The sequence below is a fragment of the Haliea sp. E17 genome, assembly GCF_048323675.1.
Taxonomy (GTDB): domain Bacteria; phylum Pseudomonadota; class Gammaproteobacteria; order Pseudomonadales; family Halieaceae; genus Mangrovimicrobium.
On record NZ_JBLWFK010000001.1, the window covers coordinates 230,687 to 457,205 of the forward strand.

205 protein-coding genes, 2 tRNA genes, 1 pseudogene and 1 riboswitch (1 of these 209 only partly in view) are annotated in these 226,519 nt (G+C 64.7%); of the genes and pseudogenes, 125 read left to right on the forward strand and 83 right to left on the reverse strand.

Translation table 11 applies throughout. The features are described from left to right. On the reverse strand, positions 1-1,955 hold the 5' portion of the coding sequence (locus ACNKU3_RS00940; RefSeq protein ID WP_418257525.1) for a TonB-dependent siderophore receptor. The gene continues 538 nt to the left of window position 1, outside the view; 1,955 of the gene's 2,493 nt are visible here — the first part of the coding sequence; its start codon is at positions 1,953-1,955; the stop codon falls past the left edge of the window. 254 nt (positions 1,956-2,209) lie between these two features. Next, a complete protein-coding gene (locus ACNKU3_RS00945) occupies positions 2,210-2,605 on the reverse strand; it encodes a RidA family protein (RefSeq protein WP_418257526.1) in 396 nt (131 codons plus the stop codon). Between the two features lie 48 nt (positions 2,606-2,653). Between ACNKU3_RS00945 and ACNKU3_RS00950 the strand changes: the two genes are divergently transcribed. Further along, positions 2,654-3,451: a creatininase family protein gene (locus ACNKU3_RS00950; RefSeq protein ID WP_418257527.1), complete on the forward strand. Its 798-nt coding sequence runs from the start codon at positions 2,654-2,656 to the stop codon at positions 3,449-3,451. 7 nt (positions 3,452-3,458) lie between these two features. Then, positions 3,459-4,301: a c-type cytochrome gene (locus ACNKU3_RS00955; protein ID WP_418257528.1), complete on the forward strand. Its 843-nt coding sequence runs from the start codon at positions 3,459-3,461 to the stop codon at positions 4,299-4,301. On the opposite strand, the gene ACNKU3_RS00960 is transcribed toward ACNKU3_RS00955, so the two are convergent. The 6 genes from ACNKU3_RS00960 to ACNKU3_RS00985 are packed head-to-tail and all read right to left on the reverse strand — an operon-like array spanning position 4,255 to position 10,810. Further along, positions 4,255-5,670 carry an AtzE family amidohydrolase gene (locus tag ACNKU3_RS00960; RefSeq protein ID WP_418257529.1) on the reverse strand — a complete coding sequence of 472 codons (1,416 nt, stop codon included), beginning with the start codon at positions 5,668-5,670 and terminating at the stop codon, positions 4,255-4,257. The genes ACNKU3_RS00955 and ACNKU3_RS00960 overlap by 47 nt on opposite strands. Beyond that, positions 5,663-5,875 (reverse strand): DUF4089 domain-containing protein, encoded by a 213-nt coding sequence (locus ACNKU3_RS00965; RefSeq protein ID WP_418257530.1) that lies wholly within the window; start codon positions 5,873-5,875, stop codon positions 5,663-5,665. Before ACNKU3_RS00965 ends, ACNKU3_RS00960 begins: the two co-directional genes overlap by 8 nt. Positions 5,876-5,888: 13 nt before the next feature. Further along, positions 5,889-7,478 (reverse strand): hypothetical protein, encoded by a 1,590-nt coding sequence (locus ACNKU3_RS00970; RefSeq protein WP_418257531.1) that lies wholly within the window; start codon positions 7,476-7,478, stop codon positions 5,889-5,891. Continuing rightward, entirely contained in the window at positions 7,462-8,151 is a 690-nt protein-coding gene (locus ACNKU3_RS00975; RefSeq protein ID WP_418257532.1) for a cysteine hydrolase family protein, read from the reverse strand. Before ACNKU3_RS00975 ends, ACNKU3_RS00970 begins: the two co-directional genes overlap by 17 nt. Next, positions 8,148-9,440, reverse strand: coding sequence for an amidohydrolase family protein (locus ACNKU3_RS00980; RefSeq protein ID WP_418257533.1), 1,293 nt, complete (start codon positions 9,438-9,440; stop codon positions 8,148-8,150). The genes ACNKU3_RS00975 and ACNKU3_RS00980 overlap by 4 nt, the downstream gene beginning before the upstream one ends. Continuing rightward, on the reverse strand, positions 9,437-10,810 hold the full coding sequence (locus tag ACNKU3_RS00985) for an FAD-binding oxidoreductase (protein ID WP_418257534.1): 1,374 nt from the start codon (positions 10,808-10,810) through the stop codon (positions 9,437-9,439). Before ACNKU3_RS00985 ends, ACNKU3_RS00980 begins: the two co-directional genes overlap by 4 nt. 291 nt (positions 10,811-11,101) lie before the next feature. Here ACNKU3_RS00985 and ACNKU3_RS00990 point away from each other — a divergent pair, with 291 nt between their 5' ends. Genes ACNKU3_RS00990 through ACNKU3_RS01000 form a run of 3 tightly spaced genes read left to right on the forward strand, consistent with a single transcriptional unit; the run spans position 11,102 to position 13,626 of the window. After that, entirely contained in the window at positions 11,102-11,650 is a 549-nt protein-coding gene (locus tag ACNKU3_RS00990; protein WP_418257535.1) for a DUF2165 family protein, read from the forward strand. After that, positions 11,640-12,248: a nucleoside deaminase gene (locus ACNKU3_RS00995; protein WP_418257536.1), complete on the forward strand. Its 609-nt coding sequence runs from the start codon at positions 11,640-11,642 to the stop codon at positions 12,246-12,248. The genes ACNKU3_RS00990 and ACNKU3_RS00995 overlap by 11 nt, the downstream gene beginning before the upstream one ends. Positions 12,249-12,252: 4 nt before the next feature. Next, the gene (locus ACNKU3_RS01000) at positions 12,253-13,626 is read left to right on the forward strand and encodes a uracil-xanthine permease family protein (RefSeq protein ID WP_418257537.1); all 1,374 of its coding nucleotides are present in this window, start codon (positions 12,253-12,255) and stop codon (positions 13,624-13,626) included. Here ACNKU3_RS01000 and puuE read toward each other — a convergent pair. After that, entirely contained in the window at positions 13,608-14,522 is a 915-nt protein-coding gene (gene puuE, locus ACNKU3_RS01005) for an allantoinase PuuE (RefSeq protein ID WP_418257538.1), read from the reverse strand. The genes ACNKU3_RS01000 and puuE overlap by 19 nt on opposite strands. Positions 14,523-14,887: 365 nt before the next feature. On the opposite strand from puuE, the gene ACNKU3_RS01010 reads away from it, so the two are divergent. The 13 genes from ACNKU3_RS01010 to dinB all read left to right on the forward strand — a co-directional run bounded on the left by ACNKU3_RS01010 (position 14,888) and on the right by dinB (position 27,668). After that, complete coding sequence (locus ACNKU3_RS01010) at positions 14,888-15,646, forward strand: DUF3450 domain-containing protein (protein ID WP_418257539.1); 759 nt, start codon at positions 14,888-14,890, stop codon at positions 15,644-15,646. Then, positions 15,646-17,022, forward strand: a complete 1,377-nt coding sequence (locus ACNKU3_RS01015; RefSeq protein WP_418257540.1) for a MotA/TolQ/ExbB proton channel family protein — start codon at positions 15,646-15,648, stop codon at positions 17,020-17,022. Before ACNKU3_RS01010 ends, ACNKU3_RS01015 begins: the two co-directional genes overlap by 1 nt. Positions 17,023-17,026: 4 nt before the next feature. Next, entirely contained in the window at positions 17,027-17,557 is a 531-nt protein-coding gene (locus ACNKU3_RS01020) for a MotA/TolQ/ExbB proton channel family protein (RefSeq protein ID WP_418257541.1), read from the forward strand. Beyond that, positions 17,554-17,967 carry an ExbD/TolR family protein gene (locus tag ACNKU3_RS01025; RefSeq protein ID WP_418257542.1) on the forward strand — a complete coding sequence of 138 codons (414 nt, stop codon included), beginning with the start codon at positions 17,554-17,556 and terminating at the stop codon, positions 17,965-17,967. The genes ACNKU3_RS01020 and ACNKU3_RS01025 overlap by 4 nt, the downstream gene beginning before the upstream one ends. Positions 17,968-17,969: 2 nt before the next feature. Further along, on the forward strand, positions 17,970-18,605 hold the full coding sequence (locus ACNKU3_RS01030) for an energy transducer TonB (protein ID WP_418257543.1): 636 nt from the start codon (positions 17,970-17,972) through the stop codon (positions 18,603-18,605). Continuing rightward, a complete protein-coding gene (locus tag ACNKU3_RS01035) occupies positions 18,605-19,837 on the forward strand; it encodes a tetratricopeptide repeat protein (RefSeq protein ID WP_418257544.1) in 1,233 nt (410 codons plus the stop codon). The genes ACNKU3_RS01030 and ACNKU3_RS01035 overlap by 1 nt, the downstream gene beginning before the upstream one ends. A gap of 42 nt (positions 19,838-19,879) precedes the next feature. Then, on the forward strand, positions 19,880-21,487 hold the full coding sequence (locus ACNKU3_RS01040) for a gamma-glutamyltransferase family protein (protein ID WP_418257545.1): 1,608 nt from the start codon (positions 19,880-19,882) through the stop codon (positions 21,485-21,487). Then, positions 21,487-22,308: a sulfite exporter TauE/SafE family protein gene (locus tag ACNKU3_RS01045; RefSeq protein ID WP_418257953.1), complete on the forward strand. Its 822-nt coding sequence runs from the start codon at positions 21,487-21,489 to the stop codon at positions 22,306-22,308. Before ACNKU3_RS01040 ends, ACNKU3_RS01045 begins: the two co-directional genes overlap by 1 nt. 25 nt (positions 22,309-22,333) lie before the next feature. Then, positions 22,334-23,575: a pyridoxal-phosphate-dependent aminotransferase family protein gene (locus tag ACNKU3_RS01050; protein ID WP_418257546.1), complete on the forward strand. Its 1,242-nt coding sequence runs from the start codon at positions 22,334-22,336 to the stop codon at positions 23,573-23,575. Continuing rightward, the gene (locus ACNKU3_RS01055) at positions 23,568-24,860 is read left to right on the forward strand and encodes an allantoate amidohydrolase (RefSeq protein ID WP_418257547.1); all 1,293 of its coding nucleotides are present in this window, start codon (positions 23,568-23,570) and stop codon (positions 24,858-24,860) included. The genes ACNKU3_RS01050 and ACNKU3_RS01055 overlap by 8 nt, the downstream gene beginning before the upstream one ends. Continuing rightward, positions 24,857-25,942: a nucleoside hydrolase gene (locus ACNKU3_RS01060; protein ID WP_418257548.1), complete on the forward strand. Its 1,086-nt coding sequence runs from the start codon at positions 24,857-24,859 to the stop codon at positions 25,940-25,942. The genes ACNKU3_RS01055 and ACNKU3_RS01060 overlap by 4 nt, the downstream gene beginning before the upstream one ends. Before the next feature lie 108 nt (positions 25,943-26,050). Continuing rightward, on the forward strand, positions 26,051-26,413 hold the full coding sequence (locus ACNKU3_RS01065) for a hypothetical protein (protein WP_418257549.1): 363 nt from the start codon (positions 26,051-26,053) through the stop codon (positions 26,411-26,413). Between the two features lie 91 nt (positions 26,414-26,504). Then, positions 26,505-27,668, forward strand: a complete 1,164-nt coding sequence (gene dinB / locus ACNKU3_RS01070) for a DNA polymerase IV (RefSeq protein WP_418257550.1) — start codon at positions 26,505-26,507, stop codon at positions 27,666-27,668. A 474-nt stretch (positions 27,669-28,142) separates the two neighbouring features. Here dinB and ACNKU3_RS01075 read toward each other — a convergent pair whose 3' ends face one another. Continuing rightward, on the reverse strand, positions 28,143-29,501 hold the full coding sequence (locus ACNKU3_RS01075; protein WP_418257551.1) for an 8-oxoguanine deaminase: 1,359 nt from the start codon (positions 29,499-29,501) through the stop codon (positions 28,143-28,145). Between the two features lie 5 nt (positions 29,502-29,506). After that, positions 29,507-30,208, reverse strand: a complete 702-nt coding sequence (locus ACNKU3_RS01080) for a TetR/AcrR family transcriptional regulator (protein ID WP_418257552.1) — start codon at positions 30,206-30,208, stop codon at positions 29,507-29,509. Between the two features lie 200 nt (positions 30,209-30,408). Between ACNKU3_RS01080 and ACNKU3_RS01085 the strand changes: the two genes are divergently transcribed. Together ACNKU3_RS01085 and ACNKU3_RS01090 are read left to right on the forward strand one after the other, a co-directional pair. After that, the gene (locus ACNKU3_RS01085; protein WP_418257553.1) at positions 30,409-30,735 is read left to right on the forward strand and encodes a DUF1330 domain-containing protein; all 327 of its coding nucleotides are present in this window, start codon (positions 30,409-30,411) and stop codon (positions 30,733-30,735) included. Then, on the forward strand, positions 30,732-31,757 hold the full coding sequence (locus tag ACNKU3_RS01090; RefSeq protein WP_418257554.1) for an adenosine deaminase: 1,026 nt from the start codon (positions 30,732-30,734) through the stop codon (positions 31,755-31,757). The genes ACNKU3_RS01085 and ACNKU3_RS01090 overlap by 4 nt, the downstream gene beginning before the upstream one ends. Positions 31,758-31,793: 36 nt before the next feature. Here ACNKU3_RS01090 and ACNKU3_RS01095 read toward each other — a convergent pair whose 3' ends face one another. The 4 genes from ACNKU3_RS01095 to ACNKU3_RS01110 are packed head-to-tail and all read right to left on the reverse strand — an operon-like array spanning position 31,794 to position 36,409. Beyond that, positions 31,794-32,906, reverse strand: a complete 1,113-nt coding sequence (locus ACNKU3_RS01095; RefSeq protein WP_418257555.1) for a BMP family ABC transporter substrate-binding protein — start codon at positions 32,904-32,906, stop codon at positions 31,794-31,796. A 1-nt stretch (position 32,907) separates the two neighbouring features. Then, the gene (locus ACNKU3_RS01100; RefSeq protein ID WP_418257556.1) at positions 32,908-33,834 is read right to left on the reverse strand and encodes an ABC transporter permease; all 927 of its coding nucleotides are present in this window, start codon (positions 33,832-33,834) and stop codon (positions 32,908-32,910) included. Further along, complete coding sequence (locus tag ACNKU3_RS01105; protein WP_418257557.1) at positions 33,834-34,910, reverse strand: ABC transporter permease; 1,077 nt, start codon at positions 34,908-34,910, stop codon at positions 33,834-33,836. Before ACNKU3_RS01105 ends, ACNKU3_RS01100 begins: the two co-directional genes overlap by 1 nt. Beyond that, positions 34,901-36,409 (reverse strand): ABC transporter ATP-binding protein, encoded by a 1,509-nt coding sequence (locus ACNKU3_RS01110; protein ID WP_418257558.1) that lies wholly within the window; start codon positions 36,407-36,409, stop codon positions 34,901-34,903. Before ACNKU3_RS01110 ends, ACNKU3_RS01105 begins: the two co-directional genes overlap by 10 nt. Positions 36,410-36,631: 222 nt before the next feature. Between ACNKU3_RS01110 and xdhA the strand changes: the two genes are divergently transcribed. The 12 genes from xdhA to ACNKU3_RS01170 all read left to right on the forward strand — a co-directional run bounded on the left by xdhA (position 36,632) and on the right by ACNKU3_RS01170 (position 47,462). Beyond that, positions 36,632-38,089 carry a xanthine dehydrogenase small subunit gene (gene xdhA, locus ACNKU3_RS01115; protein ID WP_418257559.1) on the forward strand — a complete coding sequence of 486 codons (1,458 nt, stop codon included), beginning with the start codon at positions 36,632-36,634 and terminating at the stop codon, positions 38,087-38,089. Continuing rightward, a complete protein-coding gene (gene xdhB, locus ACNKU3_RS01120) occupies positions 38,082-40,412 on the forward strand; it encodes a xanthine dehydrogenase molybdopterin binding subunit (protein ID WP_418257560.1) in 2,331 nt (776 codons plus the stop codon). The genes xdhA and xdhB overlap by 8 nt, the downstream gene beginning before the upstream one ends. Further along, on the forward strand, positions 40,409-41,269 hold the full coding sequence (gene xdhC, locus ACNKU3_RS01125) for a xanthine dehydrogenase accessory protein XdhC (protein WP_418257561.1): 861 nt from the start codon (positions 40,409-40,411) through the stop codon (positions 41,267-41,269). Before xdhB ends, xdhC begins: the two co-directional genes overlap by 4 nt. Beyond that, positions 41,259-41,777: a 2-oxo-4-hydroxy-4-carboxy-5-ureidoimidazoline decarboxylase gene (uraD, locus tag ACNKU3_RS01130; protein WP_418257562.1), complete on the forward strand. Its 519-nt coding sequence runs from the start codon at positions 41,259-41,261 to the stop codon at positions 41,775-41,777. The genes xdhC and uraD overlap by 11 nt, the downstream gene beginning before the upstream one ends. A gap of 114 nt (positions 41,778-41,891) precedes the next feature. Beyond that, on the forward strand, positions 41,892-42,221 hold the full coding sequence (gene uraH, locus ACNKU3_RS01135; protein WP_418257563.1) for a hydroxyisourate hydrolase: 330 nt from the start codon (positions 41,892-41,894) through the stop codon (positions 42,219-42,221). Then, positions 42,222-43,505 carry a guanine deaminase gene (gene guaD, locus ACNKU3_RS01140; RefSeq protein ID WP_418257564.1) on the forward strand — a complete coding sequence of 428 codons (1,284 nt, stop codon included), beginning with the start codon at positions 42,222-42,224 and terminating at the stop codon, positions 43,503-43,505. It begins immediately after the preceding gene. Then, a complete protein-coding gene (locus ACNKU3_RS01145; protein WP_418257565.1) occupies positions 43,502-44,713 on the forward strand; it encodes a urate hydroxylase PuuD in 1,212 nt (403 codons plus the stop codon). Before guaD ends, ACNKU3_RS01145 begins: the two co-directional genes overlap by 4 nt. A 13-nt stretch (positions 44,714-44,726) precedes the next feature. Continuing rightward, positions 44,727-45,644 (forward strand): isopenicillin N synthase family dioxygenase, encoded by a 918-nt coding sequence (locus ACNKU3_RS01150; protein ID WP_418257566.1) that lies wholly within the window; start codon positions 44,727-44,729, stop codon positions 45,642-45,644. Positions 45,645-45,754: 110 nt separating this feature from the next. Continuing rightward, positions 45,755-46,171, forward strand: coding sequence for a GNAT family acetyltransferase (locus tag ACNKU3_RS01155; protein WP_418257567.1), 417 nt, complete (start codon positions 45,755-45,757; stop codon positions 46,169-46,171). A gap of 180 nt (positions 46,172-46,351) precedes the next feature. Beyond that, a complete protein-coding gene (locus ACNKU3_RS01160; RefSeq protein ID WP_418257568.1) occupies positions 46,352-46,663 on the forward strand; it encodes a pyrimidine/purine nucleoside phosphorylase in 312 nt (103 codons plus the stop codon). Between the two features lie 45 nt (positions 46,664-46,708). Then, positions 46,709-47,020, forward strand: a complete 312-nt coding sequence (locus ACNKU3_RS01165; RefSeq protein ID WP_418257569.1) for an antibiotic biosynthesis monooxygenase family protein — start codon at positions 46,709-46,711, stop codon at positions 47,018-47,020. A 52-nt stretch (positions 47,021-47,072) separates the two neighbouring features. Next, positions 47,073-47,462 (forward strand): VanZ family protein, encoded by a 390-nt coding sequence (locus ACNKU3_RS01170; RefSeq protein WP_418257570.1) that lies wholly within the window; start codon positions 47,073-47,075, stop codon positions 47,460-47,462. A gap of 80 nt (positions 47,463-47,542) precedes the next feature. On the opposite strand, the gene ACNKU3_RS01175 is transcribed toward ACNKU3_RS01170, so the two are convergent. From ACNKU3_RS01175 to ACNKU3_RS01185, 3 genes are read right to left on the reverse strand one after another with little or no spacing between them, the layout of a single operon-like run. Further along, positions 47,543-48,937 (reverse strand): amidohydrolase family protein, encoded by a 1,395-nt coding sequence (locus ACNKU3_RS01175; RefSeq protein WP_418257571.1) that lies wholly within the window; start codon positions 48,935-48,937, stop codon positions 47,543-47,545. A 13-nt stretch (positions 48,938-48,950) separates the two neighbouring features. Then, the gene (locus ACNKU3_RS01180; RefSeq protein WP_418257572.1) at positions 48,951-50,066 is read right to left on the reverse strand and encodes a HupE/UreJ family protein; all 1,116 of its coding nucleotides are present in this window, start codon (positions 50,064-50,066) and stop codon (positions 48,951-48,953) included. Positions 50,067-50,070: 4 nt separating this feature from the next. Next, the gene (locus ACNKU3_RS01185; protein WP_418257573.1) at positions 50,071-51,972 is read right to left on the reverse strand and encodes an adenine deaminase; all 1,902 of its coding nucleotides are present in this window, start codon (positions 51,970-51,972) and stop codon (positions 50,071-50,073) included. Between the two features lie 340 nt (positions 51,973-52,312). On the opposite strand from ACNKU3_RS01185, the gene ACNKU3_RS01190 reads away from it, so the two are divergent. After that, complete coding sequence (locus ACNKU3_RS01190) at positions 52,313-52,894, forward strand: phosphoribosyltransferase (protein ID WP_418257574.1); 582 nt, start codon at positions 52,313-52,315, stop codon at positions 52,892-52,894. A 60-nt stretch (positions 52,895-52,954) separates the two neighbouring features. Here the strand turns inward: ACNKU3_RS01190 and ACNKU3_RS01195 are convergent, their stop codons facing one another. From ACNKU3_RS01195 to ACNKU3_RS01210, 4 genes are read right to left on the reverse strand one after another with little or no spacing between them, the layout of a single operon-like run. Then, positions 52,955-54,430 (reverse strand): amidohydrolase family protein, encoded by a 1,476-nt coding sequence (locus ACNKU3_RS01195; RefSeq protein ID WP_418257575.1) that lies wholly within the window; start codon positions 54,428-54,430, stop codon positions 52,955-52,957. 39 nt (positions 54,431-54,469) lie between these two features. Beyond that, positions 54,470-55,471: an adenosine deaminase gene (add, locus tag ACNKU3_RS01200; RefSeq protein ID WP_418257576.1), complete on the reverse strand. Its 1,002-nt coding sequence runs from the start codon at positions 55,469-55,471 to the stop codon at positions 54,470-54,472. Positions 55,472-55,480: 9 nt separating this feature from the next. Further along, positions 55,481-56,734, reverse strand: a complete 1,254-nt coding sequence (locus ACNKU3_RS01205; RefSeq protein ID WP_418257577.1) for an acyl-CoA dehydrogenase family protein — start codon at positions 56,732-56,734, stop codon at positions 55,481-55,483. Further along, positions 56,731-58,554 (reverse strand): adenine deaminase, encoded by a 1,824-nt coding sequence (locus tag ACNKU3_RS01210; RefSeq protein ID WP_418257578.1) that lies wholly within the window; start codon positions 58,552-58,554, stop codon positions 56,731-56,733. The genes ACNKU3_RS01205 and ACNKU3_RS01210 overlap by 4 nt, the downstream gene beginning before the upstream one ends. A gap of 219 nt (positions 58,555-58,773) precedes the next feature. Between ACNKU3_RS01210 and ACNKU3_RS01215 the strand changes: the two genes are divergently transcribed. Both ACNKU3_RS01215 and ACNKU3_RS01220 read left to right on the forward strand, forming a co-directional pair. Further along, the gene (locus ACNKU3_RS01215) at positions 58,774-60,150 is read left to right on the forward strand and encodes an NCS2 family permease (protein WP_418257579.1); all 1,377 of its coding nucleotides are present in this window, start codon (positions 58,774-58,776) and stop codon (positions 60,148-60,150) included. Position 60,151: 1 nt separating this feature from the next. Beyond that, on the forward strand, positions 60,152-63,124 hold the full coding sequence (locus ACNKU3_RS01220; protein WP_418257580.1) for an amidohydrolase family protein: 2,973 nt from the start codon (positions 60,152-60,154) through the stop codon (positions 63,122-63,124). 237 nt (positions 63,125-63,361) lie between these two features. On the opposite strand, the gene ACNKU3_RS01225 is transcribed toward ACNKU3_RS01220, so the two are convergent. The 3 genes from ACNKU3_RS01225 to ACNKU3_RS01235 form a co-directional block, all read right to left on the reverse strand. Further along, positions 63,362-64,759 carry an amidohydrolase family protein gene (locus ACNKU3_RS01225; RefSeq protein WP_418257581.1) on the reverse strand — a complete coding sequence of 466 codons (1,398 nt, stop codon included), beginning with the start codon at positions 64,757-64,759 and terminating at the stop codon, positions 63,362-63,364. 15 nt (positions 64,760-64,774) lie between these two features. Next, entirely contained in the window at positions 64,775-66,124 is a 1,350-nt protein-coding gene (locus ACNKU3_RS01230; protein ID WP_418257582.1) for an amidohydrolase family protein, read from the reverse strand. Positions 66,125-66,289: 165 nt separating this feature from the next. Then, on the reverse strand, positions 66,290-66,880 hold the full coding sequence (locus ACNKU3_RS01235) for a phosphoribosyltransferase (RefSeq protein ID WP_418257583.1): 591 nt from the start codon (positions 66,878-66,880) through the stop codon (positions 66,290-66,292). Between the two features lie 64 nt (positions 66,881-66,944). Here ACNKU3_RS01235 and ACNKU3_RS01240 point away from each other — a divergent pair, with 64 nt between their 5' ends. Together ACNKU3_RS01240 and ACNKU3_RS01245 are read left to right on the forward strand one after the other, a co-directional pair. Continuing rightward, entirely contained in the window at positions 66,945-67,520 is a 576-nt protein-coding gene (locus ACNKU3_RS01240; RefSeq protein WP_418257584.1) for a phosphoribosyltransferase, read from the forward strand. A 129-nt stretch (positions 67,521-67,649) separates the two neighbouring features. Further along, positions 67,650-68,204 (forward strand): NAD/FAD-utilizing enzyme, encoded by a 555-nt coding sequence (locus tag ACNKU3_RS01245; protein WP_418257585.1) that lies wholly within the window; start codon positions 67,650-67,652, stop codon positions 68,202-68,204. Between the two features lie 30 nt (positions 68,205-68,234). Here ACNKU3_RS01245 and ACNKU3_RS01250 read toward each other — a convergent pair whose 3' ends face one another. Then, positions 68,235-69,488, reverse strand: a complete 1,254-nt coding sequence (locus ACNKU3_RS01250; RefSeq protein WP_418257586.1) for an MFS transporter — start codon at positions 69,486-69,488, stop codon at positions 68,235-68,237. A gap of 280 nt (positions 69,489-69,768) precedes the next feature. Here ACNKU3_RS01250 and ACNKU3_RS01255 point away from each other — a divergent pair, with 280 nt between their 5' ends. Continuing rightward, positions 69,769-70,422: a CmcI family methyltransferase gene (locus tag ACNKU3_RS01255; RefSeq protein WP_418257587.1), complete on the forward strand. Its 654-nt coding sequence runs from the start codon at positions 69,769-69,771 to the stop codon at positions 70,420-70,422. 163 nt (positions 70,423-70,585) lie between these two features. Continuing rightward, the gene (locus tag ACNKU3_RS01260; RefSeq protein WP_418257588.1) at positions 70,586-72,346 is read left to right on the forward strand and encodes an isocitrate/isopropylmalate family dehydrogenase; all 1,761 of its coding nucleotides are present in this window, start codon (positions 70,586-70,588) and stop codon (positions 72,344-72,346) included. Here ACNKU3_RS01260 and ACNKU3_RS01265 read toward each other — a convergent pair. Beyond that, positions 72,328-73,251, reverse strand: coding sequence for a YgfZ/GcvT domain-containing protein (locus ACNKU3_RS01265; RefSeq protein ID WP_418257589.1), 924 nt, complete (start codon positions 73,249-73,251; stop codon positions 72,328-72,330). The two genes, ACNKU3_RS01260 and ACNKU3_RS01265, sit on opposite strands and share 19 nt — an antisense overlap. 337 nt (positions 73,252-73,588) lie before the next feature. On the opposite strand from ACNKU3_RS01265, the gene ACNKU3_RS01270 reads away from it, so the two are divergent. Both ACNKU3_RS01270 and ACNKU3_RS01275 read left to right on the forward strand, forming a co-directional pair. Further along, positions 73,589-73,858, forward strand: coding sequence for a succinate dehydrogenase assembly factor 2 (locus ACNKU3_RS01270; RefSeq protein WP_418257590.1), 270 nt, complete (start codon positions 73,589-73,591; stop codon positions 73,856-73,858). After that, positions 73,809-74,252, forward strand: coding sequence for a protein YgfX (locus ACNKU3_RS01275; protein ID WP_418257591.1), 444 nt, complete (start codon positions 73,809-73,811; stop codon positions 74,250-74,252). Before ACNKU3_RS01270 ends, ACNKU3_RS01275 begins: the two co-directional genes overlap by 50 nt. On the opposite strand, the gene nadB is transcribed toward ACNKU3_RS01275, so the two are convergent. After that, entirely contained in the window at positions 74,229-75,830 is a 1,602-nt protein-coding gene (gene nadB, locus ACNKU3_RS01280) for an L-aspartate oxidase (protein WP_418257592.1), read from the reverse strand. The genes ACNKU3_RS01275 and nadB overlap by 24 nt on opposite strands. A gap of 261 nt (positions 75,831-76,091) precedes the next feature. Between nadB and rpoE the strand changes: the two genes are divergently transcribed. The 16 genes from rpoE to ACNKU3_RS01360 all read left to right on the forward strand — a co-directional run bounded on the left by rpoE (position 76,092) and on the right by ACNKU3_RS01360 (position 91,835). Further along, entirely contained in the window at positions 76,092-76,676 is a 585-nt protein-coding gene (rpoE, locus tag ACNKU3_RS01285; RefSeq protein WP_418257593.1) for an RNA polymerase sigma factor RpoE, read from the forward strand. 63 nt (positions 76,677-76,739) lie between these two features. Continuing rightward, the gene (locus tag ACNKU3_RS01290) at positions 76,740-77,339 is read left to right on the forward strand and encodes a sigma-E factor negative regulatory protein (RefSeq protein WP_418257594.1); all 600 of its coding nucleotides are present in this window, start codon (positions 76,740-76,742) and stop codon (positions 77,337-77,339) included. A 7-nt stretch (positions 77,340-77,346) separates the two neighbouring features. Further along, positions 77,347-78,333, forward strand: a complete 987-nt coding sequence (locus ACNKU3_RS01295) for a MucB/RseB C-terminal domain-containing protein (protein ID WP_418257595.1) — start codon at positions 77,347-77,349, stop codon at positions 78,331-78,333. Between the two features lie 4 nt (positions 78,334-78,337). After that, positions 78,338-78,814 (forward strand): SoxR reducing system RseC family protein, encoded by a 477-nt coding sequence (locus ACNKU3_RS01300; protein WP_418257596.1) that lies wholly within the window; start codon positions 78,338-78,340, stop codon positions 78,812-78,814. Positions 78,815-78,862: 48 nt separating this feature from the next. Beyond that, positions 78,863-80,263, forward strand: coding sequence for a DegQ family serine endoprotease (locus ACNKU3_RS01305; protein WP_418257597.1), 1,401 nt, complete (start codon positions 78,863-78,865; stop codon positions 80,261-80,263). Positions 80,264-80,430: 167 nt separating this feature from the next. Next, positions 80,431-82,227 (forward strand): translation elongation factor 4, encoded by a 1,797-nt coding sequence (lepA, locus tag ACNKU3_RS01310; protein WP_418257598.1) that lies wholly within the window; start codon positions 80,431-80,433, stop codon positions 82,225-82,227. Then, a complete protein-coding gene (gene lepB, locus ACNKU3_RS01315) occupies positions 82,227-83,075 on the forward strand; it encodes a signal peptidase I (protein ID WP_418257599.1) in 849 nt (282 codons plus the stop codon). Before lepA ends, lepB begins: the two co-directional genes overlap by 1 nt. Positions 83,076-83,149: 74 nt before the next feature. Continuing rightward, positions 83,150-83,494 carry a DUF4845 domain-containing protein gene (locus tag ACNKU3_RS01320; protein WP_418257600.1) on the forward strand — a complete coding sequence of 115 codons (345 nt, stop codon included), beginning with the start codon at positions 83,150-83,152 and terminating at the stop codon, positions 83,492-83,494. After that, positions 83,491-84,186, forward strand: coding sequence for a ribonuclease III (gene rnc / locus ACNKU3_RS01325; RefSeq protein WP_418257601.1), 696 nt, complete (start codon positions 83,491-83,493; stop codon positions 84,184-84,186). The genes ACNKU3_RS01320 and rnc overlap by 4 nt, the downstream gene beginning before the upstream one ends. Beyond that, positions 84,176-85,075 carry a GTPase Era gene (era, locus tag ACNKU3_RS01330; protein ID WP_418257602.1) on the forward strand — a complete coding sequence of 300 codons (900 nt, stop codon included), beginning with the start codon at positions 84,176-84,178 and terminating at the stop codon, positions 85,073-85,075. Before rnc ends, era begins: the two co-directional genes overlap by 11 nt. 7 nt (positions 85,076-85,082) lie before the next feature. Next, on the forward strand, positions 85,083-85,805 hold the full coding sequence (gene recO / locus ACNKU3_RS01335) for a DNA repair protein RecO (RefSeq protein ID WP_418257603.1): 723 nt from the start codon (positions 85,083-85,085) through the stop codon (positions 85,803-85,805). 140 nt (positions 85,806-85,945) lie between these two features. After that, positions 85,946-86,842, forward strand: coding sequence for a cysteine synthase CysM (cysM, locus tag ACNKU3_RS01340; RefSeq protein WP_418257604.1), 897 nt, complete (start codon positions 85,946-85,948; stop codon positions 86,840-86,842). A gap of 2 nt (positions 86,843-86,844) precedes the next feature. After that, entirely contained in the window at positions 86,845-89,076 is a 2,232-nt protein-coding gene (relA, locus tag ACNKU3_RS01345) for a GTP diphosphokinase (protein WP_418257605.1), read from the forward strand. Further along, positions 89,073-89,888 carry a nucleoside triphosphate pyrophosphohydrolase gene (gene mazG / locus ACNKU3_RS01350; RefSeq protein WP_418257606.1) on the forward strand — a complete coding sequence of 272 codons (816 nt, stop codon included), beginning with the start codon at positions 89,073-89,075 and terminating at the stop codon, positions 89,886-89,888. The genes relA and mazG overlap by 4 nt, the downstream gene beginning before the upstream one ends. Before the next feature lie 125 nt (positions 89,889-90,013). After that, positions 90,014-90,661, forward strand: coding sequence for an adenylate kinase (adk, locus tag ACNKU3_RS01355; RefSeq protein ID WP_418257607.1), 648 nt, complete (start codon positions 90,014-90,016; stop codon positions 90,659-90,661). Positions 90,662-90,914: 253 nt separating this feature from the next. Further along, positions 90,915-91,835, forward strand: coding sequence for a hypothetical protein (locus ACNKU3_RS01360; RefSeq protein ID WP_418257608.1), 921 nt, complete (start codon positions 90,915-90,917; stop codon positions 91,833-91,835). Between the two features lie 57 nt (positions 91,836-91,892). Here ACNKU3_RS01360 and mobA read toward each other — a convergent pair whose 3' ends face one another. Next, positions 91,893-92,477, reverse strand: a complete 585-nt coding sequence (mobA, locus tag ACNKU3_RS01365) for a molybdenum cofactor guanylyltransferase MobA (RefSeq protein ID WP_418257609.1) — start codon at positions 92,475-92,477, stop codon at positions 91,893-91,895. A 79-nt stretch (positions 92,478-92,556) separates the two neighbouring features. On the opposite strand from mobA, the gene tsaB reads away from it, so the two are divergent. The 5 genes from tsaB to ACNKU3_RS01390 are packed head-to-tail and all read left to right on the forward strand — an operon-like array spanning position 92,557 to position 97,563. Next, positions 92,557-93,267 (forward strand): tRNA (adenosine(37)-N6)-threonylcarbamoyltransferase complex dimerization subunit type 1 TsaB, encoded by a 711-nt coding sequence (gene tsaB, locus ACNKU3_RS01370; RefSeq protein WP_418257610.1) that lies wholly within the window; start codon positions 92,557-92,559, stop codon positions 93,265-93,267. Then, the gene (locus tag ACNKU3_RS01375; RefSeq protein ID WP_418257611.1) at positions 93,267-94,067 is read left to right on the forward strand and encodes an undecaprenyl-diphosphate phosphatase; all 801 of its coding nucleotides are present in this window, start codon (positions 93,267-93,269) and stop codon (positions 94,065-94,067) included. The genes tsaB and ACNKU3_RS01375 overlap by 1 nt, the downstream gene beginning before the upstream one ends. Before the next feature lie 15 nt (positions 94,068-94,082). Further along, positions 94,083-95,393 carry a M18 family aminopeptidase gene (locus ACNKU3_RS01380; RefSeq protein ID WP_418257612.1) on the forward strand — a complete coding sequence of 437 codons (1,311 nt, stop codon included), beginning with the start codon at positions 94,083-94,085 and terminating at the stop codon, positions 95,391-95,393. A 7-nt stretch (positions 95,394-95,400) separates the two neighbouring features. Further along, positions 95,401-96,501 carry a tRNA-queuosine alpha-mannosyltransferase domain-containing protein gene (locus ACNKU3_RS01385; RefSeq protein ID WP_418257613.1) on the forward strand — a complete coding sequence of 367 codons (1,101 nt, stop codon included), beginning with the start codon at positions 95,401-95,403 and terminating at the stop codon, positions 96,499-96,501. Between the two features lie 54 nt (positions 96,502-96,555). Next, on the forward strand, positions 96,556-97,563 hold the full coding sequence (locus ACNKU3_RS01390) for a tryptophan--tRNA ligase (protein ID WP_418257614.1): 1,008 nt from the start codon (positions 96,556-96,558) through the stop codon (positions 97,561-97,563). Between the two features lie 4 nt (positions 97,564-97,567). Here ACNKU3_RS01390 and ACNKU3_RS01395 read toward each other — a convergent pair whose 3' ends face one another. From ACNKU3_RS01395 to ACNKU3_RS01410, 4 genes are all read right to left on the reverse strand, one after another. Further along, entirely contained in the window at positions 97,568-98,341 is a 774-nt protein-coding gene (locus ACNKU3_RS01395; protein WP_418257615.1) for a gamma-glutamyl-gamma-aminobutyrate hydrolase family protein, read from the reverse strand. A 5-nt stretch (positions 98,342-98,346) separates the two neighbouring features. Beyond that, on the reverse strand, positions 98,347-99,372 hold the full coding sequence (locus ACNKU3_RS01400; RefSeq protein ID WP_418257616.1) for an amidoligase family protein: 1,026 nt from the start codon (positions 99,370-99,372) through the stop codon (positions 98,347-98,349). A gap of 62 nt (positions 99,373-99,434) precedes the next feature. Then, positions 99,435-100,781 (reverse strand): sensor histidine kinase, encoded by a 1,347-nt coding sequence (locus tag ACNKU3_RS01405; RefSeq protein ID WP_418257617.1) that lies wholly within the window; start codon positions 100,779-100,781, stop codon positions 99,435-99,437. Beyond that, positions 100,771-101,481: a response regulator gene (locus ACNKU3_RS01410; RefSeq protein WP_418257618.1), complete on the reverse strand. Its 711-nt coding sequence runs from the start codon at positions 101,479-101,481 to the stop codon at positions 100,771-100,773. The genes ACNKU3_RS01405 and ACNKU3_RS01410 overlap by 11 nt, the downstream gene beginning before the upstream one ends. A 152-nt stretch (positions 101,482-101,633) precedes the next feature. On the opposite strand from ACNKU3_RS01410, the gene ACNKU3_RS01415 reads away from it, so the two are divergent. Together ACNKU3_RS01415 and ACNKU3_RS01420 are read left to right on the forward strand one after the other, a co-directional pair. Further along, on the forward strand, positions 101,634-102,110 hold the full coding sequence (locus ACNKU3_RS01415) for a Spy/CpxP family protein refolding chaperone (protein WP_418257619.1): 477 nt from the start codon (positions 101,634-101,636) through the stop codon (positions 102,108-102,110). Positions 102,111-102,258: 148 nt separating this feature from the next. Beyond that, the gene (locus ACNKU3_RS01420) at positions 102,259-102,783 is read left to right on the forward strand and encodes a winged helix-turn-helix transcriptional regulator (RefSeq protein ID WP_418257620.1); all 525 of its coding nucleotides are present in this window, start codon (positions 102,259-102,261) and stop codon (positions 102,781-102,783) included. Positions 102,784-102,894: 111 nt separating this feature from the next. On the opposite strand, the gene ACNKU3_RS01425 is transcribed toward ACNKU3_RS01420, so the two are convergent. From ACNKU3_RS01425 to ACNKU3_RS01450, 6 genes are read right to left on the reverse strand one after another with little or no spacing between them, the layout of a single operon-like run. After that, positions 102,895-103,794, reverse strand: a complete 900-nt coding sequence (locus ACNKU3_RS01425; RefSeq protein ID WP_418257621.1) for a cobalamin-binding protein — start codon at positions 103,792-103,794, stop codon at positions 102,895-102,897. Further along, positions 103,794-104,576: a heme ABC transporter ATP-binding protein gene (locus tag ACNKU3_RS01430; RefSeq protein ID WP_418257622.1), complete on the reverse strand. Its 783-nt coding sequence runs from the start codon at positions 104,574-104,576 to the stop codon at positions 103,794-103,796. The genes ACNKU3_RS01425 and ACNKU3_RS01430 overlap by 1 nt, the downstream gene beginning before the upstream one ends. Then, entirely contained in the window at positions 104,576-105,610 is a 1,035-nt protein-coding gene (locus tag ACNKU3_RS01435; RefSeq protein ID WP_418257623.1) for a FecCD family ABC transporter permease, read from the reverse strand. Before ACNKU3_RS01435 ends, ACNKU3_RS01430 begins: the two co-directional genes overlap by 1 nt. After that, a complete protein-coding gene (locus ACNKU3_RS01440; RefSeq protein WP_418257624.1) occupies positions 105,601-107,043 on the reverse strand; it encodes a cobyric acid synthase in 1,443 nt (480 codons plus the stop codon). Before ACNKU3_RS01440 ends, ACNKU3_RS01435 begins: the two co-directional genes overlap by 10 nt. Before the next feature lie 17 nt (positions 107,044-107,060). After that, entirely contained in the window at positions 107,061-107,669 is a 609-nt protein-coding gene (gene cobO, locus ACNKU3_RS01445) for a cob(I)yrinic acid a,c-diamide adenosyltransferase (protein WP_418257625.1), read from the reverse strand. 16 nt (positions 107,670-107,685) lie between these two features. Beyond that, positions 107,686-109,536, reverse strand: coding sequence for a TonB-dependent receptor plug domain-containing protein (locus ACNKU3_RS01450; RefSeq protein ID WP_418257626.1), 1,851 nt, complete (start codon positions 109,534-109,536; stop codon positions 107,686-107,688). Positions 109,537-109,817: 281 nt separating this feature from the next. Beyond that, a riboswitch (cobalamin riboswitch) is annotated at positions 109,818-109,963 on the reverse strand. 300 nt (positions 109,964-110,263) lie between these two features. Here ACNKU3_RS01450 and ACNKU3_RS01455 point away from each other — a divergent pair. From ACNKU3_RS01455 to ACNKU3_RS01465, 3 genes are all read left to right on the forward strand, one after another. Then, complete coding sequence (locus tag ACNKU3_RS01455; protein ID WP_418257627.1) at positions 110,264-110,761, forward strand: DUF501 domain-containing protein; 498 nt, start codon at positions 110,264-110,266, stop codon at positions 110,759-110,761. Between the two features lie 110 nt (positions 110,762-110,871). After that, positions 110,872-111,927, forward strand: coding sequence for a 3-deoxy-7-phosphoheptulonate synthase (locus ACNKU3_RS01460; RefSeq protein WP_418257628.1), 1,056 nt, complete (start codon positions 110,872-110,874; stop codon positions 111,925-111,927). Between the two features lie 14 nt (positions 111,928-111,941). Then, entirely contained in the window at positions 111,942-113,621 is a 1,680-nt protein-coding gene (locus ACNKU3_RS01465; protein WP_418257629.1) for a mechanosensitive ion channel family protein, read from the forward strand. Between the two features lie 19 nt (positions 113,622-113,640). Here ACNKU3_RS01465 and ACNKU3_RS01470 read toward each other — a convergent pair whose 3' ends face one another. The 3 genes from ACNKU3_RS01470 to ACNKU3_RS01480 form a co-directional block, all read right to left on the reverse strand. Next, entirely contained in the window at positions 113,641-114,675 is a 1,035-nt protein-coding gene (locus ACNKU3_RS01470; RefSeq protein ID WP_418257630.1) for a DUF481 domain-containing protein, read from the reverse strand. 89 nt (positions 114,676-114,764) lie between these two features. Then, entirely contained in the window at positions 114,765-115,466 is a 702-nt protein-coding gene (locus ACNKU3_RS01475; RefSeq protein ID WP_418257631.1) for a type II secretion system protein GspG, read from the reverse strand. 122 nt (positions 115,467-115,588) lie between these two features. After that, the gene (locus ACNKU3_RS01480) at positions 115,589-116,770 is read right to left on the reverse strand and encodes a hypothetical protein (protein ID WP_418257632.1); all 1,182 of its coding nucleotides are present in this window, start codon (positions 116,768-116,770) and stop codon (positions 115,589-115,591) included. 331 nt (positions 116,771-117,101) lie between these two features. Between ACNKU3_RS01480 and ACNKU3_RS01485 the strand changes: the two genes are divergently transcribed. Beyond that, complete coding sequence (locus ACNKU3_RS01485) at positions 117,102-117,542, forward strand: Lrp/AsnC family transcriptional regulator (RefSeq protein ID WP_418257633.1); 441 nt, start codon at positions 117,102-117,104, stop codon at positions 117,540-117,542. 19 nt (positions 117,543-117,561) lie between these two features. On the opposite strand, the gene ACNKU3_RS01490 is transcribed toward ACNKU3_RS01485, so the two are convergent. Next, on the reverse strand, positions 117,562-118,446 hold the full coding sequence (locus tag ACNKU3_RS01490; RefSeq protein WP_418257634.1) for a LysR substrate-binding domain-containing protein: 885 nt from the start codon (positions 118,444-118,446) through the stop codon (positions 117,562-117,564). Positions 118,447-118,603: 157 nt separating this feature from the next. Here ACNKU3_RS01490 and cysC point away from each other — a divergent pair, with 157 nt between their 5' ends. The 4 genes from cysC to ACNKU3_RS01510 all read left to right on the forward strand — a co-directional run bounded on the left by cysC (position 118,604) and on the right by ACNKU3_RS01510 (position 123,396). Next, positions 118,604-119,221, forward strand: a complete 618-nt coding sequence (gene cysC, locus ACNKU3_RS01495; RefSeq protein ID WP_418257635.1) for an adenylyl-sulfate kinase — start codon at positions 118,604-118,606, stop codon at positions 119,219-119,221. 14 nt (positions 119,222-119,235) lie between these two features. Next, entirely contained in the window at positions 119,236-120,423 is a 1,188-nt protein-coding gene (sat, locus tag ACNKU3_RS01500; protein ID WP_418257636.1) for a sulfate adenylyltransferase, read from the forward strand. A 175-nt stretch (positions 120,424-120,598) separates the two neighbouring features. After that, positions 120,599-121,555 carry a DHH family phosphoesterase gene (locus ACNKU3_RS01505; RefSeq protein ID WP_418257637.1) on the forward strand — a complete coding sequence of 319 codons (957 nt, stop codon included), beginning with the start codon at positions 120,599-120,601 and terminating at the stop codon, positions 121,553-121,555. A gap of 116 nt (positions 121,556-121,671) precedes the next feature. After that, complete coding sequence (locus tag ACNKU3_RS01510; protein ID WP_418257638.1) at positions 121,672-123,396, forward strand: SLC13 family permease; 1,725 nt, start codon at positions 121,672-121,674, stop codon at positions 123,394-123,396. A 33-nt stretch (positions 123,397-123,429) separates the two neighbouring features. On the opposite strand, the gene ACNKU3_RS01515 is transcribed toward ACNKU3_RS01510, so the two are convergent. After that, positions 123,430-125,466: a TonB-dependent receptor gene (locus tag ACNKU3_RS01515; RefSeq protein ID WP_418257639.1), complete on the reverse strand. Its 2,037-nt coding sequence runs from the start codon at positions 125,464-125,466 to the stop codon at positions 123,430-123,432. A gap of 12 nt (positions 125,467-125,478) precedes the next feature. Beyond that, positions 125,479-125,901, reverse strand: coding sequence for a group II truncated hemoglobin (locus tag ACNKU3_RS01520; RefSeq protein WP_418257640.1), 423 nt, complete (start codon positions 125,899-125,901; stop codon positions 125,479-125,481). Between the two features lie 131 nt (positions 125,902-126,032). Here ACNKU3_RS01520 and ACNKU3_RS01525 point away from each other — a divergent pair, with 131 nt between their 5' ends. The 6 genes from ACNKU3_RS01525 to ACNKU3_RS01550 all read left to right on the forward strand — a co-directional run bounded on the left by ACNKU3_RS01525 (position 126,033) and on the right by ACNKU3_RS01550 (position 130,794). Next, positions 126,033-126,719, forward strand: coding sequence for a DUF6498-containing protein (locus tag ACNKU3_RS01525; RefSeq protein WP_418257641.1), 687 nt, complete (start codon positions 126,033-126,035; stop codon positions 126,717-126,719). 323 nt (positions 126,720-127,042) lie between these two features. Next, complete coding sequence (locus ACNKU3_RS01530; RefSeq protein ID WP_418257642.1) at positions 127,043-128,146, forward strand: phosphoribosylaminoimidazolesuccinocarboxamide synthase; 1,104 nt, start codon at positions 127,043-127,045, stop codon at positions 128,144-128,146. 31 nt (positions 128,147-128,177) lie between these two features. After that, entirely contained in the window at positions 128,178-128,927 is a 750-nt protein-coding gene (locus ACNKU3_RS01535; protein ID WP_418257643.1) for a sulfite exporter TauE/SafE family protein, read from the forward strand. A 37-nt stretch (positions 128,928-128,964) separates the two neighbouring features. Beyond that, positions 128,965-129,369: a TIGR01244 family sulfur transferase gene (locus ACNKU3_RS01540; RefSeq protein WP_418257644.1), complete on the forward strand. Its 405-nt coding sequence runs from the start codon at positions 128,965-128,967 to the stop codon at positions 129,367-129,369. 47 nt (positions 129,370-129,416) lie between these two features. Continuing rightward, complete coding sequence (locus ACNKU3_RS01545; protein WP_418257645.1) at positions 129,417-130,124, forward strand: NUDIX hydrolase; 708 nt, start codon at positions 129,417-129,419, stop codon at positions 130,122-130,124. Positions 130,125-130,137: 13 nt separating this feature from the next. Beyond that, on the forward strand, positions 130,138-130,794 hold the full coding sequence (locus ACNKU3_RS01550) for a cytochrome b/b6 domain-containing protein (RefSeq protein WP_418257646.1): 657 nt from the start codon (positions 130,138-130,140) through the stop codon (positions 130,792-130,794). 6 nt (positions 130,795-130,800) lie between these two features. Here ACNKU3_RS01550 and ACNKU3_RS01555 read toward each other — a convergent pair whose 3' ends face one another. From ACNKU3_RS01555 to ACNKU3_RS01570, 4 genes are all read right to left on the reverse strand, one after another. Then, on the reverse strand, positions 130,801-131,187 hold the full coding sequence (locus ACNKU3_RS01555; protein ID WP_418257647.1) for a VOC family protein: 387 nt from the start codon (positions 131,185-131,187) through the stop codon (positions 130,801-130,803). 2 nt (positions 131,188-131,189) lie between these two features. Next, positions 131,190-132,371 (reverse strand): D-2-hydroxyacid dehydrogenase, encoded by a 1,182-nt coding sequence (locus ACNKU3_RS01560; protein ID WP_418257648.1) that lies wholly within the window; start codon positions 132,369-132,371, stop codon positions 131,190-131,192. Next, positions 132,340-132,828, reverse strand: a complete 489-nt coding sequence (locus ACNKU3_RS01565) for a c-type cytochrome (RefSeq protein WP_418257649.1) — start codon at positions 132,826-132,828, stop codon at positions 132,340-132,342. The genes ACNKU3_RS01560 and ACNKU3_RS01565 overlap by 32 nt, the downstream gene beginning before the upstream one ends. An 85-nt stretch (positions 132,829-132,913) precedes the next feature. Continuing rightward, positions 132,914-133,141, reverse strand: a complete 228-nt coding sequence (locus ACNKU3_RS01570; protein WP_418257650.1) for a hypothetical protein — start codon at positions 133,139-133,141, stop codon at positions 132,914-132,916. Positions 133,142-133,302: 161 nt separating this feature from the next. On the opposite strand from ACNKU3_RS01570, the gene ACNKU3_RS01575 reads away from it, so the two are divergent. The 6 genes from ACNKU3_RS01575 (at position 133,303) to ACNKU3_RS01600 (ending at position 139,740) form a co-directional block, all read left to right on the forward strand. Continuing rightward, complete coding sequence (locus ACNKU3_RS01575; protein WP_418257651.1) at positions 133,303-134,643, forward strand: aspartate aminotransferase family protein; 1,341 nt, start codon at positions 133,303-133,305, stop codon at positions 134,641-134,643. A 16-nt stretch (positions 134,644-134,659) separates the two neighbouring features. After that, a complete protein-coding gene (locus ACNKU3_RS01580; RefSeq protein ID WP_418257652.1) occupies positions 134,660-135,631 on the forward strand; it encodes an AEC family transporter in 972 nt (323 codons plus the stop codon). 88 nt (positions 135,632-135,719) lie between these two features. Then, positions 135,720-137,147, forward strand: coding sequence for an aldehyde dehydrogenase family protein (locus ACNKU3_RS01585; RefSeq protein WP_418257653.1), 1,428 nt, complete (start codon positions 135,720-135,722; stop codon positions 137,145-137,147). A 308-nt stretch (positions 137,148-137,455) separates the two neighbouring features. Continuing rightward, positions 137,456-138,946: a glycerol kinase GlpK gene (glpK, locus tag ACNKU3_RS01590; protein ID WP_418257654.1), complete on the forward strand. Its 1,491-nt coding sequence runs from the start codon at positions 137,456-137,458 to the stop codon at positions 138,944-138,946. After that, the gene (locus ACNKU3_RS01595) at positions 138,946-139,131 is read left to right on the forward strand and encodes a hypothetical protein (protein ID WP_418257655.1); all 186 of its coding nucleotides are present in this window, start codon (positions 138,946-138,948) and stop codon (positions 139,129-139,131) included. The genes glpK and ACNKU3_RS01595 overlap by 1 nt, the downstream gene beginning before the upstream one ends. Before the next feature lie 51 nt (positions 139,132-139,182). After that, complete coding sequence (locus ACNKU3_RS01600) at positions 139,183-139,740, forward strand: nitroreductase (protein WP_418257656.1); 558 nt, start codon at positions 139,183-139,185, stop codon at positions 139,738-139,740. Positions 139,741-139,764: 24 nt separating this feature from the next. Here the strand turns inward: ACNKU3_RS01600 and ACNKU3_RS01605 are convergent, their stop codons facing one another. Next, on the reverse strand, positions 139,765-140,550 hold the full coding sequence (locus ACNKU3_RS01605; protein ID WP_418257657.1) for a hypothetical protein: 786 nt from the start codon (positions 140,548-140,550) through the stop codon (positions 139,765-139,767). A 30-nt stretch (positions 140,551-140,580) separates the two neighbouring features. Here ACNKU3_RS01605 and ACNKU3_RS01610 point away from each other — a divergent pair, with 30 nt between their 5' ends. The 8 genes from ACNKU3_RS01610 to ACNKU3_RS01645 all read left to right on the forward strand — a co-directional run bounded on the left by ACNKU3_RS01610 (position 140,581) and on the right by ACNKU3_RS01645 (position 149,564). Then, the gene (locus ACNKU3_RS01610; protein WP_418257658.1) at positions 140,581-141,375 is read left to right on the forward strand and encodes an alpha/beta fold hydrolase; all 795 of its coding nucleotides are present in this window, start codon (positions 140,581-140,583) and stop codon (positions 141,373-141,375) included. 9 nt (positions 141,376-141,384) lie between these two features. Continuing rightward, a complete protein-coding gene (locus ACNKU3_RS01615; RefSeq protein ID WP_418257659.1) occupies positions 141,385-141,711 on the forward strand; it encodes a DUF3301 domain-containing protein in 327 nt (108 codons plus the stop codon). Positions 141,712-141,946: 235 nt separating this feature from the next. Then, entirely contained in the window at positions 141,947-143,218 is a 1,272-nt protein-coding gene (locus tag ACNKU3_RS01620; protein WP_418257660.1) for a c-type cytochrome, read from the forward strand. Between the two features lie 32 nt (positions 143,219-143,250). Further along, complete coding sequence (locus ACNKU3_RS01625) at positions 143,251-144,417, forward strand: hypothetical protein (protein ID WP_418257661.1); 1,167 nt, start codon at positions 143,251-143,253, stop codon at positions 144,415-144,417. Further along, positions 144,414-146,117: a DUF1592 domain-containing protein gene (locus ACNKU3_RS01630; RefSeq protein WP_418257662.1), complete on the forward strand. Its 1,704-nt coding sequence runs from the start codon at positions 144,414-144,416 to the stop codon at positions 146,115-146,117. Before ACNKU3_RS01625 ends, ACNKU3_RS01630 begins: the two co-directional genes overlap by 4 nt. After that, entirely contained in the window at positions 146,110-147,438 is a 1,329-nt protein-coding gene (locus ACNKU3_RS01635) for a DUF1552 domain-containing protein (RefSeq protein ID WP_418257663.1), read from the forward strand. Before ACNKU3_RS01630 ends, ACNKU3_RS01635 begins: the two co-directional genes overlap by 8 nt. Before the next feature lie 78 nt (positions 147,439-147,516). Further along, the gene (locus ACNKU3_RS01640) at positions 147,517-148,170 is read left to right on the forward strand and encodes a response regulator transcription factor (RefSeq protein WP_418257664.1); all 654 of its coding nucleotides are present in this window, start codon (positions 147,517-147,519) and stop codon (positions 148,168-148,170) included. Then, on the forward strand, positions 148,170-149,564 hold the full coding sequence (locus ACNKU3_RS01645; RefSeq protein WP_418257665.1) for an ATP-binding protein: 1,395 nt from the start codon (positions 148,170-148,172) through the stop codon (positions 149,562-149,564). Before ACNKU3_RS01640 ends, ACNKU3_RS01645 begins: the two co-directional genes overlap by 1 nt. Before the next feature lie 531 nt (positions 149,565-150,095). On the opposite strand, the gene queD is transcribed toward ACNKU3_RS01645, so the two are convergent. Further along, complete coding sequence (queD, locus tag ACNKU3_RS01650) at positions 150,096-150,452, reverse strand: 6-carboxytetrahydropterin synthase QueD (RefSeq protein WP_418257666.1); 357 nt, start codon at positions 150,450-150,452, stop codon at positions 150,096-150,098. A 171-nt stretch (positions 150,453-150,623) separates the two neighbouring features. Here queD and ACNKU3_RS01655 point away from each other — a divergent pair. Both ACNKU3_RS01655 and ACNKU3_RS01660 read left to right on the forward strand, forming a co-directional pair. Continuing rightward, positions 150,624-150,699 (forward strand) — tRNA-Val (locus ACNKU3_RS01655). A gap of 29 nt (positions 150,700-150,728) precedes the next feature. Next, positions 150,729-150,805, forward strand: a tRNA-Asp gene (locus ACNKU3_RS01660). A 136-nt stretch (positions 150,806-150,941) separates the two neighbouring features. Here ACNKU3_RS01660 and ACNKU3_RS01665 read toward each other — a convergent pair. Beyond that, on the reverse strand, positions 150,942-152,087 hold the full coding sequence (locus ACNKU3_RS01665; RefSeq protein ID WP_418257667.1) for a serine hydrolase domain-containing protein: 1,146 nt from the start codon (positions 152,085-152,087) through the stop codon (positions 150,942-150,944). A gap of 175 nt (positions 152,088-152,262) precedes the next feature. On the opposite strand from ACNKU3_RS01665, the gene ACNKU3_RS01670 reads away from it, so the two are divergent. Beyond that, positions 152,263-152,829: a hypothetical protein gene (locus ACNKU3_RS01670; RefSeq protein ID WP_418257668.1), complete on the forward strand. Its 567-nt coding sequence runs from the start codon at positions 152,263-152,265 to the stop codon at positions 152,827-152,829. A 110-nt stretch (positions 152,830-152,939) separates the two neighbouring features. Here ACNKU3_RS01670 and ACNKU3_RS01675 read toward each other — a convergent pair whose 3' ends face one another. After that, positions 152,940-153,941 (reverse strand): isopenicillin N synthase family dioxygenase, encoded by a 1,002-nt coding sequence (locus ACNKU3_RS01675; RefSeq protein WP_418257669.1) that lies wholly within the window; start codon positions 153,939-153,941, stop codon positions 152,940-152,942. 659 nt (positions 153,942-154,600) lie between these two features. Here ACNKU3_RS01675 and ACNKU3_RS01680 point away from each other — a divergent pair. Further along, complete coding sequence (locus tag ACNKU3_RS01680; RefSeq protein WP_418257670.1) at positions 154,601-156,835, forward strand: hypothetical protein; 2,235 nt, start codon at positions 154,601-154,603, stop codon at positions 156,833-156,835. Positions 156,836-156,919: 84 nt separating this feature from the next. Here the strand turns inward: ACNKU3_RS01680 and ACNKU3_RS01685 are convergent, their stop codons facing one another. From ACNKU3_RS01685 to ACNKU3_RS01710, 6 genes are all read right to left on the reverse strand, one after another. Next, complete coding sequence (locus ACNKU3_RS01685; RefSeq protein ID WP_418257671.1) at positions 156,920-157,732, reverse strand: enoyl-CoA hydratase-related protein; 813 nt, start codon at positions 157,730-157,732, stop codon at positions 156,920-156,922. A gap of 154 nt (positions 157,733-157,886) precedes the next feature. Beyond that, positions 157,887-158,867 (reverse strand): TauD/TfdA dioxygenase family protein, encoded by a 981-nt coding sequence (locus ACNKU3_RS01690; protein ID WP_418257672.1) that lies wholly within the window; start codon positions 158,865-158,867, stop codon positions 157,887-157,889. A gap of 188 nt (positions 158,868-159,055) precedes the next feature. After that, positions 159,056-160,342, reverse strand: a complete 1,287-nt coding sequence (locus ACNKU3_RS01695; RefSeq protein WP_418257673.1) for an NAD(P)-binding domain-containing protein — start codon at positions 160,340-160,342, stop codon at positions 159,056-159,058. After that, positions 160,339-160,902, reverse strand: coding sequence for an OsmC family protein (locus ACNKU3_RS01700; RefSeq protein ID WP_418257674.1), 564 nt, complete (start codon positions 160,900-160,902; stop codon positions 160,339-160,341). The genes ACNKU3_RS01695 and ACNKU3_RS01700 overlap by 4 nt, the downstream gene beginning before the upstream one ends. Before the next feature lie 100 nt (positions 160,903-161,002). Further along, positions 161,003-161,530, reverse strand: coding sequence for a DUF4242 domain-containing protein (locus tag ACNKU3_RS01705; RefSeq protein ID WP_418257675.1), 528 nt, complete (start codon positions 161,528-161,530; stop codon positions 161,003-161,005). Beyond that, the gene (locus ACNKU3_RS01710; RefSeq protein ID WP_418257676.1) at positions 161,523-164,459 is read right to left on the reverse strand and encodes an ATP-binding protein; all 2,937 of its coding nucleotides are present in this window, start codon (positions 164,457-164,459) and stop codon (positions 161,523-161,525) included. Before ACNKU3_RS01710 ends, ACNKU3_RS01705 begins: the two co-directional genes overlap by 8 nt. Before the next feature lie 200 nt (positions 164,460-164,659). Here ACNKU3_RS01710 and ACNKU3_RS01715 point away from each other — a divergent pair, with 200 nt between their 5' ends. The 5 genes and pseudogenes from ACNKU3_RS01715 (at position 164,660) to ACNKU3_RS01735 (ending at position 169,750) form a co-directional block, all read left to right on the forward strand. Next, positions 164,660-165,262 carry a carboxymuconolactone decarboxylase family protein gene (locus tag ACNKU3_RS01715; RefSeq protein ID WP_418257677.1) on the forward strand — a complete coding sequence of 201 codons (603 nt, stop codon included), beginning with the start codon at positions 164,660-164,662 and terminating at the stop codon, positions 165,260-165,262. 13 nt (positions 165,263-165,275) lie between these two features. After that, positions 165,276-166,313: pseudogene (gene cysK, locus ACNKU3_RS01720) on the forward strand (cysteine synthase A); the annotation flags it as partial. A 108-nt stretch (positions 166,314-166,421) separates the two neighbouring features. After that, positions 166,422-166,763: a glutaredoxin gene (locus tag ACNKU3_RS01725; protein ID WP_418257954.1), complete on the forward strand. Its 342-nt coding sequence runs from the start codon at positions 166,422-166,424 to the stop codon at positions 166,761-166,763. A 230-nt stretch (positions 166,764-166,993) separates the two neighbouring features. Further along, on the forward strand, positions 166,994-167,611 hold the full coding sequence (eda, locus tag ACNKU3_RS01730; RefSeq protein ID WP_418257678.1) for a bifunctional 4-hydroxy-2-oxoglutarate aldolase/2-dehydro-3-deoxy-phosphogluconate aldolase: 618 nt from the start codon (positions 166,994-166,996) through the stop codon (positions 167,609-167,611). Between the two features lie 189 nt (positions 167,612-167,800). Next, the gene (locus ACNKU3_RS01735) at positions 167,801-169,750 is read left to right on the forward strand and encodes a pyrroloquinoline quinone-dependent dehydrogenase (protein WP_418257679.1); all 1,950 of its coding nucleotides are present in this window, start codon (positions 167,801-167,803) and stop codon (positions 169,748-169,750) included. A 626-nt stretch (positions 169,751-170,376) separates the two neighbouring features. Here ACNKU3_RS01735 and ACNKU3_RS01740 read toward each other — a convergent pair. The 3 genes from ACNKU3_RS01740 to ACNKU3_RS01750 form a co-directional block, all read right to left on the reverse strand. Then, positions 170,377-173,451 (reverse strand): efflux RND transporter permease subunit, encoded by a 3,075-nt coding sequence (locus ACNKU3_RS01740; RefSeq protein WP_418257680.1) that lies wholly within the window; start codon positions 173,449-173,451, stop codon positions 170,377-170,379. After that, the gene (locus ACNKU3_RS01745) at positions 173,451-174,593 is read right to left on the reverse strand and encodes an efflux RND transporter periplasmic adaptor subunit (RefSeq protein WP_418257681.1); all 1,143 of its coding nucleotides are present in this window, start codon (positions 174,591-174,593) and stop codon (positions 173,451-173,453) included. The genes ACNKU3_RS01740 and ACNKU3_RS01745 overlap by 1 nt, the downstream gene beginning before the upstream one ends. A gap of 176 nt (positions 174,594-174,769) precedes the next feature. Then, on the reverse strand, positions 174,770-174,988 hold the full coding sequence (locus ACNKU3_RS01750; RefSeq protein WP_418257682.1) for a hypothetical protein: 219 nt from the start codon (positions 174,986-174,988) through the stop codon (positions 174,770-174,772). 139 nt (positions 174,989-175,127) lie between these two features. On the opposite strand from ACNKU3_RS01750, the gene ACNKU3_RS01755 reads away from it, so the two are divergent. Both ACNKU3_RS01755 and ACNKU3_RS01760 read left to right on the forward strand, forming a co-directional pair. Further along, on the forward strand, positions 175,128-175,634 hold the full coding sequence (locus tag ACNKU3_RS01755; protein ID WP_418257683.1) for a TerB family tellurite resistance protein: 507 nt from the start codon (positions 175,128-175,130) through the stop codon (positions 175,632-175,634). A gap of 31 nt (positions 175,635-175,665) precedes the next feature. Then, entirely contained in the window at positions 175,666-176,394 is a 729-nt protein-coding gene (locus ACNKU3_RS01760) for an FHA domain-containing protein (protein WP_418257684.1), read from the forward strand. A 57-nt stretch (positions 176,395-176,451) separates the two neighbouring features. Here ACNKU3_RS01760 and ACNKU3_RS01765 read toward each other — a convergent pair whose 3' ends face one another. Then, positions 176,452-177,306 carry a PP2C family protein-serine/threonine phosphatase gene (locus tag ACNKU3_RS01765; protein WP_418257685.1) on the reverse strand — a complete coding sequence of 285 codons (855 nt, stop codon included), beginning with the start codon at positions 177,304-177,306 and terminating at the stop codon, positions 176,452-176,454. 158 nt (positions 177,307-177,464) lie between these two features. Between ACNKU3_RS01765 and ACNKU3_RS01770 the strand changes: the two genes are divergently transcribed. Both ACNKU3_RS01770 and ACNKU3_RS01775 read left to right on the forward strand, forming a co-directional pair. Beyond that, entirely contained in the window at positions 177,465-179,969 is a 2,505-nt protein-coding gene (locus ACNKU3_RS01770) for a protein kinase domain-containing protein (protein ID WP_418257686.1), read from the forward strand. Between the two features lie 140 nt (positions 179,970-180,109). Continuing rightward, positions 180,110-181,192 (forward strand): energy transducer TonB, encoded by a 1,083-nt coding sequence (locus tag ACNKU3_RS01775; protein WP_418257687.1) that lies wholly within the window; start codon positions 180,110-180,112, stop codon positions 181,190-181,192. Between the two features lie 13 nt (positions 181,193-181,205). Here the strand turns inward: ACNKU3_RS01775 and ACNKU3_RS01780 are convergent, their stop codons facing one another. From ACNKU3_RS01780 to ACNKU3_RS01790, 3 genes are all read right to left on the reverse strand, one after another. Continuing rightward, on the reverse strand, positions 181,206-182,015 hold the full coding sequence (locus ACNKU3_RS01780) for a LytR/AlgR family response regulator transcription factor (protein WP_418257688.1): 810 nt from the start codon (positions 182,013-182,015) through the stop codon (positions 181,206-181,208). Next, entirely contained in the window at positions 182,012-183,112 is a 1,101-nt protein-coding gene (locus ACNKU3_RS01785) for a sensor histidine kinase (RefSeq protein ID WP_418257689.1), read from the reverse strand. The genes ACNKU3_RS01780 and ACNKU3_RS01785 overlap by 4 nt, the downstream gene beginning before the upstream one ends. 66 nt (positions 183,113-183,178) lie before the next feature. Beyond that, on the reverse strand, positions 183,179-184,999 hold the full coding sequence (locus tag ACNKU3_RS01790) for an ABCB family ABC transporter ATP-binding protein/permease (RefSeq protein ID WP_418257690.1): 1,821 nt from the start codon (positions 184,997-184,999) through the stop codon (positions 183,179-183,181). Positions 185,000-185,537: 538 nt separating this feature from the next. On the opposite strand from ACNKU3_RS01790, the gene lipA reads away from it, so the two are divergent. The 3 genes from lipA (at position 185,538) to ACNKU3_RS01805 (ending at position 188,452) form a co-directional block, all read left to right on the forward strand. Next, positions 185,538-186,527 (forward strand): lipoyl synthase, encoded by a 990-nt coding sequence (lipA, locus tag ACNKU3_RS01795; protein WP_418257691.1) that lies wholly within the window; start codon positions 185,538-185,540, stop codon positions 186,525-186,527. Between the two features lie 61 nt (positions 186,528-186,588). Beyond that, positions 186,589-187,449, forward strand: a complete 861-nt coding sequence (locus tag ACNKU3_RS01800) for a DUF2971 domain-containing protein (RefSeq protein WP_418257692.1) — start codon at positions 186,589-186,591, stop codon at positions 187,447-187,449. A gap of 103 nt (positions 187,450-187,552) precedes the next feature. After that, complete coding sequence (locus ACNKU3_RS01805; RefSeq protein WP_418257693.1) at positions 187,553-188,452, forward strand: 1-aminocyclopropane-1-carboxylate deaminase/D-cysteine desulfhydrase; 900 nt, start codon at positions 187,553-187,555, stop codon at positions 188,450-188,452. Positions 188,453-188,456: 4 nt separating this feature from the next. Here the strand turns inward: ACNKU3_RS01805 and ACNKU3_RS01810 are convergent, their stop codons facing one another. Continuing rightward, positions 188,457-189,410 (reverse strand): DUF1853 family protein, encoded by a 954-nt coding sequence (locus ACNKU3_RS01810; RefSeq protein WP_418257694.1) that lies wholly within the window; start codon positions 189,408-189,410, stop codon positions 188,457-188,459. A 171-nt stretch (positions 189,411-189,581) separates the two neighbouring features. Here ACNKU3_RS01810 and ACNKU3_RS01815 point away from each other — a divergent pair, with 171 nt between their 5' ends. The 7 genes from ACNKU3_RS01815 to pepN all read left to right on the forward strand — a co-directional run bounded on the left by ACNKU3_RS01815 (position 189,582) and on the right by pepN (position 196,763). After that, positions 189,582-190,532, forward strand: a complete 951-nt coding sequence (locus tag ACNKU3_RS01815) for a zinc-binding dehydrogenase (RefSeq protein ID WP_418257695.1) — start codon at positions 189,582-189,584, stop codon at positions 190,530-190,532. Between the two features lie 138 nt (positions 190,533-190,670). Beyond that, complete coding sequence (locus tag ACNKU3_RS01820) at positions 190,671-191,555, forward strand: NAD(+) kinase (protein ID WP_418257696.1); 885 nt, start codon at positions 190,671-190,673, stop codon at positions 191,553-191,555. Beyond that, positions 191,555-192,403 carry a rhomboid family intramembrane serine protease gene (locus tag ACNKU3_RS01825; RefSeq protein WP_418257697.1) on the forward strand — a complete coding sequence of 283 codons (849 nt, stop codon included), beginning with the start codon at positions 191,555-191,557 and terminating at the stop codon, positions 192,401-192,403. Before ACNKU3_RS01820 ends, ACNKU3_RS01825 begins: the two co-directional genes overlap by 1 nt. Positions 192,404-192,500: 97 nt before the next feature. Continuing rightward, the gene (locus ACNKU3_RS01830; protein WP_418257698.1) at positions 192,501-192,911 is read left to right on the forward strand and encodes a zf-TFIIB domain-containing protein; all 411 of its coding nucleotides are present in this window, start codon (positions 192,501-192,503) and stop codon (positions 192,909-192,911) included. 94 nt (positions 192,912-193,005) lie between these two features. Continuing rightward, entirely contained in the window at positions 193,006-193,257 is a 252-nt protein-coding gene (locus ACNKU3_RS01835; RefSeq protein ID WP_418257699.1) for a YeaC family protein, read from the forward strand. A gap of 45 nt (positions 193,258-193,302) precedes the next feature. Then, entirely contained in the window at positions 193,303-194,103 is an 801-nt protein-coding gene (locus ACNKU3_RS01840) for a DUF2797 domain-containing protein (protein WP_418257955.1), read from the forward strand. A gap of 8 nt (positions 194,104-194,111) precedes the next feature. Next, positions 194,112-196,763, forward strand: coding sequence for an aminopeptidase N (pepN, locus tag ACNKU3_RS01845; protein ID WP_418257700.1), 2,652 nt, complete (start codon positions 194,112-194,114; stop codon positions 196,761-196,763). 75 nt (positions 196,764-196,838) lie between these two features. On the opposite strand, the gene ACNKU3_RS01850 is transcribed toward pepN, so the two are convergent. Further along, positions 196,839-197,750 carry a LysR family transcriptional regulator gene (locus tag ACNKU3_RS01850; protein ID WP_418257701.1) on the reverse strand — a complete coding sequence of 304 codons (912 nt, stop codon included), beginning with the start codon at positions 197,748-197,750 and terminating at the stop codon, positions 196,839-196,841. Positions 197,751-197,832: 82 nt separating this feature from the next. On the opposite strand from ACNKU3_RS01850, the gene ACNKU3_RS01855 reads away from it, so the two are divergent. Further along, a complete protein-coding gene (locus ACNKU3_RS01855) occupies positions 197,833-198,660 on the forward strand; it encodes a sterol desaturase family protein (RefSeq protein ID WP_418257702.1) in 828 nt (275 codons plus the stop codon). Between the two features lie 2 nt (positions 198,661-198,662). Here ACNKU3_RS01855 and ACNKU3_RS01860 read toward each other — a convergent pair whose 3' ends face one another. The 6 genes from ACNKU3_RS01860 to ACNKU3_RS01885 are packed head-to-tail and all read right to left on the reverse strand — an operon-like array spanning position 198,663 to position 205,696. Next, complete coding sequence (locus ACNKU3_RS01860; RefSeq protein WP_418257703.1) at positions 198,663-200,369, reverse strand: BatD family protein; 1,707 nt, start codon at positions 200,367-200,369, stop codon at positions 198,663-198,665. Then, positions 200,350-202,263, reverse strand: a complete 1,914-nt coding sequence (locus ACNKU3_RS01865; protein WP_418257704.1) for a VWA domain-containing protein — start codon at positions 202,261-202,263, stop codon at positions 200,350-200,352. Before ACNKU3_RS01865 ends, ACNKU3_RS01860 begins: the two co-directional genes overlap by 20 nt. Continuing rightward, entirely contained in the window at positions 202,260-203,306 is a 1,047-nt protein-coding gene (locus ACNKU3_RS01870; protein ID WP_418257705.1) for a vWA domain-containing protein, read from the reverse strand. The genes ACNKU3_RS01865 and ACNKU3_RS01870 overlap by 4 nt, the downstream gene beginning before the upstream one ends. Next, on the reverse strand, positions 203,303-203,794 hold the full coding sequence (locus tag ACNKU3_RS01875) for a DUF4381 domain-containing protein (RefSeq protein ID WP_418257706.1): 492 nt from the start codon (positions 203,792-203,794) through the stop codon (positions 203,303-203,305). The genes ACNKU3_RS01870 and ACNKU3_RS01875 overlap by 4 nt, the downstream gene beginning before the upstream one ends. Continuing rightward, a complete protein-coding gene (locus ACNKU3_RS01880) occupies positions 203,791-204,732 on the reverse strand; it encodes a DUF58 domain-containing protein (RefSeq protein ID WP_418257707.1) in 942 nt (313 codons plus the stop codon). Before ACNKU3_RS01880 ends, ACNKU3_RS01875 begins: the two co-directional genes overlap by 4 nt. Before the next feature lie 7 nt (positions 204,733-204,739). Next, positions 204,740-205,696, reverse strand: a complete 957-nt coding sequence (locus ACNKU3_RS01885; protein ID WP_418257708.1) for an AAA family ATPase — start codon at positions 205,694-205,696, stop codon at positions 204,740-204,742. Between the two features lie 770 nt (positions 205,697-206,466). On the opposite strand from ACNKU3_RS01885, the gene ACNKU3_RS01890 reads away from it, so the two are divergent. After that, complete coding sequence (locus ACNKU3_RS01890) at positions 206,467-211,365, forward strand: NAD-glutamate dehydrogenase (RefSeq protein ID WP_418257709.1); 4,899 nt, start codon at positions 206,467-206,469, stop codon at positions 211,363-211,365. A gap of 15 nt (positions 211,366-211,380) precedes the next feature. Here the strand turns inward: ACNKU3_RS01890 and rmf are convergent, their stop codons facing one another. After that, positions 211,381-211,584 carry a ribosome modulation factor gene (gene rmf, locus ACNKU3_RS01895; protein WP_418257710.1) on the reverse strand — a complete coding sequence of 68 codons (204 nt, stop codon included), beginning with the start codon at positions 211,582-211,584 and terminating at the stop codon, positions 211,381-211,383. Positions 211,585-212,185: 601 nt separating this feature from the next. Here rmf and ACNKU3_RS01900 point away from each other — a divergent pair. The 3 genes from ACNKU3_RS01900 (at position 212,186) to ACNKU3_RS01910 (ending at position 213,901) form a co-directional block, all read left to right on the forward strand. Further along, positions 212,186-212,596, forward strand: coding sequence for a bactofilin family protein (locus ACNKU3_RS01900; protein WP_418257711.1), 411 nt, complete (start codon positions 212,186-212,188; stop codon positions 212,594-212,596). Positions 212,597-212,611: 15 nt separating this feature from the next. Then, on the forward strand, positions 212,612-213,232 hold the full coding sequence (locus tag ACNKU3_RS01905; RefSeq protein WP_418257712.1) for a hypothetical protein: 621 nt from the start codon (positions 212,612-212,614) through the stop codon (positions 213,230-213,232). Positions 213,233-213,340: 108 nt separating this feature from the next. Next, positions 213,341-213,901 (forward strand): TetR/AcrR family transcriptional regulator, encoded by a 561-nt coding sequence (locus ACNKU3_RS01910; RefSeq protein WP_418257713.1) that lies wholly within the window; start codon positions 213,341-213,343, stop codon positions 213,899-213,901. Between the two features lie 125 nt (positions 213,902-214,026). On the opposite strand, the gene ACNKU3_RS01915 is transcribed toward ACNKU3_RS01910, so the two are convergent. The 7 genes from ACNKU3_RS01915 to ACNKU3_RS01945 all read right to left on the reverse strand — a co-directional run bounded on the left by ACNKU3_RS01915 (position 214,027) and on the right by ACNKU3_RS01945 (position 219,967). Then, a complete protein-coding gene (locus ACNKU3_RS01915; protein WP_418257714.1) occupies positions 214,027-215,364 on the reverse strand; it encodes an amidohydrolase family protein in 1,338 nt (445 codons plus the stop codon). Between the two features lie 85 nt (positions 215,365-215,449). Next, positions 215,450-215,830: a cytochrome P450 gene (locus tag ACNKU3_RS01920; protein ID WP_418257715.1), complete on the reverse strand. Its 381-nt coding sequence runs from the start codon at positions 215,828-215,830 to the stop codon at positions 215,450-215,452. A gap of 57 nt (positions 215,831-215,887) precedes the next feature. Further along, positions 215,888-216,388: a GNAT family N-acetyltransferase gene (locus ACNKU3_RS01925; RefSeq protein ID WP_418257716.1), complete on the reverse strand. Its 501-nt coding sequence runs from the start codon at positions 216,386-216,388 to the stop codon at positions 215,888-215,890. Position 216,389: 1 nt separating this feature from the next. Then, positions 216,390-218,060, reverse strand: coding sequence for an AMP-binding protein (locus ACNKU3_RS01930; protein WP_418257717.1), 1,671 nt, complete (start codon positions 218,058-218,060; stop codon positions 216,390-216,392). A gap of 128 nt (positions 218,061-218,188) precedes the next feature. Further along, a complete protein-coding gene (locus ACNKU3_RS01935) occupies positions 218,189-218,590 on the reverse strand; it encodes a secondary thiamine-phosphate synthase enzyme YjbQ (protein WP_418257718.1) in 402 nt (133 codons plus the stop codon). A gap of 134 nt (positions 218,591-218,724) precedes the next feature. Beyond that, positions 218,725-219,378 (reverse strand): ChrR family anti-sigma-E factor, encoded by a 654-nt coding sequence (locus ACNKU3_RS01940; RefSeq protein ID WP_418257719.1) that lies wholly within the window; start codon positions 219,376-219,378, stop codon positions 218,725-218,727. Between the two features lie 4 nt (positions 219,379-219,382). Continuing rightward, positions 219,383-219,967, reverse strand: coding sequence for a sigma-70 family RNA polymerase sigma factor (locus ACNKU3_RS01945; RefSeq protein WP_418257720.1), 585 nt, complete (start codon positions 219,965-219,967; stop codon positions 219,383-219,385). Between the two features lie 169 nt (positions 219,968-220,136). Between ACNKU3_RS01945 and ACNKU3_RS01950 the strand changes: the two genes are divergently transcribed. The 5 genes from ACNKU3_RS01950 to ACNKU3_RS01970 are packed head-to-tail and all read left to right on the forward strand — an operon-like array spanning position 220,137 to position 224,592. Next, on the forward strand, positions 220,137-221,414 hold the full coding sequence (locus ACNKU3_RS01950) for an NAD(P)/FAD-dependent oxidoreductase (protein ID WP_418257721.1): 1,278 nt from the start codon (positions 220,137-220,139) through the stop codon (positions 221,412-221,414). Further along, complete coding sequence (locus ACNKU3_RS01955) at positions 221,411-222,169, forward strand: DUF1365 domain-containing protein (RefSeq protein WP_418257722.1); 759 nt, start codon at positions 221,411-221,413, stop codon at positions 222,167-222,169. Before ACNKU3_RS01950 ends, ACNKU3_RS01955 begins: the two co-directional genes overlap by 4 nt. Further along, positions 222,166-223,428, forward strand: a complete 1,263-nt coding sequence (locus ACNKU3_RS01960; protein ID WP_418257723.1) for a class I SAM-dependent methyltransferase — start codon at positions 222,166-222,168, stop codon at positions 223,426-223,428. The genes ACNKU3_RS01955 and ACNKU3_RS01960 overlap by 4 nt, the downstream gene beginning before the upstream one ends. Before the next feature lie 5 nt (positions 223,429-223,433). After that, positions 223,434-223,958, forward strand: coding sequence for a DUF2878 domain-containing protein (locus ACNKU3_RS01965; protein ID WP_418257724.1), 525 nt, complete (start codon positions 223,434-223,436; stop codon positions 223,956-223,958). Next, positions 223,948-224,592: a hypothetical protein gene (locus ACNKU3_RS01970; RefSeq protein WP_418257725.1), complete on the forward strand. Its 645-nt coding sequence runs from the start codon at positions 223,948-223,950 to the stop codon at positions 224,590-224,592. The genes ACNKU3_RS01965 and ACNKU3_RS01970 overlap by 11 nt, the downstream gene beginning before the upstream one ends. A gap of 13 nt (positions 224,593-224,605) precedes the next feature. On the opposite strand, the gene ACNKU3_RS01975 is transcribed toward ACNKU3_RS01970, so the two are convergent. After that, complete coding sequence (locus ACNKU3_RS01975) at positions 224,606-226,495, reverse strand: sigma-54 interaction domain-containing protein (protein ID WP_418257726.1); 1,890 nt, start codon at positions 226,493-226,495, stop codon at positions 224,606-224,608. Between the last annotated feature and the right edge of the window lie 24 nt (positions 226,496-226,519).

A 226,519-nucleotide genomic window follows, 5' to 3' on the forward strand; every position in this document is an offset into this window, starting at 1 on the left:
GATACCGGGTTCTGCGAGCTGAAGGAGATACGCTCCTGGTCGTAGTAAGCGCCGGCAAGGAACAGGCGGCCGTCCAGCAGGCTGGCCTTCAGGCCGATTTCGGTCAACTCGGAATCGCCGAGGAAGGTCTTGTCGTAGATGTTCTGGGTGTCGAGCTCACCCGCGGCGCCGGAGACGATGGTCTGCTGTTCCGCCATGGTGACGTAGGGGGTGAACATCTCGGCGATGGTGTAGGAAACACTCGCCGTCCAGGTGAAGCCGTCATCCGAGTTGGATGCGGTGTACTCGCCATTCGGGTCGAAGGTTTGCAGGACTACGGGGCCGTCGCCATCGCCGCTCTCGCCCTCGGCGTCGACGTAGTCGTAACGTGCGCCGAGCAGGATGTCGAAGTCGCCGATGCCGATATCCGCCAGAGCCGCGAGGCCGTACTGGGTGTACTGGGAATCCCAGTAGTTACTCCAGGTCTCGGCGCCGGCGGGAGCGCGGCTGGGCGGCAACTGTGCCGACAGCGCGTTGAAGCCCTCGGTCAGGTCAACCCGGTCGAAAATCTCGTCGGAGAAGTCGTTGGCGTAGAACGCGTCGGTGTAACGAATGGAGGGAGACAGCTGCAGGCCGGTGGTCCAGTTCTTGCCTTCAAAGTCCTTGGCAAAAATCAGCTGGTCCTCGACTACCCAGGCGTCGGCGATCTTGGTGAAACCGTAGCTGTCGACGTTGGTGTATTCCTGCGCGTCGTAAAACAGCTTGTTGGTCATCGTCCAGCCACTGCCGAAGTCGTGGATGATGTCGAAGTAGAAAGTGGTGGTTTCGGTGTCGTACTCGTCGAGCTTGCCGATCAGCACTTCGTTGCCGCTGAGCTTGGTGGTGCCGACGGTAGACGCGTTCGCTTCCAGGCCCAGTTGGTCGACCAGGTCCTGGGTCAGGGTGCTGGGGTCAAGCGGTGCGAAGTTGTCCTGGAAGCAGAATACGGAAATGCCGGTGAAGCAGCTGGTGGTACCCTCGGTGAAGGGTTCGCCAGTGGAAACCAGCCCGGCGAGGGTGCTTTCCCAGGCGTCGATTTCCCAGCCCTGGATCAGGCCGTTGCCGTTGCCGAACTCGCTGTCGATATTCACGCCAGGCTGCCCGGTGATGTAGGTGCCGTGGTCGATCAGGTCCTGGGTCACACGGTTCCAGCCACCGTTCTCGAAACCGCGCCAGTCCTGGTACATGCCGCCGAACTCGATCCGGGTAGAACTGCTGAGGTCCTTGTTGAACGAAGCCTGCAGCAGGGTCTGTTCGGTGTAGTCGTTGTTGTAGTAGCTGTCGGAGTTGTTGATCTCGCCGTAGAGGTAGTAACCGGCATTGTCGCCGAGGAATTCGGCCGGACCGCCGAGCTCCGCGGAAAAAATGTTCTTGTCCCAGCTACCGGTTTCGTAGGTAATCTGGCCGGTGGATTCCTCCATGTACTGGCCGGTGCTGGCGCGCGCGGACTTCGGAATGAAGTTCAGGGCGCCGCCCACCTTGCTGGGGCCGGAGATCGGTGACATCGGGCCGCGAATCACGTCGATGCGGTCGGAGGCGCCGATCGGCGTCGGGTAGTTGCCCTCGTTGTTCAGGCGCTTGACCCCGCGGAAGTAGTTTTCCGCCGCGCTACCGCGGATATCCAGCGATCCCGCCACACCGAAGAAGGAGGTAGTGAAGGTGCCGGGCACGAAGTTGACGATGTCGTTGATGCCCTTGGCATTGAACTGTTCGAGGAACTCAGAGCTGATGGAGCTCACGGAACGCGGCGTCTCCAGTACGGTTTTCCCGAAACCGAAGACGGAGTCGACCGGCTCGGACTGGAGGATGCCGAGGTCGTCGTTCACCTCCTCTTCAGCGACGAAGGTGTCCAGTTCGACAACGTCCTCGTCACCCGTGGTTTCCTGGGCCATCAGCGATGCGGAGTACATCGCAATCGCGCTGGCCAGAACAGTCACGCAAAATCTCTCCATGGAATTACTCTCCCCTATGGCTGGCAAGCGCCAGCTCCGCGGTTGAAATCAGGTAGTAAGATGCCGGAATCTCTGCAGTGCCCGGTCGCAGTGGGTAAATGCAAGCGTTGTGCCAAAAGCTGACTAACAGGTCAAAAATAGAAATTGTGTGCAGAATGCCGGATTTACCCGCTGCCAGGGCGCACTGATTCGGTAGTCGTGCACCCGCTGCGTGCTTGTCCCGCACCATGATTGTGCGATCAGGCGTCGGCAGGTGCAGCTGCCAGTGCCTCTATCTCCACGAGGAATTCGGGCCGGGTAAAGCCGCCCACGACCAGCAGGGTCGATGCAATTTCCCGGCCACCCAGGCGCCGGTCGCGCACTGCCATGTAGGCGGGGAAGTGCTCGCGCGCGGTGACGTATGCCCGCAAGTGGACCAGATGGTCAAGTTCCAGTCCGGCGCCGGCGAGGATTGCTTCGATGGCATCAAAACAGAGTTCCGCCTGCGCCTCGCAGTCCTGGGGGATGGCACCGTTCTTGCTAATTCCCAGCTGTCCGGAGGTCATCACCAGGCGTGATCGAGCCTCGATCCCGATGCCGTGGGCGTAATTGCCGAAGGGCGGATGGATGCCTGGCGGGTTGGCGATTCGTTGCATTGAAAAATCCCCGGGGAAATGAATTGAAAATTGGAGCAATTGGTAAATATGAGACTCTGGCAGGACCTGACCACCGAGGATTTTACTGACCTCGACCCCGAGCGCACGGTTGCGCTGTTGCCCGTGGGCGCCATCGAACAACACGGTCCGCACCTGCCGGTCAGCACCGACGCGACGATTGCCGAATCCCTGTGTCTGGCGGCAGCAAAATTGGTGCCAGAGGATGTGCCGCTGCTGGTGCTGCCCACCCAGGCGGTGGGTAAGTCCACCGAACACCTGCAATTTGAGGGCACCGTGACCCACACCGCAGAAACGTTGCTGCGCAGCTGGACCGAGATAGGCGACAGCGTGGCCCGCAGCGGCCTGCGCAAGCTGGTGTTTTTCAATGCCCACGGCGGCCAGCCCCAGGTGATGGAAATCTGCTGCCGGGAACTGCGGGTCAAGCACAAGATGCTCAGCGTCGGCTGCAGTGGCTGGAGCTTCGGTCCGCCGGACGCGGAGGTTCCCGACGACGAACGCCGCCACGGCATCCACGCCGGGCAGGTGGAGACCTCGATGATGCTCTACCTGCGGCCGGACCTGGTGAAGATGGACAAGGCGCAGAATTTCAGCGGCCTGTTGTCGCAGGTGGAAACCGAGTTCAAGCGCCTGCGGGTGCTGGGCAGTACCTACATGGGCTGGATGTCCAACGACCTGCACCCCTGCGGTTGTTCCGGTGATGCCACCAGGGCGACGGCGGAACTGGGCGAACTCTATGTAAACCACTACGCGAAAGGACTGGCGGAACTGCTGCAGGAAGTCTCGGCCTATCCGCTGCAATACCTGCGCGACCGGGATGACTGGTAGGTCGGCAATGTCCCGCCTGGCTGCATCCGGCCTGTTCCTGCTGGCGCAGCTGTTGCTGCTTTCCCTCGCTTACGCCGATGAGCGACGCCTGGCGGTGCTCGACAGCAGCGGCCGGGAGCGTTTCTTCCCGGTAGAAACCTTGCTGGCGGAATTCGGTTCGCGTGAGGTCACGGTATTCGATCCCCAGTTCGGTGTGCCGCGTTCCTACCGCGGTGTGCCCCTGCGGCCGCTGCTCGCCGCGCTCGGCCTGGCCGACGAGGACCTGGTACTGGAGTGCACGGACGGTTACAGCATCGCCCTGCCCAAAGTCCTGCTCGCCGATCCGGCGCTGGAGCCGGTGCTCGCGCTGGCGGACAGCGAACCCTCGCCGGGCCTGCACTGGCAGCTTTATCCCCACGGCCGCGAAATGGTCAACTTCGATCCGTTCTACCTGGTGTGGGCGGTGCGCGATGTCGATCCGCACAGTGCCGCGGCGGGGGAACGGGTCGCGGAACTTCCCTGGCCCTATCAGCTCACCCGGCTGGTGCCGGCGGACCGCTATTACCTGCCCTCGCCACCGCCAGCTACCGCGCAGGCGGTTCGCGCTGGCTACGCCAGCTATGTCAGCCACTGCGTAAAATGCCACCGCCTGCAGGGAGTCGGCGGCGCTGTCGGTCCGGAGCTGGATCGCAGCGGCGGCATGCTGCAGGTGCTCGACGACAGCCAGTTGCAGCAGTTGATCCTGCAGGTGACGGATTATTTCCCGCGCACCAAGATGCCGGTCTATGCCGGCAAACTGGGCGAGGGCGAACTCCGCGACCTGGTCAACTACCTGCGCTGGATGACTGCGGGGGACCGCCCGCCAGGGTGACGCCCTGTAGTTCCAGCGCGCGCGCCGCCCGCAGGCAGAGGTCCTCGCGCCAGGGCGGGGCGACCAGTTGCACGCCGATCGGCAGGCCGCTGGCCGGCGACAGCAGGGGCACCGACACCACCGGCAGGCCGATGGCGGAGAAGGGCTGGGTGAACAGGCCGAGGTTGGGGCGCAGTAGTTGTTCCTCGCCGCGCACGTTCAGTGTGCGGGTGCCGACCAGCGGGGCGCAGCAGGGGGTAGCCGGGGCGATGACCAGGTCCACCTCGCGGAACACCGCCAGCATCTGGTCCAGCCACCAGCGGCGCACCGCCTGCGCGCGCACGTACCAGCCGGCGGGCCACAGGCTGCCGGCGAGGAAGCGGTCGCGGGTGTCGGCGTCGAAATCCGGCAGGCGGGTTTGCAGGCGTTGCCGGTGCAGTGCGGCGCCCTCCGCGTTGGTGATCAGGTAGGCCGCGGAGCGGCCCTCGTCGGCGCCGGTCATCGGCAGGCGGGTTTGTGCGCCCAGCGCACTTGCCACCGTGTCGACGGCAGCCCCGGCCTCGGGAAAATCCCTGCAGTCGAAATAACCTTCCGCGACACCGATGCGCAGGCCGGCAATGCCCTGGTCCAGCGCGGGGAGGCTGGCCAATGCGGGTTTGTCCGCGCAGGCCGGGTCGCCGGCGTCAAATCCCTGCAGGCAGTCGAAGGCCAGGGCGAGGTCCCCGGCACTGCGCGCCAGCGGGCCGAGGTGATCGAGGCTGTCGCTGAAGGGAAAAGTGCCGGTGCGCGGAAGCCTGCCGTAGGTGGGCTTGAGGCCGAACAGCCCGCACAGGGAGGCGGGCACGCGGATGGAGCCGTTGGTGTCGGAACCCAGAGAGATTGGCGCCAGCCCCGCCGCGGTTGCGCTGCCGGAGCCGGAGGAAGAGCCGCCGCTCATGCGTGCCGTGTCCCAGGGATTGCGGCAGGCGCCGTAGTGTTGGCTTTCGCCGGTGAAGTCGTAGGCGAATTCACCCATCGCCAGTGCACCGACCAGCACTGCCCCCGCGTTCTCGAGGCGCCGGACCAGCACTGCATCGGCGCTGGCCGGCGGGCTGCCGGCAAGGATTTTGCTGCCGGCCAGGGTGGTAATGCCCGCTATGTCGAACAGGTTCTTTACCGCGAAGGGTACCCCGGCCAGCGGCCCCGCCTGCTCACCTGCCGCAACCCGGGCATCGATCGCCGCGGCCCGGGCCAGCGCCCGCTGCGCTGTTACCTCGGTGAAGCAGTTCAGTTCGGCGTTGCGCTGTGCAATAGCGGCGAGGTTCGCCTCGGTCACCGCGACGGCGGAGAGTTCGCCCGCGTTGACCGCAGCGCCGATTGCTGACGCGGAGAGGGTATTAATTTCACGCATCGCAACTGGTGTCCGGCAAAACCCAGGGAGTAAATACCGGCGCCAGCGCCAACTCATCCGGGTGCAGCGGCGCCGCGTGGACCTTCGCCGCCATCGCCTGTGCCACCCGCAGGTGGGTCAGCACGCCGTCGCGGTATTCCTCCGGCACCGCGACCCCCGCGGCGGCTGCAAAGGCCGCCAGCATGTCCAGGGTGATTTCCTGCATCGGTGTTCTCTCCTTAACTTTCGCCCGCCGCCGGGCCCTCGTAACCCGCCGGCACCGGTACTTCGCTGGTCTTGCGCAGCCCGTGCCATCCCGCGCCCAGCGCCAGCAGGCCGTAGGCGACTGCCGGCGCAGGCGAGACCGCCCAGCCCACTGCTTCCCCGTGCATGAAACCGAAGAAACTCAGCAGGCAGCCTGCGAGGCTGAACGCGGCGACCCGCGTGTATTCGCGCTCGATCACGAACACGGCGATGGCGCCGAGTACCAGGCCGCCGAGGATCGATCCTCCGCCGAGGGTCTCCAGGCCCTGGTAGAGCACACCCGCGCCGGCCAGGTTGTCGAGACCCACCTCGTGGGCGGAGGTGCCCGCGGCGCCCAGCGCACCGTCGATCTGGTTCTTGGCCCAGGCGGCGAGGTGCGGCACCAGCGCCAGAATGATCGCCGGGGCGTGGCGGCCGGGCGATTCGCGGAAGGCCTGGGCGCCGATCAGCATGCCGATGTACAGCAGGATCGGCAGGATAGCGACCACCGGAATCAGCGCCAGCGCCAGCGAGAGAATGCCGAAGCAGCACAGCAACAGCATGACCAGGCCGGTGACCGCTGAATAGCCGATGCGCCCGCCCATGGCTTTCCAGCCGGGGTGGCCGATGTACACCGCGTTGATGAAGGGGTTGCCCATCAGGCAGCCGACCATGCTGACCACGCCGTCCGCCACCACCACCCGGTTGGTCGGGTAACTGTCGCCGGCGGCGTCGGCGCTCTCCACGTTGTCCATCGCCTCGACCAGGTCGTAGATACCGAAGGGCACGGCGGTGACCAGCAGGATGCCGAGGTACTCGAAGCCGGAGAAAGTGTAGCCGATCGCCGGCAGCGGCAGCGAGAAGCCAAAGTCCGCCAGCGCCGCGCCGATGGCGGGCACGCTCATGCCGCCGTAGTCGTAACCCAGCGCCGTGGCGCCCCAGGCGATCAAGGTGCCGACGAAGATCGCCACCAGGCCGGCGGGAATACCGCCGGGGTAGCGTACGTTGCCGAACCAGCCCGCGAGGATGATGAAGAAACAGGTCAGGCCGATCAGCGGCGCACCGTACATTTCCAGCGCCGGGCGCATGGAGATAAAGGTGACCGAGACCCCCGCAAGCGTGCCGAGCAGGGCGGCGCGCGGGGTGATGCGGCGGATGATCGGGGCGATGTAGCCGCCGAGCATGAGGATGATGCTCTGGATGAACACCCAGGCCAGGCCCGCCTCCCAGGCGGCGTAGGGATCGCCGGTCTGCGCCTTGATCGGCATCATGATGACGAACACCACGATGAACATGTGCGCTACGCCGATGCCCGAGGGCAGGGCGCAGACGTCGTCGCGGCCGGTTTCCTTCGCCAGTTTCCAGGCGAGCCAGGCGTAGTAGGCGGTACTCAGGCAGAGCATCAGCCCGGTGGCCGGCAGGATGCGTCCGAATACGAGATCGTCCGGCATCTGCAGTGCGTAGCGCAGTAGTCCGGTGAGTACCAGCAGGTTGACCAGGATGTTGGTGCCAAACCCGAACAGCGCGTTCCAGTCCCCGGTTGACCAGAACTTCGGTGTAAATTCCCTGTTAAGCGTCGTCTCCATTTTGCCTTCCCCCGAAAGCATCGATAATGGCATTCGCGGTCGTCACTGCACCGAAGATGCCGCCCTGGGCGCTGATCATCGCCAGGCCCACACGGTGAAACTCGTCGAAATAGGATGCACAGCAGTCTCCCGGCACCAGTACCCGGTAGCCGCGGTCGTTGGCCTCGCGCACCGTGGTGTGCACACAGACCTCGGTGGTGACGCCGCAGATGATCAGGTGCTCGATACCCGCGCTGCGCAGCAGCAGGTCGAGGTCGGTGGCGTAAAACGCGCCCTTGCCGGGCTTGTCGATCACGCTCTCGCCGGGCAGCGGGTAGAGTTCCGCGATAAAGTCGTGGCCCGCCTCGCCGCGCACCAGGATGCGTCCCATCGGACCGCTGTCGCCAATCTTGCGACCCGGGGCGCAGCGCGCCTGTTTTTCCGGGTGCACATCTTCCAGCCCCGGGCGGTGTCCCTCGCGGGTGTGCAGCACGGGTACGCCGACCGCGCGCATCGCCTGCATCAGGCGCGCGCAGGGGGCGATGGCCGCGCGCAGTTTCGCGACATTGTTGCCGAGGGATTCGCCGAAGCCGCCGGGTTCGAGGAAGTCCCGCTGCATGTCGATTACCAGCAGGGCGCTGCGTGCCGGGTCGAGGGAGACCGCTGCGGGCTCGGCGTCAATGGTCACGGTCATCTGCTGTCACCTGTTGTCGGGAGAGCCTGCGGGATCGCCTGGCCACATGGGTGCGCCTGCGGCCAGTGGGTCGTCAGGCGCTGTTCCAGTACCCGCCGCCCGCCGAAATACACCTCGCGCCGCAGCGGCTGTTCGCACAGCGCACTGTGCAGGTCGTCGCAGTCGAGCAGGGAAAAATGCGCGGCGCTACCGACCGTGAGACCTGCAGCCGGCAGGCCCAGCGCGCGCGCGGGCGCCTCGCTCACCATCGCCAGCAGTTCCCCGCTGCGCCGGGGGCCGATCTGGGCGACCTGCGCCAGCAGCGCGGCGCTGGCCAGCGGGTCGTAATCACCCCAGGGCTGGAAGGGGTCCTGCACGTTGTCGCTGCCCACCGCCACGGTCACCCCGGCGTCGAGCAGTTCACGGATGGGCGGGATGCCGCGGGGCGCGGGCTGTACGCCGTGGCCCATCAATACCAGGTTGCAGGCCGGCAGGGTGATCACGCCGATCCCGGCGCGCTGTAGCAGCGCGATGGTGTCGGCCCGTTGCGGCGCTTCGACAAAGCCCAGCGAGCAGCAGTGGCTGGCGGCGACCGGCAGGTCCCAGTCCAGTTCGATGCAGCGCTGCGCCAGGTAGCGCAGGCAGGGGCTGGCCGGGTCCTCGGTCTCGTCGATGTGCAGGTCGAGTGGTCGACCGTAGCGGCCGGCGAGATCGAGAGCGGCGTCGATCGCCCGCTGCGGCGCGTCGCACAGGGCCGGGGTACCGCCTACGGCGACCGCGCCCATCTGCAGGGCCTCGGCGCAGATCGCCAGCCCCTCGTTGCTGGACAGGTTGCCGAGCACGGTGAACTCCAGCTGGATGCGGTCGGCCCAGCGCGCGGCCAGGTCGAGCATTCCCTGCAGCACCGGCAGTTCCTCTGCGCTGCCGAGGTCGATGTGCGAGCGCATTACACTGACTCCGGCGCGCACTGCCCGCTGCAGGCCGCGCTCGGCGCGCGCCAGCACCAGCTCCAGGCTGCGCTGGCGCTTGTACTCGCGCATGGCGGCGATGGCGTCGCAGAGCGCGCCGCGGCCGCTGCTGCCCGCCTCGGGCAGGCAGTCGCGGCTGTAGTTCTTGTCCAGGTGGGCGTGGGGCTCGACCAGCCCGGGCAGCAGCAGTGCAGCGCCGCCAGTAACAGTCTCATGGGCATCCAGTGCGGCATCCGGACCGATGTGGGCGATCCGCGGCCCGCGGGTGGCGAGGCACATGGCCTCGCTCGCGCCGGGCAGGCGGATGTCGCGCAGCAGCAGGTCGAAGTGTGCGGCGGTCACCCTCCGGCCTGCTCCAGCGCGTGCAGGTGGCCGGGGTTGAGCAGGTGCTGCGGGTCCCAGCGGTCCTTGGCCGCGAGCATGCCATTGTTGTACCAGCGGGTATCCTCGTCGAGGAAGTGGGTGTGGGGATTGGCGATACCGATGCCGTTGGCTTCGCAGTAGTCGATCAGGTCTTGCAGTTGCTGGTTGCCCTGGAAGCGGACCACGCTGAGGCCGGCGGCGCGAATATCCCCGCTCACCGGGTCGCCGACGAACTCGATGTGGGTCTGGACCTGGTCGCCGAACACTTCCCTGCGCTGCGTCACCTGCTCGTGAATGCGCTGCAGGTCGAAGCCCTCCTGCAGGTAGGTGAGGCCGGGATCGTATTTCATCGCCCACTGGGTGGTGTGGTTCCAGGTGAAATCGTAGATCTGGAAACCCTTGCCCTTGAGCGGCCCTTCGGGCGGCGGCTGGTGGAAGGTCAGGCTGCCGCCGAGTTCCTCCATATACGCACTGGCGGCCTCCGGGGCCAGGCTGCTGATCAGGAAGACCAGCGACTTGCCCTCGGGGCAGGCGTCGCGCTTGACCAGCGGTTTGAAGTAGGCGGGGATCGGCCATTCGAAGGCGCTGACCAGGCGTTTGCTGATGCTGCTGTCCGCGGCAACGCTCGCCCCGGCGCGCATGGCAGTGTCGAAGTCCTCGCAGGCAAAAATGTACTGGTGCCAGTCCTGGCGCGGCGCCAGGGCGAAAGTGACCTCGGTGACGAAGGCGGTCAGTCCGCAGTTGTGCAGTACGTCGCGCAGCTGTTCCGGTCCGCGCAGTTCGATGCGCCGCGGCTCCGCCTCGCAGGTCAGGATGCTCACCTGGCGCACGTTGTCGAGGTCGCGCAGCATGCCCCACGTGATGGAGCCGATACCGCCGCTGCCGCCGGTAATGAATCCGGCCGCGCTGGAGGTGCCGATGGTGCTGGGAAACATGCGCAGTTCGGCGCCGTGTTCGGCGGCCTGCTGCTCGATGGTCCACAGGTTCACCCCGGCCTCCACGCGGGCGGCGTCCGCGTCCAGCGAGATAATGCGGTTGAAGCGGCGGGTGTTGATCATCAGCCCGCCCTGCAGGGGTACCCCCTGGCCGTAGTTGCCGGTGCCGCCGCCGCGGGGAGTGACGGGGACGCTGTGCTCTACCGACAGGGCGAGCAGCGCACGCAGTTCTGCTTCAGTCGCGGGGTAGGCGATGGCCTCGGCCTGGCAGTCGTCGAGCAGCGGCGTCAGTACCGGGGAGAAATGGAAGCAGTCGCGCGAGCCGGAGCGCAGGGCGCGGGGGTTCAGTTCGAGGAAGCTTTCACCGACGATGGCGGCGGCCGATGAGATGAATTCGGGACTGCAGCGGTTCACAGACTGATCCTTTGCTTTAACAGGCGGTTTTGATTTCAGGTTCGAATCCAACAAAGAGAGCAAGTTACATGCCACTGTTTCAGGCCCTGTAAACAGGGGGATTCGCGGATTTTGCCCTTCCAGTACGCACCTTTTGGGTGCGTCGTGCCCGAAAAATGAGCCGAATGATCAAGAATTCGCATGCACTGGGGTCCGCCCCCGGGCGCAAGTCCGCGGTTGGCGGGGTTCCGGGGCGGTGGGCACCAATCTTGCTAGCCTGACCCGGTGTTGAAAACCCCCCGAGGAAAAAGCGTGAGCCGTTCTTTGCTGCAGGCCCCCATGGGCACCCGATGTATGAAGGCCCTGCTGACAGTGCTGGTGGGCGCGTTCGCCCTGCTGGTGGCGGTCAACAATGTGACCGACTACGGCTCCAATTTCATGTTCGTCCAGCACGTGCTGGCCATGGATACCACCTTCGAGGGCAACCGCCTGATGTGGCGGGCGATCGAGGCGGAGTGGTTTCATCACCTGGCCTACTGGCTGATCATCGCCTGCGAATTTTCCGCCGGCGTACTCTGCACGGTGGGCGCCATCGCCATGTGGCGCAGCCGCCACCAGCCGGCGGCGCAGTTCCAGCCGGCGCTGATGCTGGCCAGTTGGGGCCTGGTTCTCGGTATCGCGCTGTGGTTCGGCGGCTTCATGACCGTCGGCGCCGAGTGGTTCCTGATGTGGCAGTCCGACGCCTGGAACGGTCAGGAGGCGGCCTTTCGCTTCATCATGTGCCTGTTCGGTTGCCTGTTGTTCCTGCACCTGCCCGAGCCGCCCTGCGCCTCGGCGCAGCAGGCGCCCCATGGTAGCTGACCGCCGCAGCTTTATTCGCAATACCGTCTTACTGGGCCCGCTGCTGATCGCGCCAGGCGCGCTGTTTTCCCGGGCCGTTGCTGGAGAGAAATTCATGCCGGATTTGCCGCAACCGCCGGGCAGCGACCCGACCGCCCAACAGATCATCGCCAACCTGCGCCGCGCCAACGAGGTCGCACGGGGCGCCATGGTCAAGGGGCATCACCCTTTCGGCGCGGTGCTGGTTGCCGCCGATCACGAAACTGTTCTCATGGAGCAGGGCAACATCAATGCGGTCAACCATGCCGAATCCACCCTGGCGCGACTCGCCGCGGAAAAATACAGGCCGGAGGAACTCTGGGCTATGACGCTCTACAGCACCGCGGAACCCTGCGCCATGTGTGCCGGCACCCAGTACTGGGCCAATATCGGCAGGCTGGTGTTCGGTATCTCCGAGGCCCGCCTGCTGGAACTGACCGGCAGCAGCGAGGAAAACCCGACCATGGATGTTCCCAGCCGCTACGTGTTCCAGCACAGCCAGAAAGCCATCCGGGTATGGGGCCCGGTGCCGGAAGTGGAAGAGGAGATTGTCGCCCTGCACCGGGATTTCTGGAGCTGAGGCGATGGGCGGCAGCGGGGGAGGCGACTGGCAGGTTCCGCTCTACGGCTGGCGGGACGTGCCGCCCTGGCCGACCGCGCTGCTGGCGGGATTCCAGCACCTGCTGGCGGTGTTCGGCGGGATTGTCACCGCGCCGCTGATTATCGCCGCGGGGATGGGGCTGTCGGTTGCCGATACCAACTACCTGGTAACCTCGGCGCTGCTGGTGTCGGGCATCGCCACCATGATCCAGATTTCCAGCTGGCGCGGTTTCGGTTCCGGCCTGCTGTCGATCCAGGGCACCAGTTTCACCTTTATCGGCGCCATCCTGTTTGCCTGGCACGCACTGCCCGCGGAGCAATCCGACGGCGAGCGCCTCGGCACGCTGTTCGGAACCATCGCGGTCGCCGCCCTGGTCAGTTTGCTGCTGGCCGGGCACCTGCACCGCCTGGCCCGGGTGATCACGCCCGCGGTGACCGGGGCCACGGTCGTGCTGCTGGGCGCCACGCTGGTGCTCTCCACCGGCCGCAACCTGTACCGGGTGTTCCAGCAGGCCGGGAGTTCTGCCGAGGCGCTGGAAGCCCTGTTGCTGGCGGCGGCAGTGCTGGTGGTTACCCTGCTGCTGGCACTGTGGCGCAACCCCTGGTGCCGCATGTGCGCGATCCTCGGGGGGCTGGGCGCCGGCGCGCTGCTGGCCCTGGCACTGGGGAAAATCGACACCGCGCCGCTGGGGCAGCTGGACTGGTTTTTCCTGCCCGAGCCGCTGCGCTACGGCCTGGGCTTCGACTGGACGGCGTTCCTGGTCATCATGCCCATCTTCCTGGTGACGGCGATGGAGTCGGTGGGCGATCTCACCGCGACCCAGGCACTGAGCCGCCTGCCCACCAGCGGCCCGGCCTACTGGGCGCGGGTGCGCGGGGGGGTGATGGCGGATGCCTTCAACTCGCTGCTCGCGGCGCTGCTGGCGACCTTTCCCAACACCACGTTCAGCCAGAACAACGGCGTGATCCGGCTGACCGGCATCGCCAGCCGCCACATCGGCTTTATCGTGGCGGGCATGCTGGTCCTGCTCGGGGCGCTGCCGCTGGTGGCGGGGGTGTTCCAGATCATCCCGCCGCCGGTGATCTACGGCGCCACCTTGCTGATGTTCGCGATGATTGCGCTGACCGGCTTCAACATCCTGCGCAGCGCGGAGCTGTCGCGCCGCGGCTGGTGGGTGGCCGGCGGCGGCCTGCTCGGCGGCCTGGTGTTTGGCACCGCCGCCTGGCTCGCCGATGGCCTGCCGGACCAACTGCGCCTGTTGCTGGGTTTCCCGGTCTCCAGCGGCGCGCTGTGCGCCATCGTGCTGGAGTGGTTGCTGCCCGAACGCCTGGGCGAGCCTCAGCCCGCCGGCCTGTAGTTGGCGTGCCAGTGCCGGGCGATGTCGCTGCGCCGGCAGACCCACACCTGCTCGTGGGACTGTACGTAGTCGACGAAGCGCTGCAATGCGGCGAAACGCGCGGGGCGGCCCACCAGCCGGCAGTGCAGGCCGATATTCAGCAGCTTCGGTGTGCTTTCCCCCTCGGCATAGAGGACGTCGAAGGCATCCTTGAGGTAAGTGAAGAACTGGTCACCGCAGTTGAAACCCTGGGGCGAGGCAAAGCGCATGTCGTTGGTATCCAGGGTATAGGGAATGACCAGGTGCGGACCGTCCGGCCCGGCCACCCAGTAGGGCAGATCGTCGGCGTAGGAATCGGAATCGTAGAGAAAGCCGCCTTCCGCCAGCACCAGGGCGCGGGTATTGGGGCTGTCGCGGCCGGTATACCAGCCCAGCGGGCGCGCACCGGTGAGTTCGCCGTGCAGGCGGATCGCCTCGCGGATATGCTCGCGCTCCACCGCCTCGGGGACTTGCTGGTAGCTGATCCAGCGCAGGCCGTGGCAGGCGATTTCCCAGTCCGCCTCGCGCATTGCAGCCACCGCCTCGGGGTTGCGGGCCAGCGCGCTGGTGACGCCAAATACCGTGACCGGCAGGTCGCGCCCGGCGAACAGGCGCTGCAGGCGCCAGAAGCCGGCGCGGCTGCCGTACTCGTAGATCGACTCCATGCTCAGGTGGCGGTCGGGGAAGGCCTGTGCGCCGATGATCTCGGAGAGAAACACCTCCGATACCGGGTCGCCGTGGAGCACGCAGTTTTCGCCGCCCTCCTCGTAGTTGACGACAAATTGCACGGCGATTCGCGCGTTCCCCGGCAGTTCGAAGCGGGGCAGGTGGCGGCCGTAACCGATCAGGTCGCGGGGGTAGGACGGGTCGCGGTTCAATTGGGTTCTCTCCCGGTGGTTGTGCCCCAGCTTGAAGCAAGGAGTGTACCAGCGGGCTGACGGGGGCGGTTCCCGGCCCTTGTTTCCAAGGGTTTGCGGCTCTCTGCACTGTGCTTGGGCGTGCGGCCCAAAAAATCGCACTGTTATGGAACAAAAGCTGTCCAGTTGGACAAGATTTCAGCTGGAGAGCCCCCGGTCGAATTTCCCGAAGCGCGCAATGCCCTTGTTTTAAAGGGGCTACAGCGCCATGGCACGCTAATTGCTCTTTCTGACCACGAACCCTCAGAAGTCATCGTGCGGAGGGTGGGGACAGCTTCCAGTCTACCGCCACCGCGAGCCATTTTCAGTTCAGGAGTTGGAGCATCATGCACCACAGAAAAACCTTCCGCAGGTTGGCCCTGTTGCTACTGCTGGCGCCGCTGGGCGCGCAGGCGCAGGAAGCCGCGCTAGAAACCCAGGTCAAGACTGACTCCGCTGCGGCGGCCAGCCAGGACCGGATCGACAAGCTCGACGAGCAGGCGACCACGTCCCTGCAATCCTACCGGGTAGCGGTGCAGCGGGCCGAGAGCCTCACCATCTACAACCAGCAGTTGCAGCGCCTGATCGATTCGCAGGAAGAGGAGATCGAATCAGTCAAGCGGCAGACCGCGGAGATCGACAATATCGAGACCGGCGCACTGCCGTTCATGCTGGAGATGACCGATACCCTGAGCACCATCGTCGAGGCCGACGTACCCTTCCTGCGCGCCGAACGTATCGAGCGTATCGACAACCTGCGCAGCATGATCGACCGCGCCGACGTCACTGCCGGCGAGAAATACCGCCGCATCATGGAGGCCTACACCATCGAGGCCGATTACGGCCGCACCATCGAAGCCTACCGCGGTGAACTCAATTCCAGCGGCGAAGTTCGCTCCGTGGACTTCCTGCGCATCGGCCGTGTCGGCCTGTACTACCAGACCCTCGACGGCGCCGAGAGCGGCCGCTGGAACAGCAAGCTGGGCAACTGGGAAGTGCTCGAGGGCAGCTATCGCCGCTCGATTCGTGACGGATTGCGGGTGGCGCGCAAGCAGGCGCCGCCGAGCATGTTGAAACTGCCGGTAACGGCTTCGGAGGACGCGTAATGAAAGCCCCACGTTTATTCCTGGCCTCCGTGGCCATCGCCGCCAGCGTGTTCGCCGCCAGTGCGCCGGTTGCAGCCCAGGGCAGCAGCGAGCTGACCAAGCTGCTGCAGCGGGTGGAACAGAACCAGACCGAGGAAGCCAAGCGCAATCGCGAGCGCGAGGCGAAATTCAAGGCCGCGGCGGACCAGCAGGTCGCGCTGCAGCGCAACGCCGAGGCGGAAGTGGCGCGGCAGGAAGCCCTGCGTATCGAACTCAAGGAGCGCTTCGACGCCAACGAGCTGAGCCTGGCGGAACTGCAAACCACCCTGGACCAGCGCACCGGTGACCTCGGCGAGCTGTTCGGCGTATTCCGGCAGATGGCCGACGATACCCAGACTGCCCTCTACGACTCGCTGATCACCGTGGAGTACCCCGAGCGCAAGGCCGTGGTCGATGAACTGGCCTCCAGCGAGGAAGTGCCGACTATTCCGCAGATGCGCGCCCTCTGGCAACTGCTGCTGCAGGAGATCGCCCACTCCGGGGAGATCAGCCTGTTCGACGCGCAGATCATCAAGCCCAGCGGCGACGCCTACAGCGCCCCGGTCACCCGCGTGGGAACCTTCAACATGGTTTCCGGCGACAAGTACCTCAACTACATCTCCGATTCCGACCAGGTGGTGGAACTGCCGCGCCAGCCCCAGGGCTACGTGCGCAGCTCGGCCAGTGACCTGACCTCGGCGGCGAAGGGCGAGACTGTCGGTTTCTATCTCGACCCCTCCCGCGGTGCGCTGCTCGGCCTGCTGGTGCAATCCCCGAGCCTGATGGAGCGTGTCGAGCAGGGTAAAACCGTGGGCTACGCGATCATCGTGGTCGGCATTGTCGGCCTGATTATCGTCGCCGCGCGCATGCTCTCGCTGGCGCGCACCCAGCGCCGCATCAAGGCGCAGCTGAAGGATATGGATCACTTCGACAAGGACAACCCGCTGGGCCGCATTCTCAACGTGTACTACGAGAACAAGCACCTCGACCTGGAAACCATCAAGCGCAAGCTGGATGAAGTGGTGTTCCGCGACGTCTCGGAGATCCGCAAGGGCCTGCCGATCGTCAAGGTGCTGGCCGCGGTAGCGCCGCTGATGGGCCTGCTGGGTACGGTGACCGGTATGATCGGCACCTTCCAGGCCATCACCCTGTTCGGTACCGGCGATCCCAAGCTGATGGCCGGCGGTATTTCCCAGGCGCTGATCACCACGGTGCTGGGCCTGTGCGCGGCGATCCCGCTGCTGCTCAGCCACAGCCTGCTGTCCAGCCGGGTGACCGCGATGAGCAAGGTGATCGGCGAGCAGTCCGCGGCCCTGATGGCGCAGAAAGCCGAATCCGACGCGCAACTTAAGGCCTGAAACCATGGAAGTCGTCAGTGCATTCCGTGATTTTCTCGACAAGGGTGGCGACGTGCTCTACGCCATCCTGCTGCTCTCCATCTGGCTGTGGTGGCTTATCCTGGAACGCTACTGGTACTACCTGCGCGAGCTCAAGGGCGATGTGAACAGCGCGGCCAGTACCTGGAACCAGCGCAGCGACCAGCGCTCCTGGTATGCGCTTACCCAGCGCCGCGGCCTGATTTCGGAGATCGAGGTGAAGATGCTGCGCAACCTCGGCCTGATCCCGGCGCTGATTGCCCTGCTGCCGATGTTCGGCCTGCTGGGTACGGTGACCGGCATGATCCAGGTCTTCGACGTCATGGCCTTCATGGGATCGGGCAACCCCCGGGCGATGGCCGACGGCGTCAGCGCGGCCACTATCCCGACCATGGCCGGGATGGTGGTGGCCCTGATCGCCATTCCCTTTGCCACTCAACTCGAACGCCGTTACCGCAGTGAGAAACAGCGTTTGGCCGAAACACTCAAGATTGCTGACCAGGAGGTCGTCGCATGAGCGATTCCATCAATTCGATGATTCTGGAAGAAGAGGAAAGCCAGATCGACCTCACGCCGATGCTCGACGTGGTGTTCATCATGCTGATCTTCTTCATCGTTACCTCCACCTTCGTCAAGGAGGCGGGTGTCGATGTAAGCCGTCCCAACGCCGACACGGCGGTGGTGACCGAGTCCAACAGCATCCAGATCGGCATCACCGCCGCCAACCAGATCTTCATGGACAAGCGCCAGGTGGACAAGCGCGCGGTGCGCGCCAACGTCGAGCGCGGGCTGGCGGAAAACCCGGGCGCCGCGGTGATTATCGTCGCCGATTCCGACTCCAAGACCGAGACCCTGATCGAGGTGATGGACCAGGCGCGGCTGGCGGGCGCGGAAAACGTCTCGGTAGCGGCTGACGAGGGCAACTGACCATGCCAGTGGTGTTGAAGGACGTGATGACCTTCGCCGCGGCCTGCGGCATCGGGTTGGCGCTGTTCGTGCTGATGCAGCTGATGATCAGCGCCGACGCGATCCTCGAAAAACCGGACGGCGAGCGGGCCTTCCTCAACTTCGTGCGGGTGGACCAGTCCGAGGAAACCCGCACCAAGGAGCGCAAGCTCAACGAACCGCCGCCGCCGGAAGCGCCGCCGGAGACGCCGGACATGTCGATGGATATGGCCAACGTGAACCCCAACCTGAGCATGAACATGCCCACTATCGGCATCCCGATCAACTCCGGTGACGGCCCCTACCTCGGCGCCCTGCAGCAGGGCCAGGGCCTGGCCGGTTTCGACACCGATGTCATTCCGGTGGTGCGCATCGCGCCAACCTATCCGCGCGGCGCCAAGCAGGCGCGCATTGAGGGTTACGTGACAATGGCGGTGACCATTCGCCCGGACGGCACCGTCTCCGGCGCCGAGGTGATCGAGTCAGACCCGGCGCGACTGTTTGACGATGCGGCGCTCAACGCGATCAGGCGCTGGAAGTTCCGTCCCAAGGTGGTCGACGGCAACCCGGTGGCGCAGCGCGCCAGACAAACCATTGAATTCAAGTTGGGAGGCGGTTGATGCGCAGGAAATTTACAGCCGCGGCACTGCTCAGTGTGGTGCTGTTCGCCGCGACACCCGCTATGGCTGGCCCGGATTCCGTCAGCACCGGCACCTACAAGGAGCTGACTGAAATCCAGGAACTGATGGCTGCAGGTCGGATGAACGACGCGGTTGACCGCCTGCAGACCCTGCTGTCGGAAGTGGAGGATGACAGTCTCGACAAGGCCTTGACCCTGCAGACCCTCGGCTACGTGGAAATGTCGCGGGAGAATTTCCCCACCGCGATCGAACTCCTGAAGGGTGCGCTGGCCACCCAGCGACTGCCGCAGAACGTGGTCTACAACGTCGGCTACATGGTAGCGCAGCTGCACGCGGCGCTAGGCCAGTTTGACGAAGCGCTGGAATTCGCCGAGGAGTGGTTCAAGCAACTGGAAAATCCGAAGCCCGATCAGTACATGTTCATGGCCAACATCTACGCCCAGGTAAAACGCTATGCGGATTCCGCACCCTACGCGGAGAAAGCGGTGGCCGCGGCCGCCGAGCCGCGGGAGGCCTGGTTCCAGCTGTTGACCGCCGACTACTTTGAACTGCAGCGCTACCCGGAGGCGGCGAAAACCCTGTTGCGCATGGTCCAGTTGTGGCCGGACAAGGGCAACTACTGGGAACAGCTGGCCAGCGTCTACATGGTCACCGACGACAAGGCGCGCGCCCTGGCCTCGCTGAAAATGGCCTTTGACCTCAATGTGCTGGAAAAGGAAAGCACGGTAAAATCCCTGATCCAGCTCTGTGTCATGCGCGGTATTCCCGAGCACGGCGGCCGCCTGTTGCAGGCGGCTATGCAGCAGGAACTGCTGCCGGAAGACGAGACCTACATGGAAATGCTCGCCCAGGCCTGGGTGGAGGCGCGCGAGTACGACAGCGCCGTGGCCACCTATTCGCAGATCGGCGAGCGCTTCGGCAGCGGCAAGGCCTGGATGAAGGTGGCCAACATCCACGTCGACGTGGCCGAGTGGGAACAGGCGGAATCCGCGGTTTCCCGCGCGCTGCAGGCCGGGCTTGAGCCCGACGACAAGGGCAAGGCCCTGCTGCTGCAGGGTATTGCGCGGGTGGAGCAGGGTAAGTTCAAATCCGGCAAGGAATCCCTGCGCCAGGCGCGTACCTTCAGCAAATCGGAACGCAGTGCGGCCAACTGGCTCAACTACGCCGACGAGATGAAGCGCCAGGCCGACTGGCTGGCGGCCAACCGCTAGGGCGCGGGTAGCTGGATCAACCGAACAGGGTAGATTGAACTCGTGGAAACCCCTTTCCCCGCAGGCGGGCGTGTCGCGTTTACCGCGCCCCACGCCGCCGTCGCGCAGATGGCCCAGGGCCTGTTGCTGGACGGCGCCAGTGCGGTAGACGCGATGGTCGCCGCCTCCGCGGCGATCGCCGTCTGCTACCCGCATATGAACAGCCTCGGCGGCGACGGTTTCTGGCTGGTCTGTCCGCCGCAGGGCGAGCCCGTGGCCATCGACGCCTGTGGCTTCGCCGCGCAGGCCGCAGTTCCCCAGTGGTACGCCGACGCCGGCCTGTCCGCGATTCCCTCCCGCGGCGGTGCCGCGGCCCTGTGCCAGGCGGGCACCCTGGACGGCTGGCGGGTGGCCCGGGAACTGGCGGCCGAGCGCGGCCTGCAATCCCGTCCGCTGGCTGATCTGCTGGCGCCCGCCGCGCAGATGGCCCGCGACGGTATCGCGGTGACCGCGACACTTGCCGCCGCCTGCGAGAAACTCGCCGGCGAGGGCGCCGGCCACGTGGCCTTCCGCGAGCTGTTCCTGCCCGGCGGCAGGGCGCCGCAGCCCGGGGCAATGCTGCGCAACCCGGCGCTGGCGGATTTCCTCGAGCGCCTGGGACGGGAGGGCACCGAGGCGTTCTACCGCGGTGCGCTGGCGGCGTCGGTGCAGTCGGCGCTGGCGGCGGAGGGCTCCCCGCTGGCGATCGGCGATTTCAGCGACTACCGCGCCGCGCTGGTCGATCCCCTGGCTACTGCGCTCAACGGCGCGCAGTTATACAACCTGCCGGCGCCGACCCAGGGTGTCGCGTCGCTGATGATCCTCGGCATCAATGACCGCCTGCGCCACGGGCTCGCACCAGCCAGTGAAGCCGACCGTGTGCACTGCCTGGTGGAAGCCACCAAGCTCGCCTTCGAACTGCGCGACCGGGAAGTCTGTGATCCGGGGCATCTCAGCGAACACTGGCCGGGGCTGCTCGATCCCACGCACCTCGACGCACTGGCCGCAACGGTACAACTGGATACCGCGACGACCTGGCCGCGCGAGGCCGCCCACGGCGATACCGTCTGGATGGGCGCACTCGATGCGCAAGGCTGGATGGTGAGTTTTATCCAGAGCGTGTACTGGGAGTTCGGCTCCGCGATCCTGCTGCCCGAACACGGCCTGGTCTGGAACAACCGGGGCATGAGCTTTTCCCTGCAGCCCTCGCACCCGAACCGGTTGCGACCGCGCTGCAAACCCTTCCACACGCTCAATCCGGCGGCGGCGATCTGTGCAGACGGGCGGCGCATCGTCTATGGCACGATGGGCGGCGAGGGGCAACCGCAGACCCAGGCGGCACTGTTCAGCCGCTATTATTACGAGGGCTGGCCGCTCGCGCGGGCCATCGCCGAGCCGCGCTGGCTGCTGGGGCGGACCTGGGGCGATACCGATAACGACCTGAAACTGGAACAGAGCCTGTATGAACGCATTGGCAGTGATCTCAGCGCCCGCGGGCACCGCATCAAGCCGGTGCCGGAGCACAGCGAAATGATGGGCCACGCCGGAGCGATCTGCCTGTACCCGGACGGCCGGGTGGAAGCCGCCACCGATCCCCGCAGCGATGGCGCGGCGCCGGGAGGTGAACCGTGATGGAGCTGGTCGCCGAATGGCTGCCGGTGATTCTCGCGCTGGTCGCCACCGGGGCAATAGCCGGTGTGCTCGCGGGATTGCTCGGGGTCGGCGGCGGTATCGTCATCGTGCCGGTGCTGTTCCTGGTGTTCCAGTCGCTGGGTATGTCCGCGGCCACGGCGATGCTGGTGGCCACCGGTACCTCCCTGTTGACCATCATTCCCACCAGCATTTCCTCGGTGCGGGCGCACCATGCGCGGGGCAACGTGGACACTGCCCTGCTGAAACTGTGGGCGCTGCCGATGATCCTGGCGGTGATTTGCGGCAGCCTGGTTGCCACCCGCGCCGGCGGCCTGGTGCTCACCGCGATTTTTGGCAGTATCGCGATCATCGTCGCCCTGAACATGCTGTTCCGCGCCAATGCGCCGGCGGTGTTCAGCCAGCTGCCCCCGGCACCGGGACAGGTCGCGATGGCCGGCGGTATCGGCTTTTTTTCCGTCATGATGGGCATCGGCGGCGGTACGCTCGGCGTGCCCACCATGACCCTGTGCAATGTGCCGACCCATCGCGCGGTGGGAACCGCCGCGGTGTTCGGCCTGTTGATCGCCGTGCCGGGCGCTCTGGTGATGCTGTTCGGGGGGACCACGCCAGCAGACGCACCGGCCGGCACCTTCGGGCTCGCCAACCTGCCGGGTTTCGCCCTGATCGTGCCGATGACCACGCTGATGGCGCCGGTCGGCGTGCGCCTCGGCGCGAAGCTCGACGGCGCAACCCTGAAGCGGGTGTTCGCGGTCTTCCTGATCATCGTCGGCACCCGCATGTTGTGGCAGACCTTCGCCTGAGCGCGCCACGGAAATCGAGGAATCTATGAAAGGGCAATTACTCCAGACCGGTCCGGGCGAAGGGTTTTCGCCGCCCCAGCGGCTGCTGATGGGGCCGGGACCGATCAACTGTGACCCGCGTATCCTGCGGGCGATGTCGCACCAGGTAATCGGCCAGTTCGATCCCGACATGACTCGCTGCATGAGCGAAACCATGCAGCTCTACCGCAGCGTTTTCTGCACGCAGAACCCGTGGACCTTCCTGGTCGACAGCACCTCCCGCGGCGGTATCGAGGCCTGCCTGGTCTCCCTGCTGGCGCCGGGCGACAAGGTGCTGGTCGGCGACTTCGGCCGTTTCGGCGCCCTGTTGCGCGAGATCGCCGAGCGCTGCGGCGCGGAAGTGGAGACCCTCGCGGTACCCTGGGGGGAAGTGCTGCAGCCGGAGCAGGTTGCCGCGGCCATCGACCGCGTGCGGCCGAAACTGCTGGCGCTGGTGCAGGGCGACACCTCCACCACGATGTGCCAGCCACTGGCGGAGATCGGCCGGATCTGTCGGGAAAAAGAAGTACTGCTGTACTGCGACGCCACCGCGTCGATCGGCGGCAACGAACTGCGGGTGGACGACTGGCACCTGGATGCGGTGAGTGTCGGGCTGCAGAAATGCCTCGGCGGCCCCTCCGGCAGCGCGCCGCTGACCCTCGGTGACGCGGCGGTCGCGGAGATTCGCAAGCGCCATCATGTGGAGGCGGGCATCCGCACCGCCGATCACGACGAGGGCGAGGGTGCGCGTATCGGCTCCAATTATTTCGACCTCGCCATGATCATGGACTACTGGGGCGAAGAGCGCCTGAACCACCACACCGAGGCGGCCAGCATGCTGTACTGCGCCCGCGAGTGCGCGCGCATCCTGGTGGCGGAAGGTATGGATAATGCGGTCGAACGCCACCGCGTCAACGGTGCGGCGCTGGCGGCGGGACTGGCGGCGATGAACCTGCAACTCTACGGCGACCAGTCCCACCGCATGAACAACGTGGTCGGGGTCTACATTCCCGACGGCGTCGACGGCGACGCGCTGCGCCGGGAAATGCTGCAGTGCTACGCCATCGAGATTGGCACCTCCTTCGGGCCGCTGCACGGCGTGATCTGGCGCATCGGTGTGATGGGTTATAACTCCCGCCCCGACGCCGTCCTGCTTACCCTGGCCGCGCTGGAGCAGTGCCTGCTGCGCCAGCGCCACCCGCTGAGCCCCGGCGCCGCCGCGGCGGCGGCGCTGTCCTGTTATGGCTGAAACTGCGCCGGGCGTCGAGCGGGCTTTTTCGCCGCAGGATTGCGCGGCGTCGGCCCAGCGCATCATGCAACACTGCGAGCAGCTCGCCGCGCTCAGCAGCCTGCCCGACGGGGTATTTCGCGCTTACCTGACGCCGGAACACCGGGCCTGTAACAGCACGGTCGCGCAATGGATGCAGCAGGCCGGCCTCGGCAGCTGGCAGGACAACGCCGGCAATATCTGGGGAAGACTGGCCGCCGCGCAGGAAAATGCGCCGGTGCTGGTGGTGGGTTCGCACCTCGACACCATCCCCAATGCCGGCAAGTACGACGGCATACTCGGCGTGGTGCTGGCGGTGGAAGCCGCGGCGCGCCTGCGGGAGAACGGCCTGGAGCTGCCCTTCCACCTGGATATCGCCGGCTTCGGCGACGAGGAGGGCTCGCGCTTCGGCACGACCCTGATGGGCAGTCGCGCTGCCGCCGGCCGCTGGAATCCGGGCTGGCTGGAATTGCGCGATGACCAGGGTGTCAGCCTGGCCGCGGCCCTGCAGGACTTCGGCTGCGATCCCTTCGCCATGCAAAGCTGTGATCGCAGTGGCGAGGACCTGTTCGCCTATCTGGAGCTGCACATCGAACAGGGACCGGTGCTGGAGAAGCAGCAGCAGGCCCTCGGGGTGGTCACCAGCATCGCCGGGGCGCGGCGCTTCGTGGTACAGATTCACGGCATGGCGGGGCACGCCGGCACTGTGCCCATGGACATGCGCCGGGACGCGCTGGTGGCGGGCGCCACTGCGGTCGGCCTGGTGGAAAGCATCGGCCGTCGATTTGATGTCGTCGCCACGGTCGGGCAGCTGCAGTGCTGGCCCGGCGCGCCCAACGTGATCCCCGGCGAATGCCGTTTCACCATCGATATCCGCTCCGGGCGGGACTCGATCCGCGACCTGGCGCTGGATACCCTGGTGGGTGAGATCGACGCGATGGTGGCCGCGCGCGGCCTGCAGATCGACTGGAGCGAAACCCACAATGCCTCTGCAGTCACCTGCGCCAGCCATCTGCAGCGCGCTATGGAAGACGTCCTGCAGGCGATGCACCTGGTCCCGGTCTCACTGGTCAGCGGCGCCGGTCACGACGCCATGAGTTTCGACGGCATTACCGACGTCGGCATGCTGTTCCTGCGCTGTGCCGGTGGTATCAGCCACCACCCCGATGAATGCGTGGAAGAGGCTGACGTCGCCGTCGCCACTGCCGCCTTCCTGAACCTGCTGCTGGCCCTCGGCCGGCGCTATTCCGCCGGAGCCAATGGATGATTCGCATCGCACTGTTCGCACTGGCGATTGTTCTCGCACCGGGCGCCCGCGCGGCGATCCCGGTCATCTTCGACAACGACATGGCCATCGACGACTGGTCCACGCTGCTGTACCTGGCCCGTGACCCGGAGGTGGAACTGCTCGCCGTGACTGTCGCCGGCAGTGGCGAGGCGCACTGCGCACCCGCGGTGGCCAATGCCCTGGCCCTCCTGCAACTGGCGGGGGCTGCGGACAGCATCCCGGTGAGCTGCGGCGATCCCTGGCCCCTCGACGGCTATTTCGTCTTCCCGGTGCCCTGGCAGGAGGACATGGACATACTTTCCGGCGTCGAGATTCCTCCCGCTACCCGCCAGCCGGATGGTCGCCATGCGGTAGACGTGATCCACGCGAGCCTGCAGGCCAGTGACGAGCCCGTAGTCCTGCTGGCGACGGGCCCGATGACCAATCTCGCCCAGTGGCTGCAGCGCTATCCGGGGGATCGCGACAGGGTCAGCCGGGTGGTGGTGATGGGCGGCAGCCTCGACGCGCCAGGCAATATCATCGTGCCCAAATTTACCGACGGCCATCCCAATACCGGGGCGGAGTGGAATTTCTATATTGACCCGCTGGCCGCGGATATCCTGCTGCGCTCCGGCCTGCCGGTGGAAATGGTGGGGCTGGATGTCACCAATACCGTGCGGGTTACCGCGGCATTCGCCGCCGATTTCAAGGCGCGCGCCGATAACCCCGCCGCCGATTTCTGGGACCAGGTGCTGGACCGCAACGACTGGTTTATCGCCTCCGGGGAATACTATCTCTGGGATGTGCTGGCCGCGCTCACCGTGGTCGACCCCGCCACCTTCTGCAAGGGCGAATCGCTGCCCCTCGCCGTGGACCACGGGCCGGCCGGTTCTGTCTGGGAGGCGGGTTCCGACCCCAACATGCCGGCAACGCGCTGGGACGGCCAGCCGCGCGCCCATCTGGACGCGGGCGGCGCCGGCGTGGTCCTGCGGATCCCCGAAGGCCCGCAGACGAAAGTATGCCTGCAGACCGATGGGAGCGCTGCTTTCAAGCGCTTTACCGCGGTGATGACAGATAGCTGAGTACCGCTGTCCCCGCCCCTGCCATCGGCATTGGTCGGGTCTATAATCAGCCAATTGGGGCATTGGACGCGACGGACAGGCATGGCAAGGGCACTACTGGTTTGGTTGATGATTCTCCCGCTCGCCGTTGCCAACGGCGCGCTGCGCGAGCTGGTGCTGGTTCCCGCGTTTGGGGAAACGCGGGCGCTGGCCGCCAGTGGCATCTGCCTCTGCGTCCTGGTTGTCGCCGTCGCCTACGTTTTCCTGCCCTGGATGGGCCTGCGCCGCGGTTCCCGCTTGCTCGCAGCAGGTATCCTCTGGCTTATCCTCACCCTGCTATTCGATCTCGTTTTCGGGCTGGCGCGGGGCATGCCGCTGTCCGCCACGCTCGACGCCTACCGCCCTGGCAATGGCAACCTGTGGCCGCTGGTCCTGGTCTTCATCACTTTTGCGCCTTACCTGGCTGCGCGGATGAGGGGGATTGTCCGCTGACGGTTGTGGGCGGCCCCGTCGCCTGTCGCTTCGCGATACATCCCCGGTAGTATCGCCCAGGATAAATTTCCCGTCCTTGTGGAAGCTTCTTGTGTCCTCCCGGAGTCCCACCTACTATCGCGCCATGCCGGAAGACAAGACGCCAGCCGGGCCGAGAAAGATCATTCACATCGACATGGATGCCTTCTTCGCCAGTGTCGAGCAGCGGGACAATCCCGAGCTGCGCGGCCGTCCCGTGGCCGTCGGCGGCAGCGCCGCCCGCGGCGTGGTGGCGGCCGCCAGCTACGAGGCGCGCGAGTTCGGCGTGCGCTCGGCGATGCCCTCGGTGACTGCAAGGAAACGCTGTCCGGCGCTGGTTTTCGTCAAACCACGCTTCGAGGTCTATCGCGAGGTCTCGCAACAGATCCACGCCATCTTTCGCCGCTACACCCAACTCGTCGAGCCACTTTCACTGGATGAAGCCTATCTCGATGTCACCGCGGACGATGCCGCCATCGGCAGCGCCACCCATATTGCGCAACTCATCCGCAAGGCGATTCGCGAGGAAACCGGCCTCACCGCCAGCGCCGGTGTCAGCTACAACAAGTTCATCGCCAAGATCGCTTCGGACCAGAACAAACCCGACGGCATCTGCGTGGTTCGCCCCGAACAGGGAGCCGGTTTTGTCGCCGAACTTCCGATCCGGCGTTTCTACGGCGTGGGGCCAAAAACCGCGGAAAAAATGGCGCGACTCAATATCGAGACGGGCGCGGACCTGCGCGACTGCGAACTCGATTTCCTGCGCGAGCATTTCGGAAAATCCGCCGAGTACCTGTTTCACGCCAGCCGCGGTATCGACGACCGGCAGGTAAAAACCGAACGCATCCGCAAGTCCATCGGCGCCGAGCGAACTTTCGGCGATGACCTGATCGAAGAACCCGCATTGCGCGAAGCGCTCGCTGAAATCGCCGCTACGGTCTGGGACCGTGTCCAGAAGCACGGCAGTCGCGGTCGCACGGTAACTCTGAAGCTGAAATACGCCGATTTTCGACAGATCACTCGCGCCCGTTCGTTTCCGGAGCCTGTTGCTGATGGTGAGTCATTGTTTGCGATCGCCCAGGAGTTATTGGGTGAGCAGTTGCCGCTGCCGCGGGGGGCGCGTCTGCTTGGCCTTACTGTTTCGAGTCTGGAGTCTTTCAAGTCGAATGATGCTGTCAGCGTAGTAACGGGGGCGGTCCGGGAGGGAGCTCCTCGGCAGGGGAGTTTTGAATTCTAATGCCCGGATTGGCACTGCCTTTTTGCAAGTACAGGTGTGGAGCTAGAGCATAGTCCGAGGCCGCGTTGCCAACTACTGCCTCGCCGGGACCGCCAAAAAGCGCACATCCATGTGCAGGCTCGGGTTCGGCCATCCATGGCCTCACACGCCCCGTCAAGGCAGTAGTTGGCAACACGTCCTCTACGCACTCTGTAGAAAGTTTGGCAGCGGTGTATCGAGTAATTTTCTAATTACACATAGTCACGCTAGACGAAGTAGTTACCGAAAATGGATGTAGGTGCATAGTTTCTTACAGAGTGCTAGAGACGCCGGTGTCGGGATTTGCCTCAACGGGGCGTCCGAGGACATGGATGTCCGAGGCCGAGCCTGCACATGGATGTGCGCTTTTTGGCGGTCCCGGTGAGGCAAATCCCGACATCGGTGGCTCGTACTACGCGATACTCCATTGTGACAACGAACACGAAAAGCGTGTAATTACCCCAGCTGAAGTCGTCGAGCTGCCTTACCATGCCGCGCCACCAGTGCACCCATATCCAGTCCGGGAATCTCGCCATCCACCACGCGCCACTGCCCGTTGACCATCACATGCCGCGCCCGATCCGCGCCGCAGGTCACCAGCGCCGCCAGCGGATCACCCGCACCGGAAAAGCGCAGCGCGTCGAGATCGAACAGCGCAATATCCGCCAGCGCGCCGGGACGCAGGCTGCCCAGTGAGGGGCGGCCCAGTACGCGCGCCCCGCCCGAGGTGGCCCAGCGCAGCGCATCGGTTACCGCGATTTTCTCGCTGCCGTACTTCAGGCGCTGCAGCAGGAAGGCCTGGCGAACTTCCTGGATCAGGTTGGAGTGGTCGTTGGACGCGGAGCCGTCGACGCCGAGCCCGACCGGTGAGCCGGCGGCCTCGAGGTCCAGGGTTGAGCACAGGCCGGAGGCGAGGATCATGTTCGAGGAGGGGCAGTGACAGATGCCGACGCCCGCCGTGCCCAGCTGCGCGATCTCTTCGGCAGTGAAGTGAATGCCGTGGGCGAGCCACACGTCGTCGCCCAGCCAGTCGAGGTCCGCGAGGTACTCCAGTGGACGGCGGCCCACGTGTTCCAGGCAGAAGGCGTTTTCGTCTTCGGTTTCGGCGAGATGGGTGTGCAGGCGCAGGCCGTGCGCGCGCGCGAGCTTCGCCGATTCGCGCATCAGTTCCGCGGTGACGGAAAACGGCGAGCAGGGCGCGAGGGCGATCTGCACCATCGCGTCGTCGCCGCGCTCGTGATAGGCGCTGGCGACCCGCTGGCAGTCATCGAGGATGGCCTGCTCCGATTGCACCACGTGGTCCGGGGGCAACCCGCCGGAGGACTGGCCGAGGCTCATGGAACCGCGGGTGAGGACGACGCGTACGCCCATTCGCCGTGCCGTTTCCACCTGGATGTCGATGGCGTTTTCGAAGGCGCTGGCAAACAGGTAGTGGTGATCCGATGCGGTGGTGCAGCCGGACAGCAGCAACTCCGCCAGTGCGAGTTCCGTGGCGCTGCCGACACAGTCTTCGTCCATTCCGGCCCACACCGGGTAGAGCGCGCTCAGCCAGGCGAACAGCTCCTTGTTCTGCGCGGCGGGAAGGGCGCGGGTCAGGGTCTGGTAGAAATGGTGGTGGCAGTTGACCAGCCCGGGCAACAGGACGAGGCCGCGGGCGTCGAAGCGTTCGCTGTAGTCGGCAGGGGTGTGGCCGCCGGGGACGCATTCCACGATGCGCTTGCCTTCGACGACGATTCCGCCACGGCAATCGGCGTTGTCATCTGACGTCCATGCCGCCGCGGGATTGGCGATCCAGGTGCGCGAGGTTGTCCGCATCGGGATCAGCCGGCACTGGACTTGCGTTTGCCGGCTTGCGCGCCCGGCACTTCAAGGCCGCAACCGCGCAGGATCATGCCGCTGATGAAGTCGGAGATATGCTGGATCATTTCCGGCTCGTATTCGGCGTGGTTCATTACCGTCAATACCTGGGTATCGAAGTCCGCGTAGTGCTGGGTGGACGACCAGATCAGGAAGATCAGTTGTACCGGGTCCACGGGCGCCATCCGGCCCTGGTCGATCCACTGGGACATGAATGCCGCCTTTTCCCGTACCCAGGTGCGCATCTCGGTGCGGATATAGTCGCGCAAAAAGGGTGCGCCCTGGATGATTTCCATGGCGAATACCTTGGACGCTTCAGGGTGCGAAAACGACAACTCCACTTTCTTGCGGATAAACATGTCGAGCACTTCCGCGGGATCGTCCTCGACTTCCACCGTATCGAGATAGTCGTTCCAGAGATGGATGATGTTGTCCAGCACGGTGAGGTAAAGATTGTGCTTGCTGGAAAAATAGTAGTGAATGCTCGGCTTGGCGACACCGGCGCGATCGGCGATCTTCTGGGTCGTCGTACCCTTGTAGCCGTTCAGCGCAAATTCCTGTTCCGCGGCCTTCAGGATAACCTGGAAATTGTGGTCGCGAATTTTGCCGGGTTTATAGGGGCCGCGCTTGTTGTTGCCGTTCCTTGACTCTTTGCGTATCGCCATAATTATTCCGATAATCTATGTGAAATGATGGCCGCCTCGGCCAGAATAACACTGCAGAAATAACAGCGTCCACGTAACTTATGTGAAAGCTGTTGCAGTGGCCTGAATGTTGCTTGAATAGCGCGTGGCAAACGCCACCGGCTGCGGGACACCTTGCACAAGCAGCCCGCGAAATCCCGAAATTTTTCCAGGAGAAAACCATGACTACCTACGTGATTGTCGACAACGACGTCATCGACCCGGAACCCTACCGCGAATACCTGAAGCTGATTACACCGACTGTTTACAAGTACGGTGGACGCTACCTGGTGCGCGCCGGCAAGATCCATCTCCGGGACAGCGACTGGTGTCCGGACCGCATGGTGGTCATCGCCTTCGATGACGCGGAATCCGCACGCCGCTGGGTGGAGTCCGACGACGTGGTGCCGATCCATGACATGCGCCGCCGTCATGCCCGCTCCCGGTTGATTGTCATCGACGGAGTGGATGCTGCCGAGGCGGCCACACCCAGCGAGGCGTCCGTATGACATCCGCGAGCCTGGGCGACTGGCTCTGTGCCATGCCGAAGGCGGAGCTGCACCTGCATATCGACGGCAGCCTCGAGCCCGGGCGCATGCTGCAACTTGCGGCAAAAAACGCTATTTCCCTGCCTTACGCCTCCACCGCGGAGGTGGAGGCAGCCTACCGCTTCGAGGACCTGCAGAGTTTCCTCGACCTTTACTACCTCGGGGCCTCGGTGCTGCGTGATGAGGACGATTTCTACTGGCTGATGATGGATTACCTGCAGCGCTGCCGCGCACAGAATATCGTGCACACCGAGATCATGGTCGAACCGCAGACCTACGCCGCCCAGGGCGTAGGCCTGGATGTGATCATGGCGGGTTTCAAGCGCGCTATGGCCGAAGCCCGGGATGGCTGGGGGCAGTCTGTGCTGCTGATCCTGAGCATGTTGCGCCACCTGCCGGAAGCCGATGCGCTGGCGACGCTGGCCGCCGCCGATGCCTACCGCGACAGTTTTGTCGCCATTGGCCTCGCCAGTTCGGAACAGGGATTTCCGCCGGAGGGTTTCCAGCGCCTGTACGCGGTCGCGGCCGAGCGCGGTTACGCGCTGACCGCCCACGCGGGCGAGGAGGGCCCGGCGGCCAACGTGCGCACTGCGCTGGAAAAGCTCGGAGTGGCGCGGATCGACCACGGCGTGCGCAGCGTCGAGGATCCCGCGCTGATCGAGGACCTGCGCCAGCGGCAGATTCCGTTGACGGTCTGCCCGCTGTCGAACGTCCGACTGCGGGTGTTTCCCGGCATGGCGCAACACAACCTGCTGGAACTGCTCGACGCGGGACTGCTGGTGACGGTAAATTCCGACGATCCCGCCTATTTCGGCGGCTACCTCAACGAAAATTTTCTCGCGCTGGCGGAGCACCTGCACCTTACCCGGGCGCAGGCGGAAACCCTGTTGTTCAACAGCTTTAGCGCAAGCTTTCTTCCAGCCGCTGAAAAACAGGCGTTTCGGGAGCAACTGGTACTGGCGATCGATCACTGGTCTGCCTGACACCTCTCTCGGTCTGACGGGGCCTGGTACCAGGCCCTAGTTCGGCACACCGCCGATAATGCCGCTGAGCATCCACTCCATTCCGGTCAGGGCCTTGTCATCCGGCACTGAGCCGGCCGCTACCCGCTCGACGCCCTCGAGGTCCTGCAGCGGGCCGCTGAATACCTTCAACTCGCCGTCGATCATCCGCTGGCGCTGTGCGGCTACCGCTGCCTTCACTTCTTCCGGAACCTCGGGGCCCCAGCCCACCAGTTGTGTCGCGTCCTCCTCGACGCCGACCCAGTCGACTTCGGCCTTCCAGGTGCCGTCCATTACCGCCTGGACCTTGCGTATGTAGATCGGCAGCCAGTTGTGGGCGATGCTGACCAGGTGGTGTTGCGGTGCGAAGGGGCTGCGGTCTGTCTGGTAACCGACGGACCAGACGCCGGCCTGTTCGGCGGCCTGGATCGCCGCGGAGGTTTCCGTGTGGTGGGTGATGACATCGGCGCCGCGGGCGATCAGCAGGTCCGCCGCCTCGCGGGAGCGGCTGGCGTCACTCCAGGTGCTGATCCAGACGACCTCGACCTCGATATCCGGTCGCGCGGCCCGCGCGCCGAGGGTATAGGCATTGATGCCGCGCAGCACTTCGGGAATGGGGAATGAACCCACGTAGCCAAGCCGGCCGGTCTTGCTGACCAGCCCCGCGGCGTAGCCGGCAAGGTAGCGGCCCTGGTAGGCGCGAATCTGGTAGGTGCCGAGGTTGCGCGCGGTGGTGTAGCCGGAGGCGTGTTCGAAGGTTGTGCGGGGGAAGCGCTTGGCGACCCGCACCGCCGAGTTCATGAAGCCGAAGGAGGTGGCGAAGATCAGGTCGTTGCCATCGCGGGCCAGCTTGGTCAGGACGCGTTCGGCGTCGCCGCCCGGGGCAATACCATCGAGCGCGCTGGTGCTGATGGCGTCGCCAAAATGTTCCTGCAGTTTTTTCCGGGCAATCTCGTGGGACAGCGTCCAGCCGCCCTGGCCGACCGGGTTTTCGTGCATGAAGGCCACTTTCAGCGGTGCCTGGGCCTGCGCACTGCCGGCGGCAAGCCCGCCGGCGACCAGCAGTGCTGCGCAGCCGCGTTTCATCCAGCGGCCGAGGTGTTTCATTACGGGAGTAGGTCTTGTTGTCATATTAACTGTCCGGGTAAAAATTCTGGCCCAGTCCGGGCGGTGATTGGTAGCGGCTGAAATTGCGCTGCCGGGAGAGCAGCACCAGCGCGACGATGCAGAGCAGGTAGGGCGCCATGGCCATGATCTGTCCGGAGACCGGGATACCGGCGCCCTGCAGGAGCAGGTTCAGAATACCGGCCATGCCGAAGATGTGCGCGGCCACCAGGACCAGCCCGGTGCGCCAGCCCGCCAGCACCACCAGCGCCAGGGCGATCCAGCCGCGGCCCGCGGTCATGCCCTCGGTCCACAGCGGCGTGTAGACCAGCGACAGGTAGGCGCCGCCGAGTCCTGCCATCAGGCCGCCGCTGCAAGCCATCAGCGCGCGAATACTGCGCACCGGGAGGCCGATCTTGTGCGCCACGGCGGGGTTCTCGCCGACCGCGGTAATCTTCAGCCCGGCGCGGCTGCGGTGCAGCAGCCAGTAGCTGCCCAGCGCCAGCAGCCAGGCGAGGTAGAGCAGCCAGTCCTGGCCGAACAGGCCGGGGCCGATCAGCGGAAGCTCCGAGAGCCCGGGAATGTGCAGGGGCGCTATGCCTTCGATGGCGGTACCGACATAGTTCTCGCCGAGGAATGCGCTGAGGCCGGTGCCGAAAATGGTCATTGCCAGCCCGGTGGCGACCTGGTTGGTTTGCAGTACCAGGGTGAGGAAAGCGAACAGGGCGCCGAAGCCGATACCGGTGAGGCCGGCGACCAGTACGCCTATCTCCGTGTTGCCGGTCTTGCTGGCGGCGATAAAACCGGTCACGGCGCCCATCAGCATCATCCCCTCCTGGCCCAGGTTGAGCATGCCACTGCGCTCGGCCAGCAATACCCCGAGGGCGCAGAACAACAGCGGGACGCCGGCGCGCAGTGTGGAAAACAGTAGGGTGGCAGCGAGATCGGCGTCCATCAGGCCTCCGCGGCGGTGGAGAAGGGCCACCGGATCTGGTAATTGATGAGGAAGTCCGCCGCCAGCAGGTAGAACAGCAGCATGCCCTGGAACATCTGGGTGATCGAACGCGGCAGGCCGAACTCGATCTGCAGGTTTTCACCGCCGATAAAGGTCAGGGCGAACAACAGCCCCGCCAGCACGATGCCCAGCGGATTGTTGCGGCCGAGAAACACCACGATGATCGCGGAAAAGCCGTATCCTGCGGAAAGATGCGGCGTCACCTGGCCAACCGGGCCGAGCACCTCGAAGGCGCCGGCGATGCCGGCCAGCGCCCCGCAGGCGGCGAGCACAAACCAGAGGGTGAGGCGGGCGCTGAAACCGGCGTAGTCGGCGGCCCGCGCGCTTTCGCCGAGCACCCGGATCTGGAAGCCCAGCAGGGAGCGCTGCACCAGCAGCCACAGTCCCACAGCGGCGGCCAGCGCCAGCAGCAGGCCGACATGCACCCGGTAATCCGGGTGCAGGGTTGGCAGCAGGAGTTCCTCGACCAGCAGGGCGGACTCGGGGAAGTTGAAGCCGTTGGGGTCCTTCAGCGGCCCCTGTACCGACCACAGCAACAGCTGCAGGGCGATATAGTTGAGCATGATGCTGGTGAGGATCTCGCTGCAGCCGAAGCGGTCCCGGAGCAGCGCGACGATGCCCGCCCAGCAGGTGCCGGCGGCCATGCCGGCGAGCACTGCGGCAAGGGTGGCCCAGGCGAAGCCGGCCCCGGCATCGTTGCATGCCAGCGCGATCACGCCGCCGCCGAGGGTGCCGAGGATAAACTGGCCCTCGGCGCCGATGTTCCAAACCCGGGCGCGGAAGCACAGGCTGAGGCCCACCGCGCAGAGCAGTAGCGGGGTCGCCTTGAGCAGGAGTTCACTGATGCCGTATAGGTCGCGGACAGGGGCGATGAAGAAGGCGTACATCACCGCGCCGGGCTGTTGCCCCAGCAGCGCAAAAATCAGGGCGCCGGTCACCAGCGTGGCCAGCAGCGCGACCAGTGGCGACAGGTACTGCATGTGAGTGGCGGGAGCCGCCCGGCGTTCTATGCGCATACGGCCTCGCTGTCGCCTGACCCGGTCATCCACTGGCCCAGCAGTTCCGCGGTGACCTGCGCTGTGGGCAGGTTGGGCGAGAGCCGCCCGTCACACAGTGCGCAGAGGCGGTCGCTCAGACGGTAGAGTTCCTCCGTGTCCTCGGACAGCAGCAGAATGGCCATGCCCGCGCTGCGGGCCTGTGCCAGCGCGGCGTGGATATTGGCCTGTGCCCCCGGGTCCACGCCCCAGGTCGGGTTGTAGCAGACCAGTAGCCGCGGCGTGGAGGCGAGCTCGCGCGCGACCAGGAATTTCTGCAGGTTGCCGCCGGACAGTTGCCGGGCGCTGGCCTCCTCCGAGGGCGTGCGCACCGCGGCGGATTGAATCAGGGCCGCGGCGCGTTCCCGTGCGCGCGACCACTGCAGCCAGGGACCGCGGCGCATGCCTTCGCTGTCATAGTGGGTCAGCATCAGGTTTTCCGTCAGGCTGAGCCCCCCGGCCGCGGCGTGCTGCAGCCGGTCGACCGGCAGGCTGGCGATTCCGCGGCGGCGCCGGGTGCGCACCCCGATACGGGAGATATCGTCCCCTTCCCACAAAATGCTGCCGGCAGCGGGTGCCAGCTCTCCGCTGATGAGCGCTACCAGGGTTTCCTGGCCGCTGCCCGCTACCCCGGCGACCCCGAGTATCTCGCCCGCCGCCAGCTCCAGCGTCACCCCGGAGAGGCGGCCGCGGTATTGGCCGGGCATGCGGGCGTCCACGGCCCGCAGCTGCAGCAAGTTCGGTCCCGCCGCCGTGGGCGCGATGTCCGGTGGTGGCGGGGGCTCCTTGCCGAGCATCAGGCGGGTGATGTCCGCATCACTGCTGCTGGCCAGTTCCAGGCCTCCGGCTACCTTGCCATTGCGCAGTACTGTCGCGCGCTGGCACAGGGTGCGCGCCTCGATCAGTTTGTGGGTAATGAACAGGATACTGCAGCCTTGCGCCGCCAGCTTGCGCAGGATGGCGATCAGCTGGTCTACCTCGCTGGGGGTGAGCACCGAGGTGGGTTCGTCGAGGATCAGCAGTTTCATGTCCTGCAGCAGGCAGCGCAGTATCTCTACCCGCTGCATCTCGCCCGGCGAAAGCACGCCGACCTGGACGTCCAGGTCGATGCGCAGGTCGAAGTCCTCGAGCACGGCCCGCAGCCGGGATTCGTCGAGTTTGCCGAGGGCCAGTTGCAGGTTTTCCCGCACGCTCAGGGTGTTGAGCAGGGAAAAGTGCTGGAAGACCATGCCGATGCCCATGCTCCGCGCGCTGCCCGGATCCGGGATGGTCACTTCGCGGCCCTCCCAGACAATGCCGCCGGCATCCGGCTGCAAGACCCCGTAGAGCAGCATCATCAGGGTGCTTTTACCGGCGCCGTTTTCCCCGAGGATGGCGTGAATCTCACCGGCGCCGAGGCGCAGCGAGATGTCGTCGTTGGCTACTACGGGGCCGAAGCACTTGCGTAACCTGAAGAGTTCCAGCCTGGGCTTGTTAGTCATTTTATGAACATATGGTCAAGTTTTTGTAAAAGCGCTTCCCGGTGGGGCATTGGCGTGCACCTGCATTGCGCATTCTTGCTTATAGACAAAGCAATTTGTGTGCCACCAGATAGTGCAAAAGCCGCTTCCCGTGCCGCGCATTAGAAAAACTGTCCAATTGGTCTAATATTTGCAATGTGCAGGGAGTGTGTCTCGATGGCTTGATGAAAAAAGGAAAAGCGAGTGAAGTTTTACCTCAATGGTACCCTGCAGGACTGTGCTGAAAGGGATGCGAATACCACGCTCCTGCAGTACCTGCGCCAGGGGGCCGGCAAGACCGGTACCAAGGAAGGTTGCGCCTCCGGTGATTGCGGGGCCTGTACGGTCCTGGTAGCGGATTGCGACGGCGCCATGCCCCGCTCGATCAACAGCTGTATTACGCCACTGGGAGCCCTGCAGGGCCGGCAGGTGGTGACGGTAGAGGGACTGGCGGCAGGTGCGGAGCCGCACCCGGTGCAGCAGGCGATGGTGGCGTGCCACGGTTCCCAGTGCGGCTTCTGTACGCCGGGATTCGTGATGTCCCTGGCGGGCCTGTACCAGCGCTGCCTCGATACTGGGCGCGACGCACCCGGACGGGGCGAAATTGTCGAAACTATCGCTGGCAATCTCTGTCGCTGCACAGGCTATCGCCCCATCGTCGACGCGGCGGGCAGCATGATGGGCTATCCAAAACGGAGCATCCTGGGTGCGCTGGAGCGCCAATCTGGTGCGCAAGCACCGCAGGAAGATGCCGCCGCACTGCTCGCAGGCGAGCACCGCTACTACCTGCCGCGATCGGAGGAAAGCCTGCGCGAAATTCTCCGCGCGGAACCGGCAGCGCGGCTGGTGGCCGGGGGCACCGACCTGATGCTGGAGGTCACCCAGCGCTTCGTACAGTTCCCGGTGCTGGTCGACATATCCGGCATTGCTTCGCTGGCCGGTGTAGTGGCAGAGGGCAACTACATCCGGATTGGCGCAGCGACCCTGTATCGGGATCTCCTCGAGCATCCCCTGCTCGACTCCGCATCACTGGCGAACCTGCTGCAGCGGCTCGGCTCGCAGCAGATTCGCAATCGCGGCACCCTGGGGGGCAATATCGCCAACGCCTCGCCGATCGCGGACATGCCCCCGGTGCTGCTGGCCTGGCAGGCTGAAGTGGCGATCAGCGATGTCGAAGGCGCGACGCGCTGGTTGCCGCTGGAGGACTTTTACCTCGACTACCGGCAAACCGTGCTGCAGCCGGGGCAGTACCTCTCGGCGGTGCGCATGCCGAAATCCGCTGTCGCAGAACCCCACCGTTTCTACAAGCTCAGCAAGCGCTACGAGGATGATATTTCCTCGGTAATGTGCGCGCTGAGCATGACCCTGGATGGCCGGCGCGTGACAGCTGTCCGTATTGCCTATGGCGGGATGGCGGCGGTGCCCAAACGCGCCGTAGCCGCGGAAAATGTGCTGCGCGGCGCGCTGCTCGACGACAATACCATCGCCATGGCCTGTGCCGCCGTATCCACGGAATTCCAGCCCCTGAGCGATGTACGCGCCAGTGCCGCCTATCGCCTGGCGATGGCGGCGGGCCTGCTGCAGCGGGGCCTGCTGGCGCTGCGCGATGGCGATACCGCCGACGTGTTCGCTGGCCAGGCCGTGGAGGTGAGCCATGCGTAAGCTGACGCCTGCCTGGAAACCCGGCGAACTGCCCGCAGTCGACCCGGTGGGCAAACCGCTGCCGCAGGATTCGGCCCTGCGCCATGTCCTGGGTACCGCGGTATACGTAGACGACATGCCCACCTACCCCGACGAACTGCACGTGGCCGCCGGCGTCTCGGAACATGCCCATGCGCGCATTGCCGCCATCGACCTGGCGGCGGTGCGCGCGGCGCCCGGCGTGGTGGATGTGGTGGTGCAGGCAGACATTCCCGGCAGCGCAGATATTTCCCCGGTGTTCGAGGGCGATCTCCTGCTGGCCGGGGATACGGTCGACTTTGTCGGCCAGACCATATTCGCCGTCGCCGCCACCAGTTTCGAAGCGGCCCACCGCGCCGTGCGCCTCGCGCGCATCGACTACGAACCGCTGGTCCCCCTGCTGGATGTCAAAACCGCGCTGGCCGAGGAGGATTTCGTCCTGCAGCCGCGGCGTTCGCGCCTCGGTGATCCCGAGGCGGCAATTGCCGCCGCAGCCCATCGCCTCGATGGGGAGATGCTGGTCGGGGGGCAGGAACATTTTTACCTTGAGGGCCAGGTGTCGGTAGCGCATCCCGACGAGGTCGGCGTGCAGATCTACAGTTCCAGCCAGCACCCCGCGGAAGTGCAGAAACTGGCCGCGGAAGTGCTCGGCCTGCCGCTGCACGCGGTGCAGGTGCAGGTGCGGCGCATGGGTGGCGGCTTCGGCGGCAAGGAATCGCAGGCGGCGCCGCTGGCCTGCATGGCGGCGCTGTTCGCCCGGCGTACCGGCCGCGCCGTGCGCTACCGGATGCCGCGCTGGGCGGACATGGTACAGACTGGCAAGCGCCATCCCTTCTGGAACCGCTACACTGTCGGCTTCGACGGCGAGGGAGCGATTCACGGCCTGGTGATGGACGTGGCCGGTGACTGCGGCGCTACCGCCGATCTTTCCGACGGCATCGTCGACCGGGCGGTAAACCATGCGGACAACGCCTACTTCCTGCACAACGCGCAGGTCACCGGCTACCGCTGCCGTACCAACACCGTGTCCCACACTGCCTTCCGCGGTTTTGGCGGCCCCCAGGGCATCCTGACCACCGAGGCCTTTATCGAGGATATCGCCCGGGTAGTGGGCCGCGACCCCCTCGACGTGCGCAAGCTCAATCTCTACCGTCCGGGCGACCGGACACCCTATGGCCAGGAAATCGAGGAGTCGGTACTGCGTGACCTGGTCGCGGAACTCGAGGTCAGCAGCGACTACCGCGCGCGCCGCGCCGCGGTTACAGCGTTCAATGGCGAGGGCGGTATCCTGCGCCGCGGGCTGGCCCTGACCCCGGTGAAATTCGGCATCTCCTTCACCACCACCCATCTCAACCAGGCCGGCGCTCTGGTGCACATCTACACCGATGGCAGCGTCCATGTGAGCCACGGCGGCACCGAGATGGGCCAGGGCCTGTACATCAAGGTGGCGCAGATCGTCGCCCGGGCGCTCGGGGTCAGCATCGACCGGGTGATGCCCAGCGCCACCCGCACCGACAAGGTCCCCAACGGCTCCCCGACGGCGGCGTCGGCGGGCACCGATGTCAACGGGATGGCGGCGCTGGATGCCTGTAACAGGATCAAGCGAGGCCTGGTCGAATTTGCCGGTTCGCATTTCGGCTGTGATCCGGCGACCGTGGAAATTCGCGATGACCATGTCTTTGCCGGCGGCCACTGCATGCCGTTTCCGGAGTTCATTTCCCTGGCCTACCTCAACCGGGTATCGCTGTCTTCCTCGGGGTTTTACCGTACCCCGAAGATCCACTTCAATCGCGAGACCGGCCAGGGCCATCCCTTTTTCTACTTCGCCAATGGCGCCGCCTGTTCCGAGGTGGTGGTGGATACCAGCACCGGCGAGTACCGGGTGACGCGGGTGGATATTCTCCACGACGTCGGCGATTCCCTTAACCCGGCCATCGACATCGGCCAGATCGAGGGCGGTTTCGTGCAGGGCATGGGCTGGCTGACCTCCGAGGAACTGCAGTGGGACAGCGCGGGCCGGCTTACCTCGAACAGCCCCGCCAATTACAAGATACCGACCGCGGCGGACGTGCCGGCGCAGTTCAACGTCGCCCTGTTCAACCGGCCCAATCACGCCGAGGCGGTGTATCGCTCCAAGGCCGTGGGCGAGCCGCCGCTGGTGCTGCCGGTATCGGTCTGGTGCGCTTTGCGCGACGCCTGCGCCAGCCTGTGTGATTACCGTTTCAATCCCCGCCTGGACCCGCCGGCGACACCCGAGCGAGTTTACTGGGCGGTGCAGGAAGCCCTGGGAGGTCAACCCCGATGAGCATGAATCGACAACACTGGAGCGAGGCGGTGGCCACGCTGGAGCGCGCGGGCGCGCCCTATGTACTGGCCACGGTCATCGCCACCGCGGGCTCCACGCCGCGTGAGCGCGGGGCAAAAATGGTTATTACCGCCAGCGACACCTTCGCCAGCATCGGCGGCGGTCAGCTCGAATACCTGGTGGTCGAGCAGGCCCGCGAAACCCTGCGGCGCGGCGAGGCCACGCAGGAGATCAGGCAGTTTCCGCTGGCGGCGGAGGCCCGCCAGTGCTGCGGCGGCTCGGTTGCACTGTTGCTGGAAAGCTTCGTGCCGGCGCTGCGCGAGGTCTGTATTTTCGGCGCCGGGCACGTCGCCCGGGCGCTGGCGGAAATCCTCGTGCAGACCGATACCCGGGTCACCTGTATCGACAACCGGCCCGAACTGCTGGCGGAAATGCCCGCGGCGGATCGCCTGGTCTGCCGCCTGGAAGACGACCCGGTGGCGGCGATCGGGCACCTGCCCGGGCATGCCCACATGCTGGTGCTGACCCACGACCACGCGCTGGACTACCGGCTGGTCGGCGCGCTGCTGGCGCAGGGCGGCTGGCGCAGCCTGGGCCTGATCGGTTCAGAGACCAAGTCGCTGCGCTTCCGTCACCGGCTCGGCAAGGACGGCTTCAGCGCCGGGCAACTGGCGCGGCTGGATTGCCCGGTGGGCGTGCCCGGCGTGCGCGGCAAGGCGCCGATGGAAGTCGCCGTCTCCATCGCCGCTGCATTGCTGGCGGACGGCGATACGCAAGCGCCCGCGAGTGCGGTCCAGATGAGCTGGCCGCAAATGCGCAAAACCCTGCGTGAGGTGGAGCAAACCTGTGAGCAGTAGTGCACTGGCGTTGTTCAACGGCGCTGCGCTGGAAGACGCCGAACAGGTCCTGGTGGAGTGTTGCCACTGCCGGCGCTGGGCCGCCCGGGTCGCGGGATTGCGCCCCTTTGACTCAGTGGCGCAACTGCAATCCACCGCGGCCACCGTATGGGATGAGATGGGTGAGGTGGAATGGCTGGAAGCGTTCGCGGGTCATCCGCGCATTGGCGATCTCTCGGTACTGCGCGACAAGTACTCGAGCGCCTCGAAGGAGCAGGGGCAGGTTGCGGCCGCGGATGAAACGGTATTGCAGGATCTCATGCAACTGAACCGCGACTATGAGGCGCGCCACGGTTTTATTTTTATCGTCTGCGCCAGCGGCAAGTCAGCCGCCGAAATGCGCGACCTGCTGCGCGAGCGGCTGCCCCTGTCGCGCGAGGCCGAACTGCGCAACGCGGCGGCAGAACAGGCGAAAATCACCGCGCTGCGCCTGGCCCGGGCCTTCCCGGACGTAGAGGTCCAGCCGTGAACGCAGGGGCAGCCTTGAGCGTAGCGCACCAGCCGTGTGCGCAGAGCAACTGCCGCGAGTGGATAGCAGCAGCCATGAGCGGAGAACAACAGCTTTGAGCGGAGAACAACAGCCATGAGCAAAGGCATTTCCACCCACGTCCTCGACCTCGAAAGCGGCACTCCGGGGGCCGGCATCGCGGTCACCCTGGGGCAGGGCGACAGTCCGATTGCACAGGCGATCACCGATACCGATGGCCGCGTCGCCGACTGGGGCGAGGCGCTGCAACTCGGTGCCGGGGATTACTGGCTGCGTTTCGATACCGGCAGCTGGCGCGCCGCCGCGGGCAAGTCGGGTTTCCACCCGCAGATCGTCATCCACTTTACCGTCCCGGACCCGACGGCACACTATCACGTACCCGTGCTGCTCAGTCCCTTCGGTTACTCGACCTACAGGGGCAGCTGAATGGCCAGCGGAAGCCTGCGCGGTCGCATCCTGCGCTGTGCCGATACCCCGGGCGCCGGTGGCGTCGAGTATTTCGAGGACGCGGTACTGAGCTTCGCCGATGGCCGGGTTACAGCCCTGTTGCCGACAGCAGAAGCGCGGGCCGGCGGCATGGATGTCGAGGCGCTTGAGCACCTTGGCGAACGCCTGATCGTTCCCGGGTTTATCGATACCCATGTACACGCGCCGCAGCTGGGCATTATCGGCTCCTACGGTGAGCAATTGATGGCGTGGCTGGAGCGCTATACCTTCCCCGCCGAATCGCGTTTTGCCGACGAGGACTTTGCCGCCGCCGCCATGGCGGAATTCCTCGATGAACTCCTGCGCCACGGCACCACCAGCGCGCTGGTGTTCTCGACCAGCCACGAAGCCGCCACCAACCTGCTGTTCACGGCGGCACGCGAACGCGGTATGCGCCTGGTCGCGGGCAAGGTCCTGATGGACCGCAACGCGCCGGCGGCGCTGCTGGATACGGCGCTGGGCGGAGAAGCGGCGTCGCAGCGCCTGATCCGGCGCTGGCATGGCACCGGCCGGCTCGCCTACGCGGTCACCCCGCGCTTTTCCATCACCAGCACCGAGGACCAGCTGGCGGCCGCGGGGCGGCTGCTGCGCGACCACCCCGGGGTATACCTGCAAACCCACCTCGCCGAGAACCCCGGCGAGATTGCCGCGGTTGGTGAACTGTTTCCCGACGCCCTGCATTACCTGGATACCTACGACCGCCACGGCCTGTGTGGCGAGCGCTCTTTTTTCGCCCACTGCGTACACCTGCAGGAGGCGGAGCGCGAGCGCCTGGCCGCGACCGGCTCGCGGGTCTCCCTGTGCCCCAGTTCCAACATGTTTCTCGGCAGCGGCCTCTACGACTGGGCGCAGCTGCAGCGCGACGGGGTCTGTATCAGCCTGGGGTCCGATGTCGGCGCGGGCACCAGTTTGTCGATGTTGCGCACCCTGGGCGACGCCTACCGGGTTTGCCAGTTGCAGGGCATGTCCCTGTCGCCGATGGACGGTTTTTACGCGCTGACCCTGGGCAACGCGCGGGCGCTCGGCCTCGAGGGCCAGGTCGGCAGCCTCGGTGTAGGCAGTGAGGCGGATTTCCTCGTGCTGGATAGCGCGGGCGACCCGAAGGTGCGCCAGCGCATGCGCGATGTAAACAGTATTGAAGAGGAGTGGTTTGTCTACATGATGTTGGGCGACGAGCGATTGGTTGCACAGACCTGGATAGCGGGTCGAGAGGTACGCGGGTGATAGCGACATTGTGGGATTTGCTGGAACTCACCCTGCGGTGGTTGCACGTGATAACCGGGGTCGCCTGGATCGGCGCCTCGTTCTATTTCATCTGGCTGGATAACAGCCTGCAGGATCCGCCCGAATGGAAAGCGCAGCAGGGCGTCAAGGGCGACCTCTGGGCTTTCCATGGCGGCGGAATTTACGAAGTGGCGAAATACCGCTCGGCGCCGGCGCAAATGCCCGGGCACCTGCACTGGTTCTACTGGGAGGCCTACTCCACCTGGATCACCGGGATGGCCCTGTTGATGGTGCTGTATTACTTCCAGGCCGACACCTACCTGGTCGCCGCGGACGGCCTGGTGCGGCAACCGTGGGCCGCGGTGGCGACGAGCCTGGCCTATATCCTCTCCGGCGTGGTGGTCTACGAACTGCTGCTGCGCTCGGGTATCAGCGGGCGAATTCCGCTGCTGCTGGGCGTGGCCCTGCTGCTGGCCCTGGTTTACAGCTACCTGGCGCACATGCTGTTCTCCGCGCGGGCGGCCTACCTGCACGTGGGCATCCTCATCGCCACGATCATGGTCGCCAACGTGTTCATAGGGATTATTCCTCCCCAGCGGGCCATGGTGCGCGCACTGGAGGCTGGCAGGGAGCCGGATGCGGCGGCGATGGGTCGGGCCAAATTGCGTTCCACCCACAACAATTACCTGACCCTGCCAGTGCTGTTCTGCATGGTGTCCAACCACTACCCGGTGCTCTACGGCCACCGTTTCGCGTGGCTGTTGCTGGTCTATATCATTTTCGTCGCCGCCGCGGCGCGGCAGTATTTCAACCTGCGCCACAAGGGCATCCACCGCCCCCTGATACTGGTCACCTGTGCCGCCCTGTATATCCTGCTGGCGCTGGGCGTCGCCTGGGACAGCCGCCCTGCGCTGGCCGCCGGTGCTCCCCGGGTGAGTGATGCCGAGGCGCTGGCGGTCGCCGCCGAACATTGTGCGGGATGCCACTCGGCACAGCCCAGCCAGCCCGGTTTTGTCGCTCCGCCAGCGGGTATCGTGCTGGAGAGCGCAGCTGACTTCCACAGTTACGCCAATCGCGCTCTGGTGGCGGTGTCGAGCCAGTACATGCCGCTGGGCAACCTGACCGGCATGGAGACGCAGGAGCGCGAGTTGCTGTTGAACTGGCTGCGGCAGATGAGCGCCGGGGGCGCTGTTTCTTCCAACGATTAATCCGAGGTAAACCATGCAGATTCCGGTAATCGATTTTTCCAGCTACGACGAGGACAATCCGCAGGCGCTGCGCGACCTGGCCACCCGGGTGAACGCAGCGCTGACCGGCATTGGTTTTATGTCGCTGGAAAATATCGGTATTGATATGGCGCTGCGCGACCGCGTGTTTGCCGCGTCAAAGGCATTCTTTGCCCAGGAGGACGCGGAAAAGCGCAAGCTGGGCTATTCCAGCGCCGAGGAAAATTTCGGCTATCAGGGGGTGTGTGAGGAGAGCCTGGAGCCGGGCCATCCACCGGACCTCAAGGAAGCGCTCACCCTGCGCAACCTGCCGTCGCGAATGGACTACCCCTGGCCGGACAGCGACTTTCGCGATCTCCTGATGGCCTTTTACCAGGATTGTATGGCCGCGGCCTACCGGGTCATGCGGGTTTTCGCGACAGACCTCGACGTGCCGCTGGATTATTTTGTCAGGGTACATACCGGTACCAACGTTACCATGCGCCTGCTGCACTACCCGCCGCTGTCCGCCGCGACCGATGGCCAGCTCGGCGCCGGCGCCCACACCGATTACGGGATGATCACCCTGTTGTTCCAGGACCAGGTAGGTGGCCTCGAGGTGTGCGACCGCGACGGTACCTGGCAGGCGGTGGAGCCGATTCCCGGCGCCGTCGTTATCAACGTGGGTGACCTGACCGAGCGCTGGACCAACAACCGCTATCGCTCAAGCCAGCACCGGGTGCAGCCCCGGGGCGGGTTCGGCGACCGCTATTCCATAGCCCTGTTTGTCGACCCGGACCCGGAAACCCTGGTGGAATGCCTGGCCAGCTGTACCGGAGCGGACAATCCGCCGCAGTACGCCCCGACCTCCGCCGGTGAGCACATCCTGCAGAAAATCCAGGCGACCCACGCCAAACCCCGGGCGGCAACCTGATGCCTGGTCGCGGGTAATAAACCACGCCGGGCTGGTGCCAGGCCGGCGCAGGCTGCCATAATCCTGCGGCTTGAGGTTACCGCCAGTCTGGCGCTTGCGCAGGGTTCATCATGAAAATCAGGCCGTTCGAAGAACCGGACCGGCAGGGCGTCATTGCCCTGTGGCAGGAGTGCGGGCTGGTGGTGCCACAGAACGACCCGGACAGGGATATCGATCGAAAACAGCAGGTCGATCCCGGGCTGTTTCTGGTGGGCATCGTCGACCGGGATATCGTCGCGTCAGTCATGGGGGGCTATGAGGGGCATCGCGGCTGGATCAACTACCTTGCGGTAAGGCCGACGCACCAGCGCAGCGGCCACGGCCGCTCGATCATGCGCGCCGTGGAGCGCCTGCTCGAACTCCGGGGCTGTCCCAAGATCAATCTCCAGGTCCGCGCCACCAATACCGTGGTCCTGCGCTTTTACGAAGCGCTCGGTTACCGCCCCGATGAGGTAGTCAGCCTGGGCAAACGCCTGGAATTCGATTGATACAGCTGGCTGGTCGTGGTTTTCCTGTCATTCGGCAGGACCAAAGGCCGCTCTTTCGGTATCCCGGCACACGTCCGGCACCGCATAACCCACTGTTTCGCCCGCCGGCAAAACCGGTATACTTCGTCGCCGTTTGCGCGGCTCGCGCACGGCCCCAACCAGTTTTCGGAGATACCAGGCATGTCAGTTTTCAGCGACGTAACAGTCACCAGGGAAGCAAATATCTACTTTGACGGCAAAGTGACCAGCCGCACTGTGACATTTGCCGATGGTACGGTGAAAACCCTCGGTATCATGCTGCCCGGCGAATACGAGTTCGGCACTGAAGCCAAGGAACTGATGGAAATCCTCGCCGGCGACCTCGAGATTCAATTGCCCGGTGAGGACTGGAAAAAAGTGTCAGCCGGAGAGTCATTCGAGGTGCCGGCAAACTCCAGTTTCAAACTGCAAATCTTCCAGGTGACGGATTACTGCTGCAGCTATCTGGCCTGATCGCAGCCATCGCCGGCCAGTCCGCGCGGGCGGAGTGAATCACCAGTGTATGCGGTTATTTTCAGGGCTGAACTGAACCACCCGGACCCGGACTATCCGCAGGTGGCCGCGCATCTTCGGGAACTGGCGATCAGCCGCTATGGCTGCCTGGATTTCATCTCGACGGTTGAGGAAAATCTGGAGATTGCCATATCCTATTGGCCCGGCCTCGATAACATCCAGGCCTGGAGAGAAGACCCCGAGCACCGCATGGCGCAGGAACGCGGAAAGGCTTCCTGGTACAGGTCCTGGCAGGTGCAGGTTGTCGAGGTGGTCAGGGATTATGGTTCCGGGGAACCCCGGCAAAAGGAATTGTGATCATGGTGCGTATTTCCGTTTCGGGTCGCCGCGGGATTTTACAGGCATTGCCGTGCAATCCGCTCTACTGTTTCCGGTGCCACCCGCGGGGTGGCTGGCAGTGATCGTCCTTGCCGCCAGGATCAGTTTTATCCTCTACACGCTGCTCATCGCGTATCTGTCACTGCGCCCGATGGACAGCATCAGTCTCGGATCCTGGGACAAGCTCTATCACTTCCTCGCCTACGGGCTGTTCGCCGTGCTCGGCTACTACCTGTCGAAGGAGCGGCAATACTACCTTCACATCTGCCTCGCTATCATTGTCTACAGTGCACTGATCGAGGTAGCGCAGTCTTTCGTTCCGGGTCGCATGATGTCATTTGGCGATCTCGTGGCGAATACTGCGGGCGTCGCCATCGGCGGCTTCCTGGTCACCAGGCTGGCCCGCTTCAGGTTCTCCTGAGGGCTATTCACGGGAGCTGATCGGCAGCGCGGCGGGGCTCCGGGGATTGCTGTCCCGCAGCGGAGCCGTTACCGGTGTTGTCAGCGCAATGGGCCGAGCACAGCGCCCAGGCGGCTATTGAAAACTTCATCCGCTGTGTGGCGCAGCAGTCCCTCGTCGAGGCCCGGAAACTCCCCGTTGCGCCACACGATGCGGCCGTTGATCACGGTCATTGCCGCGGGGCCGGAGAAGCCGACCTTCGCGGGCAGGCTGGTCAGGCCCGCCGCCGCGCCGGCATATTCCAGTCCATTCAGGTCCGCACAGAAAAAATCCGCCGCCTTACCCACGGCCAGTTCCCCGATGTCCCGGCGGCCCAGGCAGGTGGCGCCTCCGCTGCTGGCCATGCGCAGGTAGTCGTAGGGTTGGGGCGCCGGCAGCGGGTTGTTGCGGGCGTTGAGGCACTGCAGGAGGTAGGCCAGGCGAATACATTCGGCGAGGTTGGAGCTATCGTTGGAGGCCTGGCCGTCCACGCCGAGTCCCACGCGCAGTCCCGTGTCGATCATCGCCGGCAGGTTGGTGATCTCGGCACCCACCAGGAACACCGGGGCGGGGCAGTGGGACAGCCCGGTGTCGCTGGCGGACAGGCGCTTGATTTCCTCGGGCGTGAATTCCCAGCCGTGGGCCAGCCACACGTCCGGCCCGATAAAATCGTTTTTCTCGCACCAGTCGAGGCTGCGCATGCCGTGGCGCTGCAGCATCGTGGCGTTTTCCCCCTCGGCGAGGTGGGTATGCAGTTGCACGCCGTGGCGGCGGGCCAGGGCGGCGGCTTCGGGAAAGGTTTCCGGGAGCGAGTTCACCGGTTGGCAGGGGGCGATCACAACCTGCGTCATCGAGCCCGCGGCAGGATCGTGCCAGGCCTCGATCAGGCGCTCGCAGTCGGCGAGGAATGCGTCGGTCGTCTCGCGCATGGCGTCGGGAATGGTGCTGCCCTGGTCGAGGGGCAGCGTGTTGCAGCCGCGCCCCGCGTGGAAGCGCACGCCGAGCAGGGCCGCGGCCTCGAACTGGCGGTCCACTACCCGGCTGCCCATGTTGCTGTTGAAGTTGTACTGGTGGTCGAAGGCGGTGGTGCAACCGTGTTTGACCAGGTCCGCCAGGCTCACCAGCGAGGCCTGGTAGATGCACTCCTCGTCGAGGCGGGCGAAGAGCGGGTAGATGGTATCCAGCCACTGCATCAGGGTCAGGTTGGTCCAGTCCAGTCCCGGCAGGTTGCGCACAGCCGCCTGGAAAAAGTGGTGATGGGTATTCACCAGGCCGGGGTAGGCGACCAGGCCGCTGCAGTCCACCTCCTCGATGGCGCTGTCGCGCGCCAGGGCGGGGCCGATGGCGCTGATCCGGCCGCCCTCCACCAGGATGTCGACAGCGCTGGCAACCGTGCCGGCGGCGTCGCCGGTGACGAGATGGTCCAGCTTGCGGAACAGTGTGCGTTGGGTGTCCATCATCACCTCCGGGCTAGAGACTGGCCAGTCGCTGCACCAGCCAGACCGACGATACCAGTGCAACCGCGACTGCGACAGGCCGCTGGACCCGGGCCGGGTACCACTGGCGCCCGCGGCACCAGGCCAGGCACAGCCAGAGTCCGGCGAGGAAGATGACCTGGCCGATTTCGACGCCGGCGTTGAAGGTCAGCAGGGTCCACAGGAACTGGTTGTCTTCCAGCGGCAGGCTGCGCAGCGCACTGGCGAAGCCCAGCCCGTGGAGCAGGCCAAAGCCGGTGATCAGGCCGAGGCTGGCGTGGGCGTGGCGCCCGAGCAGGACGCAGACCGCCAGCCAGAGGATGGATGCCGCGATCAGTGATTCCACGATACCCGCCGGTACTTCCACCAGCCGGTAGGCGGCCAGGGCGAGGGTCAGGCTGTGTGCCAGGGTAAAGGCGGAGACGAACAGCAGCAGCTGCTTCCAGCTCCTGGCCAGCAGGAACAGGCAGACCAGGAACAGCAGGTGGTCCACCCCGCCGGGCAGGATGTGCACGATGCCCACGCCGAGATTGTGCAGTACGTCGAAGGATGGCGCTTCGCCCGGCGTCACCGCCGGGTTCACGAGGGGCAGGAAGGGCGGGCTGCTCTGGTTGGCCACCAGCAGTCGCGACTGCTTGCGCTCGCCGCCGCTGGCGACCAGGCTCAGGGCGATGGGCTCCTCGAAGGCGAAGCGGGAGCGGAAACTCACGCTCATTGGCTGTGCCGGGTCGACCCTGCCGCGCAGGGTGATCGCCGTCATCGGCCACATCACCGGGCTCTCGAAATCCGCCAGCGCCAGGCCGCGGGGCGGCTCGACCGCCGTGGTTTCCAGGTTGATCAGCTTGCTGCCCTGGCGCACCTCCACCGCGTCGCCCAGTGTCTGCCACTGCGCCCGCAGGGATTTTTCCGCCAGCGGCTGTTGCAGCAGGCTCAGTTCGTAATAGGCCTGCGCACTGCCGCTGGCGCGCAGCAGGTCCAGCGACAGCTCGAGGGTAAACTCGCCACCGTCATCGATCGTGCCGTTGGCCTTGGTCATGTTGAGCAGGTGGGCGCTGGCGGGTAGTGCGACGCAGAGCAGCCCGCCCAGCAGCCAGGTGAGGATCGCGCGCATCGGCTTACCAGACCACCGCGTGGGTTTCGCCGGTGGTGACATTGACGAAACCACCCGGATTGCCCTCGTAGGGCGCCACCAGTTGCCATTTCCAGGGCGTGGCAGTCAGGAAGGCGAAGCGCATGCGCTCGGGCAGCCCCGGCGCGCCGATCCACTCCATCTCGTCCGCCGCGGCAAACAGCGCCTCCATCTCGGCGCCCACTTCCGCCACCGGGCGGGAGGTCATGAGGCCGGCGATATCCAGCTCGACCCTGGCCACCACCTTGCCTTCCTTCACCAGCGCCCAGCCGCCGTGCATCTCGGCTACGGTCTGTACCGCGAGGGCCATGGCCGCGTCGTCATTGCCCACGGTCCAGATATTGTGGATGTCGTGCATCTGCGAACTGGCGAGTGCGGAACCGGGAGTCAGCGGGCCGACATTGCGCCAGAACATCTTCGAGACACCGCCGTTGCCGCGGTAGCGGTCGACCACCGCCACCTTGCTGATCCCGCGTTGCATGTCCGGCAGCACCAGGCCGTCGCTCACCGGCAGGGTGTCGTGGATAAAGTCCGGGGCGAAGTAGAAGGGCTCCATCAGCGCCACGTTGACCGAGTCACGCCCCGCCGGCGCCGCGATGGCGAAATCCTTTGCCGTGATCTCGCGGCCGATATCGATCGTGTTGCGGGCCCAGCCCGGGTAGTCGATTTTCGGAATCGGCAGCAGGTATTCGGTGCCTTTGCCCGCCAGTTTACCGTTGGCCACCACCCGGGTAATCGCCACCGTCTCCGGATTGTCGAGCAACACCACATCCGCGTAACGCCCCGGGGCGATGGAGCCCACCAGGTGGTCGATACGGAAATGCCGCGCCGTGTTGTAGCTGCCCATCTGGTAGGCGATTGCCACCGGCACGCCCGCCTCGATGGCGGTGCGGATGTTGTAGTCCATCGAACCCAACTGGGTCGTGGCCGCCACGTCGCGGTCATCCGTAGTGACCGAGATATTGCTCCAGTCGCTGATGCCTTCCGCCAGCAGTTTCGGGAACAGGATCGGCATGGCGCCCGTGCGCACCTCGAGGAACACCCCGCTGCGCAACTTGGCCAGGCCTTCCTCCGCCAGCCGCACCTCGTGGTCCGAACTCAAACCCGCCGCAGCAAACGCATTGATCTCGTTGACGTCCGTCATGCCGCTGCCGTGGCCTTCCACCACGCCGCGAAAATCCCAGGTAGCCTGGATCATCTCCCAGATGCGCTGGTTGCCCGGCGCGTCGCGGTTGCTGACCGCCGGCCAGTCCATCACCTCGCCCAGCGCCACCACCCGCAAATCCTCCCTGAGGAAATCGCGCATCGCGCCGTAGCCGTAATAGCCGCCACCCTGCTCGTAAACCGTAGGCGGCGTCGCCGAACCGATCGCCGGGAAAATCTTCAGCGGGCTACCGGCATCCTCCGCCGCCAACCAGAAATCCACATTGTGCTCGCCCACCACGTTGGACAGCTCGTGCGAACCCTCCACCGTCCAGGTATTGCCCCGCGGAATCACCAGCGCCGCCTCATACTCCGGCGTCAGGTAACTGCTCTCGATATGCTTGTGCGACTCGCCGAAACCCGGCACCGCCCACTCACCGCTGGCATCCAGCGTCTGCTTCGCCTTGCCCGGCCATGTCCCGGAGGCGCCGGTCCAGGCGATACGCTCGCCGCGAATCACGATGTCCTGGTTCTCCAGCCAGCTGCCGGTGAACACGTTGAGCACCGTCGGCCCCTTGATCAGCAGGTCCGCCTCCTCGCGGCCCAGAGCGGTCTGCACCAGGTCCTGGCGGGCCTGTACCTCGGTGGAGAGCTTGATTTCGCCGGCGGGGACATCGGCGTGTGTCAGGCTTGCACACAGGCTGGTTATTAAGGCGAAGAATGGAAGTCGCTGTGATTGCTGCATAGTCGTGTACCTGAATTCAATAGCGTTTCAATTTCGTATCAGACAGAGCGAGATTGTTTTGGCGTAGTCGGGGCGCAGAGTGCAGATAGCCGGTATTCCCTGCTGGAACCGTGAGGCGACATGGATGTCGCCGACCGAGCCTGCACAAGGATGTGCGCTTTTTGGCGTGTTCCAGCAGGGGATACCGGTTAGCTGTGCTCGCCACCAAATCTGCATCGTTGGTCTCGATTGACTCCCTGCCAAGCGTGTTTACGTTACACTTACTCCTCACAGGTCCAGCCGGATGGCGGACTGAGATAACGATCGACGACGCATACCAAGCCGCAACCGGAGCCTGCCCGTGAACAAGATATTCCTCACCGCCGACGACCTCCTGCACGATTCCTACCGGCTCGCCCAGCTGGTCTACGAAAGCGGTTTCCGGCCCAACTTCATCATCGGCGTCTGGCGCGGCGGCGCCCCCGTCGGCATCGCCGTGCAGGAATTCCTCGATTACATCGGCGTCAAGACCGACCATATCGCCATCCGCACCTCCAGCTACACCGGCATCAACCAGCAGGAAAAAACCGTGCGCGTGCACGGCCTGCACTACATCATCGATAACGTGAACGCCGAGGACAAAGTGTTGCTGGTGGACGACGTGTTCGATTCCGGCCGCAGCCTGCGCGCCACCCTGGCCGAGCTGAAGGACAAGTGCCGGCGCAACCTGCCCGCGACCATCCGCATCGCCTGCCCCTGGTACAAGCCGAACAAGAATGTCACCGATATCCGGCCGGACTACTACGTCCATGAGACCGACGACTGGCTGGTGTTTCCTCACGAGCTGAAAGGCCTCACGCTGGACGAAATCTGCGCCGGCAAGGGGCGCGTCGCCGACCCGCTCGCACAGTGCCTCCGCAACGCGCGCGGCAATGCGGACTGAACATGCGGTGATGCGAGTCGCGGGCACCGCAGCGGAGCCCCGGTAAGCGCGCGGGGCACTTCAGTTGCCCGCCGCAGCCACTTTTTCCAGGTCGCCAGCCGCCGCCTCCGCGCGAATACGGTCGGTGCGCTGGTCGATCTCCCGGCGGATTTCCGCCTCGTCGTAGGTGAGCAGGTCGGTGCCGTTCACCACCTGTTCACCGCCCACCCAGACTTCCTTCAGGTTGCGCAGGCTGGCTGCCAGTACGTAGGTCGCCAGCGGTTCATAGACCGGTCCGGTGTCCGGGCTGCGCGGATCGACCACGAGGAAATCCGCAAATTTGCCCACCTCGAGGCTGCCCACCTTGTCCTCGATGTTGAGTACCTTCGCGCTGTCGAGGGTGTGCAGGTAGAGCATGTCCTGGATCGACAGGGCGCTCGCCTTCTTGTGCAGGCCGCGCATGGTGTAGAGGCCGATACGCAGGTTCTGGAAGGGGTCGGAGACGTCGGTGCAGGACTGGTCGTCGAGACCCACCGCCACCGGGATGCCGAGCTCGCGGTAGCGTACGACATCGGCGATGCCGTCGGCGAGGCGACCGTTGGAAGTGGGCTGCCAGCTCATCCGCGCTCCGCTCTCCACCACCCGGTCGAGGATGGCGTCGTTGACGTGGATAAAGTGGCCGAAGATGAAATCCGGGCCCAGGGCGCCGGCATCGTCGTACCAGGCGAACTTGGCCTGCTGTTCGGGCACCGCGTTGGGGCTTTCCAGGAAGTGGCTCTGGTTCATTACCCCGAATTCGCGCATGGCGCGCACTTCCAGTTTGGCGGTGCGGTCGGTGGGCATGAACTGCTGCTGGCCGGAGATGGCGTCGGCCAGGTACTGCGGGTCATCGTGCAGGCCTTCCTTTTTCGCCCAGTCCAGCAGGTCGCCGAAGCGGCCGATAATGTCGTCGTCACTGCCAATTTCCGAGAGCCAGGGACTGTTGATAAAGCGCATCCCCGAATCCAGCTTGGCCCTGATCTGGTTCTCCTCGAAAGGACCGGGTTTCTGGGTGGGCGCCCCCTGGGGCTGGCTGGGGTCGTCGGTCAGTTCTTCCAGCACGCCGGGGTAGGTGAAATCGTAGGCGGTGGTGATACCGTTGCGCAGGAAATCCACGGAGCCGTGCAGGGTGAACCAGTAGATGTCATCGGCGGTGGTGTGGCGCAGGTAGTAGTCCCAGGCGCGGAACCAGCCATAGAGGTTGACGTCGTGGCCCAGGCCGCGCAGCGGGCTCATGTAGATGTGGCTGTGGGCGGAGATAAACCCGGGGGCGACCATCTTCCCGCCCATGTCGCGTACCACCGGTGCGCTGATCTCCGCCGGCGGCTTGCCCGCACCGATGGCCATGATCCTGCCGTCGTCACCCACCTGCATGTAGCCGCTGAAGGCATCGGGCTGGTCGGGGTCGACGGTGATCAGGGTGGCGTTGGTCAGCAGCAGTTGCGGCGCGGCGGCCGCTGCCAGTGCGGGTGCGCCGATAAGGGCGCTGGCGACCAGGGCGGCAAGTACTTTTTTCATGGGTAAAACGTGCTCCTGTGCAGGGGAATGGTTGCGGGCTCAGCCAGCGAGTGCCGCGTCGATGCGCTCGCGCAGCGCCTGTTTTGTGGCGCTGTCGCAAAAGGCGCTGTCCACCGCGTGGTGCTGGAACCCGGCGATGTCCTCGAGGCTGAAACCAAAGTGTCCGGCGATCCAGGCCAGTTCCTCGCTGAGGTCGGTCTTCAGCACCACCGGGTCGTCGGTGTTGAGGGTCATTTTTACCCCGGCCTCCAGCAGGCGCGGGAAGGGGTGGGCCTCGAGGGTCGGGTAGAGGATGCTGCAGTTGCTGCGCAGGCAGACATTCAGGGTGATGTCCTCGTCGACCAGGCGCCGGGTGAGCGTCGGCTCCTCAATGGCGCGCACGCCGTGGTCGATACGCGAGACCCCGAGCAGGTCCAGCGCGTCGCGCACACCGTCCGGTCCCGCGGATTCACCGGCATGGGCGGTTACCCCGAAGCCCAGTTCCCGGGCCATGGCGTAGGCCCTGGCGAAACGCTCCCCGGTGGGACCGGCGGCAGTCTCGTTGCCGTCGACGGACAGGCCGGCGATGCGCGCGATGCCCGACTCGCCCATCCAGCGCACCAGTGCCTCGGCTTCAGCCGCGGACTGCTGCCGCAGGATCGAGGGCAGCAGGCGAACATCGACGCCGTAAGTCGTCTCCACCGCGTCGAAGGTTTCAGCCAGCGCCGGCAGCAACTCGCTGTAGGGCAGGGCGGCCCAGTGGGTCGGATTGATGATGACTTCGGTGTAGACGATGCCCTGCTGCTGGCAGCGGCGGCCGAAGTTCTCCGCCACCAGGCGCGCCTCTTCGGCGCTGGCCACCAGCGAACAGACCCAGTCGAGGGTGCGCAGGAAAGCGCTGATGTCGCTGAGGTCATAGAGGTCATCCAGCGGCCGCGGCAGGGCGACGCCGCGGGCGTCCGCCAGTTGCTGGACGAGCGCCGGATCGAAGGTGCCCTCCAGGTGGATGTGCATTTCAAGCTTGGGCAGGGCGCGGATGGCGCTCTCGGTGGCGATGGTCATGCGGTGTTCCTACTGGTAGATCCCGGGTTCCGGCTCCCAGCCGGTGATGACATGGCGGCCGATCTCGTGGTTTTTCCACTCCATCGGGTCGTGAAGGGCGAGGGTGCGGGCATTGCGCCACCAGTAATCGAAGCCGGCGCCGCCGGCGACGGAGCGCGTGCCCATCAGCGCGTGCAGCTCGCCGGTGCACTTCAGCGCCGCCCGCGAGGCCGCGGATTTGGCGGCGGAAATCGGGATGGCGAGCTGGCCGCGGCTGATTTTGCCCGCTTCGTAGGCGTCCAGCAGCTCGCCGCAGCGCTGGGTTGCGGCCCAGGCGCAGGCGAGGTCCGCGGCCATCTCCCCGGCGCTGCGCAGCACCATCGGGTCCTGGTTGGCGTGCTCGACGCCGGTCTGGGCCCAGGGCCGGGATTTCTCGTTGATGAACGGCACCGCGGCCGCGAGCGCGCCAAAGCCCATGCCGCACAACAGCGCGGCGAAACCGGCCTGGTAGCGCAGCGCGGACTGCAACAGCGGCGCCTTGCCGGTCACCGAGCCCACCCATTCCGCCGGGCACTGCACATTGTCGAAGCTGATCGAACCGGAATCCGTCGCGCGCTGGCCGAGGGCGTCCCAGTCGCGGTTGACGGTGACCCCGGCTGTATCTTTCGGAATCAGCAGCAGTTGCATGCCGAGTATTGGATTGTCCGCGGTGGCGGCGGCTGCGTTGAAGGCCCAGGTCGCAATCTGGTCTGCCTCGGCGGCGCCGGTGGTGTAGATCTTGAGGCCGTCGACGACAAAGCCGCCATCGCCGGTAGGCGTGGCGGTGGTCTTCAGCGGCTCCACTGCGGAACGCCCGGACTCCGCGACCGCCAGGCCGACGATCTGCTGCTGGTTGACAATGAAATCCGCCAGCCGTGCGCGCTGGAACTCCGGGCAGTAGGCGAATATTTCCCGCACCAGTTCGTCGTGCACCTTGTACAGCTGCCCCACCGCCGGGTCTACCGTGGCCAGGCGCATCTGTATCTCCAGGCTGGCGGCGTGGCTGATGCCCATGCCGCCGAGGTCCTGCGGTACGACCGCGCTCAGCAGTCCAGCCTGCTTGAGCGCCGCCATCGAGGCGCTGGGGTAGCGACCGGCGGCGTCGTTCTGCGGCGCCAGTTCGCGCAGGCTGGCGTCCATGACCTGGTGCAGGCGGGCGAGCAGGGACAGCTCTGCGGGCGCCAGCAGCGGTGTGGGAACGGTGTGTCCGAGAATCGGCGGCAAGGTTTCTTGCAATGTCGTCATGGCAGCTGGTGTATGTGTTGGGGGCAGCGGCAGCAGACCACCACCGGGATGAATTCCATGTTGTAGGAGTCGATCAGGCCCTTTTCGGTGAGGCCGTAATCGGGCACGCCGGCGAGGCCGACGAAGGCGAGGATCATGAACGGACTGTTCAGGGTACTGCCGAGCGCGCGGGCGGCGGCGTCCACCGCATCGGACTGCTCCAGCACCTGCTCCCAGGGCAGGTCGGACATGATCCCGGCCACCGGCAGGGGCAGGCTGGCGAGCACCTCGCCGTCGCGCACCGCGACATAACCGCCGCCGAGTTCACGCAGGGCGTTGGCCGCCGTCGCCATGTCGGCGTTGTTGGTGCCGAGCACCACGAGGTTCTGGTTTTCGCAGTTGGTGGTGCCGGCGATGGCGCCCGCCTGCAGGCCGAAGCCGCGGACGAAGCCACAGGCGCGGGTGTCGGTGCCGTGGTGGCGGTCGATCACGGCGATCTTCGCCACGTCCTGTGCCGGATCCGCCCGGACATCGCCATCGATGACGGAAAGCTCCGCTTCGAAGGCGCGCTTGAAGTAGCCGTCGTACATCTCCATCGCCCGCACCACGGCGACCTCACCGGCGGCGGCCCGGGCAGTGACGCGGAAGGCCTCGGCACTGAAGTTTTCCGGCAGGTGAACGCTGCCGTAGAGTGAAGCGGGGATGGTGTCGGGGTTGGCAAACAGGGCTTCGCCGTCCCCGGCCACCCATTGGCCGTTGAGCATGACGCGCAGCGGCTTTGCATCTTCAAGTGATTCCAGGACCTGCAGGTCGGCGATCCGGCTCGGGGTGATCGAGCCGATCAGGTGGTCGAGGCGGTAGAAACTGGCGGCGTTGAGGCTGGCCATGGCATAGGCCTCCAGCACCGGGACGCCGCAGCGGATGGCCTCGCGCACGTGGTGGTCGATATGGCCGACGCGGTAGAGATCGTCGACATGGCGATCGTCGGCACAGAAGGAGAAGAACGGGTAGCCGCCGGCAACCGCGTTGGTGTCGGCGAAGACCAGCGGCACGTTGTCGTTCATGGAGCCGGACATCACGGTAATCATCATGCCCAGGCGAATCCGTTCGAGCACCTCGCCGGTGTCAAAGGCGTTGTGGTCGTCGGAGATGCCGGAGGCCGCGTAGGACCACAGCAGTTCATCCTTTACCCGCGCCGTGTGGCCGGTGCAGCGGCGGCCCTCGGCCAGGGCCTGGGCGTACATGCGCGCCGCGCGTTCATCGAAGCCGAAGGGGGTCGATTCACCCACGGTGGCGGCGTGGCTGCAGGACAGCCGGCTCAGCTGCTCTTCCTCGGTAACCGTGGCGCCGCCCAGCTCCAGTGCCGGCGAGCGCGGAATCCGGCTGGAGATCTGCTGGAAGATTTTCAGCGGCGTGGCGGTCTGGCCGGCCCAGTCCATGGCGCTGGCGCCGAGCACGTTGCCGATGCAGTTGGGGTCCGCCAGCACGCAGCCGGTGCCGCGCGGGACCACGCAACGGGCGAACTCGCCCGGCGTGAGCAGGCTGTACTCGATGTGCAGGTGGGTGTCGATGAAGGTCGGGGCGATATAGCGGCCGCCCATATCCAGGATTTCCGGCTCACCGTGGGCGGGATGCCCGCAGGGAACCACGGCGGCGATATGCCGCCCCGAAATCCAGACATCCCGGTCAAGAATTTCCCGGCTGTGCAGTGACAGCACCCTCGCATTGGCCAGTACCAGGTCCGCTGCGGCGCGGCCGCCGGCGACTGCCTGCAGGCGCACCAGTTCCCCGGCCTGTGCCGCGAGGTGGTAGCCAAGTGGTTTCTGGGGTGTTGCCGACATAAGTCCTGACCAGCCTGAATCGCTGAGGGCTATGCAAGTAGCAGGCCAGTAAAAACCTGCGGGCATGTTTATTGCTTTGCTGTCAGGGGGTGGTCAGGGAGGGCACGGCCCGCCAGCCACGCCGGCTGCCGGGGTGCCGCAAGGGGCGCGGAAACACCGGTTAAAAAGTTGACCAAAAGGTAAAGAATGGAAAGTTCCCGGGAATTGGATGGTCAGGAAATGGGGCAAATCAGGGCAGAAAGTCCGGATTCTGCACCAAACTGGTTCGCTGCGTATCTCGACCGCAAGTTCAAAATTTCGAGCAGGGGCTCCAGCCTGCGCACCGAGATGCTGGCCGCGCTGACCACCTTCGCGACCATGTCCTACGTCCTTGCGGTACACCCCATGGTCATGGCGGATGCGGGCATGGACCGCGCAGCGGTCATTACCCTGACCGCGGTGGTGGCCGGGGCGTTTTCCATCCTGATGGGCCTGATGGCCAACCTGCCCATCGTCCAGGCCCCGGGCATGGGGGCCAACGCGATTTTCTCCTACACCATCATCATCGGCATGGGGGTGCCGCTGGAGGCGGCGCTCGGGCTGGTATTCTGGAGCGGGGTGATTTTCCTGTTGCTGACGGTCACCGGGGTGCGGCGCATGCTGCTCGATGCCTTCCCCGACGACCTCAAGTTCGCCCTGACCGCCGGCATCGGCCTGTTCCTGATGTTTATCGGGCTCAAGGGGGCCGGGATTATCGTCGGCGCCACCGCACCCGCGCTGATCAGCCTCGGTAACCTGAGCCAGCCGGCGGTGCTGCTGCCCTTGCTGGGTGTGCCCCTGGTCATGGGGCTGATGGCGCGCCGGGTGCCCGGCGCGATTCTCCTGGTGATCGTGCTGATTACCCTGGTCGGCCTGCTGGTGCCGGCGGCGGGGGGCGAGGGCAATGTCACCCGGGTGCCGGAGGCCTTTGTGTCGGCGCCGGTATCCTTTTCCCAGTACGTGATGATCCTCGATATCGGTTATCTCTGGAGCAATTTCCCCAGCGCTTTTCCGGTCCTGCTCACCCTGGTGTTCCTGGACCTGTTCAGCAGCCTCGCTGCCATGAACGCGATGTGCCAGCGCGCCGGGCTGGTGGACGAGCACGGCAATATGCTCAAGCCCACCGCGGCGCTGTCCGCGGACGCCATCGCCACCATCGGCTCCGCGATGGCCGGCACCTCGACGACCAATTGCTACGGCGAGTCCGCCGCCGGCATCGAGTCCGGTGGACGGACGGGGTTGGTGGCGATCCTGGTCGGCCTGCTGTTCTTCCTCGCCCTGTTCATCAACCCGCTGTTGCTGGTGATTCCGGTGCAGGCGACCGCGCCGGCGCTGGTGTTTATCGGCCTGCTGATGTTCTCGGAAGTGCGCCACATCAATTTCGACAATATCGTGACCGGGGGTAGCGCCATCATCACGCTTATCCTGATGGGGGTGACCTCGATCAGCGACGGTATGGCGCTGGGCATGATCGCGTTCACCGCGGCGATGGCCCTCACCGGGCACGTGCGGCAGATCAAGCCCCTCAGCTGGGTGCTGAGCGCCTGTTTCGTCGCCTATTTCGCGCTGGGTGCCTGAGATGCTGCGTTCGGCCATGCCGGCGGGGCTGCTCTGTGCGGCGCTGGCCTGCGCCGCCCCCGGGGCACAGGCTGCGGAGGTGGTGCTGACCGAGGGCACCAACCTCGCTGCCAGCGTGCATCCGCCAAGTGGCGACGCCATCATCGCCCTGCAGGGTCGGCTCTACCGGCAGTCCCCGGGCGACACTGACGCACGGCCAATCACCGGCTGGCTGGAGGACGCCTGGGAGCCGGAACTGGCGCCGGACGGCAAGTCGCTGGTCTATACCGGCTATCGAGACGGCAGCTGGGATATCTGGCGGCTGGCGCTGGCGGATGGCGCCCAACCGCAGCGGCTGACCGACACCCTGTTCGATGACCGCGAGCCGGTCTGGTTGCCGGATGGCCAATCGATCCTGTTTTCCTCGGACCGCAGCGGCAACTACGACATCTGGCAGTTGCGGCTCGCCGATGGCGAACTGGTCCGGCTTACCGACGACCCGGCGGACGAATTCGCGCCCGCGCCCTCGCCGGATGGCGCCGCTTTCGGCTGGATGGCCGCCGTCGGCAGGGAGCAGGAAATCCGCACCCGGGCGCTGGTCGGTGATGGCGCGCCGCAGGCGGTATACCGAACCCGCTCGAAACTCAGTGGCCTGCGCTGGCACCCTGCGGGCGGCCAACTGAGTTTCCGCTCCCTCGACCGCGATGCCGACGGCAATGCCACCTCGGCCCTGCGGCTGCTCAGCCTGGCGGATGGCGGAGAGGAAATCCTCTCGCCGCCGGGTGCCGATGTGTTTCCCTTCAGGGCAACCTGGCTCGACGCCGACAGCGCGCTCTATACCAGCGACGGGGCGATACGCACCTGGCGGCGGGGAGCTGCGCCGGTGGCGCGCCCCTTCCGGGTAAGTTTCGATATTCCCGCGCGCGACTACCCGCGCAAGCAGCGGGACTTCGACAGTCCCGCGCCGCTGCCGGTACTGGGGATATCCCACCCGGTGTTGTCACCCGACGGGACAGAGGTGGCCTTTACCGCGCTCGGCGACCTGTGGCGCTGGAACCCGGGCAGCGGGGCACTGGTGCAGGTAACGGACGATCCTGCCGCGGACCAGATGGCGGCGTGGAGCGACGATGGCAGGAGCCTCGCCTGGGTCTCCGACCGCGGCGGCCGCTACCGCATCTACCTGCAGGACCTGGCGAGCGGCGAACGCGAGGTGCTGCCAGTTGAGAAGCATTCGCTGAGTTTTCCCAGCTGGTCGCCGGACGGCCGCAAACTGGCCTTCTTTACCGACGTTCCGGACAATCCGCTGCTGCATGTGGTAGGGCAGCTGACGGTTTACGACCGCGACAGCGGTGCGCTGACGACACACTCGGCGCCGATGCCGCCGCAGCCGATTGCCTGGAGCGCTGACGGCGACAAGCTCATCACCACCCGCCTGGAGCCCTACAGCCAGCGCTACCGGGAGGGCCTGTATGTACTGGCGGTGGTGGACCTGCTGTCCGGCACCACCACCGATATTACCCCGGTTCCCCATCGCAGCATTGCCCACGCCAGTTACGCCGCCGCCGGAATGGCGGCGTTTTCCGAGGATGGCGCCCTCTACGGCCTGCCCCTGGACGCGGCATTGGCGGCGGCGGGCCCGGTGCGGCTGCTCTACGATGGCCTGGCGGATTCGCCGCACTGGAGTAATGGCGGCAAATACCTGGTATTCCAGGCTGGCAATCGCCTGTTGCGCCTGACGGCGGCCAGCGGTGCCGTGGAGGATATCAGCCCGGCGCTCACCTGGCAGCGCGACCTCCCGCAGGAGGAGTGGCTGCTGCGCGCCGGCAAACTGTTCGACGGAACCGGGGCCGGCTACCGCGAGAACGTCGATATCCACGTCCGCGGCAATCGCATCGCCGCCGTGTATCCGGCGGGAACCCGCGCCGACCTGCCGGTGGTGGACGCCTCCGACAAGGTGGTGATTCCCGGCCTGTTCGAATCCCACGCCCATATCGGCGACCACAACCACAGCGAATCCCAGGGGCGCGCCTGGCTGGCCTACGGGATTACCTCGATCCGCGATCCGGGTTCCAATCCCTACCTCGCCAACGAACGCAAGGAAGCCTGGTCCAGCGGCCGGCGTATCGGTCCGCGCACCTTCATTACCGGCCACAACATCGACGGGCGCCGGGTCTACTATGCCGTGGTCGAGGGCATCACCTCGGATGAGCACCTGGAGCGCGCGCTGCAGCGCTCACAACTGCTCGACGTCGATTTCATCAAGACCTACGTGCGCCTGCCCGACCGCCAGCAGCAGCGGGTGGTGGAGTTCGCCCACGCCATGGGGGTGCCGGTCACCTCCCACGAACTGCTGCCAGCGGCGGTCTACGGCGTCGACGCCATCGAACATTTCACCGGCACCAGTCGCCGCGGTTACACCACCAAGATCAGCGAACTGGGCCGCAGCTACCAGGACGTGGTGGAAGTGTTGAGCGTCTCCGGCATGGGGGTGGTGCCGACCATGGTCGTCCCCGGTGTCGTGCTGACCTTCACCGAACAGGACGATATCTACAGCACCCGCCAGTTCGACGCCTTCTACGGCCCGCCGATGAAACAGACCTACCAGGATTTCATGGGCTTCTTCGGTCCGGGCAGCGAGGGTTACGTCGACGCCTATGGCGAACTGCTCAGCAAGCTCATCGCCCGCGGCGCCCTGGTCGGCACCGGCACCGACTCACCCTTCACGCCTTTCGGTACCGGCCTGCACGCGGAGCTGCGCCTCTACCAGCGCGAGGGCATCCCGCCCGCGAAAATCCTCCAGGCGGCAACGTTACAATCTGCGCGAATTGCCGGCGCGGACGCTGATCTGGGTAGCATCGAGGCGGGCAAACTGGCGGACATGGTGGTGCTCGATGGCGACCCACTGGCGGATATCAGTGACAGCGACAATGTCGTGATGACCGTGAAGAATGGCCGGCGCTATGCCTTGGAGGATTTGCTGGACTACCGGGAATAAGCGGAATAGTTGAAATCCAGCACGTTCTTTCAGGTCCTTCTCAAAACCTGCAGTTCAAACCTGAACCTGTTGCATGTGCGTTCGGTAGAGTGTGAGGCGGAACCTGCCTGCTGGAACCGTGTGGCGACATGGATGTCGCCACCCGAGCCGGTACATGGATGTACGCTTTTTGGCGTGTTCCAGCAGGCAGGTTCCGCCTCGCGCTCGGCAGGTTAACCCCAAAACCCCGAAGCCTGATCAGGATTCACCGGATTTGCTCGCATTTTCCCGCGCCACAATAGCCGCCACCCGCCGCTCCACTTCCTGCTGCACCAGGTCCATGTCCTGTTCCAGCACCTCGCCGTTGTTCACCCGCAGCTTGCCGTCGACATACACCGCGTCGATGTTGTCGGCACTCATGGTGGCGACGATGTGCGCCGCCGGGTAGAAGAGGGCGCCGGTGGCCGGCGAGTCCGGGTCGAGGATCAGGAAGTCGGCGCGCTTGCCGACTTCGAGTGAACCCACTTTGTCGGCGACGCCCATGACCCCGGCACTGCCCATGGTGTGCAGTTTCATCACCTGCAGCGGCGACATGATCTTCGCGTCCTTGTGCTGCATGCGCAGCGCGTACATGCCCATGCGCATGTTTTCGAAGGGGTCGCCGATGTCGGCGGAGGCGGCGCCGTCGACGCCCATGCCGACGGGGATGCCGCGGGCGAGGTAGTCGGGAATGTCGGCCAGCCCGGAGGCGAGGCGGCCGTTGGACAGCGGGTTCCAGCTCATGCCGGCGCCGCCCGCCGCGGTATCGTCGCGGATCTCATCGGTAGTATGGATGAAGTGGGCGAAGCTGTTGCCCTTACGCACGGCACCGGCGGCCATCAGGTCGGGCCATTCGGCGCGGTCTTCCGCGCGTCGCGAAAACTGTTCCAGGTAGTGGAACTGGGCGCCGAGGCCGTATTCCGCGGCCACTTCCATTTCCACCTTGAGCATGGGCAGGTTGCCGTGGAGGCCGACCGAGTGTACCGCGGGGGCGAGCATGGAGCTGCCCGGCGCCGCCATTATCGCCTCGGACTTTGCCATGAACGCGGCGAAGTCCTTGCGGTAGGCGGCGGGAGCCTGGTTCACATTGCCGTTGTAGGAGAACACGAAGTGCTGGCTGAAGCCGGCTTCCGCGGTGAGCGATTCGAGGTATTGTTCCTCGCTGCCGCCAAGGCGCTGGGAGTGGCTGTAGGTGGTGGTGATGCCGTGGGCCAACTGGTCCATGGCGCCGTGCAGGGTGAACCAGTAGAAGTCGCCATCGCTGAAATTGTCACCGTAGGTCCAGTGCAGGGCCTGCAGCCAGGGGTAGAGGACATCGTCGATGGCCAGCCCGCGGAAGGCGGTCTGCCACAGGTGGTTGTGGGCGGAGACGAAGCCGGGGACCAGCAGTTTGCCCTGCGCGTCGACAACCGAGGTCGCTATCGGCAGTTCGCCCTGGTACTCGCCTGCCCCGATGGCGGCAATGGCGCCGTCGCTGGTGGCGAGCAGGTAGCCGGTAAAGGGGGTGTCCTGGCCCTCGGCGAGGGTGAGGATGGTGGCGTTCTCGACCAGTACCTGGGCGCTGCCGAGTGCGGGCAGGCAGGCCAGTGCCAGGCCGGCGAGGCATCTTGTATTCATCCGGTTTCTCCGTTGTCAAACCATCGGGATTGGCGCGAACCCGCGCCGGCGTTCGAGGAAGGCCACCGTGGCGGCGTGAATTTCTTCCAGCAGAGCGTTTTCGTCCGCGCGGCGGAACCTGCCGCCGGCGAGCAGTTGTTCGCCCTGTACCCAGGCATCGCGGACATCGCTGGCGCGACCGGCGAATACCAGGTTCCAGAGCACGGGATCGTGGCCCTCGGCCTCGGCGAGTGGCATCAGGTGCGGTTGCCAGAGGTCAACCGTGATCAGGTCGGCCTGCTTGCCGGGCTCCAGCGAGCCGATCTCGCGACCCACGCCGAGAACCCGGGCGCCCTCGATCGTGGCCATGCGCAGCGCCTCGCCGGCGTCGATCCGGGTGGCGTCCAGGTGAGTCACCTTCTGCAACAGGGAAGCGCTTTTCATCGATTCCCACATGCTGATCGCGTTGTTGCTGACTCCGCCGTCGGTGCCCAGTGCCACCGGAATACCCCGCTGGCGGAATTGCGCCAGTGGCGCGGGTCCGGAGGCCAGTTTCATGTTGCTCACCGGACAGTGGGCGACCCCGGTGCCGGTGTCCGCCAGTACCTCCAGTTCGCCCTCGTCGAGCCAGACACAGTGGGCCAGCAGGGATCCCGGCTTGAGAATGCCCCAGTCCCTGAATTTGTAGACCGGGCGTTCACCGAACAGGTCGATAACCGCGGCGACTTCCTCGCGCTGCTCGCTGGTGTGGGTGTGGATGGGCACCCCGTAGCGGTCGGCGAGGTCGCGGGCGGCGCGGAACATCGGTTCGGAGCAGTAGGTGATGTGCTCCAGCCCCACCCAGGCCCGGGTGCGCCCGCCGCGACAGTGGTCGAGGTCGCGGATGGCTTGCTCGGTGGTTTCCAGGGTTTCGAAAAAAGCCTTGCCGGGGTTGTCCGCAGCATAGGGGACGAGGTGGACGCGCAGTCCCAGCAGGTCGGCGGCGCGGTTGCCCTCGTGCATGAAGCGGTACATGTCCAGCAGTGTGGTGGTGCCGCCCCGCAATGCCTCCATGTAGGTCACCAGGCAGGCGTAGTAGGCGTCCTCGGCCCGCAGCGCCTGGTGTTCACGCTGGTACTCGGGCAGCCAGTCCATCAGCTGGGCGCTTTCCGAAAAGCCTTTCAGCAGGCTGGAATGGCAGTGGGCGTCCACCAGCCCCGGCAGTACCGCGAGGCGGTTGCGCCCGTCGATAACCCGGCTGCCGGGCGGGACGACGGTGGATTCGCCGGGACCTACCGCGGTAATCAGGCCCTGTTCGAAGATGATGGTGCCGGGGTTGAGGACGCGGAACTGCGAGTCCACGCAATAGATTCTGGCGTTGATGATCGCAGTACAGTGCTCTGGCATGAAACGGGCTGGGTCCGGCTGGGCTATTCGTTCCTGTACAGCATTTTTCGTACCAGACCGCCGCGGGCGCAGTCTTCGCGGGCCGGGACCGGAATTAAATGGACCAAATGGTCAGTAATTGGGCGAGGCTCGCACCGCGCTGGTGCGAGGGGTGGCCGGGGTGGCTCAGTGCCCGTCGCGCAGCGCCAGTATCGGTAGCAGCCAGGGCTTGTGGGTTTCGATTTCCGCCCGGCTCAGGCCCTGCAGTTCATAGGGCAGGACCAGCCATTCGTCGCTCTGGTGCAGGAAGTAGTCGGGCACCCGGCCGGTCCGGTTGCGGGACGGTTTGTAGTAGGGCACCGCGACCCGGGTATCCGCCGGCATGTTGCGTTTGCACTTCGCCTGCAGGCGCTCAATCACCGCCTCGATGTTGTAGCCGGTACTGAAAACGTCGTCGACAATCAGCAGGCGATCGTCGTGGTTGAGGTTCTCGTACAGGTATTGCAGGCCGTGGACGCGAATGCTTTCCGGGCTGCCGATGGTGCGCAGGTAATTTTCCATGCCCTGGTAGGAGGTGCGGATGGCGATGTGGTCGGTTTTCACGCCGAGGAACTGCAGGCACTCCTGCACATAGATGCCCACTGCGGAACCGCCGCGCCAGACGCCGACAATGAAGTTGGGGTGGAAGCCGCTCTGGTAAATGTTCACCGCCAGGCGGAAGGCATCATTGAGCAGTTCCTCCTCCTCGATGAAACGTTTTGTAACCGGTTGGTCCACTTTTCTCTCCCCAGGAACCGCCAGCCCAAACTATACTATGCAGGCCTACAGGGGGAATGACTTTTTGTCGGAGAAAATCTACATCGGAGCCCAGCAACTGCTCGAGGACGCGTTCCGCCTGGGCGCCATGGTGCTGGCGAGCGATTTCAAACCCTCGATCATCATCGCCATCTGGCGCGGCGGCGCCCCGATCGGCATCGCAGTCCAGGAAATGCTGGCCTATTCCGGGGTGGAAACCGACCACATCGCGATTCGCACCTCATCCTACGAAGCCCATATCGACGACCGCCGCAGCCAGATCCGGATCCACGGCATGAGTTACCTGGTCAAGCATGTCACTCACCAGGACCGCCTGCTGATCGTCGATGACGTCTTCGACACCGGCCACACCATCGAGGCGGTGATCGACGACCTGCACGCCAAGGCCCGCCTGAATACACCCGGGGAAATCCGCGTGGCCGTGCCCTACTACAAGCCCACCCGCAGCGAGGTCGCCCGGGTTCCCGATTACTACCTCCACGAGACCGCCGACTGGCTGAAGTTCCCGCATTCCCTCGAGGGCCTGTCGCTGGAGGAAATCCGCCAGCACCGCCCGGCCCTCTACGAAATTGTCAGTGGCAGTTTACCGGGAACCAATTAGGCTATAATTTGTTCATAGCTGTATCGCCGGCGCTATGCCGGTTATTGCACGCAAATGCTGCGTACCCGACGGGGCGCTGCGGTATGCCCCTCCGGGTGCCAGGTCCGGCACACGATAGGAGGCTCTTGCATGAAGCGCCACTACTTTCTTTCAGACAATCTCGATGTTCTCCAGGCGGTCGGCCGCGAACTCCAGGAGACGGGTTTCACCACGCCGCAAATCCACGTCCTCAGCGAGGACGACGCAGCGGTTGAACAGAAACACCTGCACCCGGTAGAAGCGGTGCTCAGGAAGGACGTTGTCCGCGGCACCGAGCGCGGCGCGCTGGTCGGCCTGCTCTGTGCCGCGGCGGTCGTGGGGCTGGGCTGGCTCACCGGTATCACCCACGGTATCGGCTGGGTGCCGGTGATTTTCCTTGCCATCGTGTTGCTGGGCTTCTGTACCTGGGAGGGCGGCCTTATCGGCATCCAGGAAAAACATGCGGACTTCCGCCGCTTCGAGTCGGCGCTGAAGGCCGGTCAGCACCTGTTCTTTGTCGACGCCGATATGAACGAGGAGTCGCAACTGCACCAGGTGGTGGCGCGCTATCCAGGCCTGCGCGCCGCGGGGCTGGGAGAAGCCACGCCCGGCATGGTGGTGCGCTTCCAGGACCGCTGGGCGCGTTTCCTGCAGGTAGCCCCCTGAGCCGCGGCAAAGCCTTGCAGCGGCGCCGCGTCAACCCGCAGGGGTGGTAGCGGTCGCCGCGAACCGGCGCCGGGCGCCCAGGCGTGCCAGGGCGCTGGCGATCACCACGTAAACCGCGGCGCCCACCGCCATGGCGTCCATGCTCATCCCGCGGTCGATCAGCCAGCCCATGACCAGCGGGGCGACGGCGGTGGCGAAAACCATGGTCGCGGCGGTGAAGGACTTGATCGCGCCGAGGTGGAGCGTGCCGTACATCTCCGAGTAAAAGGGTGACGACAGGGTGGAATAGGCGCCCACCGACACCGCCATCAGGCCCATGAAACCCCAGGCCACCAGGAAACTGTCGGAACACGCCAGCAACAGCAGGCCGGCCCCCAGGGGCAGGCAGACCAGCGGCACTGAGCGCACGGCGCCGAAGCGATCGACGATCAGCCCTGCGAACAGCTTGCAGACCACGTTAACCGCCGCATAGAACACGAACAGTTGCGCCCACAGCCCCAGGTCCCAGTGCTTGTCTTCCACCAGTTTTACCTGGTGGAAGATAAAACCGGTGAACAGCATGGGCTGGGCGATCAGCGCCGGCAGGAACAGGTAAAGCTGTGGATCGCGGATGACCTCGTTGCGGGTCCACTGGCGTTGCCGGCTGTTGGCCGCCGCGGCGTGGCTGTCGTCCAGCCCCTGCAGGTAAGCCGAATGCCGTGCACTGTGGCCGCGCAGTGCCCACAGGCAGATCGCCGGCGCCAGCAGCAGCGCTACGGCACCCCAGAGCAGCCAGGACTGGCGCCAGCCGACCAGTCCCAGCAGGGCGATGGCCAGGGTGGGCAGCAGGGCCTCGCTGAAGGAAAATCCCATCCCCACGATGGCATTGGCCTTGCCGCGATCTGTCGCCACGTAGCGCATGGTCGCGGTGGGGCCGGTGAGCCCGAGCAGGCCCTGGCCCATGTGCCGCAGCATGAAGATGGCGATAAGCAGGGTGAGGGCGCCCTGGCTGCCGGCGAGCAGCGCGCAGCCCAGGGCCAGGCCGAGGGCCACCAGGCAGGTGAACAGGCGCAGGTCCAGGCGGTCGATCAGCGCGCCGCTCCACACCAGCAGCACGGCGCTGGCGAGGGTCGCCGCGGAGTAGATGGCACCGAATTCACCGTGGCTGAGGCCCAGGTCCTCGCGGATCGCCCCGCTGAACAGGCCGATAAAAAAGGTCTGCCCGAAGCTGGAGCAGAACAACATGCCGAAACCGAACAGCAGCAGGGGCCATTCGGCGCGAATCAGTGGCAGGAAACTGCGCATCTAAAAATACCCCGGAGTGAAGGTGTGCACTCTAACCCGACGCACTTTCGGACGCCATTGGCCATTGGCTAACGAAGTGGCTGACTTTGAAGCTTATGCCACGGGTAGAGTGTGAGGCGGTTCCGGAGGGCAGGTTCTGTCTCACACTCTAACTTCGGTGCAAGTACCCAACAGGGTAGGTTGGGGTGCACTTCGACGTCCGCGCCGGTAAAGTAGCCCGGCGGGGCGCGGTGCTCCGTGCCCCGGGCGGCAGCCCTACTGCACAGGAACTCAGCGAAACATGGGTGACGGAACTCTCCACCGGTATTTTCTCAACAACGGCGACAAGCGCATCCACAAGTGGCTGCACTTTTTCGATATCTATGAGCGCCACTTCGAGCGCTTTCGCGGCAAGTCGCCGGTCATCGTGGAGATCGGGGTCAAGTGGGGCGGTTCCCTGCAGATGTGGAAGGACTATTTCGGGCCCGGTTGCAAGGTGGTGGGCATCGACATCAATCCGGATTGCGCCCGCCACGCGGAAGACGCCATCGAGATACTCATCGGCAGCCAGGACGATCCGGCGGTCATCGAACAGGTGTTCGAGCGCTATCCGCAGGTGGACATCGTGATCGACGACGGCAGCCATATCATGGAGCACATGATCGCCACCTTCGAGATGATGTACCACCGGGTGCAGCCGAACGGGGTGTACCTGGTGGAGGATACCCATACCTGCTACTGGGAAGTCTTCGGCGGTGGCCTGCGCCGCGAGGGTACCTTCATGGAGTTCACCAAGCACAAGCTCGACGAACTCAATGCCGTGCATACCCGCGAGGCACTGCCGGTGACCGAATTTACCCGCAGCACGGACTATATCGCCTGCTATGACAGCGTGGTGGTGTTCGAGCGCCGTCCGCAGGGCCGGCGCAGGGCGCTGGTCACCCACGGCATGTAGCGGGATCGGGATCGCGCGGGGTCGGGACGGCGCAAAGCGGTAAATATTTACCGGTAAGCAGGCCCCAAGTCAGGTAAAATGGCGTTTTCGCCGCCGTCCGGTGGCGAGCAATGAGCCCCTCGTTCCGGAGCGGGCCATGTCAATCGATTCTTGAGAGAGCAAAATGGCAAACAAAATCAGTGTGCAGCGCCCGCTTGTTATCCTGCATGGGGACGAGATGGCGCAGGTGGCGTTCGAGCGTATCCTGGACATGTTCATCACCAGCCGCCTGGCGATACCACTGGTTGAAATCGATCTCTCCGCCGAGAACCGCGTGGTGACCAACGGCGCCGTGGTAGCCGACGCCATCGCCGCGCTGCGCGAGCACGGGGTGGGCATCAAGAACGCCGGTATGACTGTCAACCGCAGCCAGCTGGACGACCTGCTGGCGCGCCACCCGGGGATCGAAGAGGCAAAACTCGACAAGCTCGCCACCAAGTCCCCCAACGGGGCCATCCGCAAGGGCATCCACGGCAACATCACCCGTGAGGACATTCAGTTCCGCAACCTCGAAGTGAAACATCCGCAGTGGATCGGCCGCGATATCGAGGTCTTCACCATGGAGCAGGGGGGGATCAAGCACAGCGCCAACGCCCTGACCCGCACCACCGGTGTGGCCAAGGTGATCTTTGTCGGCAGCAGCGGCGACCCGGTGGAGCTGCACCGGCGCACCCTGCGCAAGGGCGATCCCTGGTTGCTGGCGACCAACGCCCTGGATGACGTCCGCGCCTGGGCCCACGAATTCTTCCAGCGGGCCATCGCGGAGAAGCGCGACGCCTACCTGGGCCTCAAGGATACCGTGATTCCCGGCTATGACGGCGTCATGCGCAGCGCCATCGAGGAAATCTATCACCGTGATTACAAGGACCAGCTGGCCGCGGCCGGGCTTGCCTACCACTACGAGCTGATCGATGCCCAGGCCGCGCGCATGGTCGCCAACCCGCCGGAACGCGCCCTCTGGGGTGTCCCCGACAATACTTCAGGCCGCAAGCTGTACAAGCTGGTCAACGAGCTGAAGAAGTACGGCATCCCCACCCGCAAGTCCCACGTCTCCCTGTCGCGCATGAGCGCCGGCGGCGGCGACCAGTACGGCAGCTTCAACATGGCGGTGGAAGAGGACGGTATCCTCCGGGTGATGATCGACGGCGAGGAGATGCACGCCCGCGAAGTGGGCAAGGGTGACCCGATCCTGTTCATGTCCAACGACCGCCAGGCCATCAAGGACTGGGTGCTGCAGGTCTTCCGCGACGCCTCCAACAAGAACAAGGAGGTGTATTTCGGCCTCAAGCGCGAATACATGGAGTATGACGAGGTATTCAGCAAGGTGCTGCTGGAAGTGCGCTACGAGCTGGCCAATTCCGGGGTGCGTCCGCCCTCGTTCATGATCATGCGCCCCTCCAGCCAGCTGAAGAAGATGATCTGCGACCCGCCGCGCAGCGCGCTGTACCCCGCGCAGAACCTCGACGGCGACATCTTCTCCGACATCGCCGCCGCCCTCGGCGGCAGCCTGGCCACCGCCAGCTCGATCATCGAGAGCAAGGACGGCACCATGCTGTTCGAGGCGCCCCACGGCACGGCCCACGACCTCTACCTGCGCTACCTGGAAACCGACGGCAAGGAGGCGCACTTCAACTCCTCCGCGCTGATCTACGCCGTGGCCAACGCCCTGGAGACCATGGCCGAGCGCGAGGCCAACGAGGCCCTGGCGGACTATTCAGCACACCTGAAGAACGCCCTTATCGAAACCGTCGCGGACGGCGTCATCACCGGTGACCTGAAAGGCAAGACCACCACCCCGGAAACCGAGACGGTGGTGGATATGCAGGGCTTCCTTGATGCCGTTGCCAGCCGCCTCGACCGCCCGCTTCAGGACGGCAACGCGTAAGGCAGTTCCTTCATGACCAGCGGGTTGCCGCCCTCGAGCTGCAACCCGCCGCTGACTCCCTGGGCATTCACCGCCGCCAGGCAGAGAGTGTGGCCAGCCACCGCCGCGCTGTTCAGCAGCGTGCCGGTACTGTTGTCCTGCCCCGGCGTGAACAGTTTGGTGCCCGCGGCCAGGGCCATGTCTCCGTCCAGTTCCAGCAGGTGCGTACGCTGTTTCGGCTTGCCGCGGTAGTGCAGGCGCGCGACGATCTCCTGCCCCGTGTAGCAGCCCTTGGTGAAGCTGACATGGCCGGTGAGGTCATAGTTGAAGAGCTGCGGAATGAATTCACCCACAGTCTCCGCCTCCACCCGGGCGATGCCCTGGCCGATCTGCCAGGCCTGCCACAGCGCCTCGTCCGCGGCCTGCATGGCCTCTGCGATGCGCTGCAGGAACTCCGCCTGCTGCGCCAGTCCCAGGTATACCTCGAAATAAGGCAGGGCCTCGGCCATACGCACCACCGCACAGCCCTCGGTCATCGCGGCCGCATAGGCGCCCACGGGAATTTCCCCCACGATCGAGGACAGCAGCGATTCCGCATCCTCTCCCCAGCAGGCAAACACCGACCAGTCTTCGCGAGCCGCATCCAGCTTCGCCTTGGAAAACAGGATGTACTTGCCCAGCGTGGCCGCCGCGCTCGCCATGATCGAGCGCCGCATGCGCAGCACCACGTGCTCGCCGGCCAGCTGGGTGAGCAGGAAGTCGCAGACCATCCGCCCCTGGGGATTGCAGTAGGCGCCGGGCAGCGACTGGCTCGCACTCAGCGTGCGGGTGTCGCAGGTGGTCTGGCCCTGCAGGAATTTCAGTGTATCCGGGCCTTCGATATGCAGCAGGCCCTCGCTGCTCAGTTCGGCGTAAAACGCACTCACGGTGGTTACCTCATCTGGCCGGGGCACTCATGATAGGGGTTGCACGTCTCACTGTCAGTAGGTCGCGGATGATGCTGTGACGGTCGAATTCCGCAGGGAGTCGGGGCGGTTTACCCGGTTGAAACCGTGAGGCGAGAGGACGTCGCCGACCGAGCCTGGGCATGGATGCCCGCTTTTTGGCGTGTTTCAACCGGGTAAATCGCCCCGGATCCCGGAGGTCCGATGCAGGTTCGAAGGATGAATCCATGAAATCCAGTTTGATTATGTCCCTCCCGAAGACTACATAAGACGTTATAATGCCGCCCCCCTGACGTGGACCTGAAGAGACCAATCCCCCATGGTAGCAACCGACGACGAACTCAACCGCATGCGCTGGGCCGCCCGTCGCGGCATGCTGGAACTGGACCTCGTGCTCGAACCCTTCGTCAACGGCCGCTACCAGGTGCTTGGTGAAGAAGACCGCGCCCGTTTCCGCCGGCTGATGGAGAGTGAAGACCAGGACCTTTTCGCCTGGTTCCTGCGCCGCGAGATACCCCAGGACGAGGAACTGGCCGCCATTGTCAGCGACATTCTCGACTTCGCCCGAACTCCGCCTGCGGATCGCTGAATCCCGGTACCCACGCCTGTTTTTCCTCGCCCTCGCCGGGCTGCAACTCGCCAACCTGCTGCTGCTCGCCCGCGCCGGCGTCGCCCCCACCGCCATAGCCGGCCTGGGCCTGGCACAGCTCCTGCTGTTTACCGCGATTGCCCGCGACTATTCCCGGCGCCGCCAGCGGCTCCCCGGACTCTACTGGCGGCAGGGGCAGTGGTGGATTCAGCGGGAAGGCGAGGGGCGGCAGTTTATCCAGCCCCTGCACTGGCACTGCCTGCCCTGGTGCACCTGGCTCGCCTGGCGCGAGGAGGGTGGAGGGCGCGAAGCGCTGTGGCTGTTCGCCGACAGCGCGCCGCGCGACGGCTTGCGCCGGCTGCGGGTGAGATTAACCCTGCAGCGGGCTGTTTGAGGGGGTGAGCACCGTGTTCTCGGCCACCGGCAGCGTATCCGGGTAGTCCAGGGTGTAATGCAGCCCGCGGCTCTCCTTGCGCTCGATGGCGCAGCGGATCATCAGCTCTGCTACCATGGCCAGGTTGCGCAGCTCCAGCAGGTCGTTGCCGACCTTGTAATTGCCGTAGTACTCGGCGATCTCGGCCTGCAACAGGGTAACCCGGTGCAGGGCGCGCTGCAGCCGCTTGTTGGTGCGTACGATGCCCACGTAGTCCCACATGAAACGGCGCAACTCGTCCCAGTTGTGGGAGATCACCACGTCCTCGTCCGAGTCGGTGACCTGGCTCTCGTCCCAGGCCGGCGCGAGGGTCGGTACCGGCAGGGCGTCGATGCTGGCGGCAATATCCGCGGCGGCGGATTCCGCGTAGACGATACACTCCAGCAGTGAATTGGATGCCATGCGGTTGGCGCCGTGCAGGCCGGTGCAGGAGGTTTCGCCAATCGCGTAGAGCCCCGGCACGTCGGTGCGGCCCGCGGTGTCCACGATGACGCCGCCACAGGTGTAGTGGGCGGCGGGCACCACCGGGATCGGCTCGCTGGTGATGTCGATGCCGAATTCCGCGCAGCGCTCCATGATCGTCGGGAAATGGCTTTCCAGGAATTCCCGCGGCTGGTGGGAGATGTCGAGGAACACGCAGTCCAGGCCCAGCCGTTTCATCTCGTGGTCAATGGCGCGCGCCACCACGTCCCGGGGAGCCAGTTCGGCCCGCTCGTCGAAGGCCGGCATGAAGCGGGTGCCGTCCGGCAGCCGCAGTTTTGCCCCTTCGCCGCGCAGCGCCTCGCTGATCAGGAAGGACTTGGCCCTTGGGTGGTACAGGCAGGTGGGGTGAAACTGGTTGAACTCGAGGTTGGCCACCCGGCAGCCGGCCCGCCAGGCCATGGCGATACCGTCGCCGCTGGCGCCGTCCGGGTTGCTGGTATAAAGGTAGGCCTTGCTGGCCCCGCCGGTAGCGAGCACCACCGCCCGGGCCTGGAACAGGTCCACGTGCTCGCTGCGCCGGTCGAGTACATAGGCGCCCCGGCAGCGGCCCCCGTCGCAGACCAGGTCGACAGCCACCCGGTGGGTGAACACCTCGATATTGTCGCGCTCCAGCGCACGTTCGGTCAGCACCTCGGAAATGGCGCGACCGGTGCGGTCGGCGGCGTGGATGATCCGCCGGTGGCTGTGGCCGCCCTCCATGGTCAGGTGGAATTCCCGCCCCTCGGCGTCCAGCTGGTCGTCGCGCAGGTCGAAATCCACGCCCTGCTGCACCAGCCATTCGACGCAGTGGCGGCTGTTGCGCACGGTAAACTCCACCGCCTCGCGCTGGCACAGGCCGGCGCCCGCGGCCAGCGTGTCCTCGACATGGGAATTGATGGTGTCGCGGTCGTGCAGGACAGCCGCCATGCCGCCCTGGGCCCAGAAGGTGGAGCCCTGGTTGAGGTCGGCCTTGCTGAGCAGGGCGATACGGTAGTGTGACGGCAGGTGCAGGGCCAGGCTGAGGCCGGCGGCACCGGTGCCGATAATCAGTACATCGTGTTCGAATGCAGTGGGCACTGGACTGTCGCTTGCCGGCTCTGGAGGTGAAATATATCATGTGCCTCAGCAGCTTAGCGCTACCGGGCAGATTCGGGGCGAGTATAAACGACCTCCGGCAAAATAAGGAAATCCCGCGGTGGGGAACTTTTTCGAACGAGTGGTTTCATACAGTTGCCCGCGGACACCGGTGCCGGCGCGAGAAGGTCGCCGGGGCGGTCGGCGGGGCACAGATTTTATGGTCATGGCAGCACAGCCGTTAGTCATGGAGGGGTACACCGGGTGACGGCTGCCGAAACCGATCAGCAATTGGTCGCCAGGGTTAAACGTGGCGACACCAGGGCATTTGACCTGCTGGTGTTGAAATACCAGCACAAGATTTTTGGACTCATCAGCCGCTATGTGCACGATGCCGATGAAGTCCAGGATGTTGCCCAGGAAGCGTTTATCAAGGCATATCGGGCGTTACCGAAGTTCCGCGGCGACAGCCAGTTTTATACCTGGCTCTACCGCATAGCCGTCAACACCGCGAAGAACCACCTGGTTTCGCGCTCGCGGCGGCCGCCGGGCACGGACGTCGAGATTGCCGATGCCGAGTATTTTGAGGGCGGAGGCGCCCTGAGGGAAATCGAAACGCCGGAAAATGCCCTGTTCGGGGCTGAGCTGAAAGCGGTAGTCGAGGCGGCTATTGACGATTTGCCCGATGAATTGCGAACAGCGGTAACTTTGCGGGAATTTGATGGTCTGAGTTACGAGGAAATAGCGGAAGTCATGGAGTGCCCGGTAGGCACTGTCCGTTCCCGGATTTTCCGGGCCCGTGAAGCGATAGACCTGAAAGTGAAAGAGCAGATGGATGGTCAGTTTTGACCGTGGTTGTTTTCGACAAACATGTTCGGTGGCGCGTGACCGCGCAGTGCGGAGGAATGGCAAATGAGTGAACGGCTGCGGGAATCACTGTCCGCGATGTTGGACGACGAGGCCAATGAACTCGAAACCCGGCGCTTGATCAGGGCCCTTGATGAGGACCCCGAATTGCTCGAGACCTGGCGACGCTACCAGGTGGCAAGGGGTTCGCTGGCGGGAAATCATTTCCTCCATATGGATATCTCCTCCCGGGTGCGCGATGCCCTCGAGGCCCCCGGCGTGCGCCGCGCGGAATCCTTCGGCCAGAAATTGCGCCGTCCCCTCGCCAGTTTTGCCGTTGCGGCTTCAGTCGCCGCTACGGTGGTCATCGGCGGCCAGCAGCTGGCCGGCATCAATGCCGAGGACCCCTACGGCGAAGAGGCCGCGTCCACCGGCGGCGTATCCCCGGTCGGCCTGATCAACAGCATCGGTGCGGTCCCGGTGCGCGCCAGCTACGGCACCGAGTCCGTCGCCGCGCCCATCCTGCAGCCGTCCGCCCGCACCGCCTATGAAGAACTCGCCCGCCAGCGCATGCAGATCTACATGCAGGAGCATGCGGAACACGCGGCGCTGAACTCACCGCAGGGCCTGATACCCTTCGCCCGGGTGCCGGAGATTCACGAGTAATACGCCGGTGCCAGCATCGCGGTACACCTCCCGGCTGTACAAGGTACTGGCAGCCACCCTGATTTCCCTGCCGGTCACCCTGGCCGGCGCCAGCCCTGAAGGCGCAAGCTCCCCGACCAGCCATTGCTCTGACAGCGATATGGAAGCCCTGCAGTGGCTCGATCGAATGGTGCGCAGCGCCGACCAGGCCAATTATCACGGCGTGGTCACCCTGCAGCGCCAGGGCGAGGACATGCAGGTCATGCAGGTGGCCAGCTCGGTTGACGATGGCGCCAGCAGCGAACGGCTAACCCAGCTGACCGGGCAGGGCGCCGAGGTCCAGCGCCCCGAGCACCCGCTGCAGTGCATTCACCCGGGTCACCGACTGTTGCTGTTGCAGGATGCACTGGCCAGTGGCGAGTGCGGCCTGGCCGAGCACTACCGCTTCCAGATCAGCGAGGGCAGCCGGGTCGCCGGGCGCCGCGCGGTGCGCCTGGAGGCGACACCGCGCGATCTCTACCGCTATGGTTACGTCCTGGAACTGGATCGCGATACCGGCCTGTTGCTGCGTTCGGAAACCATCGACCGCGACCACCGGGTGCTGGAAAAGTACCAGTTCGCCGACCTCACCTACGACGGGCGGGCCGCGGACGGAGCCGAGATAAGTCTGGTGCACGAGGCCCACCACCCCGGGCCGGAAAGTCCGGTCGCGCAGGAAACCGTGTCTTCCAACTGGTCGCCCCACTGGTTGCCGAAGGGTTTCACGCCCACCGACGCGCCGCCGGACAACGGTTCGCGCAAAACCTTTACCGATGGTCTCGCCGTGTTCTCGGTCTTCGTTGAGGAACTCGAGCGGCCGATTCGCCCCGGAGAGGGGATGAAGCGCGCCGGCAGCACCACCGTCTATACCCGGGGCATGGAAGTTGACCAGATGCCGGTGCTGGTCACTGTCATCGGGGAGATTCCCGTCAATACCGCGCGCATGGTCGCCGACTCCCTGCGCTGGAGCCAGTAAGCCGATGCTGATCGAAACCGGCAGGGTCGTGGCCGTCGAAACCGACGCAGTCTGGGTCGAAACCGTACGCAAGAGCACCTGCGGCAGCTGCAGCCTGCAAAAGGGCTGTGGTCATGGCCTGATGAACCGGATGGCCCCCGGACGCCAGCCCCTGGTTCGCGCCCTGCCCGGCGACGTCCAGCCGGCGGATTGCGCCGTGGGTGACGAGGTGCAGATCAGTATTCCCGAGACGGTCATCCTGCGCGGCTCCGCGGTGGTCTATATCCTGCCCCTGCTGTGCATGCTGGCCGGCGCTGCCGGCGCCGCGTCCCTGTTCCCCGCCCAGGCCGAGGCGGCGGGCGCACTGGGGATGGTCGGCGGTTTTCTCGCCGGCTTCGCACTGGTGCGCGGCCACGCCCTTCGCCACCGCAACGACCGGCGATTGCAGCCAACCCTGGTAGGCCGGCGCCGCGGCCCGCCCGAGATTCTTCAAAGCGCCTGAGCCGACAATGTCGCAGGCCCAATTCGCAACTGATGGTGGATTAACCGCATGACTGTGATCAAGAGACTGACCTCCCTGTGCCTACTGCTCTGTGGGCTGGCGTTCAGCGCCCAGTCACTGGCGCAACTTCCGGAGTTCACGGGAATCGTCAAGAACAACTCCCCGGCGGTAGTGAAAATCATCGTCGAATCCAGCGGCGCCAGCGCCGCCGATGGCGAATACGCACCCGAGGAAATTCCGGAGTACCTGCGGCGCTTCTTCGAGTTTCGCGGCGGGCAACCGTCGACCCCGCACCCGCGCATGGGGCTGGGTTCCGGTTTCATCATTTCCGACGACGGCTACATCGTCACCAATAACCACGTGGTGGATGGCGCCGACAGCGTGCTGGTGCGGCTCAGCGACCGGCGCGAATTCGATGCCGAGGTCATCGGTACGGACCCGCGTTCCGACCTGGCCCTGATCAAGGTGGACGGCAAGGGCCTGCCCACGGTGAAGCTCGCCGAGGGCGACAAGCTCGAGGTCGGCGAGTGGGTGCTGGCCATCGGTTCCCCCTTCGGTCTCGATTACTCGGTTACCGCGGGCATCGTCTCTGCCATGGGCCGCAGCCTGCCCACCGAGAACAACGAGAACTACGTGCCGTTTATCCAGACCGACGTGGCCATCAACCCGGGCAATTCCGGCGGTCCGCTGTTCAACCTCGAGGGCGAGGTGGTCGGGGTGAACTCACAGATATTTACCCGCAGCGGCGGCTCCATCGGCCTGTCCTTCTCCATCCCGGTCAGCGTCGTGCACAACGTGGTGGACCAGCTCAGGGAGAACGGCCACGTCACCCGCGGCTGGCTGGGGGTGACCATCCAGGACGTGGACCGGAACCTCGCCGAGTCCTTTGGCCTCGACCGCCCGCGCGGCGCGCTGCTGGTACAGGTGGGCGAGGATACCCCGGCCGCGAAGGCCGGTCTCGAAGAGGGCGATGTCATCCTCAGCTTCGACGGCAAGGAAATTGGCACCTCCGGCGAATTGCCGCACGTGGTGGGCCTGGTGTCGCCCGGCACCAAGGTGCCGGTGGAGATCATGCGCGACCAGAAGCGGCGCACGCTGAAGGTCGAGGTGGGTGGCCTGGAGGCCGAGGACAGCTATGCGCTCAATGGCGCTGCCGCCGACGACCAGGGCGGCAAGCTCGGGGTGCTGGTCGGCGAGACCCCGCCGGAACTGCTGCAGCGCTGGGGTCTCTCCGGTGGTGTGCAGGTGCGCGAGGTGTTGCCGGGTTCGGCGGCAGCTGAGGCCGGTATCCAGCCCGGGGACATCATCACCCTGGTCGGGAACAAGCCGGTGAAGAGCCTGGACGCCTTCGAAGACGCGGTGGACGGGCTGAAAAGCGGCAGTTCCGTGCCGGTGCGGCTGATGCGTCGCGGCGCCCCGCTGTTCATCGGCCTGAAACTGGCGGACTGATCCGGCGGCTGCAAGGGCAAGGGCCGGGAGAATTCCCGGCATTCTGCCGCCAGCCGGTCGATAGCGAGCAGGCGGCCTTTGGGGTACAATCGCGCGTTTTTTGGCGGGCTGCCCCCGGGCGGCCTGTTGCATTTCAAGCGCATCGCGCTGTTTCCAGGCCCTGACGAGTGAGCGATCTCCAGTACATCCGTAATTTTTCCATCATTGCCCATATCGACCACGGCAAATCCACGCTGGCTGACCGTTTCATCCAGCACTGTGGCGGCCTCAGCGACCGGGAGATGGCGGAGCAGGTGCTCGATTCGATGGATATCGAGCGCGAGCGCGGAATTACCATCAAGGCCCAGAGCGTGACCCTCGATTACCAGGCGCGCGACGGCCACACCTACCAGCTCAATTTCATCGACACACCCGGCCACGTGGACTTTTCCTACGAGGTGTCCCGCTCGCTGTCCGCCTGTGAGGGCGCGCTGCTGGTGGTGGACGCAGGGCAGGGGGTCGAAGCCCAGTCGGTGGCCAACTGCTACACCGCCATCGAGCAGGGGCTGGAAGTTCTCCCCATCCTCAACAAGATGGACCTGCCCCAGGCCGACCCGGACAAGGTCAAGAAGGAAATCGAGGAGATCATCGGGATCGACGCCACCGATGCCTGTGCGGTCAGCGCCAAGACCGGCCTCGGTATCGAGGACGCACTGGAATACCTGGTGGCGAACATCCCGCCCCCCGAGGGTGACCGCAATGCGCCGCTGCAGGCCCTGATCATCGACAGCTGGTTCGATAACTACCTGGGCGTGGTGTCGCTGGTACGGGTAAAACAGGGCGTGCTGAAAAAGCGCGACAAGTTCATCCCCAAATCCACCGGCAGGTCCTACCAGGTGGACAGCATCGGAATTTTCACCCCCAAGCGCGTCGAAACCGGTGAGCTGCGCGCCGGCGAGGTGGGCTTCGTGGTCGCCGGCATCAAGGATATCCAGGGCGCCCCGGTGGGCGATACCCTGGTCAGCGCCGGGCATACCGATGTACCGGCGCTGCCCGGCTTCAAGCGGGTCAAGCCGCAGGTCTACGCGGGTATCTTCACGGTGTCCTCGGACGACTACGAGGATTTCCGCGACGCGCTGGCCAAGCTGACCCTCAACGATGCTTCACTGTTCTACGAGCCGGAGACCTCCGACGCGCTGGGCTTCGGCTTCCGCTGCGGCTTCCTCGGCATGCTGCACATGGAAATCATCCAGGAGCGGCTGGAGCGGGAGTACGATCTCGACCTGATCACCACCGCGCCGACGGTGATCTACGAGGTGGTTGGCAAGGGCGGTGAAGTGATCCACGTGGACAACCCCTCGGCCCTGCCCGACCCCGGTGACATCGAGGAAATGCGCGAGCCAATCGCCCGCTGCAACATCCTGACGCCGCAGGATTACCTCGGCAACGTCATTACCCTGTGCGTGGAAAAACGCGGCGTCCAGGTGGACATGCAGTTCCTCGGCAGCCAGGTGCAGGTGACCTACGATATTCCCATGGCGGAGGTGGTGTTAGACTTCTTTGACCGCCTGAAGTCCGTGAGCCGGGGCTACGCCTCGCTGGATTACAGCTTCGAACGCTTCGAGGCCGCATCCCTCGCACGTCTCGACGTGCTGATCAACGGCGAACGGGTGGATGCACTGGCGGTCATTGTGCACCGCGACCAGCTGGCGTACCGGGGACGGGCGCTGACTGAAAAAATGAAGGAACTGATCCCCCGGCAGATGTTCGACGTGGCGATCCAGGCTGCCGTGGGCGGCAAGGTCGTGGCGAGGCAGACGGTGAAAGCCCTGCGCAAGAACGTAACAGCCAAATGCTACGGTGGTGACGTCACACGCAAACGGAAGTTGCTCGAAAAACAAAAAGCGGGCAAGAAACGCATGAAGCAGGTAGGTCGGGTAGAAATACCCCAGTCGGCCTTCCTCGCTGTACTCAAGGTGGACTGATGAGCGGAGTAAATATCGATTTTCCCCTGATCCTGACGATCCTGGTGGCGGGTTCGGGACTGATCTGGTTGCTGGACGCACTGTTCCTGGCGCCGGGCCGCCGACAGACAGTATCCGCGCTGCAGCAGCAATTCCCCAACTGGCAGCAGGAGGGTCACCCCCAGTCCAGCCAGTACGCCGCGCGGGTCGAGGACAGCGCCTCCGAGCCGGTGATCGTAGAGTATGCGAAATCGTTTTTCCCCGTGTTGCTGGTGGTATTCGTCCTGCGCTCGTTTATCGCCGAACCCTTCCAGATTCCCTCTTCCTCCATGGTTCCGACGCTGGAAGTCGGCGACTACATTCTGGTCAACAAGTTTACCTACGGTATCCGCCTGCCGGTCACGCGCACCAAGGTCATCGACGTCGGTGAACCCGAGCGGGGCGACGTGATGGTCTTTTTCCCGCCGCACATGAACGACACCTATTTCATCAAGCGGGTGATCGGCCTGCCCGGGGATACCGTGAGTTATCGCAACAAACGGCTGTACATCAACGGCGAACTGGTATCCCATGAAGAAGTAGCCATTGTGCCCGGTCCCCACGCCCGTTACCGGCTGGGGATCGAGGAACTCGGGGATGCGCGCTTCACCATGCAGACCAATGACGCGCGCCTGCCCGACGATTTTTCAGTGGTGGTCAAGCCGGGTCACTATTTCATGATGGGCGATAACCGGGACAACAGCTCGGACAGCCGGGTCTGGGGTCAGGTGCCTGAAAAGGATATTGTTGGCCGGGCGTTTGCCGTCTGGATGCACTGGGAATCCTTCCTCAGCATTCCCAGTTTCGACCGGGTCGGCTTTATAGAATGATGATATAGGGGCAAGTCTTGGAGGGTAGGGAAATGCGTACGCCGCAGCGTCAACGGGGGATGGGGATTCCCGGCATGATTATCATTGCGATCATGGCCGGTTTCTATGTCATGTGCTTTGTGAAGATGATTCAACCCTACACCGAGTACCTGTCGATCAAGAGTATCGTCAGCCAGGTGGCCTCCGAGCACCAGCCGGGCACCACCTCGCTCACCGAGATCCGCCGGCGCATAGACCGGCTCTTTATCACCAACCAGATCTACGCCATTACCACCGGTGACGTCGAAGTCTACCGGGAGAAAGGCATCACCTATATCGACGCCAGCTACGAGGCCCGCATTCCCCTGGTCTGGCGTATTGACATCGTGCTGAAATTCGACGATCTCAAATTCGTGGCGGGCCAGCCAAATAGCCAGTGAGCAGTGACCGGGCGCGACAATTACTGGAGTTGCAGCAGCGGCTCGGCCACCGGTTCTCCGACGAGAGCCTGTTGAACCTCGCGCTGACCCACCGCAGTGCCGGTAGCCGCAACAACGAGCGCCTGGAATTCCTCGGCGATTCCATCGTCAACCACGTGGTGGCCGAGGTGCTCTACGAAAAATTTCCCGATGCCCACGAGGGCGACCTCAGCCGCCTGCGCGCCGCGCTGGTAAAGGGCGACACCCTGGCGCAACTGGCGCGGGAGCTGTCCCTTGGCGAGCACCTGCTGCTCGGCGGCGGCGAGCGCAAGAGCGGTGGCCGGCGGCGTGGTTCGATCCTCGCCGACGCGCTGGAAGCCGTCGCCGGTGCTATATTCATTGATGCGGGGCTCGTGGAGAGCCGTCGCTGTGTGCTGGCCTGGTACGGCGACCAACTGGACGAGCTCAGTGTCGCGGCAGTCGCCAAGGATCCGAAAACCCGCCTGCAGGAATTTCTCCAGGGCCGGGGTATCCCGCTCCCGGAATATGCGTTGTTGGGAGTGGAAGGCGAGGACCACAACCAGCGTTTCCAGGTCGCCTGTCGTATCAGCAAACCACAGATGGTAGCGGAGGGCGCAGGCAAGAGCCGGCGCAAGGCTGAGCAGGCCGCGGCCGAAGCCGCGCTCCAGAGGCTTGAATCCCATGGCAAGTGACACCACGCGCAGTGGTTACGTGGCAATCGTCGGGCGCCCCAACGTGGGCAAGTCGACGCTGCTCAATCACCTGCTGGGCCAGAAGATCAGCATCACTTCGCGCAAACCGCAGACCACCCGCCACCAGGTGCTGGGTATCAAGACTGAGGGCGATAACCAGATTGTCTTCGTCGATACGCCGGGCCTGCACCGCGCAGAGGGCAAGGCCATCAACCGCTACATGAATCGCGCCGCCAGCAGTGCCCTGCGCGACGTCGACGTGGTGGTGATGGTGGTGGACCGCACCGCCTGGACCGAGGAGGACCAGATGGTGCTGGAGCAGGTACAGGCCGTCGGCCTGCCGACCCTGCTGGTGGTCAACAAGGTCGACCTGATGGAGGACAAGGCCCAGTTGCTGCCCCACCTGCAGTCTTTGACCGAGCGCTACAATTTCGAGGCTATCCTGCCGCTCTCCGCCCTGCGCAACCTCAACGTGGTGGAACTGGAGCAGGAGATCCTGCGCTTCCTGCCGGAGTCGGCGCACTTTTTCCCCGAGGAGCAGATCACCAATCGCAGCCAACGCTTCCTGGCGGCGGAGATCGTGCGCGAGAAAATCATGCGCCAGCTGGGCGACGAACTGCCCTACTCGGTGGCGGTGGAGATCGAGGAGTTCGCGCTGGAAGGGGCCACGGTGCATATCTCCGCCCTGATCCTGGTCGAGCGCGACGGGCAGAAGAAAATCCTTATCGGCGAGAAGGGCGCGCGCCTGCGTTCCATTGGTACCGAAGCCCGCCGCGATATGGAAAAGCTCTTCGACAGCAAGGTAATGCTGCGCCTGTGGGTCAAGGTGCGCAGGGGCTGGTCCGACGACGAGCGCGCCCTGCGCAGCCTGGGTTACGACGACGTCTGAGACAGCCATGCGGGTTCAACTGCAGCCGGCCTACATCCTGCACCAGCGCGCCTATCGCGACACCAGCCTGCTGCTGGAACTGTTCACTGCCGAGCACGGGCGGGTCAGCCTGGTGGCGAAGGGGGTCCGGCGGCGTTCCCGGGGCGGGAGCAGCGCGGCCCTGTTGCAGCCCTTCATACCCTTGCTGCTGTCTTTCAGTGGCCGCCACGAACTGAAAACCCTGACCCATGTTGAAGCGGCTGCCGCGGGGCGGATACTGCGCGGCGAGCGCCTGTACAGCGCACTCTACCTCAACGAGTTACTGGTGCGCCTGCTGCACCGACACGATCCCCACCCCACACTGTTTGCCGCCTACAGCGAGGCGCTGGATCACTTGCAGGACGCCGGGTCGGTGGACCCGGTGTTGCGCCGTTTCGAGCTCGGCCTGCTGGAGGAGCTGGGCTACAGCCTTTCCCTCTCGGTGGAGGGGCTCAGCGGCGATCCATTGCGCGAAGAGGGCTGGTACCTGCTGGACCCCGAATACGGCCTGGTCCGCGCACCTGCCGGCGCCTCGCCCGCCTACCCCGGAGCCGACCTGCTGGCGATGGGCTGCGGTGAATTTGCCGGCCCGGCAGGGCGCACGGCCAAGCGCTTGATGCGCCAGGCGCTGGCGCTGCATCTCGGGCCGGAGCCCCTGAAAAGCCGGGAACTGTTCCGCGCGCGCTGGCGCGACGACAGCGCCGCGGAATGAAAGCCGGCCATCGGCCTGCGGGGCGGCGCCCCCTGCCGTCCCCGGCCACAGATTGCCCGGTGATACAAGCCCCGCAATGTGTCATGCACAGATGCGCCGGACAGGGTAAACTCCCACCGGATTGAGAAGCCAGAGTTTCTATGCGCGACTACCCCACCATTGAAGCCTGTATCGGCAACACCCCCCTCGTGCGCCTGCAGCGCATGCAGGGCGATACCAGCAACACCATCCTGTTGAAGCTGGAGGGCACCAACCCGGCCGGTTCGGTGAAGGACCGCCCGGCGCTGAGCATGATCAGCCAGGCCGAGGCCCGCGGCGAGATCCGCCCCGGGGATACCCTGATCGAGGCCACCAGCGGCAATACCGGGATCGCCCTTGCGATGGCGGCGGCGATCCGCGGCTACCGCCTGGTGTTGATCATGCCCTCCCACATGAGCGACGAGCGCAAACAGGCGATGGCGGCCTACGGGGCCGAGCTGGTGGAAGTCAGCAAGGACGAGGGAATGGAAGGCGCCCGCGACCTCGCACGGGAAATGGAAAGGCGCGGCGAGGGCAAGGTGCTGGACCAGTTCGCCAACCCGGACAATCCCCTGGCCCATGTCACCGGTACCGGACCGGAAATCTGGCAGCAGACCGGCGGCAGCATCACCCACCTGGTCAGCTCCATGGGCACCACCGGCACCATCATGGGCTGTTCCGCCTACCTCAAGCAGCAGAATCCGGACATCTGTATTGTTGGCCTGCAGCCCGAGGATGGCTCCAGCATTCCCGGTATCCGGCGCTGGCCCGCGGCCTACCTGCCGGCTATTTTCGATGCCGCACGGGTGGATCGCGTACTGGATATCTCACAGCGGGAATCCGAGGTCACCATGCGCCGGTTGGCCGCGGAGGAGGGCATATTCTGTGGCGTCTCCTCTGGCGGGGCGGTGGCCGGCGCGTTGCGCGTGTCCGCCGAAGTCGAAAACGCGGTGATCGTTGCGATTATCTGTGATCGCGGCGACCGCTACCTGTCCACCGGCGTCTTCGCCGGAGCCTAGCCATGGTACGCGTCCGGCAGGAAGACCTGTTAGATACCGCCGATGGCGAGATCGATCTCGACCTGTGGTTCAACAGCCTGCCCCTGCACGCGGAAGTGCTGGAGGATCCCCGCCTGCGCAGCGCGACCGAACTGGTACGCGAACTGTCCCGGGGGGCCGGTGTCGACCAGCCTGACTGGGCCCGGGGCAGCGACTGTTTTCGCGCCGGCCTGCAGGTGATGTTGATCCTCGCTGAACTGCACGTCGGCGCGGATTGCCTGATTGGCGGCATGCTCTACCGGGCTGTGCGCGAGGAGCGCATCGGGCTGGAAGATATTCGCGAACGCTTCGGCGCTCCCGTGGCGGACCTCCTGCAGGGCGTGCTGCGGATGGCGGCGATTGGCGAACTGCGGCTGCACCAGGACCGGCCGGTACTCGGCCAGGCCCACGCGCAGAAGGACAACATCCGCAAGATGCTGGTGGCGATGGTCGACGATGTCCGCGTCGCCCTGATCAAGCTGGCGGAGCGCACCTGCGCCCTGCGCGCGGTGAAGCACGACGACGAACGGCGCGAAGCCGTGGCCCGCGAAGTATTCGATGTCTATGCCCCGCTGGCCCACCGCCTCGGTATCGGCCACCTGAAGTGGGAACTCGAGGACCTGTCGTTCCGCTATATCTATCCCGAAGCCTACCGCAAGATCGCCCGGCTGCTGGACGGCAAGCGGCTGGAGCGCGACCAGTTCATCGCCGAGGTGAAAAACACCCTGGTCCGGGTGCTGCAGGACGCCGGCCTGGAGTTTGAGATCGAGGGCCGGGCCAAGCATATTTACAGCATCTGGCGCAAAATGCAGCGCAAGGGCATCGGCTTCTCCCAGGTCTACGATATCCGCGCGGTGCGTATCCTGGTGCCCGAAATCAAGGACTGCTACGCGACGCTGGGCCTGGTGCACGGCCTGTGGCGCAATATCCCCAACGAATTTGACGACTATATCGCCAACCCCAAGGAAAACGGCTATCGCTCGCTGCACACCGCGGTAATCGGGCCGGAGGGAAAAATCCTCGAAGTACAGATTCGCACCATCCGCATGCACGAGGAAGCGGAACTGGGGGTCTGCGCCCACTGGCGTTACAAGGGTTCGGACGGCGAGTCGGGCATGGCCAGTACCTACGAGGAAAAAATTGCCTGGTTGCGCCAGGTGCTCGACTGGCACGAGGAAACCGGCGACGCCGTGGGCGTCGCCGAACAGTTCAGCTTCGATGTGGCGCAGGACCGGGTCTACGTCTTTACCCCCCAGGGGGACGTGGTAAACCTGGCCCAGGGCGCCACGCCGCTGGATTTCGCCTACCACGTGCATACCGAAGTCGGGCATCGCTGTCGCGGGGCCAAGGTGAACGGTTCCATCGTGCCCCTGACCTACACCCTGAAAACCGGAGAGCGGGTGGAGATCCTGACCAGCAAGGAGGGCCTGCCGCGCCGCGACTGGTTGCAGCCGGGACTCGGCTACCTGCGCACTTCCCGCGCGCGGGCCAAGGTACAGCATTGGTTCCGCAGCCAGGCGCGGGAGGAAAACATCGCCGCGGGCCGGCACCTGCTGGAGCGCGAGTTCAAGCGCCTGGCCCTGACCAGTGTCGACTACCTGCGTATCGCCAAGAAGGTGCAGATGCCTACGGTCGACGAGATGTACGCCGCTGTAGGTTCCGGCGAGCTCTCCTCGGCCCAGGTACTGCACGCCGCCCAGGGGCTGGTGGAACGGCGCCCGGAACCACAGTTGAAAACCGTGCGGCCAGGCGCGACCCGCCTGCGCAGCGAGGTCCAGGTGCAGGGGGTCGGCAACCTGCTCAACCACATGGCCGGTTGCTGCAAACCGCTGCCCGGGGATGCCATTACCGGCTTCATTACCCGTGGGCGCGGGGTCAGCATTCACCGCAGCGACTGCGCGCGCCTGGTCAGGTTGTCCGAGCTCAGTCCCGAGCGGGTGATCGACGTCGACTGGGGGTCTACCCCGACCGACAACTACGAAGTGGAAATCGGTATCGAGGCCTACGATCGCCAGGGCCTGCTGCGGGATATCACCGGTCTTCTCGCCAGTTCCCATATCAATGTGCTGGCCATCAATACCCAGTCACTGGTCAAAACCAATACCGCAACCATGCGCCTGCGCGTCGAGGTGCCCAATCTCGCCGCGCTGTCCAAATTGCTCGAGCGCATCAACCGGCTGCACAACGTCATGTCCGCATTCAGGATCAGTGAATGAACGCAACAGGCAGCAAAGCGTACACGGTCGCGGACCTGCTGCGGGTGATGCAGCGCCTGCGCGATCCCGAATACGGTTGTCCCTGGGACCTGAAACAGGATTTCGCCAGTATCGTTCCCTCGACCATCGAGGAATGCTATGAGTTGGCGCAGGCGATCGAGCACCAGGACTACGCGCATGTGGCCGAGGAGCTCGGGGATGTCCTGTTCCAGGTGGTTTTTTACAGCCAACTCGGCAGCGAACGCCATCTGTTCGACTTCAACCAGGTGGTCAGCACCCTGGTGGAGAAACTGTTGCGCCGCCATCCGCACGTGTTCGCCAACGGCGAGATCGAAGGCGTCGTGACCGATGCGACGAGTGTCGAGGCGGTCAGCGCGAGCTGGGAGTCGATCAAACAGGTCGAGCGCAGCGCGCGGGAATTACACAGCGCCCTGGCCGATGTGCCGCTGGCCCTGCCGGCGTTGTCGCGCGCGCAAAAACTGCAAAAGCGCGCGGCGCGAACCGGTTTCGACTGGGAAAATGTAACCGGTGTCCTCGACAAGCTGGACGAGGAAATCGCGGAGTTGCGGGAAGCCCTGGCGAACCGTGACAGCCAGGCGACGGAAGAAGAGCTGGGTGACCTCCTGTTCAGTTGCGTCAATCTCGCCCGTCATCTCCGGCAGGATGCGGAGACGGCGCTGCGCCGTTCTTCAGAAAAATTTGAAACGCGGTTTCGCGCAATGGAAGCCTTTGCCGACGCCGATGGAACACAGCTGGACCAGCTCGACAGCGACGCACTTGAAGCGCTTTGGGTGCGGGCAAAGGAGAGCTAGCCAGGCCACCGGGCGGGGGTTGTAACCTACCCCTGCGCTGTGTATGGTTACTGGCCTTTTATTAACCGACATTACCCACCGATTGCCTCCGCGGCATTGATATCTAGTAACGAGGAAGTTCGCCTATGCGACTGATACTGTTGGGCGCCCCCGGCGCAGGCAAGGGCACGCAAGCCCAGTTCATCACCGAGCGCTATGGAATTCCGCAAATATCCACCGGGGATATGTTGCGAGCCGCGGTAAAGGCGCAAACCGAGCTGGGTTTGCAGGCGAAAGAGGTGATGGACGCCGGCGGCCTGGTGTCCGATGACATCATCATCGGGCTGGTCAAGGAGCGTATCCTCGAGCCGGATTGTGCCCGCGGATTTCTCTTTGACGGATTTCCCCGCACCATTCCGCAGGCCCAGGCAATGGTCGATGCAGGTGTCGATATCGATCACGTGGTGGAAATCGCGGTCGAGGACGAGGAAATCGTTTCGCGCCTGAGCGGTCGTCGCGTACATCCGGGTTCCGGACGGGTCTATCACGTTATTTACAATCCTCCGGGCACCGAGGGCGTCGATGACGAAACCGGCGAGGCCCTGGTGCAGCGCGACGACGACAAGGAAGAAACTGTCCGCAAACGCCTGGAAGTTTACCATTCGCAAACCAGCCCCCTGGTCGCTTTCTACCGTGACATGGAAGGTGACAAGGCGCCCCGCTATCACCGCGTTGTAGGCATCGGCAGCGTCGAAGAAATCAAGAATGCGATTTTTTCACAATTGGGTTCATAAGTATGACGGCAAATTAAAAGGGGAGCTCAGCTCCCCTTTTTTTTGTCCTCAAATTGATTTGGAAAGTAAAAACAAGGGTTTTTTTAATTTCTGTAAAAATTCGCTTTGAATATTTAAGGTTTTTTTCACCAAAAATGCTCTCAAAGTCATTGATTTTACCCGCTTTATTTCCCCTTCAGACTTGTTGTAAGCCCGGTTTTTTATTGCTATTTTTGCTTTGCGTTACCTTATTAACTACTTGGAGAAAAGCGTAATGGCAACGGCAAAGAAAAAAAGCGCCGCAAAAAAAGCTCCGGCTGCCGGTAAAATGGCTCCGGCGAAAAAGCGTCCGGCTGCTAAACGAGCCGCGGCAAAACAATCTCCTGCGAAAATTTCTGTGGTGAAGCAGGCTGCAAGCTCCCCCGCAGTTGTTCGTTCAAACGAAACCCTGAAGAAATTGCAAAAGGTGCTGGAAACTGAGCGTCAGAATGTAAAACAAGCAAAAACCAAACTTGACTCGGCTCGCAAGCAGGCTGCGGCCAAGGCGACTGCAGCCAACAAGCGTACGGTGAAAACCGCCCGCGCCGCGGTGGCCAAAAACAATGACAAACTGAAAATGGTGCGCAGCAAACTCGCTGAAGCCAAGCAATTGGTCAGCGAAACGGTAGACCACGCACGCCTGCAGGCCAAGAAGCTGGCAGCGGAAGAAAAAATGCTGGCGCGTAAAGCGGAACTGGCAGCGAAGGCAGAAGCCGACAAGTTGAAAGCCCTTGCGCAACACGCCCAGGCATGGTCAAAAGCACGGCTTCGTTCTGACGCCAAAAAAATCGCCGCGTTCGAGGCGCGCCTGAAAAAGGAACTTACTGCAGCGGAGCGTAAGCTGAAGGCAAAGATCAAGGCAGCGGAGAAAAAGGCAGCTGCCAAGGCGAAGAAAACCACCCGCAAGAAAAAAGCCGGCACCGCGGTAAAAGCGGCACCCAAGGCGAAGGCCGCAGCGCGGAAAGCACCGGCCAGCAAAAAAGCGCCGGCGGCCAAAAAAGCCGCCGCCAAGAAAGCGCCTGCAAAAAAGGCGGTCGCCAAAAAGGCGCCGGTGAAAAAAGCGCCAGTGAAAAAAGTCCCGGCGAAAAAGGTAGCCGCGAAAAAAGCGCCAGCTAAAAAGGCGGCGCCGAAGCGCGAGGCAGCTCCCAAGGCCTGATGGGTCGCAGCTAAGCGGGCCCACGCCCTTTCGGGGCGTGGGCTTTTTTGTGCCTGCTCAGCTTATCTGGTTGAGGTTGAGAAAACTTTCGGGCTGATCGTCAAAACTCACGGTGCCGGCGCCGAGTCCGGCGTACCAGCGGTGTACTGAGCGGTTGCCTGCATCGAGATAGGCCGGCAGTCCCTGCAGGACACTGCGCCGCAACAAGGCGCAGAGGTAATGGCCGTCGTTTCCGGTGGTTGCATAGACGACGTTCAGCCGACCGTTGCGCTGCAATTCGGCGTTCAGGCGCTGCGCCAGGTCCAGCGGCAGCAGTGGTGCGTCGCAGGGAGCGAGTAGCACCAGATCGCTTGAGAGGTGTGCCTGAGCTGCCTCCAGGCCAGCAAGGGGGCCCTGGAAATCCTCGCGCAAATCCGCCGGGGCGAGGGGCGAGAAGTTGGCGTACTGCTCCCGGTGCCGGTTGCAACTGATCAGCAGGCCCCCGACCTGCGGCGCGATTCGTTCGCAGACCTGTTGCACCAGTCGCTTTCCCCGCCACTCGATGAGGCCTTTATCCCGTCCTCCGACCCGTGTGCCGGCGCCCCCGGCAAGAATCAGCGCGGTTGTATTTTCGAGCGGGGTAATTGTGGTCTCTTTTGGCATCGGCGGTTTTTACAGGGGAAACAGTGTGGGATAATCCGCAGCCATTCTACCACCCGATCCCGTAACCAGGCGCGCACCCATGAAAGGCATTCTGGCGATTGAGACTGCAACGGACGCGTGCTCCGTCGCGCTCTGGCGCGATGGCGCTGTCACCGAATGCCACGAAGTCATTCCGCGTCAACACAGCCAGCGCCTGTTCTCCATGTTGGCCGAACTCCTGCCCGGTGGCAATTTGCGCGACGCAGGTGTCGAGGCCATAGCCTATGGCGCCGGTCCGGGTTCCTTTACCGGCTTGCGGGTCGCCGCCAGTGCTGTCCAGGGCTTGTGTTTCGCCGCCGCGCTGCCGGCGATTCCCGTCTCCACCCTGGCCTGCCAGGTGCAAAGCGCATTGCGGGAAGGGCTGGTCGAGGAAGGGCAACTGGTCGCCAGCCTGATCGACGCGCGTATCAATGAAATATACGGTGCGGTCTACCGTATCGAGGGTGGTCTGCCGCAGGAAGTCGTGCCGGCCCAGGCATGCGCGCCGCAGTATTTTCAGCCGGATGCGTCCGCAGGGCCAGTCACGGTCATTGGCAGCGGCGCACGTTTCCTTGAGGCGTTTTCCCCGGATTTCCGCCAGCGGATCGCCCAGGTGGAGGAGAGCGTGTTGCCTCATTCGGGTGACCTCCTGCCGCTTGCCCTGGCTATCGCCGCAACAGGTGGCCTGCAAAATGCTATGCAAGTACAGCCGGTCTACGTGCGGGACGAGATCAGCTGGAAAAAAATATCCGAACAGGGAAAACGCAAATAATGGATTTGATGCAGGCATTTGTGCTGGCGGTATTGCAGGGACTGACTGAATTCCTGCCGATCTCCAGTTCGGCGCACCTGGTGATACCCTCGTTGGTCCTGGGATGGGACGACCAGGGACTGGCCTTCGATGTCGCCGTGCATGTCGGCACCCTGAGCGCGGTGGTCATCTATTACAGTCGGGATCTCTGGAAAATGGCCTGCGCGTGGCTGGGTAGTCTGGCTGGCCGGGGCTCCTGCGAGGACAGTATTCTGGTCTGGAAACTGGCGGTCGCCACCATCCCTGCGATCGCCGTTGGACTGTTCCTGGGTGACGCCATCGAGGGTCACGCCCGCAACCTGCCGGTCATCGCGACAACCACGCTGGTGTTCGGTCTGCTGCTGGGCATGGCGGATCGCTATGCTATCCGGGTGCCCGGTGACGCGGCGATCGGCTGGCGCCAGGCGCTGCTGATCGGCGCGGCCCAGGCGCTGGCATTGGTGCCCGGTGTTTCCCGCTCCGGGGTGACGATTACCGCGGGGCTGTTCCTGAATCTCAGTCGCCAGGACGCGGCGCGATTCTCGTTTTTGCTGTCGATCCCGGTGATCGCCGGCGCCGGTTTGCTGAAGGCCATGGAACTGGCCGAGAGTGGCCAGCCGGTGGACTGGACGCTGCTGGGGCTTGCTGCCCTGGTCTCCGGGATCACTGCCTTTTCCTGCATCACTGTTTTCCTACGCCTGCTGGATCGCGTGGGTATGATGCCCTTTGTCTATTACCGCATCGTACTGGCGGGCGTGCTCTACGCCATGTGGCTGGTCTGAGCGGGGGAGCAAACCATGTCCGATCAGGTGCAATTCAACCGCGACCTCTGTCAATTCCTGGCCCGGGCGACGACGCCGTTCCACGCGGTCAGTGTCATGGCGCAACTGCTGCTGGAGTCCGGGTTCAGTCCCCTGGCGGAGAACGAGAGCTGGGATTTGCAGCCCGGTGGCCGCTATTTCGTTACCCGTAACGGCAGTTCCATTATCGCTTTCGGAATCGGCAGGCAGGCCGGCCCGGCCCGGGGCGTGCGCATGGTCGGCGCCCATACGGACAGTCCCTGCCTGATGGCCAAGCCGAATCCGGAGCGTGTGCAGCAGGGTTACTTCCAGGTTGGCGTCCAGGTCTATGGCGGCGCGCTCCTCAACCCCTGGTTCGACCGCGACCTGTCGCTGGCGGGCCGCGTCAGCTACCGCGATACGGCGGGAAAACTGCGCAGCGCCCTGGTCGACTTTCGCGACCCGGTGGCGATCATTCCCAGCCTCGCCATTCACCTCGACCGCGAGGCCAACAGCAGCCGGACGGTCAATCCCCAGACCGATATCCCGCCGATTCTCTGCCAGCTTGCGGACGATGAGAAGGCCGACTTCCGCGGCCTATTGCGCGAGAGGCTGCTGGCGGAGCACCCGGCGTGCGGGGTCGAGGAGGTACTCGATTTCGAGCTGAGCTTCTACGACAGCCAGCCCGCGGCGCTGGTGGGTTTGCGCGGCGATTTCATCGCTTCGGCGCGCCTCGACAACCTGCTCAGTTGCTTTACCGGCCTGCAGGCACTGTTGCAATGGGACGGCGAATCGACCAGCCTGCTGGTCTGCAACGACCACGAGGAGGTCGGCAGCCTCTCCGCCAGCGGTGCCCAGGGGCCCTTCCTGGCTACCGTGCTGGAACGCATGGCGGGAAGTCGCGAGGCCTACGCCACACTGGCGGACCGCTCGATGATGATCTCGGCGGACAACGCCCACGGTATCCATCCCAATTACGCTGATCGCCACGATGAGAATCACGGCCCGGTGCTCAACCGCGGGCCGGTCATCAAGATCAACGCCAGCCAGCGCTACGCCACCAACAGCGAGACTGCCGGCCTGTTCCGCCTGCTCGCGGCCCAGGAGGACGTGCCGGTGCAGTCCTTCGTGGTGCGCGCGGACATGGCCTGCGGCAGCACGATCGGGCCGATTACCGCCGGTGGCGTGGGTGTGCGCACCCTGGATATCGGTGTACCGACCTTCGCCATGCACTCGATCCGGGAACTGGCCGGGGCGGCGGATGGCTACAACCTGTCGCGGGTGCTGCGCCGGTTCTACAACTTTGCGGGCGAACTCGACGCCGGCTGATACCTGCGTGCGGGTCCTGCTGCTTTCCGCCTACGCCGCGCAGAGCCATCGCTACTGGCGCGACGCGCTGCAGGGCATGTTCCCCGACTGGCAGTGGCAGGTCATGGAACTGCCACCGCGCTATTTCAGCTGGCGGGTGCGCGGCAATCCGCTGCACTGGAGCATCGACCAGCGCGCACAGCTGGAAGCCGGTTACGACCTGCTGGTCGCCACCTCCATGACCGACCTGGCTACGCTGCGGGGGCTGGTTCCCGCCCTCGCCAGTGTGCCGAGCGTACTGTACTTCCACGAGAACCAGTTCGGCTTTCCGTCCTCACAGCAGCAGGGCAGCCTGCTGGAAGCGCAGATGGTCAGCCTTTACAGCGCGCTGGCAGCGGACCGGCTGCTGTTCAATTCCGCGTTCAATCGCGACAGTTTTCTCATCGGCCTGGACGGCCTGCTGCGCAAGCTGCCGGACTATGTTCCCGGCAACGTGGTCGAATCGCTGCGCAAGAAATCCAGCGTCCTGGCGGTCCCGATCCAGTCTGTGGAGGCGGAGCCAGGGGATCCCTGGCCCACCCGCCAGGGGGAGGAACTGCGCATCCTCTGGAGTGCACGCTTCGAATACGACAAGGGCGGCGATCGCCTGCACGCGCTGCTGTGGGAACTGGATGCCGGGGACGTGAACTTTCGCATCGCCGTTACCGGCGAGCAATTCCGGGCCTCGCCGCCGGTATTCCGACAGATTCGCGAGGATTTTGCCCATCGCCTAACGCAATTCGGCTTCGTGGAAAGTGTCAGTGAATACCACGCCTGGCAGCGCGGTGCGGACGCCGTCCTCTCCACCGCCATGCAGGAATTCCAGGGGCTGGCGGTGATGGAAGCGGTGCTGCGCGGCTGCGAACCCGTGTTGCCTGATCGCCTGGCCTACCGGGAGTATTTTCCGCAATCCTGCCGTTACGCCAGTCATCCGGATGATATCCGGGCGGAAGCCACCGCCGCGGCCGATCACCTGCGGGCACTGGCGCAGCGCAAGGCGCTGGCGCCGGATATCTCGGCCTGCACCCGGGACAGCCTGCAACCGCGCTACGCGCGACTGTTCGAGGCGGTGATGCACGGCGCAGGATAGCCCCCCATTGCCAAGCCCGGTATCATAGGCGCCTTTTCGCAGACCGGATTCAGCATGGCCAAGCAACGCGTTCTAACCGGAATCACCACCACGGGAACTCCCCACCTGGGCAACTACGTGGGCGCCCTGCGTCCGGCGGTGACGGCCTCCCGCGACGAGTCGGTGGACTCGTTCTATTTCCTCGCCGACTACCATGCGCTGATCAAGTGCCAGGAGCCGGAAAAGGTCCGGCAGTCCACGCTGGAGATCGCTGCTACCTGGCTGGCCCTCGGCCTGGATACCGACAGGGTGGTTTTCTATCGCCAGTCCGACGTCCCGGAGATCACCCAGTTGACCTGGGTGCTCACCTGTGTCGCCGCCAAGGGCCTGATGAACCGCGCCCACGCCTACAAGGCCGCGGTCCAGGCCAACGAAGAGGCCGGCGAAGACCCGGACTTCGCGGTAACCATGGGCCTGTTCAGCTACCCGGTGCTGATGGCCGCGGACATCCTGATGTTCAACGCCCACAAGGTACCGGTGGGTCGCGACCAGATCCAGCACATTGAAATGGCCCGCGATATCGCCGCGCGTTTCAATCACCTCTACGGGGAGACCTTTGTCCTTCCCGAGGCGGTAATCGAGGACCAGGTCGCCCTGCTGCAGGGCACCGACGGACGCAAGATGTCCAAGAGCTATAACAACACCATACCGCTGTTTCTCCCGGAGAAGCAGCTGAAAAAGGCGATCAACAAGATCAAGACCAACCTGCTGGAACCCGGCGAACCGAAGGACCCCGATGACTCCACCGTGTTCCAGGTCTGGGCGGCCTTCGCCGACGATGCCGAAACCGCGCGCATGCGCCGGGAGTTCGAGAACGGCATCGCCTGGGGCGAGGCCAAGAAGCAGCTGTTCGAACTGGTCAACAGCGAGCTGGCCGAGGCCCGGGAGCGCTACGAGGCGCTGCTGGCGGACCCCGCCCACGTCGAATCGGTCCTGCTGCAGGGCGCAGAGCGCGCCCGTGAGTACAGCGCGCCGCTGATGCAAAAGGTGCGCGAGGCAGTCGGTATCGGCCCCCTGCGCTGACCTGCTACCCGGTGTCGCGGGTCGCCGCCAGCAGGGCCCGGAACAGGCGCTGCTGGCGCCGGGATTGCGGCAGGTATTCCGGGTGCCATTGCACCCCGATCACGAAACCGTTGCCCTCATGTTCAATGGCCTGGGTCACCCCATTGGGTTCACAGGCGCTTACCCTGAGTCCTTTCCCCGGTTCTTTCACGCACTGCGCGTGCAGGGCGTTTACCTGGCATTCCCCGCTCTCCAGGATTTGCGCGAGGCGTGAACCGGCCTCTATGCGCACCCGCTTGCGCGGCAGCACGCTGCGCAGGTTGCGGGTGCCCTCCACGTAGAAGTGATCGATGCGCTGGTGCAGGGTGCCGCCCAGGGTGACGTTGATCAGTTGCGCCCCGCGGCAGATGCCCAGCAGCGGTTTGTTGCCTGCCAGCGCGTGGTGGACGAGGGCCCGTTCCATGGCGTCCCGCCCGGGGTCGTATTTTTCCCCGGAGTGGCGGGCGAACAGGATGCGCAGCAGCGCCAGCGGCAGTGCGACCAGCCAGTCGCGCAGCGAACTCGCAGCGGCGGTCTCTGCTGCAGCCTGCGGTAGCTCGCCGTAGTGCAGGGGGTCGATGTCGGAACCGCCGCCGATTACCAGGGCCGCGAGTTGCCCGGTATCGACCCTCGCACAGGGCCTGATCCGTCGCGGCCAGCCACCGGCGCGCCAGATGGCAAGTGCGGTCATGATCCAGGCCGCAAAGCCGCCGCGATCCGGCCCGGTGACGCCGATGACGGGTCGTTGCGCGCTGCGCATGGGCGTCAGGAGGCCAGGTACCTTTCCGCCAGCAGCGAGGTCAGTCGCCGCACCCAGCGGCTCGCCTGCGCCAGCCGGAATTCCTGGTAGTGATCCTGCCACGCGGCGATCAGGGCGCTGAGCAGGTCCTCGTCCTCGGCGATCCGTTCTATGTAGACCCAGCTGTTCCAGGCACTGCTGACATGCCAGCCGGGTTCATTGATGCGACAGTCGGGCAGCCGGTAGTGGAACGCCGGGCGGCCCTTGACCAGCCGGCGTTCATCCTTTGGCAGCGCCGCTTCCACCCGCGGTGCGTCGAGGAAGTGGAAAATGGGCAACATGTCCAGGGCGCGGTTGCGGGTCGGGTTGTGCTCCAGGTAGTCGTCGATCAGCGCAGGTAAGTCCGGTCGATAGCCGGGCCGCAATACCAGTTCCATGTAATCCTGGGGAAAACGGTCGATATACGGCGTCAGGTAGCGCCGGGTGCGATCGATTTCGCCGGCATCCACGAACCAGTCGTGGAGCAGCAGGAAGGACTGCAGTGAGCGCAGGATGCTGTCGCTGCCCTGATCGGCCAGCGAGGGGTTGATGTGCAGGCCGAAGGCGTAGGTCAGGGACTCGCCGGTACCCTCCGCGCCCATGCCCGCGAGGGTGCTCACCAGGTCATCGAGCAGTGACAGCTGGCGGAAGGGGATCGGCTGGGTCACCACCTCACAGGGAATCAGGCCGCGGCTGGCGTTATCGATATTGGATTCGATTTCATGGGCGATGGAACCGGGGGAAAACTCCACGCCGAGTTGCTCCAGCCAGCCGCGATAGCGCCGGGACTTCAGCAGGTCCGCGTCGCGCTCGATTTTAAGGCGGCCGATATCGGAGTCGTGGAGAATCGCCTCGAAGGGGCTGAGCTTTTCGAGGGTGCCGCCGAGGGCCTCCTGCAGCGCCTCGGCGGTGGCTGTAATCGGCAGGTTGCCGAACTCGAATTCGAAACCCGCGGCGCGGTCTGCGCCGCTCGCGTCATTGTTGCGCGGCGGCAGAAGATAGGTCTGTGGCATGCTTGGGAACCTCCGGGACTACCTGCAGTGTAGCCGCAATTGGGGACCGGGTTGCGGCAGGGTCAATCTTCCGCGGGCAATATGACGATCAGGCGCAGTCCACTGCCGGTGTTCTCGGCCCGCAATTCGCCGCCGTGTTGCATTATCGCGCGCCGGGCGATGGTCAGGCCGAGGCCGTAACCGCCGCCTTCCCGGGTGCGGGCAGTGTCCACCCGGTAGAATTCGTCGAAGATACGCGACAGTTCCTCCTCCGGCACGCCCGGCCCGCGATCCTCCACGATGATCCGGTACAGTGCGCCGTCGCGCGCCAGCGAGACCCTCACCGTGGTATTCGCTGCGGTGTGCCGCAGGGCATTGCGAATCATGTTGTCGAAGCATTTCTGTAACAGGTCGCTGTGGCTGGCGACCAGCGCCTCCTCCAGTTCGCTGTGCAGCACCACCGCCTTGCCCGCGCTGCCACCCTCGAAGCTGGCGTCATCGCACAGTTGCTGTAGCAGGGGGACGATGTCGATGTGGTTGTCGAGGATGATGTTGTCCTGCTGGGAGGACAACAGCTGACCGATCAGCTCCTCCAGCCGTTCGGTATCGCGCTCCATCCGCTCGAGGTAGTCCTGGCGCTTGTCCGGAGCATCCAGGGCCAGCGCCAGGGCCACCCGCAGGCGCGCCAGCGGCGAGCGCAGCTCGTGGGAGACATCGCTGAGCAGGCGCCTCTGGGCCTGCATGCGGGCCTGCAGCTGCGCTGCCATGGCGTTGAAGTCGCGGGCCAGGGCGTCGGTTTCGTCGCCGCCCTGGGCGGACACCCGGATGCGGGTTTCCAGGTCGCCGTCGGCGAGCCGCCGCGACGCGCGCCCCATCTCGCGCAAGCGGCTGGTGACCAGCCGCGAAAGGCCATAGCAGACCAGACCGCTGATCAGGACTGCCAGCAGCAGGCGCAGGCCGGGCTTGGCGCCCAGGATTCCCAGCAGCGGGTAGCGCGGCGGCGGCAGGGCGATTACCAGCCGCAGGATGCCGTCCTCGCGATACACCAGGTGGCCGAGCAGGTCCGCCTCCTTCGTGCGTTCGAAGGCCTTGCGGTTACCCCGGTCCAGCCGCCCGGCCAGTGCCTGGACCGGCGGGGGTACCTCCAGGTTGCGAATATCGCTGCCGTCGCGGCGCAGCAGCCACATGCGCAGGTGATGCTCCTGGCTGGTGCTCTCGATAATCACCGGCAGGGCGCCCAGCGGGGCGTTCTGCAGGCTGTAGATCAGGCGCAGGATGGAGCGCCGCGGCGGACCGTCGTGCTGGTGCCGCTCCTGGTCGAGGAAGGGCAGGTCGTCGAAGTACTGGTTCGCCAGCATCCAACTGCCCAGCACTGCTATCGATACCAGCCAGAAGCCGACAAAAATCTTGATGAACAGGCTAGTGCGCATGCCGGGGATCTTCGTTCTCCAGGGCGAACTGGTAGCCGGCGCCGCGCACACTGAGTATCAGGTTGTCGCCTCCCGCATCCGCCAGCTTGCGGCGAATCTTGCTGACGTGTACATCGACGCTGCGGTCGAAGGCGGCGAGGGGGCGTCCCAGCCCCTCCCTGCTCAGGGTGTCCTTGTCGACCACCTGACCGGCGTGCCGCAGCAGCACCCACAGGAGGTTGAACTCCGCGCTGGTCAGCGGCAGGGCCTGGCCGGCATGGTGGGCGGTGCGACTGGGCAGGTGCAGGTGGGTCTCCCCGGCCTCGATATCGTCGGCGCTGTCCGCTGCTTGCGGGCTTCCGGCGCGGCGCAGTATGGCCCGCAGGCGGGCGGCGAGTTCCCGCGGATTGCAGGGTTTTGGCAGGTAATCGTCGGCGCCCATCTCCAGGCCGACAATGCGGTCGGTGTCCTCGCCGCGGGCGGTCAGCATCAGCACCGGGGTGTTGTCGAACTCGCGCAACTTGCGCAGCACGTCCAGGCCCTGCATGCCCGGGAGCATGATGTCCAGTACCAGCACATCGTAGTGCTGGTTGCGCAAATGCCGCACCGCCTCTGCGCCATCGTGGATGGCGTTGCAGGCCAGGCCCTGTGACAGCAGGTACTCCTGCAGCAGGGCGCAGAGTTCGCGGTCGTCGTCGATTATGAGTACCTGTTCTTGCATGGCCATAGTCTGTGCAAGCCTTTGTGCTTTGTCACCAGCAATTAACAAATCTTTACCGGTATGGGGGAGAGCTTTACGCGGCCTGCGACTACATTGGCTGGTAACCGGATGGCATTGCCCCGGCTTTCGATTTGGCTACAGGAGAAATAGTGATGAGAACCAGTCTGTCAAAAATTCTACCCGGCACGCTGCTTGCCGCAACGATGCTGGTTTCTGCAGTCGCCTGGTCAGGTGGCCCGCACCCGGGTATGGGCCCCGGATTCGGCGACGGGCGGATGCTGATGCATCTCGCCGACAAGCTGGAACTGAGCGATACCCAGCGCGGGGAGATCAGGACCCTGGTTTCCGCCTCGCGGGATAGCGGCAAGGCGGACTTCGAGCGGATGCGCGAAATCGACAAATCGCTGCGCGACATGCGCACGGCCTTTAACGCGGACGAGGCCCGCAAACTCAGCACGGAACTGGGTGAGATCAGTGCGCGGGTAGCCTACCGCATGGCTGAAACCAACGCCGGTGTCTACGCGGTACTAACCCCCGAGCAGCAAGCCGAGCTCGATGCAATGGCCGCGAAGCGCCCTGAACGTGGTGAGCGCAAGGGCCCGCCTCCGCCTTCCTCCGAAGCGGAATAAATCACACCCCAAGGTCCATTTCCCGGCGCGGGCTGACCCCCTGCAGAACGCGCCGGGTATTTTATCCCGCCTTTTGCAATCCGGGTTCCAGCGTGGAATCCCTGTGGTAGAGTGCCTTTCCAGATTGTCGTCACGGGAGACTCACACCATGCGCTGGGAAGATATCGACAAGCAAATGTGTTCGGTGGCGCGCACACTGTCCGTGGTCGGCGAACGCTGGACCATGCTGATCATCCGCGACGCCTTCCTCGGCACCCGCCGCTTCGACCAGTTCCAGGCCAATCTCGACATTACCCGTCACCGTCTTTCCGAGCGCCTGGGCAAGCTGGTGGAAGCGGGCGTGTTGGTGAAGGTGCCCTACAGCGACCGGCCGGTGCGCTACGAATACCGCCTTACCCGCAAGGGCCTGGGCCTGTACCCGGTGTTGCTGGCGATGGGCCGCTGGGGCGACGAATGGATGGACGAAGGGGAGGGCGCACCGCTCGAATACATCCACCAGAAATGCGGCCACAAGATGCACCCGGTCCTGTCCTGCAGCGAATGCCACGCGCCCCTGCGACCGGAGGAAGTGACGCCGCGGATGGGGGCTCCCCTGCAACTGCTGGCCGACGAAGTGGCGGCTGGCGCCGCGCTGCCCGAAGGCATGGGCGCACTGCTCAGCGTCAAGCGCTAGGTCTGCCGCTGTTTTACCAGGCTGAGGGGCTTGGCCGGACGGATCTGTGCTGGGCATGGGTGCCGTACCTGCAGGTTCTGCAGCCACAGCAGGAATGACGCCAATTGAATCTCACTGGGATCCCGCTGGTGCGGCTTCACGCACGGCCTGCATCCGCTGGCACATGTCCGCGGCGCCCTGCGCGACCCGGGTGGTCGGTCGCTGGATCAGGTCCGGGTTGATGTGCACCAGCGCGTTGTGGCGCACGGCGCGCAGGTCGGGAAAACGCCGCCAGTCATCCAGCCATTCCGGCCGGGAGCGGTCCATGCCGCTGGCGATAATGACGTCGGGATCGGCGCCGAGCACGGCTTCGAGGTTGATCCGCGGCGCCAGTGTGGGCAGTGCGGCGAACACGTTTTCACCGCCGCACAGGGCGATCACCTGGCTGATCAGGTGCTCGCCGTTGATGGTCTGCAGGGGATCGTTCCAGATCTGGTAAAACGCGCGCAGGGCTGTTCCCGACGCGTATTGCCGGCGCAGGTCTGCGATCTGCTGTTCAAAGGCGGCGGCCGCAGCGTCTGCCTGCGCCGCACTGCCGGCCAGCCTGCCGATGTCGCGAATACTGTTGGCAATCCCGCTGAAATTACGCGGTTCGCTGACGTAGACCGGGAAGCCCAGCCGCTGCAGCTTGGCCAGGCCGTTCACGCCGTTGCCTGAACCCCACAGGATCACCAGGTCCGGAGACAGCGCGGCCACCTCCTCGAGACTCCAGGCAAACGCGCTGCCGACCTCGGGCAGCTCGCGGGCTTCCGGGGGGTAGTTGCTGTAGCTGACCGCAGCGACCAGGCGGTCGCCGGCGCCGGCGCTGAAGACGTTTTCCACGATGTGCGGCGCCAGGGCGACAATGCGGCGGGCGGGTTGTTCGAGGCGCACCTCGCGGCCCAGGGAATCCACCGCGGCGACCTGGGCGCCGGCGAGGGCCGGGAGCAGGGCGGCAAGCGCCGCACACAGTCTGGCGAGGCGGGCGAGCATCAGCGCTGGATGACCACCGGGCGACCGGATACCGGGTGGGGAATGACCTCCACCGGAACTGCAAACACCGCGTCGAATACCGGGCCGGTCAGGACCTCGGCGGGACTGCCGCAGGCATACTGGCTGCCATCGCGCATGACCAGCAGGCGGTCGACATTGGCGGACAGCAGGTTGAAATCGTGACTGGCGATAATCACCGCGCAGCCGCTGGCGGCCATGCCCGCAACCACCTCCATGACCATGCGCTGGTGGGAGGGGTCCAGCGCCGCGCTGGGTTCGTCGAGTAGCAGCAGGCGGGCCGCCGAGTCCTCGGGCCGCCACAACTGGGCTGCGGCGCGGGCCAGTTGCACCCGCTGCTTTTCGCCGCCGGACAACTGGGTGTAAGGCCGCTGGCGCAGCGCCGCGGTATCGGTCGCCGCCAGCACTTCCTCGAGGACCGCCCGGTCCGCGGCCCGGCCGGAGGCGTGGGGGATGCGTCCCAGCAGGATCACTTCCTCCACGCTGAAGGGAAAATTCAGCGCTGCGTGCTGGGTCTGTACCGCGAGGGCGCGGGCGCGCTGCAGCCGGGGCCAGTCCGCCAGTTCCCTGCCGGCCAGTGTGACTGTGCCGCCGTTGCCCGGGAGGCTGCCTGCCACGCAGTGCAACAGGCTGCTTTTGCCCGCGCCGTTGGGCCCCACCAGGCCGAGGGTCTCCCCGGCCGCGAGCTGGAAGTGAATGTCTCGCAGCAGCGGCGCGCCATAGGGCGCGGCACTCAGGTGCTGGACGTCGAGCAGGGCCGTCATCAGCCCATCCCGTAGTCGCGGCGGCGCCGCAGCAGGGAGACGAAAAAAGGCACCCCGACCAGCGCGGTGACCACCCCGACCGGCAGTTCGGTGGGTGCGATGACCGTACGTGCCAGGGTATCGGCGACCAGCAGCAGGATGGCCCCGGCGAGGGCCGAGGCGGGCAGCAGGTACCGGTGATTGGGGCCGATCAGCAGCCGCACCATGTGCGGCACCACCAGGCCGACGAAGGCGATGGTGCCCGCCAGTGCCACGGAACAGCCGACCGCCAGCGCCACCAGCAGGATAATCAGGCTCTTGGTGCGCTCCACATCGACCCCCAGGTAGCGCGCCTCGGATTCCCCCAGCAGCAGGGCGTTGAGTGCGGTGGCGAAGCGCGGCAGCGCGACACAGCAGGCCAGCGTCGCAACCAGTGCCACGGCGGTGCGCGGGTAGTCCGCGCCGTCCAGGCCGCCCATGCGCCAGAGGCTGATCCGGCGCAGGGTTTCATTGCTGGAGAACAGCTCGAGAATGTTGCCGCAGGCGCCGGCCAGGGCGGTGATGGCAATGCCCGCCAGCAACATGGTGGCGACCGAGGTGCCGGTGTCCACCCGCGCCAGCCGGTAGACCACCAGCACGGCGACGATGCCGCCGCTGAAGGCGCCCACGGAAACCAGGCTGAGCCCGCCGATGCCCTCGGTCCAGTGGCCGGCGAGGGCGATGACCAGGCTGGCGCCGAGGGTCGCACCGGCAGTCACGCCGATCAGCGAGGGATCCGCCAGCGGATTGCGGAAGATGCCCTGCATGGCGGCGCCGCTGATGCCCAGCATGGCGCCCACCAGCGCTGCCATCAGCGCCCGCGGCAGGCGAATCTGCTGCACGATGGCTGTGGCCTGCCCGCCCTGTTCGGGATTGAACAGGGCGGCGAGGCTCTGTTCCAGCCCCAGGCTGACACTGCCGAGGGACAGCGCCGCCAGCAGTGCGAGCGGCAGCATTACCAGTTGCACCAGCAACAGGCTGCGGGCGCGGGCGCTGCGGCTGCTGTTCAGCTGCATGCGGGCCACTGCGGGAACAGCCGGTCGAGCTGGAGGTGGCTCTCCAGGCAGTCCGCCAGGCGTTCGATTTCGCGCTCGCGCAGTTCGGCGAGATTTTCGCCGCGGGCGTTTTCCAGCCCGGCCCAGCGCAGCAGGGCGGCGCAGGCCTCCGGGTGGTCGAACACCCCGTGCAGGTAGGTGCCGGCGACCTGGCCGTCGCCGGAAACGGCGCCGTCCTCAATTCCGGAATCCAGCAGGGCGAAGGGGGCTGTGCCCGCCGTGCGCGTACTTTCGCCGCAGTGAATCTCGTAGCCGGCAACCGCGCAGTCGAGGCCGGCAATTCGTCCCTGTACCTGGCGCAGGGTCTTGCCGGGGAGCAGGGTGGTGTCGATGTCCAGCAGCCCCAGGCCGGGACTGGTGCCGGCCGCGCTCTCGATGCCATCCGGATCGGCGATACTGTGTCCGAGCATCTGCAGGCCGCCGCAGATGCCGAGCAGCTTGCCGCCGTAGCGCAGGTGGCGCTGCAGGTAACCCTCCCAGCCGTTATGGCGCAGCCAGTCGAGGTCCTCGCGTACATTCTTGCTGCCGGGCAGGATGACGAGGTCGGCGCCCGGCGGCGCGGCGCCGGCGCCGACATATTGCAGGTCCACCTGCTCGTTCAGGCGCAGGGCGTCGAAATCCGTGTGATTGGAAATGCGCGGCAGGACCGGCACGACCACGCGCAGGCGCTCGCCGCTGCCGGCCTGTCCGGTCTGGATGGCGTCCTCCGCGTCCAGCCGCAGGTTGTGCAGGTAGGGCAGTACGCCGAGCACCGGTTTGCCGGTGCGCGCCTCCAGCCAGTCGAGCCCGGATTGCAACAGTGCGAGGTCGCCGCGGAAACGGTTGATGACAAAGCCCCGGATGCGGGCCTGCTCGCCTGGAGAGAGCAGTTCCAGGGTGCCCACGAGATGGGCGAAGACGCCGCCCCGGTCGATGTCAGCCACCAGGATGACCGGGATGTCCGCGGCCTCGGCGAAACCCATGTTGGCGATGTCGCCCGCCCGCAGGTTGATTTCCGCCGGGCTGCCGGCGCCTTCCACGACGCGCGCCTGGTAGCGCTCGCCGAGGCGCTGCCAGGCACCCATCACCGTGTCCATGGCCACGCGCTTGTAGTCGTGGTATTCCCGCGCGTCGAGGTCCTCGACGGCCTTGCCGCAGAGAATCACCTGGGCCTGGCAGTCGCTGCTGGGTTTCAGCAGGACCGGGTTCATGTCCACGTGCGGAGCGATACCAGCGGCCTGCGCCTGCAGTGCCTGGGCGCGGCCGATCTCACCGCCGTCGGCGGTGACCGCGCTGTTCAGCGACATGTTCTGGGGTTTGAAGGGCGCTACGGCAATGCCGCGGCGCGCCAGTACCCGGCACAGGCCGGTGACCAGGATGCTCTTGCCGGCGTCCGAGGTAGTGCCCTGCACCATCAGGGCAAAGGGGGCGTTCAGAAGTCCACACCCTTGCGCGCCTTGATGCCCGCACGGAAGGCGTGTTTCACGTCCTTGACCTCGGAAACCGTGTCCATCACGTCCTGCAGGGCGCTGCCGCCGCCGCGTCCGGTCACCACGACGCTCTGCTCGACCGGGCGGTTACGGATGGCGGCGATGACCTCCTCCTCCGGCAGGTACTTGTAGGCCAGCATGTAGGTCAGTTCGTCCAGCAGGACCAGGTCGAACTCGGGGTTTTCCAGCATCGGTTTGGCCAGCGCCCAGGTGCGCTGCGCCGCGGCGATGTCGCCCTCGCGGTCCTGGGTGTTCCAGGTGAAGCCGGTGCCCATCTGGTGGAATTCCACCTGCGGGCAGTGGTCGCGCAGGTAGATCTCCTCGCCGGACAGCTGCTGCCCCTTGATGAACTGCACCACGCCGACTTTCTGGCCGTAGCCCAGGGCGCGCATCACCATGCCGAAGCCGGAGCTGGACTTGCCTTTGCCGTTGCCGGTGATGAGCAGGGCGATGCCCCGCTCTTCACTGGCCTCCTCGATACGCGCGTCCACTTTCGCCTTCTGCTTTTCCATCGAGGCCTTGTGTCTGGCGTTCTTGCGATCGTCGCTCATTGCTGTTACCTGCGTGTCAGAAGCTGTAGCGGACGCCGGCATAGGCCGCGGTGCCGCTGGCGAAGTAGGTGGGAACCTCCTCGTACTCCTCGTCGAAGAGGTTTTCCACGCGGCCGTAGAGGTCCAGCCCTTCGAGCAGGGCGAAGCTGACGCGCGCGTCCACCACGGTGTAATCGTCCATCGACTGGCCCACGGTGTCCACCGCGTCGCCCGAGCTGCGGGCGTGCACGGCGAGGCTCAGGCGCTGGTCCAGCAACAGCCAGGTCAGGCCGATATTGGCCAGCTGTTCCGGGCGGTAGGCGCGCTGTTCGCCGTTGGTGGTCTCGGTATCGTTCCAGGTGTAGTTGCCGCTGAGGGAAAGATTCTCCAGCAGCGGCCACTGCGCGATCAGTTCCACGCCGCTGGAGGTCGTCTCGCCCTTGTCCTGCAGGTAACCGGAGTAATTGATGAGGTCGTAGCGGATTTGGTTGTCCACGGCCTGGTCGAAGTACACCGCCTCCAGGTACAGGCCGTTGTTGCCGAACCAGGATACCGCGAGGTCGTAGCCCTCGCTTTCCTCTGCGTCCAGTGTGGTATCGCTGGCGGGAGCATAGGCCCAGGGACCTTCGTTGTAGGCGATTTCATACAGGCTGGGGGCGCGGAAACCGGTACCGTAAGTGCCGCGGAACTTTACTTCGCCGCTGCTCGTCGGCACCACCCAGGCACCGCTCAGCCGCCAGGAGGTGTAGCTGCCGAAGTCGTCGTTGTCGTCATAGCGGGCGCCGGCGGTGAGATAGAGGTTCTGCCGCCAGTTGCCCTGGTACTCGAGGAAATAGCCGAGGTCGTCGCGCGATTCGCTGACGCCGGCGTCCTTCAGGTTATCGGTTTCCAGGTCGACACCGTAGACGAGCCTGAGCTGTTCGCTGCCGGCAAAGTTGCCGAGGTAGGTCCATTTCTCCATTTCGCCCCGGTTGGCGAAACTCTCGATTCCGTCAGAGAAATTCACCCGCTCCATCTCGCTGCGGCTGTAGGCCAGCTCGTGGCCGAAGCGTGCGCCCTGCCAGTTGGCGCTGCCACGCCAGGATTCCTGCTGGTAGTCATCGCGGCAGCGGTGGGTGGTGGAGAAGTCGGCCGCGTAGCAGCCGTCGTAGTCGCTTTCACCATCGATACTGTTGCCGGCCAGGCTGAAACCGAGGGCTTCGGTAGCCTGGAAATTGACCTTGCCGTGCACCGTGGTGTTCTCGTAGCCATCGTCGTCGCGCAGTTCGCTGTCGATACTGCGGGAGTTGAACCCGTCGGTCTGGTAATCCGCCAGCGACAGGCTGCCGTTCAGGCGCTCGCCGCCGAGGCCGAGGTTGGCGGCCAGCTGGCCGGTGCCGTAGCGGCCGCCCTCGACACTGGCGTCGCCGGAAAAGCCTTTTTCCGGCGCCCAGCTGGTGATATTCACCACCCCGCCGGCGTCGGCGCCGTACATCATGCCCTGCGGGCCGCGCAGGATTTCCACCCGCTGGATGCCGGCGCTCTGCAGCTGCTCGATGCGTGGGGAAAACTGCGGCGAACTGGTATCCGAAATATCGATGCCGTCCAGGAATACCTTCGTACGGTAACCTTCCTCGCCGCGAATGCGCAGGGTGGAAACCTTGCCGGCGCCGCCGGTATTGGTGACGGCGATGCCGGGCTGGGTGCGCAGGATATCCTGCAGGGCGAAGCTGCCGTTGGCGCGGATGTCATTTTCCGTGATCACGGAAACCGAGGTGCCGAGCTGGCGCAGGGTCATCGGGGTCCGCGACGAAGTGACGACGATTTCTTCCAGTCGCGGGTTTTCGGCCAGTGCGTGGGTGCCGAGTGCGCAGGTCGCGACCAGCGGGAGTACAGGTTTGATTTTCATGTGATTCCTCAATGCCGTGTGGAGGCGATTGAGGGAGGGGATCAGGAGACGCGATGCGGGCATCGAGTGACCTTGAATGAAGCCCTCCGCTCCATCGGTGTCATCGTTTTGCAGTGGGATTCAGGGTGGTTCATTCCCGGTCGCGCGAACCGTAACTGCCCGCAGGAACACGCCAAAAAGCGCACATCCATGTGCAGGCTCGGGTGGCGACATCCCTGTCGCCACACGGTTCCTGCGGGCAGTTACGGTCCGCACGACCTCGCTTGGGCACTCGCCTGCAAGCGCACTGCTTCGTACCGGGCAGGTGTCGGACTCACAGTCTCCTTGGACTGCATACCGTTGCGGGGGCAGCGGTGGCATCTCACCACACTTCCCATTTAACCCACGCGCTTTTCAGCGCGGTGGCACCTGGTACGGGGCGCGATTGTGGGCCGAGCCCCGGTGCTTGTCAATTTCTATACGGTTTGAATGGCTAGTGCTGCCCAGTGCCGAACTCGCGCTGTGGGTAGAGTGTGAAAGGGAATCCGCCTGGTGGAACCGTGTGGCGACATGGATGTCGCCACCCGAGCCTGCACATGGACGTGCGCTTTTTGGCGTGTTCCACCAGGCGGATTCCCTTTCGCGCTCGGCGGAAACACTCCGATACCGGTCGCTAGACGCACAGGGTTATTGGTCGTGCCGACCGTCAAGGAATAGCGTAGAATCCCGCGCCTAAAGGGAGGCAGCGATGCACACAACAGTGACCGAAGCGCAAATCGCACAGGTCCGGGAATTACTGGGCCGGGAGCCCCGTGGGCTGGAGGAAGTCCCGGTCGCCCACGCGGATGGCCGGCCGATGGTCATTCGTGTTGCCTCGCTGGTAGACGACAAACCCTTCCCGACCCTGTTCTGGCTGGTGGACGCGGAGCTCAGCTACCGCATCGACGTGGTGGAGGCCGGCGGACTGATCGCCGAACTGCAGGCGCGCATCGACGCCGATCTGGCGCTGCGCGGCGCCATGGCGGAGGATCACCGCCGGCACATTGCGTTGCGCGAAAGTCATATGGATGACGCGACCCGGGAGCGCCTGCGGGAACTGGGTTTCGGTGACGTGCTGGCGAGCAAGGGAATCGGCGGTATTGCCGACTTCAGTCGAATCCGCTGCCTGCATACCTGGTACGCGGCGCACCTGGTAGTCCCCAATACCGTCGGCCAGCTGCTCGACCAGCATTGGGCGGGGGAATAATACCCCCTTGAGTGCCACGGTATGTTCACCGGCAGGTGGTATAGTAGAGGGCTTTTCACGCATACAGCTGTAGCGCTCCGTCGCGTTGCGGGGCCATTGGAATAAAGACTATGACGACCAATACAGACGATCTTCGGATCCAGAAAACCCGGGAACTGATGTCTCCCGAACAACTGATCGCCGACATCGGTGTCGACGAGAAAGCTGCGCAAACGGTAGCCGGGGCCCGCGCCGGAATCCACGAACTGCTCGCCGGCGATGACGATCGCCTGCTGGTAGTGGTAGGTCCCTGCTCTATCCACGACCCGGAGGCCGCGCTGGACTACGCCGCGCGCCTCAAGCAGGTCGCGGAGGAACTGGCCGACGACCTGCTGGTGGTGATGCGGGTCTACTTTGAAAAGCCGCGTACCACGGTAGGCTGGAAAGGCCTGATCAACGACCCGGACCTCAACAATACGTTCCAGATCAACAAGGGCCTGCACCTGGCGCGCCAGTTGCTCGCCGACCTCGCCGACCTGGGCCTGCCCACGGGCACCGAGTACCTCGACCTGATCAGCCCCCAGTACCTGGCGGACCTGGTCTCCTGGGGCGCCATCGGCGCGCGCACCACGGAGAGCCAGACCCACCGCGAACTGGCTTCGGGACTGTCCTGCCCGGTCGGTTTCAAGAACGCCACGGACGGGGATATCCAGGTGGCGATCGACGCCATCAAGTCGGCGTCCCGGCCGCACCATTTTCTCTCGGTGACCAAACAGGGGCTTTCGGCGATTTTCCAGACCACCGGCAACGAGGACTGCCACATCATCCTGCGCGGCGGCAAACACCCCAACTACGACATGTTCTCCGTGGACGATGCCAGTGCCATGCTGGCCAAGGCCGGCCTGCCCGCGCGCATCATGATCGATGCGTCCCACTCCAACTCGCGCAAGATTCCGGCGCGGCAGATCGATGTCACCCGGGATATCGCCAGCCAGGTCGCGCGCGGCAATCGCAGCATTTTCGGTGTGATGCTGGAGAGCAACCTGGAGGAGGGGCGCCAGGACGTGGTGCCGGGGCAGACGCTGACCTACGGGCAGAGCATCACCGACCCGTGTATCCGCTGGGACGACACGGCTCCGCTGTTGCGGGAACTGGCCGCCGCGGTACGGACGCGGCGCGACAGTTGATCGCGGCACCGGCAATGCGCTTGCTCCCGGCGCTGGCGGGCGCGGTTTGCCTGGCATTCAGCCTGCTGGTGGCGCAGCCCGTGGCGGCGGAGGATGCGCCGGTGGAGGTGCCACCCACCGTCCAGGAAATGGCCGCCAGCCTGCAAGTGCGGATCGACGCCCTGGGCACGCTGGACAAACAGATCGAGCAGGCGCCGGAACGCTACCGGGATTCCCTGGTCAACCGGCGCGACGATCGCGCTTTTCGCGCCCTGCAGGAACTCGGCCGCATGGGCCAGGCGGTGCTGTCCCTGCCGGAAAATGACCCACAGCGGGACGCGGGGCGCCAGTTCCTCGAGGGTTACCTGAATATTGCCGGGGAGCGGGTGCTGTCGCGCATCGGTACCCTGGAGGACACTATCGACCAGGCCTTCGCCCGGCTGGACGGGCTTTCCGGCGCCGAGCGTATCGAGGGCGAGGCGCGGGTGCACGCCCTGCAGGGCCTGCGCTATCGCTATTACAGCGCGCTGGTCGAAATCATCAAGGCCTGTCGCGGGCTGTCCCTGGCCTCCGATTCAATGGTCGAACGATTCCAGCCCATGCTGCAGATGCAGACCGAGGCAATGGTCGGGCGCATGGAGTACACCGGGATAGCCTTGCGCGACCTGCGCGCCCGCCAGTCCCTGGAAAAGGACAATGCCGACCTGAAGACCGCTATCGCCACGCTTTCGCGGCAGCAGAAGACGGACCTCCAGCACCTCACAACCATGATCGGCCTGCTCGAACAGCTGGGCGTGCAAACCCAGGAGTTTCGCGCGGTACTGGTGCAGCAGGGCCAGGGGCTGTCACTGGCGACCCTGGAGAGCGGCGCCATTACCACCCTGCTGGAGGAAACCTGGGATACGGTCAGGGATTCCCTGGTCACCCGGGTGCCCAACTTTCTCTTCAATTTGCTGGTGTTCTTCGTGATTGTCGTGGCGTTCTACATGCTCGGCCGGGTAGCCCGGCGCGGCATACGCGCCGCCTGCGAGCGACCCGGGGTGAAAATGTCCACCCTGCACAAGAATACCCTGGTGTCGATTACCGGCGGCCTGGTCACCCTGATGGGGCTGTTGATCGCGCTGGCGCAGATGGGTATTTCCCTGGGCCCGATGCTGGCCGGTCTCGGCGTCGCCGGTTTCATCGTCGGTTTCGCCCTGCAGGATACGCTGGGCAATTTTGCCGCGGGTGGCATGATCCTGATCTACCGTCCCTTCGATGTGGACGACTACGTCGAGGTGGCGGGTGTCGCCGGCCTGGTGAAGAAGATGAGCCTGGTGTCCACGACCATTGCCACCATCGACAACCAGATACTGGTAGTTCCCAACAGCAAGATCTGGGGCGATGTCATCAAGAACGTCACCTCGCAGAAATTGCGGCGGGTGGATATGGTTTTCGGGATCAGCTACGGCGACGATATCGAGAAGGCGGAGAAAATACTGGTCTCCATCCTCGAGGATCACGACAGTGTGCTGCGGCAGCCGGAATGGAAGGTGAAAGTGCACCAGCTGGGCGATTCCTCGGTCAATTTCATCGTCCGTCCCTGGGTGAAAACCGAGCATTACTGGGATGTGTACTGGGACATCACCCGCGAGGTGAAAATGCGCTTCGACCGCGAGGGCGTATCGATTCCCTTCCCCCAGCGCGACGTCCACATCTACCGGGAAGACGCTTGATTCCGGCGCCCGCGGGCCGTCAGTTGTTCCAGCCCAGGCCGGTGGTGATGGCGTAGTCGGAGGAACTGCCGGTACCGGAGTCGTTATCGGTATTCGCCCAGGCGGTGACGTCCCAGTAGAGGTCCTTGACCAGTTCCCAGCGCAGGCGCAGGTTGCTGCTGGTGCGCACCCGGCCGAATTCCGTCACGCTCGGGTACAGGTCGAAGTCGAGCACGATATCCATCTCCGGTGTGGTGAACTTCCAGGCCGCGTAGTGGGTGTTGAAAAACAGCTCCAGTTGCTGGTCGACGTTATCCCCCTTGTTATCCTCGCTGATGACCTGCAGCCCCGCGGTGCCACTGAGGGTGTTGCGGTGGGTGTCGACAAAATAGCGGCCGAGCCCCGCACCGGCGCTGAGTCGCCGGGTCAGGTCCAGCTCGTCGTTGCTCTCGTAGCTGGCGAAGATGGCGCGAAACACGCTGCTGCGGTCCCGGGTCCAGGTGTTCCGGGTAAAGTTGACGTCGGTGCTCGAGGTGTCGTCGTCGTTGGTCCGGGTGATATCCGTGCGCGCGGTAAAGTTGTTGGTCGATTTCTCGTTTTCGTAGCCGATGTTCGTATTCAGCGAGGCCTGTCCCACCGAGCTCGCCTTGGTGTAGGAGAAGGTTGTCGACAGGTAGATATCGATCCGGTCAATTACCCGTTCCTCGATGGGGCGGATTTCCACCACCTGCAGCAGCTCCACTTCGTGGCGGCCGTAGATGTCGACCAGGACCAGCTGGCCGGGCTTTGCCTTGTCCTTGAACGAGCCGTAGAGGCGGTTGCCGTCACTCAGGCGGACCTCGTAGTGGTAGCCGCTCTGTACCCCGGCAATTTCCGGCCACTCGATTTCAACTGTATCCAGGGCGTCAGTGGAAAGCTGCAGCTGGCCGCCATCCAGCGCTTTTATCTCACCGGTGATCCGGTCGCCGTTGTAGAGCGTGATTATGTCGATTTTCTGGCGGTCATCGGCGCGCAGGGCGGTGCTGCACAGGGCTACCGCCAGTATCGCAATCCAGGAAGAGAGTTTTGCCAGCACCGTGAATTCCCGCAGCCGCCTTTTGCCCGAGGTCCGGCTAATACTAGCCCGAAAAGCTCGCGACTGCGCCAGGCAGGGAGTGCCGGCTGTCAACGCTGTCCGAGAACGTGGGCAATATGGTCGAGGTAGGGGAAAATCCTGCTGCTCACATCCGCGTTCTCGCCACTGCCGCCTGGCGTGTCGTCCGCGCCCAGTGTGAGCAGTTCATAGTTGCCCTTCACCCGGCCCCACTGCACCTCGTCATAGCGGTAGTCGCGATCCCAGGGGTCTTTGGGGATGCTGTCGATGTAGCCGCCATCGGGAAAATGGAGCAGGGGTTTGTGGCGGTCCGGGATGCGTTCGACCAGTGCCTGCAGACCCTGGGCTTTGGTGGGGTAGTAGGAGTTGTCCTTGTAGTAGCGCTCGAGGGCGCTGGTAAGCGCGGCATAATCGGCGGAGATTTTTGCCAGGGAAGTATTGTCACTGGTATAGGGGCCGATGCCGAACTGTTGCAACAGCGCCTCGGCCGGATCCTTGCTGCAGAAGATCGTGAGTTGCTCCGGCAGGGGTTGCCGGTAGAGCGTGCCGCGCACGGTGATGAAGGGCTTGAAGTCTTCCTTGGGTGTGACGTACGACGTGTAGGCGCTGTATTCACCGCACACCGACTCCCCTGGATAGGTTTTCATCCTGCGAAACTCCACATCCTTGGGAATGGCGAGGTTGGCGGTGAGAATCTGTTCGGCGTCCTCAACACGGGCACCGCAGGCGCCGAGCAACAGCAGGACGAGGGCTAAACAGGTGGCGCGCAGCATTTATTTTCTCCAGTTTCCAGAGGACGCCAAGTATGGACTGGATGGTATGCGCGCACAATAAAATCACCGGGAGCCCCGCGACAGCGCGCGGTTGCGGCGCGGGGGGCTGTTTCCCGGGGGCGTCAGTACTGCCAGCCCGCCTCGACATCAACATAGCTGGTCGAATGAAAGCCGTTGAACCGGGTGGCAGTGGCGGAACCGTAGGCGCCGAGCAGGCCGAATTCGATGTAGTCTCCGCAGCGTATATCCACGGGCAGCCGCAGGGGTTTGACCAGCCGGTCAACCGGGTCACAGGTCGGCCCGAAGCAGTGGAAAGGGGCGAAGGGACCGTCCACCCGCTGACCCTCGCGCCAGACCCGAACCGGGAACTCGATATCGACGATGGACTGCTCCTGCAGGCCGCCGTATACACCGTCGTTGAGAAACAGGGTCTGGCCGTCACCGCGGCGGTGCGCCACCCGGGTGAGCAGGCTGACGCAACCCGCCACCATGGCGCGCCCGGGTTCGCAGATCAGCGGAACCCCCTGCATAGCCTCCCGCTGGAAACTGTCGGCAATGGCCGCGAAGTAGTCTCCGAGCAGCGGTGCGCTGCTGTTGCAATAAGCTTCGGCGAAACCGCCGCCGACATTCAGCAGGGCCAGCTCGACATCCGCTGCGCGGCTGATGTGCGCCGCGGCGGCGATGTAGCGCGCATACATCTGTGGGTCGGTGCATTGCGACCCCGGGTGGAAGGCCAGTGCCGGCCTGGCGCCACGGCGCCGGATTTCGCGCAGCAGGGCGACCGCGCCCGCTGCGTCGGTGCCGAACTTGCTGCCAAAGTCATAGGCGGCCCCCGCATGATCCAGCTTGAAGCGTACGCTGTAGACGACGTCCCGGTCCCCCGCAGTGCACTGCCACAGCTTCTCCAGTTCCGCCAGCTCGTCGAGGGCAAAGGAGCGCACGCCGAAGCGCAGGTAGGCTTCGCGAATGGCTTCTTCCGGTTTGACCGGGTTGTTGAAGTGCAGCATTGCGCCGGGACAGCAGCTCGCCACAGTGGCCACTTCCGCCAGCGAGGCGACATCGAAGTGGCGGACGCCGCTGCCCTGCAGGGTCGCGAGTATGCGCGCTTCGGAGTTGGCCTTGACGGCATAGCTCACCGCGCCGGGAAATCCCTGCAGGAAGGCCTGCGCGCGCTGGGCGAGGGTTTCCCGGCAGAACAGGTAGAGCGGCTCGAGGGGTTTGACCTGGCGGGTGACTTCGGCACAGTCGCGGTAGCGGCCGATGGCGGGAACCTGCTGGAAAGCGCTGGCGATGCTGCCGGTCATGGGCGGTCTCCCCGTGAGTGTTACTGACTTTTTGTTCCCCTTATTGTGGTTAGTGGGAGTGCCAAGCGAACAGTTGCAGAGTTTGGGCAATTTGCATCATTATTGGTCAAATTGAATATGTGTCTAGGCGAACTGACTACATGACTTGGGACACGAATCCGCAGGCTTCGGCTGTTACGCCTGCTGGAACACGCCAAAAGGCGCACATCCCTGTGCAGGCTCGGGTGGCGACGTCCTGTCGCCACACGGTTCCAGCAGGCGTAACAGCCGAAACCCGCTCGCTTCCGGTGAGCCGTATGGTTGCCGGGCACATTTCGAGGTCGGAGGGCCTATGCCAACGGAATTGAATCAGACCGATCGCCGGATTCTCCGCGCCTTGCAACAGGATGCCCGCAAATCCGTGAGTTCCCTGGCGCGCGAACTGAACCTCTCGCGCACCACCGTGCAGAAGCACCTGGCCCGCCTCGAGGAGAGCGGCGTGATTGCCGGCTACCAGGTGAAACTGGGCGAGACCTTCAGCTCCCGGACCTTCCAGGCCTACGTCAGCCTGGTGGTGGACCCGAAGCAGTCGGCGCAGGTGGCTGCGGCGCTGCACAGGATGCCGGAGGTCGAGGCGCTGTTCACGGTCAGCGGCAAGATCGATTTCGTGGCGCTGGTCCGCGTGCAGTCGCCACCGGAACTGGATGCGGCGCTGGACCGGATCGGCGCAGTGGGCGGCGTACGCGACACGGATTCGGCGATCGTCCTGTCGACCAAGTTCGACCGGCGCTAATGGTGGGGCGAGAGCGGGCCTAGGCCTCGATAGTGCGGCAGGTGTCCATCCAGCACTGCACCGAATCCAGCGGATAGCGCTGGGCGGGCAGGGCGAAGTAGAAGGTGCGGCGCATGTCCCGGCGCGGCAGTTGCAGCGGCACCAGGTCGCCGTTGGCGAAGTTGCGCTGCAGTACGATCTGCGACAGGCAGCCGATGCCGAGACCGGATTCCACCGCATTCTTGATCGCCTCGTTGTGCTTGAATTCCATGTAGACGTTGAGTTCCGGCAGCAGGCCGGCCATGGCCTTGTCGAAGGTCTGGCGGGCGCCGGAATCCGGTTCGCGCAGGATCCACGCAGCCTCCTTGATGTCCCGGGTGCTGAGCACCCGCTTGCTCGCCAGCGGGTGGTTGGCGGCGCAGAACACCACCAGTTCGTCGTCCCGCCAGGGGATCAGCTCCAGTTCCCGGTGTAGCACCTCGCCCTCGATCATGCCGATATCCACCTCGTAGTTGAGCACCTTGGCGACGATCTCGGGAGTGTTGGCGATCTCCAGGCCGACGTCCGCCTTCGGGTAGCTGGCGAGGTAACCGGCCAGGCAGCGGGTGGCGAGGTGGTTGCCAATGGTGAAGCTGGCGCCTACCTTGATATGGCCCAGTGCTTTGTGGGACTTCAGCACCTGCTCGAAATTGACGCAGTGGTCGAGCAGGGTCTGGGCCTCCTTGCGTACGCTGTGGCCCACGGCGTTGAGCGCCAGCTTGTTGCCGACGCGGTCGAACAGGGCGATATCGTAGGCGTGCTCGAAATTCTGCAGCGCCTCGCTGGCGGCGGACTGGGACATGTGCAGGATCTGCGCAGCGCGCGAGATGCTGCCCTGGCGGGCCACTTCAAGGAAGATTTGCAACTGTCTCAGGGTGTATTTCACGGCGGTAATTCCTGCTATCGGTATTTCCGATGGACACAATCATAATATCCTGTTTTACATGAAGCGCCTATGGTCTTAACCTGCGACCACTCTTATAACTCCCAACCGCGCCGGTGAAGCAGGTGCGGCCGCTCCCGACTGACGAGGACAAGTGAACATGGCAGAACAAAAAGCAACCAACGTGCACTGGCACGAGGGCGATATCACCCGCGAACACCGTGAAAAACTGCTCGGCCATAAGGGCGCGACCCTGTGGTTCACCGGCCTTTCCGGCAGCGGCAAGAGCACCGTGGCGGTGGAACTGGAAGGCCGCCTGCACGAGATGGGCGTGTCCTGCTACCGCCTCGACGGCGACAACGTGCGTCTGGGCATCAACAAGAACCTGGGCTTTTCCGCCGAGGACCGCGCCGAGAACATCCGCCGCATCGGCGAGATCGCCAAGCTGTTCGTGGACAGCGGGCAGATCGCCCTGTCCAGCTTCGTCAGCCCCTACCGCGCCGACCGCGACGGCGTGCGCGAACTGCACGACGCGGCGGGCATGGATTTTATCGAGGTTTTCGTCGATTGCTCCCTGGAAGCGGCGGAAGCCCGCGATCCCAAGGGCCTGTACAAGAAAGCCCGCGCCGGCGAGATCAAGAACTTCACCGGTATCGACGACCCCTACGAAGCCCCCGAATCGCCTGAACTGCATCTGCACTCCGACCAGCAGAGCCTGGAAGAGGAAGTGGAGCAGATTCTCGCCTTGCTGCGCGACCGCGGCATCATCAACCAATAAGCTGGAGTAATCCCATGATCAAGCCCCATGGTTCCGATACGCTGAACCCGCTGTTCGTCTACGACAGCGAGAAGCGCCACGCCCTGCTGGCGGAAGCGGAAAACCTGCCTTCTATCCTGCTCAACTCCGCCGCGGCGGCCAACGCCGTGATGCTCGGCGGCGGTTACTTCAACCCGCTTACCGGGTTCATGAATCTGGCCGATGCGCTCTCGGTGGCCGAGAGCATGCACACCACCGACGGCCTGTTCTTCCCGGTACCCATCGTCAACCTGACCGAGGCGATGGGCGTCGAAGCGGGCAGCCGCATCGCCCTGCGCGACCCCAACGTTGAAGGCTACCCGGTGCTGGCCATCATGGACGTGGAGCAGGTCGATCCGGTGTCCGACACCCAGATGGCGTTCATGGCGGAGCGTATTTTCCGCACCCTGGACCCGCAACACCCGGGCGTGGCCACCTTCACCAACCTCGGCCGCAGCATGCTCTCCGGCCCGATCCAGGTGCTGAACTTCTCCTACTTCCAGACCGACTTCCCGGATACCTTCCGCACCGCGGTGGAAATTCGCAACGAGATCGCCGAGCGCGGCTGGAACAAGGTTGTCGCCTTCCAGACCCGCAATCCGATGCACCGCGCCCACGAGGAACTGTGCCGTATGGCCATGGAAGACCTCGGCGCCGACGGTATCCTCATCCACATGCTGCTGGGCCAGTTGAAGCCGGGCGACATCCCCGCGGAAGTCCGCGATGCGGCGATCCGCAAAATGGTCGAAGTGTATTTCCCCCCGAACACCGTGATGATCACCGGTTACGGCTTCGACATGCTCTACGCCGGGCCCCGCGAGGCGGTACTGCACGCGTTGTTCCGCCAGAACTGCGGCTGTTCCTACCTGATCGTTGGCCGCGACCACGCCGGTGTCGGTGACTACTACGGCGGCTTCGACGCGCAGACGATTTTCGACGAGGAAGTGCCGGAAGGCGCCCTGGACATCGAGATCTATCGCGCCGACCACACCGCCTACAGCAAGAAGCTGGGCAAGGTGGTGATGATGCGCGACGCCCCGGACCACGAGAAGGACGACTTCGTGCTGCTCTCCGGCACCAAGGTGCGCGAGATGCTGGGCCAGGGCATTGCGCCGCCGCCCGAATTCTCCCGCCCGGAAGTGGCGAAGATCCTCAGCGATTACTACCAGGCGCTGGATAGCTGAGTAAGCCGGCCCGCGGGCTGTCCTGCCCGCGGGCCGCTTGAACCGATCCGCAACTGGGCACGCGAGGCGCATGGCAAATCGTCGGGCGAACCGGAAGGCAGAAGATCTCCGGGCAAGCCGATACGACGGAGCCGCGCAGGGGCGTGTGTACTCTGAATCGCAAATGGGGCGAACTATGGATTACGATATTTTCAACGGCGACGCGGATGGCATCTGTGCATTGCTGCAGTTGCGCAAGGCGGAACCGCGCGATGCAACGCTGGTAACCGGCGTCAAGCGCGACATCAACCTGCTCGACAAGATCGAGCCCGCGGCGGGCGACCGGATCACGGTACTCGACGTCTCCATGGACAAGAACCGCACCGCGCTGGATGGCGCGCTCGGCGCGGGCGCGTCCGTGTTCTATGTCGACCACCATTTTCCCGGCGAGATTCCCGAGCACGCCAACCTGACCAGCATCATCAACGAGGCGCCCGACGTGTGCACCGCGGCGCTGGTCAATGGCCACCTGCGCGGCGCTCACCTCGACTGGGCAGTCACCGGCGCCTTTGGCGACAACCTGAAGAATACCGCACACAAGCTGGCCGAGGGCCTGTCCATCTCCGCCGCCGACCTCGCCCTGCTGGAGCGCCTGGGTACCTGCATCAATTACAACGGTTACGGCCCGGCCATCGAGGACCTGCACTTCGATCCCGCGGACCTCTACCGCACGCTCTACAGCGCCGCCGGTCCGCTGGAATTTGTCGCCGCATCGCCGGACTACCGCAAGCTGAGCGAAGGCTACGATTCCGACATGGGCCAGGCGGAATCGCTGCAGCCGGAGCACGCGACCGAGCGCGTCGCGGTGTTCATCCTGCCCGACGAGGCCTGGGCGCGCCGGGTCAGCGGCGTGTACAGCAATGACCTCGCTACCGGCAACCCGGGTCGCGCCCATGCGGTGCTGACGATCAAGGACAACGGCAACTACCTGGTCAGTGTGCGTGCGCCGCTGAACAACAAGCAGGGCGCCGCGGAACTGTGCATGCAGTTCCCGACCGGCGGCGGCCGCGCGGCGGCAGCGGGCATCAACGATTTGCCCGCTTCCGAAATGGAAAACTTTGTCGCCGCATTCTCAGCCGCATATAGTGGCTGAGCGAATCCCGCCGCGGGAATGACTCCAGCGGCGGGACACAGGGATTACTATAAAACCGCCGTTGCGGCCGGCCGCAGGCGGTTGCCATAACGACACAGGGAGGCGGGACTACATCGATGATCGACCAGTTGCTGATTACGGGGCTTTTCGTGATCCTGCTCGGCAGCCTGATTTTTACCGACTGGCCGGCGGTGGGCATTTTTACCTGTACCATGCTGGCGGCCTATTTTCTCGGCCTGGTCGATACCGAAGATGTGCTCACCAAGGCATCCAACAGCGGCCTGATGACACTGATCATCCTGTTGCTGGTGTCGGTGGGGCTGGAAAAGCTCTCCTGGCTGAGCCGTTTGTCGGACAAGCTGATATCGCCCAGTTATGCGCTCAGCCTGATCCGCCTCGGCGGCGTGACCGCGTTTTTCTCCGCCTTCGTCAACAATACCGCGGTGGTGGCGACGCTCGCCCACACCGTGCGCAGCAACCGCTACCACCCCGGGTCCAAGCTCCTGATCCCGCTGTCCTATGCCGCGATTCTCGGCGGCACGATGACCCTGATTGGCACTTCCACCAACCTGATCGTCAGCAGTTTCCTGCAGGACGCCACCGGCAAGGGCCTCGCGTTTTTCGATTTTTTCGTGGTCGGTATCACCGGTACCGTGCTGGGCATGCTGGCGATGTGGTTCGGTTCGCGCCTGCTGCCGGTGTCCGAGGATGGCGATATCGAGCTCAACGAATACCTGATCGAGGCCGAGGTCGGCGCGGATTCCGGGCTGGTGGGCAGGAGCATCCTGGAAAACGGCCTGCGCGACCTCGAGGACCTGTTCCTGGTGGAGATCGTGCGCGGCGAGCAACTGATCTCACCGGTGACCCCGCAGGAATTCATCGAGGCGGGCGACAAGCTGATTTTCTCCGGCGACATCAAGCAGGTCTCGGTGCTGGACGCGTTCGCAGGGCTGCAACTGTTCGCGGTGGAAGAGGGCCTGTTGCAGGAGAACATGACCGAGGTCATCGTCATGCCCAACGCCTCCATCGAGGGCAAGACCATCAAGGAAAGCGCCTTCCGCTCCCAGTTCGATGCCGCGGTGGTCGGCATTCGCCGCGGCGGCAAGCGGCTGTCCGGCAAGCTCGGCAACATCACTATCCAGGCCGGCGACAACCTGGTGCTGGCGGTCGGCGCGGACTTCAACGAGCGCAAGAACCTCGACAAGAACTTCGCGGTGATCGACGACTCGGTCGGCCGCATCCGCACCAGCCCGCTGCAGAACTATTTCATTACCGGCGTACTGGCCGTGGTGGTCGTGCTGGCCACCACCGAGACCGTATCGTTGATCAAGGGCATGGTATTCCTGCTGCTGTGCATGCTGGTGATGGGGGTGGTGCGCGGCGCGGAGCTGCGGCGGCGCTTCCCCTTCGAGTTGTGGTTGATCATCGCCTCGGCGCTGACGCTGTCCCAGGCGCTGACCAACACCGGGGTGGTCAGTGTGCTGTCGACCTTCCTGCACTCGCACCTCTCGGTGCTCGGCCCCTACGCGGCGCTGGCCGGCATCTACCTGGGCACGCTGTTGCTGACCGAACTGATGACCAACAACGCCGCGGCGGCCCTGGCCTTCCCGATCGCATTCGGCCTGGCCGACAGTTTCGGCGTGTCCCACATGCCCTTCGTCATGGTGGTGGCCTACGGCGCCAGCGCCAGCTTCCTGACGCCCTTCGGCTACACCACCAACCTGATGGTGCAGAACCTTGGGGGTTATTCCATGGGGGATTACTTCCGCGCCGGACTGCCGGTGTCGGTGGTGTATTCCGCGGCAGTGCTCGTGCTGGTGCCGCTGGTGTTCCCGTTCTAGGTGCCTGGCGGCGACAGCAGTCGCCGCCGTGGATCATTCAACCCAGCTGAGTTCGACGAAAGCCCCCCGGGGCTGGCCGACGAAATAGCGGTATTCGCCAAAGCCGAAATCGGCGCGCTCGGCGTAGTCCTCGTCCAGCAGGTTGGTGACCCGCAGCCCCAGCTGCCAGTGGCTGGCGACACTCGCGGACAGGTGCAGGTTAAACAGTGAGTGACCGTCGTACTCGGCGCTGTTGTCCGGGTTCACGTAGTAGTTGTCCATATACACCCATTCCAGTTCCCCGCTGATGTCCTCGCCGAAGTTGCGTCCGATACGCGCGCTGCCGAAGGCGTGGGGGGCGGTGTCGATATCGTTGCCCTTGATATCGGCGCTGGAATCCAGCAGAACCGTGTGGCTGCTGTAGCGGTGGCGGGCGAAGTTGGCGCTGGCGTCCATGAACCAGTCGCCAATGGCGTAGTTGAGACCAATCTCGATACCGCGGTGCTCGGTGCTGGCGCCGCTGACGTTGTAGCGGTTGGCGTCCTGGAAAATGACGTTGTCCTTTTCCATGTAGTACAGCGCCAGGTCGTAGCCGAAATTACCGCCGAAATTGCCGCGCAGGCCCAGCTCGATATTGTCCAGTTCCTCGGAATCGAGGTCGGCGACGGCCTGTCCGGACTGCAGGCGGTACAACTCGCTGGCTTGCGGCGCGCGGAAGCCGCGCGCCAGGCGCAGGTAACTGATGTGCTGTGGCGCGAGGGCGTAGCTGGCCCCGACATTGGCCGACAGGTTGGTGAAATCGTCCTCGCGGTCCGCGGGCCGGTAGAAGCGGCAGGCGCTGGCCTCCGGGCCGCAGGCCGGGCCATCGCCGGTGCGGTTGTCATAGTCGTAGTTGCTGTACTCCAGGCGCAGGCCGCCGGTCAGTTCCAGCGCGTCGCGCTGCCAGCGCAGCTGGCTGAACAGGGCCGCGGTGGATGCCAGTACCGCGTAATCGTAGTGCGTTCCCGCGGGCTGGTTGGGGCTGAAGGCGTCTGCCTGGATCTCCTTCAGCCAGCCGTCGGTATAGTCGAGGTCGACGCCGTTGATCCAGTTGATGTCGCCGAGGTCCGAGTGCAGTGCGGCCTGCAGGCCGAGGCTGCGCTGGCCGTTTTTCTCGACCGGTTGCCAGGGTACGAAGTGCATCAGGAATTCCATGCCGTTGTCGCGTACGTAGGGCGTGACTACCAGCTGGTGGCTGTCGCCGAAGTCGCGGCTGGCGCGGCTGTAGGCGAGTACCGACCAGGCGTCGCGGTAGGCCTCCGGATTGGGGTTGGTCTTGCGCAGGTCGCTGTCCTGGTAGGCCTTGTAGCCCTGGATATACCCGGCGGTCTCCTGATTCAGGTTGCTGTAATCGATGGCGCTGCTGAAGGACCAGACATCGCCGTCGTAGTCGTGGCGCAGGGTGGCCTTTTGCTGGTCGTAGCCGGAATCGGCCTGGTAGCCGCCGTCGCTGCTGCCGTTGGCGCTGACGCTGATGCCATTGCGGCCGAAGGTATTGCCGTAGTGGTACTTGCCCCGGTAGTAGTCATTGGGCCCCGCCTCGACGGACAGGCGCTGTTCGCGCGTCTCCGAGGGCGCCTCGCTGAGCACGTTGATCACCCCGTGCATGGCGTTGGAGCCGTAGAGTGCCGTTGCCGGGCCGCGAATCACCTCGATGCCACCCGCCTGTTCCAGATTGGCGTCAAACAGCTGGTTGACGTTGCAGAAGCCGGGCGCCCGCAGGCTGATACCGTCGCTGGCCATCAGGAACGAACCGCAACCCCCGGCCCCGGTGAGTACCGGCGAGCGCAGGGCGGGCAGGCTCTCCTGGCCATTGCCGCGGCTGATCCAGGCGCCGGGTACGCGCTGCATGATTTCACTGGCATGGACCGCGCCGGTCATGGCCAGGGCGTCGTTGTCGATGCTGGTCCAGGCCAGCGGCAGGGTGAGGGCGGCTTCGGGCAGGCGGCTGGCGCTGACCAGGACCTGTTCCTGGGTGCCGGTTTCCGCGGCATGGCTGGCGGCAGCGCCGGGCAGGGCGGCGACTGCGGCCGCGCAAATCAGGTATTTCATGGACACCGGGTCTTATACTGAGGCTATCAGGTCGGGGTTATCGCCGGGGTCCTTGTCGCGGTTGCGGATGGCATCGGCGATCCGGAACAGCGGTACTTTGAGCATTTCGCGCAGTTCCTCGCTTGCCCCGGTGCGTTCCAGGGCCCGCTCCATGCAGAACAGCCACTGGTCGCGCAGGGCGGGCCCGATGGCGTAGGGCGCGTGGGGTTCGGTCATGCACACGCCGCCGTATTTCTGCGCATACAGGGGCGGGCCGCCCATCCAGCCGATCAGGTACTCGGCCAGTTTGGTCTTCATCGGCGCCAGGTCCCGGGCGTGGAGGGCGCGCAGTTCGGCGACCTCCGGCAGCTCGTCCATCAGGTCGTAGAAAGCCGAAGTCAGCTGGCGAATGCCGTCTTCGCCGAGAATCTGGTAGGGGGTCGAAGGTTGGTTCATGTTATTTTCTAGCGATCAAGCGCGTCACAGTACAGGGGAGTGACCAGCGGGCTTCGCCACGCGGGTCGGGGTAGAAAGCCGGGTTGCATTGTCGGCGTTGGGGGAAGTAACTGCAAGTGGACAACACATACATGAATCTGGGTGAGGAGTGGCCGGTGCGCTATGCCGGGGCCCGGCGCCTGGCCAGCCTGGTGGCGCTGGTGCTGGTCAACCTGATCCCCCTGGCCGGTGTATTGCTGTTCGACTGGGACGTCGCCGCGCTGATGATCCTCTACTGGTCGGAAAACCTGGTCATCGGCTTCTACACCCTGGTCAAGCTGGTGGTCAAATCGCCCATCGGCGGCTGGTTCAGCGGACTGTTTTTCCTGATCCATTACGGCGGATTCTGCGGCGTCCACGGCCTGTTCATCGTCACCATGCTGTTGGACGAGAAGTTCAGCGCGTTTCCCGATGACCCCTGGCCGCTGTGGCTGGTCTTTCCACAAATCCTGTTCAACGTGATCGGCCACGTGATCTCCCTGGCCCCGCCCGAGTGGCTGTGGTCCTTTGCCGCCCTGTTCATCAGCCACGGTGTGTCCTTCGTGGCCAACTTCCTGCTGGCGGACGAGCGCGACCGGCTCAGCAAATCCCAGATCATGAACGCACCCTACGGCCGGGTCATCGTTCTCCACCTTGCCGTGCTGTTCGGCGGCTTTGCCGTGCTTGCACTGGGCCAGCCGATGTTCATGCTGGTGATACTGGTGCTGCTTAAACTCGGCGTCGATATCGCGTTCCACCTGCGGGAACACGGCAAGACGGCGGAGCGGGGAGGGGAATAGATCCCAGGCCAGATTGCCAGGGTTTCTGCCCAGTCAGTTTCAGGGGCTGAAGGTAGCGTGTGAGGCGGATGCGGCCCGCTGGAACCGTGCGGCGACATGGATGTCGCCGCCCGAGCCTGCACAGGGATGTGCGTTTTTTGGCGTGTTCCAGCGGGCCGCATCCGTCTCGCACGCGGGACTCTATCCCTGCATCAGATCGAGGTAATTCCTGTACCTCATGACGGGTGCCCGTCACCACAGTCTCTGGTAGAATTGCCGGCTTTTCCGCGGGCCCGCGCCCGCTGTTCCGACAACTTACTGGATTACCGACTGGAAGGCTGCCCATGAGTCTCGCTGATTCCGTTCTGGCTGTTAACAACGACCTGCCCATCCGTACCGATGCCCCCGTGCACAGCGGCAAGGTGCGTTCCGTCTACTGGCTGACCGCCGCCGACAGCGCGCGGTTGATCGCCGAGCGCGGCTACGATGTCGCCGCCGACGCGCCGCTGGCGATCATGGTGATTTCCGACCGTATTTCCGCTTTCGACTGCATCTGGCACGGCGAGGGCGGCATGGCCGGGGTGCCCGGCAAGGGCGCCGCGCTAAACGCCATCTCCAACCACTGGTTCGAGTGCTTCCGCCAGCAGGGCCTGGCCGACAGCCATATCCTGGAGATTCCCCACCCGCTGGTGTGGATCGTGCAGAAAGCGAAGCCGGTCATGATCGAGGCGATCGCCCGCCAGTACATCACCGGTTCCATGTGGCGCTCTTACGGCAAGGGCGAGCGCGAGTTCTGCGGTATCCAGATCCCGGATGGGCTGCAGAAGGACCAGAAACTGCCGGAACTGCTGATCACCCCATCCACCAAGGGCATCCTCGAGGGGATTCCCGGCGTGCCGGCCCAGGACGACGTGAACATCACCCGCGCCGATATCGACGCCAACTACGCCGCCTTCAATTTCCGCAGCCCGGAAGACGTGGACCTGTACGAGAAACTGCTGCGCGAGGGTTTTGACCTGATCAGTGACCGCCTGGCGGCACTGGACCAGATCTTCGTCGATACCAAGTTCGAGTTCGGCTATGTCACCGACAAGTCCGGCCAGGAAAAGCTGATCTACATGGACGAAGTCGGCACGCCGGATTCCTCGCGCATCTGGGACGGTGCCGCCTACCGCGAGGGCAAGGTCGTGGAGAACTCCAAGGAGGGCTTCCGCCAGCTGCTGCTCAACCACTTCCCCGACCCCGACATCCTGCTCAACAAGGACCGCATGCCCGAGCGCCAGTCCCTGGCCCGCGACAACGCGCTGCCCACCGAGGTCCTGATGGAGGTCTCCAGGACCTATACCGGCATCGCCGAGAAGATCATCGGCAAACCGGTGAGCATTTCCGACAACCCGAAGGCGGAAATCATCGATATCCTGCGCCGGGACTACGGACTGGTCGACTGAGCCGGGGAGGGGGCTGAAGCCCATCCCCGGTATGCTGGACGACCCGCTTTTCTATCTTGTCAGCATCCCCGCGGTAATGCTCTACGGCGTTGCCAAAGGGGGCTTCGGCGGGGCGATTTCCGTGCTCTCGGTGCCGATGATGGCGCTGGTCATGCCGCCCACCCAGGCGGCGGCTATCCTGCTGCCAATTCTCGTGGTGATGGACGCCTTTGCCGTGCAGACCTACTGGGGCCGCTTCGACCGCCGCGCCCTCGGCCTCCTGCTGCCCGGTGCGGTGTTCGGCGTGGTGATCGGTTACCTGACGGCGGGCCTGTTGAGCGAGGCCATCCTGCGCCTGATGGTGGGCGTGATCTCCCTGCTGTTCGCCCTGCAACAGCTCACCGGCTTTCGCGCCCGGGCCGCGGCCCGGCACAAGCCCCTGGCTGCATCCTTCTACGGTACCATCGCGGGTTTCACCAGCTTCAATATCCACGCCGGCGGGCCGCCCTTCACCATGTACCTGATGCCCAAGCGCCTCGACCCCCTGCTGTTTGCCGGTACCGCCGCGGTGTTCTTTGCGGTGGTCAACCTGGTCAAGCTGGTACCCTACGCGGTGCTCGGGCAGTTTACCGGCGCCAACCTGCTCTACTCGCTGGTGCTGGTGCCGCTGGCACCCCTCGGCGTGAAGCTGGGCCACGCCCTGACCCGGCGCTCGTCACCGGGTATCTATTATCGGGTCATCAGCATTTTCCTGCTGGTCGTCGGTGTTAAACTGTTGTGGGAAGGTTATCGCGCACTTTGACGCCAGCCTTTGCCATCAATTGAGTCTGGAGAAAAAGATGCAAGCCTATAAACTCACCGAAACACTCGCGGTCTGCGGCCAGATCAGCCCTGCGGTGGTGGCGGAAATTGCCGCGGCGGGCTTCAAGGTCCTGATCAACAACCGGCCCGACGGCGAGGAACCGGGACAGCCGGGCAGCGCCGAAATCCGGGCAGCGGCCGAGCAGGCGGGTCTCGAGTATTACTACATGCCAGTGAACGCCATGACCTTTCCCGGTGAGGATCTCGCCGGGATGGGCCGCCTGTTCGATGACCCGGAGCGCCCGGTATTCGCCTATTGCCGCACCGGTACCCGCTGCGCCAACCTGTGGGTCGCTTCGCGGCCGGCAGGGGATCGCGAGGCCGCTACCGTACTGGCGCAAAAGATCGGCTTCGATCTCTCGCTGGCCGCGCGCATCAGCTGAACCGTCATCCGCATAGCTTCCGCAACTCACTGGATACACTGCCTACCATGAGCCAGGCCCAGACGATCGCCCCCGCCAGCACCGTCGCTCTCTTGCGCGATGGTGCGGACGGCATTGAGACCCTGCTGCTGCGGCGCAGCGAGAAGCTGGCCTTCGCGCCGGGCCGCTGGGTGTTTCCCGGCGGGCGCCTGGACCCGCAGGATTACGCCCTCGCCAATGGCTGCGAGGAAGCGGCTGCGCGGGCCGGTGCAGCCAGGGAGTCGCAGGAGGAGTGCTGCCAGCGGCCCGACCCCGCGGCCATGGTGCTGCTCAGCCGCTGGACCACGCCGGAAGGGCACGCCCGCCGGTTTTCCACCTACATCTTCGCCGCACCGCTGGCGCAGGTAGGTGAAGTAGTGGTCGATGGGGAGGAGATCGACAGCGCCTGCTGGCTCGGCGCCGGGGCGGCACTGCAGCAGCACCGGGCGGGCGAGCTCGACGTCATGCCGCCGACCATGATCACCCTGCGCCTGCTCGATGCCCACCCGACGGTGGCGGCGTTTCTACAGGCGGCGCGGGAGGCGCTGGTGCCCGAGGTGTTTCCCAATCTCTGCCGCAGCGAGGCCGGCCTTGTATCCATGTATCCCGGCGATGCGGGATACGCCGCCGGAGACCCCTCCCTGCCCGGTGCCCGGCATCGCGCGGTGCTGGTGGACGGGGAATGGATCTACCTGCATGAAGGGGTGGACGCGGCGTACCCGCCGCTGGTGCCGTGAACGAGGAGCACGCATGACAACTGCCAATGCCCTGTGGGACATTCCCACCCGCCTGTTCCACTGGTCGCTGGTGGTGGCGCTGGGCCTCGCCTGGTGGAGCGCGGAAGAAGAGCGCTACGGGGTGCACGAATGGACCGGCTACACGATCATCGTCCTGGTGGTGAGCCGGATTGTCTGGGGTTTCCTCGGCAGCCGGCACTCCCGGTTCAGTGACTTCCTGGCGGGGCCGCGCCGCATCGCCGCCTACCTGCGCGGCGAGGGCAGCGCCACCCCCGGGCACAACCCGCTGGGCGGCTGGTCGGTGCTTCTGCTGCTGACCCTGCTGCTGCTGCAGGCGGTCAGCGGCCTGTTCAACAGTGACGACATCCTGTTTTCCGGCCCGCTGTACTACGCGGCGTCCGGGGAATTCCGTGACGCCATGGGCGAAATCCACGAAATAGCCTTCAACGTCCTGCTCGCTTTCGCCGCCCTGCACGTGCTGGCGGTGTGCTACTACCAGTTCCTGCGCAAGGACCGGCTGATCAACGCGATGCTGCTGGGCCGCGCGCAGGGCAAGGTTGGCGTCGAGGCGCCGCGCAGCTTCTGGCTGTACCTGGTGGTGGTGCTGCTGGTAGGGGCTGCGCTGTGGTTCGGCCTGCAACAGGCACCGCAGCCGCAGTCGATCTGGTAATTGGCCTCAGGCGCTGAAGTTCAGCTCCACGCCCAATCCGGCGGGGTCGAGCAGGAATAACTGCACGAAACCGCGTTCCGCGGAAAAATCGTTCTTGCGGTAGGGCGTGCCCAGTTTCTCCAGCCTGCGCTCGGTGGCGGCGAGGTCGCTGCAGGTCAGGGCGATGTGGTCGACCGGGCTGTGGCTGGCGCTGACCTCCGCCGGCCCATCCTCCCGGCAAACCATCATGTGGATGATCGGCTGCCCGCCGGCGTACAGCCAGTAGCCCCTGACGCCGAAATCCGGTCGCGAGCCGTCCTCGAGGCCTACCACCTCCACGTAGAAATCGCGCAGGGCCCGCAGTTGTTCCGCGGGAGCGCGCAGGTTCACGTGATTCAATCCTTCAATGGCCATACTCAGTATCCTCTGGTCATATCCACCGGGTTCAGCAGCGCTTCCCCGGCGACGTAACGCCGCAGGTTTTCCTGGGCGATGATCGCCGCCCGGCGGAAACTGTCTCCGCCGGTGGCGGCCACATGCGGGGTGATGATCACCCGCGGCATGCTCCACAGCGGGTGATTGGCGGGCAGGGGTTCGGGGTCGGTGACGTCGAGTCCGGCGGCGTAGAGCTGCCCGGAGTCCAGTGCCCTGACCAGGTCCGCGGTGACCGTACTTTCCCCGCGGCCCAGGCTGATGAAGATCGCGCCCGGTCGCAGGGCGTCGAAAAACCGCCGGTCGAAGAGGTGGCGGGTCCGGTCGGTGAGGGGCAGGGAGTTGACCACCACGTCGGCCTCGCCGGCCAGTTTGTACAGTTCGTCGGCCAGGCCGACATAATCGACATAGGCGGGGCCTTCGCGGGAGGAGTTGCGGGTGGCGATCACCCGCATGCCGAGGCCGTGGGCGCGGCTGGCGACCTCGCTGCCGATTCCGCCGAGGCCGGCCACCAGCAGGGTTTTTCCCGCGACTTCGCCGAAGCGCTCATTGCCGGCGATGCCGCGATCCCAGTGTTCCTGCTGTTGCGCGCGGTAGTAGTCCGGGAGTCCGCGCGCCAGCGACAGCAGCATGGCAATACCGTGCTCGGCCATGGCGGGGCCGGAGAGCCGCTTGCTGTTGCTGAAGACCTTGCCGGTAAATGCGGCGTCCCCGACCGCGAGACAGCCGTCGACGCCAATACTGTAACTGTGCAGCCAGAAAAGGCTTGCGCCGGTAGCTGCGATTACCTCCGGTTCGCAAAAACCGATGACCGCATCGGCGCCGGCCAGCAGTCCGGCGACGGACGCGGAGCCGCCGTCGACAAACAGCAGGTCGATGTCCGTTCCCGCTGCGGCGCGGAAGCCTTCGCGGAAATCGGACTGGGTGGATGCCACCCGCTGCGGTACATACACCACGACCTTGCGCGGAGCCCAGCCGGGCATCTCGCGCAGCGGCGTCGGGGATTCCGCAAGACCGCGGGCTTTCACTATTGCGGTGACTTCCGCGTCGGCTTCGGCCGCGCTCAGTGCGGCGGGGAAAAGCAGCCCGGCGAGCAGCAGCGCCGGGCAGAGCAGGTGAATACGGACAGCCCCCTCAGTAGAGATAGTCCTTGGACTTGTAGTCATCGTGGCAGCTCTTGCAGGCCTTGCCGGTGGCGCCGACGGCCTGGGCGATTTCCTGTTTGTCACCGCCTGCGGCGGCGGCCTGCAGCTGGTTCACCGCGGTTTGCAGGTCGGTCAGCTTGGCCTTGAAATCATCCATGTTGTCCCATATTTCCGGTTTTGCACGGGTTTTGCCCTGCTCTGAACCGGGGGGGAAGGCCCGTGCGACATCCATGCTGGTCAGCGCGGCCATATCGTTGGCAAACATCTGCAGTTTCGCCTGGTCCCAGGGCATTTCGCCTTTCAGCATGGCGCCGATGGGGCCGAAGTTCATGCCCAGCAGGGCGAACCAGGACTGGCGGTAGGACTGCATCGGTTCCTTGTCGTCGAGGTGGGCCACTGCCAGCACCGGCAACATGAGGCCGAAAGCGAGTGCGGGCAGGGTTGCCTTGCGAACAATGGAGCGGGGTGACATGCGCATGGATGATCCTCCAGAGTGGGACGGTTGGCTGAAACGCCTGCAAGTGTAGGCAGGAAATTTGCCGGCGGGCAAGCACTGCCGCGCGCTAATAGCTATACCAGTGGCCATCCTCGTGGTAGAGGTTGTGCTGTTCGGCACAGTCCCGTTCAGCGCCGGCCCCGGTGACGCCCATGCGGCTGGCCGCGTAGCGTTTCTTGGCCATGCATTCCTGCATCAGCGCATCGCTGGTGCCGGGGTCATTGCCCGAGCGGGGTTGGTTGGAATAGAACCAGAATCCTGCTGCCACCAGCAGGCAGACGACAATCCATCGCATAGGTGAGCCCCTGTCCTGTAATAATGCCCCCCGGCCACTGTAGCAGGAGGTTCCCCGCTTGGGGTATGGTTTGCTGCCGAACACTCCAGTAGGTTTGCAGCACCCCGGCCAGCACCCCGGCTATCCCCTGATTTTTGCCCCACAGCCAAAGAGATACGCGCATGACGACGCAGCATTCACTTTCCCATGGCCTCAGCCGGGAAGACCTTGAATCCCACTGGATGGCCTACACCGGCAACCGCCAGTTCAAGGCGGATCCCCGGATGATCGTCGCCGCCGAGGGTGCCTGGTTTATCGATGACAAGGGGCGGCGGATTTTCGATGGCCTGTCCGGACTGTGGTGCTCCGGACTCGGCCACAACCGGCCCGAGATTACCGAGGCGGTGACCCGGCAGTTGCAGACCCTGGACTACTCCCCGGCCTTCCAGTTCGGCCAGCCGCGTTCCTTTGAATTAGCCAATCGTATCAGGCAACTTACCCCGGAGGGACTGAATTACGTCTTTTTCACCAATTCGGGTTCCGAGTGTGCGGACACCTCCCTGAAAATCGCCCGCGCCTACTGGCGCCTGAAGGGCCAGCCCTCCAAGACCAAGCTGATCGGCCGTGCCAAGGGCTACCACGGCGTCAATTTCGGCGGCATTTCGGTCGGTGGTATTGGCGCCAACCGCAAGCTGTTCGGCACCGCGGTGGACGCGGACCACCTGTCGCATACGCTGCTGCCGGAAAACGCCTTCACCCGCGGCATGCCCGCGCGCGGCTGGCAACTGGCGGATGAGCTCAACGAGCTGATTGCCCTGCACGACGCCTCGAATATCGCGGCGGTGATCGTCGAACCGCTGGCGGGCTCCGCGGGGGTCATCCCGCCTCCCGCGGGTTACCTGCAGCGCCTGCGGGATATTTGCGACGCCAACGACATCCTGTTGATTTTCGACGAAGTCATCACCGGTTTCGGCCGTATGGGTGCGATGACCGGGGCCGAGGCCTTCGGGGTCACCCCGGACATCATGAATGTCGCCAAGCAGCTCACCAACGGCGCGGTGCCCATGGGGGCGGTGATTTCCACCAGCGAGATCTACCAGACTTTCATGGCCCAGGGCGGTCCCGAATACATGCTGGAGTTTCCCCACGGCTATACCTATTCGGCCCACCCGGTAGCCTGCGCCGCCGGCCTCGCCGCCCTGGAAGTACTGGAGCAGGAAAACTTGCCGGCCCGGGTCGCGGAACTGGCGCCCTATTTCGAGGGGGCCCTGCACGAGCTGCGCGGCCGCCCGCACATAACCGACATCCGCAACTACGGTTTTGCCGGGGCGCTGAGCCTGGCGGGCTACCCCGGTGAGCCGGCGCGGCGGCCCTTCGAGGTCGCCATGCGGATGTGGGAGAAGGGTTTCTACGTCCGCTACGGCGGCGACACCATCCAGCTGGGCCTGCCATTTATCGTGGAAAAAGCCGAGATCGACAGCCTGTGCAGCGCACTGGGCGAAACCCTGGACGAACTGGCCTGAACCGGGGTAGCCGACAGTGACAGGTGCGGGCGCGGGAGAGCTCTTCCTCACCAGCCTGCGCGTCTCCCTGCCGACGTTCGGCTGGGTGGTGGCGGGCATGCTGCTCGGGCGCTTTGGGCTGTTCCCGCAGTGGCTCAACGACCGCATTTCGCGCCTGGCGTTTCGCTTCGGCATACCCCTGATGCTGTTTACCGGGTCCGCGCGGGTGGATTACAGCGAGGCCCTGCATTCCCGCTACGTCCTGGTCGGCATCGTCTCGACCCTGCTGGTCACCGCGCTGGCCTGGTATTACAGCCGCTGGCGGCAGCACCCGCTGGCTGAGCGCGGCATCTTCGTCCAGGGCGCCTACCGCTCCAACCTGGCCATCGTCGGCCTCGCCCTGTGCATTTCCGCCTACGGGGAGCGCGGCGCCATGCTCGGGGCGCTGCCGGTGGCGCTGATGACCAGCCTCTACAACGTGATTATCGTCTTCGTCTTCAACGCGACCCTCGGCGGCAGTACCGGCCTGCGGGCGGCCCTGCTGGGAATCGCGCGCAATCCGCTGATCATCGGCATTGGCGCCGGGGTGCTGTATTCGCTGTCGGGACTGCCGCAGCCCGCGCTGCTCGCCCCGGCGAGTGTCTGGCTGTCCGCGTTTTTCCTGCCCCTGATGCTCCTGTGCATCGGCGCGGCGATCCGCCTGGGCGACCTGCGCCGGGCCGGCGCGCTGGCCTGGGATTCCACCCTGTGGCGCCTGCTGGTTGCGCCGGGCATCGCGGTGCTGCTCGCCCTGGCCTGCGGGGTGAACGGCGAAGCGCTGGGCGTGCTGTTCCTGCTGGTGGGTGGGCCGGCGGCGGCCTCGGGCTATGTCATGGTGGTCGCCGCCGGCGGCAACGGCGTACTGGCGGCGAACATCATTGTGCTGACCACCCTGTTGTCTGCCGTCACCCTGACCCTGGGCCTGTTCCTGCTCTCGCTGCTCGGCCTGGCGGGCAGCATCGGCGGCTGAATCCACCCCCGGAGGGTGATAGCAGCGGGCGCCCCGGCTGCTAGAATTCGCTGGTATTCATTCTTACCCAGTTGCAGAGGTGCAGGGCATGCGCGATTACCGGCAATTCTATATCGACGGCCAGTGGGTCGATCCCGTTTCAGCCAATGATTTCGAAGTGATCAATCCGGCCACCGAGGAGGTGTGCGGGGTGATCTCCCTCGGCTCGGAAGCGGACGTGAACCGCGCGGTCGCCGCGGCGAAGCGGGCGTTTGAGAGTTACGGCCGCACCAAGCGGCAGGAGCGTATCGAACTGCTCGAAGCCTGTGTCGCCGAGTACGAGCGCCGCTACGACGACGTGGCCACCGCGATTCGCGAGGAGATGGGGGCGCCGCAGAAGTTCGCCCTGGAAGAGCAGGCGGATACCGGCCTCGGCCACCTCGAGGAGGCACTGCGGGTACTGCGCGACTTCGAGTTCGAGGAAGTGGTGGGCAACGCCCGGGTGTTCAAGGAGCCGATCGGCGTGTGTGGCCTGATTACCCCCTGGAACTGGCCGGTCAACCAGATTGGTTGCAAGGTGGCCCCGGCGCTCGCGGTGGGCTGTACCATGGTCCTCAAGCCCAGCGAGATCGCCCCGCTGTCCGCGCATATCTGGACGGAAATCATGCACGCCGCCGGGGTGCCCGCCGGGGTTTACAACATGGTCAACGGCGACGGCCCGGTGGTCGGTACCGCTCTGTCGAAACATCCCGACGTGGACATGATGTCCTTCACCGGCTCCACCCGCGCCGGCGTGCTGGTGGCCCAGAACGCGGCGCCAACGGTAAAGCGCGTGACCCAGGAACTCGGCGGCAAGAGCCCCAACATCATCCTCGACGACGCCGACCTGGAGGATGCGGTGACTCGCGGCGTGTTGCACATGTGTGGCAACACCGGCCAGTCCTGTAACGCGCCGTCGCGGATGCTGGTGCCCTCCCACCTGGTATCGAAGGCGGAGGAAATTGCCGCCCGGGTGGCGGACAGCGTGCGCGTGGGCGACCCCGCGGCGGAAGGCGTGCGCATGGGGCCGGTGGTGTCCCAGGCCCAGTTCGACAAGATCCAGGGCCTGATCGACACCGGCCTCAGCGAAGGCGCAAAACTGGTGGCCGGTGGTCCGGGTAAACCGGCGGGGCTCGAAAAGGGCTATTTCGTGCGCCCCACCGTCCTCTCGGTGAAGGACAACCAGGCGACCATCGCCCGCGAGGAGATTTTCGGCCCGGTGCTGACCATCATTCCCTACCACTCCGAGGAGGAGGCCATCGCCATTGCCAACGACACCCCCTACGGTCTCGCGGCCTACATCCAGAGTGGCGATATGGACCGCGCCCGCAAGATCGCCGCGCGTATTCGCGCGGGCAACGTGAAGATCAATGGCGCCTTTGGCGGCTACTCGGTGCCCTTCGGCGGTTACAAGCAGTCCGGCAACGGCCGCGAGTGGGGCGAGCACGGCTTCGCCGATTTCCTCGAAATCAAGGCGGTGGAAGGCTACGGCGGATAAACTGCCGGTCCCCCGCCGCCCCGGTTGCCTGCAGCGGGTCGGTTTGATTGGATTATTGTTCAGGAGAGCGAACGCCCATGCTCTGGAGCGAGGGTAACAGTTCCGTGTCGTTCCCGTGATAGCCCCTGATCTGTGATCGCCCGCAGTTTAACCCGGCCCCGCAATCGGAGCCGGGCGCGGGTTCAGCAATGGCACATACCGTCGCGTTCACGTAATCTTTGCTCTCAGGGGGCATCGAAGCGGCTCCTGGTGGCTTCGCAGTGACAGCTTGCAGGTTCGTATAAACCGTGTTTACAGGGAGAGGGGCGATGTCGGCTTTTGTACTGGCGATCGATCAGGGCACTACAGGCAGTACCGTCGCGCTGATGGACGCCGGCGGCAAGCTCCGCGCCAGCGTGAACTTCGAGTTCCCGCAGATCTACCCCCGGCCCGGCTGGGTGGAGCACCGCCCCGGCGAGATCTGGACATCGGTGGTCAAGGGCATTCGCAGTATCCTGCGCAAGCGCATCTGCAAGCCCTCGGAGATCGTCGCCATCGGTATCACCAACCAGCGCGAGACCTCCGTGCTGTGGGATCGCGAGACGGGCGAGGCATTCAACAACGCGGTGGTCTGGCAGTGCCGGCGCACCACGGATTTCTGCGAGCAACTGCGCAGCGAGGGTCACGAGAAGCTGATAAGGCGGCGTTCCGGGCTGGTCCTGGACCCCTATTTTTCCGCCAGCAAATTCCGCTGGCTGCTGCGCAATACCAGCGGTATCAAGCGCCAGTTAGCGCGCGGCCGGGTGCGGGCCGGCACCGTGGACAGTTTCCTGGTCTGGCAGCTCACCGGCGGCGCGGCGCACGTCACCGATATCTCCAACGCCTCGCGCACCTCGCTGATGAACCTGGAACTGGGCAGTTGGGACCAGGAACTGCTGGAACTGTTCGAGGTGCCCGGCGACATCCTGCCGCGCATTACCCCTTCCAGCGCGGTGCTCGGCCATACGCGGGGCGTGCCCGGCCTGCCCGACGGCATTCCCATCGCCGGGGTCGCGGGGGACCAGCAGGCCGCGCTGTTCGGCCAGGCCTGTTTCAATCCCGGTGAGGCCAAGTGCACCTTCGGCACCGGTTCCTTCATCGTGATGAATACCGGCAGTGAAGTCGTGCGCTCCGGGGCCGGCTTGCTCAGCACGGTGGCCTGGCAGCTGGGCGAGAGCGGCAAGCCGGTGTACGCGCTGGAGGGCGGCGCGTTCGTTTGCGGTGCGGCGGTGCAGTGGCTGCGCGACGGGCTGGGCATCATCCGCAAATCCGCCGAGGTGGAAACGCTTGCCGCCAGCGTGGAGGACCACGGCGGCGTGGAATTCGTGCCGGCGCTGACCGGTCTCGGCGCGCCGCACTGGGCGCCGGAGGCGCGGGGTACGATTACCGGGCTGACCCGCGGCAGCACCAGCGGGCATATCGCCCGCGCCACCCTCGACGCCATGGCCCTGCAGAACGCGGATATCCTGCGTGCGATGGAGGATGAACTTGGCCGCCGGATGAAACCCCTGCGGGTGGATGGCGGGGCCGCGGCCAACAACCTGCTGATGCAGGTACAGGCCGACGTGCTGGGGCGCAGGCTGATTCGCCCCCAGGTGATCGAGACCACGGTCGCCGGCGCCTGCTATCTCGCCGGCCTCGGCGTCGGCCTGTGGTCCGGGCAGAAAGACATTCGGGGAATCTGGGCGGCGGAGCGGGAGTTCGCCGTGGCAATAACTCCGCGGGCCCGGCGCGACCGGCTCGCCTCCTGGAACGACGCCCTGAGGCGCACGCTACTGTAATGGCTGATATCATCCCGTTCCGCCGCCCGTCGCTGAAGGACAAGCACCGCGGCAACACCCTGTGCCGCAACAACCACCACAAGTGGGAGGTGGACAAGGCCAAGCAGTTCGATGTGAAACAGGGTAAGCTGGTCACCGTTTACCGCTGCGTACGCTGCGGCAAAACCCGCGTGAAATCCCATTAGCGCCGTTTACAGCTTCGGCTGTGATCCGGCCCCGTTACCGAAAGACAGGGTATGAACGAAATTCTCCACTTCCTCACCCAGCGCAGCTCCGCCAGCCGCCTGACCGAACCCGCCCCCATTGGCGAGGAACTCCAAGCCATCTTCGCCGCGGCGCTGCGGGCGCCGGACCACGCCCGCCTGCGGCCCTGGCGATTCCTCAGTGTTTCCGGAGAGCGCCGCATAGCGCTCGGCGAGCTGTTCCGCGAAGCCCTGTTGCTGCGCAACCCGGACGCCGACCAGGCGGCCCAGGACAAGGCCGCCAATGCGCCGCTGCGCGCGCCGCTGGTGGTGGTCGTGGTGACCCGCCTGGCGGAGCATCCCAAGGTGCCTTACGTGGAACAGCGGCTATCCGCCGGCTGCGCCGCCCACGCTATCCTGCTGGCGGCGGAAGCGCTGGGTTATGCCGGTATCTGGCGCACCGGGGAGGTCGCCTTCGACCGCAACCTGATGCGCATGCTGGGACTGGCGGATAACGAGGAGATTGCCGGTTTCGTCTACCTCGGCACTCGCGAAGGGGAAGTGCGCCCGGTCCCGCAGCTGGCGGTCGCCGGGTTTGTCACTGACTGGTAGCCCGCGCGGGCGCGGGCCGGGGCGTCAGGGATTGCCCGGCCAGTCTTCCATGGTAATGAAAGGATGGAAGGCCAGCTGGATGCCTTCCTCGATATGGCTCTTGTTTTCCAGCATGGCGCGGCGGCGGGCGAAGCGCTCCTTGCGGGTATCCACGGCGTCGGTGGCATCGAGGCCACCGCGGCTGAAGAACACGCGCTCCAGGCTGTTGTCGAAGATCGCAATCTGCAGCGACGCCGCGGCGGCCATGGCGCCCCAGTCGAAATCGGCGGATACGCTGTTGCCGGGGCCCTGCACCGGCGGTTCCCTGGAAACCCCGTCCCACTTGGCCACGTGCTTGAGGCCGCCGTTGAAGGTGACCTCGATTTCGACCAGGTCGGTGAAGACAAAGGCGTCAAGTGCAAAGGACTTGACCAGGTCGTCGCGCACCGACTGCATGATCAGCGAGAACGACTTCATGTTGGTGCGCCCCGTGGTGGGGTCGTATGGGTCGCCGTAGGCGCGCACCGCGGTATTCCAGCGCTGCTCGAACTCGCGCTGGGGAATGACCTTGTAGCCATGCTCTTTCAGGTAGGCGCTGATCTCGCTGTCGATGCGCGGCGCGGCTTCCTCGAGGTAGTTGCGCGATGGCGGGCCGAGATTGACGTGAGGGATAATCACAGTCTTGATATCATCCGCCGCAATTTTCTCCGCATTTATTTCATAGGGGAACACGGTCGGGTTGTAGGTCGGCGTGCCGGCGCAGGCACTGAGCAACAGGCCGAAGGCGAGCGGGAGCAGGGCTTTCAGGCCGGTAGTGACTGAATTGCGCATTATTGGATCCATCAAATCAACGAGTGGGGCATGGTAGCAAAATCTCCAATCTGGCACAGCACCGCGGGCGAAGGTCCGCCGGTCATCCTGTTGCACGGCCTGTTTGGCGCAGGTTCCAACCTGGGCGCACTGTCGCGATCGCTGGCCGATCGCTTCACCGTATACAGCCTGGACCTGCCCAATCACGGTCGTTCCGGCTGGGTCGAGCAGGCGGGGCCCGCGGACATGGCGGTCCTGCTGGGGCAGTGGATGGAAGAGCAGAGGCTGGCCTCGGCCGCCTGTGTCGGCCACTCCCTGGGGGGCAAGGTCATGATGGAACTGGCCCTGTCGCAGCCGCAAAAGGTGCGCGCGCTGGTGGCCGCGGATATTGCGCCGGTCGAATACCCTGCGGGCGGCCACGACAGCATTTTTGCCGCCCTGGAAGCGGTGGCGGCACAGGGCGTGGGTTCGCGCAACGAAGCCGCCGACATCATGGCGCGCTACCTGGATGAACCGGGGGTCATCCAGTTCCTGCTGATGAGTCTGCAGCGCGGAGAGGACGGCGTGTTCAACTGGCGCTTCAACCTGCGCGCCATGCGCGACAACTACACGGCGGTGCGCGGCGCGCCGCTACACCGTGCGCCCTATGCCGGGCCGGTACTGTTCGTCAAAGGCGGCGATTCCAGTTACATCCTGCCCGAACACCGCGCGCAGGTGCTGGCCCTGTTCCCGCAGGCAGAGATGAAAGTCATGCCCGGCTGCGGCCACTGGCTGCACGCGGAACAGCCCGAGCAGTTCAACCGCATCGTGGGGCGCTTTCTCGATCACCACGCCAGTGCAGGCTGAGGCACGCGCATGTATATCAGTCTCGGTGAAGTGGTGGTGCTGTTCATGGTCGGAGCGGCGGCGCTGTACGTGTTTTCCTCTATCCGCATTCGCGAGCTGGCGCTGCAGCACGTGCAGTCGGCGAGCCAGCGCGACGGTTTCCAGTTGCTCGACGAATCGGTGCAGATCCAGAAAATGTCCCTGAGCCGCGATCGCGGCGGGCAGTGGCGGGTCTGGCGCCAGTACCGTTTCGAGTACAGCCTCGACGGGGTGGAGCGCCGGCAGGGTCACGTGATCATGCTCGGCAGGCGGCTGGTGTCGGTGGTGGTCAGCGAGCGGCCACGGGTACTGCACTAGCCCTGTACGCCGGACGGGCATCCGGGCCGGGAGCCTTGCCGGCGCAGATGCGGATGGCCAGTCAGTACCCATCCATTGCGGCCTGCGCCGGAGTGCAATCAGTCGCGGCAGTTCAGCTTCGTTTCAGCTTCACAGGTTTTCATAGCAGCCTCCAATACCGATAACGAAGACGAGGCTGCACAGCTGTGATGCGCAGAGGCAACTGCCCGGCTCCCCCGTGGGGGAGCGACTGCCCATGAGTACCATTCGGCGCCGTCTGCGGAGCCTGCTGGTCGCGCTGCTGGCCGTGGCGGGCGCCGCCCTGGCCTATGGTTTTGTCGCCGCTGGCGAACGCAGCGTCCCTGCGCCGCTGGCAAGCTATGGCGCCACGCTGGAGCAGGGTGCGTACCTGGCGCGCGCAGGCAATTGCCAGACCTGCCATACACAGGAAGGGGGGGAGCCCTTCGCCGGCGGCCTGCCGTTCCATACACCCTTCGGCGTGCTGTATTCCACCAACATCACCCCGGATGCAGCCACCGGCATCGGCAGCTGGAGCTTCACGGATTTCCACGCGTCGATGAAGCACGGGGTCCGCCCGGATGGCAGTCATCTCTACCCCGCCTTTCCCTACAGCGATTTCGCCCGCCTTACGGATGCGGATATCGCCGCCCTGTGGCTCTACCTGCAGACCCTCGCGCCGGTGAACCAGTCCGTCCCGGACAACGCGCTGGACTTTCCCTATAACCAGCGCGCGCTGCTGGCGGGCTGGAAGGCCCTGTTCCACGACGACGCCACTTTCGAGCCGGATCCGGCGCAATCCGATGCCTGGAATCGCGGTGCCTACCTGGTGGAGGCAGCCGGGCACTGTGGCGCCTGCCACACCCCGCGCAATGCATTGGGCGCGGAGCGGGAAACACTGGCGTTTACCGGCGGAAGCTACCTGGACCGGGTCCGCTTTGGTTATTACCGCCGCTGGTCCGGGGTCAACCTGACCTCCGATGTAACGGGACTGGCGGCCTGGAGCGAGGAAGACATCGTCGACTACCTGCGCGACGGGATCAGCGGCAACGCGGTCGTCCACGGCCCGATGCGTGAGGTGGTGCTGAACTCCACCAGTCAACTCAGCGACGGGGACCTGCAGGCCATGGCCGTCTACCTGAAAAGCCTGCCCGCCAATGCCCAACCTCCGGGTCCGCGGCCCGGCGCGGCCACGGTCGCCGCCGGCGAACTGGTGTACACCGTGCACTGCGGGTCCTGCCACCTGCCCTCGGGCGAGGGCGACGGGGTGCTCGGGGTGTCGCTGCTGGGCAACCCTATCGTGCAGGCGGCGGATCCCGCCTCCCTGCTCAATGTGATTCTCTACGGCCCCCACCTGCCGCCGCGGCTGGTGGTGGGACGCAGCGCCATGAAAATGTTCGGCAAGCGCCTGTCCGACACGGACATCGCGGCAGTGGCCAGCTATGTCCGGGAGGAGTTCGGCAATGGCGCCGGGGGCGTCACGCCGGAACAGGTCAAGCGCCAGCGCTAGCTGGCTGAGTGTGGAATCGGGAAGAGACAGTTATGCGTGAATCCGGCCGAGACAGATTACTGCGCAGTGCAGGCCGCCTGGTGGTCCTGGCAGCCGCCGCGGCAGTTCCGCCCTGTACGCTATCCGCCGAGCCCGGGTTCGTGCGCGACGGTCGGGCGGGTTTCGTGGTGTCGTATATCGAGTATGCGCTCGCCGACGATTTCAGCGAAAACGGCGCCTGCCCCGCCGGCAGTCCGCTCAACCTGGTCGAGATCCACCAGCTCACCCCGCAGGGCCAGCGCAGGCCCGGTGAGTCCGACGAGGATTACCTCGAACGGATGCAACAAGCCGCGCGCCAGCTGGGCACCAGCGCCGACGGGCAGGACCTGTGCATGCACCCCGAGGTGGCGGCGCCGGACCCCCACTTCAAAACGGTGGCGGGTTCGGCCGTGCCGGTGTGGGGGATCGACCTCGACGGACAGTCCGGCGCCGAGGATTTTCCCGGCAAGGAGGGCGGGGAGGGCGTCGACAACCAGTGGTACCGGGTGGTCGGTTGCAGCCGCTCCTACCAGTCCGCCGGGCAGTCCAACGGTTTCAACATCGCCATGCTGACCGGCTCCTGGGGCATCCTGTTCGCACTGGAGGGCGTGGACGACATCCGCAACGATGATGCCGTGACGGTCCACCTGTACGCCAATGGCGATCCGATCCGCCTCAGCCCGGCCAGGGAACCCCTGGCATTCGCCACCTACACTGCAAAGCCGGAACCCCGCTACAGCGCAACCACCACCGGGAAGATTGTCGATGGCGTGTTGACCTCGGTGCCGGTGGACGTGGTCTTCCAGAACGAGACCAACAGCATGTACAACGAGCGGCCGTTGCGCGCTGCCCGGCTGCAGGTGAGCATTGACGATGCAGGTACCGCGCGCGGTTACCTTGCCGGTTACACGCCGGTGGAGGCCGTCTACGATTTCGCCTACGCATTTCGTTCCGGGGTGAAGGCCGACGGCCAGCTGGCGCCGCTGCCGCTGCGTGCCGGTTCCGCCAACGGGGCAGCCTTCGTGCTCGGCCACACCTGCCAGGGCGCCTACCAGGCCTTGTGGGCCAATGCCGACGCCTATCCAGACCCGGAAACCGGCGCGAATACGGCCATTTCCATGCAGTACCGTATCGAGGCGATCCCCGCGTTTGTGGTGGCGCCACAGGGGGTGAAGCCATGACTTCCGTATACCGGGCATGTTCGCGCGCTGCGGCGGGGCTGCTCGCCGCGGCGGCATTGCTGGCGACACTCGCGGGTTGCGGCAGTGACAGCACCGATCTGGCGGTGCGCGAGCCCGCCCCGGTGGGTGGCCCCGCGCTGTTGCGGCGCCTCACCGAATCCCAGTACCGGGCGACGGTAGCCGATATTTTTGGCCCGGAAACCCCGGTTGTCGCCCGCTTCGAACGGGCGCTGCGCGCGGACGGGCTGGTCGCCGTGGGTACCAGCGAGGCGGGCATGTCGGCCTTCGCCGTGGAGCAGTACGACAGTGCCGCGCAGGGTGTGGCTGACTACATTTTCGCCGCAGAGCGGCGCGCGTCGATCCTGTCATGCAGTCCCCCGCCGGATGCTCCGTTCGATCGCGACTGTGCCCGGGAATTTATCACCCAGTATGGTCCCCGGCTGTTCCGGCGGCCGCTGAGCGAGGAACAGGTCGGCCGCTACCTGACGGCGGCGGAACTCGGTGCACAGACTCTCGGTAGCTTCTATTCGGGGCTCAAGTACGCGCTGGTCGGCATGATGACCGCGCCGCAGTTCCTGCTGCGCATCGAACGCGCGGAAGCCGACCCGGAGCACCCCGGCCTGCACCGCCTGGATGACTGGTCCGCCGCCACCCGGCTGAGTTATTTCCTGACCAATTCCACGCCGGACCGCGAGCTGTTGCGCGCTGCCGGCAACGGCGAACTGCGCGATCGCGAGGGGCTGGAGCGGCAGGTGGACCGCCTTATCGCCGCCCCGCGCTTTGAATCCGCCGTGCGGGCATTTTTCCAGGACATGCTGGAGTTCGACCTGTTTGCCGACCTCGCCAAGGACAGTGAAATCTACCCCGCCTTCAATTCCGAGGTGGCGGCGGACGCGCAGGAACAGACCCTGCGCGATATCGTCACCCTGCTGGTCGAGGAACAGGGCGACTACCGTGACCTGTTCACCGCAAGGGAAACCTGGATGACCCGCGATCTCGGCGTTGTCTACCGCCAGCCGGTGGCTTCCCGGGATGGCTGGGAGCGCCTGCCGTTATCCTATGACGGGCGCCGGCGGGGTATCCAGAGCCACATTTCCTTCCTCGCCCTGCACGCCCACCCGGGGCGTTCCTCGCCGACCCTGCGCGGCGAGGCCATCCGCAACGTGTTTCTCTGTCAGGAGGTTCCCGATCCGCCGGCGAACATCGACTTCAGCGTGATCCAGAACCCCTCGCCGGACAACATGCCCACGGCGCGCGACCGGCTGAGCGCCCACAATAACCAGCCCGCCTGTTCCGGCTGCCACAAGGTGATGGACCCGGTGGGACTGGCGCTGGAGAATTATGACGGGCTGGGCAGCTATCGCAGCAGCGAATACGGCGCGCTGATCGACGCCAGCGGTTTCCTCGACGGCATGGCCTACAGCGATAGCGCCGGGCTGGCCCAGGCCCTGCACGATCACCCGGAGACGCCGCGCTGCGCCGTGGAAAAAATCTACCGCTTCGCCGTGGGGCGCGATACCGAGTGGGACGAGCGGGCCTACATGGACTACCTGGTCGCGGCCTTTGCAGCGGGGGGGTATCGGCTGCCGCAGCTGATGCGGGCCATCGCCCTGAGTGAAAATTTCTTTGCCATCACACCGCGCGGTGCCGCGGTGGAACTGGCGCAGTCCGCAGCTGAAGGGAGGAAGGGTCATGAGTAAATTATCCCGCAGGGGGTTTCTCCGCGGCACCCTGCAGGGCGCTGCGGTCGGGGTCGGCCTACCCCTGCTCAACTGCATGCTCAACAGCAATGGCAGCGCCTTTGCCGCCAGCGGCAAACGTATTCCCGTGCGCTTCGGCACCTGGGTCTGGGGTTGCGGTTTTATCCCCGAACTGTGGATTCCGGAGAAAACCGGTCGGGATTTCGAGTTTCCCGCCCACATCGCCATGCTTGAACCCTATCGGGAAAAACTCGCATTGTTCTCCGGTTTCGACGTCAAGCTCGACGGTGTGCCGAACAAGCCCCACGTGACCGGTTGTTTCGGCCTGCGCACTGGTATTCCGGTGCCCGACTATAACGTCAAGGCGCCGACCCTGGATGTGCTGATCGCCGACCAGATTGCCGATACCCGCTTCAGTTCGATCGAGCTGTGTTCTGCCGGCATCGAGCGCTCCTATTCCTACCGCGACGCGGGCTCGCCCAACCCCAGTGAAACGTCCCCTTTGGCGCTGTACCAGCGGATATTCGGCGAGGGCTTCCAGGATCCCAATGCCGCGGAGTTCACTCCGGACCCGCGCTACATGGTGCACAAGAGCGTGCTCGCGGCCACCGGTGAAGAGCGCCGGCAACTGATGCGGGAAGTGGGCGCGGAGGACCGCCAGCGCCTCGACGAGTATTTCACCTCGATTCGCGAGCTGGAACAGAAACTGGCACTGCAACTGGAACCGCCGGCGCCCGTGGAAAACTTCGACATGCCCGCTGCGCCGCCCGATACCATTGTCGATTCGGAAATGGGCAACGTGATGGAGAACCACAAGCTGATGGCCGGCCTGCTGGCGCGCGCCCTGCAGTGCAACCAGACGAAGGTGTTCAATATGTTGTTCTCGGATACCGCGTCCAACCTGCGGCGCCCCGGCAGTTCCTCGACCCACCACACCCTGACCCACGAGGAACCGGAGGACCCGGAGCTGGGACACCAGCGCGAAGTCGCCTGGTTTGCGCAAAGGAGCATGGTCGCCTGGAAGGACTTCCTCGACGCGCTCTCGGCCATTCCCGAGGGCGATGGCACCCTGCTCGACAATTGCCTGGTTCTCGCCCACTCCGACTGTTCGATCGCCAAGGCCCATGCAGTGGAAGGCATCCCGGTCATGGTGGCGGGCAATGCCGGCGGTCGGGTTCGCACCGGCTTTCACATGGCCGGCAACGCGGACCCTATCTCGCGGCTCGGCCTCACCGTCCAGCAGGCGATGGGCCTGCAGGTGGACAGCTGGGGCACCCTGAACATGGCGACCAACCGCAGCGTGACCGAACTCCTGGCCTGAGCCGGGGGGAAGCGAGGCCGCGGGTTTCTGGTGTAAGCTCCCGGAATAACCTGTTGCGGGCCACACTGAACAATAACGATGCGCGTACTACTGGTCGAAGATGACAGCTTGCTCGGTGATTCCGTGAGCCAGGCGCTGGCCGCGGAGGGCTACGCGGTGGACTGGCTGAGCGACGGCTCGCTGGTGCTGGCGGCAGTCCAGGCGGGCACCTTTGACCTGCTGGTGCTCGACCTGCGCCTGCCGGGACTGTCCGGCATCGAGATACTGCACGCGCTGCGCGGCGCGGGTATCCAGACACCGGTGCTGCTGCTGACAGCCTGCGATGCGTTGTCCGACAAGGTCGCAGGTCTCGACGCCGGCGCCGACGACTACCTCACCAAACCCTTCGAGATGGACGAACTGTTCGCCCGGGTGCGTTCGCTTTTGCGGCGTACCGGCCAGAAATCCCCGGTCCTCAGGGCCGGCGCGCTGGAGCTGGATCCCGCCAGCCGACGGGTGGTCTTCGACGGCGTGGAACAGGCCGACCTCACAGCCAAGGAGTATGCGGTGCTGGAATTGCTGATGCGCAACCGCGGGCGCTTCGTCACCAAGGCGCGCCTGCTGGAGGGTTGTAACAGCTGGGACGAGGAGGTCGAGTCGAACACCGTCGAGGTCTACGTCTCCCGCCTGCGCAAGCGCCTCGGGCGGGATTGCATCGAGACCCTGCGCGGCGTTGGCTACAGGCTGAAGTAATGGTCCGCTCGCTGCGTCGCAACCTGGTCCTGACGCTGCTTTCCCTGACGCTGTTGTGCTGGGTAGTGGCGGTCATCATCACGGTTGTGCTGGCCCAGCAGGTGGTGGTGCGCCAGGTGGAGCGCCAGCTGGTCCAGTACATGGACATGGCGCAGCATACCCAGGGCCTGATTTTCCGCAACGACCAACTGCAGGAACACTTCTGGAACGACGACATGCTGCTCTCCCGCGAAGCGGGTATCACCCGCGTGCGCGGCTTTGGCACTGAGGGCAGCGGCCAGGCCCTGAACCTGTGGTTCGGGCGGGACCAGGTGCTGGTCGGCGAATTTGCCCCGGCGTTTCCCGAACCGCTAGCGGAGGGCTTTGTCACCTGGCAGCAGCGCACGGGCAGCAACCGGACTTTCTGGCGGGTGCTCTACCGCCGGGATGTGCAGCTGGGGGTGTGGACCGCGGTGGGTGTGGACCTGAGGCACGCCAGCAGCCTGGGCCGGGCGGCCCTGTTGCAGGCGATGCTGCCGCTGGTGGTCGTCCTGCCCCTCACCGTGCTGCTCCTGCTCTGGGGCGTGCGTCGCGGACTGCGGCCCCTGGACCGGCTGGCGGCGACCATCGAGGCGCGCAAGCCGCACTCCCTGGCGCCGCTGGCCGCCGACGATGTGCCGCTGGAAATCCGTCCGCTGGTGGAATCCCTCAATGGCCTGCTGGGACGCCTGCAGCGCGCACTGGCCAGCGAGAGCCGCTTTACCGCCAACGCGGCACACGAATTGCAAACGCCGCTGGCGGCGATCAAGGCGGAAGTGCAGCGCTACCAGCGGCAGGTCGCTGACACGGACAGCCGGGAGATGCTGGAGCGCATTGCCACCCGGGTGAGCCGCGCGGCCGACACGGTGGCGCAATTGCTCACACTGGCCCGGTTGGATCCGGAACAGGAGTTCCAGCGCGAAGCGGTGAGACTGGATACCCTGGTGATCGATGCGGTCGCCGAAGAGGGCGCAACTGCGGTACAGCGTCGTCTCGAGGTAAAGATTCCCCCCGCGAGCGGGGCGGCCGTTGCCGGGCAGCCGGACTGGCTGCGTATCCTGGTGCGCAACCTGGTGTCGAATGCATTCCGCTATGCCCGGGAGGGCAGTGTGGTCGAGTTTCGCCTGGCGCGCGGCGCCGATACCTGCTGCCTGGTCATCACCAATGAATGCGAACCGCTGGACGATGAGTCCCTGCGGCGACTGGCGGATCGTTTCTACACGCCGCCCGGCAACACGGCCGGTGGCGTCGGGCTGGGGCTTTCCATCGCCACGCGCATCGCTGAACTGCACGCTGCCCGTTTACAGCTTACCCGCTGGCAGGAGGGGAGAGGTTTGCGGGTGGAGGTCTGCTTTCCCTGTGACGCGGTTCCATGAGGTAGCACTTGTGTCCCGGTGCGCTGGCCTGCCTCCACCAGGATCGTTGTTGCAAATGTGAACTGGATCACACTTTTGGGGGTGGTGCTTTCTGCTCGTTTGTGAAGCGCCACAATGTATATACAAATTGGCTTCCAGGGGATTTTTTACTTTTCCACAGATTCTGTGGATAACTCGGTGGGTAAATTGTTTAACTGGCCCCCTGACGCCCATGTCCGCCCAGTTGTGACGGATTGATTAAATTTCGTACAAAAGCTAAAAACTCAATATAAATAGATACTTATGATAATGAGTTAAAGCCGGGGGAGCGCTAAGTGAGGTAACTGTGTGAATCTTTATTGACCAGTTTCACGGTGTGTATAACATTTTTCAAAGTGCTACGCGCGGTAACTATTCCCAAATTTTGGGAACAACGGGAGTTGAATTTCCCCGGGGCCCAATCTGGTCTGTGGCGGCGAAGTCCTTTATTTGTAGATTAAGAAAATACGTCAAGTAGTTTGCAGGAGTGTTACCAAAAAAAGACAGCAGACCCTAGTCGCCCCGGTAGATACAACCGCTGGTACAGGTCTCGCGAATCTCCACTGCGCTCAGTTGCGGCAGCTGCGCCGCCAGGCGTCGCCAGATCCAGCGGGCGATATTTTCACTGGTCGGGTTCTCCAGTCCGTCGATCTCGTTGAGGTAGTAGTGATCGAGTTGCGCCAGGATCGGCTTGAACGCGGCCTTGATGTCGCTGAAGTCCATCACCCAGCCGCTGGGTTCGGCGGCATCCCCGCTGACCGTGAGGCGCACATGGAAGGAGTGTCCGTGCAGGCGGGCGCACTTGTGGCCCTCGGGCACGTTGGGCAGGCGGTGGGCCGCCTCGAAGTGAAAGTCCTTGTAGATTTCCATGCGTGAATTCACCCTTGATGCGAGGCCCCGTGAAGCCGGGGAGGTCTGGAATATCGCGCGAATTTTACTCTGAAAAGCGCTGATTTTTCAGTGTACCGAAAAGCGGAAAGTTTTTTTCACGGAAGGTTTGACAGCCAAGGCGAAATCTCTATAATGCGCCTCTCGGTTCGGGGGTGATTAGCTCAGCTGGGAGAGCATCTGCCTTACAAGCAGAGGGTCGGCGGTTCGATCCCGTCATCACCCACCACTTCCGAAACAGAAAAATCTACCGAATTTGGACCGGTAGTTCAGTTGGTTAGAATGCCGGCCTGTCACGCCGGAGGTCGCGGGTTCGAGTCCCGTCCGGTCCGCCATATACGCAAGAGCCTCACCCATCGGGTGGGGCTTTTTTGTTTGGGGAAAATGAAGTCAGGGCCCTTTTTTCCTGGTGCCCAACGAGGGCAGAGTGGACGTAATCACCAAAGATTGCCCTGAAAGGCGCCGCCCCCTTTATCGCCCCTTATCCTGCATAACCACATCCATCGCCTGCGCGATAAGCTCGCTGTCGGCGCCCGCGTCGTTACACATTACGATCAGCGACGTTTCCGCCGCCGGATAGCGTCGATAGAAGGTCGACGTGCCCAGCCAGCCGCCGTCGTGGCTGTAGGCCGTCAGGCCGCGGCTCTCACCGACAAACTGGCCATTGGCATAGCGCCATTTTCCCGCCCGGTGGTCGCTGTTGGGCTGGTTCATCATTGCGATCAGTTCAGCGGGCTTTGACCCTACCTGGGGATGATAGAAATTCTGGTCCCACTTGAGCATGTCATCGAGGTTGGTGTGCAGGCCGCCGTCACCCACCCAGAACAGGTTGGTCATGTCATTGACGTACACTCCATCACGGTTGCGCTTGTAGCCGTAGGCCCTGTGCTTGACGATTTCCGTCGGCTGGTCGCTGAAGAAGGTCGAATGCATTCCCAGCGGCTTGAATATCCGGCGATCGGCAAACGCACGCAGGCTTTCGCCGGAGACCTCCTCCACCAGCATGGAAAGCAGGAAATACGCGAGGTTGCTGTAGCGGAACTTCCGCTCGGGTTTTAGCGCCAGCGGCACCGTCTTGACGACATCGTAGAACTCGGAGATCGTGAGGTAGTCTTCGTTGCCGAGCCTGAATTCACCGCCCGCCGCTGAACGCAGGTCCACCGCTTTCCTTGAGCGCGGCCCTTCATAGGAACTCCCGATCAGGTCGTAGTCACCCATCCCGGAAAAATGCCCCAGCATCGCATTGACGGTTACCTTTGATCCGTAGTCCGGCAACTCTGGTAGGTAGCGATGGATATCCGCGTCGAGGTCGATTTCGCCGTCCTGTACCAGCAGCAGCACCGCCATCGCGGTGAACTGCTTCGAGACCGACGCCATCCGGTGCATTTCATTGCCGGTAAGGGGAACGTCCAGTTCAATGTTGGCGAGTCCATAACCCTTTTTGTGGACCAAAACGCCCCGCTCGACGACCCCGACATTACAGCCGGGGGCATCGGGCGGGATGGTTTCGAAAATGGCATCCAGTTGCGTGGAAAAATTGCCTTGGCTAAAGGCTGGCTGGGCAAGAGCCAGCGCCAGGGCGAGGCTGGCGCATTTCAGAATGCGGATGATGGTCAAGACAGCTCCCAAAATTCTCGTTCTTGCGTGGATATCGTGAGAATCTACGGGCAGCATGCAAGGAAAAAAAGGGGTCAGAGCCCTTTTTTCCCAACCGCACAATGCGGGCAGAGTCGAAGCATTCATCAAAGATAGCCAAAAAGGGCTCTGACCCTTTTATCCACAGGGGGTGGTTTTGGACGCTTTTAATCGAATCTGGCTGGCGCCTTCCATCGTCCTTGGCCTTGGGATTGCGCGGTTGTTGTCTGATGCCGTATTACTGTTCAGGTCGAGATTGCGCGCAAAGATGGATTGGGTGCCGTTGATCTGGGCTGCCTGCATATTCCTCTGGCAGGTCCAGTACCTGTGGGCTGTTGTCGAGCTTCCCTCTCTGTCTTCCACATGGACGGTTGTCGACTTTGCCCTGTTGCTCACACTGTCACTGCTGCTATTCCTGGCCGGCGCGCTGGTCCTGCCGGATTCCGAAATGTCTGCCGGTGCCAGTCTCGAGGAATCATTTCGACAGGACGGTCGCTGGGCGCTGGTCGCCCTGTCCCTGTGGTGCGGGTGTGCGGTTGTCGTCAACTGGAAGTGGTTTGATGTATCGCCGGCCTCTGCGCAAGCGCTGATTATGCTCGCCATAGCGTCGGTGCCACTGGTGTATCTGGTAGCCCCATCCCGAAAAATACGTGAGTGGGTATCTATAGCCAACATCCCATTGACCTTATGGGCAATCTGGATGCTTTCACCAAAATCATACTAGGCAGGAGGAGGACGTCAGAGCCCTTTTTTCCCCTTTTCCAATTGCACAAATGCGGGCGCAGTGGATGCAATCATCAAAGATGGCCAAAAAGGGCTCTGACCCCTTATCCCTCAGCCGAAGTTGGCCTGCAGTCGCATCTTCAGGTAGTCCTCCGCCGTGATCGGCTCGTACACCTTGCCCGGCCCCTGGATGACCGCGCGGCTGTTGGCCTGGCAGAAGAAAGCCATACTGTAGCGCGAGTGGCCAGCTTCGCCGGGGCGTGGCATGCGCACCCGGTGTAGGGTGGACTTCAGGCGGTCGTCGCTCCAGCGCATCAGCATGTCGCCGATATTGCAGGTGATGATCCCGTCGCGGGGTTCCACCGGGGCCCAGGCCTGGCTGGTGGCGGCGTCCTTGCCGGCACAGACCTGCAGGCCGCCCTGGCCGGTCTTCTGGAAGACCATGGTCAGGCAGTCGAAATCGGTGTGGGCGCCGGCGCGCCAGACATTCGCGGGAACTTCCACGCCCTCTTCCAGCGGCAGGTAGTGGAGCAGGCGCAGGGTGCTCTGGTAGTCGGGCTGCTCGCGATCGTGGGCGCGGGTGAAGAACTCGCGGTCGAAGCCGAGTTTCAGGGCGAAGCAGCTGAGCACGCGCATGCCCAGTTCCCAGGCCCGGCGCTCCAGCGCCAGTGTGTCCGTTTTGAACACCGGCAGGTCGCTCGCGTCGGGCCACAGGCCGTCCATGCGCGGCAGGGTGATCTGGTAGGATTCCTTGCGGTCGGCGATACCGACTGAAGGCCGTACCTGGGCCTGGAATTCCCAGCCCACGTTCTGGCCCTCCCGCAGGGGAAACTGCGCCTTGAAGCTTTCATCGCGAGCGAAAAAGTCCGCCGAGGCGTCGAAGGCGCGGTTGATCATCTCCAGCGGGATGCCGTGGTTGTCGAGCTGGAAAAAACCGACTTCAACCGCGGCCTGCCAAAGCTGGTCGGCAATCTCGTCCTCGCGGCGATCGAAATCGCTGAGGTCGATCAGCGGGATGACCGCGCTGCTCAATTCTTCCCCGGCGCCGCCGATGCGGCTCTCGAAGTTCAATTCGTCCAGTTGGTAGGTGCTGCTCATTTTCTCAGTAGTCATGACCGTACTCCTTGTCGTGCTCGGTTACATTGGAAAATGGAGCAATGCCGGGATTGGACCTGCCGCTTCTACTCCGCTGTTGTGCCACAGCTGTGGCGCCGCTGACGGCGGTTGCCGGCGGGCAGTCAATGCGCGCATGCAGGGGGGTGTTTTATCAACATACCCCAGGCGACCCGCAGTAACTGTAAGCCAGGCTAACGCGGGTACGACAAAGACGGGGGAGGGGGTTCTTGCGTTGAAAGCACCGCCGCCGCCAGTCCGTACACCGTGTACCGACCGTTGCGAGCAATGCCCCGGAACCCGGTTGATAGCGCGAAAGGCACGGCGCCGGGAACCTGACAGCTTCTACTCGTTTGTCCGGACCATCAATACCGCAAGGCCGGACTGCATCCCCGAGTATCTGCAACTCAGGGGGTGAAACTATTGCGCGAATATACAGGAATTGTGCTGGCCCGGACAATCCCTTTAACGTTCGGGCTGCAATGGGGACAACCCCGGGTCCCTTCCCGCCCCTGACGGCAGGGCAAGAGCCCCGGGTCTCACCGCTGAGCGTCCCCGGGACCGCTTATCCTGCGGCTCCCGCCAGGCCGGGCAAATTGCGGGCATCGGTAACTCTGGTCTGCTATCGTTAGTATCTGGCGTCCCATTGGGGAGGGACAATGAGCCTGTTCAGGGAGTTAAAACGACGCAACGTGATTCGCGTGGCGGTCGCCTACGCGGTGACGGCCTGGCTGTTGGTGCAGGTCGTAGACCTTGTGCTGGACAATATCGGCGCTCCCGACTGGGTCATGCAGACCCTGCTGCTGATACTCGCCGTCGGATTTCCTATCGCCATCGTTTTTGCCTGGGCCTTCGAGATTACCCCGGAAGGTGTCAAGCGCGAGTCCGAGGTCCAGCGCAGCGAGTCGATCACCCGGATTACCGGGCGCCGCCTGGATTACATTACCTTCGGCCTGCTGGCGCTGACCGCCGTGTATTTTTTCTGGGAGTCGCGCTTCCACAATCCGCAGCCGGTGACGGAACAAACGCCTGTCGCGACATCCGCCGCTGCGCCGGCGCAAGCGCCCGCCAGAACTGACAACGCACCGCCTTCCATTGCCGTCCTGCCCTTTATCAACCTCTCCTCCGATCCCGAGCAGGAATATTTTTCCGACGGTATTTCGGAAGAACTGCTCAATGTCCTCGCCCAGATTCCGGACCTGCGGGTCGCCGCGCGTACCTCGTCCTTCCAGTTCAAGGGCGACAACCGCAACATCAGTGAAATCGCCCAGTTGTTGAAGGTGAATCATGTCCTCGAGGGTTCGGTGCGCAAGGCGGGCAAGCGCCTGCGCATCACCGCGCAGTTGATCGACGCCAGTAACGGTTATCACCTCTGGTCAGAAACCTACGACCGGGAACTGCAGGATGTTTTCGCCATCCAGGACGAGATTTCCGCTGCTATCGGCGAGGCACTGAAAAAGACGCTCAGCGTTGGGGAAGCGACAGCCGCGTCTGCCGCGCCGAGAGTGGCCGAAACGGCCAATACGGCTGCCTACGAGGCCTACCTGCAGGGGCGCTACCTGATCAACCAGCGCGGCAACCGCGCACTGACCCAGGCGGTGCAGGAACTGGAAAAGGCAGTGCGCCTCGACCCTCGCTATGCCCCTGCGCACGCCCAACTGGCGATTGCCTATACCTTGCTCAGTTATGACAATTATGGCGATCTGCAACGCGACGAGGTCGTGGCAAGGGCGCAGCCGCATATTGATCGGGCGTTCGAGCTGACCGCGGTGTCGGCAGAAGCCTGGGGCGCCAGGTGCCTGCTGGCCTCGACCGTCAACGAGTCGCGCGCGGCCATCGAGTACGGGGAGCGGGCGCTGCAATTGAACCCGGCCTATATCGACGTCATGAACTGGGTGATGAATACCGCGACGGCAATTGGGGATTACCCAACCAGCTATGCATTACTCCGGCGCATGCAGGAGGTCGACCCGCTCTCGTTTATCGGTCGCGCCAATTTTGTCACCATGGAACTCGCCTTCACCGATCCGCAGGAGGCCCACCGGGTCGCGGATCAACTGGTTCCGGTCAATCCCGCCCAGGGTTATCTCACCCACGCCAGTACCAGCTTTATTGAAGGCGAGTTCGCGGCGTCTTTGCGTTGGTCTTTGCTGGCTTATCGGGCAAATCCACTGGACGACTCCCGCAATCTCAGTCTCGTGTTCCACCTGGTAACACTGGGTTTGCCCGAGGAAGCCGGGCGCCTGTTCCCCGAAGCACACCTTTACACGGCCACCAACCCGGCCGAGTTCAAGGGGAAACTGGCGGATATCTCCCGGGCCGCGGCTGGGTCCCCCGGCAATCTCTTTTTCAATGTGATCCTCGCCCGCGCCTATTTTTTCACCGGCCAGTACACCGCCGCACTGGAAACCTATGCGGGGGTCAAAGCCGATTTTCCCGACACCGAGGCTGTAGTCCCCGGCATACCCGTAACGTCACTCGAGTATGCCTGGTTGTTGCGCCACGCCGGCGATGAGGTTGGCGCAGAGGCCATGCTGGCGTATGTGGAAACGGACATCGAAAACCGCCGCGATACCCCGATGACCCTGTGGCCGCAATACCTGGAGGACCGGGTGGTCGTCGCCAGCCTGCGGGGTAATGTCGACGAGGCGCTGGAACTCCTGCAGTCCATGTCCCCGCCTTTATCCTGGGTCGGCTATGAACTGGAGGGCCCCCTGTTCGATCCATTGCGGCAGGAACCCGGGTTTTCCGCGTTCCTGGAGCGCCACCGGGCATGGATTGCAAAGTCGCGTCAGGAGGTTATCGCCATGATGTGCCAGGACAATCCCATCCCCGACGCATGGCAACCCCTGCCTGAAACCTGTGAACCGGTGACGCTGGCAGCAGGCAACTGAGGGCAACGCCAGACCCATTCGATGCGGTCGGCAACGCGGCGAATCCGCAACGCGAATCCATCCCCGAGATGTGGGCAGCGGGGGTTATTTCCCCTTGTAGCTGGGCTCCCGCTTTTCCAGGAAGGCCGACACCGCCTCGCCGTGGTCCTCGGTATTGTGGCTGATGCCCTGGTACACGGCGCAAAGGTCGAGGAAATCGCGCAGTTCCGAGCGCTGGGCCTTTTTCAGCAGGCGCTTGGTGTAGCGCACCGCCTGGGGCGGTTTGCCGGCGAAGGCCTGGGCCAGTTCCAGTGCGCGGGGCAGCAGGGCGTCGGGTGCGGTCACTTCCAGCAGGATGCCGATCTCCTGCGCTTCCTGTGCTTTTACCAGCCGGCCGGAAAAGGTCAGCTCCGCGGCGCGCTGGTAACCCACCACCCGCTGCAGGAACCAGGCGCCGCCGTCGCCGGGGATGATGCCGAGGTTGATGAAGGTCTCGCCAAACAGGGCTTCGGTCGAGCCGATACGGACATCGCACATGTTGGCGAGGTCGAAGCCCGCGCCGATAGCCGCGCCGTTGACCGCGGCGATGACCGGTACTTCCAGTGCATCGATAGCCAGCGGGATGCGCTGGATGCCCCGGCGGTAGTTGGCTTCCAGTTCGGCGACGTCACCGGCGAAATCCGCCGTGCGGTCGCGCATGTCCTTGATATTGCCGCCGGAGGAGAAGGCCTTGCCGGCGCCGGTGATGACCAGTACCGAGATGTCCGGCGTGGCGTTGATCCACTGGCAGACCTCGATGATTTCATCGACCAGGGCCGACCCGGTGAGCGCGTTGCGCAGGTCGTCGCGATTGAGGGTCAGCAGCGCGACGCGGCCATTGATATCAAGTGTCGAATCGCTCAGTTGTGGTGTGTTCACGGTGTGCCTCTCGTATTTCCGGACGGTGGTGGCGGCGCTGTCGCGCGCCAGTGGCATGCTACCAGAGCCGGCGGGCTTTGGGGCCAGTGATCGAGGCGTGTTGGTGGGGTGTGATGTTGGGGCGAAAGCCGGGGCGGGAGCCCCGGAACCGGGATCAGGCGACGTCGCGATTGACCTCGCCCACCTTCTTGCCGTCCTCGAAGTAGCCGAGGCCGTAGTCGCCCTTGATGGTAGTGCGCAGGGTCTGTCGCTCGTATTTGGCATCGCAGCCTTCCACCGCGTGCAGCATGCGGTGGTTGTCCCAGATCAGCATGTCAGTTGGCGACCAGTCGTGCCAGTAGGCGCTGGTGCCTTCACCGAGTCCGTTGAGGGTATGGCAGACCTCGTCGAGCAGGGCGTCGCCCTCGGGGTCCTCGTGGTGCTCGATGCCGAGCGCCATCCAGGGGCCGACGTGAAAGACTTTCTCACCGCTGTCGCGGGTCCAGACCGCGGGATGCATGGCCCGCGGGAAGATGGCGGCCTCCTTGAGCAGGACTTCGTTGATCGGGTCTTCTTTCACCGACCTGAAATTGACCCCGAAGCGCATGGTGCTCAGGCGCGTGTCCAGCGAATAGATGATGTTGAGCTTTTCAATTTTCTCGCGCAGCCCGGCGGGGAACTGCCGATAGCACTCGATGCCGTCGATGAAGCCGGTGCGTCCGCCGACTGGCGGATTGATCGGCGCCCGCAGCACCCCGGCCAGGTTCAGTTCGTCGTTGTAGCAGTGGTCGAAGTGCCAGGGCGAAAAACGCGCCAGCACCTGGCCCTGGAACTCGACCAGGCCGCCGGAGGCGTGTTTCTCGTCGCCGGGGATGTAGTGCATGTCGATCACGCCGGGGGCGGCGTCGCCGGTCTCCTCGTCGCGCGGGGTGGTCTTGGTGGGGTGGTCCTTGATGGGGCCGAAGACCTCGCTGATGGCCACCTGCATTTTCGAGCTGGGCTCGACATCCCTGAACACCAGCACACCGCGCTCGTGGAAGGCCTGGCGTAACTGCTTGCGGACGGTTTCGTCTTCGAGCGTTGCAAACGTCAGGCCTTCAACCTGTGAGCCAAAGGAGAGGTCTTCACTGAGATGGGTGATGGTGACGCGGGTCATAGGCAACTCCTGAATCCTCCCGGTGAGTCCAGTGTTACTCTGTGACCGGGCGCTTGTTATTGTGGGGATTCATAATCCCCCTATCGATTCAGGAAGACAAGAGGGCTGGATCCGGAGCCGCAGGTCGGGCACTGCGGCAGCGAGCTTTTCATGCAGCAGATTGGCAAATTACGCCGCAATACCCGCCTTCAAACAGATACAGCTTGCAGGCAGGATTCGACGGGACGGCCCAACCACATAAGCAAGTGGTGGACGATGTCCCGCGCGTCGTCACCCGCGCCGCAGATGAAACTCGATTTGCGCCGGCGCATGAAGGGCAGGCCCATGAAATACACCCCGGGAAGCTCCGCCACGCCGCCGCGGTGCGCGGGCATGCCTTTGCCATCCAGCAGCGGCAGGTTCAGCCACCGGTAATCTGGGCGGTATCCACAAGTCCAGAGCACTGTGCTGAATTCGCCGGAAGCGAACTTGACTGCCAGGCGGGGCTTATCGCCAGCGGCTGTGAGCGCGGGCCGTTCGGCCGGGTCGGCTGGCAATCCGCGGGACTCGATGTGCTCGTCGATGGCGTCCAGCAGGCGGTTCATCTTGAGGTCCGCGAGCTTGATCACGTTGGCGAGGGAGCCCGAAAACTGCAGGCTGTTGCCGGCGACACCCGCCAGCCGTCCCAGGGTCTCCACCCCGACTGCCCGGAGGGTGTCGAGGTCCATGTCCCGACCTTCCGGCGTGCCCGCCAACTGCGGTGAGGGCAGGCGGCGCAGGCGCGGCAGGTCCTCCACTTCGCGCCAGGACTCGTCGAGCAGGCCGCTGGCCTGCATCCAGTACTGGATATCCCGACCCCGGTAACGGCGTGGCATGCGCAGGTGCTCGCCGACCGCGAGGCTGACCCGGCGTCCGCTGCGAGCGAGTTCGTGGGCGATCTGCACGCCGGACGCGCCGGCGCCCACCACCAGCACGCCGCCGCTGCGGAGCTGGTCGGGGTTGCGGTACTGGTGCGAGGTCAGTTGATCCATATCCGCTGGCAGGGAGGCCGCCAGCGCTGGCACGTTGGCACGGGCAAAGGCCCCGCTGGCCACGATCAGCCCGGCACACAACCAGTCGCCCCGGTCCGTGGACACCCGGTAACCGCCGGTGCAACTGTCCACCCGCAGCACACTGGTGTGCTCCTCCACCGGGGCATTGCAGTGTGCTGCGAAACCGCTGATGAACTGTGCCACCTGCGCGCTGCCCATGTAGCCGTCTGCATCGTCACCGCGATAGTTGAAGTCCGGCAGGGTACTCTGCCAGTTGGGGGTGAGCAGGCGCAGCGAGTCCCAGCGCTGGCTGCGCCAGGCTTCCGCGACCCGGCCGCGCTCCAGCACCACGTGGTCCACGCCGAAGCGCGTGAGGTAGTGGCTGCACGCGAGGCCGGACTGGCCGGCCCCGATCACCACTACTGCCGTGCGCCCGCGCAGGCCGCTGGAAACGCTGCAGTTCACCGCCGCACCTCGACCGACACACTGGAGGGGTTGGTGATGATGTCGTAGACAGCGGAGCGCTTCTGCGACTGGGCGACCAGGGCTTCAATTTCTTCCGGGGTAGCGTCGGCGTCGATCTCGAAGGTGACCTGGATGCCCTCGTAGCCGTTGCGTACGTCAGGATCGGCGCCGAGGATGCCGCGCAGGTCCATGTCCCCGCAGATGCTGGCGCGGACCGAGTTGAGCTGGATGTTACGGTGCTGGGCGATGGTCGCGATGCCGGCGGTCAGGCAGCTCACCAGGCCAACCAGTACGTATTCCACGGGCGTGGCGCCCTCGTCCTCGGCAGCGAAGAGTTCCGGGTGATCCGCGTCGAAGCGGAAGCAGCGTTTGTGGGACTGGCCCGCGCCAAGGCCCTGGAAGTGCTCGACCTCGGAACGCGAGTGGGTGCCATTGACCCACTGGCAGGATGCGCGCCACTGGAACCGGGCCAGCTCGGGGGCGCCGGCCAGGGCCTCGCGGGCTTCGGTCAGTGCGGCGACGTTGACGCCGTTGTCGACGATTCGGGTGTAGGTATTCATATTCCGGTCTCCGTTGGTGTTGCGGCGAGTCACTCGCCCGCCGTTGGAGACCAGCATCCCCCCCAGGCGTTGGAGGGGGCGTTGAAGCCAGCGTGTTTTTTTACTCGAGTATGTTCTCGGGGGTGAAATTACGGCAGGCCCAGACCCGCTCGAAGGGCATCTCCGCCTGCTCCTGGGTGCGCCGCACGGATTCGGCGTCGGGCGCCTGGTACACACAGAGCATGCGCCGGAAGTCGGTGGAGAAGAAGGAACGCAGGAAGGTCACGCGGTACTCCTCGAGGCACCAGGCCGCGGCTTCCTCACGCGCCTGGAGTTCGTCCATGCTGGCCGGCGCCGCGAAACTGCGCTCCACTACAACGTTGGCCAGGGATGCGAGGTTCGGCCCGTGTACGCTGCCCGACCAGACGTGTTTCTCCCGTGGCGAGTCCCCGCGGGTGACCAGGCGAATGGCCTCGGCGTCGGGCGCCTGGAAGCGGCACAGCAGCCTGCTGCCGTCCACCGCCAGGAAACTCTCGAACCAGCTGGCCCGGTAGAGGTCCAGGCAGCCCATGGCCGTCTCGCCCATGGCGACAAATGCGGCTTTATCCAGCGGGGGATCGAAGACCCGCTCCAGCACTACGTCAGGCATTGCTCTTTACCTCTTCCGCGAGCAATTGCTCGCCCCGTTCCCGCGCCCAGCTGGCGATGCTGCCAGCCATGATCTCGCGGATTTCCCTGCCCAGGGATTCCGCCTGCAGTTCCGGTTGCGCCCGGTGTACCCGCTCCAGGCTGAGCAGGGCCAGGACCACCTCTGAAGGGCGTTCCATCAACCGCGCCAGTTCCAGGGCCTCGCGGGCGAACGCCGCGGCGCGCGCGAAATGACCGCCATCGACACTGCAGCGGGCCGCCCGGTTCAACACGAAGGCCAGTCGCTGCTTGGCATCCGCCACCCGCAGTGACTGCAGCGCACTTTCCAGTGGCTCGACCTCGCCGCTGATACCGTAGTGGCACAGGGCCTGCACGGCGCCGGCGAAGGGGCGTTCGCTGCCCTCCCGCAGGCGCTCGCCGATCTCCACCATGGCGCGGGCGTGGCGCTGCGCCGCGTGGCAGTCGGAGCGCTCGATCTCCACCATCGCCAGGTACTCATTGACCATGTATTCCGAGATCCGGTCGCCCTCCGCCTTGGCCTGGGTGCGGGCCTCCTCCAGGTAGTCGACCGCCTCGTCGAGCTTGTCCTCGTAGTAGCGCAGGATACCCAGCGTGATCGGAATGGCGACGCAATCCCGGCCCGACTGGCGGGCCAGCGCCCGGGCTTCCATGACCAGGGCGTCAGCCTCCGACAGGTCCCGCTCGAGCAGCGCAAGGCACTTGGCCGCTTCCGCCTGGCCGAGGACCTGGGCCTCCTCGCTGGCGCCACGGCTGACCCGTTCCGCCTGCTGGGAGAAGCGCCGGGCGGCGCGGTTTTCGCCGTGCATCCAACGCAGGTGGGCGGCCATCTGGTAGCCGATCCGGGCGTGGCTGCGCGAGCCGTGGTCCATGGCCTGTTCCGCCAGGCCGACGAATTCCTCCACCAGTGCGGACCAGTCCTCCTCGTGGTGGGCGTTAAGCCGAATTTCCCCCAGTTCGAGGCTCAGGCAGACGCGTTGGGCATCGCCCAGCTGTGCCGCGAATTCCAGCCCCTGCCGGTACAGGTCCATGGCGGTATCGTTGGCATAGAAGCGCAGGCAGAGGCGGCCGGCGGAGACCATGGCCTTGCCCGCCAGCCAGGGGTCACCGGACCGGCGCGCGTGGTGGGCGAGGTCAGCGGCGAGATCGAGGTCCAGCGCCGCCTCCACTTCCAGCAGTTCCGCCACCCGCCGGTGCATGGCGTGCCGGCGCGAGGGGCTGAGGGATTCGTAGATGGCCCGGCGAATGAGTTCGTGGGCGAAGCGCAGCCCGCGCTCGCCGGGCAGTAGCAGGCCCTGTTGCTCGGCGCGCTCCAGCGCGGCGTCGATCACCGGCGGCGCCAGTCCGCTGGCCTGCTCCAGGCTGCGCACATTGATCCGCGGCGCCAGTACCGAACACCAGGCCATCAGGTTGCGCGCATTGTCGTCGAGCCCGGCCATGCGTTCCGCCACCAACTCGGAGAGCGAGCTGCCGCCCTCTATTCCGGCCCGCGCCAGCTCCAGGGCGAAGAGCGGGTTACCGCCGCTCTCGCCGGACAGTGCCGCAGCGTCCGCGCCCGGGAACTGCTGCTGGACCAGCTGGGTGATCTCCGCTGCAGAGAGGGGCTGCAACATGATCTCCTGCAGCAAGCCGTCGGCGCGCAGGGCACGGACCACCTGCTGCAGGGTCGGGTGCTCGCGCAGTTCCGCCTCGCGGGAGGCGATGATCACCCGCAGTGGCTCGTTGCGCTTGTTGCGCAGGACGTAGTGCAGGGCGTTGAGGCTGGAATCATCCGCCCAGTGAATGTCGTCGCACAGGGCGACTACCGGGTGTCTTGCCGTCGCCGACATGAGGTCTGCCACCAGGCTGTCGAAGACCTGCTCCCGGCTCACCTGGTCGCCGCTGGCAAGCAGGCGGCTGGTGGCGTTGTCGGGGAGGGCGCGGCGCAGGGCGTCGTTCCACACGCCGAAGGGACGCATGCTCTCCGACTCGAAGGCGCTGGCCTTGAGTATCCCGGTGCCGGCCTCCCGGGCGATGGCGGCGGCCGCCTGCAGCAGGCGACTCTTGCCCAGGCCCGGTTCACCGCGCAGCAGCAATACGCGGGCGCCGTCGGTCCCGCCGATGTGCGCCTGCAGCTGTGCCAGTTCCGCGTCGCGCCCCACCAGGGAATAGTCCGGAGTAGGCCGGCGGACGGGGGTGGAAGCCGCCGCGGCCCTGGGTGCAGCCTGGCGCAGGGCGCGACCCAGGATGCCGGTTCCCTGGGCGCCCAGTTCGGCCAGCTTCTGCAGGCCGATGCGGTGCTGCTCCTCTGCCTCCTGGCGGCGGTCCAGTTGCATTAGCAGGCGCACCAGATCCGCTCGCGGCGCTTCCTCGAAAGGCTGCAGCGCCACCCTGGCCTGGGCGTATTCGAGAGCCACTTCCGGCTGGTCACCCAGGCGGGCGCAGAGTTCCTCCAGCACCCGTGCCCGAGAGCGGATGGTGCGCTCGCGTTCGCCCACGCACCAGGCGTGAAAGTCGTGGAAGTCGGGGAGATCGAGGCCCTCGAGGAAGGCCCCCTGGCCGTGCCGGGCGAGTTCGCGCAGGGTATCCAGCGATGCCTGCTCCACGGCGGCTGCCGCCCGGTGCAGGTCCAGTACGTCGATGGCCACGCCGCTGGCATCGAAAGCCACGGTGGCGCGGTCGGCGATGATGCGCGGGCAATCGTCCTCATCCACCAGCTTGCGGATCTTGGACAGGCTCCAGCGCAGGGAGCCGCGGGGGTCGTCGGGGATTTCCCAAAGCAGTTCGCAGAGATGTTCCCGCCGGAACGGGCGTCCCTGCAGGGCGAGAAACGCCAGCAGGCCGCGCGTCTTGCGCGACGGCGGCAGGGCCTGGGCGCGACCGCCCCGGATCACTTCCAGGTCGCCCAGCACGTGTAATTGCAGTCCCGACATCTTCCCCCTACATCCTGTTAGGCATCGCCCGCAAGTATAGGTAGGACGCGCGGGCGAGTCGAACTCCCCATAACCTGCTAAGCTCCCGTTTTCGCTGAAAAAACGCGCGTGACAGGCAAATACCACGCTGGCTTACACGCTGCCTACAGCGCTCGCGCCGGAGAATAGCCCCATCTTGAGAAACGGCTGGAGACAAGCCCATGAGTTTCATCAGTACCACAGCACCGGAGAACGCCCACGGCCCGACCGGGGCCCTGTACCAGCGCCTCGGCGCCGGGGGCTACCTGCCCAACTACGCGCGGCTTTTCAGCCACCGGCCCGAGTTGATGGAGCACATCAGCCGCCTGATGGACGCCCTGCGCGAGCCGCTGCCGCCACGCCAGTGGAAACTGGCCAACTTTGCCGCCGCCCGGGCCTGTAACAGCTCCTACTGCTCGCTGGCCTACGCCCGCAGGTTGCTCGACGGTGAACTTGAGGAAGCACAGGTTCATGCTCTCGCCGAGGGGCGTGAAGCAGCGCTGGAAGACGCAGAGCAAGCGCTGGTTGAGTTCGCCACGCGGGTGGCGAGCGACCCCGCGCATATCGAGCAGGCGGACATCGACCGCCTGCGCGCCTGCGGCTACAGCGACACACAGATATTCGACCTGGCCGCCGCGGTTTCCTATCGCTGTTTCTTCTCGCGCATTGCCGATGCGCTCGGTGCCCCGCCGGACGCGGAACTCGCAAACGGGCTGGACTCCGAACTCGTCCGGGCGCTGTGCACGGGGCGCGCTCCCGCAGCGCCGGCCTTTCAGCAATCATAAGAGGGACTGCCTGATGAACCGCATCTACAACAGCATTCTCGAGACCGTGGGCAACACCCCCGTGGTGCGCATCAACCACCTGGCTCCGGAGCACGTCAATCTCTACGTCAAGATCGAGTCCTTCAACCCGATGTCCTCGGTCAAGGACCGACTCGCCGTGGGCATTATCGAGGCCGCCGAGCGCGACGGCTTGCTGCAGCCGGGCCAGACCGTGGTGGAAGCCACCAGCGGCAACACCGGCATCGGCCTGGCCATGGTCTGCGCCCAGAAAGGTTACCCGCTGGTGATTACCATGCCGGAGAACGCCAGCGTGGAGCGGCGCAAGATCATGCGTTTTCTCGGCGCCCGGGTAGTGCTAACCCCAGCTGCCGAGAAGGGCACCGGCATGCTGCGCAAGGCGGCGGAACTGGCGGAAAAACATGGCTGGTTCCTGCCGCGCCAGTTCGAGAACGAGGCCAATGCCGACGCCCACTCGCGTACAACCGCGCCGGAAATCCTGCGCGCCTTCGAGGGGCGGAGCCTGGACTACTTTGTCACGGGTTTTGGCACCGGCGGTACCCTCAAGGGCGTGGCGCGGGTGCTGAAAGAGGCACGCCCGGACATCCGCATCATCGCAACCGAACCCGAGAACTCGGCTATTCTCGCCTCCGGTATTGCCCAGCAGTACAGCGCCGACGGTACGCCGGCGGCCAGTCATCCCGGATTTCGCCCTCACCTGATGCAGGGCTGGTCGCCGGATTTCATCTCCAAACTGGCGGGCGAGGTTCTCGACGCCGGGCTGGTGGACGAATTTGTCGGAGTCAACGGCGAGGCCTCCCTGCGCCTGGCCAGGGAACTGGCCTCGCGCGAAGGGATTTTCTGTGGCATCACTTCCGGCGCGACCTTCCACGGCGCCCTGCAGGTAGCAGAGCGGGCCCCCGAAGGTAGTAATATCCTGTGCATGCTGCCCGATACCGGGGAGCGCTACCTGAGCACGCCGCTGTTCGATGACATCCCCGCCGATATGACCGAGGATGAACTCGCGCTCTCCGAATCCACCCCGGGCTGTCGTTTCAGCGGCGGCAGTAGCACGGCAGTGCCGGCAACGTCAGTTGCTGCGAAAGACAGCGCGCGGGAGTACCTCGAGCAGGCCATACGGAATCGAGAGCAGCCAGTCGTAATGTTTGCCCTGGAGTGGTGTGAATTCTGCTGGTCCGTGCGCAAGATGCTGCGTGAACTGGGTGTGGATTACCGCTCGATAGACCTGGATTCCACCGCGTTCCAGCAGGACAACCTGGGCGGGGACATCCGCGCTGCCCTGCAGGAGCGCCTCGGTTCACCGACGATTCCCCAGGTGTTTATCGGCGGCGAGTATGTGGGCGGGGCGACGGAGACTTTCGACGCCTTCAATGGCGGCCAGCTGCAGCCGTTGCTCGAACGCCATGGCGTCGATTACGACCGCGATATGTGCTTCGATGCCTACAGCTTCCTGCCCCGCTGGCTGCAGACACGGAGCGGTTAGTAAAGCCTGGCGAGCGTTGCGGTGCTCGCCTTTTCCTTTCCCATACGGATGCTGTCAGCCTTGCCGTGGTCGGGTGAAAACCACTGCCTGCCAAATCGTCGCAGTTGTAAGTCTGCCCGGCCAGGCGGGGTGCGGCTTCAGGCGTCACAGCTTGTATTTCGCCGGGTCGAGGTGTTCGCTGGCGCGTGCCTGCATTACACTGTCGAAGGTTATTTCATGAGGGTCCCGGGATGTTAGTGGAGCAGCTCAAGCAGGCGCGCCTGTTGCCGGTCGTCACGGCCGTGGATGTGGATTCGACCCTCCTGCTTGCGCAGGCCCTGCAGCGCGGTGGCATGCTCGCGATCGAGGTAACCCTGCGTACCAGTGCCGGTCTCGACGCAATCATAGCGGTAAAGCAGGCCTGCCCGGATCTGTGGGTCGCCGCCGGGACCGTCACCCACCCCGCGGAGCTGGAAAAGCTGGCCGCCATGGGCATCGATCTCGCCCTGAGCCCCGGCGCATCGCTGGAACTGCTCGACGCGGCCCGCGACCTGCCCCTGGACTTCGTACCTGGCGTTGCGACGCCCTCGGAGGTTATGGCAGCCCAACTGCGTGGCTATGAGGTGTGCAAGCTGTTCCCCGCCACAGTAGTGGGTGGGCTGGGCATGCTGAAGGCCCTCTCCGGCCCCTTCCCGGGGATGCAGTTTTGCCCCACCGGCGGGTTGACCCCCGACAACTTCAGAGATTTTCTCTCCCAGTCCAATGTCGTCTGCTGCGGCGGCTCGTGGATGGTCGCACCGAACCTGGTCAGGGAAGGGTGCTGGGATGAGATCGAGCGCCTGTCGCGGGAGGCGATGTCCGACGCCTGAACCGTAGCCCCACCCGGTCGCCGTCCCCACCCCAGCCCCAGCCCTTCCGGCCAGCCCCAGGCAGAACCCGCCTATTACATTCGAGTCATAATGCTGACTGTAATTTGCATCTTTGCCCCCGGGCGGCGACAATGCAGCGGGCAGGCTGCCACCGGCCGGCTACGATAAGCACCAGAACGGGCAAATTTCATGACTACAACAATTGAAAATCGCGGGCAATCAACCGCCCGCCTGACAGTATCCGCTTGCCTCGCCTTTGCACTGGGAGCGGGCAGCACCGGCACGGTAGCCAGCACGGTGGGCGACCACCAGCTCGGCACCAAGTTTTCGTCCCTGAGCCAGATCAATCGCGGCAACGTCACCCAGCTGGAGAAAGCCTGGGAGTTCCACAACGGCGATGACCCGACTGCAATCCAGGGCCTGGTGGCGCTGGAAGACCAGCCGACCCTGATCGAAGGCAACCTGATCGTATGTTCCGTCCACCGCCGGGTGATCGCCCTCGACCCCGCTACCGGCGAACAGCGCTGGGAGTACGATCCCGAAGACCCGATGACAGGCATGCGCAAGTGCCGCGGCGTCGGCAACTGGGTGGACCCGCAAGCGGAAGAGGGCAGCCTGTGCAAGAGCCGCCTGCTGCTGGGCACCACCGACTACCGGCTGATCGCCATCGACGCCCGCAGCGGCAAGACCTGCCCGGGATTCGGTGATAACGGCATCGTGCAGATGCCGACCAGCAAGCCGGTGCTCTGGGACGGTGAGGTGATCGCCAGTTCCAACCCCGTCGTGGTCAACGGGGTGGTCGTCGTCGGCTCTGCTGTCGCCGACAACCAGCGGGTGGACGCCCCCAGCGGCCGGGTGCTCGCCTATGATGCGCGCAGCGGCGACTACCTGTGGCAATTCGACCCGGTACCCCGCGACCCCAACGACCCCGCCATGGCGAGCTGGGGCAAGGGCACCGACGGATTCGGCCAGGCCAACGTCTGGAGCTCCATGGCCGTGGACAACGACCTGGACCTGGTTTACCTGCCCACGACCAGCGCCTCCGATGATTTCTACGGCGGCGAGCGTCCCGGTGACAACCACTACTCCACTTCGGTGGTCGCCCTCAAGGGTGCGACCGGTGAGGTCGCCTGGCACCAGCAGCTGGTCCACCACAATGTCTGGGACTACGACATCCCGACCCGCCCGATGCTGATCGATTACCCGAAAGACGGCCGGATGGTGCCGGCGCTGGTCCAGAACACCAAGATGGGCCTGGTGTTCATCTTCGACCGCGCCACCGGCGAAGCGCTGGTGCCCATCGAGGAACGCCCCGTGCCCCAGTCGCCCAAGGCGGAGGGTGAAGTGCTGTCACCCACCCAGCCCTTCCCGGTGGGCATGCCGGCACTGACCCCCCAGGGTTACGATCCGGAAACCGCCGGCGGTATCACTTTTATCGACGACTATCTCTGTGCGCAGGAAGCCGAGAAATACAACTACGGCCCGATCTACACCCCGATCACCGAGAAAGGTACCATCATGGCGCCCGCTGCCGGCGGTGGTCCCAACTGGGGCGGCGCCTCCTACGACCCGGACAGCCATGTAATGGTCGTGCCCAGCACCCATGTGCCGATGGTGGTCAAGCTGATCCCCCGCGCGGAAGCTTCCGGCCTCGATACCAAAAAGGTCGAGGGCAGGGGCACCATGAACTTCGCGGTCCCCGGCTCCAGGTACGCGCTGGAAGTGAGCCCGCTGATGTCGCCGCTGGGCACGCCCTGCGGTTCACCGCCCTGGGCCTCGCTGATCGCGCTGGACCTGGTGAAGAAGGAAATCCTCTGGAACGTGCCGCTGGGCAGCATCAAGAAACTGGCGCCGATCCCGCTGGACGTCCACCTGGGCACCCCGGGCGCCGGCGGCCCGCTGATGACCGCGGGCGGGCTGGTTTTCATCGGCTACACCCTGGACGACACCGTGCGCGCCTTCGACGCAGACTCCGGCGAAATCCTCTGGGAAGCCGACCTGCCCGCGGCGGGGGTTTCCATGCCGGTGACCTACGAGGTCAACGGCGAGCAGTACATCGTGATCGCCGCGGGCGGCCACAGCATGTATGGCTCGACCATGGGTGATGCGGTAGTGGCGTTCAAGTTGCCTGCCAGGTGATGTGCTTGCGTGACCGAGCCGTCTGGTGCGGTCACGCGTCATTACAGTGGTAAAACTCTGGTCGACGTGCTTTTTGCTATTCGTGGTTTCGTGGTGGGGCACTGCGCTAGCGGCGCAGAACCGGATATCCCCGGCGAAACACGCCAAAAAGCGCACATCCATGTGCAGGCTCGGGCGGCGACGTCCTGTCGCCTCACGGTTTCGCCGGGGATATCCGGTCCTGCACCTCTGTCAGGCAGTTATACCAATTCAGAGGCTTCGTTCACCAATGCTCGATCTGGGTGAGGTCGGTCTACTGCGCGTTCACTTATTGAGAGCGCAGAACCGCATTAACGCAATTTAAAGCACTGCGAGAAAGAATCTACCTTCAATCGACCCACTCCGAACCAAGGTGTAAACCCGACATGCACTGGTGAAACCGTGAGGCGACATGGATGTCGCCGCCCGAGCCTGCACAGGGATGTGCGCTTTTTGGCGTGTTTCACCAGTGCATGTCGGGTTTACGCCGCCAGCGAAGTGCCTCCGTTCGAACCCGAACCCGAACCCGAACCCGAACCCGAACCCGAACCCGAACCCGAACCCGAACCCGAACCCGAACCCGAACCCGATCTAATACCAAAACCGAATCAGGGCTCACTCACCGGTACGGGTATGGTGCCAGTAGATGCCGCCTTGCCGCGATGCTGCGCAATAAACGTATACACCACCGGCAACACAAACAGCGTAAACAGCGTCCCCACCGTCATGCCGGAGACAATCACCAGGCCGATGTGATTGCGGCTCACCGCCCCCGGTCCCGAGGCGACCAGCAGCGGGATCACCGCCATCACTATCGCCGCCGTGGTCATCAGGATCGGCCGCAGCCGCACCGAGGCCGCTTCGATAATGGCTTCGGTAAATTCCAGGCCTTCCTCCTGCAGGCGGCGGGCGAAGTCCACCACCAGGATGCCGTGCTTGCTGATCAGGCCCACCAGGGTAATCAGGCCCACCTGGCTGAACAGGCTGAGCGTCGCGAAGTCCAGGCAGAGGAAGATCAGCGCGCCGCACAGCGACATGGGTACCGTGACCAGGACCACCAGCGGGTCGCGCAGGCTTTCGTACTGGGCTACCAGGAACAGGTAGATCGTCAGCAGCGACAGCGCGAAGGCCCACATCAGGGAGTTGCCCGATTGCAGGTAGGTGCGGGCCTTGCCGCCGTATTCGGTGCTGTAGCCCTGGGGCAGCATGTCCCGCGTGGTTTGCTCCAGGTAGTCGAGCGCCTGCTGCATGGAGACGCCCGGGGTCATCGCCAGGGACAGGGTCGCGGCGTTCATGCCGTTGAACTGGGTGCGTTCGGAGGGTTTGCTGGTCAGGCTGGTTTCTACCAGCGCGCCCAGCGGGACCAGGTCGCCGCTGGCGGTGCGCAGGTAGTACTGTTCCAGCCAGCTGCGATCGAGGCGCTGCTCCGGGCCGGCCTGGGGAATCACCTCGTAGCTTTCGCCCTGGTAGCTGAAGCGATTGATATAGCCCTCGCCGAGCAGGACCGCGAGGGTGGTGGCGATGTCCTCCATGGAGATGCCGAGCTCACCGGCCTTGTCGCGGTCGATGCGGACGTTGACCTGCGGGTTGGCGTACTTGAGGTCGCTGGCGGCAAAGGCGAAGTTGCCGCTGGCGCGCACGGCCTGCAGCAGGCGGTCGCTGACCTCGGCGAGGTGGGGGAAGTCGTCGGTGGTCTGCACGGCGAGCTGGATCGGCAGTGCCGCGGCGCCGCCGGCCGGGGAAATGTCGATGATAAAGGCGTTGGCCTCCAGCCCGGGAATCCTGTTGAGTTCCTGCTGGACGCCGGGCAGGAGATCAATGGTAGAGACGTCGCGCTCGTCCCAGGGTTTCATCTCGGCGATCGCTACCGAGGCGCCATTGGGCATCATGCCCTCCAGGCGCATCGAGCCCGCAACACCGGGGAGCGAGTGAATCACGGTTTCCAGCTGTTGCGCCTGTTCGCTGATGTAATCCTCGTTGAGGTGGCGCGGGGTGGAGAACGCCATGTGCAGGTAGCCGGTGTCTTCTGCGGGGACGATTTCCTTGTCCGAGAGCAGGAACAGGGCGGGAATGGCGGCGATGACCACCAACGCCACCAGCAGCCAGACGGGGCGGTAGCGCAGCGCGTTGCGCAGCATGCGGGCGTAGACCCGGCGCAGGCCGTCGAAGCGTTCGTCCAGCCAGTGGGCGATGCCGGTTTCCTGCTGCTTGGCGAGGATCCGCGAGCAGAGCATGGGCGAGAGGGTCAGCGCGACCACGCCGGAGATGACCACCGAGCCCGCGAGGGTGAAGACAAACTCGGCGATCAACTCGCCGCTCAGGCCCTCGAGGAAACCGATCGGCAGGAACACCGCCACCAGGGTCAGGCTCATGGCGATAACCGGGGAGAGTACTTCCCGCGTTCCGGTAATGGCCGCCTCGATCGGCGGCATGCCGTGCTCGATATAGCGGTGGATGTTCTCCACCACCACGATGGTGTCGTCCACCACCAGGCCGATGGCGATCACCAGGGCGAGCAGGGTAAACAGGTTGAGCGAATAGCCGAGCAGCCACATCACCAGGAAGGTACCCACCAGCGACAGGGGAATACTGATCAGCATGATCAGGATGGAACGCAGGCTGCCGAAGAACAGCAGGGTGATCAGCGCCACGATGGCCAGCGCCTCGAACAGGGTCCCGGTCAACTCGCTGAGCGACTTGGCGACGAACTGGCCGATGTCGAAAAATACGTCCGCTTCGACGTTGGGCGGCAGCTTGTCCTGCATCGCCGCCACTGCCAGGCGCACGTTGTGGCTGAGGGCGAGGGGGTTGGAATCGGGGGTCATGGAGACGCCGGTCAGCACGCCGGGTTCGTCATTGAAAAAGCCCTTGCGGCGCTGGGGTTCGGAGGCGAGTTCCACTGTCGCCACGTCGCGCAGCCGGACCACGGCTCCCTCGTGTTCGCGGATGACGATATTGCCGAAGGCCGCGGCGGTACTGAGGTCGGTCTCCGCGCGCACCGGTTGCACGTTGAAGGTGTCGCGGACTTCGCCTGCCTCGCTGATAAAGTTGTTGCGGCGCACCGCCGCCTGCAGGTCCCCGGCGGTCACGCCAACCGCGGCCATACGCACCGGGTCCAGCCACAGGCGCATGGCAAAGGGGCGTTCGCCGATGACCGTCAGGTCGGCGGCGCCGTCGACGGTGAGCAGGACCGGGCGGATAACCCGGTAGAAAAATTCGGTGAGCTGTTCCGGTGACATGCTGTTGTCGTTGGCGCGCAGCCGGACCCAGACCGGCGGGGTATCGCCGGAATATTTGTGGATCACCGGCTCGCGCACGTTGTCGGGCAATTCGCCGCGCACCGCGGCCACCTTGCCGATGATGTCAGTGAGGACCTTGTCCGGGTCCTGCCCCTTGTTGACGTGAATGCTGATGGTGGACACGCCGTCACTGGTGTTGGAGGTGTAGTAGTCGATGCCCTCGGCGCCGACCACGGCCCGTTGCAGGGGGCCGGTGACAAAACCCTGTACCACGTCTGCGGGCGCGCCGGGGTAGGCGGTGCTGATGGATATCTGCGCGCTGTCGACCTTGGGGTAAGGGCGCAGGTCGAGGTAGCTGAAGGCGACGATACCGAACAGCAGGATCAGGGAGTTCAGCACCCAGGCCAGCAGGGGGCGTCGAATGAACAGGTCGGTAAACTGCATCAGTCGGCCTGCTCCCCGGCGATCACTGCGTCTGCCGGTTTGCTCCTGGCGGCGCCTGCAAGCACTTCGGGGTTGACGATGACGACCGGCGTACCCTCGAGCAAGCGGTTCTGGGTGTCCAGCGCCAGGATGCTGCCTGCGGGGATGCCCTGCACCGCGATTCTGCCGTCGCGCAATTCACCGCTGGTGACGGCCCGGCGGCGGGCGAACCAGCGTTGCTCGCCAGCGGGTTCCTGTTCCAGCAGGTAGACGGTTTCCCCGTACAGGGAGAAAGCCACGGCCTGCCGCGGCACGGTGACCACCTCGCTGGCCTCGTCGAGGATGACCGAGATGCTGGCAAACATGCCCGGCAGCAGTGCGCGGTCGGCATTGTCCACCAGCGCGCGGACCAGCACATTGCGGGTGGTGGTTTCCACCCGCACATCGATGAAGCGCAGCTCGCCGGTAAATTCCCGGTCGCCGTGGGTGGGTACCCGGAACACTACCCGCTGCCCCGGGCGCAGGCGTTCCAGCTCCTTTTCCGGCAGGCTGAAATCGAGGTAGAGGGAATCCAGTGCCTGCAGGGTGACGATTTCGTCGCCCTGTTCGAGGTATTGGCCCGCGTTGAGGCTGTGGATGCCCACCGTGCCGGCGAAGGGCGCGCGGATGGTTTTCCGGTCGATGATGCCCTGGGTCTCCTCGACCAGGGCCTCCGCGCTCTGCAGCTCGGCGCGGCTGTCCTCGAACTGTTCCTCCGAGAGCAGGGAGCGCTCAAACAGTGCGCTGTCGCGCTTGAAATTGGAGTGGGCGCGTTCCAGCCGCACCCGGGCGCTTTTCAGGGTGGCGCGATCGATGGTGTCGTCCAGTTCCACCAGCAGGTCGCCGGCCTGCACCACATCCCTGGAATTGACGTGGAGTTTGCGGATGACGGCATTTACCTCGCTGCGGATCTCGATGCCGCGGCGGGCGCGCAGGGAGCCGATGGCCGGTAGCCGCTGTTCCCAGGTGTCGGCCCGGGATACCGTCGCGCGCAGTGGGACGGCGGGATTCCCGTGCTCGGCAAGATAGGCGCGGACTGCCGCCTGCTTGTAGAGCTTGAAGCCGATGACACCGCCGAACACTGCGGCGAGCAGGATCGCGGCGAGGAAAATACGTTTTATCATGCCAGGTCGTCACATTCCGTGTTCTTGGAGAACCCCGCGCGTTGCTGTAGCCGGCACGGAGGTACTGCGGGTAATAAAAAACAGGGTTTTATTACGCCAAAGGCCTATGCTACCGCAAAACCGTAGGCCGGCGGGAATTGCTTAACGATTTGTAACGCGGGCTGGCGGGGGGGCTGTCAGCCGCTGGCGAGCGCCTTGTCGATATTGTCGAAAAGGATGTTGAGGTCCGCTACACCGGTGAGCGAGGCGTGCTCGCGTACCGTCTTGACCAGCTGGTGCAGGTGACGCTCGGTCTCCTCGTCGAGTTGCCCCAGCGATTTCATGCGCCGGGTGAGTACGCCGACCATCATCAGGGAGAGGATGGCAATATGGTCTGTCTGGTCCTGGGGCTGCATACCTGGGTCCTCCGGTTTGCGCTCACTGGCTGTTATGGTTGGCCGCCATTGCGCGGCCCCCGCGTCAGGTGTTGCCAGTCTTTCCAGACTAGCACAGTATTTTCTATACTGAGGCCCGGTATGCCACTTCACACTGTCTATGATCCAGCACAATTACGGCCTGGTCATCGAAGGCGAGCGACTGCTCGTTACCCGGTCGCCAAAAGCCAGCTTTTTTGACCCGCGGTATCTCGTGGCGGCCCTGCTGGAGCATGTCGCCCAGGGGGACGGGCATGTCTGCGAGCGCGAGCTGGCGACCATGATTGGCCTCGTGGCAGAGCATTTCGGGCTGGCCGAACACCTCGCCGAACGCAGGTTCAGCCAGGCCCTGGGGGTCTATGCCCGGAGCCTGGAACTGCGCGAAGTCGGTGCGTTGCTGCAGGAAATTCTCGACGCCGGTGAGCGGCACCAGGTGCTGGTCATGCTGCTGGAGGTGATTGCCGCCGACGGTCGCCAGGGGGCGGATGAACTGTCCGCCCTGGACGAGGTGGCCGCAGTCCTCGATGCGACGGCGGAGGAGCGGCACGCGGCGTTTGAAACTTTTTTTGCGCGCCCGCGGGCGCGCCGCGGACGACGGATTCACTTGCGGCGAAAAAGTGCGCTATAGTTCGCCTGGTATACACTTCAGTAGCTGATTCATGGATTCGGACAGCAAGCAAACGGGGTCATTTCTTAGCGAGTTGCGCAGGCGCAAGGTCATTCGTACCTGCCTGTTGTATATCCTGCTTTGCTGGGGTCTCCTCCAGGTGGTCGATATCGTCGCCCCGGCGCTGGGCTATGATGACGACCTGGTGTCCCGCTACGTACTCTATGCGTCTGTAGCCGGTTTCCCGATTACCTTCGCCCTGGCCTGGTTTTTCCAGATATCCTCCAGCGGTATCGAGCGCACGCGTTCCTTCGTGGAGCGCCGGGTGCTCAACAATATAGCCCCCATCAACGACCGCCGCCGCCACGGCGTCTCCGGCTTTCTCAAGCGCAACCCCGAGCAGGAAGACGATTACCAGTGGGTTATTTCCGCCGAAACCGGGCCGTTGAGCGGCCTGAGCTACGCGGTGCGCGAATCGCTGGTGCTGGGGCGGGCGCTGGAGTGCGAACTGGCCATCGTCACGCCGCACGTTTCGCGCCAGCACGCCCGCCTGGAGGTGGAGGAGGGGTGTCTATATATAGAGGACCTGGGTTCTTCCAACGGCACCATGGTCAATGGCAGGCGGGCGGTAGCGCGCCAGCAGTTGCGTCACGACGACGAGGTGCGCCTGCACGATATTATTTTCCGGGTCACCGAGCGCCTGTCCCGCCCAAGCAGTGAACGCCAGGCCACGGACCAGACTACCTTCATCCACGTTTCCGAACTGGAGCGCGGGGGCTGAGCAACTCGCGTCCGGATGCAGCCAGCGCGGTTGCGGCAGGGTCTCCAGCCCGCTGCTTCAGATCACCAGCCAGACCAGTGCCAGGGCCGTGACCACGGCGAGGACCATCCAGGCCGTCTGGCCGATGGTTTTTCTGGTGACATCCGCGCTCACCGCCCTGCCGGAATCCTGGGTCCGCTCGCGCCCCATCCCGGGCAGGCTGAATCCGGCTTTTTTCTCGCCAACCACGATTGCCGTGATGTTGTCGCGCCCCCCGGCATCCAGCGCGGCCTTGATCAGTGCGCCCACCTGCTCCTCGGGTGTTGCGTGCTCGCGCATCAGGGTGAGGATGAGTTCATCCGGGAGTTCGTCGGTCAGCCCGTCGCTGCACAGCAGGAACTGCTCGCCGTTGCGGGACTCCCCGCGCACCCGCTCGGGGTTCAGACGGATGGATTCGGAGACTCCGAGGGACTGGCTGAGCACGTTGCGCTCGGGGTGGTGGGCGGCCTGTTCGGCGGTGATGATACCCCGGGCAAGCAGTTCACTGACCGGGTTGTGGTCGCGGGTCAGCTGGCGCAGGGTTTCCCCGTTGAACAGGTAAGCGCGGCTGTCGCCAACCCAGGCGACTTCGTATTGGCTGCCCTGGCTCTGCAGTGCAACGACCGTGGAGCCCATGTTGTTGCTGGTGGGGTGCCTGGAAATCTCTTGAAGGATGGCCTCGTGGGCGTGGCGAATCGAGTCCACCAGTGGCGTGCCCCGGGTGACGTCGCTGACCAGGGTATCGCGCACGATGGCCGACGCTACCTCGCCATTGGCGTGTCCGCCAACACCGTCGGCAACGAGCCAGAGCTGGATTTCCGGGGCGGCCTTGAAACAGTCTTCGTTGTGGCTGCGTTTGTGCCCCTGGTGGCTGTCGGCGTATGAGGCAGTCATTTATCGGTGGTGATTTTCATCCCTGACCCGCATTTGGGCATTGAGTGTATAACAAACTCATGTCGGATTACGCGAAAATTTCACGCTTTGAACGTAATTGTGTGTAAGCTGAGTAGCCTTTATGCTAACACTCGCTAACTGGCATTTTTCTGGGTCTCATGGCTGATTTCGAACTACCGGGGTATGAACTCTACGAGCGTCTTGGGCGTGGTGGAATGGCCACAGTCTATCGCGCGCTGCACCTGAACCTCGACCGTGAAGTGGCGATCAAGGTGATGGATCCCGCCATGAATGCGGACGAGAGCTTTTCCGAGCGTTTCATCCGCGAGGCGCGCATTTCGGCACGCCTGACCCATCCCCACATCCTGCAGATCTACGACGTCAACACCTTCAATGGCCTTAACTATATTGCCATGGAGTTGCTCGGTGGCGGCGAACTGGCGGACTTCATTCACAACGCAATGCCGCAACAGCAGATCTATACCATCATCAAGCAGATGGGAGAGGCCCTCGACTACGCCTCCGGCCGCGGCTATGTGCACCGGGACATCAAGCCGAGCAACATCATGCTGCGCGCGCCCGGCGATTATGTCCTTGCCGATTTCGGTATCGCGCGGGCCGCCAACTCCGGCACCCAGATGACCCAGACCGGCTTGATGGTCGGCACCCCCAGTTACATGAGCCCGGAGCAGGCCAAGGGTGAGGAAGTCGATGGCCGCTCCGACCTCTACGCCCTCGGCGTGCTCATCTACGAGATGCTGACCAAGCAACTTCCCTATGAATCGGAATCGGCGGTGACCACCGCGGTAAAGCACCTGACCGAGGCGATTCCGACGCTGCCCGAGAAGCTCTCGCCCTACCAGGACTTTATCGACCACGCGCTGGCCAAGTCGCCGGACGATCGCTACCAGAGCGGCGCCGAACTCTACCAGGCCTTCATGGCAGCCAGCGCCGGTTTTGGGGACGACGAAGTCCTGATGCCGGCAGCACCGCCGCGGCCCCCACGCAACTCTTCCACCTCGGTGGCAAACGCGGAGCGCACCTCCCTGTCCGGTGTGGATTCCACCCGGCTCAGCGGGTCCTCCGCATCGGTGGGGCCCGGCTCCTCGCGGCCCTACCGGCTCGAGGGCAGCCAGCAGCGCGAGCGGCTGGTCAGCGGGACCTATGACAGCGGTCGCCGCCGGCAGAAAAAGTCCGGCGCCGGACTGCTTCTGTGGGTGTTTATCGGCCTGCTCGCAGCTGGTGGCGGCGGCTATTACTGGTGGCAGGGGCAGGGCAGTAGCAACACCGACAGCAAAAAGAACGTGACCGCGGAACTGGCGCGGGCCTACAGCGCGATGAACCAGGACAACCTGCCCGTCGCGGCGGCCTCTTTCTACAATATCCTCAACGTCGACAGTAAGAACACCGCTGCCCAGGACGGCATGCAGGAAGTGGGGCGCCTGTATACCGCGGCCGTGGAAAAAGCGCTGGAGCAGCGCGACCCGGTCAAGGCAGGTGCGTTGCTGACCGACTACGGTCTCTATTTTTCCAGTGCCTCCAATCTCGAGGGCTTGTCGTCGCGGGTGGACCTGCTGAGGGAAGAATTACAACTGGCTTCGGTGAAGGCCAAACGGGCGGACAAACTGCTCGGCCAGGCGGCAGACGCCATTGCCGCGGAAGATTTCGATAGCGCCGACGACCTGATCTCGCAGGCCGCGGCGATCAATCCCGACCACCCGCAGATCGCCAGCCAGCGCGAAGTGCTGGCGGCGGCGCGCGCCAGGTCCGAAGCCTACGAAGCGCGCTGGGCTGGGTTCAGTCCCGAACAGCGGGAAGCCTTCATCGCTGCGATCACCGCAGCGGACGGCGCACTGGATGCCGGTGACCTGGCGGTTGCCCGGGAACAGCTGGATGCTGCCGGGGCCATCGCCCCGGAGGCCCAGGAACTGCTGCGTCGCAAGGAGCGCTTGGCAGCGGCGGAGAACGAAGTGCGTGCCGGGGCGCTGGCCGAGGCTACCACGCGGCTGGACGCAACCGACGCCGCGGTCGCGAAGCTGTCCAGTGATTCCGGCAACGTTGCCGACCTGGTAGAGGCCTATCGCGAGGTCGGCGAGCAGTTTCCCGGTGAAAGCCGGGTGGCGGACGGGCTGGCGGCCATTGAAACGTGGTACCTGGAGCGGGCCCGGGCCGCGGCTGCCGAGGGCGACTTCAAGTCCGCCGGGAGCATCGCCGCGGAGGGCACGACATTACTCCCCGAGGCCTCCCAGCTGGCGAAGCTGGAATCCGCCTTGCCGGCACAGGAAAAGGCCTGGGCTGACCAGGAGGCCGCCGCAGAAAAAGAACGTGAACAACTGGCCGCGGCGCTCAGGAAAGCCGAGACGACTGTTCGCAATGGCCAGAACGCGGTGCGTTCCGGCGACCTCGACGCGGCCAGTGAAGCCTATGAAACCGCCAGGACCGACTACCCCGACCTGCCCGCGGTGGCGGATCTCGGCAAGGACCTGCTCGAAGCCTACGCGGGCGTAGCCCGGGAACAGATCGGGCTCAACGACCTGGAGTCTGCCAGGGCCTCCGTTGACCGCGGCGAACAGGATTTCCCGAATGACCCTGTGTGGCAGAAGCTGCGGGTGGAAATCGAGGAAGCCAGCAGCAGTAGCCGGCGCCGGCTGGGTGTGTACTGAGACGCCGGGCATTTCTCTGCTAAACTTTCGCGCTTGAGCGCGTATTTCGCAACCGTCTGCCTGTACCGTTTACCCGGACAGGCACTGGCGAGTCAATGGTTGCATGCGCGTCCCTGGGGCACTGATCCAATGGAGTTTCAATGAGCGTATCCCGTAGAGCACTCACCCGCGTTCTCCTGCGCAATTTCACGGCACTGGCGCTGGCCGTATTGCCGGTCGCAGCGGTCCAGGCCCAGTTCGTGCCGCCGCGCAACCTCGACCCGGCGGGGGCTGCTATCCGCCTCGACAGCAGTTTCCAGAACGATGCATGGCTTGTCTACGCTTACGATATCGATGAGACCGGCAAGGTCGTGAACCCGCAGATCTACAGCTCCAACGGGGTGCTCGAGGTAGAGCAGGCCATCCTCAGGCAGCTCAGTGCGATGCAGTTCCAGCCCGCAACGCGCAACGGCAAACCGGTGAAAGTACCCGCGGAACCGGTGGTCTACACCTGGATCCTGGACCTGCCGCGGAAGATGTCGCCGGCGTTCGAGGACGCCTACCGCAAGGCCTGGGACCTTTATTCCCAGGAAAATTACGATGCGGCCTTCGACCAGGCGGTGGAGCTTAAGAACTTTCCCGGCCGCAACGCGCTCGAGGAAGTGAAATTCCAGATCCTGGCGGCCTCGCTGGCCAGCCGCTGGAAAGACGACGCCGCGGAGATGCAGCACCTGTCACGGGTGGTGGAACTGCAATCCCTGGCCATGGACAACAACTTCAAGAATACCTACGTCACCCAGGACCAGTTCCTGAAAATTCTCAGCCGGATTCTCGACCTGCAATTGCAGCGCATGATGCTGGCCGACGCTGGCGATACGCTGGACCGGATGCAGAGCCTCGGTCGCGGCACCCAGGTGGTGGATGAGGCCGCCGCCCGCTACCGCGCGGCGGAGGCTGATTTCCGCAGCCGCCCCGAGGTCGTGGTGTCTGGAGAACTGGTACCGCTCTACCAGGGGGGATCAGGTTCCTGGAAAAGTGGCCTGACCTGGAGCGATTTTTCGATATCTGATGTCCGCGGCAAGGTCGGGGGCGTTTATCTCGTCTGCGGCGGCCGCGAACAGGGCCTGCATTACCCGACCAAAACCCGCTGGACCGTGCCCGTGGGTTGGAACGACTGCGCAGTGGAACTCGTGGGCAAGGCCGGTACCCGGCTGAAGCTGCACCAGTTCGCGCCGGGTAACTGACCCGCCGCGGCGCTCAGGCGCTGAGCAGTTCCCTTACCCGGTCACTGAAGCCCCGGCTCACCTTGAGCTGGACTTCGCCCGCCAGGCTCAGCATGAACTCGCCGTTGCCCAGGGTGTGCGCCCCGGTGATGGCGTTCATGTTGACCAGGGTGGAGCGGTGGATGCGCAGGAACTTGGACGGGTTCAGCATGGCCTCCAGTTCCTTCATGGTGATACGCATGATGTGGGTAGTGCCGGTGGCGTGGATGCACATGTAGTCGCCGGCGGCGTCCACCCACTGGATGTCGCTGCACTGGACCAGGTGGATATCGCTGCCGTCCTTGATCACCAGCTTTTCCGGCCATTTACGCGGTGCTGTCTCAGCCTGCACCATGTCGTCGATGGTGCTGGCACTGGCTCCGGTCATTCCCATCATCAGTTCCACCAGGCGCTGTTTCGAGCGCTCCGAATCCTCCTGTTGCTGCAGGGCCCGGGCGCGGTCGATGGCCTCGTGCAGGCGGTCGTCGTCGATCGGCTTGAGGACGTAGTCCACCGCGTGCACCTTGAAGGCCTCCACCGCGTACTGGTCGAAGGCGGTGACGAAGATGACCATTGGCATGTTGTCGGATTGCAACTGGCGGATCACGTCAAAACCGTTGATTCCCGGCATCTGGATATCGAGAAAAACCAGATCCGGGGAGTAGGTGGCGATGGCCGCCAGGGCTTCCTGTCCGTTGGCGCATTCCGCCACCACATCCACTCCGGGAATATGTTGCAGGCGCAGGGAGAGGCCGCGGCGGGCCAGGGCTTCATCATCAACGATAATGGCGTTGAGCTGGTTCATGAGGAAATGCCGGCTGTTTCCAGTGGGATGCATATAGTTATAGTCAAACCGTGAGGGTCGGTGGTACTGAGTTCAAAGGATTCGCGGCCCTCGTAGAGGACCTCCAGGCGGTCGCGGCAGTTGGCGATGCCGACGTGGCTGTCGTTTTTCGCCGGGATGTGGGGGATATCCATGCCGGGACCGTCGTCGATGACCTGCAACTGCAGTGTCCCCGGGTCGCGCAGGCCTGCGGTAATCGTGATCGAACCGCCGTTGATCGCCCTGGAGATTGCATACTTGATCGCGTTCTCCACCAGCGGTTGCAGCAGCAGGCTGGGCACGAGCGCGTTGCGGGCCGCATCCTCGATATCGAATACCAGCTTCAGGCGCTCGTCGAAGCGTACTTTCTCGATATCCAGGTACAGGCGCAGCGCCTCCACCTCCTCCGCCACGGTGACTTTCTGCATCGGGTCGTTGTCGAGGGTATGGCGCAGGAAGCGACTCAGGCGGGTAACCATTACATTGGCCAGCTTATTGTCCTGGTCGAGAATCAGTGTGGAGATGGCGTTCAGCGTATTGAACAGGAAGTGCGGGTTGAGCTGGTAGCGCAGCATCTTGAGCTGTGCCTGGTGTGCCATGGACAGCGCCTTCAGGCTGCGCTGGCGCTCTTCCTGCACCGCGAGGTAGTTCTTGATGCCGAAATACAGGGCGCTCCAGACCAGCATGACCCAGAAGGCGGAGACCGCTCCCTGGAAGTGGGCGAAGACCATCTCCAGCCCCTGCAGGTCCTTCTCGGAGCGCTCATCGGGGAACATGTTGTAGAACAGCACCCCGCGAATCGACATCCAGACCAGGCCGGCCGCGTAGGACCCGGCGATGATCGCGATGATGCGCCGGGGCAGTGCCATTTCCCACATGTAACGATACAGGGCGCGCAGTGCCAGGGTCAGCGCCATGCCGATGGTGGCGATGATCGGCGGATACCAGTTGTAGGCCGCGGGCACGTCGGTCCAGACCACCACCCCGAGATAGAACGACATCGCCCAGCCGCTCCAGCCCGCAAATTGCAGGGCCCAGAACAGGTGGCGTTGGTTTTTGAGCAGGGCGTTGAAATCCATTGCGGAATTATACGGCGAGGTGTCGCCCGGTTGCCGCAATTCGTCGCACGCGGGATGCCACTCGTCTCAAGCAGTCGCCGGTTTTGTGACGGAGTTGGTGTTTTCGGCCCGCTGCTGTGCCAGCCAGAGCGCCGCGTAGGCGCCCTGCTGGGCGAGCAGTTCAGCGTGGCTGCCGCTCTCCACGACGCGCCCGCCCTCCAGCACCACGATGCGGTCCGCGTCCACTATAGTCGACAGCCGGTGGGCAATCACCAGCGAGGTGTGTCCCCGGGCGATTTCCCGCAGGGCCTGCAGGATGGCCTGCTCCGAGTGGCTGTCCAGGGACGAGGTGGCCTCGTCGAAGACCATAATCGGCGGGCGTTTGAGGATCGTCCGGGCAATCGATACCCGCTGTTTCTCCCCGCCGGACAGCTTCAGGCCGCGTTCGCCCACCAGCGTCTCGCCGCCCCTGGGCAGGGCGGCGATAAAGTGGTCGAGGTGCGCCAGGCGGATTGCCTCGGACACGTCTGCATCGGAGGCCCCGGGATTACCGTAACGGACGTTCTCGAAAATCGTGTCGTTGAACAGCACCGTGTCCTGGGGAACGATGCCGATCGCGCGGCGCAGGCTTTCCTGGGTGACGCCGGCGATATCCTGCCCGTCGACCTCGACCCGCCCCGACTGCGGGTCGTAAAACCGGAACAGCAGTTTCACCAGCGTGGATTTGCCCGAGCCACTGGGCCCGACCACCGCCACCTTTTCCCCGGGATTCACCCGCAGGCTGACATCGTGGAGAATCTGGCGCTCCGCGCTGTATCCGAAATTGACTCCTTCGAACACGATACCGCCGGCCTTGAGGTCCAGCGCTCCAGCACCCGCCCGGTCGACCACATTCGGTTGCACCGCCATCAGTTCGAACATCTTCTCGATGTTGGCCATCGAACCCTTGATTTCGCGGAACACGAAACCGAGAAAACCCAGCGGCAGGAACAACTGGATCATGAACTGGTTGATCAGGATAAAGTCGCCCAGCGTGATGTCGCCGCTTTTCACCTGCCATGCCGCCAGCCCGATGATCGCCGTCTGCGCCAGCGCGATGATCAGCGCCTGCCCGCCATTCAGCACGAAGAGCGAGAGCCGGTTGTTGCGCCGCGCCATCTCCCAGCGCTGCAACTCGCTGTCGTAACGGCGCGCCTCGAAATCCTCGTTGGTGAAATACTTCACCGTCTCGAAATTCAGCAGGCTGTCCACCGCCCGGGTGTTGCTGGCGGAGTCAGCCTCGTTCATCTCCCGCACGAAGCGGGTGCGCCACTCCGTGGCGTAGAGCGAATAGAAACCGTAGGCAACCACGGCGACCAGCGTGACCAGGGCGTAGGAGGGACCATAGTTGAACAGGAAAATGCCGACCACCATGCTGATCTCGAACAGGGTCGGGGCGATGTTGAAAACGAAAAACCGCAGCAGGAAACCAATGCCGGTGACCCCCCGCTCGATATCCCGCGCCAGCCCGCCAGTGCGCCGCCCGAGGTGATACTCCAGATCCAGCGAGTGCACGTGGCGGAAAATCTGCAGCCCCACCCGACGCATCGCCCGCTCGGTCACCCGGCCGAAGATCGTGTCCCGCAGTTCGCCGAAGAACACATTGGCAAAGCGCGCCCCGCCATAGGCGAGCACCAGCCCGAGCAGCAGCGCCGGCGCCAGGCTGGCCAGGTCCGCCCCGTCCAGGGCGTCCACCAGGTATTTCAGCAGGAAGGGGATCACCAGCACCGCGCCCTTGGCCGCGACCAGGCAGGCCATGGCGAGGATCACCCGGTAGGGGGATTCCAGCAGGTAGGGGACCAGGTGACGGAGTATGCGCCAGTTGATACTGGTGTCGGGATCGAAAGTGACTTTGGAGCTGCGCGGCATCGGGGGATTCTACGCTGTGGTGTTTGTTCCGGCCAGCCAGTTTCTGGTTGGGTTGTCTTCCTGGTCCGGCAGATTCTTCGCCGGCATGGCTGCAGTCCTGGGTGCCCCGAAAACCGCAAAAGCCCCATCCATGGCAGCTTGGCTTCGGCCATGCCCGAAAAGAGGGGCAGGCTCTCCATGGCCTCAGACATTTTCGCGGCACCCAGGACTGCATCCATACCTCTACGCTGCCAACCTGGCTTAACAGTGGTTGTCTGACAGTTGGTCTTACTCCTGACTGAGGTGCGGGGAAAGGCATATGGGTGAGCGGGGCGTCCGAGGCCATGGATGTCCGAGGCCGAGCCTGCACATGGATGTGCGCTTTTTGGCGGTCCCGAACCGGGGTGATCGAGTATCCCGTGCCGGCTCGGCAAGGCTCCCAACCGGACTCGCCAAGCCCGAATACCGCGCGGTAAGTCATAAACAGCCCACATCGCAGCCAGCCGCGACCTCCTGTATAATCAACGGCCAGAAATTTCACCTCCCAGGTCGATTACCCATGTCCGAACCGGAGCTCATCCCCGTCCAGCAGGTCCCCAGCGGCAAGAAATTCGTCAACGACCGCGGCATCACCGCGATCAAGGACGGCATCAAGGCCAGCGCAGGCGCCGGAGCGGCCATGCGCAAGCCCGACTGGCTGCGGGTGCGGATCAAGGGCGGCGAGACCTTCGAGAAAGTCAGTGCGATCGTGCATGAGCACCGCCTCGCCACCGTCTGCGAGGAGGCCAAGTGCCCCAATATGAGCGAGTGCTGGAGTTCCGGCACCGCCACCATCATGCTGATGGGCGACGTCTGTACCCGGGCCTGCCGCTTCTGTTCTGTGAATACCGGCAACCCGAAGGGCTGGCTGGACCCGGAGGAGGCCGAGAACACGGCCCGCTCCGTGGAGCTGATGGGCCTCAAGTACGTGGTGCTGACCTCCGTGAACCGGGATGACCTGGAGGACGGTGGCGCCGGGCACTACGCTGCCTGCGTACGGCGGGTGAAAGAGGTCAACCCGGAAACCGCCGTGGAGGCGCTGACCCCGGACTTCCTCGGGGTGCTCGCAGATGTCGAGACCGTGGTCGATTCCGGTATCGAGGTGTTTGCCCAGAACGTCGAGACCGTCAAACGCCTCACCCACCCGGTGCGCGACCCGCGCGCCAGTTACGAACAGACCCTTGCGGTGCTGGCGCACGCCAAGCAGTACCGTCCAGCGGTGCTGACCAAGACCAGCCTGATGCTCGGCCTGGGCGAGACCGAGGAGGAGATCCTCCAGTGCATGGACGACCTGCGGGCTGCCAACGTGGATATCCTCACCTTCGGCCAGTACCTGCAGCCGACCAAAAACCACTACCCCATCGACCGCTACGTGACGCCGGAAGAGTTCGAGAAGTACCGCCAGATCGGCCTCGACAAGGGCTTCCTGGAAGTGGTGTCCGGCGTCTTCGTGCGCTCCAGCTACCGTGCGGAAAAAGTGCTGGAGAAAAACAACGTCGGACTGGCCTGAACCGGTCATGTGGCACGCCTGTAAAACGCGTGTCACCTGCCGCAGGTAGATTACCGGGCCCATGATCGCCGACATTACCCGCCAGCTCTTCGCCGACCCGCCCCGGGAAACGCTCTACCATTACACCTCGCTCTCCGGCCTGCTCGGCATTGTCGACAGCGGGGTGCTGCGCGCCTCGGACATCCGCTACATGAACGATTCGGCGGAACTGCGGCACACCCTGGATCTGCTGCAGAGCCATGTCTCCCGGCGCATTTTCGCCGGCACCGACAACCCGGCGCTGCTCAACCAGTTACTGGAGTGGCTGTCCCACCGCATCGCCAGCGGACCAATGCTGTTCGGCGGGTCCTTTCGCGCCAACGGCAACCTGCTGAGCCAGTGGCGCGGTTACAGCGTGCACGGCAAGGGGGTGAGCCTGGGCTTTGCCCCGGATTTCATTTCCGCCTGTGCGCGGCGCCAGGGCTTCCAGGTAGGGCGCTGCCTGTATGGCGAGCGCCAGCAGCTGATCCTGATCGAGCGGATCGTCGACGCCATCGAGGCGCTGGCGCTGGATACCCCGGTGGACGATCGCGACTGGTCGCCGGTGTTCGAGCGGGCGGAGGAGGACCTGCTGCGCATGGCCGCGATCCTCAAACACCCTTCCTTCGAGGAGGAGCAGGAGTGGCGGATCGTCTCGCCGGCCATCGGCTCCAGCGAGGACGCGCCGGTGCATTTTCGCGAAGGCCGCGCCCTGCTGGTGCCGTACTACGCCTTCGACCTCACTTCGCCGGGGCGGGGCCAGCTGCAGCTGGAACACGTCTACCTCGGTCCCACCGCCAATATCGAGCTGTCGATGAAGTCCCTCGACCTGTATTTGCAGACCCGTGGCGCCGCCCCCGCGCGGGGGATCAGCTATTGCCAGATTCCCTATCGCCAGCGTTGAAACGGGGGCCCGAACCGATTGCGGCGCGCTCGCCCGCGCTTCGCGCTTACCACTGGCAAGCGCTGCACGGCGAGACGATGTTTTCCCTGCCTGAGACCGACGCATGATCCAGTCCCTCGCAGGCAGGCAACTGGATGGATTGCCCCTGGACAACATCAGCGTACTGCGCCTCGACCAGCTCGGCGGTGCCGCGCCCGGCAACAAGTCCTTCAAATTGCGCCTTCACCTGCGCCGGGCGCAGGCCCGGGGCGTCACCCGTATCCTGAGTTTCGGCGGCGGCTGGTCCAACCACCTGCATGCGCTGGCGGCGGTGGGCAGCGAGCTGGGGCTGCAGACCATCGGCGTGGTGCGCGGTGGCGATACCGACACCGCGATGCTCGAGGATGTCCGGCGCTGGGGAATGCAGCTGGTTCCCGTCAGCCGCGAGGACTACCGGCGCCGCGACCAGGCCGACTACCAGCGGCAACTGGCTGCCCGGTTCGGGCCCTGCCTGGTTATCCCGGAAGGGGGCGCCGGCAGCGCGGGCCTGCTCGGCAGCCGCGCTATCGCGGACCTTGCCCGGGTTCCCTGGCAGTGGTCGCGGGTGGTGGTGGCGGTGGGTTCAGGCACCACCCTCGCCGGCCTGGCTGCCGGCCTGGAGAACGCACGGGAACTGGTCGGTATTTCCGCCCTGAAAGGCGCCAGCGACCTGGAGTCGCGGGTTACGGCGATGTTGGCCGGCGCGGGCCAGCAGGCCCGGCTGCCCTGGCATATCGACCACGACTGGCACTGCGGCGGCTTCGCCAGGGCCGATGAGCGCCTGCGGCAGTTCATTCCGGCGTTTGCAGCGGCCACCGGCATCCCGCTGGAGCCGGTCTATACCGGCAAGCTGTTCCTGGCCCTTTACCACAAACTGGCGAGTGGCGAATGGCGGGCCGACGAGCCGCTGCTGGCGATCCATAGCGGTGGCCTGCAGGGGCGTCGCGGCTATGCCTGGCTGACCACCACGGACGTGGCGGACTGAGCGGTCAGGGCTGCAACTGCGGCCAGTTGTCGGGCACCACGAAGGTCCGTTGTGCCTCTCTCCCGTCCGTCTCGAGGCGGGCAATCTGCAGCGGTCGCATGTAGGTCGCCATGGCGGATTGCACCGCACTGTCCAGCTCCCGGGCGGCAACGCAGCGGGCGTCGCGCGCCATCACCGGTGCCAGCCACTGCTGCCGGTCGAGGAGTGCGTAGTGCATATCCGCGGGCAATGTCCCGGGCAGTTCGCGCAGGTACAGCCAGTCGTCCGGCAGCGGACTTTCGCCGGTAGCACCCGCCGCTCCCGGCGCCGGGCCCGGTTCGCCGCGGTGGCGGTAAAGGCGGCCTTTCAGGGCGATTTCCCGCTCCACGTGATGCACGCCCAGTCCGGCCAGTACTGCCCGGCCGGCGTCGGTGTCGGCCAGGTGTAACTGGTGGTCGCGCATGCGCCCGATCTTGCGGTCGAGGCGATCGCGGCTGTTGGGGCCGAGCCAGTTGCGCCAGTCATTGTTCGCGCCGGCGCGCCGCAAATAGAATTTTACCGCCAGTTCCAGGTGCGCGTGGCACTGGCGGCGGCGACAGAAATAAATGACATCGAACTCCCCGAGGGTCAGCCCGCCAGACCGCACCGGCAGGTTGTGGGCGACCAGCTCCACCGCCGGGTCGCACTGCAGGAAGAAATGCCAGAGGCGTTCGAAATACAGCCCGATGCGTCCCTTGCGGCTGTCCTCCAGCCAGTCGAGCAGGGGCTGCGGATCGGCGTCCAGCGCTGCCAGCCAGTGCCTGCGGGGGGTGTCCAGCGGGAAATCGCAGTAGTGCAGGCCCGGCTCGCCGTCGACACTGCGGCTATCCAGCAGCTGCGGGGAAAAGCAGGCCCAGGCGAGGTCGCGCACCGCGGGTGTGGCGAGCTGCTCGAGAAACTCCTGGCAGGGGTGGAATTGGATGTCTGCTGCTCCTCGCATCGCCGCGTGTTTCCTGCAATTTAGCACTGGGTGTCGGCGGATAGCAGCTGATGCCCGGCCGCCGCACGTGGCGCAGGCTGTCGGCGCGCAACTTTTTTACCGTTACCCGCGCACTGGCTGGCTGATCCGCGCTAGGATTGGGCGCAATAAGCATAATCAGGAGAGTAGCCGATGCATATGCAGGGCTGGCAGTTTAACGGCCTCGAACAACCCCTGGAACTGGTCGAGCGCGAGGTCGCTGCACCCCGGGCAGGCGAGGTGCTGGTTGCGGTGCGTGGATCGGGCCTGTGCCACAGCGACGTCGGCCGCATGGATGGCACCCTGACGCCATTCATGCCGAAGCCGCCGCCCATTATCCTGGGGCATGAAATTGCCGGTCTGGTGCTCGCGGTGGGAGAGGGCGTGAGCGCCTTTGCTGCAGGCGACCGGGTCGTGGCCTCCGGCACCCAGGCTTACTGTCCGGGGCGCAACTCGGACGGCGGCTACGCGACCCACTGCCTGCTGCCCGCCAGTTGCCTGCTGCCGCTGCCGGATGCGGTCAGCTTCGTCCAGGGCGCGGCGGCGACCGATGCGGGACAGACCTCGCACCACGCCGTGGTGACGGTGGGCAAGGTACAGCCCGCTGAGCGCGTCGGCATCGTCGGGCTCGGTGGGCTCGGCATGACCGGAGCGCGCATCGCCGTGCTGCACGGCGCCACGGTGTATGCCGCGGAGCCGCGTCGGGAGGCCTGGCCGGCAGCGCGGGAACAGGGGGTGACCGAGGTGGTCGCCGATGTCGAGGCACTGGCGGAATACGCCCTCGACATGATCGTCGACTTCGCCGGTTTTGGCACCACGACGGCGGGCGCGATCCGCGTCGTGCGGCCGGGGGGGCGGGTTGTGCTGGTAGGGCTGGGCAGCACGGAAGCCCTGATTCCCACCATGCCGCTGATTGCCAAGTCGGTCGCCCTGCTCGGTTCCGGCGGGGGTATGCCGGCGGATACGCGGGCGGTGCTCGACTTCATGGCGGCCGGCGAGCTGACCATCCAGGCCTCCACCATCGGTTTTGGCGAGATTCCCGAGGGCCTCGAGCGCCTGGCGCGCGGCGGGGTGGTCGGCCGCATCGTCGCGAGTATCGAATAGTCCGTGCCGGGGAGCCCCGATTGCGTCCAGCGCGGACGCAGCGGCGCGATAATCCGCCGCAAGCGCAAAACCCGGGTATTTCCGGCAGGGCGCGGCGCGTGTTTATAATGTTGTTCGTACACTAGCGGGGCGTGGGGAATGCCGGGTTCCTTCAAGAAAATCGGCCTGGTTGGCCGCAGCCAGCAGGACGGCCTGGACAGCGTCCTGCAGGACCTGCTCAGGCTGCTTTCCGATCGCGGTCACCAGGTCATCCTCGAGGACCGCCTGGCCGAGCTGGTGCCGGGCTTTGAGGTCAAGCTGGGCAGCCGGGATGAAATCGGCAACGAATCGGACCTGGTAATCGTCGCCGGCGGCGACGGCAGCCTGCTGAGCGCCGCGCGCACCCTGGCCAGGTACGACACGCCGGTGCTGGGCGTCAACCGGGGGCGGCTGGGATTTCTCACCGATATCAGCCCCGACCAGATTCACGAGCAGGTGTCCGCGGTGCTCGACGGCCGTTTTACCCTGGAAAACCGCTTCCTGCTGGATGTCCACGTGGTGCGCAAGGGCGAACAGATCGCTCGCGGCGAGGCGCTCAACGATGTGGTGGTGAATTCCGGTACCTCGGCGCAGATGATCGAGTACGAGCTCTCCATCGACGATACTTTCGTCTACCGCCAGCGCGCCGACGGGCTGATCGTCTCGACGCCCACCGGTTCCACCGCCTATTCGCTGTCCGGCGGCGGACCGATCATGCACCCGGCGCTGAATGCCGTGGTGCTGGTGCCGATGTTCCCCCACGCGCTGAGCAGCCGCCCGATCGTCGTCGACGGTGATTCCGAGATCCGGGTGGACATACTGGAGCGCAACCGCATACATCCCCCGGTCACCTGTGACGGCCAGGTCAACATGACCGCCCGTCCCGGGGATAGCGTGGTGATCTGCAAGCATCCCCACCGCCTGACCCTGCTGCACCCGCTGGGCCACAGTTTTTACGCCAGTTGCCGCGACAAGCTGCGCTGGAGCAACGCCCTGGTCGATTGATGCCGAACACCTACACCGTACTCAGCACCTCCCTGGAAGAGGACCTGCTGCCGCTCACCCTGCTGTTGCGTTCGAAGGGCCTGCCGCACCAGATTTTTGAAGAGGGCGGGCAGCAGGTGCTGGCGGTTTTCGAGGAGTCGCATGTCCAGCCGGTGCGGGACCTCTACCGCGCCTGGCGGGCTGGCGAGGTGCGCATCGAGGTGCAGCCGGGAGAGCAACCCGCCGCCCTGCGCAGCCGCTTGCAGTGGCGCCAGTCGCCGGTATCCGTCGCCGTGGCGCTGCTCTGTATCGCCGTGTTCCTGCTGATGTCTTTCGGCAGCCGCCCCTGGCTATCCCTGCTCGGTTTCCTGCCGGTGCAGTTCGTCCACGGGCAGCCGGTGTTCAGCGCCATGGGCGCGGAGTACTGGCGGCTGGTCACGCCGGTGTTCCTGCACTTCGGCTGGCTGCACATCGCCTTCAACCTGCTGTGGTTCTGGGAATTCGGGGCGCGTCTCGAGCGCGTGCTGGGCAAGCTGAACTACCTCGGCATCCTGCTGGTCATCGCCGCGGTGAGTAACTTCAGCCAGTTCCTGGCCAGTGGCCCGTCGCTGTTCGGGGGGCTGTCCGGGGTCGTCTACGGCCTGCTCGGCTTCTGCGCGGTAGCCCCGCGCATCCAGCCGGCCTGGCAGGTGGCGCCGCCGACACCGGTGCTGCTGTTCATGATTGGCTGGCTGGTGGTGTGCATGTCCGGCCTCGTGGAAGCCGCGGGTTTTGGCGCCATCGCCAACGCTGCCCACCTCGGCGGCCTGCTGGCGGGCGCGGCGCTGGGCGGCCTGTTCGCGGCGCTTTCGCGCTCCCTGCGGGCCTGACCGACCCGCTCCCCCGCAGGTGCTTCTGCGCGCTTATGGCGTCGCACAGCCGCTGGCACTATACTCCGTGAACCACAATAACAGGAGGGCTGCCATCGTGAATTACGACGCCACGCAGCACAGCCTGCAATGTCCCAAATGCGGTCACGGCATGCTGGAAGTCATCTACAGCGAAGTCGTTATCGACCGCTGTACCCACTGCCAGGGTCTCTGGTTCGACGCCAACGAGGCCCTGCAGCTCAAGTCCATCCCCGGCAGCCACCTGCTGGATGTCGGTGACGCGGAAATCGGCGTGCACTACGATGCCCGCGCCGATATCGGTTGCCCCCGTTGCGGCAAGCCCATGGAGGCCACCTCGGACGCGAAGCAGAAGCACATCTGGTATGAGCTGTGTATCGAGCACGGCATGTTCATGGATGCCGGCGAGTTCCGCGATTATCGCGAGGAAACCCTGCTCGACTGGTTCCGCGGCGTGATCAAGGGCGATCGCTCCACCGTCTGTCCCTGACCCGGTCCGGGCCCGCCTGCCCCTTAAGGGGTCTAAAATAGTCTGGCGCGAAGGCGTATAATCCCCGGCTTTTACCTGCCCCGCGAAAAAGCCTATGGATTACCGCCAGATGATCGCGTCCATGACGCCCGAAATTTATCGCAGCCTGCGCCGCGCCATCGAGATCGGCAAGTGGCCTGACGGCAATCCGGTCAGCCCTGAACAGCGCGAACACGCCATGCGCGCGGTTATCGCCTGGGGGCAGGAAAACCTGCCGGTGGAGGAGCGGGTCGGCTATATCGACCGCGGCCACAAGGCCGGCGAGGTCTGCGACGATCCGCAGGAAACGCCGCTGAGCTGGAAATAGGGGCGCAGCGTGAGTGAAGTCCTCGCCACCGGCCCGGTGCGCAAGATGAAAACCCAACTGGCGGATGCGGTGGCTTACCGACTGCCGCTGGGCGACGCCGAAGTGCCCATGAACGCGCTCCTGGGCCAGCAGCTGCAACTGCGCTATACCGGCGCCATCAACTGCATCCACTGTGGCCGCAAGAGCAGCAAGAGTTTCAACCAGGGCTACTGCTTCCCCTGTTTCCGCTCGCTGGCCCAGTGCGACAGCTGTATCGTGTCCCCGGAAAAATGCCACTACCACCTCGGCACCTGCCGGGAACCGGAGTGGGGTGCGGCCAACTGCATGATCGAGCACGTGGTCTATCTCGCCAATACCTCGGGTCTCAAGGTCGGCATTACCCGCCACAGCCAGGTGCCCACCCGCTGGATGGACCAGGGCGCGACCCAGGCACAGCCTATCTTCCGCGTCGATTCGCGCCTGCACTCCGGGCTGGTGGAGCACCTGTTCAAGGATCACGTGGCCGACAAGACCAGCTGGCAGGCCATGCTCAAGGGCGACGCGGAACCGCTGGACCTCGAGGCCCAGCGACAGCGCCTGATGGAAGTATGTGCCGGCGCCGTGGAACAATTGCGCGAGCAGCACGGTCTACAGGCCATCACGGCACTGGAGGCGGCCGGGGAAACCCGTATCAGCTACCCGGTGCTGGAATACCCGGTCAAAGTGAAATCGTTCAACCTGGACAAGACACCCACTATCGAGGGCACCCTGCTGGGCATCAAGGGCCAGTACCTGATCTTCGACACCGGTGTCATCAACATGCGCAAATACGGCGGCTATGAACTGGCCGTTTCCCGCATCAACTGAGGTTTTTTATGCGTGAAGCAAATCCCGGCGCCATCTATCTCAAGGATTATTCCGCTCCGGCGTTCCTGATCAACCGCACCGAGCTGCACTTCGAACTGGGCGAGGAGGAAACCCTGGTCCACGCCCGCCTGCACCTGCTGCGTTCACCGGAACACGCGGGCCAGGCGCCGCTGGAGTTGCAGGGCCAGAACCTCGAGCTGGTCTCCGTGGGCGTCGATTTCGACGAATTGAGTCCCGACCAGTACCGCGTGGACGAGGACTCGCTGGTCATCGACAAGGTTCCCGAGCAGTTCGTGCTGAAAACCACCACCCGCATCCGGCCCCAGGACAATACCTCGCTGGAAGGGCTGTACAAGTCCAGCGGCATGTTCTGCACCCAGTGCGAGGCCGAGGGCTTCCGCAAGATCACTTATTACCTGGACCGCCCGGACGTGATGGCGGTGTTCACGGTGACCATCACCGCGGATCCCGCCCGCTACCCTGTCCTGCTGTCCAACGGCAACCTGCTGGACGATAAAATCCTGGCCGACGGGCGCCGCGAGGTTCTCTGGCACGACCCCTTCCCCAAGCCCTGCTACCTGTTTGCGCTGGTGGCCGGCGACCTGCAGTACGTGGAGGATACCTTCACCACGATGTCCGGGCGCGAGGTGAGCCTCAATCTCTACGTGGAGGAGAAAGACCTGCCCAAGTGCGATCATGCGATGGATTCCCTGAAGCGCTCGATGCGCTGGGACGAGGAAGTCTACGGCCGCATGTACGACCTCGACATCTTCAATATTGTCGCGGTGGACGACTTCAACATGGGAGCGATGGAAAACAAGAGCCTCAACATCTTCAATACCTCCTGCGTGCTCTGCCACCCGGATACCACCACCGATGCCGGTTACCAGCGGGTCGAGGCGATCGTCGCCCACGAGTATTTCCACAACTGGAGCGGCAACCGGGTCACCTGCCGGGACTGGTTCCAGCTGAGCCTGAAAGAGGGCTTTACCGTCTTCCGCGACGCCGAATTCTCCTCGGACATGGGCTCGCGCACGGTCAAGCGGGTGGAGGATGTCAGCGTGCTGCGCACCGCCCAGTTCGCCGAGGACGCCGGCCCCATGGCGCACCCGGTGCGCCCGGAGTCCTATATCGAGATCAACAACTTCTACACCCTGACGGTCTATGAGAAGGGCGCGGAAGTGGTGCGCATGATCCACACCCTGCTGGGGCCGGAACTGTTCCGCGCCGGGTCCGACCTCTATTTCCGCCGCCACGACGGCCAGGCCGTGACCTGTGAGGACTTCGTCCGCGCCATGGAGGATGCCAGCGGTTGCGACCTCGGCCAGTTCCGTCGCTGGTACTCCCAGGCGGGCACCCCGGAGCTGCGGGTGTTCGACGAATACGACGAGGACGCCCGCACCTATACCCTGCATGTCAGCCAGAGCTGCCCCGCGACACCCGGGCAGGCCAGCAAGGAACCCTTCGTGATTCCACTGGCGGTCGGTCTGCTCGGCGATGCCGGCAACCTGCGCCTGCAGGTGGCGGGGGAGGAGCCTGACTACGAGACCGACGACAACACCCACCGGGTGCTGGTGGTGGACCAGGCGGAGCAGTCCTTCGTCTTCACCGACGTGGGCGAACACCCGATCCCCTCTTTGCTGCGCGGTTTTTCCGCCCCGGTGAAGCTGGATTACCCCTACAGCCGCGGCCAGCTGTGCGAGCTGATGAGCCGCGACGATGACGGCTTCGTGCGCTGGGACAGTGCCCAGAGCCTCGCCCGGCGTGTCATCGAGGAGGTACAGCAGCAACTGGCGGCGGGCCAGGCAGCGCGGGTTGACGTCCTGCTGGCACAAGCCTGTGAACGCCTGCTGGGCGACAGCTCGCTGGAGCCCGCCATGGTGGCGGAGATGCTGACCCTGCCCAGCGAGAACTATCTCGCGGAGCAGGCGAAGGAGGGCGAGGCCGATGTCGAACTGATCAGCCGCGCGCGGGCCGCGGTGAAAGCCGCGGTGGGTGAAGCCTGCGCCGGGCTGTTCCTGCAGCGCTACGAGGAACTGGCGATCACCGAACCGTATGCCGCGAGTGGCGAGCAGATTGGCCAGCGCGCCCTGCGCAACCTGTGCCTCGATTACCTGGCCTGCGCCAACAGCGATTACCTGGCGCTGGCCCGCGACCAGTTCGGTGCGGCGGACAACATCACCGATCGCCTCGCGGCCCTGCGCGCGCTGGCGTTTTACGGCGCCGAGAGCGACTGGTCGAAACCGCTGCAGCGCTTCCTCGAGGACTGGCGCGGCGAAACCCTGGCGATCAACCAGTGGTTCACCGTGCAGGCCCTGATGTCCGACAGCGGGGCGGTGGAACGGGTGCGGGAGCTAATGCAGCACCCAGCCTTCGACCCGCGCAACCCGAACAAGGTGCGCGCTCTGGTAGGCGCCTTCTGCGCCCAGAATCCGCGGCAGTTCCACCGCGAGGATGGCGCGGGCTACCGCCTGCTGGGCGAGGTCGTCGAGAGCCTCAATCACAGCAATCCCCAGCTGGCCTCGCGCATGCTGACGCCGCTCACCCGCTGGCGCCGCTACCGCGGCCGGGCCGAGCTGATGCGCGCAGAGCTGGAACGCCTGGCGGCGTTGCCGGACCTGTCACCGGATGTGTACGAACTGGTGAGCAAGTCGCTGTAAATGGCAGGGCAGGGCCGGGTCTCCCGGCCCGGTCGCGGCGACACGCCGGAATGACCACCAACGCGCCGCGCTGCCTCAAGACCCCTGTAATTCGCCCATCTGCTGTTGCAGCAACGACCTGATCCGGGTTGCGGCGGGCGACAGGGTGCGCTGGCTGAGGCTGTAAAACATCAGCCGGTAGCTATCCACGCGCAATCCAAAACGTTCCGCCGGCAGGTTTACCAGGAGTCCTTCTGCCAGTTCCCCGGCCGCGGCGATATCCGACGCGACCCAGATGGCGTCGGTTGTGGCGGCAATTTTCGCGGCTGTACCGTAATCCTCCACCAGGTGCTGCGCTCCCGCCAGGGCGGGAACGGCGGCAAAGCGCGCACCGGCCGAACCGCGCAGGTGGTCGGGGACCAGCAGCGGATAGCTGCGACGCCCGGATTGCCGGCCGCGCAACAGGGGGTGCCGCGGCCTTACCAGCAAGCGCAGGTTGCAATGACCGAGGGATACCGCCCGCAGCGGCGCCGTGTCCGGCAGTTGGCCATCGGCACAGACAAAAAACTCCAGTTGTGCGGCCTGCAGGAGGTTGAGCAGGGCCTCCGCGCGGCGCACCGTCACCCGGGTAACCAGCTCCGGGGTTTCTGCCAGTACCGTCTGCAGGCAACCCGCCAGCAGGGCCTTCGCCGGCATGGGCGCCATGCCGAAGGCGACATCCCCGGCGGCGGCGCCGGATTCCAGCAGCAGCGAGCGTTCCAGTTCGTCGGCGTCGCGCAGCAGCTGTTTCGCACGCTCCACGAAGCGGCGGCCGACAGCCGTCAACTGGACTCCGCCGCGGTTGCGGTCAAACAGCCGGGTCTCCATGCGTTGTTCGAAGCCCTGGATACTGCGCGAGAGCGCCGACTGGGTCAGGCCCAGTTCCTCCGCGGCGCGGGTATAGTTCAGGGTGTCCGCCAGGGTCGCCACATGGCGCAGGCTGCGCAGGTCCATATTCTTATGACTCATCAAAATACCCAATCATATGCATTGGATGTATTTCTGTATTCAAGCGCACAATGGGTCCCGTGGAAAGATCTGGAACCCTGATATGACGAATCCCTTTACCTGGATTACGGTGGTGGTGCTGCTCATGCTGCTGGTGGAAGTGTTCGCCGGTCGCCACCGGGGCGTTCATAGCCGGGATGAGCTGCTGGTCAATGGCCTGTGCATCCTCCTCGGCGTCAGCGTGCGACCGCTGCTTGCGGCGGCCGTTGCGATGCTGATCGCCGTCCTGCTGCCCGCCGGGCGTGGCGCGCTATCCGGCCTGCCGTTCTGGCCTGCGCTGCTGGCGATCGTGTTACTCGCCGAATTTGTAAACTACTGGGTTCACCGCTGGGCGCACAATGCGGAGCGCCATCCCTGGCTGAACTGGCTCTGGGCCTTTCATCGCACCCATCACACGGCGCCCTATATGAATGTCATGCTGCATTTCAGGGTGCATTTCGCCTGGGCGCTGGTCTCGGGACTGACCTGGGTGATCTCGCTGGCGATCTATCTCGGGCAGGGTGTCGCGGCGGGCGTGGCGGTGATCATCTTCGGGGTCTACGGTGTGCTGACCCACAGCCACTTCCGCTGGGATGACCGCCTGCGGGCGCACCCGCGCTACGGCCGGCTGTTCCGTGCCATGGAGCACGTGCTGGTGTCGCCGGGCATCCACCACAGCCACCACGGCTTTGGCCGCGATGGGGGCAACTACCGCAATTTCGGCATTTTCCTTTCCATTTACGACTGGTGGTTCGGGACCCTGCACATTCCTGCCGGCCGACCCGCGCACTATGGCATCCCGCGGCGCAAGCTGCACTGGGCAGAGGAAGTGTTCTACCCCCTGTACCGGGGGCGGGCGCTGGCCTTCGCGCCCGGCGAGCGTCGCGAATAAACCTAATTGCCGGGGTAGAGCGCGAACTCGCGCTGGGTCGGTGCGGCGTTCCTTCCGCCCGGCCCCTGCTTGCGCAGGCGCTCGGCCACTGCCTTCAAGCCCGAGCCGTCCCAGCTTCCCGCACTGCGGCTGTACAGGGACGCCTCCAGTTCGGCCAGTGCCGCATCCAGCGCATCGTCTGCAAACAGTAGCCTGGCGTCTCCCAGCGAGGTGACGCGACCGTGTTCGGACAGCGCATTGGCCCAGCCGATCAGCGCGTTGCGGGCGGGTGCCGCGGCGCCCGAGGTGCAGGCTGCCACCAGGTTGCGATAGGCGCTGCGAGCGCCTTCCGTCTCGGTTTCAGGTGTGCCGCTGTCGGCGGCCGGCGGAGTGCGCCGGCGCCAGTACAGGAACAGGGTCAGCGCCCAGCCCAGCGCGCAGAACAGCGCCAGCAGGGGCCAGAACAGGCCGGGCGAACTGCTGGCCTGGCCTGCGGCTCCGGGGTCGGCGGCTACGCCCGACTCCGCCGTTGGCGTGGGAAGTACGGGGGTGGCCGCGCCAGTCGCGGCGGCGATTTTCAGGCTGTGGGCGGGAATGACCGCCTTGCGCAGGCTGTTGGTCGCGGTGTCCCACCAGGGTATTTCGATGGCGGGAAGGTCGATGGTGCCGGCTTCCAGCGGCACGATGGCGACGCTGTCCTGGCGTACACCCTGCAGGCCGCTGGCGATTTCGCGGTCCTCGATCTTCGGCTGGTCGGGATAGAATTTCAGGCCGTCCTGCTGCGGGAACAGGGTCGGCGGCAATTGCGCGCCCTGCAGGCCCTCGCCGCGGATCCGGATGGTGCGGGTCACCGATTCGCCGACCTTCAGGTTGGCCGGGTCCTGCGACCACTCCTCCTCGACCTGCAGGCTGCGCGCCGGCAGCCAGTCGGCGCTGGCGGGGTAATCCAGGGGCTTGGGCTGCACGGTGATCTCGATCGGGTCGGTGTCGCGGCGAATGACCCGCCCGCGGGAACCGGGGTTGAACAGGCTGCGCGGTGCGATGCTCTCGCGCGCGGAGAATTGCTGTGCCGGTATTTCCAGGGTGCCGCTCTGTTCGGGGAAAATGGCGTAACGCACTTCCTGCACCAGCCACAGGCGGCCGTGCATGCGACGCTGGTAGGATTTCTGCTCCAGCGGCACCACGAAAGCATTGGGCAGGTCCAGCTCACTGACGCCCGCCCGTTCGAGATTGACCGACTGCTGGATGCTCAGGGTCAACAGCACCTGGCCCTGCACATAGACCTCATCGGAATCCACCGCGGCCGAGAACAGCACGACCTCGTCGCCGGGGTCCACCTGCGGCCGATCGCTGACGCTGACCGGTATCGCCCGGGTGCGGCTGCTGCCGATGGCGAAGGGCGGGATGACCAGTTGGCCCGCGCGACGCGGCGCGATCTCCATGGTCAGCTCGCGCTTGTGGGTCTGCTGGCCGTTGATCAGGGTCATGCTGCTGCGCAGGTTGCGCGACAGGACCTCGAAATCCGCAGACAGGTGGCTGGTGTCCACTCCCTGCAGGTTTTCGTCATCGGCACTTGCCGACAGGGTCAGTACCAGGGTGTCACCGAGGGCGACGTCGCTGCGATCCACGCTGGCCGAGACCTCGGCGCGCGTCGCAGCGGCGAGCAGCAGTAACGGCAGCGCCAGCAGCAGCGCCAGCCGGCGTATCGGCTTACCAGTATTTCTCATCATTACTCGTATTGCCATGTTGTTGCCGTTGCCGGCTCTCGTAGCGGAATTTCTCGCGCAGCAATCCGGCGGGATCATCCGGCACCCGACGCAGCCACTGTTCCAGCGCCTGGTCGCGCTCCTGGTCCTCCGCTTCGGCGCCGCCGGTGGCCTTGCCGGCCTCATCCTCGCTGTCGCCATCGGCGGGTTCTGCGGCGCCATCCGCGCGGCCGGCATTTTCAGGCTGGGCCTCTTCAGCGAATAGTTCGTCTGCCTGCCCCGTGTCCTGGTTATCAGCGGATTGTTCGCCGGATTGCTCCCCGGACTGCTTGTCCTGCCCCGGCGGGTTCTGCTGCTGCTCCTGGCCGGATGACGGGTCGGCCGCGTCCTGCTGGTCGGCCTGTTGGTCACCGGATTGTCCCTGCGAATCCGGCTGCTGCCCTTGCTGGTTTTGCTGGGAGCCCTGGCCTTCATCGGACTGGTTCTGCTGGCCGCCGGATTGCTGGTCCTGGTCCTGCTGGTCACCGGATTGCTGCTGATCCTGCTGCTGTTGCTGCTGCTGTTTCAGCAAGTCCTCCACCAGTTGGTGATTGGCTTCGGCGTCCTCTTTCCCCGGTTGCAGTTGCAGGGATTTTTCGTAGGCCTCCAGCGCCTCGGGCAGCTTGCCCTGGCGGGCGAGGGCGTTGCCGCGGTTGTACAGGTCGTCGGCGCTCTCATCGCTCGAGAAGGCCTGTGCTGCCGCCTCGTAATTCTCGTCGCGATAGGCGGCGGTGCCCGCCCATCGGCGGTCCTTGAACAGCTGGCCGGCGCGTTCAAAATCCTTCGCCTGCAGTGCGCGCTGGGCCTGCTGGTCGCGGGTCAGCCAGAGGTCGTCCCAGCTATTCGCCTGTGCCTCGGGCGGTGACTGCATCAGCAGCAGCGGCACCAGGCAGACCAGCCAGCCGCGGCGGAACAGCAGCAGCACGGCGGGCAGCAGGCACAGCACCAGGATATAACCCTGGTCCTCCCAGGTGTCGGTATTGCGGCCCAGTGCCTGCAACTCCGCGGGCCGCTGCAGGGGCGACTCGGCAAGCAGCGCCTGGAGATCGCTGTCGTCGAGTTGCATGCGCCGGTAGCGGCCGCCGGTCTCTTCGGCGGTGCGGCGCAATTCGTCCTCCTCCAGCCGGGGCGTGACGATCGCGCCTTTCTCGTCCTTGAGGAAGCCGCCGGCGGGCAGCGGCAGGGGCGCGCCGGTGCGGGTGCCGATACCCATGATGGAGAGGTCCACGCCCGAGCCGCGCATGACCTCCACGATCTTGTTCCGGTCGCTGTCGTCGATGCCATCCGTGAGCAGCAGGATCCTGCCCTGGCGCAAGCCGGCGGAACGCAGCAGTTCCAGCGCCTGCTGTAATGCCTGCGCCGGCTGCGATCCCGGCAGGGGCATGATCCCCGGCTGCAGGGCGGGCAGCAGGTTGGCGATGGTGGGCGTATCGTCGGTCAGCGGGGTGACCACATGGGAGTCACCGGCGTAGGCGATCAGCGCGGTCTGGCCCTCCTTGCGCTGCGCCAGCAGGTCGCGCAGCTTCTGCCGGGCGCGATCGATGCGCGAGGGGCTGAGGTCGCCGGCATTCATGGAGTAGCTGAGATCCAGCACCAGCACCAGCGCGTCCTCGGTAGTATGCACGGGCTGGGGAATCTTGCGCAGGCTGGGCCCCGCGGCGGCGAGGCAAGCGATTACCCAGAGCAGCAACAGGAACGGCGCCAGGCCGGGTCCCCGTGTGCCTTGCCATTCGCCCTGCAGCAGGTGCGGTAGTAACTCAGGGTCGATAACGCTGCTCCACTGGCCCTGCCGGCGTGAACTGCGCCACAGCAACAGTGCGAACAGTACCGCGGGGACCAGTGCCCACAACCACTCCGGGCGCAACAGGTGCAGGTTCACGGCGCCACCTCCAGCGGCGGCCTGCGTCCCGGCAGGGCCAGTCCGCGTTGCTGCAGCAACCGGGCCAGCGCCAGGGCGAAACTGATCAGCAGCGCCAGCCCGAGGGGCAGGTAGCCCAGCGACTGGCGGGGCCGGAAGGTGGCTACATCGAGTTCGATGGGTTCGAGCTGGTCGAGCAGTGTGTAGATGTTGGCGAGTTCCTGCGGATTGCGCGCGCGGAAATAGCGGCCGCCGGTGAGCTCGGCGATTTTCGTCAGGGTGGCCTCGTCGAGCTCCGCGGAGGGGTTGATCTGCCGCGCGCCAAAACTGGTGCCGAACATGCCGGGCATCAGCATGCGATCGGCGCCGATGCCAATAGTGTGGATACGGATGCCGAGCCCGGCGGCAAGTCGCGCGGCATCCAGCGGCTGCACCGAACTGGCATTGTCGGCGCCGTCGGAGAGCAGGATCAGCACCCGCTGGTCGGCGGGGCGCTCGCGCAGGCGCTTGACCGCCAGCCCGATGGCGTCGCCGATGGCGGTATCCTGGCCGGCGAATCCGATCTGCGCTTCCTCGAGAAAGCGGCCGACCGTAGTGGTGTCGAAACTCAACGGGGATTGCACGTAGGCATTGCTGCCGAACAGGATCAGGCCGAGGCGATCGCCGCGGCGCTCGTCGATAAACTGCTTGCCCAGCTGTTTCACCGCCTGCATGCGGCTGATCATGCGTTGGCCGGCCTGCATGTCCTCGATCTGCATGGAACCCGAGATATCCACCGCCAGCATCAGGTCGCGCCCGCTTTCCGGCAGTTCCACCGCCTCGCCGATCCACATCGGGCGGGCCGCGGACAGTAACAGCAGCAACCAGATAGCCCAGAGCGCCGCGAGCCGGCGCCAGGAACCGCCAGCCATGCCCGTGCCCTGGTTTTCCGCCAGTGCGGCCCAGTGCTGGAAAAACGGGGCGCGAATCGCCGGTTCCTCGCCGCTGGCCTTGGGCAGTACCCGGCGCAGCAGCCAGGGCAGGGGCGCCAGTGCCAGCATCCAGGGCCAGATCCACTCGATCATGCGGGCCTCCGGTGCTTGCGAATCCACTGTTCGCTGGCATCGAGATGGCGACTGACGTCCTGCACCGGCGGCGTGGGCCGGTACTGCGCCACCAGCAGTGCGGGGTCGAAGCTTTCCTCGCCCTGGCTGTCGTTGAGGAAGCGCAACCAGGCCTCGCCGCTCATGCCGGCGACGTCGCGCCGGGGGAATGCGCGCAGGGCGACACTTTTCAGCAGTTCGTTGCTGGCGATCAGGCAGGCCAGGCCGTCGCCATTGCCGGCATAGGTCGCGCGAATGTCCGCCAGTGCGGCCAGCGCCCGCACCCGGTAGGCTTCGCGGCGCCGGCGCCGCAGCCACCAGCGCGTGGCAAGCACCAGCGCCAGCACCAGCAGTCCCGCCAGGATCCACCAGCCGGGCGCGGGCGGCCACCAGCCGATCGCCTCGGGTTCACGCAGCGGACGCAACGCGGCCAGTGGATCGATCCCGCCGTTCGTGGATGGCGCGTTCACCGCCGCGACTCCCCGAAGTAGGTTTGCAGCAGGCGAAACGGCGATTCGTGGGTGTGTGCATCCAGCAGGGGGATACCGAGGCGTGCCATCTGGGCCTGTAACTGCTGGCGGCCGGCCTGCTCCTCCTGCTGGTAACGCTGGCGCAGGCGGCGGTCGGCGGTATCCAGCTGGCTGCGCTGTTCGCCGTCGGTAACCGCGTAATTGCCCGCCTGCGGCAGTTGCTCCTCGAGGGTGTCGCGACAGCACACCGCCATGATCTGCACGTGCTGCGCCAGCTGGAACAGGTGTTTGCCGGCTTCCTCGCTCTCGGCCCCGCGAAAATCGCTGACCAGGTAGACGCTGCTGCCGGGCCGTACCACCCTGCGCAGGGCACTGAGCATGCTGCTGAAGCCGTTGCTGTTGTTGCCGCCGCTGGCGGGCAGCGCGTGGTTATAGGCGGTGATCTCGGAGAGCAGGGCGAGCACACTGCGCCGCGAGCGCCGCGGCTTCAGGTCGCGGTGGCGAGTGCCGTCGAAGACCAGGCCGCCGACCCGGTCGCCTCCCTCCAGCGCCGCCCAGGCAAACAGCGCGGCGAGTTGCGCCGCGAGTACCGACTTGAAACAGTGGCGGGAGCCGAAAAACATGTCCGGCCGCTGGTCGACGACCACCAGTACCGGGCGCTCGCGTTCCTCCCGGAACAGCTTGGTGTGCGCCTCACCGCTGCGTGCGGTAACCCGCCAGTCGATGCTGCGGATATCGTCGCCGGGCTGGTAGGCGCGGACTTCGTCGAAATCGATGCCGCGGCCGCGGAAATTGGACTGGTTGGCGCCCGCCAGGCGGGCCAGGGCGCGTTTGCGCCGGGTGAGCTTCAGCTGCCGCGCGATGAAGCGCAGCGCAATCAGGGTCTCGAGTTCGACGTAGGCGCCCCGGGCCGGACTGTCAATCAGCTCGCGCTGCATCGAGGCGTTACCCGACGGGAACCAGTGCCAGCAGTTCGGTAGTGACCTGGTCCGGGGTGATGCCGCTGGCTTCGGCCTCGAAACCCAGCAGCAGGCGGTGGCGCAGCACGTCAGCCGCGACCGCCTGCACATCGTCCGGGCCGACGAAGTCGCGGCCCGCCAGCCAGGCGTGGGCGCGGGCACAGCGGTCGAGGGCAATGGTCGCCCGCGGGCTCGCACCGTATTCGATCCACTGTGCGAGCTGTGGGCTGTAGGGGCCCGGTTCCCGGGTGGCCATGACCAACTGCACGATGTACTGCTCCACCGGCTCGGCCATGTGCAATTCGAGCGCTTCGCGGCGCGCGTTGAAAATGCTCTCCTGGGAGACCGGTGCGGGACGCCGGCTCTCGCCGCCCGCGGCTTCCTCCCGGGTCAGGCGCAGGATGCGGGTCTCCGCCGCCGCATCCGGGTAGCCGACGTTCACGTGCATCAGGAAACGGTCGAGCTGGGCCTCCGGCAGGGGATAGGTGCCCTCCTGCTCGATCGGGTTCTGGGTCGCCATCACCAGGAACAACTGCGGCAGCTGGTAGGTCTGCGAACCCACGCTGACCTGGCGCTCGGCCATCGCCTCGAGCAATGCCGACTGCACCTTGGCCGGCGCGCGGTTGATCTCGTCGGCCAGTACCAGGTTGTGGAAAATCGGGCCGCGCTGGAATTCGAAGTTGCCCAGCTGGGGCCGGAAAATATCCGTGCCAGTGACATCGCCGGGCAGCAGGTCGGGGGTGAACTGGATACGCTGGAAGTTGCCTTCGATACCGTCCGCCAGGCTCTTTACTGCCCGGGTCTTGGCCAGTCCGGGAGCGCCTTCCACCAGGAGATGGCCGTCGGCCAGCAGCGCAATGATCAATCGTTGGACAAGGTGTGACTGGCCAATTACCTGGCCACTGAGCCACTCTTCGAGGGCTCGCAGTTCAGCGCTGCTCACGCGGTCTCCTGTTTTTCTGGTTGATTCTGCCCAATCGGGATGGCCGGCATTGTAACGCAGCCTGCGTGAGGGTACAGGTGCCTGTGCCGGACGTGATGTCTGACTTTTGTGTGCTGCAAAAGTTCACCCGTTTGTATAAGGCCTTGTTTGCCTCAGGTGTTGGGGGTTCCAACCCGGCCTGGATACGCTACAGGGCGACCCGAAAAACGCAAAAACGCCATCCATGGCAGCTCGGCCTCGGCCATCCATGGCCTCGGACGTTTTCGAGTCGCCCTGTAGCGCATCCAGTCCTCTCCCAGTGGCCCGCTTACGGTTGGGCACTGCGTACGCACAATTAATAGTGGCGTGCGTCAGTGCCGATAGGTGAGTATGGCAACGCCAGAGGGGTGTCAATCCAAACATGCCTCACCGGGGCGTCCGAGGACATGGATGTCCGAGGCCGAGCCTGCACATGGATGTGCGCTTTTTGGCGGTCCCGGTGAGGCATGTTTGGATTGGCGACCCGGGTTCAGGCGCGCCCTTCCCGACGTAGGGCAAGTCCCTGTCACCGAACGTATTCGCCAATTGACGCTTCCAATGTGACAGACGTGGATTGACTACCCAAGTTAGAGGAGCTTCATTCCGGCGATGGGCACCCAGCCATTTGCCAACCCCAAGGAATACCAAATCCTGCCCCAAGGAATACCAATTCCCTCCACGATGTCTTTGCTAGACTTGGACACAACAACCGCCCGCAAGCGGACAGCCAAAAGACGACAGGAACCGGACGCATGATCTGGGACACACCGAAGCAGCACCTGCTGGCCGAACTGGACAACTACATCAATAAACACGCGGACGAGGGCGACCGGCAATCCCTGCGCAACCTCGCTGACAGCTTCTACGGCCGCTGGGGCGTCGAAGACCTGCGCAGCTGTGCCGTGGAAAACCTCTACGGCAGCCTTTATTACATCCTCCACAGCATGCGCGACTGGTCAGCGGAAGCGCCGCGGGTAGAGTTCTTCAATCCCGGCGTACAGAGCCACGGCTGGGAGAGCCCGAACACCGTGCTGCTGATACTCTGCCGGGGCATTCCCTTCGTGACCGCCTCCGTGCGCGGCGAGATCAACCGCCGCAACCTGCCCATCCACATCGTCGCCAGCTCCAACCTCGCGGTGCGCCGCAACCGGGAAGGAGAACTGCTGGCCATTCTCGGCAACAGCGAGACCTGCATGCCCGGGGAGGATGAAAACTGCAGCAGCGAGGCCGTGGTGTTTTTCGAGCTGGCGCGGCAGTCCCAGCCGGAAAAGCTCGATGACCTGCGCACGACGATTCTCGGGATCCTGGCGGAGGTGGCGCAGGTCGTCGACGACTTCGCCGCGATGACCGCAAAGCTGGAGCTGGTGGCCGAGGAGTTGGCTGCGACGGCCTCTGCCGATGGCGACATACGCGAGGAGTCCACTGCCTTCCTCAACTGGTTGAGCCAGCGTCACATGACCCTGCTCGGTTACGAGTACCTGCAGGTAGACCGCAGCGGAGCGCACCCGGTGGTCAGCGCGCTGGAGGAAAACCGGTTGGGTTTGCTGCGGCACCGGGATACCCGCGGGGTGGCCGATCTCGAGGCGGACCTCGCCCAGTTCACGCCGCAGCAGCTGCGCGATGAACCCCTGAATTTTTCCAAGTCGCGGCAGCGCTCGCGGGTACACCGCCTGACCTATCCGGATTACATCGGCGTACGGGTCTTCGATGAAGCGGGTGAACTGGTTGGCCTGCATCGCTTTATCGGCCTGTACACCTCCTCGGTCTATACCATGCATCCGCGGTTTATCCCCATCCTGCGGCGCAAGGTGCACGCGGTGCTCGAGAAATCCAATTCCGACTGGGCCGAGCATGAAAGCAGGGAACTGGCCCGGGTGCTGGAGCTGTACCCGCGGGACGAACTGTTCCAGTCCTCGGTGGAGGAGCTGTATCACACGGTCAACGCCATAAACCGCATCCAGGAGCGGCGCCAGACCCGGCTCTTCGTGCGTACCGACCCCCACGGCAAGTTCGTTACCTGCATGGTCTATGTGCCGCGCGATCGTTACACCACGGAGTTGCGCGAGAAAATCGAGGGTATCCTCGGCGAGGCCTACAAGGCGGAGGAGTCCGAGTTCACCACGCTGTTCACCGAATCCATTCTGGTGCGGGTGTACTTTGTGCTGCGGGTGAATCCCGCCCTGCAGCTCGACGTCGACATCGCCGCGCTGGAACACCAGGTGGTACAGGCGGCACTGGCCTGGGAGGACCGCCTGCACATTCGCCTGGTGGAGGAATTCGGCGAGGAACTGGGGCATGAATACAGCGCCCTGTTGGCGGACGGTTTTCCCGCCGGCTATCGCGATGACTGTGACCCGCGCATCGCGGTTGCCGACATTCGCGAGTTGTTGCGCCTGCTGCGCGGCGAACCGCTGGCCATCTCGCTCTACCGGCAACCCGAGGACGGCGAGCAGGACCTGCGCCTGCGGCTCTACCACCGGGGAGACAGCCTGCCGCTGTCCGACGTGCTGCCGATCCTGGAAAACCTCGGCCTGCGGGTGGTATCGGAACGGCCCTACGGCATCCGCAGTACGGAGGGCGAGACTTTCTGGGTGCAGGAGTTCGGCATGCTCTATACCCTCTCCCAGAATATCGACCTGGAGGAGGTCAAGGAGGAGTTCGAGGATGCCTTCGCGCGGATCTGGTTTGGCGAGGCCGAAAGCGACTCCTTCAACCGGCTGTTGATCGGGACCCGCCTCAACTGGCGTGAAATCGCCCTGTTGCGCGCCTATGCGCGCTACCTGCGGCAGCTCAACTTTACCTACAGCGTGGAATATATCGCCGAGACCATGGCGGACCACCTGCAGATCACCGCGTTGATCGTGGAGCTGTTCCTGAGCCGCTTCTCGCCGGTGTTCGACGGCGATGAGGACTGGCGGAACCAGCACGAAGAAAAAGTCGAGCAGGATATCCTGGCCTCGCTGGAGCAGGTGGAGAACCTCGGCCAGGACCGCATCATCCGCCGCTATGTCACGACCATCAAGGCAACCCTGCGGACCAATTTCTTCCAGCAGGACGACAGGGGCAACCTGAAGTCCTACCTGTCGCTCAAGTTGCGACCCGCGGATATTCCCGAGGTGCCGAAACCGGTGCCGCTGTACGAGATTTATGTCTACTCCCCCCGGGTCGAGGGCGTCCACCTGCGCGGCGGCAAGGTGGCCCGCGGCGGGCTGCGCTGGTCGGACCGGCTGGAGGACTTCCGCACCGAGGTGCTGGGGCTGGTGAAGGCCCAGCAGGTGAAGAACGCGGTGATCGTGCCGGTGGGCGCCAAGGGCGGTTTTGTCGCCCGGCAACTGCGCGCCGAGATGAACCGCGACGAGGCCCAGGCGGAGGCCATCGAGTGTTACAAGCTGTTTATTCGCGGCCTGCTGGATATCACCGACAACCGCGGCGAGGTCGCCATTATCCGGCCGCCCCACGTGGTCGCCAAGGACGACGACGACCCCTACCTGGTGGTCGCCGCGGACAAGGGCACCGCCAGCTTTTCCGATATCGCCAACAGCATCTCCGCCGAGTATGACTTCTGGCTGGGCGACGCCTTCGCCTCCGGCGGCAGCGCGGGCTACGACCACAAGGCCATGGGTATCACCGCCCGCGGCGCCTGGGTGTCGGTGCAGCGGCATTTCCGCGAACTCGGCGTGGATGTGCAGAACGAGGATTTCACGGTCGTCGGTATCGGCGACATGTCCGGCGACGTGTTCGGCAACGGCATGCTGATGTCCGGCCACATCCGCCTGGTGGCGGCTTTCAACCACCTGCACGTGTTCATCGACCCGGATCCGGATGCCGCTACCGGTTATGCTGAACGCCGGCGCCTGTTCGACCTGCCGCGCTCCAGCTGGGCGGACTACAACCGCGAGCTGATCTCGGCGGGCGGCGGGGTGTTTTCGCGCAGCGCCAAGTCGATCACCATCACCACGCAGATGGCGGCGCGGTTCGGCATCGACGAGCCCCACCTGACGCCCAATGAACTGATCCAGTATGCACTGCAGGCCCAGGTCGACCTGCTATGGAACGGCGGTATCGGCACCTATGTGAAAGCGTCCACGGAATCCCACGTGGCGGTGGGCGACAAGACCAACGACGCCCTGCGGGTGGATGGTCGGGACCTGCGCTGCCGGGTGGTGGGCGAGGGCGGCAACCTCGGACTGACCCAGCTGGGGCGCGTTGAATACGCCCTGCACGGCGGGCGGTTGAACACGGACTTTATCGACAACGCCGGCGGGGTGGATTGCTCAGACCACGAGGTCAATATCAAGATCCTGCTCAACGCCGTGGTGGCGCGCGGCGACCTGACCGGCAAACAGCGCGACAAGTTGCTCGAAGAGATGACCGACAGCGTGGCGGAACTGGTCCTGCACAACAATTACCGCCAGGCGCAGGCAATCAGCCTGGTGGAATCCCAGGCGCAGGCGCGCTTCGGGGAATACTGCCGCTTCGTGGAAGTGCTGGAATTCGCCGGCTGGCTCGACCGGGCGCTGGAATTCCTGCCCAGTGACGAGGAACTGGTGGAACGGCGCGGCCGGGGCCAGACCTTCAGCCGGCCCGAGCTATGCGTACTCGTGTCCTATACCAAGGGTATCCTCAAGGAACAGCTGATGGACGCCGACCTCGGCGGAGATGTTCACCTCGCCAGCCTCGTACAGTCGGCATTTCCCGCGCGCCTTGTGGCGGAGTACCCGGAGGAAGTGCACGGCCACCGCCTGCACCGGGAAATCCTCGCGACCCAGCTGGCCAACGATGTCGTCAACCGTATGGGCCTCAATTTCGTCATGCGCCAGAGCCGGGCCACCGGCGCCAGCATTGCCGATGTGGCGAGGGCCTATATCGCAGTGCTGGAAATGTACCAGCTGCGCGAACTCTGGGACTGGATCGAGCTGCTGGATGTCAAGGTCAGCTCCGCGGTACAGGGCGACATGCTGCTCAACCTGTTGCGACTGGTGCGCCGCACCACCCGCTGGCTGCTGCGCAACCGGCGCCACGAACTCCTGCCCGGCAAACTGACGCAGGAATTCCAGCCGGGACTGCAGCAGCTGGCCGAGGCCCTGCCCGCGCTGTTGCGCGGCCGCGCTGCCGGAGAATTTCGCGATCGCCGCGAACGCTATATCAATGCCGGCGTGGACGAGGCCCTGGCGGAACGGGTGGCCGCAACGCCACTGGCCTATACCGCGCTGGGTGTTGTGCAGGCGGCGAGCCAGGAAGGCGCGCCGCTGGAGCACGTGGCGCGGCTGTATTTCAGTATCGGCGAGCGCCTGGACCTGGACTGGTTCAGCGCCCAGATACTGGCCGCCAACGTCGACAACGAATGGCAGGCCATGGCCCGGGATACCTACCTGGAGGACCTCGAATGGCAGCAGCGCAGCCTTGCGGTGGGAGCCCTGAGTTATATGGGGACGGAAGGGGATATCGATGCCTGCCTGCAGGCCTGGGAGCAGCAGCAGGAACCGCTGTTGCAGCGCTGGCGCCTGATGCTGGCGGAATTGCATGCGGCGGAAGCGCCTGATTTCACGATGTTCGCGGTAGCCAACCGGGAACTGCTGGACCTGGCCCAGAGCAGCGCCCGGCTGGCGGAACTGCAATCCTGTGGGCCTGAAGGAGTCAGGCCCGGTTGAACGATAGGTGCGCGGTTACAGCGTGCGTAACTTGTGTACTCCTGAAACCCCGGTCAGGCCATCCCACTGGTCTGACCGGCCCTCGCGCCAGCCGGAAATCCAGTTTTGTCGGTGGGTCATATTTTCGTGCGGGCAGTAATCCATACTGCGGCCGCTGACCCCCGCCTGGTAGCCCTTGTCAAATGCCCGGGAGTTCATGTCACGCTTCCGTCTTTTCATAGAACAGCCTCCGATTGTGGCGTCGGCACCGCCGTCTGTGGCCGCGGGAGACACTTCGCGCCCACCGCGGGCGGTGGTCGATAGGATGTATTGTCGCGTGTTTCTGGTTGAATGATTACTTTGCGGTACTGCACTTTTCGCCTGGCTTACTGCGCCGATTGCGAGGCATTACAGCGGTGGGTGCCGAAAGGCACGTCCCCATGAAAACAGACCACCGGCAGGGGTGCAAACAACGTTTTGTTCTGAGGCATCAAACCCGATATAACAAAACTGTCATATTGTGCTGAATCGACTGTTTTCACCCGTTTGGGGCAGGATGCGCTGAACTTCCCCCCGGCTGACGCGGTCAGAGCCCGCTTGCTGTGACAGAATCGATCAGCGTTTTCTGCACAAAACCGGATTCACCCTATAGTTCCACCGGGGTTCACTTGATAGGATGAACGGCCCCGGAAAGAGTGAGGTAAGCACCCCGATGTTTGAACGCAATAAGAACCGGCCGGCGCCGCCAGCTCCCCAACCGGAAGCGGCAAAACCTGCCCTGTCACCTTCAACGCCGCCGCCTCCCGCGACCCCGGCACCTGTAACTACCAGGAGTAGAGCAATGATTGGACCCAGCATTGAGATCAAAGGCAGTGTCAGCGGCGACGAAGACCTGTTAATCCAGGGCAAAGTCGAGGGCACCATCGATCTGGGTGCACACGAGGTTACCGTAGGTGAATCCGGCAAGGTGAATGCAGACATTACCGCGCGTACGGTGCGCATCGACGGCGAAGTTTCCGGCGATGTCCGCGGCACCGAGAAAGTGGTTATCTCCAAAACCGGCAACGTGAAGGGCAACATCATTGCCCCGCGGATGACCCTGGAGGACGGCGCGATCTTCAAGGGCTCCATCGACATGGATCCGGGCGAGCCCGCCAAGGTTTCCCTGGCACCCAAGGCCACACCTGCCGCACCTGCTGCGCCTGCCGCGGCCGCGGACAAGACGCCTGGCCTGGACCTGAAGCAGGGCTGATACCCGCGCAACCCTATGAGCGAGCAGCAGAGTAGCCAGCTGCTGCCCGGTCTGTTCGAGCGGCTTAACGAAGAAGTCCGGGTCAATGTACTGCACATTGGTCCGGCTCTGCCGGAAACGGTGGAGTTCTTTTCGGGTTATCGTTGCAAGCTGTTCTTCGTCGACCTCTTCGCCGAACTGCCACTGGCATTCGAGGAGGGCGACGAACTTACCGTGCAGCAACGCATGCAGGACATCCTGGATTTCGACCCCGGTACCAATTTCGATTTGTGCCTGTTCTGGGATGTGTTCAATTACCTCGACGAGGAATGCATAAAGGCCTTCATGGCCTGCCTGCGCCCGATGTTGACACCCGGGGTGGCAGCGCATGCCTTTGGGGTGCACAACACGCGCGCCGCGCAGAAGGCGCAGCGTTTCGGCATCCTGTCCCGCAGCGAACTGAACCTGCGGCCACGCCCGGCGCCCCTGCCGGGATACGCGCCGCTTCCCCAGGCCCGCCTGCAATCCCTGCTCAAGGGACTGACAGTGCAGCGCTCCGTGTTGCTGGCGGAGAGCCGCCTGGAACTGTTGTTCCGCGGCGCCGGGCTCGGCGAGTCACTGGTATCGCCCCGCGGCGGGGCAAGGTCCGGCAGCTGAACGCGCCGCTCCCCGGTAGTTGGCGAGTGGGCGGATTGGCGCCGGAGCCACGCGCAACGCTACACTTGCGCTTTTGACGGGGGATAGCGGATGACGTCCAGCAGGAGAATGGGTCCCATCGATTCCGAGATGGGTGTGGGCATGCTCAACGCCGCGGAAGATATACTCAGGGAAGAGGGCTACGCGGCGCTGACCTCGCGCCGGGTGGCGGAATATCTCGGGGTCAAGCAGCGCCTGGTGTATTACTACTTCCGCACCATGGACGACCTGGTCCTCGAATCCTTCAAACGACTTGCCATTCGCGAAATCGGCCGCCTGCGCGAGGCGCTGGCCTCGGACCGGCCCCTGCACGATGTCTGGGATATCTGCATTAACACCAGTGACGCCCGCCTCATATCCGAGTTCATGGCCCTGGCCAACCGCAGCGAAGGTGTGCGGGCGGAAGTCATCGCCTTTATCGAGGAATCGCGCAAGATCCAGGTCTCGGCGTTGCGCAGGGCGATGGCCAGGAGCGGGAGCCTCGACAAGGGCCTGTCGCCGGACGTGATTGCGTTCATGGGAACCAGCCTGGCGCTGGCGCTCAACCGGGAGGCCTCGCTGGGGGTGACCCGGGGGCACCGGGCAGTGAAGAAAACCATCCGGGAGTTCTTCAACCAGCTGGAGGCCTGATGCTGTAGCAGAAGCGCTGGAAACGTTACCCGCTATCCCCGCGAAACTGCTGTATTAATCGCGCAGTGACCTGCAATTTCGGCAGTCCGCCCGCCGTGGTCCCGGCGGGCGTTCTGCAGCTGCGCTCAGGCTGCGGTTTCAGTTTCCGCGATGGTGGTGGCGTGCTTGTTGAACATCACCGCCAAGTCGCCGGAGGTAACCGGGCGATCCACGCCTTCCTCGACCGGACGGGCGCCGCCGGTGGATACCGGGCTGGTGTCGACCCCGGCTGCTGCCGCCTGTGCCCGCAGCGCACCCACAGTCAGCTCCTCGCGCTTGAAGTGCTTGAAGGGGTCGAAGCGGAAGAAGCGCATGGCGTTGCGGTGCGTTACCTTGTCGATCTGTTCCTGGGTCAGGTGCTTCAACTGTTCCCAGAGATGCTCGGGTGCCTGCGGCCAGAGGGCGTCAGAATGCGGGTAGTCGGTCTCGAAAGCGACGATGTCCTCGCCGACATCGTCGAGGTGCTTGAGGCCGAAGGCATCGTCGATAAAGCAGCAGAGGAAGTGACGGCGGAACATCTCACTGGGTTTCATGTCCTGGAAACGGGAATTGGTCCAGGCCTTGTGCCGCCAGTTGGAGAAGTCCGCCCGCTCGAGGAAGTAGGGAATCCAGCCGATACTGCTCTCGGAAAGGGCGATGCGAAGATTGGGGTAGTCGTGCAGGGCCTGCAGTTGCATCCAGTCCGCCGCCCCCACGGAGATTGACAGGGGCATGGTGCTGATCCAGGCCTCGATCGGCGTTTCCATCGATGCATGCGGGACCGGATTGCCGGAGCCGATGTGCAGGGCGATGGCCATGTCGTGGTCCGCCACCGCCTTGAAGAAGGGCGCCCAATATTCATTGTGGATACTCGGCAGTCCCTGCTTGGTGGGGTTCTCGGACATACTGACCGCAGTGCAGCCCTTGTCGGCGACGCGCCTGATTTCCTCCACGGTGGCCTTCATGTCCCAGTTGGGCAGGATGGCCAGGGGGATAAAGCGGCCCGGGTACGCGCCGCACCACTCGTCGATGTGCCAGTCGTTCCAGGCCCTCAGGTGGGTGAGGGCCAGATTCTTGTCCGGTGCCTGGTGGAAGGTGTCGTTATCAAAGCCGATTGAGTTGCCGAAATTCATCTGCACGGCTATGCCGTCGGCATTCATGTCGTTGATGCGACCGTGTACGTCGTAGCAACCATCGCGCATGTCGTGCAGCGCGTTGGGCTCCATTCCGTATTCCTCGAACGGGCGCCCGACCACTGCGTTCAGGCCGATCCCCGGTTTGGTCTTGCCCTGGTAGCTCCAGTAGTTCTTGCCGTTCTTGTCGGTTTTGAGCTTGGGTGCCGTGGCAAGCGCTTCGCCCGACAGGTGGTTGTCGAACAGGGTGGGGGGTTCGCAGATGTGATCGTCGGTACTGATAAGCACCATGTCATTCATATTGCGTGTCATCGTGGAGCTCCTTTTGTTATGCGGTAGCTGGCGGGTTTGCGCTTACGACGTTAGCTCCTTTGATTATAGTCTTCATTGATCTGGATCAAGCCCGGCGCCGGGTGCCCGCCCGGTGAGTGGGCTGCTGATAGACGATCACCCGGATTCCCCCGGGCATGAGTAATTGGATCTGTGGGATCACCATGCCTGCGAGGTAATGAATACCAACTTCCTGCTCTTGCCGGCCCACCACCCGCTGGAAGTGGCGGTTTTCCTCGCCGCCGTGATGGAGGTCGTCGAGGCTGAGGTCACGGGTACGCGCGAGAAAGCGCTCGATGGCGATACGCGACTCCAGGGCCCCGAGTGGCGCACCGATGCAGGCGTGCCTGCCTTTGCTGAAAACGACGCGATCGCTGGCGTTGGCGCGTTCGATGTCAAATTTTCGCGGCCGATCGAAATGCGCGGGGTCGTTGCTGGTGCGCGTCAATGTCGGTGACCGGCAGGATGGTCGACACACTGTGCCTGACTGCGGGAGGGCGGCTGATCAGTCGCCGTTCTGGGTACCGCTGCGGTAGAGTCTCATGCCGCGGGACTGGTAGTTGGCCAGCGCGCTCGGGTGGTCGAGCGTGCAGGTATGCACCCACACCCGCCGGGTTGGCCCCCAGCGCCAGGCCTCCTCGATCGCGCGGGTCAGCAGGTGGCCGCCGAAGCCGCGGCCGATAAATGCCGGCGCCAGTCCGAAGTACTTGATTTCAACTTCGTCCCCGGCCTGTCGCTCGAGGTCGAAATAGCCCGCGGGGGAACCTTCGCACCAGGCGACCCAGGTGCGCAGGTTGTCCGACTCGGCGTAGTCCCGCCACTGTTCGTCGCTCCAGCTGAGGCGGTCGGTCCACGCCCAGGGGGCGCCCACATGCTGGTAGAGAAAGCGGTTGAAGGGGAACTGCTTGATCCGGGCCTCGCGAACCTCGAGCTGGTCGGCGGGCTTGCCCGGGCGCAGCTCCTCCGGGGAGTGCATCTCCAGGTAAAAGATCCTAACCGGTTCCATCTCAGTCCTGCCAGATCACCTTGCGGTTTTCCGCGTACCACTGGTCGAGGAAGGGTTCGAATGCCGCCTCGATCACATCGCGCTTCAGTTTGAGGGTCGGGGTGAGGAAGTTGTTCTCGATGGTCCAGGCCTCGCGCGCCACGGCGATGAACTTGATCTGTTCGAATTCCTCAATCGCGTTGTTGACCCCGGCGAGCAGCGATTCCAGCTCCGCTTCCGCCTGGCGGCGAAAGGCCGGATCGTCGTAGCGCTGGTGGGCGCTTTCCGAGAGATGCACCAGGGCATAACAGGCCTGGCGGCCGGACCCGCTGACGCAGCTCATTTCCACCAGGTTGCTGGCATTGAGCAGGTTTTCGATCGGCACCGGGGCGACGTACTTGCCCTTGCTGGTCTTGAACAGTTCCTTGACCCGCCCGGTGATCCGCAGCAGGCCATCTTTGGAAAACTCGCCGCGGTCGCCGGTCTTGAAGAAGCCGTCCCCGGTCATGACCTGGGCGGTCTGCTCCGGGTCCCGGTAGTAACCCATCATCAGTCCCGGGCCGCGCAACTCGATCTCACCTTTCCCGGAGATACGGGATTCGACCCCCTTCAGCGGCTTGCCGACATAGCCGATCTCCCGCGAGCCCGGCAGGCTGACATGGGAATAGGCGAAATCCTCGGTCATACCGTAGCCTTCCATGATGGGCAGGCCCAGCCGGTCGTACCAGCGCAGGAGTTCCGGGGTCAGCGGGGCAGAGCCGGAGATGGCCAGCCGCACGTCGCCGAGGCCCAGGCCGTCGAGCACCTTGCGCTGGACAATGCCCCTGAGCAGCGGGATTTTCAGCAGCCGGCGCAGTTTCTTCTCCGGCATTTTCTCCAGTACGCCGGACTGGAACTTCTGCCACAGGCGTGGAACGCTGAGGAACACGGTGGGGCGGGCCCGGCGCATGTCCTGCAGGAAGGTGTCAAGTTCCTCGGCGAAGTAGATGTGAACGCCGTGGTAGATGCCGCCGGATTCCACCACCGCGCGCTCAAACACGTGGGCCAGCGGCAGGTAGGAAAGCATGCGGTCCGCGGAGCTTATGTTGAACACGTCGCCCACCAGGCAGGCGGGGGCGGACACCGAGTAAAAGGAATGCATGACCCCCTTGGGGTTACCGGTACTGCCGGAGGTATAGCAGATCAGGGCGCGTCGCTCCGCCGGCCACTCCGGGTTATCGCCTATTGGCGGGTGGTTCGCGACAATATCGTCCCACTGCGGGTAGTCGTTCGCCGGGGCCAGGGGGAAGGCGATCAGCGGCATGTCCGCGGGCACCCCCGGGTGCATCGCCTCCCAGTCATCCAGCTTGCCGACAAACAGCAGTCTGGCCTCCGAATGGCCGAGGATATAACCGACGGTTTCGGCATGCAGCGTCGGGTAGAGGGCCACCGTGCAATGCCCGGCCATCCAGATGGCCAGCTCGGCGATGACGAAGTGGGCGCAGTTCTTCGACACCATCGCGATATTGCTGTTGTCGGGCAGGTCGAGGGAGCGCAGGTAGGCCGCCATGCAGCGCGCCTGGCGCATGGTTTCCCGCCAGCTGTAGTCGACTACCCCGTCCGGGGTCGGTTGGGTCAGGAAAACGCTGTCCGGCCGGTTGGCCTCATGCTCGTAGGCAGCCTGCAACAGCAGCTTGTCGATGGGATAATTCATGCCAAGGGATTCCCCGGTTCAAGGGCGCCGTGTGGGGCGCGGCCAAAACTTCGTCGCGGGCATCAGGGTACTACAGTCCGGGGGCGTGGCGAGACTCGCGATCACCCTCCGGGGATTAATTCCGCTATTCACAAGTGTAATACCACCTCGCGGGTTCCGCGAAAGCGCCGGTGCTCCCACAGGTAGATACCCTGCCAGGTGCCCAGCATCAGTTCCCCGTGCTGGAAGGGTATGCCCAGCTGGGTCGCGGTGAGCGCGGCCTTGATATGCGCCGGCATGTCGTCCGGCCCCTCCAGCGTGTGGGTGTACAGGGGGTCGTTCTCCGGCACCAGCCGGTTGAGCCAGTTTTCCAGGTCGCGCCGGGCGCTGTCGTCGTAGTTTTCCTGGATCAGCAGGCTGGCCGAGGTGTGGCGGATGAACAGGCTGCACAGGCCCTCGTCCCGGCCCGACCGGGCGACGATCCGCTGTACTTCCGAAGTGAAGGGGTGCAAACCCTGCCCCGACACGGTTATGGGTAGTGTGACGATCACGCGCTTTCTCCTTTGCGACCGCCATTGTAAAGCATCCCATGAAGCGGCCTGTAACCCCATCCGCTGCAGCTGCGGCGGCGCCCCAAAAAAAAAAGGGCCGCCGAAGCGACCCGGGAGGGGTTCAGGAAATGGACCTAGCGTGCCTGCAGGCGCAGGAAAGGATTGACCGGACGAAAGCGCCAGTCGGTAAAGCGCACCGGGGCATCCAGCACCCCGACGCAGATACAGTCGCGATCGAGGGTCGCGGTCGGGGAGTGGCGGTGACTGGCGTCGCGCTGGATAAAATCGCCCGCCCTGTAGTGGCCTTCCTCATCGGAAAAACCGCCTTCGAGCACCAGGGTCAGCTCATTGCCGCGGTGAGTGTGGTGCGGGATGCTGCCGCCGGCGCGAATGTGGTAGAGGGCGAACTCGTTTTCCCGGTCCCCGGTGCGCAGGTGGCAGACCTGTACGCTGGAGCCGATATGGCGCCAGTCGAGATCCTTGAAATCGCCCTGGATCAGGCGCTGCACCAGGTGCGGGCTGCCCTGTGCCGCGGGCGGTGGCCGGTGGCTGAGCGGCGCCTGCTCCTCGTCGATGCGGGCGAGCACGGTCTCCAGCAGCCGGTCGGGTACGCTGGCCTCGGCCTGGCGCTCGAACAGCGCGGAACCGAGGTCCTGCAGCTGGCGGTGGGCGCGGCGGCACTGGTCACAGACATTCAGGTGCAGGGTGACACAGATCGAAGGTGCCAGGGCCAGGGTGCCGGCGGCGTGCTCGGTGAGTGTGCGATTGTCGGGATGGTGGTGAATCATGTCCTCAGGCCTCCTCCACCAGCAGTTGCAGTTTGTTCAGGGCCAGGCGCACGCGGGATTTGACGGTACCCAGGGGCAGGTCGAGATCCGCTGCCGCCTCCGACTGGGACTTGCCCTCCATATAGATCTTGGTGAGTACCTGTACCTGTTCGTGGGGCAGTTCGCCCAGCATCTTGCGGACGCGCGCCGCGTCGCGGTGCATCTGCACACTGCTGAACAGTTCCACGCTGCCGGTATCCGGCCAGATATCCTCGGCGTTGAGTGGGGTGTCGAATTTTTGCAGGCGGCGGTACATGTCGGTTCGGCTGTTGCGGGCTATGGCGTATACCCAGGTGCTCGCCGACGCCTTGCGCGGGTCGAATCCGGGCGATTTCTGCCAGACCTTGATCATCACTTCCTGTACCAGTTCCTCGGCATGGCTCGCCGCCAGCGGCGAACCGCCCAGGGCAAAGGCCTTGACCAGGGGGGCGAAATGGCGGAACAGGCGGGCAAAAGCGTCGCGGTCGCGGTTGGCACCGACCCGTTCGAGGTCCCGGCTCAGCTCGTCGTTGCGCTGTTCAGGGGCCTGCGGTCCTGTCTCTGTAGTCATGTGCCTCACGATGATGTCGGCCTGTGTCGCTGATCCGGGGTCTGGTTACGGTCGTTTATACGCCGGGCCGCCGGGTTTGGATCACTGTGCCTTAGCGTTGATCCGGTTGCATCCGGACCGCGTATTCTCAGTAAACCAACTGTGTACAGTCGCCGGGGGCAAACAGTCAATGAAAATCGCCGTAATCGGCGCGGGGATAGCTGGGCTGTCCTGCGCGCGCTACCTGTGCCGCCAGCACGAAGTACATGTGCTGGAGCGCTCGGAGCGGATCGGTGGCCACACCGCCACGGTCGACGTCGCCGTGGGGGGGCGCCGGTTCGCCGTCGATACGGGGTTCATCGTCTATAACGACTGGACCTACCCCAATTTTATCGCCCTGATGGACGAACTGGGGATTCGCGGCAAGCCGACGGAGATGAGCTTCAGTCTCAGCGATCGCGCCAGCGGGCTCGAGTATGCGGGCTCCAACCTCAACACGCTGTTTGCGCAACGCCGCAATCTCCTTTCGCCGCGTTTCCTGGGCATGCTGCGCGACATCCTGCGCTTCAACCGCGATGCGCTCGCCGATCTCGAGGCGGGGCGCGTGCCCGTGGACACCACACTCGGTGAGTACCTGGGCCAGCGCGGCTACGGCAATGCCTTTCGCGACTACTACATCATTCCCATGGGGGCGGCGATCTGGTCGGCCGACACCCCGGTAATGCTCGATTTTCCGCTGGCCTTCTTCCTGCGCTTCTTCCGCAACCACGGCCTGTTGAGCGTATCCGACCGGCCCCAGTGGCGGGTGATCGAGGGCGGCTCCCGCGAGTACCTGCGGCCGCTGGTCGACCCCTTCGCCGGGCGGGTGCGCACCGGTGTTGAAATCAGCGCGGTGCGCCGGGAAACCGGTGGCGCGCGCGTCCTGTTTGCCGGGGGCGGCAGCGAGCATTTCGATGCGGTGGTCTTCGCCTGCCACAGTGACCAGGCACTGGCGCTGCTCGCCGACCCCAGCGAAGCCGAACGCGAGATCCTCGGTGCGATCCCCTACCAGCCGAGCTCGGTCGTCCTGCACACCGACATCCGCCTGCTGCCGGCCAACCGCCGCGCCTGGTCCAGTTGGAACTACCTGCGCCGGCCCGGCTCGCAGCGTGCCACGGTCACCTACAACATGAATATCCTGCAGGGTCTCGACGCGCCCGAGACCTTCTGCGTTACCCTGAACGATCGCGAGGCGATCAACCCGCACAAGATTCTCGGTGAGTTCGAGTATTCCCACCCGGTGTTCACGCTGCCCGGAATGCGCGCCCAGCAGCGCTGGGAGGAAATCAACGGCGGCGCGACCTGGTACTGCGGCGCCTACTGGCACAACGGCTTCCACGAGGATGGCGTTTGCTCGGCCCTGCGCGTCGCCCGGGGCCTGGGTGCCGCGGCCGCGGAAGACCGCGGGCCGTTGGGCAGCGCCGCGTGAACAGCGCCATTTACAGCGGCTGGGTCACGCACCGCCGGCTCGAACCGGCGGGTCACGCCTTCCGCTACCGGGTGTTCATGCCGCTGCTGGATCTCGACGAGTTGCCGGACCTGCTGGCGCGCTGTCCCGGCTGGTCGGCACGGCGCTGGTCACCGGCGCGCTTCCGGCGGGAGGATTTTTTCGGCGACCCCGCGCTGCCCCTGAAGCAGGCGGTGCTCGACCGGGTCGAGGAGGCGACCGGTGAGCGCCCGCCCGGCCCGGTGCTGATGCTCGCCAACCTGCGCTATTTCGGCTACCTGATGAACCCGATCAGCTGCTATTACTGCCTCGACGCCAGCGGTCACGTGCACAGCGTGCTGGCCGAGGTGACCAACACGCCCTGGGGCGAGCGCCACGCCTACGTGGTGCCCGGGGATGCTGAAGGCGACTGGCTGGAAGCGTCGTTCGGCAAGGCCATGCACGTGTCGCCGTTCATGCCCATGGACATGCGCTACCGCTGGCGCAGTAACCGGCCGGGCGCGGACATCAGCCTGCGACTGGCCAATTACGCCGGCAATAAACGCCATTTCGAGGCCCGCCTGCACTTGCGGCGGCAGGGCAGCTCTCCCGCCGTGTTTGTCCGCTACCTCGCCCTGTATCCCTTCATGACCCTGCGCGTGGCAGGGGCGATCTACTGGCAGGCATTGCGCCTGTGGCTCAAGGGGGTGCCGTTCATACCCCATCCGAAAACCCAGAACAGAGAGAGTCAAGCATGAGTAGTAATGCAAGCAGCGTCCGTGCGATAACCCTGCCGTCATTCCGGGGAGTGCGCAGTGGTGCGGATATTACCCGCGGACTGGTTTACGCCCTGTTGCAGCGCCTGCGCGGCGGAACCCTCACCATCCACGAGCGCGGTTCGTCACGGCATTTTGGTGACGATGCTCCAGGAGGCATCAGCGCCGAGGTGATCGTGCACGACCCCCGTGTTTTCCACAGTGTCGTTTCCGGCGGCACCGTCGGTGCCGGCGAGGCCTATATGCAGGGCTTCTGGACTTCCCCGGATCTGGTGGCGGTGATGCGGCTGTTTTCCGCCAACCTCCACGCCATGGATGCCATGGATTCCGGCGGCTCGCGCCTGCAGCGCTGGGGTGCAAAACTCCTGCACTGGCGCAACCGCAACAGCCTGAGCGGTTCGCGCCGCAACATCAGTGCCCACTACGATCTCGGCAATGATTTTTTCAGCCTGTTTCTCGACCCGACGATGATGTACTCCTCCGCGGTGTACCCCTCGCCCGAGGCCAGCCTGGAGGAGGCGTCAATCCACAAGCTGGACCTGCTGTGCCAGCAACTGGAACTGTCCCCTGAAGATCACCTGCTGGAAATCGGCACCGGCTGGGGCGGGCTCGCGGTACATGCGGCGACCCACTACGGGTGCCGGGTGACCACCACCACGATTTCCCGCGAACAATTCGACTATGCCTGCGCCCGGGTCGAGGCGGCCGGCCTGCAGGACCGGGTCACCGTATTGTGCAAGGACTACCGGGAGCTGGAGGGACGTTACGACAAGCTGGTTTCGGTGGAGATGATCGAGGCTGTGGGCCACGAGTACTACGCCGACTACTTCCGTCGCTGCGGCGAGTTGCTGGCGCCCGGCGGCAAATTCGCCCTGCAGGCAATCACCATCGCCGACCAGCGCTACGCCCAGGCGCGCGACGAGGTCGACTTTATCAAGCAGTACATCTTCCCCGGCGGCGGCCTGCCCTCGGTGGAAGTGATCGCCCGGCACGTGGCCCGCAAAACCGATATGCAGGTGGTCAACCTGCGCGACATCACCGCGGACTATGCGCGGACCCTCGCCGACTGGCGAGCGCGGTTCCTCGCCGCAGCGGAGGAGGTGCGGGGCATGGGCTACGACGAGATGTTCCTGCGTATGTGGGAGTTCTACCTGTGCTACTGTGAGGGCGGTTTCCGCGAACGCATCATCTCCACTGTGCAGGTAACCCTGGCGAAGCCCGGCTACCGCTTCGGGGAGTAACCGTCTTGTGGCGCAATCTCGTCAATGGCCTGCTGTTCAACGTCATCTGGTTCGCGGTGATCGCGAGCCAGTCGGCCCTGCTGGCCTGGCCGCTGGTCATCTTCTACGTGGCTGCGCACCTCATCTGGCTGGGCCGGGGGAGGGCGGAGCTGGCCCTGATCCTCAGCCTCGCGGGCTTTGGCCTGGTGCTGGACCAGTGCCTGTTTTTCTCGGGGTTGCTGATCCGGCCGGGCGCCGGTGGCACGGCACCGCTGTGGCTGTCGGCCCTGTGGCCGCTGTTTGCGACGACCCTCATGCACGCTTTCTCGGGGTTGGCTCGCGCGCCGCTGGTAGCGGCGGTACTCGGCGCGGTGGCCGGGTACGGCAGCTATCGTCTGGGCGCTGCCATGACGGATATCAGCTTTGGCCAATCCCCGCTTACCGATATCGCATTGACAGTATTGTGGGCCCTGCTGTTTCCCGCACTGCTGCTGATTGCCGCGAGATTGGCGGGCGCGCAGCCCGGGGGCCGGAGTAGCTATGCATCGTGAGTGGCGGGCCGTGGTCCTTGCCGGCAGTCTTCTGCAGGCCTTGCCGGTGGCGGCGCTACAGGCCGTGGGCACGGCGGTGGACGCGGAGAACGGTGAACTGCGCTACCGCGAATACCACAGCTGTGAACCCGGCAATGTCGACTGTAGCGTCGAGTACCGCGAGCCCGGCGGTGAGCTGATCGCCCGCAAACAGCTCGATTACAGCGCTGCGCCATCGGCGCCTTCCCTGCTTTTCGAGGACCGGCGCCTCGGCGAGCGCATTGCAGTTGACGCTGAAAATTTTCCCGAGGGTGTCGTCATCGATGCCGGTTTCGATAATTTCGTGCGCGAAAAATGGCCTGTGCTGGCGGCCGGCAAGCCCGTGACATTCCGCTTCCTGCCGGCGGGCCGCGACTCGGCACTCGCGATGCTGGCCTGGGCCGATGAGCAGGCGGATTGCCCGGCGGAGCGGCTGTGTCTCAATGTCAGGCCGAAAAACTGGCTGGTGGCGCTGGTCGGGGGTGAGCTGCAGCTGGTCTATTCCCGCGCCGCCCGGCGCCTGCTGGAGTACCGCGGGGTGAGCAACATTCCCGCGGCAGACGGCGCCGCGCAAAATGTCGTCATCCGCTACGAATACGCTGTAGCGGCCCCCTGAACAGCGCAGCGGTTCAGGCGTTGACCTTGAACTGCCGCGCGTCGATCCCCAGTTTTTTCAACCGCGATGACAGTGTCGTGGGTTTCAGCGCCAGCAGCTCGGCGGCGCCGCCAATGCCGAAAACCTTGCCATTACAGTGTTTCAGCGCGGCGATGATGTTCTGGCGCTGCTGCAGGCGCAACTCGTCATCGGAGGCGATGGCTTCCCGCTCCCGGGCGAAAACGGGGCTCTCCGCCAGTGCCTCGGTCCGGTCCGCGGGGAAAAAGTGCGGCTCGAATTTCACCACACTGCCGCGGGTGAGAATCACCTGGCGTTCAATGACGTTTTCCAGCTCGCGGATATTGCCCGGCCAGTGGTAGTTGCACAGCCTGTCGACCTCCGCCAGCGGCAGTTTCAGTTCACCCTTGTTGGCCCGCTGGCAGGCCTTTTTCAGGAAGTGCTGGGTGAGCAGGGGAATGTCCTCGCGCCGCTGCCGCAGTGGCGCCGACTCGACCGGGAACACGTTGAGGCGGAAATACAGGTCCTCGCGGAACAGGCCCTCGCGGACCAGCGCCGCCAGGTCACGGTTGGTCGCCGCTATGATGCGCACGTTGACGTCCCGGGTGACGGCTTCGCCGACCCGTTCAAACTGCTGCTCCTGCAGCACCCGCAGTAGCTTCCCCTGCAGCCGCAAGGGAATCTCGCCCACCTCGTCGAGAAACAGGGTGCCGCCATCGGCAAGTTCGAAACGCCCGGCGCGGTCGTCGGTGGCGCCGGTAAAGGCACCCTTGCGATGGCCGAAGAATTCGCTCTCGAACAGCTCCTCGGGAATCGCCGCGCAGTTGACCCGGATCAGCGAACGCTGCGAGCGCGGGCTGATCTCGTGGATGGCGCGGGCGATCAGTTCCTTGCCGGTGCCGGATTCGCCGTGGATGAACACCGTGGCGTCGGTGGGCGCCACCAGTTCGATCTGCTGCAGGGTTTTCTGGATCGCCGCGCTCTTGCCGACGATGCGGTGGTGGTTGAATACCGAGTTGATCTCTTCCTGCAGGTAGGCGTTTTCCAGTTCCAGACGGTGCTTGAGGCGTTCGACCTCTTCCAGCGCCGCCTCCAGCCGGCGCCGGTCAGCTTTTTTCTGCGATACGTCACGAAAGATCACCACGGTACCGACGATGATATTGTCGTCGCGAATCGGGGTGCTGGTGTATTCCACGTCGATGGGTTCCCCGGACTTCGACCAGAACACGTCGTTGTCCACCCGGTGGACGCTGCCGTCGCGAAAGGCCGCAAAGATCGGGCAGGCGTCGATCTGGTAGTGGGAGCCGTCGGCGTGGGAGTGATGCACCATCTTGTGCATGTTCAGCCCGGCCAGTTCCTCCGCGCTGTAGCCGAGAATCCGTTCCGCCGCCGGGTTGACGAATGTGGTGTTGCCGTTGGCGTCCACCCCGTAAATGCCTTCCCCGGCGGCATCCAGCAGCAACTGGTTTTCCCGTTCGAACTCGTGGAACACCTGGGAAACCCGGCGCCAGTGGGTAATGCCGGACAGGTAGTGCCGGTGGGCATCGGCCCGCGCGCGCAGTTTGTCCAGCTCTGCGGTCTTCTGCATGCTCAGGTGCAACAGCCGTTCATCCCCCGATTCGCTGTAGCGGCCGGTCAGCTCGATGTGTACGGGTTCCTCTGCCGAGAGCACCTGTAACTGGTCGGACCAGCCGCGGCCGCGCTCGATCAGTTCCTGGGTGAAGGCGATGAAGCCGGGGAAACTCGGCGAGAACAGGCGGCTGGGGCGTTGTGCCATGGTGGTTTGCAGGTCCATTTGCAGCAGGCGGCAGGCTTCCTGGTTGGCTTCGATGATCGCGTCTTCTGCCGGGTCGATGATCAGCTGGGCGGTGGCAGAAAAGTTGAAATGGCGGTTGTAGGTGTTCATGTGTTCTCTGGTTTTACGGAGTGT

What these genes read in the sequence shown, in the direction of transcription:
- ACNKU3_RS00945 (WP_418257526.1), bottom strand. Translation starts at nt 2,605, where the DNA reads ATGCAACGAATCGCCAACCCGCCAGGCATCCATCCGCCCTTCGGCAAT.
- ACNKU3_RS00950 (WP_418257527.1), top strand. Translation starts at nt 2,654, where the DNA reads ATGAGACTCTGGCAGGACCTGACCACCGAGGATTTTACTGACCTCGAC.
- ACNKU3_RS00955 (WP_418257528.1), top strand. Translation starts at nt 3,459, where the DNA reads ATGTCCCGCCTGGCTGCATCCGGCCTGTTCCTGCTGGCGCAGCTGTTG.
- ACNKU3_RS00960 (WP_418257529.1), bottom strand. Translation starts at nt 5,670, where the DNA reads ATGCGTGAAATTAATACCCTCTCCGCGTCAGCAATCGGCGCTGCGGTC.
- ACNKU3_RS00965 (WP_418257530.1), bottom strand. Translation starts at nt 5,875, where the DNA reads ATGCAGGAAATCACCCTGGACATGCTGGCGGCCTTTGCAGCCGCCGCG.
- ACNKU3_RS00970 (WP_418257531.1), bottom strand. Translation starts at nt 7,478, where the DNA reads ATGGAGACGACGCTTAACAGGGAATTTACACCGAAGTTCTGGTCAACC.
- ACNKU3_RS00975 (WP_418257532.1), bottom strand. Translation starts at nt 8,151, where the DNA reads ATGACCGTGACCATTGACGCCGAGCCCGCAGCGGTCTCCCTCGACCCG.
- ACNKU3_RS00995 (WP_418257536.1), top strand. Translation starts at nt 11,640, where the DNA reads ATGGTAGCTGACCGCCGCAGCTTTATTCGCAATACCGTCTTACTGGGC.
- ACNKU3_RS01000 (WP_418257537.1), top strand. Translation starts at nt 12,253, where the DNA reads ATGGGCGGCAGCGGGGGAGGCGACTGGCAGGTTCCGCTCTACGGCTGG.
- ACNKU3_RS01010 (WP_418257539.1), top strand. Translation starts at nt 14,888, where the DNA reads ATGCACCACAGAAAAACCTTCCGCAGGTTGGCCCTGTTGCTACTGCTG.
- ACNKU3_RS01015 (WP_418257540.1), top strand. Translation starts at nt 15,646, where the DNA reads ATGAAAGCCCCACGTTTATTCCTGGCCTCCGTGGCCATCGCCGCCAGC.
- ACNKU3_RS01020 (WP_418257541.1), top strand. Translation starts at nt 17,027, where the DNA reads ATGGAAGTCGTCAGTGCATTCCGTGATTTTCTCGACAAGGGTGGCGAC.
- ACNKU3_RS01025 (WP_418257542.1), top strand. Translation starts at nt 17,554, where the DNA reads ATGAGCGATTCCATCAATTCGATGATTCTGGAAGAAGAGGAAAGCCAG.
- ACNKU3_RS01030 (WP_418257543.1), top strand. Translation starts at nt 17,970, where the DNA reads ATGCCAGTGGTGTTGAAGGACGTGATGACCTTCGCCGCGGCCTGCGGC.
- ACNKU3_RS01035 (WP_418257544.1), top strand. Translation starts at nt 18,605, where the DNA reads ATGCGCAGGAAATTTACAGCCGCGGCACTGCTCAGTGTGGTGCTGTTC.
- ACNKU3_RS01045 (WP_418257953.1), top strand. Translation starts at nt 21,487, where the DNA reads ATGGAGCTGGTCGCCGAATGGCTGCCGGTGATTCTCGCGCTGGTCGCC.
- ACNKU3_RS01050 (WP_418257546.1), top strand. Translation starts at nt 22,334, where the DNA reads ATGAAAGGGCAATTACTCCAGACCGGTCCGGGCGAAGGGTTTTCGCCG.
- ACNKU3_RS01055 (WP_418257547.1), top strand. Translation starts at nt 23,568, where the DNA reads ATGGCTGAAACTGCGCCGGGCGTCGAGCGGGCTTTTTCGCCGCAGGAT.
- ACNKU3_RS01060 (WP_418257548.1), top strand. Translation starts at nt 24,857, where the DNA reads ATGATTCGCATCGCACTGTTCGCACTGGCGATTGTTCTCGCACCGGGC.
- ACNKU3_RS01065 (WP_418257549.1), top strand. Translation starts at nt 26,051, where the DNA reads ATGATTCTCCCGCTCGCCGTTGCCAACGGCGCGCTGCGCGAGCTGGTG.
- ACNKU3_RS01075 (WP_418257551.1), bottom strand. Translation starts at nt 29,501, where the DNA reads ATGCGGACAACCTCGCGCACCTGGATCGCCAATCCCGCGGCGGCATGG.
- ACNKU3_RS01080 (WP_418257552.1), bottom strand. Translation starts at nt 30,208, where the DNA reads ATGGCGATACGCAAAGAGTCAAGGAACGGCAACAACAAGCGCGGCCCC.
- ACNKU3_RS01085 (WP_418257553.1), top strand. Translation starts at nt 30,409, where the DNA reads ATGACTACCTACGTGATTGTCGACAACGACGTCATCGACCCGGAACCC.
- ACNKU3_RS01090 (WP_418257554.1), top strand. Translation starts at nt 30,732, where the DNA reads ATGACATCCGCGAGCCTGGGCGACTGGCTCTGTGCCATGCCGAAGGCG.
- ACNKU3_RS01095 (WP_418257555.1), bottom strand. Translation starts at nt 32,906, where the DNA reads ATGACAACAAGACCTACTCCCGTAATGAAACACCTCGGCCGCTGGATG.
- ACNKU3_RS01100 (WP_418257556.1), bottom strand. Translation starts at nt 33,834, where the DNA reads ATGGACGCCGATCTCGCTGCCACCCTACTGTTTTCCACACTGCGCGCC.
- ACNKU3_RS01105 (WP_418257557.1), bottom strand. Translation starts at nt 34,910, where the DNA reads ATGCGCATAGAACGCCGGGCGGCTCCCGCCACTCACATGCAGTACCTG.
- ACNKU3_RS01110 (WP_418257558.1), bottom strand. Translation starts at nt 36,409, where the DNA reads ATGACTAACAAGCCCAGGCTGGAACTCTTCAGGTTACGCAAGTGCTTC.
- xdhB (WP_418257560.1), top strand. Translation starts at nt 38,082, where the DNA reads ATGCGTAAGCTGACGCCTGCCTGGAAACCCGGCGAACTGCCCGCAGTC.
- xdhC (WP_418257561.1), top strand. Translation starts at nt 40,409, where the DNA reads ATGAGCATGAATCGACAACACTGGAGCGAGGCGGTGGCCACGCTGGAG.
- uraH (WP_418257563.1), top strand. Translation starts at nt 41,892, where the DNA reads ATGAGCAAAGGCATTTCCACCCACGTCCTCGACCTCGAAAGCGGCACT.
- guaD (WP_418257564.1), top strand. Translation starts at nt 42,222, where the DNA reads ATGGCCAGCGGAAGCCTGCGCGGTCGCATCCTGCGCTGTGCCGATACC.
- ACNKU3_RS01150 (WP_418257566.1), top strand. Translation starts at nt 44,727, where the DNA reads ATGCAGATTCCGGTAATCGATTTTTCCAGCTACGACGAGGACAATCCG.
- ACNKU3_RS01155 (WP_418257567.1), top strand. Translation starts at nt 45,755, where the DNA reads ATGAAAATCAGGCCGTTCGAAGAACCGGACCGGCAGGGCGTCATTGCC.
- ACNKU3_RS01160 (WP_418257568.1), top strand. Translation starts at nt 46,352, where the DNA reads ATGTCAGTTTTCAGCGACGTAACAGTCACCAGGGAAGCAAATATCTAC.
- ACNKU3_RS01175 (WP_418257571.1), bottom strand. Translation starts at nt 48,937, where the DNA reads ATGGACACCCAACGCACACTGTTCCGCAAGCTGGACCATCTCGTCACC.
- ACNKU3_RS01180 (WP_418257572.1), bottom strand. Translation starts at nt 50,066, where the DNA reads ATGCGCGCGATCCTCACCTGGCTGCTGGGCGGGCTGCTCTGCGTCGCA.
- ACNKU3_RS01185 (WP_418257573.1), bottom strand. Translation starts at nt 51,972, where the DNA reads ATGCAGCAATCACAGCGACTTCCATTCTTCGCCTTAATAACCAGCCTG.
- ACNKU3_RS01195 (WP_418257575.1), bottom strand. Translation starts at nt 54,430, where the DNA reads ATGAAAAAAGTACTTGCCGCCCTGGTCGCCAGCGCCCTTATCGGCGCA.
- add (WP_418257576.1), bottom strand. Translation starts at nt 55,471, where the DNA reads ATGACCATCGCCACCGAGAGCGCCATCCGCGCCCTGCCCAAGCTTGAA.
- ACNKU3_RS01205 (WP_418257577.1), bottom strand. Translation starts at nt 56,734, where the DNA reads ATGACGACATTGCAAGAAACCTTGCCGCCGATTCTCGGACACACCGTT.
- ACNKU3_RS01210 (WP_418257578.1), bottom strand. Translation starts at nt 58,554, where the DNA reads ATGTCGGCAACACCCCAGAAACCACTTGGCTACCACCTCGCGGCACAG.
- ACNKU3_RS01215 (WP_418257579.1), top strand. Translation starts at nt 58,774, where the DNA reads ATGGGGCAAATCAGGGCAGAAAGTCCGGATTCTGCACCAAACTGGTTC.
- ACNKU3_RS01220 (WP_418257580.1), top strand. Translation starts at nt 60,152, where the DNA reads ATGCTGCGTTCGGCCATGCCGGCGGGGCTGCTCTGTGCGGCGCTGGCC.
- ACNKU3_RS01225 (WP_418257581.1), bottom strand. Translation starts at nt 64,759, where the DNA reads ATGAATACAAGATGCCTCGCCGGCCTGGCACTGGCCTGCCTGCCCGCA.
- ACNKU3_RS01230 (WP_418257582.1), bottom strand. Translation starts at nt 66,124, where the DNA reads ATGCCAGAGCACTGTACTGCGATCATCAACGCCAGAATCTATTGCGTG.
- ACNKU3_RS01245 (WP_418257585.1), top strand. Translation starts at nt 67,650, where the DNA reads ATGAAGCGCCACTACTTTCTTTCAGACAATCTCGATGTTCTCCAGGCG.
- ACNKU3_RS01250 (WP_418257586.1), bottom strand. Translation starts at nt 69,488, where the DNA reads ATGCGCAGTTTCCTGCCACTGATTCGCGCCGAATGGCCCCTGCTGCTG.
- ACNKU3_RS01255 (WP_418257587.1), top strand. Translation starts at nt 69,769, where the DNA reads ATGGGTGACGGAACTCTCCACCGGTATTTTCTCAACAACGGCGACAAG.
- ACNKU3_RS01260 (WP_418257588.1), top strand. Translation starts at nt 70,586, where the DNA reads ATGGCAAACAAAATCAGTGTGCAGCGCCCGCTTGTTATCCTGCATGGG.
- ACNKU3_RS01270 (WP_418257590.1), top strand. Translation starts at nt 73,589, where the DNA reads ATGGTAGCAACCGACGACGAACTCAACCGCATGCGCTGGGCCGCCCGT.
- ACNKU3_RS01290 (WP_418257594.1), top strand. Translation starts at nt 76,740, where the DNA reads ATGAGTGAACGGCTGCGGGAATCACTGTCCGCGATGTTGGACGACGAG.
- ACNKU3_RS01300 (WP_418257596.1), top strand. Translation starts at nt 78,338, where the DNA reads ATGCTGATCGAAACCGGCAGGGTCGTGGCCGTCGAAACCGACGCAGTC.
- ACNKU3_RS01305 (WP_418257597.1), top strand. Translation starts at nt 78,863, where the DNA reads ATGACTGTGATCAAGAGACTGACCTCCCTGTGCCTACTGCTCTGTGGG.
- lepB (WP_418257599.1), top strand. Translation starts at nt 82,227, where the DNA reads ATGAGCGGAGTAAATATCGATTTTCCCCTGATCCTGACGATCCTGGTG.
- ACNKU3_RS01320 (WP_418257600.1), top strand. Translation starts at nt 83,150, where the DNA reads ATGATTATCATTGCGATCATGGCCGGTTTCTATGTCATGTGCTTTGTG.
- era (WP_418257602.1), top strand. Translation starts at nt 84,176, where the DNA reads ATGGCAAGTGACACCACGCGCAGTGGTTACGTGGCAATCGTCGGGCGC.
- recO (WP_418257603.1), top strand. Translation starts at nt 85,083, where the DNA reads ATGCGGGTTCAACTGCAGCCGGCCTACATCCTGCACCAGCGCGCCTAT.
- cysM (WP_418257604.1), top strand. Translation starts at nt 85,946, where the DNA reads ATGCGCGACTACCCCACCATTGAAGCCTGTATCGGCAACACCCCCCTC.
- relA (WP_418257605.1), top strand. Translation starts at nt 86,845, where the DNA reads ATGGTACGCGTCCGGCAGGAAGACCTGTTAGATACCGCCGATGGCGAG.
- mazG (WP_418257606.1), top strand. Translation starts at nt 89,073, where the DNA reads ATGAACGCAACAGGCAGCAAAGCGTACACGGTCGCGGACCTGCTGCGG.
- adk (WP_418257607.1), top strand. Translation starts at nt 90,014, where the DNA reads ATGCGACTGATACTGTTGGGCGCCCCCGGCGCAGGCAAGGGCACGCAA.
- ACNKU3_RS01360 (WP_418257608.1), top strand. Translation starts at nt 90,915, where the DNA reads ATGGCAACGGCAAAGAAAAAAAGCGCCGCAAAAAAAGCTCCGGCTGCC.
- mobA (WP_418257609.1), bottom strand. Translation starts at nt 92,477, where the DNA reads ATGCCAAAAGAGACCACAATTACCCCGCTCGAAAATACAACCGCGCTG.
- tsaB (WP_418257610.1), top strand. Translation starts at nt 92,557, where the DNA reads ATGAAAGGCATTCTGGCGATTGAGACTGCAACGGACGCGTGCTCCGTC.
- ACNKU3_RS01375 (WP_418257611.1), top strand. Translation starts at nt 93,267, where the DNA reads ATGGATTTGATGCAGGCATTTGTGCTGGCGGTATTGCAGGGACTGACT.
- ACNKU3_RS01380 (WP_418257612.1), top strand. Translation starts at nt 94,083, where the DNA reads ATGTCCGATCAGGTGCAATTCAACCGCGACCTCTGTCAATTCCTGGCC.
- ACNKU3_RS01390 (WP_418257614.1), top strand. Translation starts at nt 96,556, where the DNA reads ATGGCCAAGCAACGCGTTCTAACCGGAATCACCACCACGGGAACTCCC.
- ACNKU3_RS01395 (WP_418257615.1), bottom strand. Translation starts at nt 98,341, where the DNA reads ATGCGCAGCGCGCAACGACCCGTCATCGGCGTCACCGGGCCGGATCGC.
- ACNKU3_RS01400 (WP_418257616.1), bottom strand. Translation starts at nt 99,372, where the DNA reads ATGCCACAGACCTATCTTCTGCCGCCGCGCAACAATGACGCGAGCGGC.
- ACNKU3_RS01405 (WP_418257617.1), bottom strand. Translation starts at nt 100,781, where the DNA reads ATGCGCACTAGCCTGTTCATCAAGATTTTTGTCGGCTTCTGGCTGGTA.
- ACNKU3_RS01410 (WP_418257618.1), bottom strand. Translation starts at nt 101,481, where the DNA reads ATGCAAGAACAGGTACTCATAATCGACGACGACCGCGAACTCTGCGCC.
- ACNKU3_RS01415 (WP_418257619.1), top strand. Translation starts at nt 101,634, where the DNA reads ATGAGAACCAGTCTGTCAAAAATTCTACCCGGCACGCTGCTTGCCGCA.
- ACNKU3_RS01420 (WP_418257620.1), top strand. Translation starts at nt 102,259, where the DNA reads ATGCGCTGGGAAGATATCGACAAGCAAATGTGTTCGGTGGCGCGCACA.
- ACNKU3_RS01425 (WP_418257621.1), bottom strand. Translation starts at nt 103,794, where the DNA reads ATGCTCGCCCGCCTCGCCAGACTGTGTGCGGCGCTTGCCGCCCTGCTC.
- ACNKU3_RS01430 (WP_418257622.1), bottom strand. Translation starts at nt 104,576, where the DNA reads ATGACGGCCCTGCTCGACGTCCAGCACCTGAGTGCCGCGCCCTATGGC.
- ACNKU3_RS01435 (WP_418257623.1), bottom strand. Translation starts at nt 105,610, where the DNA reads ATGCAGCTGAACAGCAGCCGCAGCGCCCGCGCCCGCAGCCTGTTGCTG.
- ACNKU3_RS01440 (WP_418257624.1), bottom strand. Translation starts at nt 107,043, where the DNA reads ATGGTGCAGGGCACTACCTCGGACGCCGGCAAGAGCATCCTGGTCACC.
- cobO (WP_418257625.1), bottom strand. Translation starts at nt 107,669, where the DNA reads ATGAGCGACGATCGCAAGAACGCCAGACACAAGGCCTCGATGGAAAAG.
- ACNKU3_RS01450 (WP_418257626.1), bottom strand. Translation starts at nt 109,536, where the DNA reads ATGAAAATCAAACCTGTACTCCCGCTGGTCGCGACCTGCGCACTCGGC.
- ACNKU3_RS01455 (WP_418257627.1), top strand. Translation starts at nt 110,264, where the DNA reads ATGCACACAACAGTGACCGAAGCGCAAATCGCACAGGTCCGGGAATTA.
- ACNKU3_RS01460 (WP_418257628.1), top strand. Translation starts at nt 110,872, where the DNA reads ATGACGACCAATACAGACGATCTTCGGATCCAGAAAACCCGGGAACTG.
- ACNKU3_RS01465 (WP_418257629.1), top strand. Translation starts at nt 111,942, where the DNA reads ATGCGCTTGCTCCCGGCGCTGGCGGGCGCGGTTTGCCTGGCATTCAGC.
- ACNKU3_RS01475 (WP_418257631.1), bottom strand. Translation starts at nt 115,466, where the DNA reads ATGCTGCGCGCCACCTGTTTAGCCCTCGTCCTGCTGTTGCTCGGCGCC.
- ACNKU3_RS01480 (WP_418257632.1), bottom strand. Translation starts at nt 116,770, where the DNA reads ATGACCGGCAGCATCGCCAGCGCTTTCCAGCAGGTTCCCGCCATCGGC.
- ACNKU3_RS01485 (WP_418257633.1), top strand. Translation starts at nt 117,102, where the DNA reads ATGCCAACGGAATTGAATCAGACCGATCGCCGGATTCTCCGCGCCTTG.
- cysC (WP_418257635.1), top strand. Translation starts at nt 118,604, where the DNA reads ATGGCAGAACAAAAAGCAACCAACGTGCACTGGCACGAGGGCGATATC.
- sat (WP_418257636.1), top strand. Translation starts at nt 119,236, where the DNA reads ATGATCAAGCCCCATGGTTCCGATACGCTGAACCCGCTGTTCGTCTAC.
- ACNKU3_RS01505 (WP_418257637.1), top strand. Translation starts at nt 120,599, where the DNA reads ATGGATTACGATATTTTCAACGGCGACGCGGATGGCATCTGTGCATTG.
- ACNKU3_RS01510 (WP_418257638.1), top strand. Translation starts at nt 121,672, where the DNA reads ATGATCGACCAGTTGCTGATTACGGGGCTTTTCGTGATCCTGCTCGGC.
- ACNKU3_RS01515 (WP_418257639.1), bottom strand. Translation starts at nt 125,466, where the DNA reads ATGAAATACCTGATTTGCGCGGCCGCAGTCGCCGCCCTGCCCGGCGCT.
- ACNKU3_RS01520 (WP_418257640.1), bottom strand. Translation starts at nt 125,901, where the DNA reads ATGAACCAACCTTCGACCCCCTACCAGATTCTCGGCGAAGACGGCATT.
- ACNKU3_RS01525 (WP_418257641.1), top strand. Translation starts at nt 126,033, where the DNA reads ATGAATCTGGGTGAGGAGTGGCCGGTGCGCTATGCCGGGGCCCGGCGC.
- ACNKU3_RS01530 (WP_418257642.1), top strand. Translation starts at nt 127,043, where the DNA reads ATGAGTCTCGCTGATTCCGTTCTGGCTGTTAACAACGACCTGCCCATC.
- ACNKU3_RS01535 (WP_418257643.1), top strand. Translation starts at nt 128,178, where the DNA reads ATGCTGGACGACCCGCTTTTCTATCTTGTCAGCATCCCCGCGGTAATG.
- ACNKU3_RS01540 (WP_418257644.1), top strand. Translation starts at nt 128,965, where the DNA reads ATGCAAGCCTATAAACTCACCGAAACACTCGCGGTCTGCGGCCAGATC.
- ACNKU3_RS01545 (WP_418257645.1), top strand. Translation starts at nt 129,417, where the DNA reads ATGAGCCAGGCCCAGACGATCGCCCCCGCCAGCACCGTCGCTCTCTTG.
- ACNKU3_RS01550 (WP_418257646.1), top strand. Translation starts at nt 130,138, where the DNA reads ATGACAACTGCCAATGCCCTGTGGGACATTCCCACCCGCCTGTTCCAC.
- ACNKU3_RS01555 (WP_418257647.1), bottom strand. Translation starts at nt 131,187, where the DNA reads ATGGCCATTGAAGGATTGAATCACGTGAACCTGCGCGCTCCCGCGGAA.
- ACNKU3_RS01560 (WP_418257648.1), bottom strand. Translation starts at nt 132,371, where the DNA reads ATGACTACAAGTCCAAGGACTATCTCTACTGAGGGGGCTGTCCGTATT.
- ACNKU3_RS01565 (WP_418257649.1), bottom strand. Translation starts at nt 132,828, where the DNA reads ATGCGCATGTCACCCCGCTCCATTGTTCGCAAGGCAACCCTGCCCGCA.
- ACNKU3_RS01570 (WP_418257650.1), bottom strand. Translation starts at nt 133,141, where the DNA reads ATGCGATGGATTGTCGTCTGCCTGCTGGTGGCAGCAGGATTCTGGTTC.
- ACNKU3_RS01575 (WP_418257651.1), top strand. Translation starts at nt 133,303, where the DNA reads ATGACGACGCAGCATTCACTTTCCCATGGCCTCAGCCGGGAAGACCTT.
- ACNKU3_RS01585 (WP_418257653.1), top strand. Translation starts at nt 135,720, where the DNA reads ATGCGCGATTACCGGCAATTCTATATCGACGGCCAGTGGGTCGATCCC.
- glpK (WP_418257654.1), top strand. Translation starts at nt 137,456, where the DNA reads ATGTCGGCTTTTGTACTGGCGATCGATCAGGGCACTACAGGCAGTACC.
- ACNKU3_RS01595 (WP_418257655.1), top strand. Translation starts at nt 138,946, where the DNA reads ATGGCTGATATCATCCCGTTCCGCCGCCCGTCGCTGAAGGACAAGCAC.
- ACNKU3_RS01600 (WP_418257656.1), top strand. Translation starts at nt 139,183, where the DNA reads ATGAACGAAATTCTCCACTTCCTCACCCAGCGCAGCTCCGCCAGCCGC.
- ACNKU3_RS01605 (WP_418257657.1), bottom strand. Translation starts at nt 140,550, where the DNA reads ATGCGCAATTCAGTCACTACCGGCCTGAAAGCCCTGCTCCCGCTCGCC.
- ACNKU3_RS01610 (WP_418257658.1), top strand. Translation starts at nt 140,581, where the DNA reads ATGGTAGCAAAATCTCCAATCTGGCACAGCACCGCGGGCGAAGGTCCG.
- ACNKU3_RS01615 (WP_418257659.1), top strand. Translation starts at nt 141,385, where the DNA reads ATGTATATCAGTCTCGGTGAAGTGGTGGTGCTGTTCATGGTCGGAGCG.
- ACNKU3_RS01620 (WP_418257660.1), top strand. Translation starts at nt 141,947, where the DNA reads ATGAGTACCATTCGGCGCCGTCTGCGGAGCCTGCTGGTCGCGCTGCTG.
- ACNKU3_RS01625 (WP_418257661.1), top strand. Translation starts at nt 143,251, where the DNA reads ATGCGTGAATCCGGCCGAGACAGATTACTGCGCAGTGCAGGCCGCCTG.
- ACNKU3_RS01630 (WP_418257662.1), top strand. Translation starts at nt 144,414, where the DNA reads ATGACTTCCGTATACCGGGCATGTTCGCGCGCTGCGGCGGGGCTGCTC.
- ACNKU3_RS01635 (WP_418257663.1), top strand. Translation starts at nt 146,110, where the DNA reads ATGAGTAAATTATCCCGCAGGGGGTTTCTCCGCGGCACCCTGCAGGGC.
- ACNKU3_RS01640 (WP_418257664.1), top strand. Translation starts at nt 147,517, where the DNA reads ATGCGCGTACTACTGGTCGAAGATGACAGCTTGCTCGGTGATTCCGTG.
- ACNKU3_RS01645 (WP_418257665.1), top strand. Translation starts at nt 148,170, where the DNA reads ATGGTCCGCTCGCTGCGTCGCAACCTGGTCCTGACGCTGCTTTCCCTG.
- queD (WP_418257666.1), bottom strand. Translation starts at nt 150,452, where the DNA reads ATGGAAATCTACAAGGACTTTCACTTCGAGGCGGCCCACCGCCTGCCC.
- ACNKU3_RS01675 (WP_418257669.1), bottom strand. Translation starts at nt 153,941, where the DNA reads ATGACTACTGAGAAAATGAGCAGCACCTACCAACTGGACGAATTGAAC.
- ACNKU3_RS01680 (WP_418257670.1), top strand. Translation starts at nt 154,601, where the DNA reads ATGAGCCTGTTCAGGGAGTTAAAACGACGCAACGTGATTCGCGTGGCG.
- ACNKU3_RS01690 (WP_418257672.1), bottom strand. Translation starts at nt 158,867, where the DNA reads ATGACCCGCGTCACCATCACCCATCTCAGTGAAGACCTCTCCTTTGGC.
- ACNKU3_RS01700 (WP_418257674.1), bottom strand. Translation starts at nt 160,902, where the DNA reads ATGAATACCTACACCCGAATCGTCGACAACGGCGTCAACGTCGCCGCA.
- ACNKU3_RS01705 (WP_418257675.1), bottom strand. Translation starts at nt 161,530, where the DNA reads ATGCCTGACGTAGTGCTGGAGCGGGTCTTCGATCCCCCGCTGGATAAA.
- ACNKU3_RS01710 (WP_418257676.1), bottom strand. Translation starts at nt 164,459, where the DNA reads ATGTCGGGACTGCAATTACACGTGCTGGGCGACCTGGAAGTGATCCGG.
- ACNKU3_RS01715 (WP_418257677.1), top strand. Translation starts at nt 164,660, where the DNA reads ATGAGTTTCATCAGTACCACAGCACCGGAGAACGCCCACGGCCCGACC.
- ACNKU3_RS01725 (WP_418257954.1), top strand. Translation starts at nt 166,422, where the DNA reads ATGTTTGCCCTGGAGTGGTGTGAATTCTGCTGGTCCGTGCGCAAGATG.
- eda (WP_418257678.1), top strand. Translation starts at nt 166,994, where the DNA reads ATGTTAGTGGAGCAGCTCAAGCAGGCGCGCCTGTTGCCGGTCGTCACG.
- ACNKU3_RS01735 (WP_418257679.1), top strand. Translation starts at nt 167,801, where the DNA reads ATGACTACAACAATTGAAAATCGCGGGCAATCAACCGCCCGCCTGACA.
- ACNKU3_RS01740 (WP_418257680.1), bottom strand. Translation starts at nt 173,451, where the DNA reads ATGCAGTTTACCGACCTGTTCATTCGACGCCCCCTGCTGGCCTGGGTG.
- ACNKU3_RS01745 (WP_418257681.1), bottom strand. Translation starts at nt 174,593, where the DNA reads ATGATAAAACGTATTTTCCTCGCCGCGATCCTGCTCGCCGCAGTGTTC.
- ACNKU3_RS01750 (WP_418257682.1), bottom strand. Translation starts at nt 174,988, where the DNA reads ATGCAGCCCCAGGACCAGACAGACCATATTGCCATCCTCTCCCTGATG.
- ACNKU3_RS01755 (WP_418257683.1), top strand. Translation starts at nt 175,128, where the DNA reads ATGATCCAGCACAATTACGGCCTGGTCATCGAAGGCGAGCGACTGCTC.
- ACNKU3_RS01760 (WP_418257684.1), top strand. Translation starts at nt 175,666, where the DNA reads ATGGATTCGGACAGCAAGCAAACGGGGTCATTTCTTAGCGAGTTGCGC.
- ACNKU3_RS01765 (WP_418257685.1), bottom strand. Translation starts at nt 177,306, where the DNA reads ATGACTGCCTCATACGCCGACAGCCACCAGGGGCACAAACGCAGCCAC.
- ACNKU3_RS01770 (WP_418257686.1), top strand. Translation starts at nt 177,465, where the DNA reads ATGGCTGATTTCGAACTACCGGGGTATGAACTCTACGAGCGTCTTGGG.
- ACNKU3_RS01775 (WP_418257687.1), top strand. Translation starts at nt 180,110, where the DNA reads ATGAGCGTATCCCGTAGAGCACTCACCCGCGTTCTCCTGCGCAATTTC.
- ACNKU3_RS01780 (WP_418257688.1), bottom strand. Translation starts at nt 182,015, where the DNA reads ATGAACCAGCTCAACGCCATTATCGTTGATGATGAAGCCCTGGCCCGC.
- ACNKU3_RS01785 (WP_418257689.1), bottom strand. Translation starts at nt 183,112, where the DNA reads ATGGATTTCAACGCCCTGCTCAAAAACCAACGCCACCTGTTCTGGGCC.
- ACNKU3_RS01790 (WP_418257690.1), bottom strand. Translation starts at nt 184,999, where the DNA reads ATGCCGCGCAGCTCCAAAGTCACTTTCGATCCCGACACCAGTATCAAC.
- lipA (WP_418257691.1), top strand. Translation starts at nt 185,538, where the DNA reads ATGTCCGAACCGGAGCTCATCCCCGTCCAGCAGGTCCCCAGCGGCAAG.
- ACNKU3_RS01800 (WP_418257692.1), top strand. Translation starts at nt 186,589, where the DNA reads ATGATCGCCGACATTACCCGCCAGCTCTTCGCCGACCCGCCCCGGGAA.
- ACNKU3_RS01805 (WP_418257693.1), top strand. Translation starts at nt 187,553, where the DNA reads ATGATCCAGTCCCTCGCAGGCAGGCAACTGGATGGATTGCCCCTGGAC.
- ACNKU3_RS01810 (WP_418257694.1), bottom strand. Translation starts at nt 189,410, where the DNA reads ATGCGAGGAGCAGCAGACATCCAATTCCACCCCTGCCAGGAGTTTCTC.
- ACNKU3_RS01815 (WP_418257695.1), top strand. Translation starts at nt 189,582, where the DNA reads ATGCATATGCAGGGCTGGCAGTTTAACGGCCTCGAACAACCCCTGGAA.
- ACNKU3_RS01820 (WP_418257696.1), top strand. Translation starts at nt 190,671, where the DNA reads ATGCCGGGTTCCTTCAAGAAAATCGGCCTGGTTGGCCGCAGCCAGCAG.
- ACNKU3_RS01825 (WP_418257697.1), top strand. Translation starts at nt 191,555, where the DNA reads ATGCCGAACACCTACACCGTACTCAGCACCTCCCTGGAAGAGGACCTG.
- ACNKU3_RS01835 (WP_418257699.1), top strand. Translation starts at nt 193,006, where the DNA reads ATGGATTACCGCCAGATGATCGCGTCCATGACGCCCGAAATTTATCGC.
- ACNKU3_RS01840 (WP_418257955.1), top strand. Translation starts at nt 193,303, where the DNA reads ATGAAAACCCAACTGGCGGATGCGGTGGCTTACCGACTGCCGCTGGGC.
- pepN (WP_418257700.1), top strand. Translation starts at nt 194,112, where the DNA reads ATGCGTGAAGCAAATCCCGGCGCCATCTATCTCAAGGATTATTCCGCT.
- ACNKU3_RS01850 (WP_418257701.1), bottom strand. Translation starts at nt 197,750, where the DNA reads ATGAGTCATAAGAATATGGACCTGCGCAGCCTGCGCCATGTGGCGACC.
- ACNKU3_RS01855 (WP_418257702.1), top strand. Translation starts at nt 197,833, where the DNA reads ATGACGAATCCCTTTACCTGGATTACGGTGGTGGTGCTGCTCATGCTG.
- ACNKU3_RS01860 (WP_418257703.1), bottom strand. Translation starts at nt 200,369, where the DNA reads ATGATGAGAAATACTGGTAAGCCGATACGCCGGCTGGCGCTGCTGCTG.
- ACNKU3_RS01870 (WP_418257705.1), bottom strand. Translation starts at nt 203,306, where the DNA reads ATGATCGAGTGGATCTGGCCCTGGATGCTGGCACTGGCGCCCCTGCCC.
- ACNKU3_RS01880 (WP_418257707.1), bottom strand. Translation starts at nt 204,732, where the DNA reads ATGCAGCGCGAGCTGATTGACAGTCCGGCCCGGGGCGCCTACGTCGAA.
- ACNKU3_RS01890 (WP_418257709.1), top strand. Translation starts at nt 206,467, where the DNA reads ATGATCTGGGACACACCGAAGCAGCACCTGCTGGCCGAACTGGACAAC.
- rmf (WP_418257710.1), bottom strand. Translation starts at nt 211,584, where the DNA reads ATGAAAAGACGGAAGCGTGACATGAACTCCCGGGCATTTGACAAGGGC.
- ACNKU3_RS01900 (WP_418257711.1), top strand. Translation starts at nt 212,186, where the DNA reads ATGATTGGACCCAGCATTGAGATCAAAGGCAGTGTCAGCGGCGACGAA.
- ACNKU3_RS01905 (WP_418257712.1), top strand. Translation starts at nt 212,612, where the DNA reads ATGAGCGAGCAGCAGAGTAGCCAGCTGCTGCCCGGTCTGTTCGAGCGG.
- ACNKU3_RS01910 (WP_418257713.1), top strand. Translation starts at nt 213,341, where the DNA reads ATGGGTCCCATCGATTCCGAGATGGGTGTGGGCATGCTCAACGCCGCG.
- ACNKU3_RS01915 (WP_418257714.1), bottom strand. Translation starts at nt 215,364, where the DNA reads ATGACACGCAATATGAATGACATGGTGCTTATCAGTACCGACGATCAC.
- ACNKU3_RS01925 (WP_418257716.1), bottom strand. Translation starts at nt 216,388, where the DNA reads ATGGAACCGGTTAGGATCTTTTACCTGGAGATGCACTCCCCGGAGGAG.
- ACNKU3_RS01930 (WP_418257717.1), bottom strand. Translation starts at nt 218,060, where the DNA reads ATGAATTATCCCATCGACAAGCTGCTGTTGCAGGCTGCCTACGAGCAT.
- ACNKU3_RS01940 (WP_418257719.1), bottom strand. Translation starts at nt 219,378, where the DNA reads ATGATTCACCACCATCCCGACAATCGCACACTCACCGAGCACGCCGCC.
- ACNKU3_RS01945 (WP_418257720.1), bottom strand. Translation starts at nt 219,967, where the DNA reads ATGACTACAGAGACAGGACCGCAGGCCCCTGAACAGCGCAACGACGAG.
- ACNKU3_RS01950 (WP_418257721.1), top strand. Translation starts at nt 220,137, where the DNA reads ATGAAAATCGCCGTAATCGGCGCGGGGATAGCTGGGCTGTCCTGCGCG.
- ACNKU3_RS01960 (WP_418257723.1), top strand. Translation starts at nt 222,166, where the DNA reads ATGAGTAGTAATGCAAGCAGCGTCCGTGCGATAACCCTGCCGTCATTC.
- ACNKU3_RS01970 (WP_418257725.1), top strand. Translation starts at nt 223,948, where the DNA reads ATGCATCGTGAGTGGCGGGCCGTGGTCCTTGCCGGCAGTCTTCTGCAG.
- ACNKU3_RS01975 (WP_418257726.1), bottom strand. Translation starts at nt 226,495, where the DNA reads ATGAACACCTACAACCGCCATTTCAACTTTTCTGCCACCGCCCAGCTG.